Below are 228617 nucleotides of genomic sequence, written 5' to 3' on the forward strand. Positions count from 1 at the left end.
CCGATCGACGCCGTCGTTTCCGAGTATCTCCAGCTGCGCAACGCGGGCGGTGGCAACCTCAAGGGCCTCTGCCCGTTCCACGACGAGAAGTCCCCCTCCTTCCAGGTCAGCCCGAGCAAGGGTCTCTTCCACTGCTTCGGCTGCCAGGAGGGCGGCGACACGATCGCCTTCGTGATGAAGATCGACCATCTCTCGTTCTCCGAGACGGTCGAGCGGCTCGCCGCCAAGGCGGGCATCACGTTGCGGTACGAGGAGGGCGGCTACAACCCCTCCCACCAGCGCGGCGAGCGCATCAGGCTGGTCGAGGCGCACAAGGTGGCCGCCCAGTTCTACGTCGAGCAACTGGACGGCCCCGAGGCCGAGATCGGCCGGAAGTTCCTCGCCGAGCGCGGTTTCGACCAGGCGGCCGCCGCCCACTTCGGCGTCGGCTACAGCCCCGCGGGCTGGGACCACCTCACCCGGTATCTGCGTGGCAAGGGCTTCAGCGACAAGGAGCTGATCACCTCCGGCCTCTCCCAGGACGGCAGGCGCGGCCCCATCGACCGCTTCCGCGGCCGGCTGATGTGGCCGATCAGCGACACCTCCGGCGACATCGTCGGCTTCGGCGCCCGCAAGCTGCGCGACGACGACAACGGCCCGAAGTACCTCAACACCCCCGAGACCGCGATCTACAAGAAGTCCCAGGTGCTGTACGGCATCGACCTGGCGAAGAAGGACATCGCCAAGGCCAGCCGGGCGGTGGTCGTCGAGGGCTACACCGACGTCATGGCCTGCCATCTCGCCGGGATCACCACCGCCATCGCCACCTGCGGCACGGCTTTCGGCGGCGACCACATCAAGATCCTCCGTCGGCTCCTGATGGACAACGGCAGCGCCCGGGTGATCTTCACCTTCGACGGTGACGCGGCCGGGCAGAAGGCCGCCCTGCGCGCCTTCGAGGACGACCAGAAGTTCGCCGCGGAGACCTACATCGCGATCGCCCCGGACGGCATGGACCCCTGCGATCTGCGCCTGGTCAAGGGCGACGAGGCGGTCCGCGACCTGGTCGAACCCCGCACCCCGCTCTTCGAGTTCGCGCTCCGCCAGATCGTCGGCCGGTACGACCTGGAGACCCCGGCGGGCCGCGGCGCCGCGCTCGACGAGGCGGCCCCCGTCGTCGCCCGGATCAAGAACAGCTCCTCGCAGCACGAGGTCGCCGTCCAGCTGGCCGGCATGCTCGGCATCCTGGACACCCAGTTCGTCGTCAAGCGCGTCGCCCAGCTCGCCCGCTGGGCCCGCGAGCGGGGCGACCAGCGGGGCCCCGCCCAACCCCCCGCCCGCGGAGGCCGACAGCCCCAGCAGGTCCAGGCGCCCGCCCCCGCCCCCTCCGGCCCCGCGCTCAACCTCCGCAGCCCCGCCCACCGCACCGAGCGCGAGCTGCTGAAGCTCGCCCTGCAGAAGCCCGACCTGGTCTCCCCGGCCTTCGACGCCTACGGGGCCGACGAGTTCACCGCCCCGCCGTACGCCGCCGTCCGGCAGTGCATCGCGGAGGCGGGCGGCGTGGAGCTGGGCGTCCCCGAGACCCGTGAATACCTGGTCCAGGTCCTGGACGCGGCACCCAACGACACGGTGCGCAACCTGGTCACCGAGCTCGCCGTCGAGGTCTTCCACGGCAAGACCATCGACGAGACCTACGCGGGCATGCAGCTCGTCCAGGTCCGGCTGCGCGCCGTGGACCGCCGGATCAACGAGGTACAGGGCAGCCTCGCCCGCCTCGGCAGCAATGTCGCCCCGGACCACCTGGCGGCGGCGCAGAACGAGGTCTGGGTCCTCCAGCAGTACGCCCAGTCCCTGCGCAACAGCGGGGCCGACGCCCTCTGAGAGCCGGTCGGGCGCCCCCGCGTAACCGACCGGTCACGGACCGGACTCAGAAAGTCGCCGCACGCCCCTCGTGGCGGCGATGTCTCTTCCCCCACACTGGGGGCGGTGCCTGAGACATCGGAGCGCGGTCGGCCCATCGAACGGTGGTCCGCCATCCCCGCGGTCCGGCAGCGATCACCTGGAGGTCGCCCCCGTGCAGACCCGGACCCTGACCGAAACCGAGCATGTCTCGGCCATCCCCGCGCAGAACCGGGCCGTGCACCATCCGGAGGGCGCGGTGGGGCCGCCGATACCGCCCGAGCCGTTCATGGAGGAGCCGCCCCGGGCGCCCGAGCCGCGGAGCCGTCCGGAGACCGCCGGTCCGTCCTCCGACCTCTTCCGCCAGTACCTGCGGGAGATCGGCCGGATCCCCCTGCTCGGTGCCGCCGACGAGGTGGAGCTCGCCCGCCGGGTCGAGGCCGGACTCTTCGCCGAGGAACGGCTCGCGAGCACCCCGGACCCGGACACCCGGCTGGCCGTCGACCTCGACCGGCTGGTGGTCATGGGGAGGATGGCCAAGCGCCGCCTCATCGAGGCCAACCTCCGGCTCGTCGTCTCCGTCGCCAAACGGTATGTCGGCCGCGGGCTGACCATGCTCGATCTGGTCCAGGAGGGCAACCTCGGGCTGATCAGGGCCGTCGAGAAGTTCGACTACGCCCGGGGCTACAAGTTCTCCACGTACGCGACCTGGTGGATCCGTCAGGCCATGTCCCGCGCCCTCGCCGACCAGGCGCGCACCATACGGGTGCCGGTCCATGTCGTCGAACTGATCAACCGTGTCGTACGCGTCCAGCGCCGGATGCTCCAGGAGCGCGGCTACGAGCCCTCGGCGGAGGAGGTCGCCGGCCAGCTCGACCTCACCCCGGAGCGGGTCGGCGAAGTCCTGCGGCTCGCCCAGGAACCGGTCTCGCTGCACGCCCCGGTCGGCGAGGAGGAGGACGTCGCCCTCGGCGACCTGATCGAGGACGGCGACGCCGCGTCCCCGGTCGAGTCCGCCGCGTTCCTGCTGCTGCGCGAGCACCTGGAAGCGGTGCTCTCGACGCTCAACGAGCGCGAGCGGAAAGTGGTCCAGCTGCGCTACGGGCTGGACGACGGGCGGCCCCGCACCCTGGAGGAGATCGGAAGGATCTTCGGCGTGACACGTGAACGTATCCGCCAGATCGAGTCCAAGACCCTCGGCAAGCTGCGGGACCACGCCTTCGCCGACCAGCTCCGCGGCTATCTCGACTGACGGCACGAGGGCCCGCACCGCCGGACAGCGGTGCGGGCCCTCATGTACGAACGGGCGGTACGCCTAGTCGACTTCGGCGACCGCCTGGGCGAACTGTGCCGAGTACAGCCGGGCATAGGCGCCCTCGGCGGCCAACAGCTCCTCGTGCGTGCCCTGTTCGACGATCGAGCCGTTCTCCATCACCAGGATGACGTCGGCGTCCCGGATGGTGGAGAGCCGGTGCGCGATCACAAAGCTCGTACGGCCGTGGGCCAGCCGCGCCATCGCCTTCTGGATCAGCACCTCCGTACGGGTGTCGACGGAGCTCGTCGCCTCGTCGAGCACCAGGATCACCGGGTCGGACAGGAACGCCCGCGCGATGGTGATCAGCTGCTTCTCGCCCGCGCTGACACCGGTGCCCTCGTCGTCGATGACCGTGTCGTAGCCGTCCGGCAGGGTACGGATGAAGCGGTCGGCGTGGGCCGCCTTCGCCGCCTCCTCGATCTCCTCGCGGGTGACCTCCCGCGAAGCGCCGTACGCGATGTTGTCCGCGATCGAACCGCCGAACAGCCAGGTGTCCTGGAGGACCATGCCGATGCCCTGACGCAGCTCATCGCGCGACATCTTCGTCACGTCGACCCCGTCGAGCGTGATCCGGCCGCCCGTCACCTCGTAGAACCGCATCAGCAGATTGACGAGCGTGGTCTTGCCGGCGCCCGTCGGGCCGACGATCGCGACCGTGTGGCCGGGCTCGACGTTCAGCGACAGATCCTCGATGAGCGGCTTCTCCGGGTCGTAACGGAACGACACCTTCTCCAGCGAGACGCTGCCCCGCAGCTCCTCGGGGCGCTCGCGCTCGCCGGGCGCGGGGTCGGCACCCTGCTCCTCGGCGTCCAGCAGCTCGAAGATCCGCTCGGCCGAGGCGACGCCCGACTGCACCAGGTTCGCCATCGAGGCGACCTGCGTCAGCGGCATCGAGAACTGCCGCGAGTACTGGATGAACGCCTGCACGTCACCGATCGACAGGGCCCCGGAGGCGACCCGCAGACCACCCACGACGGCGATCAGCACATAGTTCAGATTGGAGACGAACATCATCAGCGGCTGCATGATCCCGCTGTTGAACTGCGCCTTGAAACCTGCCTCGTACAGCGCCTCGTTCTGTTCGGCGAAGTCCCTCGCTGACTCCTCCTGCCGGCCGAAGACCTTCACCAGGGTGTGCCCGGTGTACATCTCCTCGATGTGGGCGTTGAGCTTGCCCGTCACCTTCCACTGCTGCACGAACTGCGGCTGCGAGCGCTTGCCGACCTTCGCGGCCACGACCACCGAGAGCGGCACCGTCACCAGCGCGACCAGCGCCAGCAGCGGCGAGACCCAGAACATCATGACCAGCACGCCGACGATGGTGAGCAGGGAGTTGATGAGCTGGCCCATCGTCTGCTGCATCGTCTGCGAGATGTTGTCGATGTCGTTCGTCGCCCGGCTGAGCACCTCGCCGCGCTTGGCCCGGTCGAAGTACGACAGCGGCAGCCGCGACAGCTTCGTCTGGATGTCCTCGCGCAGCTGGAAAATGATCCGGTTGATGATCCGGATCGACAGCCGTGTCGCCACCAGCATCAGCAGACCGGCGCCGACATAGACCGCCAGCGCCAGCAGCAGTACGTCGCCCACCGCGCCGAAGTCGATGCCGTGACCGGGGACGAAGTCCACCCCGGAGAGCATGTCGGCAAGGCCGCTGTCGCTCTTGCGCAGGCCCTCGACGGCCTGCTCCTTGGTCGTACCCTCGGGCATCCCCCGGCCGACGACCCCGGCGAAGACCAGGTCGGTCGCCCGGCCGAGGATCTTCGGCCCGACCACCGACAGGCCGACGCTCAGCACCGAGGCCGCCAGCATCACGTACAGCGGGGTCTTCTCCGTCGCGAAGCGCCTCAGCAGGCGCTTCGAGGACCCCTTGAAGTCCATCGACCGGTCGGTCGGCGCCCCGCCCGCCATCATGCGTCCGCCAGGCCCGGCCATTACGCGGCCTCCGCTTCCGTCAGCTGGGAGAGCACGATCTCCCGGTACGTTTCATTGCCGTCCATCAGCTCGTGATGGGTCCCGGAGCCGACGACCCGGCCCTCGTCCAGCACCAGGATCCGGTCCGCGTCGCGGATGGTGGAGACCCGCTGCGCCACGATCACCACGGTCGCCTCGGCCGTCTCCTGCGAGAGCGCCCCGCGCAGCGCGGCGTCGGTGGCGTAGTCGAGCGCGGAGAACGAGTCGTCGAAGAGATAGATCTCCGGCCGCTGCACCAGCGTCCTGGCGATGGCCAGCCGCTGCCGCTGCCCGCCCGAGACATTGGTGCCGCCCTGTGCGATCGGCGCGTCCAGACCGTGCTCCAGCGCCGTGACGAACTCCTTGGCCTGCGCGACCTCCAGCGCGTGCCACAGCTCCTCGTCGGTCGCGTCCGGGTTTCCGTACCGCAGGTTCGTCGCGACCGTCCCGGAGAACAGATACGGCTTCTGCGGCACCAGGCTCACGGTCTTCGCCAGCAGTGCCGGCTCCAGCGTCCGCACGTCCGTGCCGTCGACCAGCACCTGGCCGTCCGTCACGTCGAACAGCCGCGGTACGAGCCCGAGCAGCGTCGACTTCCCGCTGCCCGTGGACCCGATGATCGCGGTGGTCTCGCCGGGGCGGGCCACCAGGTCGACCGACCGCAGCACCGGCTCCTCGGCGCCCGGGTAGCGGAAGTCCGCGCCGCGCACCTCCAGATGACCGCGGGCGAGCAGCTTGCGGACCGGCTCGACCGGCGGGACCACGCTGGACTCGGTCTCCAGGACCTCCTGGATGCGCTCGGCACAGACCTCGGCGCGCGGCACCATCATGAACATGAAGGTGGCCATCATCACCGACATGACGATCTGCATCAGATAGGCGAGGAAGGCGGTCAGTGCGCCGATCTCCATGCCGCCGCTGTCGATGCGGTGGGCACCGAACCAGAGCACGGCGATCGACGAGACGTTCACGACCGTCATCACGGTGGGGAACATCAGCGCCATCAGCCGGCCCGTGGACAGTGCCACGTCCGTCAGCTCGGTGTTGGAGCCGCGGAACCGCTCCTCCTCGTAGCCGTCGCGGACGAAGGCGCGGATGACGCGGTTGCCGGTGATCTGCTCGCGCAGCACCCGGTTCACCGTGTCCAGCCGCTCCTGCATCGTGCGGAACAGCGGACGCATCCGCTTCACGATCAGGCTCACCGCGATGCCGAGCACCGGCACCACCGCGAGCAGTACCGCCGACAGCGGGACGTCCTGGCCGAGCGCCATGACGATGCCGCCGACACACATGATCGGGGCCGACACCATCAGCGTGAACGTCATCAGCACCAGCATCTGGACCTGCTGGACGTCATTGGTCGTACGGGTGATCAGCGAGGGTGCCCCGAACCGCCCGACCTCACGCGCCGAGAACGACTGCACCCGGTCGAAGACCGACGCCCGGATGTCGCGGCCGAGCGCGGACGCGGTACGGGCGCCGAAGTGGACGGCCCCCATGTTGCAGACCACCTGGCCGATGCTGACGGCGATCATGATGCCGCCGAATTCGAGGATGTAGCCCGTGTCCCCCTTCACGACACCGTTGTCGATGATGTCGGCGTTCAGGGTGGGCAGGTAGAGGCTGGCGCAGGTCTGCAGCAGTTGGAGGAGGACCAGCAGCAGGATGGGTTTTCTGTACGGACCGAGATAGGCCCGCAGGAGTTTTATGAGCACGCGTGTCTCTCGGAGTCGGCAGAGGGCGGGAGTCGACCCATTTTCCGGCACCGGCGCCCGCAACTGCGAGCGATTTTACTCAAGACCAGGTCAAAAAACAGACCGAGTACACAAGTGGAGGAGGTCACCTCCACCGGCGTACCCGGCCGTATCGCACCGGTGGGCGGCTCAGCCTGCGAAGTCGAACGCCCCGGGGTGGATCTGGTCCCGCGCCGCCATGTACTGCTGGCGCACCGCCTGTCCGACCGCCAGCTCCTCGCCCGGCTCCAGCACCTGGGCGGCGGCGCCCTGCCAGGCCGGGGGAGTGAGCGGATCGGCCGTCCCCTGCGAGACCCCCAGCGCCCAGGCCGCCTGCCGGGCCGCGCCCAGCGCCGCGTACTCGGCGGGCTGCGGCACGACCACCTGCGTGCCGAACAGCGCCGGAGCCAGCCCCTGTACGGCGGGCAGCTCGGCCGCAGCTCCCAGCAGGAACACCCGCCGCACCTCGACGCCCCGGCCGCGCAGCACATCGAGCGCGTCGGCCAGCGAGCACAGCATCCCCTCGAAGGCGGCCCGCGCCAGATGTTCCGGCTTCATCGACTCGCGCCGCAGCCCGCACAGCGTCCCCGCGGCGTGCGGCAGCTGCGGCGTCCGCTCGCCCTCCAGGTACGGCAGGAGCACCAGCCCGGAGGCGCCCGGCGTGGACTTCAGCGCCAGCGCGGAGAGCTCTTCGAGGCTCTCCAGGCCGAGCATCTCGGCACTCCCGCGCAGCGCCCGCACAGCGTTGGAGGTGTGCACCACCGGCAGGTGCTTCCCGGTCGCGTCCGCGAACGAGGTGATCATCCCGGCCGGATCGGACAGCGCCTCGTGGTGCACCGCCATGACCGAGCCCGACGCCCCCAGCGACACCACCGCGTCGCCGGCCCCGACCCCGAGCCCGAACGCCGCCGCCATCGTCTCGCCGGTCCCCGCGGAGATCAGCAGTCCCTCGGGCGTCGTCCCGGCCGCGTCGGCGGGACCGAGCACCTCGGGCAGCGCGGCCTGGTGCCCGAGCGCCAGCTCCACCAGATCGGGCCGGTAGGAGCCGGTGCCCGCCGACCAGTAGCCGGTACCGGACGCGGCGCCCCGGTCGGTGGTCCGACGGGCCGGACGCCCCAGCAGCTGCCACACCAGCCAGTCGTGCGGCTGGAGCACCGCGGCCACCCGCTGGGCCGCCTCCGGCTCGGTCCGTGCCAGCCAGCGCAGCTTCGACACCGGCTGCGCGGCCTGCGGCACCGCCCCGACCGCCTCGGCCCAGGCCTGCCGCCCGCCGAGTCCGTCGATCAGATCGGCCGCGGCGGCCTGCGCCCGCTTGTCATTGCCGAGCAGTGCCGGACGGACCGGATTGCCCTGGTGGTCCAGCGGCACCAGACCGTGCTGCTGGGCGGAGACACCGATGGCCTGCACCCCTTCGAGCAGCCCGTCGGTGGCGGCCTCGCCGAGCGAGAGCAGCCACGCCTGCGGGTCGACCTCGGTGGCCTTCGCCTCGACGGGGTGTGCGGCGAAGCCGCGGCGCAGCACGGCGCCCGTGTCCGTATCGCAGACGACGATGTGTGTGAAGGCGGAAGAGCTGTCCAAGCCGGCGACTATCCCCATGCCCAAGATTCTGCCGCACCGCCGGGACTTTTCCGTACCGGTGGCGCGGCAGTGATGGAGCGGTCCGGCTGCGGGCCGGCCCTCAGGTGTTGCTGGTGCCCCAGTCGTCCTCGCCGTTCTGGCCGCGGTCCCGCAGCGAGCGCAGCCGGTCGGCCACCGGGGCGGGCACCTTCTCGCCGACCTTCTCGCTCACCGCGTGGTACGCCTTGCCGGCCAGATCGCGGCCGCTCTGCGCCGCGGACTCGGCGGTATTGCGCACAGCGGGGTTCTGGGCGAACTGGCGTGCGGACTTCTTCAGCTGCTCGTAGCGCTCGCGCCCGGCCCTCGTTCCGATCACGTATCCGAGGGCCAGTCCGGCGATGAACGTGAGCCGGTACCGCATGGCTGCCACCCTTCCTTGCTCAGTGCGACGCTCAGTGCGACGTGTGCTGCCCGCCTACCCGCGGGCACCGGAGATCACCCCGGGGGATACCGATTGGCAAAGCACCCCCCTGCTTGCGCTAATGTATGTGTCGCAGCGAACGCGCGCCGCCCGGCAGCAGCCAGGCAGGTAAGGTTCGGTGTACACGCAGCAATCCCCTGTAGCTCAATTGGCAGAGCAGCCGGCTGTTAACCGGCAGGTTACTGGTTCGAGTCCAGTCGGGGGAGCGCGATCCCCTGTAGCTCAATTGGCAGAGCATTCGGCTGTTAACCGGAGGGTTACTGGTTCGAGTCCAGTCGGGGGAGCGGAACGGAAGAGGACCCTGCGGGGTCCTTTTTCGCGTGCCCGACGATGGCCGCCACCGTGATGCGTGTGGGATGCATGTGACTCTTTCGCGTGTACTTCGCTCCGTCCGGAACCGGACGGCCGGTGGGGAGGTCTTCACGGTCATGCGAAGCCGACCATCCGGAGCGAGAGATCGTATGACCGGCTATGCTGCGGCAGACGGCGCGCACACTTGTACGCGCCACGCCGAAAAGGGGCGGTAGCTCAGCCGGTTAGAGCAGCGGACTCATAATCCGTCGGCCGTGGGTTCGAGTCCCACCCGCCCCACTGTCGATCTCCGGCAGAAACGTTATGACCTGCGTATACGTAGGCAGAAGGGCCCTCACGGATTCCGTGGGGGCCCTCACCATAGCCCCGTTGCAAGATCAAGTGGCCGTGCCGGGATCCGGCGGGTCGTGCCGGTGGAGTCAGGCCGGGCGCCGGCCTTTCCGCGTCGCTGTGTCCGTGCATCGGTGTGTCAGTGTCCGTGCGGGCGGCCCCGATTGTGTGCGGCCGGACCGGGTCCCTCCGTGGCGCCGCGAGGTGCGTGCCACCCCTGGCCGTCCGAAGGATGTCCGGAGAGTCACTTATGGCAACGCTCTGGAGGATTAAGGTATTTCGCCCCTGTTAATCCTTGATTACGGCTTCTACGACTTGTTGGTCCTGGAGGGCGGACGTAGTGTCGAAAGTGCCGCAGCAAGAGCCAGGAGCGGCGCAGTGAACTCCTCCAGAGGAGGCGAAGATGAAGGTTCGCAACATCTTCGACCACAGGGGTCACGGCGGATACGGTGGCCGTGGCGATTACGGCGGATACGGATTCGGCGGACGCGGGTACGGCGGACGCGGATTCGGCCGACGCGGATTCGGCGGACGTGGTTTCGGCGGACGTGGTTTCGGCGGCTACGGCGGCTACGGCCGTGGTGGACGCGGGGGCTACTGACACGCTTCACCTCCGACCCCTGTCTGAACCCCAACTCGAGGCAGGCTCGCGCATCGCGCGGGTCCGCCTCGTCTTTTGGGGGCCCATTTCCATGGCTGCGGTCTCTAGCCCGAGCACCTCTGTGACGTGATGCCCATGCGCTTTCACAGCCCGCTCCAGCGTTCCGTCCGTACCGAAGAGCCGCCCGAGGACCCGGTGACGGACATTCCGATCCGTACCGACCCCGTCAGCATCCTGGCGTCCTTCCGGCGCTTCTGGCCGTTGACCGGAGGCGACCGGCGCTGGCTCGTCGTCATCTTCCTCTGCGCGGTCCTGGCCGCCCTAGCCGAGACCGTCACGGTCCTCCTCTTCGCCAAACTCACCGACACTGCGCTGCAGACCGGCGACGTCAGTGCCTTCTGGAAGCCCGCCGGTCAGTGGCTCGCCGTGGCGGTCGCCGGTGCCGTGATGGGGTACCTGGGCAGTTCGCTCGCGGCCTGGACGGCCGAACGCTTCGTGCTGCGGCTGCGGGCCCGGGTGTTCGGTCATCTCCAGCAGCTCCCGCCGCACTTCTTCCAGCGCAATCGCCGCGGCGACCTGGTGGAGCGGCTGACCGGCGACGTGGAGGCCATCGAGGCGCTGGTGGTCTCCGGCATCGTCGGGGCGGCGTCCGCGCTGTTCGGCGCCATCTTCTACGCCGCGGCGGCCGTGTGGCTGCGCTGGGACCTGGCTGTTGCCACCTTCCTCATGGTTCCGGTCCTGCTGGTGGTCACCCGCGGGTTCGCCAAGCCGCTGCGCGCGGTGTCCCGGCGCGGCCGTGCGGCGGACGGCGCCATCACGGCCGTGGTCGAGGAGACGCTGGTCAACGTCGTCATGACACAGGCGTACAACAGGCAGCAGGACGAGGAGGACCGGCTCAGCAACAAGGCGCGGGTCCGGTTGAGGACCGCGGTGAGGGCCGTCCGTCTCACCGAGTTCTACGAGCAGTTCATCGAAGTCCTCGAAACGCTGTGCGTGCTGACGATCATCGGCCTGGGGGTGTGGGAGATCTCGGCGGGCCGGATGACCCTCGGACAGCTCCTGGCCTTCGCTGCCTTCATCGGCTACCTCTACCCGCCGATCCGCTCGCTGGGCCAGCTCGGTCTGACCGCCACCGCCGCGACCGCCGGCGCCGAACGACTGCTGGAGATCCTCGACTCCGAGCCCGCCGTCACCGACCCGGGCGACTCCGTGCCGGTGCCGCCGCGGAGCCGGGCGCTCGGCGAGGTGGAGGCGCGCCAGGTGTTCTTCCACTACCCCGGCAACAGCGAGATGGTGCTCAGGGACCTCTCGTTCACCGCAAGTCCCGGGGAACTGCTGGTCATCACCGGTCCCAGCGGTGCGGGCAAGTCGACCCTGGCGGCGCTGCTGCTGCGGTTCTACGACCCGGACGCCGGCAGCGTACGGCTGGACGGGGTGTCCGTGGACCGGATGCCGCTGACGTACCTCCGCCGGAACATCACGCTGCTCCCGCAGGACACCCTCGTCCTGCACGACACCATCGAGGCGAACATCGGCTGCGGAAGCCTCGACGCGAGCCACGAAGACGTCGTGCGGGCCGCGCGGGCGGCCGACGCCCACGCGTTCATCGAGGCCCTCCCGGAGGGTTACGACACCGTCATCGCCACCGGCACATCCCGGCTGTCCGGCGGCCAGTTGCAGCGCATCGCGATCGCCCGCGCCATGCTGCGCGACGCGCCCGTCCTCCTCCTCGACGAGCCCACCACCGGACTGGACCGGCTGGCCGCGGAACGCATCCTCGAACCCCTGCGGCGGCTGGCCCGGGGCCGCACCACCATCGTCATCACCCACGACCTGGCCCTGGCCGCGGACGCCGACCGCATCCTCGTCCTGGACGAGGGCCGGCTGGTGGAATCCGGCACCCACGCCCAACTGCTCGGCAGGAGCGGCCTGTACGCCACCCTCTTCGAGCGCCGCACCCGGCCGCACAACGGAACGGTGTACAAGCCTGCCCGGCCGTCAGGAATCCACTGGAGGTAGCCGGTCCCCGGCACCGGACCCCAACCGTGCGGACCGGCCCGGCCGTTACTATCCGGCGTGACCGAAACGACCGAAGGACCCGCCCACCGCACCCGCATATTCGCCGATCTGACACCTCTGCGGAGCTCGTCCGACTACCGGCGGCTCTGGTTCGGGAACACGGTCTCCTGGATCGGGCAGGGGATGACCTCGCTCGCCGTGTCGCTCCAGGTCTACGACATCACCGGGTCCGCTGTCTCGGTCGGGCTCATCGGATTCTGCTCGTTCCTGCCGCTGGTCGTCTTCGGGCTGTACGGCGGGGCCGTCGCCGACACCATCGACCGGCGCAAGCTGGGCCTGGCCAGCTCCGCCGGGTCGTTCGTGCTCTCCGTCGTCCTTGTCGCCATCACCGTCGCCGGGGTGGAGCAGGTGGGGCTGCTGTACGCGATCGTCGGCCTCCAGGCGGCCTGCTTCGCGGTCAACGCGCCCGCCCGCAGCTCGATGATCGCCCGGCTGCTGCCGCCCGAGCAGCTGCCCGCCGCCAACGCCCTCACCTCCATGACCGGCACCACCGGCACGCTGGTCGGGCCGATGCTCGGTGGGCTCGTCGTCGGCTGGTGGGGCTACCGGGCCGCGTACACCGTCGACGCCCTCACCTTCACCGCCTCGCTCTACGCGATGTGGCGGCTGCCCGCCATGCTGCCGGAGCGCACGGAGGGCGCGGGGGACAAGCGGGCGTCCGTCGCGGACGGGCTGCGGTTCCTCGGGACCAGGCCCAACCTCCGGATGACCTTCTTCACCGACCTGTGCGCCATGCTGCTGGCCCACCCCCGGGCGCTGTTCCCCGTCGTCGCCGTCCTCTGGTACGGCGGTGACGCGAAGACCACCGGGCTGCTGGTCGCCGCCCCGGCGCTCGGTGCGCTGCTCGGCGGGGTGTTCTCCGGCTGGCTGGGGCGCATCCGGCGCCACGGCCTCGCCGTGCTGCTCGCCGTCGCCTGCTGGGGCACCGCCATCGCGCTGTTCGGCCTGACCCGGCAGCTCTGGCTCGGGCTGCTGTTCCTGGCGCTCGCCGGGTGCGCGGACACCACCTCCATGGTCTTCCGCAACACCATGCTCCAGGCTGCCGTGCCGGACGAGATGCGCGGGCGGCTCCAGGGCGTGTTCATCGTCGTCGTCGCGGGCGGGCCCAGGCTCGGCGACTTCCTGGCGGGGTCGGTCGCCGACCTGACCTCGCCCGCCCTGGCGGTGACCGGCGGCGGGATCGCCTGTGTCGTCGCCGTGGCCCTGCTGGCGCTGCGGTGGCGCGGGTTCGCGCGGTACGACGCGCGGAACCCGCAGCCCTGACGCCCCGCCCGCGCCTCACTCCTGCCGCGGCCCCACCACCGAGCGGGCGAAGCCCAGTTCCACCAGGTCCTGCGGGCGCAGCCGCAGCTGGTCGGCCGTGCCGCGCACCTGCTGCGGAGCGCGCTTCAGGATCGCGGCCGCGAGCTCCGGGGCGATCACCGAGAAGTAGCTGTCCCGGGTGACATGGGTGTTCCCCGGTGCCGCCAGAGCCAGCGCCCCGCCCGAACCTCCCTCGCCGATCACCAGCGTCGTGACCGGGACCCGGACCTCTGCTATCGCCGCGAAGGCGTCCGCGATGGCGGCGCCCGCACCCGCCCGCTCCGCCGCCGCGTCGTTGGCCGCGCCCGGGGTGTCGATCAGGGTGAGCACGGGGACACCGAGCCGGTCGGCCAGCCGGATCACCCGCGCCGCCGCGCGGTAACCGGCCGGGCGGGTCGCGGTGCCGCACTGGGCGACGTACGCGATCGACCGTCCGTCGCGCCGCCCGAAACCGCAGAGCAGCCCCGGGTCCGTACCTCCGCAGCGGTCGCCGACGAGCGGGAGCCGGTGGTCGAAGTAGGCGTCCAGATACGCCTCGGCGCGCGGCCGGCCGGGCGAGCGGGCCTGCCGGACCGCGTCCCAGCCGGTCTCCGGGAGGCCGGTGACGGACAGCGCGTCCGGCACGGGTGCGGGGAGCGCCGGGGAGCCCGGGGCGTGCAGCGCCCGCAGCCAGTGCGCCACCGTCCGCGCGAGCTCCCCGGGCGGGACGACCGCGTCGATCTGTCCCGCGGCCAGCTGGCCCTCCGCGGTGTACGCGTGGGGGTCGGCGTCCGGGGGCCGTACCCGGGAGCCGGCGAACCCGACCTGGGCGCCCGGCAGCGCCAGGATCACATCGGCGCCCGCCCCCAGCGTGGCCCAGCCGCCGCCGGTCGTCGGGTCGCGCAGCACCGCGAGCTGCGCCGGGCCCGACGCCCGCAGCCGCGCCGAGGCACGGGCCACCCGCTGGAGCTGGGTGAGGGCGACCATGCCCTCCTGCATCCGGCTGCCGCCCGTCGCGATCAGCGAGACGAGCGGCAGCGCCCGGGTCCGGGCGGCCTCGTACGCGGCCTCCAGCCGGTCCCCGGTGCGCTGTCCCAGCGAACCGCCCAGGAACCCGAACTCGAACGAGACCAGCACACAGCGCAGGCCGCCGACCGAGGCGAGGCCGTGGACGACGGACTCCTCCTCCCCGGTGCGGGCGGCGGCGCGAGCCCGGGAGTCCGCGTACCCGGCCCAGGACAGGGGCCCGTCCCCGTCACGGCCGGGCGCGGCGCCTTCCCCGGATGCCCGGAGCTCCTCGAAGTCCGCGGTCAGTGCCGCGATCGCCGCTCTCGCCGTCAGCCGGTCAGCCATGGAGCGACCGCTTCATGATCTTGCCGAGGTCGTTGCGGGGCAGCGCGTCCAGGTAGCGGACCGTGCGCGGGCGCTTGTGCGGGGCCAGCTGGGCGGCCACATGGCCGGCGAGCTCGTCCCCGGACGGCGGCGAGGCCGGGTCGGCCGGCACCACCCAGGCGACGATCCGCTCGCCCAGGTCCGGGTCCGGCTCCCCGGTGACGGCGGCCTCACGGACGCCGGGGTGGTCCAGGAGCGCGTTCTCGATCTCCCCGGCGCCGATCTTGTAGCCGCCGCTCTTGATCAGATCGGTGGCCTTGCGCCCGACGATCCGTACATAGCCGTCGGCGTCCCGGGTGGCCATGTCCCCGGTGCGGAACCAGCCGTCCCCGGTGAGCGCGGCGGCCGTGGCGTCGGGGCGGTTCAGATAGCCGGTGAAGAGGTTCGGGCCGCGCACCTGGATCTCGCCGATGGCGTCGGGGCCGGTGGCGTCCGCGGCGAGGACGGTGCCGTCCTCCTCGACCAGGCGGAACTCCACGCCGCGCAGCGGCGCGCCGACCGTACCGGGGCGCGGTTCGCCGTCGGCCCGGACGCCGGTGTTCATCAGGGTCTCCGTCATGCCGTACCGCTCGATGACCCGGCGGCCGGTGGCCGCTGCGATCCGCTCGTGGTCGTGCACCGGCAGCGCGGCCGACCCGGACACCAGCAGCCGGGCCCCGGCCAGCGCCTTCGCCAGTCCGGCAGCCCCGGGGCCGGTGCCGTCGAGGGCCTCGGCCAGCCGGTGGTACATCGTCGGTACGCCGAAGAGCATGGTGCCGCCGGACGACAGTTCCCGGGCCACTGCCTCGGCGGAGAACCGGCCCAGGTGCCGCACCGATCCGCCCCGGCGCAGCGGCCCCAGCACGCCCAGGATCAGGCCGTGCACATGGAACAGCGGCAGGGCGTGGACGAGCACGTCGTCGCCGGTCCACTGCCAGGCGTCCTCCAGTGCGTCGAGCGAGGCGGCGATCGCCCGCCGCGGCAGGATCGCGCCCTTGGGCGGACCCGTGGTGCCGGAGGTGTAGACGATCAGAGCCGGGGACTCGGGGGAGGGCTCGGGCAGTGCGGCACCGGGGCTCTCCGGGGCGGTGTCGACATCGATACGCTCCAGCGCCTCCAGCACCGGCGGGAGCGGGTCGCCCGCCGCGGCCAGCACCACGGTCGGCTCGCTGTCGGACACGATGTGGGCGAGTTCGCGCGTCCCCGTCCTCGGGTTGAGCGGAACCGCGGGCACCCCGGCATGGAGCGCGGCCACGACGGCGACCACGGTCTCGGGGGTGGGAGTGGCCCAGACCGCGACCCGCCCGGCGCCGGCGATGCGCCCGGCGAGAGCGGTGGCGGCGGTGGCCAACCGCTCGTACGTCATGGTGTGTTCGCCGAACCGGGTGGCTTCCCGGGTCGAACCGTCATCCGGCACAAACAGAAGAGGAGTCACCCACCGCACCCTAAGGGCTGCCCCATGGACAGTCCTCAGTCCCGCTGGAGTCCGCGCATGCGGCCGTAGGCGTACACGCACCCGGCCAGGGCCAGGTCCGACAGCAGCATGAAGCCGATCGAGTACGAGCCCTTCGCGCTGTAGATCGCCCCATCACCAGCGGCGGCACGAAGCCGCCCAGGGCGCCCATCGCGCCGACGATCCCGGTCACGCTGCCCACCTTCGCCTGCGGCGTCACCTGCGAGACCAGGGCGAAGACGCTGCCGCTCGCGGTGCCCAGGCCCGCCGCCATGCAGAGCAGCGCGATCGTGCCGCCCGGGGCCAGCGGCGGGTCGAAGGCCTGGACGATCGCCATCAGCGCGGCCGGGCCGAGCGCCGCCGCCGTGACCAGGGCCGGGTGGACGCGGTCCGAGAACCATCCGCCGATCGGCCGGAAGACCACCGTGACCAGGGCGAATCCGGCGGCCTTCGTGCCGGCGTCGGTGGGCGACAGGTCGTACCAGGTCTTCAGATACGTGGGGAGGTGGACGCCGAACGCGACGATGCCGCCGAAACCGATCGCGTACAGCGCGGACAGCTCCCGGGTGACCCGCAGCCGTCCGGCGCCGGCCAGCCGGTGGGCGAGCGAGTCGGTCGGCACCGGGCGGTCGGGGCGGTCGGTGACCAGTACGGCGGCCAGCGCCGCGTACACCACGAGCGCCGCCGCGACCACCAATGACGGCAGGTTGTCGCCGTGCCCGGCGATCCTCGGGGTGAAATACCCGGACAGGGCGACACCGCCCATCCCCATGCCGAACACCCCGAGCGCGAGGCCCCGCTCGGCGGGCGGGAACCACGAGTTCACCAGCGGGATGCCGATCGCGAACGTGGTGCCGCCCAGGCCCAGCAGAAAGCCCACGACGAGCGTCGCGCCCGTAGGAGTCCCGCGCCGGGATCAGCAGCAGTACGGGCGCGACGGTGAGCGCCGAGACCAGCGGGAACATGAGCCGCGCACCGTACTTGTCGGTGAGCGCGCCCACCGGGATCCGGCCCAGCGAGCCGACCAGCACCGGCACCGCCACCAGCAGAGACTGCTCGAACGAGCTCAGCCCCAGCCGCTCCTTGTAGCCCCCGGACAGCGGCGCGATCAGATTCCAGGCCCAGAAGGTGAGCCCGAAACCGATCGTGGCCATCACGAGATTGCGACAGGCGGCCGCGGACGGCGCCTCGACCGGGGCGGGGGGCTGCTTGACGGCTGTGTCCACCTCCTCAGTCAAGGGCGGGCGCGGGCCCCGGGCCCGCCGGAACCCGCCATGCGGGTCACGCACGGCCGGGGCCCGGGGCCCGCCGGACGCGACTTGCCCAGTCACGAACCGGACAAAGCTGCGACAATCGCGGTATGGACCGTCTGGACAGAGAGATCCTCGGCATCCTCCAGGAGGATGCCCGGATCTCGTACCGCGATCTGGGGGTACGGGTCGGGCTCAGCGCCAACGCGGCGGCCGACCGGGTGCGCCGGCTGCGCCGCGACGGCGTCATCCGCGGCTTCACCGTGATCATCGACCCGGCCGCCGACACCCGTACCGGCCTGGTCGTCTTCATCGACGTGACGCTGCGGATCGACACGACGAACGAGGTGTTCGAGCGGGCGGTGCTCTCCCTGCCCGGCATCACCGAAGTCGTCCATGTGACCGGCGGCCACGACTATCTCGTACGGGCCGCCGTCGCCGACACCGCGGCCCTGGACGGACTGCTGCGCAGGCTCAAGCGGGAGGCCGGGGTCGCCCACTCCAGCACCCGGGTCGCGCTCAGAGCGGCGCCTGCCAGGTGACGGTCGACGGGCGCGAGCCGTCCTCCTCGCGCCCGTCGTCGGCGACCGTCAGCCGGACCGCGGCCCGCCCGTCCGGAAGAACGGCCGTCGCGTCCACCTCCACCTCGATCGCCGACACCCCGGCCCGCCGGTGCGCGGCCGCGAGCGCGCCGCGCAGCGCGGCGAGCAGCTGTCGGTCCACCGGCTCCCCGACCAGCGCGTCGACCGCCCCGGTGAAGTGCACCGACGGCGGGAAGCCGAGTACGGCGGCGGCGCCCCCGGTCTCCCGCAGCACCCGGCCCCGGAAGGTGGCGGGGGTCTCGGCAGGCGGCTGCTGAAGGGCGAAGATCGTCGTCCGCACCTCCTGGATGGTGGAGTCCAGCTCGTCGATGGCCCTGCCCAGCAGTTCGTCCGTCTCCGGCGCGGCGGCCCGGCGGCGGGTCGACTCCAGCATCATCTCGGTCGCGAACAGCCGCTGGACCACGAGATCGTGCAGATCGCGGGCTATCCGGTCCCGGTCCTCGTACACCGCGAGCTGCTCCCGGTCGTGCCGGGCGTCCGCCAGGACCAGCGCGAGCGCGGCCTGCGAGGCGAACTGCGTGGCCAGCAGCCGGTCCACCGCCGTGTACGGGCGGTCGCCGCGCCGCCGGGGCAGGGCCAGGGTGCCGATCAGCCGCCCTCCGCTCTGCAGCGGCAGCATCATGCTGGGGCCGAACCGGGAGCGCACATGGGTCGTCATCCGCGGATCGGTCGCCGAGTCGTCGATGAACACCGGCTCCCCGCCCAGCAGCTGGATCAGCACCGGAGAGCCGGGCTCGATGGCCGTACCGACGATCCCGGCCGGGTCGTCGAGGGTGGACGCGGTGACGATCTCCATCCCGCCCGCCTCGTTCGGCTGGAGGATGACCCCGGCGCTGGCGTCGGCGAGCGTTCTGGCCCCTTCGGCGACGGTCATCAGCGCGTCGGCCGCGCTCCCGCCGGTCAGCAGCGCGGTGGTCACGGCGGCCGCCCCCTCGATCCAGCGCTCCCGCTGCCGGGCCGCCGCGTACAGCCGGGCGTGGGCGATCGCGGTGCCGGCCTGCGCGGCCAGTGCCCTCAGCACCGCCGCGTCCGACTCGGTGAAGCGGCCGGTGTGCTTCCCGGTGAGGCAGAGGTTGCCGAAGACCTGGTCGTGGACCCGGATCGGGGTCCTGAGGGCGGAGCGCGTCGGTGGCCGGGGCGGCACCCCGGCGGCCCGCACCCCGGCGGCCGGATCGTCGTGGCGCGGCGGCTCCGCTCCGTCGGCGAGCGCGCCGGGCATCGCCGAGGGCCCGTCCGGGAACCGGCCGGCCCGCTGCCGTTCGGTGTCGTCGAGCCCCGTGGTGTACAGCTCGCCGATGGTGCCGTGCTCCGGGTCGAGCACGCCGAGCGCGCCGTACCGGGCCCCGGTCAGCGCCGTCGCGGTGTCCACGGTCTGCTGGAGCAGGGCCCGCAGTCCGAGATCGGAGCCGATGCCGGTCACCGCTTCCAGGAGTATCGACAGCGGCGGCTTCCCCGGGGCGGGCTCCGCCCCGGCGGCCTCCTCGCCGGGCGGCCTCGTGGCGGTGTCCGCCGTGTCGTCGGTCATGCGCCGCACCCCCGGGGTGTGATCAGCAGGCGATCGGGTCGAGGACCAGCGGCTCGATCTTGCCGTCCAGCATGGCACCGAGCCCCAGCACCGCGCAGACGTCCGGGCGCTCCGCGATGTGCACCGGCATGCCCGTCGCGTCCCGCAGCATCTGGTCGAGGCCGGGCAGCAGCGCGCTGCCGCCGACCATCATGATCCCGCAGTCCACGAGGTCGGCCACCAGATCCGGCGGGCAGTCGCGCAGGATCGCGCCGAGCCCGTCCAGGACCGCGGTGAGCGGAGCGTGGATGGCCTCCCGTACGGCGGCGGTGTCGACCTGCACCGAGCGCGCCAGCCCGGTCGCCACGTCACGGCCGTGGATCTCGGTCGTGACGGGCCCGCGCGCGTTCAGACCGCTGCCGCTGAGCGCCAGTTGCAGCGGGCGCACCGACTGGCTCGGCAGCATCAGCGCGTGGTGCTGACGCAGATGCTGGATCACCGCGTGGTCGATGGCGTCGCCGCCGACCGGGATGCGTACGGCGGTCACGATCGATCCGAGCGAGAGCACCGCGATCTGGGTGGTCGCGGCCCCGCACACCATGATCATGGTGGCGGTCGGCTGCTCGACCGGCAGCCCGCAGCCGACGGCCGCCGCGATCAGGGTGTCGACCAGTTCGACCCGCCGGGCACCGAGTCCGACCAGCGTCTCGACGGCGGCCCGCTGGGCGAGCGGATCGCTGTCGTGCGGGGTGCAGGCGGCGGCCCGCAGCCGGGGTTTGCGGCGCAGCTGGCGGCGGAGCTTCTCGCCGAGCAGATGGCGGAGCATCCGCTGGGCCATCTCGATGTCGACGACGGTCCCGCCGGTGACCGGGCGTGCCACCCGGATGTAGTCGGGGGTGCGGCCGGTCATCTGTTCGGCGAGCGCGCCGACGGCGATGAGCGAGCCGGTACGGGTGTTCACCGCGGCGACGCTCGGCTCGTCGACGACGAGCCCGAGACCCTTGACGTACACCCGGGTCCGGGCGGCCCCGAGGTCGACGGCGACATGGCAACGGCGCAGCTGCTCAAGGCTGACGGTCACGGCAGGTTCTCCCGAGTGCGCGGACGGACGGTACCGGCGGCGGCCGGTTCTCTCTGGCATCGTGCGCCGTTCGAAGGCGTGGCGCGCGCCGGGATGGGCCGTAGGAGGTACGGAGCTGACGGGCCGACAGAAGTCCCGGCGAGCCGGCCGGGCCGCGGGGGCGGTGCTCAGCCGGGCAGCAGCCGCTGGAACAGCCCCCAGGTGAACTCGGCGACGTACGGCCGGCCCGTGCCCGGCCCGGTGATCGCGAGCGCCCAACGGGTCGGTGCGCTGCCCTCCATCGGGCGGGCCGGCGGGAAGGCCCGCGCGACCTCGTCGACCGTCCCCGACCAGGGGCGCGGATCCTCGACCGTACGCAGCTCGGGGGCCGGCGCTCCCGGCGCCCGGACCAGCCATTCGTTCCACACCGCACCGCCCGGCGCGACCATCACCTCGAACCGGAGATCCGGCCACAGCGGCACCGGCCACCGCAGCGCCTCGCACTCCAGATCGCCGATCGTGCGGTGTACGGACGACGCGGGCTCGTCGAGCACCGAGCGGTAGCGGCGCAGCGCGCCCCGGCCGCCGGGCGCGCGCACCATGGCCTGCCAGCGGCGGTTGGCCTCGCGCATCTCGGCGAGCGAGGCTCGGGGCCTGTCGTTCGGATCATGCCGGGCTCGCGTGCCCCGGTGCTGTGCCTCGCCGCGTTGTCGTCGGTCACCGACGCTCCGCGTCGCCTCCCTCCTCCGCCTTGCGATGCACAGCACCTGACCCCGCTCCCTGATCCGGCCTGATCCGAACGACAGGCCGGCCCCAGCTCGTGCCTGGCGTCCTCGACGAGGCCGGGCTGGTGGTCGGCCATCCGGCGCAGCAGGACGAGCTGGAACTCACGGGGGCCGAACGGCGTGGCCATGGATCCAACGGTTCCACACCGCGGTCCGCAGGGCCTACCCGGCGGACGGGCCCGGCTCGCCCAGCATCCGGCGCAGGAGGTCCCGCAGCATCCTCCGGTCCTCGTCCGACAGCCCGGCCAGCGGCTCCCGGGCGAAGGTGAGCGAATCGCGCAGCTGGTGCGCGGTCCGCGCACCCAGCTCCGTCGGCGCGGCCAGCTTCACCCGCCGGTCGGCCGGGTCCGGCCCGCGCTCCACCAGGCCGCGCGCCTCCAGCCGGTCGACGATGCCGGTGACGTTCGAGGGCTCGCACTTCAGCTTCTGGGCGATCCTGCGCATCGGCATCGGCTCCAGCGAGAGCAGCCCGAGCACCCTCGCCTGTGCACCGGTGAGCGAGTGGGCTGCCGCCGCCTCGTCGTACTCCTCGTAGTAGCGCGCCACGACGGTGCCGATGAGCTCGACGACTTCGAGGGTCAGAGGGTCTGTGCGGGGGGTGGCCATGACACCCAGGATAACCAGTTACTTGACAATATGAAATATTTAGTCGCATGGTTGTTTCACCACCTGAAGTGTTTTGCTTCCCCGGCGCGGTCCCGACCGCCCCGGCCGGAGCTTCCCCCACCTCGTAGGACATTGAGGAGAACCCGAGCCCATGTCAGCTGCACTTCCCGCGTCCGGCCGTGAATGGCACCTCGTCGCCCGCCCCCACGGCTGGCCGAAGGCCGAGGATTTCGCGCTGCGTGAGGCTCCGGTCACCGCTCCCGGCGAGGGCCGGGTCCTCGTCCGCAATCTGTACTTCTCGGTCGATCCGTACATGCGGGGCCGGATGAACGACGTGAAGTCGTACACCCCGCCCTTCAAGCTCGACCACCCCATGGACGGCGGAGCGGTCGGCGAGGTCATCGCCTCGAACGCCGAGGGCTTCGCGGTCGGCGACCACGTCCTGCACGGCCTCGGCTGGCGCGAGTACGCCGAGGTCCCGGCCGAGCGCGCGGTGAAGGTCGACGAGTCGCTCGCCCCGCTCTCCGCCTACCTCGGGGTGCTCGGCATGACCGGGCTCACCGCCTACGCGGGCCTCTTCGAGGTCGCCTCCTTCAAGGAGGGCGACGCCGTCTTCGTCTCCGGCGCGGCCGGTGCGGTCGGCAGCCAGGTCGGCCAGATGGCGAGGATCAAGGGCGCCTCGCGGGTCATCGGCTCGGCCGGCTCCGACGAGAAGGTCAGGCTCCTCGTCGAGGAGTACGGCTTCGATGCGGCCTTCAACTACCACGACGGGCCCGTCGTGGAGCAGCTGCGCGCGGCGGCCCCCGACGGCATCGACGTCTACTTCGACAATGTCGGCGGCGAGCACCTCGAAGCGGCGATCTCCTCGCTCAACCTGCATGGCCGCGTCACCGTCTGCGGAATGATCGCCCAGTACAACGCCACCGAGCCGCCGCCCGGCCCGCGCAACCTCGCCCTCGTCATCGGCAAGCGGCTGCGCATCCAGGGCATGCTCGTCAACGATCACGCCGCGCTCCAGCCGCAGTTCGTCCAGGAGGTCGCCGGCTGGCTGGCCTCGGGCGAGCTGAAGTACCGCGAGACCTTCGTCGAAGGCATCGAGAACGGCTTCGATGCCTTCCTCGGCCTGCTGCGCGGCGAGAACACCGGAAAGATGATCGTCTCCCTCGCCTGACAGCCGCCCCGGCGCACCAGTCGGGGCTCATTCATCGGCCGTCGCGATCGTGGGCGCGAGTCGCGGCGCACAGCAGGAGGAATCCTCAGCATGACCATTCGGGACATAACCATCGCCTACACCGCCGTCGCCACCGCCGAGAACGGCCGTGACGGCCGCGTCTCGTCCGACGACGGCAACCTCGACGTCATCGTCAACCCGCCCAAGGCCTTGGGCGGAAGCGGCACGGGCACCAACCCCGAGCAGCTCTTCGCGGCCGGCTACAGCGCCTGTTTCCAGGGCGCGCTGGGCGTGGTGGCCCGTCAGGAGAAGGCCGACATCTCCGGCTCCACGGTGACCGCCGAGGTCTCCATCGGCAAGACGGCGGAGGGCGGCTTCGGCCTGGAGGTGGCGATCAGCGCCACCATCCCGAACGTCGACACCGCCACCGCGCGCTCGCTCGTCGAGAAGGCCCACCAGGTCTGCCCGTACTCGAACGCCACGCGAGGCAACATCAAGGTCGAGCTGTCGGTCGCCTGACCGCCTGGCGCGCAGCGGGCCGAGGGCCGCACCCCGCGACGGGGTGCGGCCCTCGGACGTGTTCGCGACAACCGTGCGTCAGGCGGCGCCCTTTCCCGCCAGTACGCTGACGTCATGCGTGATCTAGGGGCGGGCTTCGGCTACTTGATAAAGGGACAGCGCTGGGTCGGCCGGCACGGACGGTGGTTCGGCTTCGGGCTGCTGCCCGGACTGATCAGCCTCGTGCTGTACGCGGCGGCGCTCGTCGGTCTCGGCTACGGCGCCGACGACCTGGTGGACTGGGCGACCCCGTTCGCCGACGACTGGTCCTCGCCCTGGCTCGGCCTGCTCCGCACCACCCTGACCGTGCTGGTCTTCGGCCTCGGGCTCTTCCTCGCCGTGATCACGTTCACCGCCGTGACGCTGCTGATCGGCCAGCCCTTCTACGAGTCGCTCTCCGAGCAGGTCGACCGCACCGAGGGCGGCGAGGTCCCCGAGTCCGGGCTGCCGCTCTGGCGGGAGCTGTGGATCTCCGCCCGCGACAGTGTCCGCATCCTGGTGCGGGTCGGGCTCTACTCGGTGCTGCTCTTCGCCCTCGGCTTCGTCCCGGTGCTGGGGCAGACCGTCGTCCCCGTGCTCGGCTTCTGCGTCACCGGCTACTTCCTCACCGAGGAGCTCACCGCCGTCGCGCTCCAGCGCCGCGGCATGGCCCTGAAGAACCGGCTCGCCCTGCTGCGCGGCCGCCGCCTGCTGACCCTCGGCTTCGGCGTACCGCTGGGGCTCGCCTTCCTGATCCCGTTCGTCGCCGTGTTCCTGATGCCGGGCGCCGTCGCCGGAGCCACCCTGCTGGCGCGCGACCTGGTGGGGCCGGAGAACGAGGACGACGACGAGGACCCGGCACCCGCCGCGTACACGCTCGACAAGGACTGAGGAGACCAACGTGACCGAGCTCATCGCTGTCGCCGTCATCACCGTCCTCGCCGTCATCAGCCCGGGTGCGGACTTCGCGATGGTCGTGCGCAACAGCTACCTCTACGGCCGTACGACGGGACTCATGGCCGCCGCAGGAGTCGCCGCGGGCGTCCTCGTCCATGTCACGTACACGATGCTCGGCGTCGGGCTGCTGATCGCCTCGTCGACCGCGCTGTTCACCGCGATCAAGCTGGTCGGCGCGGCCTATCTCGTCTACATCGGGGTGCGCACCTTCTTCGCCCGCGGCGACGTCGAGGTCGATCTGGAGTCCGAGCCGCAGCTGACCCGGCTCGGGGCCCTGCGCACCGGCTTCCTCACCAACGCGCTGAACCCCAAGACCACGCTCTTCGTCGTGTCGACCTTCACCCAGGTCGTCGGGCCCGAGACCGCGGTGTGGCAGCAGGCGGGCTACGGACTGTTCATGTCCGCCGCCCACTTCGGCTGGTTCGCCCTGGTCGCGCTGTTCTTCTCGAACTCGCGGCTGCGTACCTCGATGCTGAGGTGGCAGAAGGCCCTCAACCGGGGCATCGGATCGGTGCTCGTCGGGCTGGGCGTCACCCTGGGCCTGGCCCGTTGAGCGACGCCCCGCCGGACCAGGGTCAGCTGCTGTGCACCTCCAGCGCCGACCTGACCGCCGACTCCAGCGCCCCCTCGATCCAGGCCGGCTTGATCGAGGTGTGGCAGCCCGCGAAGTGAAGCGGCCCCTCGACCGAGCGCACATCGGCGAACAGCTCGGTGTGCTGGCCCGGCAGCAGTACCGAGGCCTCGCCGTACGCGTACGGATCACGCATCCACGACTGGGTGGCTCCGACGCCCGTGTAGAAGACCTCGATGCGCTGCCCGTACACGTCCTGCACCCCGCCCAGGGCGTGCGGATAGCGCTCGTCGTCGTCCAGCGAGTCCCACTTCAGCGCGTCGTCGGCCCAGCTGTACGAGGCGAGGACGACGCCGCCCGCGCTGCCCTCGACCGGGTGCGAGGGCTGGAACATGAAGCGGTTGGGGTTGTCGGTGACCGATCCGCCGCCGATGACATGCGCCGCCTCGGGCTGGTTACGGGCGGCGGACCGGTACGCCGCGTAGTGCACCCGCTGGTTGGGCGGGAGATGACCGGGGGGTACGGAGGGGTGGGAGCCCAGCAGTGAACCGTCGGCCGGAGCCCTGCCCCGCCGGTAGGCGTCGTACAGTCCGGGCTTGATCTTCTCCAGCTCGGTCTTCCAGTCCTTCTCCTCGAACTCCCACCAGCGGCGGCTGAATTCGAGCAGCACCTTGGTCGCCGCGTCGTAGTGGATCTCGGTGATCGCCCGCCGCTTGCCGTACGAGAGCGCCGGTGTGACGGGGATGTGGCGCAGCCCGGAGAACGGCACGGTGATGATCGCCCGGTCGCCGGTGAACGTCTCACGCACGAGCGGCTTGCCGTCGCGGCCCTCGGACACCGTCTCGACCCGGACGCGGTCCGTACCGTAGCTGATCCTGGTGGCCCGGCGGTCCAGCCGCACGATGTCCTCGACCCGCTTGTACATCGCGTCGGCCAGGGTGGCCGTGCCGTCGGGCAGCTCGAAGAACGCGGTGTCCGGGCTGATCAGGGAGGCCCCGATGAAGCTGTGCACAAAGGCGAGATGGAGCCGGGAGGTGAGGTTCTCGACCGTGCCGATGAGGTCGATGGTGCGCTCGTCGAGCTTGGCCGCCTCGGTCAGGAAGCGGAACATCGACCAGTGCCCGTACCGCTGGATCACCCGGGCCCAGCCCTCGACGAGCTCCCGGCCCTCCTTGCCCTCGAACTCCTTGCGGACGGGCGCGAACGCTTCGCGCACGATCGACGCGGCGGTCTTGTTCTCGAACTCCGCGGGGACCCCGAAGGAGCGGTTGATCGCCTGGGGCTTCTTCGCGTAGTCGGCCTTGCGCATCCGGATGCCGTTGACATGGATCCAGGTGCGGTTCACCGGCCGGCCCTCGGCGTCGACATCGACCAGGTAGAAGCGGCGGCGCTTCAGGTCGAAGCCGTCCATGAGCCCGGTGACGAGCGGGTGGCTGTCGGGGATCCGCATGGCGCCGGCCTCGGCGTACTGCTTCGGGTCGGCGAACGGTGCCTTCGCGTTCTCGTGGCCGCCCTTGCGGAAGGTCTTGATCCGGCCGCCGACGCGGTTGCCGTTGGCCTCGATGACGGTGACGGTGTGCCCGGCGCTGCGGAGCAGATGGGCGGCGGTGAGCCCGGCCGGGCCGGCGCCGACGACCAGCACCTTCTTGGGGGCCTTGCGGCTGCGCGGCAGGCCCTTGGAGAGCAGGATGTCGCGGTAGAGGGGGACCAGCGGCTGATCCTGTTCGTCGCGTACGAGGATGGCGCGGGCGACGGTCAGGCAGGCGTTCCAGTCCGAGCCGGTGGCCGCGGGGGCGAGCGCGGTGCCGGATGCGGCAGGGGAGTCGGCGGCACCGGGCGCGGTGGCGCCCGCGGTACCGGAAGCGGCGCCGACGGCTAACGCGGCGGCACCGGCGGTGGCGCCCGCGATCAGGGCGCGGCGGGAGGGCAGGCCGGAGGAGGATCCGGCGGACTCGGTAGTCATGCGGCAACTCTGCGGCGGCCGGGCGCCCGGACGCGCGTAGACCGGCCCGAAATCACCCGCAGGTGGCGTGGGTCGATCAGGTTCTGCCTCGCGTCGCCGCAGGTCATGTCATGATTGCGGGTTCTTCGCAGTGCTTTGTTCCGGTGGCTGCAACAGCGCCAGGAAGTCCCCGAACGCGGCGGGCATGTCCACCGAGTCCGGGTCCAGCAGCCACTGGTACTGGAGCCCGTCCAGCACTGCCACGAGCAGCGGCGCCGCGCGCTCCGGGCTCAGCCCGCCCGGCAGCCGTTCGCCGTACTCCGCGCGCAGTATCGCCGCCATGGTCGACCGGACCTGGGTGTAACGGCGGGTGAAGAACTCCCGCGCGGGATGCCCCTCCGTCACGCTCTCGCCGAGCAGCGCCGAGAAGGTCTGCACGATGCCGGGCCGCATCGCGTTGTACTCCACCAGCGAGGCCAGCAGCTCGATCCGCCAGGCGCCGTCGCTCCGGGTGCCGCCGCCGGTGTCCCACTGGTCGCGCTCCGCCAGCACGGCGACGAGCAGTGCCTCCTTGGTCGGGAAGTAGTGCAGGAGCCCCTGCTGGCTGAGGCCGACCCGCTCGGCGACCGCGCTCAGCGAGGCGCCGCGGTAGCCGCGCTCGGCGATCACTTCGAGCGTGGCCCGGATGATCTCCGCCCGCCGCTCCGTACTCCTGCCCCGCACCATCGCCTCGGCCCCTTTCGGCGCTCCACCGGTCCTGCACTGGGGACCGTACGCCATTCGAATATTACGGAGTGATAACGAAACCTACTGGTCTACCTGCTGTGGAGTCAGTATGGAGGCACTCAGTCCGGTTCCGACGAGGAGGTACGGCCGTGGCAGGCGCGTCCACCCCCACCAACCCCGATTTGGCCCGCGAGGCCGCGGTCGACGCGGCGCTCGCCGCGCTCGGGCTCGACGACAAGGCGCGGCTGCTGGCCGGCCAGGACATGTGGTCGCTGCCCGCGATGCCCGCGGTCGGACTGCGCTCCCTGGTGATGTCCGACGGGCCGATCGGTGTCCGGGGCGTCGCCTGGAGCGCCGACGACCCGTCCGTCGCCCTGCCCTCGCCCACCGCGCTGGCCGCGACCTGGGACCCGGCCCTGGCCCGCCGGGCCGGCCGGCTGCTGGCCCAGGAGGCCCACCGCAAGGGGGTGCACGTCCTGCTCGCCCCGACCGTCAACCTCCACCGCTCCCCGCTCGGCGGGCGCCACTTCGAGACGTACAGCGAGGACCCGTACCTCACCGGCGAGATCGGCACCGGCTATGTGCTCGGCGTGCAGGACGGCGGGGTCGGCACGACCGTCAAGCACTTCGTCGCCAACGACGCCGAGACCGACCGTTTCACCGTCGACAACATCGTCGCCCCGCGCACCCTGCGCGAGATCTACCTCGCCCCGTTCGAACGCATCGTCAAGAACGCCCACCCCTGGGGCATCATGGCCGCCTACAACCGGGTCAACGGCTCCACCATGACCGAACACCGCTATCTGCAGAACGCGGTGCTGCGCGGCGAATGGGGCTTCGACGGCTTCATCGTCTCCGACTGGCTGGCCGCCCGCTCCACCGTCGCCGCCGCCGAGGGCGGCCTCGACGTCGCGATGCCCGGCCCGAAGACGGTCTACGGCAAGGCGCTCGCCGACGCCGTGCGGGCCGGCGAGGTCGCGGAGTCCGTCGTCGACGGCGCCGTGCGCAATGTGCTGCGGCTGGCCGCCCGCGTCGGCATCCTGGACGGCGCCCCGCCCGTCGTCGACGAGGCCGGCCGCCCCGCAGCCCTCGACGGCGACGCGCTCGCCCGCGAGATCGCCCGCCGCTCCTTCGTCCTCGTGCGCAACGAACGCGCCGCCCTCCCCATCGACCCGGCGGCCGTCCGCAGGGTCGCGGTCAGCGGGGCGCTCGCCCGGGACGCCCGGGTCCTGGGCGGCGGCTCCGCCCAGGTCTTCCCGCACCACGTCGTCAGCCCGCTCGACGGCCTTCGCGCCGCCCTCCCCGAGGGCGTCGTCGACTACCGCGTCGGGGCCGACCCCAACACCGAACTCACCCCCGCCGAGAAGGGCTTCGAACTCAAGGCCGTCTGCTACGACGAGGCCGGCACCGTCATCGGCTCCGCACCGCTGCGCGGCGGCACCGTCCAGTGGATCGGCGACGACCTCCCCGAGGGCGTCACCCGCGGCACGCTGCACACCGTCGAGATCACCGGCACCTTCGTCCCGCGCGACAGCGGCGAGCACGTCTTCGGCACCCGCGGCACCGGGGCGCTCACCCTCACCGTCGCGGGCGAGACCCTGTACGACGCGGTCCACCGGGTCACCGGATCCACCGACCCCGGCGAGGCGTTCTTCGGCAACCCGCTGGAGCGCGGCCGGATCACCCTCACCGCGGGCGAACCCGTCGAGGTCTCGCTGCGGCAGGTTCCCGAGACCCTGGGCGACGACCAGCCGGTCCTCGGCGTCTCGTTCTCCCTCTGCCACCTCGGCCCGCGCCGCGACCCCGGGGAACTGATCGCCGAGGCCGTCGAGGCGGCCCGCGCCGCGGACACCGCGATCGTCGTCGTCGGCACCACCGAACGCGTCGAGTCCGAGGGCTTCGACCGCACCGACCTGAAGCTCCCCGGTCACCAGGACGACCTCGTCCGGGCCGTCGCCGCCGCCAACCCGCACACCGTCGTGATCGTCAACTCCGGCTCCCCGGTGGAGCTCCCGTGGCGTGACGAGGTCGCCGCCGTGCTGCTCGGCTGGTTCCCCGGCCAGGAGGCCGGCCACGCCCTCGCGGACGTCCTGCTCGGCGCCGGGGAACCGGGCGGGCGCCTCCCGACCACCTGGCCGGCCGCGCTCGCCGACGTCCCGGTCTCCGGCACCTCCCCCACCGACGGCGAACTCCACTACGGCGAGGGCGTCTTCGTCGGCTACCGGGCCTGGGAGAAGACGGGCACCGAGCCCGCGTACCCCTTCGGCCACGGACTCGGCTACACCACCTGGGAGTACGAGAGCCTGACGGCGGGCCCGGACTCCGTCACCGTCCGCCTCCGCAACACCGGCACCCGGCCGGGCGCCGAGACCGTCCAGATCTACCTCGCCCCCCGGAACGGCACCGCCGAGCGCCCGGCCCGCTGGCTGGCCGGCTTCGCACGGGTCGAGGCGGCGCCCGGCGAGAGCGCCGAGACGGTGATCGCGCTGGAGCGGCGTACGTACGAGATCTGGGACGATCAGGCGTACGACTGGGTCCTCGTCCCCGGCACGTACGAGGTGCAGGCGGCCCGCTCGCTCGCCGACGTACGCCTGACGGCGACCGTGGACATCGAGGAATAGCGGCCGGGCGGCAGGGGGAGGGGCGGCGCCCGTCCCCCTGCCGCGCCGTCAGCGCACCGTGAATCCGTACACGGTCGTCGAGACGAACTCCTCGCCCGGCCGCAGCACCGTGCTCGGGAACTCGGGCCGGTTCGGGGAGTCGGGGAAGTGCTGGGTCTCCAGCGCGATCCCGGCGCACGGGCCGAACGGACGCCCGTCGAAGTGGTCCGCCGTGTACAGCTGGAGCCCCGGCTCCGTCGTCGCCACGGTCAGCACACGCCCCGAGGCCGCGTCGTACAGCTCGGCCGCCGGAACCGTTCCCGCCGCGTCCAGCACGAAGTTGTGGTCGTAGCCCGCGCCGACCGGCCGCGGCTCACGGAAGTCGTACCGGGTCCCGTCCACCGGCAGGAACTCGCCCGTGGGCAGCGACTCGGCGTCCGCCGGGGTGATCCGCCCGGCCGCGATCCGCAGCGTCTGCCCGAGCGCGCTGCCGCTGCCGGCGCCCGCGAGGTTCCAGTACGTGTGGTTCGTCAGGTTCAGCACCGTCGGGGCGTCGGTCGTCGCCCGGTACGCGATCCGCAGCGCCCCTCCCTCCTCCAGGGTGTAGGAAGCCGACACCGCGAGACGGCCCGGGAAGCCCTCCTCGCCGTCCTCCGAGACCAGCGAGAGCTCGACACCGTCGGCCACCTCCCGCGCCCGCCACACGCGCTTGTCGAAGCCCCCGGCCCCGCCGTGCACCTGGTTGCGCCCCTCGTTCGGCGTCAGCCGGTGCGTGCGCCCGTCCAGCTCGAAGCGGGCCCCGCCGATCCGGTTCGCGTACCGCCCGACCAGCGCGCCGAAGTACGGGCCGCGGAACGTCCGGTACCCGTCCAGGTCCGGCAGCCCGAGCGCGATCCCCGCGCGCACCCCGTCCCGGTCCGGTACCTCGACCGACTGCACGATGCCGCCGTACGTCAGCACGCGCACCCGCGTACCGTCCCGTTCCAGCGTCCACCGGTGCACGCGGCTGCCGTCCGCGAGGGTGCCGAAGTCTTCCGTACGCATTGCCGTGCCCGGAGCAGTGACCATGATCACGGACCCTACGCCGGAGGCCGGACGGCGGTGACATTGCGGTACGCGATCTCCGCCAGCCTCGCCTGCCCGTCGCGCCCCGGATGGAACCAGTCCCACTGGCTGAGCTGCCTGCCGGTGAACGGGTAGTCGAACACCGCCCCGCCGTCGTAACGGCAGCGCCGGTCCTTCGCGCAGACCTCTCGGAGCACCTCGTTGTACGCCACGACCCGCTCCTGCACCGATGCGCGCCGGGCCGCCGCCCGCGCGCCCATGTCGTCCGCGTCGCCCAGCATCGACCGGCAGATCCCCAGCTTCCAGATCTGCTTGCCCAGCGGGTTGCCGCGCCCTGTCGACCAGAGCCGCATGAGGTCCGGCACGCTCGACACGTACACCTGCGCCTTGGGCGCCCCGCCCCGCAGCTGACGCATCGACGCCTCGAACGAAGCGCGGAAATCAGCCACCGGCGTCATGTACCGCACCGAGTCCCGGCAGGCGTCGTTGGCGCCGATCATGACCGTCACCAGATCGGGTTTCTCCTTCGCGGCCAGCGCCATCTGCTCCGGCAACTGCGCGATCCTGGCCCCCGTCCGGGCGTGGTTCCAGCTGCGCGAGGCGGCCGCCGACTCACCGAGCAGCCGCACGGCGAGGCTGCGCACCTGGCTGTCGGTGCCGGTCGCCCAGGACACCTCGGGGCAGTCCGCCAGCACCGAACAGGCGTCGAAGCCGCGGGTGATGGAGTCGCCGACGGCGGCCACCGAACCGGGCTCCCGGTCCCAGACCGGGCCGGGCCTCGGCGAGGGCTGTGCGGCCGCTCCCTTCGTCGTCCCCTCGGGGCCGGAGTCGCACCCCGTCAGCACGGCGGTGCCGAGCAGTGAGACCGCGGCGAGGACGGCGGCCGCGGTACGCGAACGGCGACGTGCGGAACGATCCTGCATCCCTTGGTCCCCTCGGTTGTGCCCCCCGGCAACCCTTGGCGGCACCGGTCGGAAGGCCCGGCCGCTCCGGCGAGTGAAAGCTGAGCGAATGATGGGCCCAGGACCGACCGTACGTCACACCTGGGCCCCTGCCGCGCGGTAGCTTTTCCTCGTCGAACCAGCGGCGCGTTGCCCCGCCCGGCTCCACTCGGGTGGCTTTCCGTAAATCACATCACGTCACATACTGTCCCTTTTCAGGAGTTTCACCCGATGCTGTTTACTGATGACAACCTCGGGATCCGGCGGAGAAGAGACAGCACGGGCGCGAGGCCGCTGGGGAAGACGAACTTCGTCCCACACTGGAGGTCCCGGTGACGACACGTGGAGTTCTGTACGTTCACTCCGCACCGCGCGCGCTCTGCCCCCATGTCGAATGGGCGGTGGGCGGTGTCCTCAATGTGCGGGTCCAGCTGGACTGGATCAGACAGCCTGCCGCGCCCGGCACCTGGCGGTCCGAATTCTCCTGGCAGGCCCGCCCCGGCACGGCGTCCAAGCTCGCCTCCGCGCTGCGGGGCTGGGACCTGCTGCGCTTCGAGGTGACCGCGGAGCCGAGCCCCACGTCGGAGGGCGAGCGCTACAGCTCCACGCCCGGCCTCGGCATCTTCCACGCCGTCACCGGCATGCACGGCGACATCCTGGTCCCCGAGGACCGGCTGCGGGCGGCGCTGGCCCGGTCCGGCCAGGGCGAGACCGAGCTGGCGGCCGAGATCGCCCAACTGCTCGGCAAGCCGTGGGACGACGAACTGGAGTCCTTCCGCCACGCGGGCGAGGGCGCGCCGGTGCGGTGGCTGCACCAGGTGGTGTGACGGCACCGCACGGGGGCGCCGCCCCGGCTCGGGAAGCGGGGGAGCGCCCCGCGCAACGTACGATGCCGCCTCCCCTCGCAGGGAAGGCGGCATCGTCGTACCGGGACTGCGGACCGCGGGTCAGACGCTGCGGAACGCCAGCACCACGTTGTGCCCGCCGAACCCGAACGAGTTGTTGATCGCGGCGATCGAGCCCTCCGGCAGCGGCCGGGGCTTGTCGCGCACGATGTCGGCCTCCACGGCCTCGTCGAGGTCGTCCACGTTGATCGTGGGCGGAGCCGTCCGGTGGTGCAGCGCCAGGACCGTCGCGACCGTCTCGATGCCGCCCGCGCCACCGAGGAGGTGACCGGTCATCGACTTCGTCGCGGAGATCGCGACATGGTCGAGGTCGTCGCCCAGGACCTTGCGCAGGGCCTTCAGCTCCGCGACATCGCCCTGCGGCGTCGACGTGGCGTGCGCGTTGAGGTGCACGACCTCGGACGGCTTGAGGTCCGTCTGGTCCAGCAGGTTCTGCATCGCGGCGGCGATACCGCGCCCGGTCGGCTCGGGCTGCGCGATGTGGTGGGCGTCCGCGGACAGCCCCTGGCCCAGCACCTCGCAGTAGACCTTGGCGCCACGCGCGGCGGCGTGCTCCGCGGACTCCAGGACGACCACCCCGGCGCCCTCGCCGAGGACGAAGCCGTCACGGCCGGTGTCGTACGGGCGGGAGGCCTTCTCGGGCTCCTCGTTGTTCTTGGACATCGCCATCATGTTGGCGAACGCCGCGATCGGCAGCGGGTGGATCGCCGCCTCGGTGCCACCGGCGAGGACCACATCGGCGCGGCCGGTGCGGATCATCTCGACGGCGTACCCGATCGCCTCGGCGCCCGAGGCGCAGGCGGAGACGGGGGTGTGGACACCGGCCTGGGCGTTGACCTCGAGGCCGACGTTGGCCGCCGGGCCGTTGGGCATGAGCATGGGCACGGTGTGCGGGGAGACGCGGCGTACGCCCTTCTCCTTGAGCACGTCGTACTGGTCGAGCAGGGTGATCACGCCACCGATGCCGGAGGCGATGACCGAGCCCAGCCGGTCGGGCTGGATGTTCTCGTCCTCGCCGGCCTTGCCGGTGAAACCGGCGTCCGCCCAGGCTTCCCGGGCCGCGATCAGCGCGAACTGCGCCGAACGGTCCAGCTTGCGGGCGAGCGGGCGGGGCAGGACGTCGCCCGGGTCGACAGCCGCGAGGGCGGCGATCCGGACGGGTAGTTCGGCGAAACGTTCGCCCTCGAGAGGCTTGACGCCGGAACGACCGGCCATCAGACCTTCCCAGGTCGACGCCGAGTCGCCACCCAGCGGAGTGGTTGCGCCGATACCGGTGACGACCACGGTGCGATTGGTCGAGTTCACTGGAAAATCTTCTCCACGTGTAGGGGGTCGTGAATCAGCGGCGCCACCGCCGGGTGGCGACACAGGTGCCGGGCTGATCAGCCCTGGTGCTTGAGGATGTACTCGGCAGCGTCGCCGACGGTCTTGAGGTTCTTGACGTCCTCGTCGGGGATCTTGACGTCGAAGCGCTCCTCGGCGGCGACGACGACCTCGACCATGGACAGCGAGTCGACGTCCAGGTCGTCGGTGAAGGACTTGTCCAGCTGGACGTCCTCGACCGGGATACCGGCGATCTCGTTGACGATCTCGGCGAGACCCTGGACGATCTCTTCCTGAGTGGCGGCCATGTTGGCGCTCCTTCGATGTTTATCTGCAGGTTGGGGCGTACGGGCCGAAACGGCCCGGTGTGCCTAGGGGAGGGTAACGACCGTCGCGGCGTAGACGAGACCCGCCCCGAAGCCGATGACGAGCGCGGTGTCGCCGCTCTTCGCCTGACCGGTCGCCAGGAGCCGCTCCATTGCGAGCGGAATCGAGGCGGCGGAGGTGTTGCCGGTGGTCTCCACGTCGCGCGCGACGGTGACGTTCTCCGGCAGCTTCAGGGTCTTCACCATCGAGTCGATGATCCGCATGTTGGCCTGGTGCGGAATGAAGACGTCCAGGTCTTCCGGGGCGATCCCGGCCGCGTCCAGCGCCTGCTGGGCGACCTTCGCCATCTCGAAGACGGCCCAGCGGAACACCGCCTGGCCCTCCTGCGTGATGGCCGGGAACTTGACGTTGCCCCGGGAGTCGAGCGGAAGTTGGGACACGTCGCCGGTGTGGAACTTGTCCCACGGAACGGTCTGCTTGATCGTGCCAGCCTTGTCGCCCTCGGAGCCCCACACGGTCGGGCCGATGGCCGGGACCGCGGAGGGTCCGACGATGACCGCGCCGGCGCCGTCACCGAACAGGAAGGCCGTCGCCCGGTCCTCCAGGTCGGTCAGGTCGGACAGCCGCTCCACACCGATGACCAGGACGTACTCCGCCGAACCCTCGACGATCATGCCCTTGGCGAGGGTCAGCCCGTAGCCGAAGCCGGCGCAGCCCGCCGAGATGTCGAACGCGGCCGCCTTGTCGGTGCCGAGCCTGTCGGCGATCTCGGTGGCGATCGCGGGCGTCTGCGCGAAGTGCGAGACGGTGGAGACGACCACGGCGCCGATCTGGTCGGGACGGATCCCGGCGTCCGCGATGGCCTTGCCGGACGCCTCGATCGACATCGCGGCGACGGTCTCCTCGTCGTTCGCCCAGTGGCGGGTGGCGATGCCGGAGCGCGAGCGGATCCACTCGTCGGACGAGTCGATCCTTTCGAGGATCACCTCGTTGGGCACGACCCGGGTCGGGCGGTAGCCGCCGACACCCATGATCCGTGCGTACGGGGCGCCCTGGCTGGGCTTGATCTTCGACATTCTCTCGGGCTCCTTAGGCGCCTGCGTGCTCGGAGATGAGCGCGCGGGCCGCGTCGAGGTCGTCGGGGGTCTTCAGCGCGAGCGTCTTGACACCGGGCAGCGCGCGCTTGGCGAGACCCGTGAGGGTGCCGCCGGGACAGGCCTCGACGAGAGCCGTGACGCCCAGTTCCTTGAAGGTCTCCATGCACAGGTCCCAGCGGACCGGGTTGGCCACCTGGCCGACCAGCCGGGAGATGACCTCGTCGCCGGTGGCGACGGCCTTCCCGTCGGCGTTCGAGACATATGTCACGGCAGGGTCGGCGGGCGTCAGCTCCGCGGCGGCCTCGCGCAGCCGGTCCACGGCGGGGGCCATGTGACTCGTGTGGAAGGCACCGGCGACCTTGAGGGGCACCACGCGGCGCACGCCCTCGGGCATGTCCTCGATCAGCGCGGCGATCTGCGCGGCGGTGCCCGCGGCGACGATCTGACCGGCGCCGTTGACGTTCGCCGGGGTCAGCCCGAGCTTCTCCAGGTGTGCGACCGACGCATCGGGGTCGCCGCCCAGCAGCGCCGCCATGCCGGTCTCGGTGACCGCCGCGGCCTCGGCCATGGCGAGCCCACGGGTCCGTACGAGACGCAGCGCGGCCTCGTCGCCGATGACTCCGGCGAAGGCGGCTGCGGTGATCTCACCAACGCTGTGACCTGCGACGACGTTCGGCGACGCATCGAGCGCGGCGGCGGAGAGCAGACCGGCGGCCACCAGCAGCGGCTGCGCCACCGCGGTGTCACGGATCTCGTCCGCGTCGGCCTTGGTGCCGTAGTGGGCGAGGTCGAGCCCGATGGCCTCGGACCAGGCCGCGACGCGGTCGGCGGCGCCGGGGAGGTCGAGCCAGGGAGTCAGGAAGCCGGGCGTCTGAGCGCCTTGGCCGGGAGCGACGAGTACGAGCACACTCACACTCTCTCTTGTGAACGGTTCGGAACACCCGTGGGGACAGGGACGAAGAACCGTATGGGGAATTGTTGATGTCCGACAAAAGTCTAGGACTGTGGATCTCTCGCGGCCAAGCGCCCCAGGATCAGGGCGATCCGCAGCGTGAACGCCGAGCGAACGTCGGACGGGGACCATCCGGTGACGTCTGTCACACGTCGGAGCCGGTAGCGCACGGTGTTCGGGTGGACGAAGAGCATTCTGGCCGCGCCCTCCAGGCTGCTCGCCTGTTCCAGATAGACACTGAGGGTTTCGAGCAGGGCGGAGCCCGCTTCTTCCAGTGGTCTGTAGATCTCCTCCACCAACTGGTCCCGCGCGGCGGGGTCGCCCGCCATCGCGCGCTCCGGCAGCAGGTCGTCGGCGAGCACCGGCCGGGGGGCGTCCTGCCACGCACCGCACGCCCTGAGTCCGGCTGCCGCGGCCTGCGCGGACCTTGTGGCCGCCAGCAGGTCGGGCACCACGGGGCCGGCGACGACGGGGCCTGCCGCGTACGGGCCGATCAGCGCCTTCGCGACCTGGAGCGGGTTGTCGCTGCCGCCCGCGATGACCACCAGACGGTTGCCGAGCACCCCGGTCAGGACCTGGAGCTTCGCGTGCCGGGCGGCCCGCCTGATCGCCTCCACGGTCAGCTCGCTGTCGCCGTCCGGTGCGGTGCCGAGCACCACGCAGACGTGCTCGGGGGAGTTCCAGCCGAGCGCGGCGGCGCGTGACACGGCGCCCTCGTCGGCCTCGCCGGACAGCACCGCGTTCACCACGAGCGATTCCAGCCGGGCGTCCCAGGCGCCGCGCGCCTCGGCGGCCTGCGCGTACACCTGGGCGGTCGCGAAGGCGATCTCCCGGGCGTAGACGAGCAGTGCCTCGCGCAGCACCGACTCGTCGCCGGGCGCGGCGACCTCCTCGATCGCGGCCTCCATGACCTCGATCGTCGTACGCACCATCTCGACGGTCTGCCGCAGGGTGATCGCCCGGGTCAGCTCGCGCGGAGCCGTGCCGAACACATCGGTGGAGATGGCCTGCGGGGTCTCCGGGTGCCGGAACCACTCGGTGAACGCCGCGATACCGGCCTGGGCCACCAGGCCGATCCAGGACCGGTTCTCCGGTGGCATCGCCCGGTACCACGGCAGCGACTCGTCCATGCGGGCGATCGCGTTCGCGGCGAGCCGGCCGGAGGACTGTTCCAGGCGTTTCAGGGTCGCGGCATGCAGGTGGGCGGCGTGCGCGTCGGGCTGTTCAGGATCGGGTCGGGGCACGGACACAAGATTGCCTTATCGGACCGCGGGCACGGAGAGCCGGGGCGACCGCGGGTCGTACCGGTCGGTAGCGGCCGGGCGGTCCCCCCGCGCTCCCGCCCGGCTACCGTGGGCCGGTGATCTCCGTACACCGCGCCGAAGACCGCTTCCAGGGCGGCGACCAGGACGCCGGCATCCTGTCCCGGCACGCCTTCTCCTTCGGCAGCTTCTACGACCCGGACAATCTGCGCTTCGGCCCGATCCTGGCCTGCAACACGGAGCGGCTGGAGCCCGGCGCCGGCTTCGAGGAACACCCCCACAGCCATACGGAGATCGTCACCTGGGTCGTCGAGGGCGAGCTGACCCACCGCGACTCCACCGGTCACGCCACGGTGGTACGGCCCGGTGACCTCCAGCACCTCAGCGCCGCCTCCGGCGTGCGCCACGTCGAACGCAACGACGGGGACGCCCCGCTGACGTTCGTCCAGATGTGGCTGGCACCGCTCGAAGCGGGCGGCGAACCCTCGTACACGATCGTCCCCGGCCTCAGCGAGGACGCCCCCTACGCCCTCCCGGCGGCCGGTGCGCTGCTCCATGTGCGCAGGCCGGCCACGGGGGAGCGGGCGGCGGTGCCGGACGCGGCGCGGGTGTACGTCCATGTGGTGGCCGGGTCGGTGCGGCTCGGCGACGAGGAGCTGGAGCCGGGCGACTCGGTGCGGATCACCGGCGAGACGGGGCTGGAGCTGGTGGCGACCGGATCGGCCGAGGTGCTGATGTGGGAGATGCCGGCCTGACCTACCGGCCGCCGTCCCGGCGCCACATCGACCACATCGGCGGCCCGGCCCGGAACGTCATCTCCTCGTGCAGGGCGAAGCCGTGCCGCTGGTAGAAGGTGAGATTGCGGTGGTTGCTGGACTCCAGGAAGACCGGCCGCCCGTCCGCGTCCGCCCGCTCCAGCAGCCCGCCCAGCACCCGCGCCCCGCGCCCGGTGCCGCGCGCGTCCGCCCGGGTGCCGATGTACTCGACGTACCAGTGCTCGGGACCGGCCGGATGGCGGTGCTCCATGGCGAACAACCTCCCTGCCGTACGCGGGAGTTGAGCCCTTGCCGCGCGCACGAGCGGCCCCGCGTTGCGCAGCAGGTACGTCACCGGCAGCTTCCACTCCCCGGGCTCCGCCCACACCGCCGCGACAGTGCGCTCCGGATCGGTCCACACCCGGCCGGCCGGGACCTGCCGGGCCAGATGCGCGGTGAACAGCAGCCGCAGCCGCCGGTCCCGGTCGCGCGGCATCAGCCAGGTCCAGACGGGATCCTCGGCGTAGGCGCTGGCGAGCACGGCGGCGAGCGCGGGGACATCGGCGGCGGTAGCGCGGACTGTGTCGGCCATGGCCGAGGAGAGTAGCGGTGTCGCGTCGGCCATGTCTCTCTGTCCGGCGGGCCGACCGATTCTGCCCCCGTGTACCTGGCCCGCACCTGCGTGGTCCGCGTAGTGATGGAGGGGCCACCACCCCGTGCACCCCTCCGGAAGGCTTCTGATGCGCGCACGAGACTCCGAACGCACCGAAGGTTCCGCCCGCGCGCGTACGCCGGTGAGACGACCGGAAACGGGCGAACTCCCCGAGCACCTCCCGCTCAACCTCCAGAACAGCCTCGGCAACGCCGCCGTCGTCCAGCTGCTCCGGCAGGCGGGACACCCCTGGGCGCAGCCCGAGGAGCAGCAGCACTCGGAGGAACACCGGCACGACGTACAGCGTTCCGCCGTCCACGGCGTTCTGCGTACCGGCGGCAAGCCCATGGACACCGCGCTCCGGGCGGAGATGGAGGCGCGCCTCGGCGCCGACTTCTCCGACGTACGCATCCACGACGACAGCGCCGCCCGCGCCTCCGCCGCCGAGGTCGGCGCCCGCGCCTACACCTCCGGCCACCATGTCGTCGTCGGCGCGGGCGGAGGCGACAAGCACACCCTCGCCCATGAACTGACCCATGTCATCCAGCAGCGGCAGGGCACGGTCGCAGGCACCGACAACGGCGCGGGCCTGCGGATCTCCGACCCCGCGGACACCTATGAGCGGGCCGCGGAGCAGAACGCCCGCCGGGTCATGTCCTCGCCGGTACGGACCGGGGTGCCCGGCGACCGGGAGGAGTCCGCATCGCACGCGCCGTCGACCACCGGGACGTCGGTCCAGCGCGCCGGTGACTGGAAGAACAACCCGACGAAGAACGCCCTGGCCGCGGAGAAGGCGGCCAACCCGGGCAACGCACTCGTGCACACCCTGCACCACATCGTGCCCAAGTCGCTGCTCGAACGATTCGCCGGGCTTCTCACCTCGGCCCAGCTGACCGATGTCGTGACGGCTCTGGGGCCGGTCGCCCCGACCGCGTTCACGAGCAACAGCTCCCAACTCAACGCCGTCTCCAAGGCATTGAAGAACGTTCCGGCCAACTTCGCGCTCGGCCCCGAACCGGCGGTCCGGAACGACGACCCGGGCAGCAGCGGACCGGACCTCAACTTCACGGAGGACGGTGCCATCACGCCCCGCTCCGAACAGCTGGAGCACGTCTACGACTTCATCGAGCAGAAGGTCAGCACCGGGGCGGCCGTCACACAGGCGGAGCTGCAGAACGAGTTCATCGATCCGATGGAAGCCGCCTGCATCGAGCACAACGCCGTGATCGCCCGTCTCGGCCTCGCCAACGGCGTGGGTCTCGACCCGGGCCGGACGGCCTGGTCGGGCAACGCGGCCACGCGGTCCCAGCGCCGGACCCACATGATCGAACCGCTCGTCTGACGAGGACGAGGGGCCCGGGGGCGACGGTCGGTCGGTCGCCCCCGGGCCCCTTCGCCGTTCAGGCTTCGGACGACCTCAGAGCGCGCCCACGAACGCCCGCCAGGCGTCCGCCCCGACGGTCAGGACCGGCCCGTCCGGGTCCTTGCTGTCACGGACGGGCACGGCGCAGGGGAGGCCGTCGACCACTTCGAGGCAGTCGCCGCCGCTGGTACCGCTGTAGCTGGACTTGCGCCATGCGGCGCCGCCGGTGACGGTGCACTCGACGCACTCGCCGCCGGTGCTGCCGCTGTAACTGGACTTACGCCACCGCGCGTTCTTCAGGTCGTGGCCGGTCTCCATAACGCTCCTCCATCACGCGGGTGATCAGCGCCGCAGATTCCTCTACGGAGAGGGCTGCGGCCCGCAAATGAGCGTAACGGAGCGCGGCTTCCCTGACAGTGTCGGGGCTGGCGGTCATATGACCGGAAACGATGTCTTCCGTGTAGACGATGTCCGGGTCACTGTTGAAGCGCATCGTGGTGAACGCGCCATCCAGGCTTGCGTGTTCACCAGCAGCGAAGGGCAGCACCCGGATCCGCATCCAGCGGTGGTCGACGAACTCCAACAGTCGGAGCAGTTGCCGCCGCATGACCTCGTTGCCACCGATCGGCCGGTGCAGCACGGCCTCGTCGATGACGGCCCAGGCGAGCGGGGGTCGTTCCCGCTCCAGGATGCGCTGGCGCTCGATCCGGGCCGCCACCTGGTTTTCGAGGTCGTCCGGCATGCCGGTGGCCAGCACCGCCCGTGCGTACTCCTGCGTCTGCAACAGCCCGTACACCACCTGCGACTGGAACGTGGAAATGTACGCGGCCTTGGCCTCCATCTCCGCGTACGGCTGGAACCAGGCGGGCAGCTGGCTGTGCAGGACCAGACCGATCAGTCGCGAGAACACCCCGCCCGTGTTGAGCGCCGCGTCCACGCGCTCGGAGAAGTCGCGGGTGGGCACCTTCTTCGTGGTCTCGATCTGGCCGATCAAGGAGCCGGTGCAGAAGATGATGTCGCCGAGTTGGGTCTGCTTGAGGCCGGCGGCCTCCCGCTGGCGGCGTAACTCCCAGCCGTAATAGTCCAGTGGGGAAGCGTTGGGGTCGAGCGTATGGATGTTGGCCACGGCGGGGCACCTCCGGCGTTCAACGCCTCACGGCGTTCGTTTCCGTACGTAGCCGAGCGTAATCAAACCGCTGCACTCTGGTGACATGGATCACGTGACTGCTCCGCCGCCGGACAGCGTCGAGCCGACCTATCACGCCGACTTCGCGGTGGGCGAGCACTCCGCGCGGCATCTGCGCCGCATCCTGCACCTCTACCTCACCGGCTGGGAACTCCTCGATGTGGCCGACGCGGCGGAGCTGGCGCTGACCGAGCTGATCGCGAACGTCGTGCGGCACGTGCCCGGCCGTCGCTGTCAGACGCTCATCTTCCTGCTCCCGGCCGGGGGTGTGCGGGTCGAGGTCGCGGACGGCTGTCCGGACGTGCCGAAAATGGTCGTCGGGGACGAACTCGACGAGGGTGGGCGGGGGTTGCTGCTGGTCGCCGCGCTCACCGACCGCTGGGGTGTCGAGCTGCGCCGGGACGGGCGCGGCAAGACGGTCTGGTTCGAGTGCCTGGCCGCGAAGGCGGCGGACGGATGATCTCCCTCAGCGACCGGAGCGCAGCTCCGCGAGCACCGCGTCCGTGAACGGTGGCCTGGCGGGCTGAGCGGCCGGGTGCCGGCTCCCGTATTTCCGAGGTCCGGGCCGACCGGGTCCGGCACCTTCACGTGCCGGACCCGGCGGTGTCAGCCGTTCATGGTTGCCCAGAACTCCTCGAAGGACATCTTGCGGTCGCCGTCGGTGTCGAGGGAGTCGATCAGCTCCTGAGCCTGCGACTCGGTGATCTCCGAGCCCTCCAACTCCGCAACGACCTTCCGGTACTCCTCCGCGGTGACCTGGCCGTCCCCGTCGATGTCGTAGCGCTGGAAGACCTTCCGCGCCGCCGTCTCCACGATGTCTGCCATGTGTTCCGCCCCTCTGTGATCTCTGTCGACGGCCCCAGATTATCCGTCGGCCGATCCGGCCCGCCGTCGGCAGCGAGACGGCACCCGGCAGCAGTGCTTCCGCAAGCCGGGTCGTCGTGGTTGGACCGATTCGCAAGCGATACCTGCCACTGGGCACGGGAAGTTTCCGCATGCGCGGTGCCCTATTCGTTTTGAGTGACTTTTGGTCGCTCCAAGGGCGGTCGCTGTGAGGATCTGGAGAGCCGGCACGTACGTCGAGACGAGGACGGCGGCTGGTGGCCCGTCAGCTATCGGAGGAGCCCCGAATGAGTGACCAGAACATTTCGGCGAAGGACGAGCTGTCTCCCGGCCAGATCATGGGGGTTCTGACTGGCTACTGGCAGGCGAGGATTCTGCTGACCGCCGCGTCGTTCGATCTCTTCACCTTGCTCTCCGAAGAACCGGCCAGTGCGGAGCAGGTGAGCGAACGGCTCGGGATCCGTATGCCGGGGGCGAGCGACTTCCTGTTGGCCCTTTCCGGTATGGGTTTTCTCGAAGCGGCCGAGGACGGCATGTTCCGCAATTCGCCTGCCGCGGAGCAGTTTCTGGTGCGTGGGCGCCCTGCTCACATCGGGGGCTACCTCCAGTTCTGCGAGCGTGAGCTGAACCCGGCCTGGGACGGTCTCGGTACGGCCCTGCGGACGGGATCCCCGCAGAATCCGGCGGCGCGCTCCGGCAATCCGTACGACACGCTGTACGCGGACCGGGAGGCGACCGATTCCTTCCTGGAGAGCATGGACATGCTCAACACTCCGCTGCTCCGGCGGGTGAGCTCGCTGGACTGGAGCCGATACGGCTCCTTCGTGGACGTGGGCGGGGCTCGCGGCAATGTCGCACAGCACCTCGTGCGGGAACATCCTCATCTTGAGGGCGGGGTATTCGATCTGCCGCCGCTGGAGGGAGCCTTCGCCGCCTACATGAATTCTCTCGGCGGGACGGCGAAGGAACGCATCGCCTTTCACGGCGGAGATTTCTTCAAGGATCCGCTCCCGAAGGCCGACGTTCTCATCTTCGGTCATGTGCTCCACAACTGGAGCGCCGATAACCGGCGCACACTGCTGCGCAACGCATATTCCGCGATTCGGCCCGGCGGTGCCGTCATCATCTACGACCCGATGGTGAGCAACAGCAGGCCGCCGCTGTACGCGACGCTGGCGGCGCTGAGCATGCTCGTGTGGTCCGCGGGGGGCGGTGAATACGCGGTCGGTGAATGCCACTCCTGGCTCAAGGAGGCCGGATTCCGGCCCGAGACGGTGGGGCCCGAGAACACTCCGGACGATGTACTGATCATTGGCCACAAGGACAGCTGAGCATTCGTCGTGTCGCCGGTTGAGGAGAGGCAGATGGATGCATCCGTCATCGTCGTGGGAGCAGGCCCCGCGGGTCTTGTGCTCGCCGGAGAGCTGCGGCTGGCCGGGATGGACGTAGTGATCCTGGAGCGGCTCGCGGGACGCTCCGGACAGTCGCGGGGTATCGGGCTCACACCACGCACGGTCGAAGTCTTCGACCAGCGCGGGCTGTTGCCACGGTTCGGCGACATCGAGATGAGTGGTGTCGGGCATTTCGGCGGGATTCCCCTGGACTTCGGAATCCTGGGCGGCGAGGACAAGGCCGCCAAGGTCGTACCGCAGTCCGTGACCGAGGCAGTGCTGGAGGACTGGGCCCGCGAACTGGGAGCCGACATCCGGCGGGAGCACGAATTCCTCGGGTTGACGGACGACGGGGACCGGGTCGAGGTGCGGGTGCGCGGACCGCGGGGGGAGGAGCGCCTCACCGCACGCTATGTGGTGGGCTGCGACGGTGGCCGGAGCACGGTACGGAAAGCCGCAGGCTTCGACTTCCCCGGCACACCGGCCACCACGGAGCTGTTCCTCGCCGACATCCGGGGCGTCGATCTCGAACCGCGCATGGTCGCCGACCGGGTCAATGACGGCATGGTGATGGTCGCCGAGCTGGAGGGCGGAATCCACCGCGTCATCGTCGCCGAGCGCGGCGCCCCGCCCCGGCGCCGCACCGCCCCGCCGCCGTTCGGCGAGGTGGCCGACGCGTGGAAGCGGCTCACCGGTATCGACATCTCGCATGCCGAGCCGGTGTGGATCAGCGCGTTCAGCGACGCCACGCGCCAGGTCACCGAATACCGCCGCGGCCGGGTGCTGCTCGCCGGGGATTCGGCCCACATCCACCTCCCGGCGGGTGGCCAGGGCATGAACACCAGCGTTCAGGACTCGGTGAACCTGGGGTGGAAGCTCGCAGCCGTGCTGCACGGCACCGCGAACCCCGCGCTGCTGGACACGTACCACAACGAACGGCACGAGGTCGGACGCCAGTTGCTCGTCAACACGCGCGCCCAGAGCCTCCTGCTGCTCGGCAGCGAGGAAGTGCAGCCGCTGCGCGACATCCTGACGGAGTTGAACCAGTACGAGGATGTCGCCCGATACTTCGCGGGCAAGGCCGGCGGCCTGGACATCCGCTATGACGTGGGCAGCGGCAACCCCCTGCTGGGCAGGCGGATGCCGCGGCTCGCACTGCTCCGGGGCACGACGCGGACGTCCAGCACCGAGCTACTGCGCCCCGGTCGCGGGGTGTTGCTCGACCTGGAGGACACACCGCAGCTGCGGCGCCGTGCCGCCGCCTGGACGGACCGGATCGACGTGGTCACCGCAGCCCCGCTGGGGCCGGCGCCCGCCGGCGTTCCGGAGGGGATCGGTTCCGTCCTGCTGCGCCCCGACGGCTACGTGGCCTGGATGGCGCCCGGCAGCCACCACGACCTTCCCATGGCGTTGGAGCGCTGGTTCGGCCCGGCCACCCGGCAGCCGGTGTCGGCACGCCGGACCGCCTGACTTGAGGAAAGAGGTTCACGATGCACAGCACTCTGATCGTCGCCCGGATGGAACTCAGCTCTGCCGAGGAGGTCGCCCGCCTCTTCACCGGGTTCGACGCCACCGAGATGCCCCACCGCATGGGCACCCGGAGGCGCGAGCTCTTCTCCTACCAGGGGCTCTACTTCCACCTGCAGGACTTCGAGCAGGAGAACGGCGCAGAGCGGATCGAGGAGGCCAAAACTGACCCCCGGTTCGTACGGATCAGCCAGGATCTGAAGCCGTTCATCCAGGCGTACGACCCCACCACCTGGCGTTCGCCCGCCGACGCGATGGCGCAGCGGTTCTACCACTGGAGCGCGGAGTGAGCGGGGGCACCGGCCGGCGAGTCGTCATCACCGGCATAGGGGTCACCGCCCCCGGCGGAGCGGGAATCAAGGAGTTCTGGCAGCTGCTCGCCGACGGGCGTACCGCCACCCGCCGGATCTCTCTCTTCGACCCCGCACCGTTCCGGTCGCAGGTCGCCGCCGAAGTGGACTTCGACGCCGAGGCGGCCGGGCTGACACCGCAGGAGATCCGGCGCATGGACCGCGCGGCCCAGCTCGCGGTGGTCACCGCGCGCGAAGCGGTCGCCGACAGCGGACTGCCCTTCGAACAGCTGGACCCGACCCGCACGGGCGTGACCATCGGCAGCGCGGTGGGCGCCACGATGGGCCTGGACGAGGAGTACTGCACGGTGAGCGACGGCGGGCGGCTGGAGCTCGTCGACCACACCTACGCCGTGCCGCACCTGTACGACTACATGACCCCCAGCTCGTTCGCGGCGGAGGTGGCCTGGGCGGTGGGCGCCGAAGGTCCCGCCTCGGTCGTCTCCACCGGCTGCACGTCGGGGCTCGACTCCATCGGGTACGCCACCGAGGTGCTTAGGGAGGGGGCGGCGGACGTCATGATCGCGGGCGCGACGGACGCGCCGATCTCCCCGATCACCGTGGCGTGTTTCGACGCGATCAAGGCGACCACACCGCGGAACGACGACCCCGAGCACGCCTCGCGGCCCTTCGACGCCAGTCGCAACGGCTTCGTCCTGGGAGAGGGGTCCGCCGTCTTCGTCCTGGAGACGGCCGAGAGCGCGCGGCGGCGTGGTGCGCACATCTACGCGGAGGTGGCGGGCTACGCGACCCGCTCCAACGCCTTCCACATGACCGGACTGCGCCCCGACGGCAAGGAGATGGCGGAGGCGATCCGGGTCGCCATGGCGCAGGCCCGCGTCAACGCCGACGAGATCGACTACATCAACGCCCACGGTTCGGGCACGAAGCAGAACGACCGGCATGAGACAGCGGCCTTCAAGCGCAGTCTCGGCGACGCCGCCTACCAAATCCCCGTCAGCTCCATCAAGTCGATGGTGGGCCATTCCCTCGGCGCGGTGGGCTCCATCGAACTCGCCGCCTCCGCACTGGCGATGGAGCACCACGTCGTCCCGCCCACCGCCAACCTGCACACCCCCGACCCGGAGTGCGATCTGGACTACACCCCTCTGACGGCCCGCGAGCAGCGCATCGACACCGTGCTGTCCGTCGGCAGCGGATTCGGCGGGTTCCAGAGCGCCGTGGTGCTCGCCCGGCCCGACAGGAGCGAACGATGAACGATGCCACCACAGTCGTGACGGGACTCGGCGTGGCAGCACCCAACGGCCTGGGCCTGGAGCCGTACTGGTCCGCCGCCCTCGCCGGGCGCGGGGGCATCGGCCCGGTCACCCGGTTCGACGCCTCGGGCTATCCGGCCCGGCTGGCGGGCGAGATCGACGGATTCGCCGCCGAGGACCACCTGCCCAGCAGACTGCTGCCGCAGACCGACCGCATGACCCAACTGGCCCTGGTCGGCGCCGACTGGGCGCTCCAGGACGCCGGGATCGTGCCGGCGGAACTGCCCGAGTACGACATGGGCGTGATCACGGCCAGTCACTCCGGCGGATTCGAGTTCGGCCAGAACGAGCTGAGGGCGCTGTGGAGCAAGGGCGGCCGCTATGTGAGTGCGTACCAGTCCTTCGCCTGGTTCTACGCCGTCAACAGCGGCCAGGTCTCCATCCGGAACGGAATGCGCGGCCCCAGCGGGGTCGTCGTCAGTGACCAGGCGGGCGGCCTGGACGCCCTGGCACAGGCGCGCCGCCAGATCCGCAGGGGCACCCCCGTCGTCGTCTCCGGCGCCGTCGACGCCTCCATCTGCCCCTGGGGCTGGGTCGCTCAGTGGGCGAGCGGCCGGATCAGCCGGGGGACCGACCCGACCCGGGCCTATCTGCCGTTCGACGACGAGGCGGCCGGACACGTGCCGGGGGAGGGCGGAGCGCTGCTCGTCCTGGAGGAGGCCGGGCACGCGCGGGAGCGGGGCGCCTGCCAGGTGTACGCGGAACTCGCCGGCCACTCGGCCACGTTCGACCCCCGGCCGGGCAGCGGGCGGGGCTCCGCACTTCAGCGCGCCGTCGAGCAGGCCCTGGCGGACGCCGACGCCGTACCCGACGAGGTCGACGTCGTCTTCGCGGACGCGGCCGCGGTACCCGGGCTGGACCGTGCCGAGGCGGAGGCGATCACCAAGGTGTTCGGCCCGCGTGGGGTGCCCGTCACCGCGCCCAAGACCATGACCGGGCGGCTCTATTCCGGCGCCGCGCCGCTGGATGTGGCCACGGCGTGCCTCAGCATCCGGGACGGCGTGATCCCGCCGACCGTGCACAGCTCGCTCTCCGGCGCCTACGACCTCGACCTGGTGGTCGACACGCCGCGCGCCGCGACCGTGGGGACCGCGCTGGTACTCGCCCGCGGTCACGGCGGCTTCAACTCGGCCGTCGTGGTGCGCGTACCACGCACGTGACCGCCCTTCAGGCGCGAGGCATCACCCCGATCCATCCCTTCCCCCACTTCAACCGTCGCACGGAGGACAGTCATGCCCGCTGCCGTTTTCACCCTGGACGACCTGAAGCTGATCCTGCGCACCGGCGCGGGCACGGACGAGGGCGTCGACCTGGACGGCGACATCCTGGACACGGATTTCGAAGCGCTGGGCTACGAGTCCCTGGCGATGCTGGAGACCGGCAGCCGCATCGAGCGCGAGTACGACATCACCCTGGACGAAGAGGCCCTGGCCGAGGCGCGGACGCCGCGGACCCTGATCGCTTTCGTCAACGAGCACCTCGCGGCCATCGAGCAGCGGGCCTGACCGCATCCCTGTCCCCTTTCCCCGCAGGACGCATGCAGCCGCATCCGACGCATTCAGGAGAGAACGCATGACCGAGAACACCTTCCGGGTCGCCCTGGTGACCGGTGCCACAAGCGGAATAGGCCTGGCAGTCACCCGGCTTCTCGCGCAGCACGGACACCGTGTGTACATGTGCGCGAGGACGGAGGACGCCGTGGCCCGCACGGTCAAGGAACTCCAGGGCGAGGGCCTGGAGGTGGACGGCACGGCGGCCGACGTGGGCTCCAAGGATGACGTCCAGCGCCTGGTGGCGGCGGCCGTGGAGCGGTTCGGGACGATCGACGTGCTGGTGAACAACGCGGGCCGGAGCGGCGGCGGGGTCACCGCCGACATCGCCGACGAGCTGTGGTTCGACGTCATCAACACCAACCTCAACAGCGTTTTCCTGGTGACCCGGGAGGTGCTGAACACGGGTGGCATGCGCGAGAAGTCCCGCGGCCGGGTCATCAACATCGCCTCCACCGCGGGCAAGCAGGGAGTCGTCCTCGGCGCCCCCTACTCCGCGTCCAAGCACGGCGTGGTCGGCTTCACCAAGGCCCTCGGCAATGAGCTCGCGCCCACCGGCATCACGGTCAACGCCGTCTGCCCCGGTTACGTCGAAACCCCCATGGCCCAGCGGGTGCGCCAGGGGTACGCCGCGGCGTACCGGACCGACGAGGAGCAGATCCTGCGGAAGTTCAGCGCCAAGATCCCGCTCGGCCGCTACTCCACCCCGGAGGAAGTGGCGGGTCTCGTCGGATACCTCGTCTCCGACACGGCGGCCTCCATCACGTCGCAGGCCCTCAACGTCTGCGGCGGCCTGGGCAACTTCTGACCCTGGTCGCGCCGTAAGCAGCCGGAACCCATGAGGAGCTGAACCATGACAGCAGAGCAGACCGTGCAGATGACACGCGAGGTCGAGCACGAGATCACCGTGGCCGCCCCGGCGGAGGACGTCTACCGTCTCCTCGCCGAGGTGGAGAACTGGCCCCGGCTCTTTCCGCCGTCCGTCTACGTGGACCACGTGGAGAAGAACGGCAACGAGGAGCGCATCCGCATCTGGGCCACCGCCAACGGCGAGGCGAAGAACTGGACGTCGCGCCGTCGGCTGGATCCGGAGAACCGGCGCATCGAATTCGCGCAGGAGGTCTCCGCCCCGCCGGTGGCCCGGATGAGCGGCACCTGGATCCTGGAACCGCGGGGCGAGCGGCAGTGCCGGGTGCGCCTGCTCCACAGCTACCGCGCCGTCGACGACGACCCGGACGGACTTGCCTGGATCGACCGGGCGGTGGACCGCAACAGCCGCACCGAGCTGGCCGCGTTGCGGGAGAACGTGGAGCTGGCCGCCAACTCCGCCGAGCTGACCCTCTCGTTCGAGGACAGCGTGGAGATCGCGGGTTCGGCCAAGGACGCGTACGACTTCATCAACGAGGCCCAGCTGTGGGTCGAGCGCCTGCCGCACGTCTCCAGCGTCCGGCTCACCGAGGACACCCCGGGTGTGCAGAAGCTCCGCATGGACACCGTCGCCAAGGACGGCTCCACGCACACCACCGAGTCGGTACGGGTCTGCTTCCCGCACCACGGCATCGCGTACAAGCAGACCACGCTGCCCGCGCTGATGTCGTTGCACACCGGTCATTGGCGGTTCCAGGAGCGGGGCGACGGCATCACCGACGCCACTTCCCAGCACACCGTCGTCGTCAACACCGCGAACATCGCCCGGATCCTCGGCCCGGATGCCGGAGTTCCGGAGGCCCGGGCCTTCCTCCGCGAAGCACTGGGCGCCAACAGCCGGGCGACGCTGGGGCACGCCAAGACGTTCGCGGAAGCGCGGCGTTGAGCGATGGCGCCAGCAGCGGGGACCGAAGCCGATGTCCTGGTGGTCGGAGCCGGCCCGGCCGGGCTGCTGCTGGCCGGAGAGGTGAGCGCCGGGGGAGCGAGCACCCTGGTCCTGGAGCGGCTCCCCGGACCGACCGGGGAATCCCGGGCCTCGATCCTGCATGCCAGGACCATGGAGATCTTCGCGGAGCGGGGCATCCTGGACCGCCTGGGCTCCTTGCCGGACGGGGGGCGCGGTCATTTCGGCGGCCTCCCGCTCCCTCTCGACGAGGCCGACCCGGATCACCCGTACGCGGGGCAGTGGGAATGCCTGCAAAGTCGTCTGGAGCCGCTCCTGGAGGAGTGGGCGACCGAGCAGGGCGCGGAGATACGTCGCGGCCACCAGGTCACGGGACTGACCCGGGGCGCGGACCGGGTGACCGTCGAGGCATCCGGCCCCGACGGCACCTCCCGGCGGTGCACCGCCCGCTACCTGGTCGGCTGCGACGGTGAACACAGCACGGTGCGGCGCCTCGCCGGTTTCGAGATGGTGGGGGAGGACGCCACCCGGGAGATGCTCCGCGCCGATGTGCGGGGCATCTCCCTCCCGGACCGGCGCCTGCGCCGGTATCCGGGTGGTACCGCCACCGCCTACCGGCGCGCCGACGGCACCACCCGGCTGATGGTGCACGACAACAGCCGCCCGCCCTCACACCTCGGCCGTGCGCCCGAGTTCGCGGAAGTCGCGGCGGCCTGGGCGCGGGTGACCGGGGAGGACATCGGCGCCGGTACGGCCGTCTGGCTCGACTCCTTCGACAACTCCCGCAGACAGGCTCGCCATTACCGCAACGGGCGCGTCTTCCTGGCGGGTGACGCCGCCCACGTCCAGATGCCGGTGGGCGGCCAGGCCCTCAACCTCGGGCTCCAGGACGCCGCGGCCCTGGGGCCGCGGCTCGCCGCGCGGGTCACGGGCGGCTGCACGGACGAGGCACTCGACGCCTACCAGAGCGAGCGGCATCCCGCCGGGGCCCGCACCCTCGCCAACATCCAGGCACAGGCCCAGCTGCTGTTCGGCGGATCCGAGCTGGACGGCTTGCGGGAGGTGTTCGGAGAGCTGCTGGAGAAGGAGCCCGTACGCCGTCACCTGGCCCGGATGATCAGCGGCCTGGACTCCCCGCCCGCACCTCCCACGGTCCGCCGCGGCTCCCGCTCCACAGCCCCCCTGAAGCGCTCGACGACACACGGAAGGCCCACCATGGACAGGCTCACAGGGAAAACGGCGTTGGTCACCGGCTCCAGCCGGGGCATCGGCCGGGCCATCGCCATCCGGCTGGCCCGCGAGGGCGCCCTGGTCGTGGTGCACTACGCGAGCAACGACGATGCCGCACGGGAGACCGTGACGCAGGTGGAGAAGGAGGGCGGCCGGGCTTTCGCGGTCCGCGCGGAGCTCGGGGTCCCCGGCGATGTCCACGAGCTGTTCGTGGGGCTGGAGCGGGGGCTGAAGGAGCGCAGGGGGGAGACAGCGCTGGACATCCTCGTCAACAATGCCGCGGTCACCACCTCGCAGGGCACCGCGCCCGAGGACGTGACGGCGGAGCAGCTCCAGCAGTACTTCGCGGTGAACGCGATCGCCCCGTTCCTCATCGTGCAGCGCGCCTCGCAGAACATGCCCGACGGCGGCCGGATCATCAATATCTCGTCCGCGCTCACGCGTTTCGCCGAGCCCGGGCAGGCGGCGTACTCGATGACCAAGGGCGCTGTGGAACAGATTTCGCTCCACCTGGCGAAGCACCTTGCTCCGCGGCGAATCACCGTGAACAGCGTGGCCCCCGGCATCACCGACAACGGCGGGCCGGCCTTCGACATCCCGGAAGTCGTGGAGCAGATGGCGCAGATCTCCGCGTTCAAGAGGGTCGGCCAGGCCGGGGACGTGGCCGATGTGGTGACCTTCCTCGCCACCGACGAAGCCCGCTGGATCACCGGCTCCTTCGTCGACGCCAGCGGCGGGACCCTTCTCGGATGAGCGGGAGGAACGCTGTGACGGACCACGACTCCCCACGCATCGCGCTTGTCACCGGCGCCAACAAGGGCATCGGATATGCCACCGTGCGCCGTCTCGGCGAAATGGGCCTCCGCGTCTACCTGGGGGCCCGGGACGAGAACCGCGGCCAGGAGGCCGAGCGCGCACTGCGTGCCGAGGGGCTCGACGTGCACGCCGTACGCCTCGATGTGACCGACGAGGCATCCATCGCCGCGTCGGCCGAGCGGATCGGCGAGGCGGAGGGGCACCTCGACGCCCTCGTGAACAACGCCGGCACGGGCGCCCCGCAGGCGCCGCCGAGCCGGACCTCGGTGCACGACGTCCGAAGGACGTACGAGACGAACGTCTTCGGCGTGATCGCCGTGACCAACGCCATGCTGCCGCTGCTGCGCCGCTCCGGTGCGGCACGGATCGTGAACGTCAGCAGCGTGCTCGGCTCGCTCACGCACGCCGCGGCCCTGGAAGACCCCACCGGCGTCTTTCCCCCGGGGGTCTTTCCCGCGGTGCTCGACTACAACACCTCCAAGGCCGCCCTCAACGCCGTCACCATCACGTACGCCAACGAACTGCGCGCGGAAGGCATTCTCGTCAACGCCGTCTCACCGGGCTTCGTGGCCACCGACATCAATGGCCGTCGGGGGCACCTGACCCCGGAACAAGGCGCACGTATCCCCGCGCTGCTGGCGACGCTCGGCGACGACGGACCGACCGCCGCCTTCGTGGGGGAGGACGGTTCCCCGGCCGGTCAGAGGCTGGCGTGGTGACCCCGTGCGCCGACGGAAGAAAGCAGGTGAGCAGTGACCGCGGAACCGACGCACACCGGACCGCTCGATGAACTGAACCGGATCAAGGAGCTGGCGCGGGAGGGACCCGACCCCAGAGCGACCGAACGGCAGCACGCCAAGGGAAAGCTCACCGCGCGGGAGCGGATCGACTGCCTCCTCGACAAGGGGAGCTTCACCGAGGTGGAGCCGCTGCGCCGGCACCGGGCCACCGGCTTCGGCCTGGAGGCGAAGCGCCCGCACACCGATGGGGTGGTGACCGGCTGGGGCACGGTCGAGGGCCGGACGGTCTTCGTCTTCGCACATGACTTCCGGATCTTCGGCGGGGCGCTCGGCGAGGCACACGCGGAGAAGATCCACAAGATCATGGACATGGCCATCGCAGCGGGCGCCCCGCTGGTCTCCCTGAACGACGGCGCCGGAGCCCGGATCCAGGAGGGCGTGTCCGCACTCGCGGGCTACGGAGGCATATTCCGCCGCAACACGCGGGCTTCCGGCGTCATCCCGCAGATCAGCGTGATGCTCGGGCCGTGCGCCGGAGGTGCCGCGTACTCCCCGGCGCTCACCGACTTCGTGTTCGCGGTGCGCGACATCTCCCAGATGTTCATCACCGGGCCCGACGTGGTGCAGGCGGTCACCGGTGAGGAGATCTCGCAGAACGGCCTGGGCGGCGCGGATGTCCACGGTACGACCTCGGGCGTGGTCCACTTCGTCCACGACGACGAGGAGACCTGCCTCGGTGAGGTGCGCTATCTGCTCTCCCTGCTGCCCGCCAACAACAGGGAACTGCCTCCCGCGGTGCCGGGCGTCGATCCCGCCGACCGCCTCTGCGAGGCACTGACCCGCATCGTCCCGGCAGATCCCGGCCGGAGCTACGACGTCCGGGCGGTGATCGAGGAACTGGTGGACGACGGCGAGTACATGGAGGTGCACGCCGCCTGGGCACCCAACCTGGTGTGTGCCCTGGCCCGGTTGGACGGTCAGACGGTCGGCATCGTCGCCAACCAGCCCGCGGCGACCGCCGGGGTACTGGACATCACGGCCTCCGAGAAGGGCGCCCGCTTCGTCCAGTTCTGCGACGCGTTCAACATCCCGATCGTCACCCTGGTCGACGTGCCGGGCTTCCTCCCGGGCGTTCGCCAGGAGCACGAGGGCATCATCCGGCGCGGAGCCAAGCTGCTGTACGCGTACTGCAACGCGACGGTCCCCCGGGTCTCGGTGGTGCTGCGCAAGGCGTACGGCGGCGCGTACATCGTGATGGATTCCCGCTCCATAGGCGCCGACATCGCGCTCGCCTGGCCCGGCAACGAGATAGCCGTGATGGGGGCGGAGGGCGCCGCCAACGTGGTGTTCCGGCGGGAGATCGCTGCGGCGGAGGACCCCGGGGCGACGCGCCGGCGGAAGATCGAGGAATACAAGCGGGAGTTGGTGCACCCCTTCTACGCGGCCGAACGCGGCCTGGTGGACGACGTGATCGACCCGCGGGAGACCCGGACGGTGCTGATCCGCTCGCTCGCCATGCTCCGCCGCAAGGAGTCCGACCTGCCGCGCCGCAAGCACGGCAACCCACCGCAGTGATGGAGGCACGGGCGATGAACGGAGCTGTGCACGATGCGGTTCTGCTCCGCGTCGAGAAGGGAGACCCGAACGAGGAGGAACTCGCCGCGCTCACCGCGGTGCTCCTGGCCCGCGCGGGCGACGCCACGGCCGGGGACGGTTGCCGGGCCGAGTGGCCCGGCCCGTCCTGGCGCAGGCCGGAGCGTATGGCCGTGTTCGTGAACCCCCGCGCGTGGCGGTGAGGCGGCGATGACGGCAGACCGCCGCGCGACCGCGCCGACGGACGGACCGGAACTCACGGGGCAGCGGGGCGGCAGGGGCCGGTTAGCCCTGCTGTTCATCCTCTCCGGGAACATGCTTCTCGACGCGGTCGAGGTGTCCGTGGTGCTGCTGGCCCTGCCCACGGTGGGCGAGGACCTCGGCCTGTCCCTGCTCGCGGTGCAGTGCCTCATGAGCGGTTTCGCCCTGGGTTTCGCAGCCCTGCTGCTCGCGGGGAACCGCCTCGCGGCACGGTGGGGGAGACGCCGCACCTACCTCGTCGCGATGGCGGTCTTCGCCGCCGCCTCGGTGGCGGGCGGGATGGTGGACAGCGGACCACTGCTCATCGCCACCCGTGTGGTGAAGGGCGCCTGTGCCGCGCTGACCGCGCCCTCCGGGCTCGCCATCATCTCCACCGTCTACCGGGAAGGCCCGCAGCAGCGCAAGGCGATCTCCGTCTACTCCATGTTCGGCGCCACGGGATTCACCGCCGGCCTGCTCCTCTCGGCCGCACTGCTGACGTGGAGCTGGCGCTGGACATTCTGCTTCCCCGCACCCGTCGCTCTCACCCTCCTGGCCTTCGCGGCCCGGAAGATCCCGGCCGATCCCGAGGCCGGGCGAGACGTCCGGACCCGGTCGGCCGCGGTGCTGCGCAACGGCCCGCTCCTGCGCTCCGCCGCCGGGGCGGCCAGCCTCAACGGCACTTACGCCGGCCTGCTGCTGCTCGTCACCTTCCAGCTCCAGCAGCGCCTGGGCTGGCCGCCCTGGCAGTGCGCCCTGGCGCTGCTGCCGGCGTGTGTGCCGCTGATGGCGACGGTGCCCTTCGCGGGGCGGCTGGTCGCCCGTGCGGGGACGGGGCGGCTCATCGCGCTCGGCGCGTTCGCGCCGTTCCTGGGCTGTGCCCACTACGCCTGGCGGGCCGGTGATCCCTCCTACTGGACGGCCGTCCTGCCCGCGCTGGTGCTCGTGGAGGCCGGCTTCGTGCTCGCCTTCGCCGCACTCAACATGCAGGCGACGGCGACCGTCCCGTCGGCCCTGCGAGGCCGGGCCGTACCGCTGTATCAGACAGGGGTGCAGCTCGGCGGTGCCGTCGTGCTGCCGTTGACCGCGCTGCTGCTGACCACGAGTGACGGCATTCGGCCCGCGCTGGTGCTGCTCACCGCCGTCGCCGGTGCCGGTCTGCTCGCCGCGCTGTCCGGTCCGCGTGCCGCGGCGCCATCCGCCTGAACCCGACCCACCCCGCACGCCACTTCGAAAGGCTGTTTCGTGTACAGGAGTCCCATGCGCCTCGTCGTCCTCCTCGGCAGCGTCCGTGACGGCCGTTTCGGTCCCGCCGTCGCCGAGTGGTTCCTCGCCCTGGCGCGCACCCGGACCGACCTCGAAGTCGACCTCATCGACCTCAAGGAGCACCCGCTGCCGCTGGCCATGCCCGGATTCGCCGGAACGCTGCACGAGGACGACGGCCGTCGGCGGGAGCAGCTGGCGGCCCGGCTCGCCGCGGCGGACGCATTCGTCGTGATCACCCCCGAGTACAACCACGGCTTCCCGGCCGCGTTGAAGAACTTCCTCGACTGGTTCCTCGAGGAATGGGCGGCCAAGCCGGCCGGTTTCGTCTCCTACGGCGGAATGGGCGGCGGGCTACGGTCCGTCGAGCAGCTGCGCCAGGTCTTTGCCGAGCTGCACGCACTCACCGTGCGTGACGGCGTCAGCTTCCACAACGCCTGGGAACAGACCACCGAGGACGGGCGGCTGGACGGCTCGGAGGCCGGCGATACGGCGGCCAAGGTGATGCTCGACGAACTGGTGTGGTGGGGGCAGGTGCTGCGTCGGGCCCGCGCCGAGTCCCCGTACCCGCGGTGAGCGCACGGCGCCCTGCATGCATCGAACGGAGAGGAGCAGCGAAATGAGCGATGCGGGTTCCCCGGCAATACCGGATGTCCGGCGCCCCGATGCGGCGGCAGTCTTCGTCGGCCTGCACCATGTCCCGGGCCCGGCCACCGCGCAGACCGTGCTGGAACGGATAGGGGAGGCGTGGCGCAACAGCCCTTGGCCCGCCGGAGTCCTCTCCGCCAGCTGTTATCTGAGTACCGAGGGGGACACCGTCCTCACCTACGTGCAGTGTGCCGACCGGGACGCCCACCGGCGTTTCACGGAGGCGCTGTCCGGGCCGGCGAGCGGCGGCGCGGTGGAATACCGCCTGCGCGCGAGCGTGGTGGCGCAGGGCACCGCCGGGCCTCCGGCCTGCATGGTGGTCGCCACCTTCGACGTGGACGGGGCGGAGCGGCAGGACAAGGTGATCGGCAATTTGCTGACCGCGCTCGACGGCCCCGCAGCGGAGCAGCCCCCGGGCATGCTGTCCGCCAACTTCCACGTCAGTGTCGACACCACACGAGTACTCAACTATGCGGAGTGGACGTCGGACGCGGCGCACCAGGCGTTCCTGGACAGCGCTGCGCACGTGATCACCCGGCGGGTCAGCGGCGCTGTCCCCGGAGTGCGGCCCATCGGGTTCAAGCGGTACCACCTGTATTGCGGTACCGGCCGCTGAGCCGCAGCCGTCGGTTCCGGAGCGCCCTTGGCGCTCCTGTGCAGGTGATCTGACATTTATTTGACACTCGTGCACGGAATTGCACGGTGTCTGTTCTTCCCCGGAAAAATTTCATCGGGGCGCCATTGGAAAACGTGGCGCTTCCGCCCAGTATGGAATCCGCAGCATGCTGCGGGCCCCTTTTGTGATGAGGAGCTGGCCATGTCCCAGAGTTCTGGTCCCCTTCCGGTGATTGATCGGCCGGATGTCGAGGCGGTGCTTGTGGAGGTGATTGTCGCCGAGGGGCGTGAAACGCAGCAGTCCGTTCTCGACGGGATTGCCGAGCACTGGCGGTCGCTTCCCTGGCCCGGCGAGCTGCTCTCGGCCAGCTGCTACCGCAGTACGGACGAGAAGTCGGTGCTCACCTACGCCCAGTGGACCTCCCGCACGGCGTTGGATACGTCGCTGGGGGAGGAGCGCAGTATCTCCCGCCCGGCGTCGGGCGGGGGCGTGGCGGGCACATCGCCCCAGGGTGCCGTGCCGTTCCAGCTCTACCGCGTGGTGCGCGGCGGGGCGCTCACCGAACCGGAACCGGTGCCCCGGTGCTTCCCGGCCGCGGTCTTCCCGATGGCCGGGGCGGAGGCCGCCCGGCAGTGGATCGACGGGCTGCTGGCCGCGGAAGAGGAGACGGAGGGCGAGGAGCGCGCCTACCCGGGTGCCATCGCCGCCAATTTTCATGTGAGCCTTGACGGAAGCAGCGTGCTGGTGCTTTCCGAATGGGCCTCGGAGAAGGAGGCCGCCGACCATATCGATGAGGTCATCGAGCCGCTGCTCGAAGCGGCGGGCGGGGGTGACGCGGGGGCCCGCTACACCCATTGCCTGACGTTGTCCGGGCCGGCCGTCTGAGTTGGTGGGCGCGGTCGGCACACGGTGTCCCGCGCCCCTCGCCCGCATACCTCGCGGGCGATATCAGGAATTCACATCGGGGAGCTCATGCATTTTGCCGTTCTTGGTCCGGTGGAGGTCCGAGGGGACCGTGGCCCCTGCGAGCCCGCGTTTCCCATGAGCCGTCAGGTGCTGTCCCTGTTGCTCGTCCACGCCAACCAGATGGTGCCGATGGACAGCCTGGTGGAGGAGCTGTGGGGGGAGAACCCGCCGAAGCTCGCCCGGAAGACCGTGCAGACGCACATCTATCACCTGCGCAAGGCGCTCCGGAACGGTGGTGGAGGCGGGGCACGTGTGGAGACGGAGCCACGTGGATACCGGATCCGGCTGGAGCCCGCGCAGTTGGACCTGTGGCGCTTCCAGGAGCTGTGTGCTCAGGGAAGGAACGCGCTGCGGGCGGGCCGGGCCGAAGAAGCGGCCGAGGCGTCTCGCGCGGCGCTCACCCTGTGGCGGGGGCCTGCGTTCTCGGGTACCGCGGTGGGGCCACTGCTCTCCGCCCAGCGAGCCCGGATGGAAGATCTGCGCATGAGCGCGCTGGAGCAGCGCATAGAGGCCGAGCGGAAGCTGGGACGGCACCGTGAACTCCTCAGCGAGCTCAAGGGGCTGGTGCTCGATCATCCGCTGAACGAAGTGCTGACCGGGGAGTTGATGCGGGCCGCGGTGCGCTCGGGGCACCGGCAGACGGCTCTCGATGCCTATCGGCGGCTGCGCGCCGCCATGGTCGAGCAGCTCGGCCTGGAGCCCTCGGCCGAGATCCGGGAGCTGCATCAGGGGGTGCTGGAGGACGCCCTGGTGCCCGAGCCGCGTTCCGCGCCGCAGACCGTGGAGGCGAGTCGGCTCTCCGTGGGCCTGGCGGGATCCGTGGCGCCCGCGGAACTCCCGCCGCTCACAGCCGACTTCACCGGACGACGGGGCGAGCTGGCCCGCGTCGTCGCGGCAGCCGGGCCGGGAGGCCCGGAGGCCGGCGACACCGCGGCGGTACGGGTCGTGGTGGTGATGGGCGGAGTGGGCGCCGGTAAAACGGCGACCGTCGTGCAGGCCGCTCACCGGATGCGCTCCCGCTATCCCGACGGGCAGCTGTTCGCGACGCTGCACCGTCCCGACGGCAGCGCCGTCTCGCCCCGGGAGGCGCTCACCTCACTGCTGCTGTCGTCCGGGCATCCCGGACAGTGGCTGCCGGAGGGGGTGGAGGACCTGGCCCGGCTCTACCGCAGCTGGACCTCGCAGCGGCGCATGCTGGTGGTGCTCGATGACGCGTACTGCCCACAGCAGGCACGACCACTGCTGCCCAGCAGCCCCGGCTGCGCCGTGCTGATCACCTCCCGCTGGCGCCTGGAAGGGCTGCCCGGCGCGGTCACCCGGGTTCCGCTGGCGGGGCTGCCGCGCGAGGAGGCGGTTGCCCTGCTCGGCAAGGTGGCCGGGGAGGAGCGGATCGCGCGGGAGCAGCAGGAGGCGGCGGAGCTGGCCCGGCTCTACGGCGGACTGCCCCTCGCGCTGCGGGCGCTGGGGGAGCGGCTTGCGGCACGGGCGGATCTGTCGGTCGGCAGCCTGCTGCGCCGGGCGCGGCGCGAGGAGGAGCGGCTGAGGCTCCTCCAGGGACCGCAGAGCGACTTCCTCGCCCGACTGGGGCAGGCCCATCTGCGGCTCCCGGAGCCGGAGCGCGAACTGCTCGCGCTGCTCTGCCGGTTGCCCGGTCCGGTGCGGGAAGCGGAGCTGTCGTCTGCCATGGAGCGTTCGGGGCTTTGCGCCGGGGACCTGGGTCACCTGGTGGAGTCCCTGAGCTCCTCGCACTTTCTGGAACTGCGCGAGTGCGGTGAGGACCCGGCCCACGCCGTCCCCGACCTCGTCCGCCTGGCCCTGTGCCGGTCGTTGCGGGTGAGAGAAACGGAGGCGACCCCGCCGGCGCCTGGTCCGGGGCCCACAGACCTCCGGATGCCGCCCGTCCTGGCAGGCGTGAGCAGATGAGCCGTCGACCCGTCCGGAGAGGATCCCGCTTCCTTCGGCGATACCGGTCAAACATTCAATATGAACCGCACGGTTCAAAGAAATGTTTACACCGGTTGTGAAAAGGGTGCGGGGGTCTCTAGGTTGAGGTACGGCCTCACAGCGCCGCGTCGAGCTACGAGAACGAGGAGAATGCCGGTGAAGCACATCGTCATCCAGGGCGGGACCGACGGGATGGGACGGGCCACCGGGCTCGCTTGTCTGGAACGGGGGGACGCCGTCACCGTCGTCGGGCGTGACGAGGGGAAGGGCAAGTCCTTCCTGTCCGCCGCCGCGGAGCTGGGCGTGCAGGAGCGCGCCTCCTTCATCCGCGCCGACCTCAGCCTGATCAGCGAGAACGAGCGGGTCATCACGGAGGTCAAGAACGCGTACCCGGCCGTGGACGCCCTCGTGCTCTGCGCGCGCCACTACCTCTCGCGCCGGAGGGAGACCGCCGAGGGGCACGAAGCCACCTTCGCGCTCTTCTACCTGAGCCGATACCTGCTGTGCCACGGACTGCGCGACCTCCTGGAGAAGGCCGAGCAGCCGGTCATCCTGAACGTGGCCGGGCCGGGCTCCCCGGTGGGGGAAATCCACTGGGACGACCTGGAGTTCACCCGCGGCTATGACGGGCTCGTCGCCCAGATGCAGGCCGGTAAGGCGAACGACCTGCTCGGCGCGGCCTTCGCGGACAAGCACGCGGCCGACCGCACCCGCTACGTCCTGATCAACCCCGGCTCCGTCTCGACCAGCTTCTCCGGTGAATACGACGCGGCGACGCAGCGGCACATCGACATGATGAAGCGGGTGGCGAAGCCCGTCGCCGCCGGAATCGTGCCGATCGTCGAGGCGCTCTACGCGCCTCCCGCCGAACCGTTGAGCGCCCTCGTCGAGGGACGCCCGATGAGCGTGCGGGACAAGTCCTTCGACCTTCACGACGCGCGCAGGCTCGATGAGTGCACCCGGGAACTGCTCTCCCGCTGAACAGACCGCCGAGGCGGCACCGATGCCCGGTCCTGCCCATGGGGGCCGGGCACCGCACCGGGCGTTCGGGGACCGGTGCCCCGTAAGCACTCCCGGAACCAGACGATACGGAGTTCCCGTGGTCCAGCCGCCGTTGTCCCCGGACGCCCCCGTGGCCGCCACGGATGACCTGGTACAGGCCGTCGAGCTGGATGCGGGGGGTCTCACCCTCTCCGGACTGCTGGCCGTGCCACGCGACGTTCCGCCTCGTGCCGTGCTCGTGGCGCTGCACGGGGCAGGGATGCGCGCCGGGTACTTCCACGGCCGGGCAGACGTCTCCACCTCCCTCCTCTCGCTCGCCGCCGCCTGTGACTGTGCGGCGCTCGCGCTGGACCGTCCCGGTTACGGCAGCTCGGCCCCACAGGTGCCGGAAGGACTCGGCCTGACCGCGCAGGCGGAGCACATCCGGCAGGCATTGGCCGCCCACGGTCGGCAGTACTCGACAGGCGGGGGCTATTTCCTGGTCGGCCACTCGCTGGGCGGCAAGGTCGCACTCGCCACCGCGGCCGGCTGGGAGGGCGGGGACCTGCTGGGAGTGGACGTGTCCGGCATCAGCGACCGCTGGGCCGTCCCTCCGGAGAGCCGCACCGGCGAGGGCATACGCCGCGCGCGCGGTCTGCACTGGGGCCCGCTCTCCCTGTACCCGCCCCGCACCTTCCGGTCGGCCGAGCGGCTCGTCGCCCCGATCCCCGCCCATGAAGCGGCAGAGATACCCGACTGGCCGCGCATTTACCCCGAAGTCGCGCGCCGGGTACGGGTTCCGGCACGCTTCACCTTCGCCGAGCACGAACGCTGGTGGCGGTGCGACGAGCAGACGGTACGGGCGATGGCGGGCCGGATGGCCGCGCCCCTGGTGCGTACCGAACATGTGGCGGCTGCCGGACACAACATCAGCCTCGGCCGCGCCGCCCGCGGATACCATCTGCGCGTTCTCGCCTTCCTGGAGGAGTGCCTGGCTCGCGCCGAAGGCGCAGCGACGTGAGCGCCCGTAGCCGTGGGAACGGGCCGACGGGGCGCCGAGGAGGCCGGGGAGGTCGAGGGTCCCCGCGCGGCGCCGGTGGCCGGCCTCCTCGGCGCAGTGAGCGGTGGCGGCTCTATGCCTGCACGAGGCGGAAGCCCACACCCCTGACCGCGGTGATCCACTCTGTTGAACCGAGCTTTCTCCGCAAACTGTTGACGTGGGTGTCGATGGTGCGACTGCGGCTGATGTCGGTGTCGTGCCAGATCCGCTGAAGGATGTGGTACCTGGGGACGACCTCCCCGGGCGAGGAGGCCAGGAGGTGGAGCAGGTCGAACTCCTTGCGGGTGAGGGCAACGGTCCGGCCGTGCAGCCGGACGACGCGCGTGGCCTGATCGATGGTCAATGGGCCCAGCCGGGCGCTGGGCCGGGGTGCCGGAGCAGGACGGGCCCGCCGCATCACCGCCTCCACCCTGGCCAGGAGTTCCCGGAAGCCGTACGGCTTCACCAGATAGTCGTCCGCTCCGGCCTGGAGCCCCAGGACACAGTCGAGCTCACTGCCGTGCTCGGTGATCGCGAGAAGGGGTGTGTTGCACGTGGTGGCAATGGTCCGGCACACCTCCAGACCGTCCAGGTCCGGCAGGTCGAGATTGAGGAGCACCACCTCGGCACCGGCGTGCTCCCGCAGGGCGGCACCCCCCGTGGTGACGGCGCGTGCCTGATGCCGGTGCCTTTGCAAACGCTGGGCCAGATCGTGCCCCGCGCTCTCGTCGCTGTCCACCACGAGGAAGTTCCACGAGGCGCTCGACAGGGGGACGCAAGGGCTCGGAATGTCTGAGTAGGAGTGTTGTGCTGTCAGCCGGGATACCTGCACTTGCTCTCCTGTGGCCGGGTACGCGGACACGGGCAAAGTGGGCGCCGATGCGCTGTCGCGATGGCTCTGCGCGGTATGTGCACACGAGGGACCGGGCACATACGTTCCTCCGTCCGAGCTCTTGTGGCGCTGCCCAGGGAAGCGTTACATGCGCAGGCCACACAGTCGCCGTCGATATCACTAAGGTTGACCTTCTCGGTGATGTGCCGCACCACCCGGGTACGCGCCGGACGATTGCTGCGTCCTCGCCTCCCCGGGTGCCTGGCGGGCCCCGCCAGGGACGACGGAGGCCGGGGACGCATGGAGCGTCTCCGGCCTCTCACCGCTGAGCCACCCTCAGCAATCGATGCTGAAGAAGACCGCGTGCCCCACTCTCACTCCACGAGCGCCTGGCGCGGTTCGCTGCCGGAGGCCTCTGCCGGGGCCGGGGCCGCCTCCGGGCGCCCGGGGAGCAGCGGGCTGGCGACCAGGATCACCACGGCAACGGCGAAGACGAACCAGTAAGCGTGCTGGAAGCCGCTGATGCCGCTCCCCGCGACCCCGCCCGTGCCGGCGGCGGCGAGAATCAGGGCGACACAGGCGACACCGAGCGCCCCGCCGAGCTGGTTGAGGTTGTAGAGCACGGAGCTGCCCTGCGGCACCTTCTCCGGCGGCAGCGTTCGGTACAGCGACCCCATGGTCGGTGCGCCCACGGCTCCCAGACCCAGGCCGATGGCCAACGCGGCCAGCGCGGACCAGACTTCGCTGCTCCCGTCGCCGAGGCGGGTGAGGACGACCGCGCCGGCCGCGGCCAGCACCGCCCCGCCCTGGACCAGCTTGCGTGCGCCGAGCTTGTCGCTCAGCCGTCCGGCGAGGGGCATCGCGAGCGCCGAGCCCATGCCGAGCGGCGCCACCAGCAGTCCCGCAGCGCGAGCCCCGTGATCGTGGATCACCTGGTAGTAGAGGGGCAGGGCGAAGAGGCCGGCGTACGTGCCCAGACCCACGAGACCCTGCACGGTGACACTGGCGGCGAAGCTACGGCTGGTGAAGAGACGGACGTCGATCAGCGGCTCGGTGCGCCGGGCGCGCAGCGCGTGGAGGACGTACACGAAGAGCAGGAGGAGGCCGGCGGCCAGTGGGACGAGCACCGTGGGCGTGCCGAACGTGGCCTTCTCGCCCGCCTGCGTGAGCGCGTACACGGTGGCCGCGAAGCCTGGAGCGAGCAGCGCGGCGCCGAGGACATCGAGCGGTGCCCGGGACTTGTGCTCACCGGCAGGCTCGGAGGGGATGACCCGCAGGGCGAGCAGGGCGGCGATGATGCCGATGGGCAGGTTGATGTAGAACATCGCGCGCCATCCCAGGCCCTGGAGCACGATGCCGCCCAGAACGGGACCGAGGACGGGCCCGAGCGAGAGCACGACACCCATCATTCCCATGACGCGTCCGGCCCGGCTGGGCCCGGCCGCCCGGGCGAGGATGACCAGCACCAGCGGGTCGACCACGCCGGCGCCGATGCCCTGGAGGACCCGGAAACCGATCAGGCTCGCCATGTCCCAGGCGAGCGCGGAGGCGAGCGACCCCGCAAGAAAGACGACGAGCCCGAAGAGCCAGAGCCGCTTGACGCCGAACCGGCCGACGGCCCAACCGGTGATGGGGATGGTCACGGTGAGCGCGAGAAGATAGCCGGTCGAGGCCCAGCTGATGGCGCTCAGGGAGCTGTGGAACTCCTCGGCGAGTGTGTCCGCCGCGACGGTGACCATGGTGCTGTCGAGGATCCCCATGATCCCGCCCAGCAGAGTCACGCCGATCAGCCGCAGCAGGGCGGGATCCAGGCGGTCATCCCTGACTTGAGACATGTCTCCCCACTCCGTTGCACGCAAGGTGAAATAATTTGAACCGCATGGTTCAACCTAGCCATGAACGGCGGTGCTCTGCAACCACCTGAGTCATCTCTTTGAACCCGGCGGTTCAGTAAGCGGTCCTTGGCGGTACTATGACGGGGTGAACGGAGCCAGAACCCCAGAAGCGAGCAGGCGCACCGTGTCACGCGGGCGCATCGACAAGCGGCAGGCGATCCTCGAAGCCGCGTTTCGGACCTTCGCTCGGGACGGGTACGGGCAGTCGTGCGTACGGGAGATCGCGGCCGAGGCCGGCGTGGCCAAGCCCACCGTGTACAACCACCTCGGCGACAAGGAAACCCTCTTCCGTGAGGCGATGCAGGCGGCCGTCGGGCGCACGACGGCCGACGCGCTGGCCGCGCTCGAATGGTTGCGCGAGCCGGACGGCGAGGTGCGCGATGCGCTGGAGAACGCCGGGTACTGGCTGCTGCGCAGCCACTGCTGCGCGGACTTCCAGGCGCTGCGCTGGCTGCTCCATGCCGAAGCCGCTCGTTTCCCCGACCTGCTGGACGACTTCCAGCGGAACGGCGCGGAGCGCCTGCACGAGGCCCTTGCGGACCGTCTGGCTCGGCTCGCGCTCGGCGGTCGACTGAACATCGGTGACCCCGACCGGGCCGGCGAGCAGTTCCTGGCCCTGCTGACCGGCCCGATGGAGCGGCGATCCCGGCTGGCCACGCGCGAGGTCCCCGACACCGAGCTGCGCTCCCTCGCCCGCGCCGCGACCGACACCTTCCTGTGCGCCTACGCCGCCTCTTAGCCCGACGGGCAACTCGCCGGTGACCGAGCAATCCTTGGGAGACATCGGAACCATGACCACCACCTTGATAACGGGTGCCAACAAGGGGATCGGTCTGGAGACCGCCCGGCAGCTCGTCGAGGCAGGCCATACCGTCTTTCTGGGGGCCCGCGACCCCGAACGGGGCCGGATCGCGGCGGAGCGGACCGGGGCGTCGTTCCTCGCACTCGACGTGACCGATGAGGCGTCGGTCGGGGCGGCGGCACAGGCATTGGGCGAGCGCGCCGGATGCCTCGACGTCCTGATCAACAACGCGGGAATCACCGGGCGGTTGAAGGAGGCCGCCGAACTGACGGTGGAGGACGTCAAGGAGGTCTACGAGACCAATCTCTTCGGCGCGCTCCGGGTCACCCAGGCCGTTCTCCCACTGTTGCGCAAGAGCGATTCCCCGGCCGTGGTGAACGTGAGCAGCGGCCTGGGGTCCCTCGCCATCGCCGAGGAACCCGAGCGCTATACGTCGCTGCTGCCCGCCTACTACCCGAGCCTCGGCTACAACTCCTCGAAGGCCGCTCTCAACATGCTCACCGCGCAGTACGCGAAGGCATTCCCGGACATCGTGTTCAACGCCGTCGACCCCGGTTGGACCGCCACCGACCTGAACGGGCACACCGGTCTCCAGACTGTCGAGGAGGGCGCCGAGATCATCGTGCGCATGGCATTGCGGGGCGGTGACGGCCCCACGGGCGGCTTCTACGGCAATTCCGGTCCGGTGCCCTGGTAACGCACGCGCCTCGGGCCCTCGCACGGCTCCCGTCTCAGCCTTGATCTCACAGATGAGGGCGCCGGAGGTGAGGGCGGCGCCGACCTCTGCGGTCAGGCCCTTGACGGTGCCTGCACGGTGCGCGTTGACCGGCTGCTCCATCTTCATGGCCTTCAGGACGACGACCAGTTCGCCTTCGGCGACGGTCTGCCCCTCCTCGACGGCGATCTCGACGATGGTGCCCTGCATGACTCTGCAGCCCGTTGAGGCCCCGGAGCGTGAGCCGAGTACCGCGTCGCAATATCACCTTGAGCATGTGCGGCGGAGGCCGGCATGCGCAATGCACGAAATGCCAAAGGTATGTCAGATAACTACAGAGACTGAGACTGTCCGGGATATCAGCGATGTGACATCCAGGTTGCCCTATGCGGTCATGCACCGTGCCAATTCCTGCTCGCACTCGTGTCCGTTCCCGTCCGGCACCGCTACCTTGGCGTAGGTGTATCCGGACGCGGGCATGGTCAGCACTCCGACTGCCAACGCCTTGGCCACTGCGTCCAGGCGGGAAACGGCATCCAGCTTCCGGAAGGCGGCATACAGATGGCGCTTGACGGTGCCGGTGGTGATGCCCAGGGAACGGCCGATCTGCTGGTTGGTCATGGCGGTCGCCACACCGCGCAGCACCTCGGTCTCCCGTTGCGAGAGGGTGGGAACCGGCCGGTTGGCGGAGTCCTGCACCTCTGCAGGGGCCAATTCGCGCACCGCGGCGAGCAGGGCGCTCCAGCCTGCGTTCCGCGGCAGGTAAGCCTGAAGCCCGGCTGCCTCCAGGGCGCGCCGATCGCTTGCCGTGCTTCGTGAGGAGAGCGCGAGGACGGCTGACCCGGGAGCCACGGAGCGCAGCGCGCGGAGCGTACGCACCGCTGCGCTCTTTGTCGCCCAGGGCTCGAACAAGATCACGTGGGGGTTCAGGTCCGCCGCACGGCACAGGAGTTGGTGTTCATTGGCAATCTGTCCGAGAACGCGCATATCAGGCTGGGCGCGGAGCAACTCGGTCAATGATTCGCGCAGCAGAGTGGTTTCGCCTGCGACGAGAATGGTCATGCGAGGCATAATTCCCCCATGTCCCTCTCGGTGGCGGGTGAATGAGCCAACTCCGCGGTGCAGGGCCGTACGAGCGGCGTGCCGGCTTTCGGGTGGAGCGAACGCGAGCCGGAGCGTGATTCAGGAAGGCAACGCGCGGCAGGTCCGACGTGCACCCTGCTCGGACGAGGCGTGGACCATGGCGGTGTTGTTCTGCAACGTGCGTTCATGGAAAGTTCCCCTCGGGTGACGCGGACGTCTGAACCGAGAGGAATGATAGCCAACGCGTGCTTGGAATGGGTTCTGATCAAGGAAGCCTTGACGGAGCGAGAGTGCCTTGAGGAGAAGCGGCACGGTGCGGGCGCCCTTACCCACGAGATGTCATGAAGTTATCGAGAATTTTCTCCGACGCCTGGCGAAACGTCCCGCGCGTTCGGCCTGTTACATTTTGATTAAATCTTTGTGCCGAGTAACGTACCTCCGGACGCATCGATAAATGATCCGGTGATCCAGCGTGACTCGTCGGAGGCGATGAATGCAACGATGTCGGCGATGTCGGAAGGTTCGCCAACCCGTTTGAATGCTGACAGGTTCGACATGGCCGCCAGTGATTCCGGGTCGTCAAATACCGGGTCGCCGTTATTTGTCACCCCTGGTGCGACGGTGTTCACGGTGATTTCGCGGGGGGCGACATGAGCTGCCAGATGCAGCGTGATCTGCTCCATGGCGCCCTTGCTCATGGCATAGCTGATCTGCGACGGAAAGGCGGAACGGGTCATGCCCGAGGACATGTTGATGATCCTGCCACCTGCGGGCATCCGTACCAGGGCGCGTTGCGCCAGGAGGAACGGGGACTTGGCGTTCACCAGGTAGCACTGGTCCAGTGCCTCTTCGGTCACCTCGTCGGGCCGGGCTCCGTCGAATCCGGTTCGGGCCGCGTTGTTGACCAGGATGTTCAGCGCCGCGTTGCCGCAGCGCTCTTCAAGTTCCGACTCCATGGTGGCGAAAAGTGATTCCTCCGCTCCCGGTCGACCGAGTCGCGCACGTACGGAGAAGGCTCGGCCGCCTCTCTTTTCGATCAGCGCCACGGTTTCCTCGGCTGCGGCCTCGTTCGTCGCGTAATGCACAACGACCAATGCCCCGTCCTGGGCCAGCCGCAGGGCGATACCCCGCCCGATCCCTCTGCTGGCGCCTGTGACGAGCGCTGTTTTGTTCTGCAGTCTCTGCGACTGTGTCATGCGCCCTTCTCTCTGCGGTTCGTGTGCCGCCGTGATGTCGGTCGGCGGTGGCGCAAAAATGTCGGTCGAAGGGAAAGTCGGGCCCATGTCGATCGTGACATCCAAGGGAATGATGCCCGGTGTTTCATGTTCGAGTCGGCGGGCAGGCGAAGAGAAGCTACATAATATTGTGAAGGGTGGACTTTTGTGAGGATTCCGGGTTTTCCGGGGGAAAGGTTGCAGGCATCGAGGCCGAGTGGGAAACGAGTCGGGTGCCCTGAGCGGCGGAGGCGATCCGGAGCTCGCATCCGCCCTGCGGGGTGAGAGCTTTCACACCTGCCCCGGGAACCACGCAAGGCGGGCTGAAGATCCTCAACTGCGGTCAGCGGAGGCCCACTTGGTGACGTTCCCCATGTGATCGCACGGAACATCGGGGGCAACGTGTGTCACGCAGACTTCGCGCCGGGGGAGCACTCGGCCGGGCACCTGCGCCGCATCCTGCGTCCGTACCTCACCGGTTGGGGGCGAAGCCCAGCTCCGCGAGCACCGCGTCCGTGAACGGCGGCCACACCTCCACCGCCCACGGGCCGAAGGCCCGGTCGGTCAGCGCCACGCACGCCGCGCCCGCGACCGGGTCGATCCACAGGAACGTGCCGGACTGGCCGAAGTGCCCGAAGGTCGCGGACGACGACGAACCACCCGTCCAGTGCGGGGACTTGGAGTCCCGGATCTCGAAACCGAGGCCCCAGTCGTTGGGGTTCTGGTGGCCGTAGCCCGGCAGTACGCCCTTCAGACCGGGGTGTACAACGGTCTGCGCGGCCAGCACCGTACGCGGGTCGAGCAGGCGGGGCGCCTGTACCTCCGCCGCGAACCGTACGAGGTCGTCGACGGTCGAGACGCCGTCCTTGGCGGGCGAGCCGTCCACCGTGGTCGCCGTCATCCCCAGCGGTTCCAGCACCGCCTGGCGCACGTACTCCGGGAACGGGATGTCGGTGGCCTTGGCGATGTGGTCGCCGAGCACCTCGAAGCCCGCGTTGGAGTAGAGCCGCCGGGTGCCGGGCGCGGCCGTCGCGCGGTGCTCGTCGAAGGCGAGCCCGCTGGTGTGCGCGAGCAGGTGCCGGACGGTGGAGCCCTCGGGCCCGGCCGGCTCGTCGAGCTCGACCGCGCCCTCCTCGTACGCCACCAGCGCCGCGTAGGCAGCGATCGGCTTGGTGACGGAGGCGAGCGGGAAACGGTGCGCGTTCGGGCCGTGCGTACCGACGACGGTGCCGTCCGCTCGTACGACGGCTACTGCCGCGGTGGGGACGGGCCAGTTGTCGATCATTGCCAGGCTCTGCATGCGTACGAGCGTAACGGGCAGGGCCGTCGCGTCACCGCTCGGCGGGGTCACCTGATCCGCGCGGGGGCCGACAGGCCGGTTGTGGGGCGAGTTCGCCGGATGGCCGGCCGTCGCTGGAACCCGTTCCCGTCCGTGCTTGCTTAGAGTGCACTCCAAGGTTTTAGCGTGGAGGGCATGACGGTGATGGAGAGCACTTCGACGAAGGTGGACGTCTTCGCCTCGGCCCCGCAGGCGCATCCGCGCCCCGAGGGCCAGGACCGGTACACCATCAGTGAGGTCGCGGCCTTCACCGGGCTCACCGCGCACACCCTGCGCTGGTACGAGCGGATCGGGCTGATGCCGCACGTCGACCGGTCCCACACCGGCCAGCGCCGCTTCAGCAACCGCGATCTGGACTGGCTGTCCTTCGTCGGCAAGCTGCGGCTGACCGGGATGCCGGTCGCCGACATGGTCCGGTACGCGGAGCTGCTGCGCGAGGGCGAGCACACCTTCGAGGAACGGCAGGAGCTGCTGGAGGCGACCCGCCGCGACGTGAGGACGCGGATCGCGGAGCTCCAGGACACCCTCGCCGTGCTCGACCACAAGATCGACTTCTATGCGAGCGCCCGGCGGGCGCCGGAAAGGCCCAGTGCCTGATGACTGACAACAAGATCACCACCGTGGAGCTCGGCGACGGCGGCCCGCAGGTCGGCGTGCAGGGACTCGGCTGCATGGGCATGAGCGAGTTCTACGGCGACACCGACGAATCCGCCGCCCGCGAGACGCTGGAGACGGCGTTGGCGGCGGGCGTCACCCTCTTCGACACCGCGGATGTGTACGGTCTCGGCGCCAACGAGAGGTTCCTCGCCCCGTTCGTCGCGGCGCACCGGGACGAGATCACCCTCGCCACGAAGTTCGCCATAGAGCGCAAGGGGGACGACCCGCACTACCGGGGCGTGCGCAATGACCCCGCGTACATCCGCAAGGCCGTCGAGGACAGCCTGCGACGGCTGGACACCGACGCCATCGACCTCTACTACATGCACCGCCGCGACCCGGCCGTCCCGCTGGCCGAGTCCGTCGGCGCGATGGCCGAGCTGGTCCGGCAGGGCAAGGTCAAGCAGCTCGGGCTGAGCGAGGTGACCGGCGCGGAGCTGCGCGAGGCGTACGCGGTGCACCCGATCGCGGCCCTCCAGTCCGAGTGGTCGCTCTTCAGCCGGGACATCGAGCGCAGCGCCGTACCGGCCGCCGTCGAGCTCGGGGTGACCGTCGTGCCGTACTCGCCGCTCGGCCGGGGCTTTCTGACCGGGGCGTTCACGGACGCGGCCAAGGAGCTGTCGGAGGGCGACTTCCGCCAGTACCAGCCCCGCTTCACCGGCGACAACGCGAAGAAGAACGCCGCCCTGCTGGAGCCCGTCCACAAGATCGCGGCGGCGCACGGGGCATCGGCCGCGCAGGTGGCGCTCGCCTGGGTGCAGCAGCGGGCCCAGGTGCACGGGCTGACCGTGGTGCCGATCCCGGGCACCCGCAAGAGCAGCCGGCTGCTGGAGAACGTGGCCGCCACCCGGCTCACCCTGACCGAGGGGGAGCTGGCGCAGCTGGAGCCGATCGCGGGGCAGGTGGCCGGGGACCGCTACCCGGACATGAGCTCGACGTCCGCCGCGCGCGAGTAGCCGGTACGGGGCGGGGCAGCCGCCCCGGGCTCACCGCGCCTTCCCCTCGGTGATCGCGGCGAAGGCGCGCAGCGAATCCGTGCCCGGGGCGAAGTAGCCCGTGTGGCCCCGGGCGTCGTCGGCCGGGACGCGGCGCGCACCGAACTCCGGGGCGGCCGGGTCGGGGCCGTGGCCGAGCCCCGCCACCTCGACGTTCGGCACCTTGCCGATCCAGTCCGTGGCGTCCTTCGCGGCCCAGACCCGGGCACGGGTGTGCAGACCGGCGACGTCGTCCGCGCGCATTCCGGGCGAGCCGAGGACGACCAGGTCCCGGGCGCGCAGCCGGGGCGCGGCGAGCCCGCACACGACGGAGCCGTAGCTGTGGCAGAACACGGCGGGCGCGGGCACGCCGTCGGCCGCGAGACCGTCCGTGAGCCGGGTCAGCCGGCCGGCCCCCGCCTCGGCGAGCGAGCCCGTCACGGCGTCGACACCGAGGCCCACGGGGGTGGTGTACCCGGCCCAGGCGATGACCGCGCTGCCGCTCCCGGTCCGGGCGTACAGCGCCTTCGCCATGCCGGCCGGGGTGCCGTACACGTCGTTCGTACGGTCGAAGTTCCCCGCGTCGATGTCAGAGCCCGGCACCACGACTGCGACATGGCGTGCGGTGCGCAGGTCCCCGAAGACCTCGGCGACCTGGCCGCGTCCGCGCGGGTCGAACGCGAGGATCTGCCGCCCCGGGGCCTTTCCGAGATGCGCGTACCGGGGATCGTGACTGGCTTGCAGGGAGCGGGCGTTGGCCCGGTAGCGCAGTTCGACGGGGACACCGTCCAGATTGCCGACGACGAGCGGATGGCGTACGACCAGGGCCTGTTGCTGCGGCTCGGTCAACCCCCGGAAGAAGCGGGCCACTTCGGCCGGTGTGCTCCGTCCGGGGTCGGGCAGCTCCCGCCCCGACGCATGGTCCGCGCGCCAGGCCCCGGTGCCCGGGGGCGGCCCGGTGAGGGCCTGCTGGGCGTTTCCGGTCGCCCACCCGGCCGTTCCCGCCACCACGGTGGTGGCCAGTGCGAACGCGACCAGGGTCCTCGCGTAACGGCGCATCCCGTCGTCCTCCCTCTCCGGTTGAACCGGCTGAACCGGCTGAAACGGTCCCTCGCCGGTTGAACCGGCTGTTCCGGCTGATCCGGCTCCTGTGCGCCAACCGGCGCGACGGAGAGGAAGGTAGGGAGAGAGCGGGCCCCGGGGCGTCACACCACGGGGCCAAGTGCGAGGTCATACCGGGGTAGGGCGTAGTGGCCACTGCGGGGCGGACGGTCCCGCATTCGTCCGGACAGCGGGGCCGGAGACCGTCGATGGCTTGAGTTTGCTTGGGGCAGAGGGGAGTTGGGGGATAGCTTGATGCGGTTGGCGCGTGTGGCACGGGGGAGGGCCAGTGTCGGAGCGGGTGCTGTCCGGGCGTTATCGGCTCGTCGAGCGGCTCGGTGCCGGAGGCATGGGGGTGGTGTGGCGGGCGGAGGACCTGGTGCTGCACCGCGAGGTCGCGGTGAAGACCGTGGCCGGGCCCGGTGTCACCGATGAGGCGGCCGAGCGTCTGGAGCGGGAGGCGCGGGCCGCGGCAGGGCTGTCCGAGAGCCCGCATGTGGTCACGGTCCACGACTTCGGCCGCGACGGCGACACCCTGTACATCGTGATGGCCCTCGCCGCGGGGCGCCCGCTGGACCGTGTGCTCGCCGCCGATGGGCCACCGCCCCTGGTACGCGCCGTGGACTGGGTCCGCCAGGTGTGCGTCGCCCTGGAGGCCGCGCACGAGCGGGGCATCGTGCACCGGGACATCAAGCCGGCCAACGTGATGGTCGCCCCCGACGGCACGGTCCGCGTGCTCGACTTCGGCATCGCCTGGTTCCACCCCGACCTCGGCCTCGACCGGCTCAGCGGGGCCGGCGGCGTGCTGGGCAGTGCCCCGTGGATGTCCCCCGAGCAGGCGCACGGCGAGGAGGTCAGCCCGGCCTCCGACCTGTACTCGCTGGGCTGCCTGCTGTACCAATTCCTCACCGGAACCACGCCGTTCGGGGACCGGGACGCCCTGGCACAGGTCGTCGCGCACGCCACCGAGACCCCCGACCGGCCTTCCGCCCACCGCCCCGGGCTGCCCGGCGAGCTGGACCAGCTGGTGGTGGAGCTGCTCGCCAAGTCCCCCGGGAACCGGCCGGCTTCGGCGGGCGAGACGGCGGCCCGCCTCGGCTCGGTGATGCGTCTCCTCGGGACCGAGGAGACGACGGGGCGGCCTCCGGTGCCCCCGGCCGCGCCGCCCGCCCCGTCCCGGCGGCCCGAGCGGGGGAAGCAGCCGGTGAAGCGGCGGACCGTGCTGCTCGGAGCCTTCGGTGTCGTCGCTGTGGCGACGACCGCCGTGGTCGTCCCGAAGGCACTGCGGGAAGGGAACGACGGGGACGGCGGCTCACCCCGGACGAAGGCGCTCAAGCCGCGCTGGAAGAAGACGATCACCGGGCAGCCGACGGTCGAACCGGCGGGTCCGGTGGTCCTCGTGGGCGGCAATGACGAGCCGGTGGTGGCTTACGACCTGCGCACCGGCGAAGAGCGCTGGCGCGCGGCGTCGGACGTCGACGACACGTATCCGATGTCCGACAGCACGCTGTACGTCACGGCGGGAAACGGGGGCGAACTCCGGGCCCTCGACCCCGCCACGGGGACGTCCCGGTGGACCTTCGCGCCGCTCGGCGACGACGACGTGACCAGCGGGGCGTTCCCGGTCCTGGTGCCCGAGTGCGTCTATGTGGGCCTGGGCCGGTACGTCTTCTCGTTGCACCACGCCACCGGCGAGGAGCGCTGGCGCCACGAACTGCCGGACGAGCTGGGCATGGTCACGGCTCTGGGGAAAGCTCCCGGGATACTGCTCGCCCGGGACAAGGAGCGCGCCTGGGTCGCGATCGGAGAGGTCGACGGGCGGCTGCTGTGGACATGGGACGGGAAGGGGGAGTGGACGAACCCCCCTTCCTATGTCGGCGAGGCCGACGGTCGTCTGTTCTTCGGGCTCGACAACGGCAGCCTGACCGCCGTCGACGCGACCAACGGCCAGGCCCTCCACACGCACAAGGACGGGGACAGGGCCCAGGTCATTCCCGAACACAAGCTCGTCCTGGGCACCCGGGGAAACGTGCGCGCATGGTCGGCCGTCGACGGCAAGCAGCTGTGGTCCGTCCCGGGCACCGGGGAACCCCTCGTCATCGGGGACACGGTGGTGATGTACGAGATCGCGGCGGACAAGAAGTCCAGCGGCACGCTGGCCGTGGACATACGCACCGGGAAGGAGCGGTGGCGCCACAAGGACCTGAGTGCGAACCTCGGCGGCATCCGCGGCGGAGCGCAGCCCGGGAAGCAACTCGTCCTCCTGGTCAACGAGAAGCACGGCACGCACCTGGTGCGCGTGGACGCGAAGACCGGGGCGCGCGGCCCGGTGTGCTCATTGCCGGACAAGGAGTTGCTGAGCGTCCGATGCGTCGGGGACACCGCCTACGCCCTGTGCGCCGACCGGCTGCCGGACCCCGGGAACCCGGACGACCGGGGCCCGGAGCAGCGCCGCCTCCACGCCGTGGACCTCGCGGATCTGAAGTGAGAGCAGAGCCTCACCCCTCGCCCGGCACCACCACCCCCGCCTCGTACGCGAAGATCACCGCCTGCGCCCGGTCCCGCAGGTCCAGCTTGGCCAGCACCCGGCCGATGTGCGTCTTCACCGTCTGCTCGGCCAGCACCAGCTTCCCCGCGATCTCCTGGTTGGACAGGCCCCGCGCGATCAGTTCGAGCACCTCCGTCTCGCGCGGAGTCAGCCCGTTCAGCCGCAGCGACTGGCCGCTGCGGGTGGCCCCGGTCGGGCCCTGCCGGGCGAAGTCCGCGATCAGACGGCGGGTCACGGACGGTGCGAGCAGCGCCTCGCCCGCCGCGACCACCCGCACCGCCGAGATCAGGTCGGCGGGCGGTGCGTCCTTCAGCAGGAAGCCGGACGCCCCGGCGCGCAGCGCCTCGTACACGTAGTCGTCCACGTCGAACGTGGTGAGCATCAGGACCTTCGGCCGGTGCACCACTCCCGCCGGAGGGTTCAGCAGCTCGCGGGCCGCCGCCAGACCGTCCATCTCGGGCATCCGGACGTCCATCAGGACCACGTCCGGATGGACGCTCCGGCTGACGTCGATGCCCCGGCGCCCGTCCGGTGCCTCACCGACCACGTCGATGTCGCTCTGCGCCGAGAGCAGCGCCGCGAACCCCGCCCGCACCATGGCCTGGTCGTCGACGATGATCACGCGGATGGTCAAGAGTCCTCCGAAGCCTCGGGCGTGACAGGGGTCAGGGGCAGCCGTGCGGCCACCCGGAAGCCGCCGTCGGGCAGCGGTCCGGTGTCCAGCGTGCCGCCGGTCAACCGTACGCGTTCACGCATACCGACCAGGCCGTGCCCCGTCCCGGTCGTCTCCAGCGGCGAACCGGGGCGCTCCGCACGGTCGTTGACCACCAGGACGGTCAGATGCGCGCCCTCGGACGTGATGGACACCCGGGTCCGCGCACCGGGCGCGTGCCGGATCGCATTGGCCAGCGCCTCCTGCACGATCCGGTACGCCGACACATCCACCGCCTGCGGTACGTCGGGCAGCCGGGCCGGGAGCGACAGCTCGGCCGGCAGCCCCGCCCGCACCGTCGCCTCCACCAGCTGCTGCACCCGGTCGAGGCCCGGCTGCGGTGCCCGCTCGCCCTCCGTGCCGTCGCTGCGCAACACCGTGAGCAGCCGCCGCATCTCCGTCAGCGACTCCCGCGCGCTCGCCGCTATCGCCCCGAACTCCTCACGGGCCTGCTCGGGCAGGTCGCTGATCCGGTAGGGCGCGGAGTCGGCCTGGACCGTGATCACGGACATGTGGTGCGCGACCACGTCGTGCAGCTCACGGGCGATTCTGGCGCGCTCCTCCAGCAGCGTGCGCTGCGCCCGCTCGGCCTCGCTGATGGTCTCCTGCTCGGCGAGCCGGCGCTGTGCGTCGCCCCGTTCCCGGATCACCGCGCCGATCACCATGAGCACCGCGCCGAACGCCGGGAGCAGCGCGGAGGTGCCGTTGCTGCGGTCCGTGCCGCCCAGGTGCAGGACCAGGCTCGCCACGGCGGTCAGCGCCCAGACGGAGACCACGGTCCGCCGGGTCTCGCGCAGCGCCACCGCCAGCATCACGAAGAGGTAGCAGATCAGCGTGGGCGGGGGCCACGGCCAGATGCCCTGCGGCGGGTCCGGGTACTCCAGCAGTACCAGCGCCCCCAGGATGTCCGCGGGGAAGATGATCCACCAGGCCTGCAACGGGCGGTGCGCCAGCATCAGCAGCGGCGCCGTCTGGGCGACGGTCAGCAGGCCCGCCAGTCCCTCGGCCAACCCGTATTCGTTGGTCAGCACATTGAGCGTGACCGGGACGAAGATCGCCCCGAGGGCGAACACGACCACGTACGGCAGCAGCCTCCGCCACCGTTTGGGCGCGTCCGCGAGCGGCGGGACCGGGGGATGGGACGGATGCGAGAGGTCGTGGGCGATCTCGCGCAGATTGCGGCGGGCGGCGCTCAGCAGGCCGTCGGCGGCGGGCTGCGGGCGCGGCGGCGCCCCGGTCGGGGAAGTGGTCATGGCCGCCTCAGCCTAGGGAGCGGACCGGCCCGGTGGCGTCATACCCGGGTCCCGGTTCGTCACCGGGTTTCTCGTACGGGGGTACTACCTGCCGGTCGGGCCGGCACGCCGCGAAGCCCTACAACTCCGCGAGCAGTTGGGCCTTCTTGGCGCTGAACTCGTCGTCCGTCACCAGACCGGCCCGGTGCAGCTCCCCGAGGTGCCGGATCCGCTCCGCGATGTCCGCGGGGTCGCGCCGCCCGGCGCCCGCCAGGACGGCCGCGGGTGCGGCGGCCGAGGAATGGTGCCTGCGCACCGATTCCAGGACGGCCGCGGCGAACGGCAGCGACTCGTGCACCGGGCCGTAGCCGAGACCGAAGACCACCGCGGCCGGGTCCTGATCGGCCCGGGTGGGGCGGGGTGCCACCGGCTGCGGGCACTGGACCGGGTGGCCGGCGCCGAGACCCGTGCCCGGCTCCGCGTCCGGGCCGGCACCGCCGCCCGGGGCAGGATCCGGCCCGGGGACCGCGCTCTCCAGGCCCCGGGGCACCAGCCTCAGATAGCCCTCGAACCCCTCCGGCGAGCGCCACTCGACGCCGCTCAGCTCCGTCACCGGGAACGTCTGGTCGCCGGCCTTCCACTTCGCCGTGGAGGCGCCCGTCCAGAACCAGCGGAAGGAGACCCGGTCCCCGTCGAAGCCGGCCCGGCCGTCGTACGCCTTGAACTGCATCGGCGCCTCGGGCGCCGCGACCAGGAACCGGTCGGCGGGCTCGGACGCCTCGGGGCCGAGCCGGGCGCGCAGTTCGTCCGCGTAGTACTCGGCCAGCGTCTCGCGCTCGGCGGGGAGCACCAGCCGGTACGGATCGCAGCCGTCCTTCAGCTGCCCGGCAGCGGCCTCGACCAGGGGATCGGCGCCGCGTCTCGGCACGGCGCGCAGGACCACCGTGCCCCGCTTGCCCGGGGTCAGCGTCACCGACGACAGCGCCGCGTGCGGGACGCGTCGTTCACGAAGGCTCTGGAAGAGCTTCGGCGTGCGGATTCCCCGTTCGAAGCGGATGAGCACGGAGTCGGTGTCGAACTCCCAGGTGGCATGAATTCCGGCCAGCACATCACCCATGTGCCTCATCGTATGCGGCACTTGCCTCATACGTCCCCCCTCGGCGCAGAGCTTGGTGGATGGTCGGCCAGGGCCCGCGCGCCGGTCAGACGGCCTGGCTTCCGGCGATTTGTTCTCGGCAGCCGCTGTCGGAGACCGCGCAGCTCACCGATCCGTAGGCGCCCACGCCGATGGCGGCGAAGTTGCCGAGACTTTCGGTACCCGGCTCGAAATAGCCGCTGTGCCCGACCGCGCCGCCCGCCGAGACGATGCGCGCACCGAAGCCCGGGTCGACCGGGTCGGCGCCGTGGCCCAGCCCGCCGAGCTCCAGGTTCGGTACGTCCTCGATCCAGTCGCCGCGATCGCGCATCGCCCACACCCTGGCCCCGGTCCGCAACTGCGCGGCGTTCTCCACCCGCATGCCGGGGCTGCCGGCCACCGCGATGTCGCCGACCCTGGTGGGCAGTTCATGTGCGGCGACCCCGCAGAGCACCGAGCCGTAGCTGTGGCAGAACAGCGAGACCGGGGCCCGGCCGGGCAACGCGCCCACCAGTGCGTTCAGCCGCACCGCCCCGCGTTCGGCGAGGTTGCCCAGGGCCGCGTCCATGCCGATCCCGGCGGGCGTGGTGTAGTCGGCCCAGGCGATGACGGCGGTACGGATGCCGGGGCGCGCGGCGCGCTCCGCCGCGTACAGCGACTTCGCCATGCCGACCGGAGCGGCGTTCACCTTGGGCGCGGACCGCTCCAGGGTCAGCAGAGTGGTGTCGACGCCGGGGACGATCACCGAGATCCGGTCTGCCCGGTCGAGGTTGCCGAACACCTCGGCGGCGCGGCCCTTCCCGGACGGGTCGAAGGCGAGGAAGTGGCGGTCCCCGGCGAGCATCGAGGCGAAGCGCTGCATCCGGCGGACCGCCTCGGCGCGGCCGTCGGGGGAGAGCCGCACATCGTGCATGCGCCGCCGCTCGACCTGCCGCGCCTGCGCGACGGCCCGCCGATTGGCGCGGTAGCGCAGGGTGACCGGGGCGCCGTTCAAGTTGCCCACGACCAAGGGGTACTTGTCGGCCAGCGCGGTGCGCTGCGCGGCCGTGAGCGTGGCGAAGAACCGGGCCAGCCGGTACGGCGGCGCATCGGCGTCCGGCAGCGCATGACCCGCCACCCGGCCCCGCGCCCAGGCGGCGAGTGCGATCGTGCGTGGCTCGTCGGAGGGTTGGTGACGTACGGCGGTCCAGCCAGTGGTCGCCAGCATCACGAACACGACCGCGACGGCGAGCAGAGCGCGCCATGCGGTGAGCGTGGGGGAGGAGTCGAAGGAAGTCACTCCGGCCCACATTAGGAGACGCGCGACGACAGCCGTGAAGAGGGTGACACACATCACTCTGCTGCGGGGAATTCGGATGCGTGCTTTTCACGCTGTGTGGTTGTCACACGCACGCTCAGGTGCGCGGAGCGCCTCCGGAGCGCCACATCTGGCCGCAGGGGAGCGGCTGTTGTGAAGTCGGTCATGTCTCGGCGGTGAGGCGTGCGGCACACCGGACGGGGAGTCCCGTCGCCGCGCCGCCCCTGTGGTCACGCCGGCCGCCGGGCCGTCACACCGGCCTTGCCGTCACACCGGCCCGGTGCCCGTCCGCCAGTTGCCGGCCAGCGCCGGTCCGAGCTGGTCCAGGTACGCCTCGGTCAGGACACGCAGTGAATCCACGTCGCCGTCCCGGCCCCGCCCCCAGAGCTGACCGGTCACCCGCATCACCCCGCTGAACGCGGCCACGGCGACCCGCGGCCGCGGGTCCTCGTCCACGTCGAGCCCCTCGCGCCCGGCGATCAGCAGCGCGATCTGGTTCTCCAGATCGCTGCACCGGCGCAGATGGGCGGCGAGCAGTGAGGGTGTCGACTCGATCATCCGGTACATGCGCAGGTGGAGTTCGACCGTGGCGATCTCCTCGATCACCTCGCCGATGCTGTTCCAGGCGCAGAGGACCGCGTTGCGCATCGCGTCGAACGGGGCCTCGTCGGCGGGGCGCCGGCGCAGCTGCGCGAGGAAGTACGACTCCATCGCCTCCTGGATGGCGAAGGCGGCCTCCTCCTTGGAGGCGAAGTAGCGGAAGAAGGTGCGCTGGGAGACCTCCACGGCGTCGACGATCTCGTCGACCGTCGTCTTCTCGTACCCCTGGGTGGTGAAAAGATCGAAGGCGGCGTGCAGCAGGGCGTCCCGGGTGCGTCGCTTCTTCCGTTCGCGCAGTCCGGTCGGATGCGCGGCGCGCTGCCCATCGGTCACTTGACTGGCCTTCTCTCTCCTGCTCTGCCCAGCTCAGCGTACCTGTGAGCTACGTGACAGTTACCGACTTGTGAATTGGTTTGTCAACTGTCAGAGGCTGACACTAATCTCCCGGGCATGACTAGTCAGACCACCGTCGACAAGGCGTCGCGGGAGCCGCAGGAAGCCGCCGCTCCCGCACCTGCCAAGGGGCTGCGCGGCCACCCCTGGCTGACGCTCTTCTCCGTGGCCATCGGCGTGATGATGGTCGCGCTCGACGGCACGATCGTCGCGATCGCCAACCCCGCCATCCAGCAGGATCTGAACGCCTCGCTCGCAGACGTCCAGTGGATCACCAACGGCTACATGCTCGCCCTCGCGGTCTCCCTGATCACCGCGGGCAAACTCGGTGACCGGTTCGGTCACCGCCAGACCTTCCTCATCGGTGTCGTGGGCTTCGCCGCGGCATCCGGCGCCATCGGCCTGTCCGACAGCGTCGCCCTGGTGATCGTGTTCCGGGTGCTCCAGGGCCTCTTCGGCGCCCTGCTGATGCCCGCCGCGCTCGGCCTGCTGCGCGCCACCTTCCCGGCCGAGAAGCTGAACATGGCGATCGGCATCTGGGGCATGGTGATCGGCGCCTCGACCGCGGGTGGTCCGATCCTCGGCGGCGTGCTCGTCGAGCACGTCAACTGGCAGTCCGTCTTCTTCATCAATGTGCCGGTCGGTGTGATCGCGCTGGTGCTGGGCCTGGTGATCCTCAAGGACCACCGCGCCGAGAACGCGCCGCGCTCCTTCGACATCGGCGGCATCGTGCTGCTGTCGCAGGCGATGTTCTGCCTGATCTGGGCGCTCATCAAGGGCTCCGAGTGGGGCTGGGGCGACTACAAGACGCTCGGCTTCCTGGGCGCCGCCGTGGCCCTGTTCGTGGTCTTCGCGCTCTCCCAGAAGAACGTCAGGGAACCGCTGATCCCGCTCGCGATGTTCCGCTCCGTTCCGCTGTCCGCGGGCGTGGTCCTGATGGTGCTCATGGCGTTCGCGTTCATGGGCGGCCTGTTCTTCGTCACCTTCTACCTCCAGAACGTGCACGGCCTGAGCCCCGTCGACAGCGGCCTGCACCTGCTGCCGCTGACCGGCATGATGATCGTCGCCTCGCCGCTCGCGGGCGCCATGATCACCAAGTTCGGCCCGCGGGTCCCGCTGGTCGGCGGCATGGTGTGCACGTCCGTCGCCATGTTCGGCATGTCCCAGCTGGAGACCGGCACCGGCACCCTGACCATGTCGATCTGGTTCGGCCTGCTCGGCCTCGGCCTCGCCCCGGTGATGGTCGGCGCCACCGAGGTCATCGTCGGCAACGCCCCGATGGAGCTCTCCGGCGTCGCGGGCGGCCTCCAGCAGTCCGCCATGCAGGTCGGCGGCAGTCTCGGCACGGCGGTGCTCGGCGCCGTCATGGCGTCCCAGGTCGACTCCAAGCTGGCCGGCAACTGGACGGCGGCACAGCTCCCGCCGCTCAGCCCGGAGCAGCTGGACCAGGCGTCCTCGGCCGTCGAGGTCGGCATCCCGCCGGTCGACGGGAACGTCCCGCCGGAGATCGCGGGGAAGATCGCGGGCGTCGCCCATGACACCTTCGTGTCAGGGATGAGCACGGCGTTCATGGTGGCCGGCGTCGTCGCGGTGGTCGCCGCGCTGGTCGCCACGCTCACCAAGCGCGGTGCGAACGCCCAAGCGGGCGCGGGCGCCGGTCACATCTGACCGGCCGCCACGACGGCCCGGGGCTCCGCGCCCACGCGTCAACACCGTGCGTACAACAGCCCCGCCGGACCGTTCCGGCGGGGCTGTCGCCTATCCGGATGGTGTGGCCCCAGGCCCCTTCCCCGGGCATTGCCGCGCAGGTCAGGGTGTGTGCAACTGATCCGCACCAGCACGGGGGACGATTTCCATGCGTACGACCGTTCTTGCCACCGCCCTGGCCGCCGCCGCACTGGCAGCCACCGCCCTGACCCCGCAGACCGCCGCCCACTCCGCGCCCGTCGGGCTCGGGTCCTGCGCCGCCGGTCAGCTCTGCCTCTGGGACGCGCCGGACTTCACCGGCACCCGCCGGACCCATGAGCTGTCCACGACCGACATCGAGAGCTGCGTCCCGCTGCCGAAGGGCAGCAGGGTCCAGGCGCTCGCCAACCGCACCGGCCGCCCCGTCACCACGTACCAGTCGGCGGAATGCGCCGAGACCGGTGAGTTCGAGACGTACCCGGGCGGCGGCACCTGGGTGCCCCGGTCCCCCTACCAGGTCAGGGCCTTCAAGATCTGGGAGAACTGACCGGAGACCGGAGACCGGAGCACCGGCCGCGGACGCCGAAGGGCGGCGGGACCTCCTGGCCCCGCCGCCCTTCGTACGTACTCCCTACGCGTCGCCGCCGGCCGCGCCCGGGTCGGCCGCCGTCACGTCCAGCAGTTCGTACCGGTCGATGGCCTGCTTCAGCAGCGAACGGTCGATCCGGTTCTCCTTCGCGAGCTCGGTGAGCACCGCGAGGACGATCGACTGCGCGTCGATGTGGAAGAACCGGCGGGCCGCGCCGCGGGTGTCGGCGAAGCCGAAGCCGTCCGCACCCAGCGACTGGTACGTGCCGGGCACCCAGCGCGCGATCTGGTCCGGCACCGAACGCATCCAGTCCGAGACCGCCACGAACGGACCCTCGGAGCCGGAGAGCTTCCGCGTGACGTACGGGACGCGCTGCTCCTCCTCCGGGTGGAGCAGGTTGTACCGCTCCACGTCCACGGCCTCGCGGCGCAGCTCGTTCCAGGAGGTCGCCGACCAGACGTCCGCCCGGACGTTCCACTCGTCGGCGAGGATGCGCTGCGCCTCGACCGCCCACGGGACCGCCACACCGGACGCCAGGATCTGGGCCGGGATCTCGCCCCGGTCGGCGGCCCTGAAGCGGTAGACGCCCTTGAGGATGCCCTCGACGTCCACGTTCTCGGGCTCGGCCGGGTGCTGGATCGGCTCGTTGTAGACCGTGAGGTAGTAGAAGACATCCTCACTGTTCTCGCCGTACATCCGCCGCAGACCGTCCTTGACGATGTGCGCGATCTCGTACCCGAACGCCGGGTCGTAGGCGACACAGCCCGGGTTGGTCGAGGCGAGCAGCTGCGAGTGGCCGTCCGCGTGCTGGAGACCCTCGCCGGTCAGCGTCGTACGGCCGGCGGTCGCACCCAGCACGAATCCGCGCGCGAGCTGGTCGGCCATCTGCCAGAACTGGTCACCGGTGCGCTGGAAACCGAACATCGAGTAGAAGACGTACACCGGGATCAGCGGCTCGCCGTGCGTGGCGTACGCCGAACCGGCGGCGATCAGCGAGGCAGTGCAGCCGGCCTCCGAGATGCCGTCGTGCAGCATCTGACCGGTCGGCGACTCCTTGTACGCGAGCAGCAGATCGCGGTCCACCGCCTCGTACTGCTGGCCCAGCGGGTTGTAGATCTTCGCGCTCGGGAAGAAGGCGTCCATACCGAAGGTGCGGTACTCGTCGGGTGCGATCAGCACGAAACGCTTGCCGATCTCCTTGTCCCGCATCAGGTCCTTCAGGATGCGGACGAACGCCATGGTGGAGGCGATCGACTGCTGACCCGAACCCTTCTTCGCGGTCGCGTACGTCTTGTCCTCGGGCAGGACCAGCGGCTTGGCACGCACCACCCGGGTCGGGACGTAACCGCCCAGACCCTTGCGGCGGTCGTGCATGTACTGGATCTCCTCCGAGTCACGGCCCGGGTGGTAGTACGGCGGCAGGCCGTCCTCCAGCTGCTTGTCCGTGATCGGGATGTGCAGCCGGTCGCGGAACCGCTTGAGGTCCTCGACCGTGAGCTTCTTCATCTGGTGGGTCGCGTTGCGGCCCTCGAAATTCGGCCCCAGGGTCCAGCCCTTGACCGTCTGCGCCAGGATCACCGTCGGCTGGCCCTTGTGGGCCTTGGCCGCCGCGTAGGCCGCGTAGACCTTCCTGTGGTCGTGACCGCCGCGGCCCAGGTGCAGGATCTGGTCGTCGGTCATGTCCTTGACCATGTCGCGCAGCCGCGGGTCGTCCCCGAAGAAGTGCTCACGGATGTACGCGCCCGACTCGGTGGCGTACGTCTGGAACTGGCCGTCCGGCGTGGTGTTGAGCTTGTTGACCAGGATGCCCGTGCGGTCCTGCGCCAGCAGCGGGTCCCAGGAGCGGTCCCAGACCAGCTTGATGACGTTCCACCCGGCGCCGCGGAACTGCGACTCCAGCTCCTGGATGATCTTGCCGTTGCCGCGCACCGGGCCGTCGAGCCGCTGGAGGTTGCAGTTGACCACGAAGGTGAGGTTGTCCAGGCCCTCACGGGCGGCGATGGAGAGCTGGCCGAGCGACTCGGGCTCGTCCATCTCGCCGTCGCCCAGATACGCCCACACATGCGACTGGGAGGTGTCGGCGATGCCGCGCGCCTCCATGTAGCGGTTCATCCGGGCCTGGTAGATCGCGCCGAGCGGGCCGAGGCCCATCGAGACGGTCGGGAACTCCCAGAAGTCCGGCATCAGCCGCGGGTGCGGGTAGCTGGACAGACCGTTGGGCGCCTTCGACTTCTCCTGGCGGAAGGCGTCGAGCTGCGCCTCGCTCAGCCGGTCGAGCAGGTAGGCGCGGGCGTAGATGCCCGGGGACGCGTGCCCCTGGAAGAAGATCTGGTCGCCGCCCAGGCCGTCGTCCTTGCCGCGGAAGAAGTGGTTGAAGCCCACGTCGTACAGCGAGGCCGAGGAGGCGAAGGTGGCGATGTGGCCGCCGACGCCGATCCCCGGACGCTGGGCACGCGACACCATCACGGCCGCGTTCCAGCGGGTCGCGTTGAGGACCTTGCGCTCGATCTCCTCGTCGCCGGGGAAGAACGGCTCGTCCTTCGTGGCGATCGTGTTCACGTAGTCCGTGCTGCGCATCTCCGGCACGGCCACGCGCTTCTCGCGCGCACGCTCGATGAGCCGGAGCATCAGATAACGGGCCCGCTCACGGCCTCGCTCGTCGACCGCGGCATCGAGCGAGTCGAGCCATTCCTGGGTCTCTTCGGGATCGAAGTCCGGGACCTGGCTCGGCAGGCCGCCAATGATGATCGGGTTGCGATCGGATCCGGAAGCCACGCTGTTCCTTCGCTGTTCGGTGGTGCTCTACGGGGCCTGATCGAGGGAGAAACATGCCCCCGGGATGTATGCAAGTGCGCCATCACCATCGTGTACCGCGAGGGCGCAAACGTCATCTCTACCGAGGGGTAACCGCCGTGTTGTGAGACTTCGCGTCCGGTGTGCGGGGATGGTCCCGGCCAAACCGCAACCATACGCCCAAGCCGTCCAAGCGTTCCCAAAGGATGTTCGACTCCGAATGGCGGACCGAAACGGCATAAGCTGTGGAAGGACGTAAAGGGTGTGGACGGGTAGTGCCGGGCCCCGGAGGGGATCTGCCGACAGTGCGGCGACGTGGCAGGGAACGTCACCGTTTAGGCGGTCTCGGACGCCGGGTACTTGCGCGATCCGCCGCTCCCGTGTGGACTACGGCCAACGGCACGCGTACGCGCGTGGCTGAAGCATTTTCCGAAACATGATCAGGAGGCAACCCGTGAGCGCGACCGCGGACCACGCGGAGGAGCGGACCAACCCGGCAGCACGCCTGGGGTTCGAGCCCGGACAGGTGGTCCAGGAGATCGGCTACGACGACGACGTCGAGCAGGAGCTCCGTGAGGGCATTGAAGCCACAATCGGCCAGGATCTCGTCGACGAGGACTACGACGACGTCGCAGACGTCGTCCTGCTGTGGTTCCGCGACGAGGACGGCGACCTTACGGACGCGCTGGTGGATGCCATTGGTCTGATCGAGGACGGCGGCACGGTCTGGCTGATGACGCCGAAGACCGGCCGTGACGGGTACGTCGAACCGAGCGACATCAACGAGGCCGCACAGACGGCCGGTCTCTCCCAGACCAGGAGCATCAACGCGGGCAAGGACTGGACGGGCAGCCGTCTGGTCACGCCGAAGGCGGCCAAAGCCAAGCGCTGAACCACGCTCGCCACGCATTCGCCCTGAAGGCCCCCGACGGCATGCAGCCACCGGGGGCCTTCGCATGCCCTTCGGGGGCCCTCGTGCGGCCGCAGGGCGGTCCGGAGGGCGGGGGAACCGGTGGCCGGCCCCGTACGGGCGGCGCGTGGCCCGCTGCGGGATCTGCGTAGGGTGGGAGTCACCCGGACGGCCCAGCCCGGTGAACGTAGCGAGAGGACGCTTTTCATGGCGATCGAGGTCGGTACCAAGGCCCCGGATTTCGAGCTGAAGGACAACCACGGCCGGACCGTGAAGCTCTCCGACTTCCGCGGCGAGAAGAACGTCGTGCTGCTGTTCTACCCGTTCGCCTTCACGGGCGTCTGCACGGGTGAGCTCTGCGCGCTCCGCGACGAGCTGCCGAAGTTCGAGAACGACGACACGCAGCTGCTCGCCGTCTCCAACGACTCCATCCACACCCTGCGCGTCTTCGCCGAGCAGGAGGGCCTCGAGTACCCGCTGGTCTCGGACTTCTGGCCGCACGGCGAGACCTCGCGGGCCTACGGCGTCTTCGACGAGGAGAAGGGCTGCGCGGTGCGCGGCACCTTCATCATCGACAAGGAGGGCGTGGTGCGCTGGACCGTCGTCAACGGCCTGCCCGACGCGCGCGACCTCAACGACTACATCAAGGCGCTCGACGCCCTCTGATCCGGCACCGGCGGATCCGTGGGCGACCCGGTGAAAAGCCCTGCTTCGCCGGGAACCGGTCACTAGGATCCAGTCGTTGATCGGATGCCAACGCAACGTGGAGGCGCCGGCGTGTGCCGGCCCCCAAGGAAACCAATGGGAGGACTCGTGGGAGTCAGCCTCAGCAAGGGCGGCAACGTCTCGCTGACCAAGGCCGCGCCGAACCTGACCGCGGTCATCGTCGGTCTCGGCTGGGACGCTCGCACCACCACCGGTGGTGACTTCGACCTCGACGCCAGCGCCCTGCTGACGAATGCCGAGGGCAAGGTCGGCAGCGACGGAAACTTCGTCTTCTTCAACAACCTCAAGAGCCCCGACGGCTCCGTGGAGCACACCGGTGACAACCTCACCGGTGAGGGCGAGGGCGACGACGAGGTCATCAAGGTGAACCTGGCCGGTGTCCCGGCCGATGTCCACAAGATCGTCTTCCCGGTCTCGATCTATGAGGCGGAGACCCGTCAGCAGAGCTTCGGCCAGGTGCGCAACGCGTACATCCGCGTGGTCAACCAGGCCGACAACAGCGAGCTGGCCCGCTACGACCTCAGCGAGGACGCGTCGACGGAGACCGCCATGGTCTTCGGCGAGCTGTACCGCAACGGGGCGGAGTGGAAGTTCCGTGCCATCGGTCAGGGGTACGCCTCGGGGCTGCGCGGCATCGCGCAGGACTTCGGCGTCAACGTCTGAGAAGGCGCGACCGGGCCGTGCCGTCGAGGCGCGGCCCGGGTCACGTCAGCAGTACCCCGTCCGGCGCCGCACCCGTGTGCGGCGCCGGACGCGCTCGACAGATGGCCCGGGGGCTTCTCGGCCCACCGGGTCCAGCAGACGGTTCATCGACTCGGGGAGGACACACACCATGGGCGTCACGCTCGCCAAGGGAGGCAATGTCTCCCTCTCCAAGGCCGCACCCAACCTCACCCAGGTGCTGATCGGGCTCGGCTGGGACGCACGATCCACCACGGGCGCCGACTTCGACCTCGACGCCAGCGCGCTGCTGTGCCAGTCGGGCCGGGTGCTCGGCGACGAATGGTTCGTGTTCTACAACAACCTCACGAGCCCCGACGGCTCCGTGGAGCACACCGGGGACAACCTCACGGGCGAGGGTGAGGGCGACGACGAGTCGGTCATCGTGAACCTCACTCAGGTGCCGGCGCACTGCGACAAGATTATTTTCCCGGTCTCGATCCACGAGGCCGACAACCGGGGCCAGACCTTCGGCCAGGTCAGCAACGCGTTCATTCGCGTGGTCAACCAGGCGGACGGTCAGGAACTCGCGCGTTACGACCTCAGCGAGGACGCCTCGACGGAAACCGCGATGATCTTCGGCGAGCTGTACCGGTACAACGGAGAGTGGAAGTTCCGTGCAGTGGGACAGGGGTACGCGTCCGGACTGCGCGGCATCGCTCTAGACTTTGGGGTCAACGTTTCGTAAAGCCGCGCACGGCGCGGGGGAGCCCCGTACACCTCGGGGGAGACCCGTTACATACACGATGGGGTAGCCAGTGCTTCTGAAAACCTTCGGCTGGTCGTTCGCGGTCACCGCGCTCGGCCTTGTCGCAGCTGTGATCTACGGGGGGTGGGAAGCCTTCGGGGTCGTTGCGATTCTTTCCGTCCTGGAGATTTCGCTGTCCTTCGACAATGCGGTGGTCAACGCCGGAATCCTGAAGAAGATGAATGCCTTCTGGCAGAAGATCTTCCTCACGATCGGTGTGCTCATCGCGGTCTTCGGTATGCGGCTGGTGTTCCCCGTCGTGATCGTGGCCATCACCGCCAAGATCGGTCCGATCGAGGCGGTCGACCTTTCCTTCAACCAGCCCGAGCGCTATCAGGAACTCGTCACCGACGCCCACCCGGCGATCGCCGCCTTCGGTGGCATGTTCCTTTTGATGATCTTCCTCGACTTCATTTTCGAGGACCGTGACATCCAGTGGCTGCGCTGGATCGAGCGCCCGCTCGCCAAGCTCGGCAAGGTCGACATGCTGTCGGTCTGTATCGCGCTGATCGTGCTGCTGATCTCGGCCATGACCTTCGCGACCAACGCGCACCAGCACGGCGGCGGGCACGCGGACAAGGCGGAAACGGTCCTGCTCGCAGGCATCGCCGGTCTGATCACGTACCTCATCGTCGGCGGACTCTCCGGCTTCTTCGAGAACAAGCTGGAGGAGGAGGAAGAGCGCGAGCACGAGGCCGAGGAAGAGGCCAAGCGGACCGGCAAGAAGGTCTCCGCCGTCGCGCTCGCCGGCAAGGCCGCGTTCTTCATGTTCCTCTACCTGGAAGTACTCGACGCGTCCTTCTCGTTCGACGGTGTCATCGGCGCCTTCGCCATCACCAACGAGATCGTGCTGATGGCCCTCGGCCTCGGTATCGGCGCCATGTACGTCCGTTCGCTCACGGTCTACCTGGTCCGTCAGGGCACCCTCGACGACTACGTCTACCTGGAGCACGGCGCCCACTACGCCATCGGTGCGCTGGCCATGATCCTGCTCGTCACCATCCAATACCAGATCAACGAGCTCATCACGGGCTTCGTCGGTGTCGCGCTGATCGGCTGGTCCTTCTGGTCCTCGGTCCGGCGCAACAAGGCGCTGGAGGCCGAGGGCGGCGACGACGACGCCGCCGGTTCCAAGGCGGAGGTCCCGTCCGGGGTGTGACCCGGTAGGGAATGAGGAACGCTCTCAAGCGGGGCGGTCCGTGAGGCAACGGTTCTCCGGAGACATCCGGACCCGGCCCCGCGGCCGCCCCGCAGTGATGTGGGTGTCCCCGCCGAGGCGCGGGCCGGCCGCGGGCCGGGGCACTTTTCCACCGAGAAGCATGGGGGTTGGGGATGGCGTTCTGGGACGGCCTGTGGCCGCGGCGGGACACACAGTTCGAGTCGGGCAGCGCGGCGACCAGCTCCATCGTGCTCTCCCGGCGGCACGCCACGGTCTCGCTGAGCAAGCAGGGTGCGCTGACCGGCAATCTGCGGGTCAACCTCTCCTGGCAGATGCGTACGTCGGACATCATGGGCCGCTCGCGGCAGAGCGGCCGGCTGCTGCGGCCGATGCAGCTCTTCAAGCCCGATGTGGTCCAGGCCCACACCCAGGGCATGGTCAACGTCGACCTGGACCTGGGCTGCATGTACGAGCTGAAGGACGGTACCAAGGGCGTCGTCCAGCCGCTGGGCAACCTCATCGGCGACCTGAACGGTCCGCCGTACATCCGGCTCAGTGGGGACGACCGCTTCGGAGCGCCGTCGGGCGAGACCGTCTACGTCAATCTCGACCAGCGCGACCAGATCAAACGGCTGCTGTTCTTCGTCTACATCTACGACCAGACGCCGGCCTTCGACCGTACGCACGCCAAGGTGACGCTCTACCCGGGCAACGGCCCGCGGATCGAGATCGAGCTCGACGAGCACGCCCCCGAGGCCCGTTCCTGCGCCGTGTTCACGGTGGAGAACGTCAAGGACGATCTGGTCGTGCGGCGCGAGGTGAAGTTCGTGTACGGATTCCAGTCGGAGCTGGACCGGCTGTACGGCTTCGGCATGCAGTGGGGACGCGGCTACAAGTCCCGCACCTGAGCGGGGCCCCGGCTCTTGCCGGGCTCGGGCCCGCCCAGGAGCCGCCCCTCAGGACCGTACGAACTGCGGTCCCTGCGGCGGCAGCACGAAGTTCGGGTCCGGAGCGGGTGCGGCGGCCGCTGCGGGCTGCGGGTAGCCGTAGGCCGGCGGGGCGGCGGCGGGCTGTGGGTACCCGTAAGCGGGCTGGGGTGCGGCCTGGGCCGCCGCGGGCTGCGGATAGCCGTACGCGGGCTGCTGGTGGCGGTGCTGGACCGTGGCCTGGGCGTCGGGGCCGGGCGCCGCTGCCGGCGGGAAGTCGGGCGCGGGCGGGAAGTCGGGTGCCGGTCCGGGCGAGGGCGCCGCCGCGGGTGCCGGGGCCGGCTCGGGCTCGGCCGCGGTTTCGTCGACCGAGATGCCGAAGGCGGTCGCCAGACCGACCAGTCCGGTCGGATAGCCCTGCCCCACGGCCCGGAATTTCCAGCCATCGCCGCGCCGGTAGAGCTCGCCGCAGATGATCGCCGTCTCCTCGCCAGTCTCCGGCCGCACGTCGAAGACCGCGAGCGGGTCCCCGTCGGCCGAGGCCGCGTCGTACAGCAGGATGCGCAGATCGTGCACCTGCGCGAATGTGGCGCCGTCGGAGGAGGCGGCGACGACCACCTGCTCGACGGACGCGTCGAGCCTGCTCAGATCGGCCTCGATGGTGTCCGTGAGCCCCTCGGTGACACTGCGCTTGGGCAGCCGTCGTACCAGGCCGGAGGGGTGGCGGGGCTGGTTGTAGAAGACGAAGTCCTCGTCCGAGCGCACGCGGCCACCGGCTCCGAGCAGCAGTGCCGAGGCGTCCACATCCGGAATTCCGGCGCCCGGGGTCCAGCGCAGCACGGCCCGTACGGCCATGGCGTCCAGAGGGACGTTCGAGCCTTTCACCATCGCGTGCGTCATGCCCGTCATCCTGCCTGCTGGCTGCCCGTGCGGACAACGCGGGGGTCGTACCAGGTGTCCCGGGGGGTGTGCCGGAAGCGCGAGATCGGCGGCGCTCCGACCCGTCGGGAAATGGACGAGTTACCCGGAATTCATGTGCGTGGGGAACTGTCGACACCCGCTCGTACGTACTATTACCGGCCATGCGTCGCACGGCCGACCAGCCAGTTCGGGGGAGTTACATGCGTCATTTCGGGCATATTGCGCCCGCTTCGAGAAAGAGGCTGTTCTTCCAGGAGCCGTGCGAGTTCGGTCCGGACTCGTCGGCCCGCGTGCTTTCGGCCGCCCTGGGCGCCACCCTGTACAGCCCTGCCACCCGGCCGAGACTTGCTGACGACGTCATCAAGCAGGCGGGACGCGGTGTCGTCTCGATGGTGCTGTGCCTGGAGGATTCGATCGACGACTCCGAGGTGGCCGGCGCCGAGGAGAACCTGGTCAGGCAGTTCGCCGATCTCGACGCACGCGGCGCCGAGGTGCCGCTGCTCTTCGTCCGGGTCCGGGAGCCGGGCCAGATAGCGGACCTGGTGCACCGGCTCGGCGCCGCCGTCCGGATGTTGTCTGGTTTTGTACTTCCGAAGTTCACCGAAGAGCGTGGTGTGTCCTTCATGGAAGCGCTCACCAAGGCCGAGAAGGCATGCGGGCGGCGCCTGTTCGCGATGCCCGTCCTCGAATCGCCCGAGCTGCTGTACCTGGAGAGCCGCGGGGAAACCCTCCGGGGAATAGCCCGCACCGTCGACAAGTACCGCGAACGGGTGCTCGCACTGAGGCTCGGCGTCACCGACTTCTGCTCGGCCTACGGACTGCGCAGGGCGCCCGACATGACGGCGTACGACGTACAGATCGTCGGCGCCGTGATCGCCGACGTGGTCAATGTGCTGGGCCGCGCGGACGGTACCGGCTTCACGATCACCGGCCCGGTGTGGGAGTACTTCCGGCTCCAGGAGCGCATGTTCAAACCCCAGCTGCGCCGCAGCCCCTTCCTGGAGGGCCGGGCCGAGGAGCTGCGCACGGCACTGATCGAGCACGATCTGGACGGCCTGCTCCGCGAGATCGATCTCGACCGGGCCAACGGCCTGCTCGGCAAGACCTGCATCCACCCGTCGCACGTCGCGCCCGTGCACGCGCTGTCCGTGGTCAGCCACGAGGAGTTCAGCGACGCGGAGGACATCCTGCGGCCGGAGCGCGGCGGCGGTGGCGTAATGCGTTCCGCGTACACGAACAAGATGAACGAAGTGAAACCGCACCGCGCCTGGGCCGAGCGGACCCTGCTGAGGGCCGAGGTCTTCGGCGTGGCCAGGCAGGACGTCGGCTTCGTGGAGCTGCTGGCCGCGGGCGTCGCGGAATGAGCGGAACGAGCGGGCGCTCGGCAAGGCGCTCGGCAAGGACGGACGGGCCCTCGGCAAGGACAGAGAAAGAGACGGCGAACGTGGTGTGGTCGGGCAGCTGGGTGACGCAGCGACTGGGTGTCGAGCTCGTCGGTGAGGGGACGCCCGGCGGCGACGGGGAGCTGAGAGAACTGCTGGGCCTCGCCCTGCGCCGCAACCCCAAGCGGGCCCATCTCCTCGTGTCGAACGTCCTCGGCAAGCACGTGCCGCAGAAGCCCTCCGTGGTCTACGGCACCGGATTCGAGCTCGGCCGGCGGGTGCACGCACTCCTCGGTGACGCCGCGGCGCGCCGGGCTGTGGTGCTCGGTTACGCGGAGACGGCCACCGGCCTCGGCCACGCGGTCGCCGACGGCCTGGGCGTGGCACCGTACCTCCACTCCACGCGCCGCCCCGTCGAGGGCGTGGCGAGGGCGGGCGGCTTCGAGGAGTCCCACTCGCACGCCACCTCGCACCTGCTGCTCCCGGAGGACCCGGACCTGCTGGCGGGCGACCGCGGCCCGGCGGGCGCGCGCGTGGACACGGACGCGCCCCTGGTGCTGGTGGACGATGAATTCTCCACGGGCAACACCGTGCTCAACACCATCCGCGCACTGCACGAGCGGTATCCACGGAGCCGTTACGTCATCGTCGCCCTGATGGACATGAGGTCGCCGGCCGACCGGGGAAGGCTGACGGAGTTCGCCGCGGAGATCGGCGCCCGCGTCGACCTGGTGGCGCGCGGCTCGGGCACGGTCACCCTCCCGGAAGGCGTCCTGGAGAAGGGCCAGGCACTGGTCGCCGCGCACGAGTCGCAGTCCGAGGCCCCCACCGCGCACGCAGCGGCCGGTGCTCCCGGTCCGCGCGTGGACGGAGCCCCCGGCCCCCGGCCCTGCACCCGGGTGGACCTCCGGTGGCCCGCCGGTGTGCCCGACGGCGGGCGGCACGGTTTCACCCCCGCCCACCGGGCGGTCCTGGAGCCGGCCCTCCCCGCCATGGCCGACCGCATCGCCGAAGCGCTGGGCGACGCCCGCCGCGTACTGGTCCTCGGCTTCGAGGAGCTGATGTACGCCCCGCTGCGCCTGGGCACGGCCCTGGAGGAGCGCACCGACGCCGAGGTGCGCTACTCCACCACCACGCGTTCCCCCGTCCTCGCCGTGGACGACCCGGGCTACGCGATACGGACCCGGCTGGTCTTCCCGGCCCACGACGACCCGGCCGACGGGCCCGGCGACCGGTACGCGTACAACGTGGCCGGCGCCGGCTTCGACGCCGTGGTGCTCGCCGTCGACTCGGCCGCCGACACCCCCGAACTCCACGCCCCCGACGGCCTGTTGGCGCAGCTCGCCGCGCACACCGGACACGTCCTGCTCGCGGTCGTCCCCTCGTACGTCCCGTCGCGCCCCCACCCGCATGCCTCCGAACGGCAGGAACCCCCCATGCTGCCCGAGCCCCTCCGCGGCCCCGCCTTCTCGTCCTACGCTCCGGACGAGGTCGGCTGGCTGCTCCAGGACCTCTCGGGCACCGAGCTGGAGGCGCCCACCGAGGAGCGCGAGGAGGCGATACAGAGCGGTGGCGCGCACTACGCCGAGTCGCTGCCCGTCGAGTACCAGCCGTCCGCCCAGTACCAGGAGCTGTTCAAGGCGGCCCTGGAGCTGTCGGCCGCCCGCGTCGCCCGCGCCGTCGGCACCGTCACCGAGACGGTCCTCGCCGAGCGCGCCCCCCGCCCGGTCCTGGTCTCGCTCGCCAGGGCCGGCACACCCGTCGGCGTACTCATGCGCCGCTGGGCCCGGCACCGGCACGGCATCGACCTGCCGCACTACGCCGTCTCCATCGTGCGGGGCCGCGGCATCGACGCCAACGCCCTGCGCTGGCTGGCCGCCCACCACGACCCGGCGGACGTCGTCTTCGTCGACGGCTGGACCGGCAAGGGCGCGATCACCCGTGAACTCTCCGCGGCGCTCGCCGAGTTCGACGGATTCAACCCGGAGATCGCGGTACTGGCCGACCCGGGCGGCTGCGTCCGCACGTACGGCACCCGCGAGGACTTCCTCATCCCGTCCGCCTGCCTCAACTCCACCGTCTCCGGCCTGATCTCGCGAACCGTCCTCCGCTCCGACCTGGTCGGCCCCGAGGACTTCCACGGCGCGAAGTTCTACCAGGAACTCGCGGACACCGATGTGTCCGGCCATTTCCTCGACACCGTCGCCGCGCACTTCGGCGAGGTCGTCGACGACGTGGACGCCGAGGTCAAGGAGCTGCTCGCGGCCGACCGCGCACCCACCTGGGAGGGCTGGGCCGCCGTGGAGCGGATCAGCGAGGAATACGGCATCCACGACGTCAACCTCGTCAAGCCGGGCGTCGGCGAGACGACCCGGGTCCTGCTGCGCCGCGTCCCCTGGAAGATCCTCGCCCAGCGCGGCGCGGGCGCGGACCTCGAACACATCCGTCTGCTGGCCGAACAGCGGGGCGTGACGGTGGAGGAGGTCGACGGACTCCCGTACACCTGCGTCGGACTGATCCACCCGAAGTACACCAGGGGCGCGACGGGCGCGGACGGCAAGGCGGTGGAGTCGAAGTGACCGCCCCCGAGACCACGGCGACGGCCGATGCCGGCGCCCCCGTGACACTGGTCGCCAGCGACCTCGACCGCACCCTGATCTACTCCGCGGCGGCGCTCCGGCTCGCCGTGCCGGACGCCGAGGCCCCCCGGCTGCTGTGCGTGGAGGTCTACGACCGAAAGCCGCTCTCCTACCTGACGGAGACGGCCGCGGCACTGCTCGACGAACTGGCCCGCACCACGGTCTTCGTGCCCACGACCACCCGCACCCGCGAGCAGTACGGACGCATCCGCCTGCCCGGCCCCGCACCGCGGTTCGCGATCTGCGCCAACGGCGGGCACCTGCTCGTCGACGGCGAGTCCGACCCCGGCTGGCAGCGGCAGGTGGCCCGCAGGCTCGCCGACGAATGCGCCTCCCTCGCCGAGGTCCGCGCCCACCTCCTGGCCGCGGCCGACCCCGCCTGGCTGCTCAAGGAACGGGTTGCCGAGGACCTCTTCGCCTACCTCGTCGTGGAGCGCCCGCTGCTGCCCGGGAGCTGGGTCGAGGAACTGGGGGAGTGGGCGCGGACACGCGGCTGGACGGTCTCCCTCCAGGGCCGCAAGATCTACGCCGTTCCGGGCCCGCTGACCAAGAGCGCCGCCATGGAGGAAGTGGCCCGGCGCACCGGCGCCACGCTCACCCTCGCCGCCGGCGACAGCCTCCTCGACGCCGATCTGCTCCTCGCCGCCGACCGCGCCTGGCGCCCGGCCCACGGCGAACTGGCCGATACCGGCTGGAGCGCCCCGCACGCCGAGGCGACGGCCGCGCACGGCGTGGCGGCGGGCGAGGAGATCCTCCGGCACCTCCTGAGGGCTGCGAGCGGGGGAAGGCCGGGCGAGGCAGGATCGTCCTGACGCCGGGCACAGCGCACCGGCCGGTCGAGCACGAGGAGCGTGGCATGACCAAGGGCAACGAAACCAAGATCACGGACGAGCTGTACGCGTACATGCTGGCGCACAATCCACCGCTCGACGCGGTGCAGCGCGAGCTCGTCGAGACCACGTACGCACGCCTCCCCGAGCACGCCGGCATGCAGTCGGCCGAGGAACAGGGACCGCTGCTCGCCTTCCTCGTCCGGCTGACCGGGGCCCGGCACATCGTGGAGGTCGGGACGTTCACCGGGTTCTCCGCCCTGTCGATGGCGCAGGCACTGCCCGCCGACGGGCGGCTGATCGCCTGCGACATCTCGGAGGAGTGGACCGCCTACGGCCGTGAGGCATGGGAGAAGGCGGGCGTCGCGGACCGGATCGAGCTCCGTATCGCCCCCGCGCTCGACACCCTGCGGGCGATGCCGGCCGAGCCGCACATCGATCTCGCCTACCTGGACGCCGACAAGGGCAACTACATCCCGTACTGGGAGGAGTTGGTGCCCAGGATGCGGCAGGGCGGACTCGTCGTCACGGACAACGTGCTCTTCCACGGCGGGGTGACCGACCCGCAGGCGACCGGCGGAGCGGCGGCGATCAAGGAGTTCAACGAGCACGTCGCCGCCGATCCGCGGATGGACAGTGTGCTGCTGACCGTGTCCGACGGCCTGACGCTCTCCCGCAAGCGGTAGCGGCCCCGGCCGCCCGGGGCCGTCCGCTCCTCAGCCGCAGCAACCCCCGCCGCAGCAACCGCCCCCGCCGCCGGCCGACGGGGCGGCGGGCGCGGACTTGGCGGACGACCCGCCGACGGCCACGGTGGAGAGCAGCTTCACGGTGTCGGAGTGCCCGGCGGGACAGGAGGCCGGATCGGAGGACCGAGCCATCGGACGGCTGAGTTCGAAGGTGTCCCCACAGGAGCGGCAGCGGAATTCGTAACGAGGCATGGCCCCAGGTTAGGGCCTGTCCGTCACCGGTGCGCCGATGCGTGCACGACGGGCGACGGGTCAGGGGTTGCGCCGGACGACCGGCATCGGCGGTGCGCTCGCCCTCCGGTTCAGCCGCATCTCCTGCGCGGCCTCCTCGGGGTGGCGGGCCCGCCAGTACGGGTTGTCGTGCGGAAGGCCGCCGGTGACCCGCCCGTACATCCCGAAGACCATCAGCATCAGACCGACCACAAAGCTGAACAGCACGTTCTGGATGCGGAAGGCGAGGAAGTTGTAGTCGGTGTCCAGCAGCGCGAGATTGACGAAGCCGCTGAGGATGAAGGCGATGCCCAGAATCATGTTGAGCGTCGAGGCGAAGTTGCCGCCGATCACCATGCCGATGAACAGGAGCAGGCCGACGCAGATGGACAGGACGCTCAGGGCACCGTTGGTATTGAGGCCCGCGACGGTGGCTCCGCCGGTGTTGAAGAAGCCGATCTTGTCGATCAGCCCCAGGACACCGAAGGCGAGCAGCACGAGTCCCATCAGCCCTGCCCCGACCCGGTAGACGCTGTTGAGCCGGTGATCGACCGGCAGATGCTTGTCGAGCCGGGTGGCCTTGCGGCGGCGTGGGGCCCGTCGTCCACCGGTGTGCAGTACATGGGTGGCCATGGCGGCCTCCTTCGCGCTACTACCAGGATCCGCCCAAGGCATTGCCACCGCACACCCGAGCCCGCGACGGCCGTGGCGCGGAGCCTGTACGGCTCAGCCGCCCGTCGTACGGCTCAGGCGCCCGTACGTACGGCTCAGGTGCTCGCTCAGGCCGTGGCGTGGAACCCCTACGGCTCAGGCGCCCACGCGGGGTCCGGGCGCGGAGCAGCCCTACGGCTCAGGCGCCCGCCCCGCGCTCCTCACGGATCTCGGAGACCACCCGCGCGGCCGTCCGCCGCACCGCTTCGGTCTCCGTCAGGAAGTGCCAGTAGTCGGGGTGACGACCGTCGAGCGCGGCGACGGCGCGGTCCAGCCGGGCCACGGCATCGTCCAGCGGACGTGCATGGCGCGGATCGGGCGTGCTGCGCCCGTCCATGGCCAGGCGCTGCGCGTCGCGGACCGCGAACCGGGTCCGCTGGATCTCCTGCTGCGGGTCCTTGGCCACATCGTCCAGCCGGTGCAGCCGTTCACCGGCCGCGGAGACCGCCTCGTCCGTGGCGTTCAGCAGGGCGCGGACCGTGCTCAGCCGGGACGTCGCATCGGCCCACCGCTGCTCGTCCCGGGCCTGGGCGGCCTCCTTCAGCTTCTCCTCGGCCTGCCGCACATTGACGGCCGCCTGCTCGGGCACGGGCTGGAGGTCCTGCCAGCACGCGGCCGAGAAGCGCCGCCGCAACTCGCTCAGCACCGGCTCCACCGAGCCCGCCCGGGTCGTCAAGGCCTGGGCACGGGTACGCAACGACACCAGCCGGTGATCGATCTCGGCGGCGCGCTCGGGCAGCTTGTCCGCCTCGGACCGCACCGCCTCGGCATCACGCAGCACCCGGTCGGCACGCTGCAAGGTCTCCGTGACGCCGTGCCGGCCGGCTCCCTGGTTGAGCTTGGTCAGCTCGGGGGCGAGGGCCGCCAGCCGGGCGGCGAGATCATCCGCCCGCAGTCCGGACGCGCGCACCGCGTCGAGAGCGTTGCTCGCGCCGAGCAACGCCTGCCGGGCCCGCTCCACGGCGGGCGCGAGCCGGGCGAGCTGCGTCTCCGCGCTGCCCAGCAGCGGACCGAGCCCCTGCGCGAACCGGTCCAGCTCGGCCTTGACCCGTACCAGCTCTTCCCTGGCCGTCGTCAGCTCGCTCCGCGCGCGGGAGGCTACCGACGGCTCCAGATCGTCCCGGTCCAGATCGTGTGCGTCGACCGCGGTGATGTACGTATGGCTGGCCTCGTCGATCCGCCGCCCCAGGGCGGCGAAGTCGTCCACGGCCCCGCGCGCGGCGGGCGAGCTGTCCACCGCGGTGATGGTCTCTATCGAGATCCGCAGATCGCGCTGGGCGGTGTCCAGCTCGTAGAAGGCCGACGCGGCGGCATCCTTCGCGGCCTGTGCCTCGGCGCGCTGACTCTCGCCGCGCCCGCCGAACCAGCGCCTCGTACCACCACCCGCGAAAGCGGCCGGCAACGCGGCGGCGAGCAGCGGCACCGGCAACAGCATCAGCACGAACACATCCCTGACGGCGGAACTCCCACCCGCTCTCGCCCGCGGCTGCGCGTGTGTCGCCGTCACATCCCTCTCCCGTGCCGTTTCGCCCTGCCCGGTACATTCTCCCACCAGGTAAAGACGAACACACGGGCCGGTTAGTTCGCGCTTCGGACGGTGACTTCGCCGTTGTCGCTCCGGGCCCTCACCACATGACTGCTGTCGGCGCTGCGCGGCACGTCCACCGAGGTGCGCCCGTGGTCGGCGGTGGCATCCACCGCGTACTTCTCGGGGCCGCCCGGCAGGTCGACGGTGACCGCCCCGTTGTCGCTCACGGTGTCCACGAGATCCGGCACGGCCGTGAACCCCAGCCGGATCATGCCGTTGTCGGACCGTGCCGACACGGACCCGGACGAGATCCCCTCGGCGACGATGGCACCGTTGTTGCTGGTCAGCTTGAGCGGCCCGGTGGAGTCCCGGACGGTCACCTCGCCGTTGTCGGCGCTGAGCGTGAGCGGGGTGCGGAAGCCGGAGGCGACGACCTTCCCGTCGTCCCCCTCGACGACCACCGCCACCCCGCGCGGCACCTTCACCTGATGCTCCGCGGCACAGTTGCTGATCAACGCATCGCACTCCACCCCGAGCGTGAGCGTGTCGTCCTGCATCCCCCAGTGCGGCTCGGGCCCGTCCCCGAACACCACCCAACCGTCGACACGACGGGTCACCTCGACCTTCTGCACATCGGCCGGCACGAGCTCCAGCGACGACTGCCCGGAACGGATGGTCAGCGTCTTCCCGCTCAACGCGAACGACTTGTGCTGGGCAGGAGCGTCGCTCACATCCGTACTGCCACAACCTGACAGAACGAGAGCCAGGAGCACGGCGCCTCCGGACGCGACGAGAGTGCGGGTGCGGACTGCCACGATGATCTTTCCCCCAGGTCGTACGGTGGATGATGCTTCGGTACTGCGACCCTCACGGTACGTACGCGACCGCCCCCGCCAGAATCCGGACGGCTACCGTACGCAGGGTGGGGATAACCCCCGCATGCCCCGTCGTCCCTGCGCCGACGGCCGTCTCCGTCCGCTGCTGCCGGGGACCGTCCGGATCGTTTGTGACCACGGGCCGTAGTCCATGTACGCTGTTGCCTCATCCACGGGTGCGTAGCTCAGGGGTAGAGCGCTGCTCTTACAAAGCAGATGTCGGCGGTTCGAAACCGTCCGCGCCCACCAGCCAGAACGCCCCCGCAGCGAGCCGCTGCGGGGGCGTTGACGGTAGTTCTTGACGGCAGTCGCTCAGCCAGACGGGCGGCGACGCCGCAACAGGCGGTCCATGTGACCCATCGCCTCCCTTCGATTGTCGTCGGAGACGTGGGTGTAGATGTTCGTCGTGACGGCGATCTGTGAGTGACCCAGAATCTCCATCACGACGCGCGCCGGCACACCTGCGGCGAACAGGAGCGTGGCGCATCCGTGCCGGGCGCCGTGGAGCCGGATGCGGGGGAGCCCTGCCTCCTCTGTGATGCGCTGGAACGAACGGCTGACGAACGCCGCGTACAGCGGGTCCTGCCTCGCAGCCTCCAGGAAGGTTGTCGTCTGGTCCAGACCCCATGGCTTGAGCTCCCGAGACTGCACCCGAGGGGGCGTGGCGAAGAGGGCGAGGACGACCGCTGAGGCGGTCACGATCAGGCCGCCTGTGCTCTTGAGAGCGAGGTGACCGCGACCCGCCCGGAAGCTGATGCCGTGACGCTTCCGGCGGGTGGCAGGGGCAGTTGCATGGACAGCGGAACCCCCAGCAGGCAACGGAGGGCTGACCTGCGGCGATTTGCGAGACGCACTGGGCTTGTGGAGTCGTGTGCCGTCCGTGCTCCTGTCCGCGATATCTGCGCCTTCCTCGGCGCGGCCGGTGCTGGGAACATTCCGGGGTCTGATCGGTGGCGATGCCGGAGACGGAAGGGGGCGGGATGACTCAGTCGAAGTGCGGGGCTCCCACGCGGAGCGGGGGCCGGTGTCAGAGCAAGGCGATCATCGGTAGCTCGCGGTGCGCCAAGCACCAAGGGGCATGGTCCGCGTATGGGGTGGAGCAGCGGAAGAAGAAGGAAGCCGAAGCGAAGATGCGGAAGCTCCGGAAGAAGCGATGACGGGGTCCGCCGACTCGCGGGGCTGACATCCACGCTCAACATCAACGAGGGCGGACGCACACGGCTCCGGGCGGTCCCTCGCAGGTGCCTGAGCTGGGGCGACGGCGCCGGGGGGCGACCGCGTGGTCACGGCCGTTCACCAGGTGCTGGTGGATCAGCGCGGCACGCACCGAGGAGTGGCCCATCCGCTGTATCAGATCCCGAGTGGTCGCACCGCCGGTCGCGGCGATGGTGTTTCCGGTGTGGCGCCTGTGGCTGTGGGCTCCCGGCTCTGGCTGCGCCCGCGCTCCTGCCTGCGGCCCGCTCGGCGCTGCCGCCGCCGACGCGCGCCCACGTGGGTGGGCCCGAGGGCATGGGACGAGAACCAAGCCTGCGGCTTCAAGACGTGCCTCCGGCGGGGGCGCTCAGACTCCGGGATGGGAGGGGCGCCGTTCGCGAGGTCGATGGATCATTGACCCGCCGCAGTTCAGAACCTGCTATCAAGCACGCATGGATGCAGCACTCATTGGCCTCACAGGCACAACCATCGGCGCGCTAACCGGCTTTGGTGGTGCTTGGCTTGCCCAGCGTGGGCAAATGCGACTCTTCCGGGAGCAGCGGTCGTACGACGCCGAGGTCCGATGGGCGGACGACAAGAGGGCGCTGTACCGCGACCTCCTGGTGGCCATGTACAAGTGGCATGACGCTCTGGTCTCGATCTGGAAAGGCGAGGACAACGCAGAACTCGACGCGAGTCGGACGAACGCCATCACCCTCGTGGTCGAAGTGTCGTTGATCGCAGCCGATCCCGTTCGGGCGGCCGTTGAAGAAGCACATCGGACGTTCTTCAATACCCAGCCGCACATCTTCGAACGCTCTGACACGCGAGAAGGACAACCGGCAGAACCCGTGGAGGACGTGCTCGAAGGGGTCCGAACGAAGCTTCTGGCGATGGAGACCGAGATGCGACGTGAGCTGGTTACCCTCCGGTGATCGGTTCTCTTCCACGGGCACGACGTTCGACGGGCCACGTGCCACATCCGTGCCCGAAGGGGCGGGGAACCATGGGGAATCGGAGAGCAGCACAGGCATGTGGCCGAGTACTCACGCGAGAGCAGAAGCAGCAGCTCACGCGGCAGATCACCCCACCTCGCTCCTGAAGCGGTGATACCTGCGCCGGGCCTCCGCCGTGGGCCACGTGTGGGCCGGAGAGCTGGTGGAGTCAGCCGTCGAACCAGACGACCAGGCGGACGCTCTCGTCGCCGTGCAGGTTCGCCAGTGTGCGCATCACCGACCGGACGGCACCCCAGTCCCTGTCCGGCACGGCATGCTTTCGTCGGAGGCGGCCGATGCGGAAGAGACGGTCGCCGTCCGGCCACTCGGTGCCCTCGGCGTAGGCGCTGCCCGCGCAGTGAAGAGCGTGGGGGTCGGTGAGGCCGGAGAGCTCGGCGAAGCGGGTGAGGCTGGAGTTCCGGCCGTGCAACTCCCAGGTGCCGTCAGGGCTCCGACGGTACTCGTGAACGCAGTCATCGACCTTGTTTGCGACCTCTTCCCAATCCGCGGCCGCCAGCTCCGCCCAGGTGATCCAGGACGCACCAGACGCGTCCGAGCTCCAGGGCTCGAAGGGGGCAAGTGCCTCCCGCGACACGTCAGGAGGGAGGCCGCGATGATCGGCGAGTGGGTGGAAGGAGGTGGTATCGCGGACACCGAACAGGGACCCGAAGGCAATGTAGGACCGCCCGTTGTAGAGATGCGCGAGATCGATGGCCCCCTCCCAGCTGCGGTCGTCCTCGTCCAGCCAGCGATCCCAGCGGCACTCGATGAACCCGTGTATGTCTGTCCCCACGCCTGGAATTGTTCTCCGTCGGGGTGAGGCGTGCGACGAGATTTCCGGCTTGGTGGCCAGCTCCGAGCGTTCCCGGCCGGGCCCAAGCCGGTGCTTGTCCCGCAGATCCTCCCGGAACCCGGAGATCAGGGTCACCGGATCGCCTGACCGCCGGCATCCTCCTCATGCGTCGACTTCTTGATCTCCACCAGGGGAATGGATGCCCCCGCAGACCGCCAACAGACGTGCAACCCGGGCTTGTTGAGTCGGCTCGCCGGACGCCGTTGCTTGCAGTGTGTGGAGGTCTTCAGCCGGCCTTGGCGATGATGTGGTCCATCTCCTCTTGGCCGAAAGCCCGCAGAGTCGTGGTACGGACGTTGCCCACTCCGCCGAGCTGCAGGAGTGTCGCGGTGGCGGTTTCGTCGTCGGGCGCCTCGACGACGGCCACGAGGTCGTATGGACCGACGGTCCAGTAGATACTCAAGAGCTTCGCCCCGAGCTTCTGTGCCGCTGCGGCGAAGGCCTCGGCGCGTTTCGCGGTGTCCTTGTAATTTCGGACCCCTTGATCGGTCCAGTTCAGCAACGTGACATACGTCGCCATCTTCTTTCACCTCCACGAGGAAACACATCGTGGGGACAATCCTGGACATCATGGCTGAAGCCTGCACCAGGTGCGCACCCGAACGAGCTGTACGAGCGATCACAGGCGGTTGATCGCGGTGGCCGGAACTTGCAAGAGGCGCTTCGTACGACAGCCGCGCTGACCTGCAAGGGGACACTCGGCAACTCCGAGCCGCCTCAACTGCTCCGCTCCAGCGGAGTGCGCACCGAGGGCGGCTGGCGAAGCTCGGCCTGGAGAGCCTTGCCTGAGTGGCGCTGACTGCTGGGGTGCCCACGCCGATCCCTACGAGGCGCTTCCCGGGCTGTATGGCGATGTCGGTTGTGGGTGCCCTGGGAGGTGGGTGCTTCCCAGGGCACCGTTCAGGCGTTGGGGCGCTTGCCGTGGTTGGCGTTCTTCTTCTTGCGGCCGCGGCGCTTGTTTCCTCGCTTGGCCATGACCTGCCTCCCTCACCTGGGGTTTTCGGGCCTCCGCCAGTTTAGGTTCGGGTCGTCCCGGCTGCATCAGGGGTGTTGGCGAGGGCCTCGACGAGCCAGGTGAAGGCCCGTGTCGGGTCTTTCGGGGCGGCCAGGAGTTGATCACGGCGAGGCAGTTGGAGGTTGCGCCGAAGCCGGCGGGGCTGCGGGCTGCGGGGGACACGATCTCGCGGTCGGAGTGGAGGCGGACGGTCTTCGGTCTTCACCGTGAGCCCCGTCAGCCCGTCCGCCTGGCCGGATCCACGATCAAGAGCAGCGCGTCGTCGTTCATGCCCGTGAACCTCAAGTCTCCCCCTGCGGGAGAGTCGAGCGCGGGGTCGCCGTAACGTGTCTTGTTCACGTCAGCACCATCCCAGGGGGGATACATGTCGTACGGATATCCGCCGCCCCAGCCCGGTCAGCAACCCCAGCCAGGTGAGCAGCCCCAGCCCGGCCAGCAGCCCCAGCAGCCGCCGTCGCCGTATGCGCAGTGGCCGCAGCCCGGCCCCGGGGCGTACGGCTGTCCGCAGCCGCCGAGGAAGTCCCGTACCGGGCTGATCGTCACGCTGTCCGTGGTCGGCGGGGTGGCCCTTCTGCTGGCGGCCGGTGTGCTGATCGCCGTGACGACCAGCGGCGGCTCGTCGTCCACGGCCGAGTCGAAGCCATCGGCGGCGGAGTCCACGAAGAGCGAAGCGCCCACGACGGGGGGTGCCTCCGACGCGCCCACCGAGCTGCCGGCTCTCGAAGGTACGGACGCCGAGGGCGATGTGCGGATCACCCGGTGCGAGGTGGACTCGCTGACCGAGTGGCCGGACGCGGACGTGGAGGTCGTGAATCACTCCGACACCCAGGCTTCCTACATCGTGTCCGTGGAGTTCGTGGACGGCGACGGTACGCGGCGGGCCTCGGGTCTGGCGACAGCCACCGACCTGGCGGCGGGGCAGAAGTCGGTGCAGAAGGCCCAGGGGCTGGGGAAGGTCCCGGGCAAGATGACCTGCAAGGTCGCGAAGGTCACGCGGCTTCCCTCGACGTGACGGATGTCCCGCCTCGCCGAAGGCTGAGCAGTCTCATCGAAGGTCGAGCGAGGTGTGTTCCGCCCCAGCGGAGCGCGGGGCACGAGGCGATCGGGAAAACCGGGTGTGCTCACCGGGTCAACGCGAGCAGTTCATCGATCACCGGATTCTCGCCACCGTCACCGAGGTGGGCGATGGCCGCAAACGGCGCGATCACCTGGCTCCAGGCATGGAGCCGATCGCCGTCGAGCCCGCACGCCGCCGCCACGCGCGCGCAGCGGGTCTCGACGCCCTCCAGCCCGGCGCCGGCCACGACGTAGTCCACAGCGTCGAAGCACGGATCACCGACACAGGCCTTCGGATCGATGGCCATGAGACCGCGCTCCGCGCCACCGTCGAGCACGTTGCCCAGGTGCAGGTCACCGTGGAGCAACACGGTTGTCGCTTCGGTGTCCAGCAGCCTCTCGCACCGCTGGACGGCCCTGTCCCACGCGGTGACGTCCATCCGTGCACCGATCGCAGGCTCGGACAGCCGCCTGCCGACCCGGGCGAAGGCCTCCTCGCACCGCTCACGCAGTTCACGCGTCGGCAGCCGAGGCGGAGCGACCCCGTGCAAGGCAGCGAGCAGATCCGACCACTGTCCCGGCAGCGGAGCGGCAGGCATGTCCTCCGCCGGCGTTCCGGGCCTGATCTCCTCCAACACCATTGCGCCCGCCTCCTCGTCGACGGCCAGCACAGAGGGCACCCGGCCCGAGGCAGCGAACCACCCCAGCATTCCGACCTGCTCGATCAGAAGGGCCCGCTCCGGACTGACCTTCAGCACCGCAGGCGTGCCGTCGGGCCAACGGCACCGCAACGCGACCGACGAAGCACCGTCCGGGAGGGGCTCACCGATCGAGAGTCCCCACTGGGACGTCAGTCGCGCGACGAGATCCGGCGTGTCGGCGCACCATCCGGCGACCTGGGGGCCGAATCGACGTACCAACCGCGTAGTGACGCTCTCCACATCCACCAGCAGCCGTTTCACACGGGTCAGTGTGCCGCTCGCGCGAACTTTGTCCACCGCTTTTCCGCTCCTCGCAGATACCCAGCCTTCGTTGCGGAACGTCGTCACGAACGGCTTCGTGGTCCCGTGCACCGCCATCCGGGACGTCACCTGTACGGGCGTGTCCGAGTGGTCGCACGGGAGGGCGCCACGCAGGGTCGGTTCTGTCCCGCAGTCCCGATCCGGCCAAGGAGTTCCGATGGCACATTCAGCGCCCATGCCCGGTCCGGCCCCCGCCGGTGCCACCGGCCAGGGGGACGTCAACCCCTGGGCCGCCGGCGGGATCATGTTCGCCGGTGTCCTGCTGCTCGTCGACGGTGTCCTCGGAGTGATCAAGGGCATCAGCGGCATCGCCTCCGACGACGTGTACGCACACGTCAGGAACTACACCTTCAAGTTCGACGTGGCCTCCTGGGGGTGGATCCACCTCGTCCTCGGCATCGTGCTCGGAGTCGTCGGCTGGGGCATCCTCAAGGGCGCCGACTGGGCCCGTGCCACGGGTGTGGTGATCGCCGCCATCAGCCTGATCATCAACTTCGTCTGGCTGCCGTACCAGCCGGTCTGGGCGCTCATCTCCGTCGCCATCGACGGGTTCGTGATCTGGGCCCTGTGCACGGGCGGCTCGAAGGCGGTCATCTGAGCGGGGGACGGTCCCGAAGGGTTGGAGGCAGACGTGGATCTCGTCGCTCTCGCCACCGAGGCGTATGTCTACGGGTATCCGCTGGTCCGTGATCTGTCGGTGGTCGAGGGCTTCATGCACACGGGCTTCGGTCCGCTGCCGCCCACGCCTTTCAACCACTTCGCGCACGCGGACCGGCCGGCCGATCCGGACGTGCCCTTCACGCCCGTCGGCGACGACACCGTCCGCTCCGTCGCCCCTCTCGACCTCTCCGGCGGGCCGGTACTGCTGCGCCTTCCAGCCGTGGCCGAGGCGGCCGGCACCGAAGGCGCGGACGGCGGGGGCAATGCGTACTGGGTGTTCCAGTTCGTTGATGCCTGGACCAACAATTTCGCGTACATCGGGCGCCGCGCGGCCGTCGCCCGGGACGGGGACTGGCTCGTCGTTCCCCCGGGCTGGGCGGGCAGCGTGCCCGGCGGCGTGCGCGGGGTCATCGACGCACCCACCTCCGTCGTCTCCGCCATCGGGCGCACCACCTGCGCCGACGGTGACGATCCCGAGCGGGGCCGCGTGCTCCGGGAACAGCTGGAGCAGCCGGCCGTCACATACGTCGAACCGGGCATGCACCGTACGGGACTGCCCGCGCCCGACCCGGACGTACCGGAGGCGCTGCGGTTCTTCGAGCAGCTCAGGGTGTGGATGGCGGACTTCCCGCCGTCCGCGCCCGACCAGGCGTACCAGGACCGTTTCCAGCCACTGGGGCTGCTGGAGGAGGGGCCTTCGCCGTACACCCGCGCCGACCCCGCTCTTCGCCGGGCGCTGACCGAGGGCCTGACGCTGGGGAGAGCATGGGTGGAGGAGGCGGGCCGGGCCGATGCGGCGCGCGAGGGATGGGTGATGGAGCCGCATCTCTTCGACTACAACCTCGACCACTACGGCGTCGGAACCATCGACTCCCCGGAGTGGCGGATCGCCGACCGGGAGGCGTCCTACCGGACCAGGGCGGTGGCGGCCCGGGGCCGGCTGTGGGGCGTGCACGGTTACGAGGCGGTGTACGCCCATGCGCTCGGTGACGCCCGGGGCGAGCGGCTGAACGGGGCCCACTCCTACCAGCTCCGCTTCGGGGGCCGGCCGCCGGTCGACGCGGGCTGGTCCCTGGCCGTGTACGACATGGCCGGTCAGCGGATCGGCAGGACCCTGACGGGGCGCGGCTCGGTGTACGGACAGGACGGTTCACTGACGGTCCGCATCGGGCGGGAGCGGCCGGACGGCCCGGACGCGGACCCGGCGGCGAAGGCTCCGGTGGTGAACCGGCTGTCCGCGCCCGACGGGGACTTCCGGCTGGTGCTCAGGCTCTGCGCGCCGGGGGCCGGGATCCTCGACGGCACGTACGCGATCCCCGCCGTCGAGCGGACCCGGTGAGGAGTGGGAAAGCGGCCGCACCGGGCTCGGGGCGGAGGCGGGGTGGTTGTCGGTGGTGCGGTTCACACTGGAGACATGTGCCGCAGCATCAAGACCCTTCGTCCGCCCGCCATCCCCGAAGAAGCCACCGAGGAGGAGATCCGGGCCGCCGCCCTGCAGTTCGTGCGCAAGGTGTCCGGCTTCCGCGCTCCGGCCGCGCACAACCAGGAGGTGTTCGACCGGGCCGTCGACGAGATCACCGAGGCGACCGTCAGACTCCTGGACGGGCTGGAGATCCGGGGCGCGGTCAGGACGCCGTAGTGGGCGCCGCGCCCGCCGATGCCGCGGCGGCGGCCTCCGCCGCAGGGCGGCGCATGAAGTACGCGGCCAGAGCACCGGCCACGAACAGGGCGAGGACCGAGACGGCCGTGGCCACCCATGTCGCGCCGAGCCACTGGCCGCCGAAGTAGCCGAGGCCCACGCTGTAGCCGGCCCATGCCACGCCCGCCAGCGCCGACCAGGGCAGGAATTCCTTGACCTTGCGGTGCGCGGCGCCCGCGCCCAGGGAGACCACCGAGCGCCCGGCCGGGGCGAAGCGGGCGATGATGACGAGGATGCCGCCGCCACGGGCAAGGGCGGCGCCGAGGCGTTCCTGTGCGGAGGTGAGGCGGCGGGACCGGGCTATGGCCCGGTCCAGACGTTCCCCGCCGCGCCAGGCCAGCCGGTACGCGACGAGGTCGCCGAGGACCGAGGCGGCGGCCGCGCAGAGGATCAGGGCGAGCAGCGAGGGGACCTCGGTCACCTGCCCGGCGGCGCCCGCGCTCGCGACGGTCGTCGAACCGGCGGCGGCAGCCGTGGCGGCGGTGATCACCAGGACCCCGCTGGGCAGCAGGGGCAGAAAGACGTCCAGGAGCACCGAAACGGCGACCACGGCGTAGATCCATGGGCTGCCGGTCAGCGCGCCCACACTCTCAAGCACCTACTACTCCCCGATTCGGAACAACGCCGCGACGTCGCAGGGGAGCGGCAGGAGCGGCAGGGTCAGCTGTACAGCGTACGCCTGGCGTTCATCCGGTGATCCACAAATACGAATGATGTTGGGAACCTCACGTACACCCAGAAATGGGAAGCCTTGGTTCCGGGCGCACGCCTGGATGTACGTGAGGAACGGCACGCGCGCCGGCCCCCGGGGGAGCGGTCCGTGGGCGGCGGGAGCGGCCGCGGGCGGATCAGACCGTTACGGGCGGTGCCTGCTCGGATGCGCGGTCCTTGTCGCGCTCCGCGCCACCCCGGCTGAACAGCCGGTCCAGGGCCAGCGCGCCGGGACCGGTGAACACCAGCAGGAGGAACGCCCAGCAGAAGACGGCCGACGGCTCACCGCCGTTCTGCAGGGGGAACAGTGCCTCGGGCTGGTGGACCTTGAAGTACGCGTACGCCATGGAGCCGGAGCAGATCAGGGCGGCGACACGGGTACCGAGTCCGAGCAGCACGAGGATGCCGCCGACGAACTGGATGACCGCCGCGTACCAGCCGGGCCAGGTGCCGGCGGGTATGGAGCCGCCGTTCATCGCGCCGCCGAGGACGCCGAAGAGCGAGGCGGCGCCGTGACAGGCGAAGAACAGGCCGATGACGATCCGGAAGAGGCTGAGTGCGTAGGGCTGAGCCTGGTTCAGGCGGGTCTGCATGGGGGCTCCTTCGGTCTGGTGGGGACGTGAACCGATCGGGTGCCTCAGATTAGGGAAACCTCACCAATGCTTGCAAGTTCAACATTTTGTCGGCGGGCTGAAAATCGCTCTACGGTTGGCGGTCGGTTTTCGGTGCGACCGCGCCTTGAGCTGCGAACCTCCCTTCGTCGCCTTGGCCTGAACCAATGGCGGCGCAACTTTCCGGCCATGCGGGGGTGAGGTGTGAGCCGGTTGTTGAACCACTCGTCGGCGTCCCGTCCGGCTCCGGCCGAAGCGGATGTCGGTTCCGGGCGGGGCGGGAAACGAGCTGTGTGCGGGTGAGCAGGCGGGCTGTGCGGTGTGGGCCGCGGGCGTCGCCCGGACCGGGGCGGGGCGCGGCGTCACGAGCCACCGCTCCGCGCGGTGGACCAATGGCGGCCGGAGTCGCGGCGGCGAGGCGGCGATCGGGAGGTGGCCGCACGAACCACGACCGGTCTGGGCCTCCTCGCGGGCCCGGCGGGCCTCCTGGCGTCGGACGTCGAGAGCCGCCGCTCGTCGGGTTCGCGGGCCGTGGGCGGGTCGGCCATGAGTGGCTGTACTCGGCCGAAACGCGTCGATGATTCCGGGGCGCGCGCAGAGGTGGCGAGGTCTCGCTCTTGCGGCGGCCCGTGCGCATGAGTACGGAGCCGTGCGGCATGCACGGCTCCGTACGGCGCGGAACGGCGCTGGAGGGGGTGTGTTCAGGGGCCCCGGCGGGGGCCCGGGTCCGGTGCGGGGATCAGCAGTTGTTCAGGACGGACTGCAGGGCGCTCTTCTCGGCCGGGTCGACGGTCAGGTCGTAGTAGTGCTTCACGTGCACCCAGGCCCGTACGTACGTGCACTGGTACGCGGTGCGCGAGGGCATCCACTGGGCCGGGTCCTTGTCGCCCTTGGCCTGGTTGACGTTGTCCGTGACCGCGATGAGCTGCGGGCGCGTCAGGTCGTTGGCGTACGCCTGGCGTTCGGCGGTCGTCCAGCTGCTGGCGCCCGAGCGCCAGGCCTCGGCGAGCGGGACCATGTGGTCGATGTCCAGATCGGACGCGGCGGTCCAGGTGGCGCCGTCGTACTCCGAGTACCAAGTGCCGCTGACGGCGGCGCAGCTGGAGTCCTGCGTCACGTTCGTGCCGTCGCGCTCGAGGACGACCTCACGGGTGTTGCAGGTGCCCGACTGCGTGATCCAGTGCGGGAACTTGTCGCGGCTGTAGCCGGTCGACGAGCCCTCCGCGGCGACGGTCAGCTCGCTGAGGTAGGTGCGGGCGGTCGAAGCGGAGACCGGCGTGGGCATGGCCGCCTGGGCGGTGGGGGCGGTGAGCAGACCGGTGGTTGCGGCGAAAGCGGCGGATGCGGCGACGACGGCGAGGCGACGCGCGTAGACACCAGACATGCGAACTCCCTTGATGTGGGGGGATCTTGGACGGGTGGCCCGTGGGGCCCGGCCATCGTGGCGGTGCCAGGTTTCCGTGGGGTGGGCACCAGGTAACAGGGTGACGACATGGGCACGTCACATCAAGAGTTCTGACGAACAGGTCTGCAGCATGGGGGCGTACGTCCGCATCTGCGCGGGCGCACAGTCTGACGCGGCGACAGTTCGGCACCATTGACGGACGATTCGCGCGATCGGCCGGAGACGGGCCGGTCGTAAGGTTGCGGCGTGCTGCTACCGGTCAACGTCACGCTCGGGGTCGTTCTCGCCGTGCTGCTCGCGGCGGCGGCCGGGGTCGCCGCTCTGGCCTCGCTCGGCCGGTCGCGCGAGATTCTTCTGGCCGGGCTGCGGGCGGCGGTCCAACTCGCCGCGGTTTCCCTGCTCATCGGCTGGGTGGTCCACTCGATTCCGCCGCTGCTCGCGTTCGTGGCGCTGATGTTCGCCGTGGCGGTACGGACCGCGGGCCGCCGGGTCACCCGCAATCGCACCTGGTGGTGGGCGGCCCTGCCGATCGCGGCGGGGGTCGTGCCGGTGGTCGCCCTGCTGCTGATCACCGGACTCGTCCCGGTCCGGGGCATCGCGCTGATTCCGGTGACCGGCATCCTCGTCGGCGGTGCGCTGACCGCGACCGTGCTCGGCGGACGGCGGGCGCTGGACGAGCTGACGACCCGGCGCGGAGAGGTGGAGGCGGGGATGGCGCTCGGGCTGCTCGACCGGGACGCGAGGATGGAGATCGCCCGGCCCGCCGCGTCGGATGCGTTGCTGCCGGGCCTCGATCAGACCCGGACGGTGGGGCTCGTGGCTCTGCCGGGCGCCTTTGTGGGCATGCTGCTGGGCGGCGCCTCACCGTTGCAGGCGGGGGCCGTTCAGCTGTTCGTACTGGTAGCCCTGATGGCCGTGCAGTCGGCGGCCGTCGCGACGGTGCTCGAACTGGTGGCGCGGGGGCGGCTGCACCGGAACTGAGGCCGCGGAGCCGGAGCGGTACAGGCCGGGCGCAACCGGGCCGAGGCCCTCAGGAGTGCTGCTGTCGCGCGTCGATGTGCAGTCGGATCGAGCCGTCGGATGCCGCTTCCACCCGGACCTGCGTCAGGTCCTCGACGTGCGCGTCGGGAGCGAGCGCCCCGGCGCGCGGGCCGACGCCCACCACCCGCATGCCTGCCGCCCGGGCCGCTGCGATGCCCGCCTCCGAGTCCTCGAAGACGACGCAGTCCGACGCGGCGAAGCCCAGCTCGGCCGCGCCCTTGAGGAAGCCCTCCGGGTCCGGCTTGCTCGCGCCGACGTTCTCGGCGGTGACACGGACCTCCGGCATCCGCAGGCCCGACGCGGTCATCCGGGCCCGGGCCAGCGCCTCGTCGGCCGAGGTGACCAGGGCGTGCGGGAGTGCGGCGATCGCGTCCATGAAGGCGTGTGCGCCGCCGATCGGCACGACTCCGTCGGTGTCGGCGGTCTCCTCGGCGAGCATGGCCCGGTTGTCCGCGTGGTTCTGCTCCATCGGGCGGTCCGGGAGGAGCACCGCCATGGTGGCGTACCCCTGCCGTCCGTGGACGACCTCGAGCGCGGCCTCCGGGTCCAGCCCCTCGCGCAGCGCCCAGCGCCGCCAGCAGCGCTCCACGACGGCGTCGGAGTTCACCAGGGTGCCGTCCATGTCCAGGAGGAGGGCGCGGGCGGTGAGGACGGTGGCCGGCATGGGCGGGCTCCAGGGCGCGGGGAAGCGAGGGCAAGGAACAAGCAGCCTCGCCCGCCGGTCAGGGGGTGGCGGGCGGAGGCTACTTTGTTCCATCACGATACAAAAACATGTCCGAGAAAGCCAATCCCTTCCATTCCGGGCGGCGCTTCCGGTCCGTTCCTGCTCGGCAGGCCATAACCGTACGGAAAGGCCAGGATGGGGATGTAGCGGACCCGAGGAGACGTTCCATGGCCCAGCATCTGAGCCCCCCGGACCCGGCCCAGGCCCCAGGTGAGGGGCGCTCCACGCGGTCGGTACTCGTGGCCATCGGTGCGCTGCTTCTCGGGATGCTCCTGGCCGCACTCGATCAGACCATCGTCTCCACCGCGCTGCCGACGATCGTCAGCGACCTCGGTGGACTGGAACATCTCTCCTGGGTGGTCACGGCCTATCTGCTGGCGTCGACCGCCGCGACCCCGCTCTGGGGCAAGCTCGGCGACCAGTACGGCCGCAAGAAACTCTTCCAGGCCGCCATCGTCATCTTCCTCATCGGCTCGGCGCTCTGCGGCGTCGCCCAGAACATGCCGCAGCTCATCGGCTTCAGGGCTCTCCAGGGCCTCGGCGGCGGCGGCCTCATGGTGCTCTCGATGGCGATCGTCGGCGATCTCGTCGCGCCGCGCGAACGAGGCAAGTACCAGGGCCTGTTCGGGGCGGTCTTCGGTGCGACGAGTGTCCTCGGACCGCTCCTCGGCGGACTGTTCACCGAGCACCTCAGCTGGCGGTGGGTCTTCTACATCAACCTGCCGATCGGTGTCGTCGCGCTCCTGGTGATCGCCGCCGCGCTGCACATCCCGGTCCGCGGTGCGAAGCACACCATCGACTACCTCGGCACCTTCCTCATCGCCTCCGTCGCCACCTGCATGGTCCTCATCGCCTCGCTCGGCGGCGTCACCTGGGCCTGGGGTTCGGCCCAGATCATCGGTCTCGCCGTCCTGAGCGTGCTGCTGCTGATCGCCTTCGTGCACGTCGAGCGCCGGGCCGCCGAACCCGTCATCCCGCTGAAGCTCTTCCGGATCAGGACCTTCAGCCTCGTCGCCGTCATCAGCTTCGTCGTCGGCTTCGCGATGTTCGGCGCGATGACCTATCTGCCGACCTTCCTCCAAGTGGTGCACGGCATCTCGCCGACGATGTCCGGTGTGCACATGCTCCCGATGGTGCTGGGCCTGCTCCTCACCTCGACCGCCTCCGGCCAGATCGTCAGCCGCACCGGCCGCTGGAAGGTCTTCCCGATCGCCGGCACCGGCCTCACCGCCATCGGGCTCCTGCTTCTGCACCGGCTCACGGAGACCAGCAGCACCTGGCAGATGAGCAGTTACTTCTTCGTCTTCGGCGCGGGGCTCGGCCTGGTGATGCAGGTCCTGGTGCTGGTCGTGCAGAACGCCGTCACGTACGAGGATCTCGGCGTCGCCACCTCCGGGGCCACCTTCTTCCGTTCCATCGGCGCCTCGTTCGGTGTGGCCGTCTTCGGCACGATCTTCACCAACCGGCTCACCGGCAAACTGGCCGCCGCGCTCGCCGGTCACACGCTGCCACCCGGGGCCGGGGTGAACGGTCTGGCCTCCGACCCGCGCGCCATCGGGCAACTGCCGCCCGCACTGCGGCCCGCGGTGCTCCACGCGTACTCGACATCGATCACGGACGTGTTCCTGTACGCGGCTCCCGTCGTGCTGATCGCCTTCGTCTTCGCCTGGTTCCTCAAGGAGGACAAGCTGCGCGGCTCGGTGACCGCCCCCGAGCCCACCGAGACCCTGGCGTCGAACCCGGTCGAGCGGTCCTCGTACGACGAATGCGCCCGCGCCCTCTCGGTGCTCGCCACGCGTGCGGGGCGCCGCGAGATCTATGTGCAGATCACCAAGAGGGCGGGTTACGACCTGCTGCCCGCGGCGAGCTGGATGCTGCTGCGGATCAGACGGCACGGCACGGTCGAGCCGGCCATGCTCGCCGACATCGCCCCGGTGCCGCTGCGGGTGATCAGCGATGCGGCCCGTCAGCTGGAGGAACGCGGACTGGTGCGACGCGAGGGGGTGCAACTGGTGCTCACCGCGGCCGGCTCGGAAGCGGTGGTGAAGCTCGCGGAGGCCCGCGAGGAGTCCATGGCCGAGCTGTTGGGCGACTGGTGGGGGCCGGACCGCCCGACCGATCTGGTCAGACTCGTGGAGGAACTGACCGCCGAGACGAGCGGGTCGAGCAAGGAACGGCCGCACAGCCCCGAACCGAAACGGGACCATGCGGCGCCTGACCATGCGGCCTGAGCCGTACGACGAGCTCCGCTACGCCCTCGCGGACGTCGAGGCCGCCACGGGCAGTTCCTTCGCGAACCAGTGTTCCGCGTACTGCCGCCGGTGGAAGGCCGGGACCTCCCGGTAGCCGTGCTTGGCGTACAGCCCCCGCGCCTCGACCAGGTCGTTACGGGTGTCGAGGCGGAGTGTGCGGATGCCGAAGGCGCGCGCCGCGTTCTCGACGGCCGCCAGGAGCAGCCCGCCGCCGCCCGTGCCGCGGTGCTCGGGGCGTACGAACACCCGGGTCAGCTCCGCGGTGTCCGCGTCCACCACCAGCAGCCCGGCGCAGGCCGCCGCCGTCCCGTCGAACCGGCCGACGACGAACTGACCGGTGGGCGGGACGAGCAGCTCGGCCCCGTCGTCGGTGAGCCCCTCGTCGATCTCCTCGGCGGTGGCGGGCCGCCCCCAGTAGCGGCCGGCGACCTCGTCGTAGTAGTCGCGGCGCAGCGACGACGCGTCGGGGGAGTCGAACGGTTCGGGGGCCAACGTCCAGGTCATGCCGGTCATTCTGACCTGAGCACGATCAAGCGGGCCAACGGTTTCACCGCATGCCCGGCGCACCCGCCGCACCCGCCGCACCCGCCGCAGGCGGCACCCGCCGTTGTCGCCGGCTCCACAGCACCAGCAGCACCGCGACGACCGTCAGCACGGCCGTGAGCAGCGACAGCACCCAGACGGGGACGCCGCCCACGGTCAGCAGTTCGTTCCTGTACACCTGCCTCCGGTACGGGGTGTCGGCGTCGGCCGCGCGGAGCTCGTGGTCGCCGTCGATCCGCTCCGGGTGCGGGAACGACTGCTCGATCGCGGTGAGGTACACCGGCTTCCCGCCCGTCAGCCTTTCGAGGTGGACCGTGTCGTCCGCCACCGACCGGGGATCGATCCGGCCCGCGTACGTCACCTCCGGCGCCTCGCCGCCGATCGGACCGCTCGGCTCCATCCGGTGCGCGGCAAGGACGTACAGGCCGAGCTGCTGCGGCGTCGAGGCGAGCTTCGACAGCCGCATCGGGTAGACCAGCCGCTCGCTGGCGAAGCGCAGCCGCAGTTGGTTCGAGAGTGCCGACGAGCGGATTGCCCCTGTCCCGGGGAGCGAGGCGGATCGCGACGTACTCCCACTTCTGGTCGACATAGGGTTTCAGCGCCGTCGCCAGCCGGTCGGGCAGTTCGAAACCGTTGTCCGACAGCCATTTCTGCAGCGCCTGCGGGTCGGTCGCGGCCAGCCGTGCCACATCGAAGGGGCCGAGCCGCTCCCGGCCGACCACCTCGACCGCCGGGGCCCCGGCCGAGGGAGCCGCGGCACCGTCCCCGACGTTGCCGGAGACGGAGAACGGCCAGTCGTGGGAGCGGGGCCAGAAGTAGTGCCTGGTCACCAGCTCGGGCTCGGTGAGCACGGAGAGCTCGGAGAAGAGACCGGGATCACCGAGCTCCACGCTCGCACGGTGCGGCACCGGCATGATCCAGGCCGCCTCGGGCGCGTTTCCGCGGACCGTGAGCCGCATGACGATCTGCTCGGTCCGGCCGTCCCAGCCGACCACCGAGGTCTCCCGGTCGACCGCGACCTGGGACTCCCTGCTCGGGACCATCGCCCCGCAGCCACAGGCGTACGCCGGACTGATCAGCGAACCCAGCTGCAGTGACACCAGCATCAGCAGCAGTGAGAGCGCACGTGACGTCCACGCGCGCCCCTCACCCCGCACACTCTGCTTCCCCCTTGTGCGCCGCATGTACTGCCTGCCTCCCCCGTGATCGACGAACACGGGAAAGGGACGTACGAACCGGGGTTCCGGTTCCGGCCATGATTCCGATTTTGGCGGCCCGGCACGGTCGTACACCCGGACATCATTTCGGACAAAAGCGGGATGTCGGTCAGGGGGTTGATTGGTCTGTCTCGTCACGCAATGCGAAGGTTTCTCAGCACGCCCGGATCGAGGAACGGGTACCGGAACGGCGGGAGGGTCGGCGCAGCGTGGCGAATGCGGAACACAGTGTGCGCACGGACGTGGCGACGGGGGCGAGGACCGGGACCGCCCGAGCCCTGCTCTGGCTGGTTGTGGCCGCTCTGGCCGTCCGGCAGATGGCGGCGGTGCCGAGAGAGCCGCCGGGCGAACGGCTCACCGATCTGGAGACCTGGATCGGCGAGAACGGGGTCCTGCATGTGACGGGCTCGCTGTACGACAGCGACCGGTTCGCCGGTACCCCCTTCGCCGGCCTGGTGCTGAAACCGCTGACCCGTACCGCCGAACAGAGCCTGGGCATCGCCTGGACCTTCGGCTCACTGCTGCTCGTCGCCGCGCTGGGCGTCGTCGCCGCCCGCGCGCTGCCGGGACCGGTCTCCCGCCGTACCGCGCTGCCGGCCGCGCCCGTCGCGATCAGCCTGTTGATGCTCTCGCTGCCGGTCCGCAACGCGTTGCACCTGGGGCAGACCAGCATCCTGCCGGTCCTGCTGGTGCTGCTGGGCTGTTTCGCGGTCCGCGGGGAACGCGCCCCGGGCATCCTGATCGGCCTGGCGGCCGCGCTCCAGCCGACCGTGCTGCTCTTCGCCGTACTGCTGTGGCTGACCGGGCGCCGGCCGGCCGCGGTGACCGGTGGCGCCGTGTTCGCCGCCTGCACCGCGCTCGCCTGGGCCGTGATGCCGGGCGACTCGTGGACGTACTGGGTGCACCACGTCGCGGGAACCGGGCTCGGCGGCAACGCGGACAGCCTCGCCAACCAGTCCCTGCACGGCGCCCTGCTCCGCTTCGGGCTCACGGGCCCGCTGGAGATCGCGCTCTTCGGGGTGCTGGCGGCCGCCGTCTGCTTCTTCGGACTGCGTCGCGCCGCACGGTACGCGGGGGACGGGCAGCTGCTTCTCGCCGTCGCCGTGACCGGCTGCGTCGCCGTCGCCGTCTCGCCGACCGCCTGGCGGTACCAGCTGCTGTGGGTGCTGCTCGCCGTGGTCGGCCGGGTCGGCAAGCGGGCCTGTGACCGGCTGGTCTGGCCCGCGGTCGTGGTCCTGGTGCTCACCCTTCCGGGGGACATGCTGCTGCCGAACATCGAGGCGGTCTTCCCCGTACGCGACAACGTGCTGCTGATCGCCGCGCTCGCCGCGGCCTGCGCCGTGCCGTTCCTGCCGCGCACCTCGGAGTACTGGGAGCACCCGATCCCCACGGGCCACGCCGCCCCCGCCCCGGGCCGCTGGAGCCGCATTCCGCTGCTGCCGTTCTGGCGGCGGGCGCTGAGCCGGCCCAATCTGTTGCTGGAACTGCTCCTGATCAGGGTCGTGTACTCCGCGTACGCCCATGTCCGGCTCGCGGCCACGGCCGGCCGTGCCACCGCCGAGCACCACGGCCGCCGGATCCGCTCCATCGAGCAGTGGCTGCACATCGACATCGAACATCGGGTCAATCACGCGGTCGTGGACATCGGCCGGCTGCGGGGTTTCTTCGACCACTACTACACGACGTTCCACTTCATCGTGCCGATGGCGATCCTCGGAGTGCTCTACGTACGGCGCCCCGCGGACTACCGCTGGGCCCGCAGCACCCTCGGCTTCGCCACCCTGCTCGCGCTGGTCGGCTTCTGGCTCTACCCCCTGGCCCCGCCGCGCCTGATGCCGGGGCTCGGCTTCATCGACACGGTCCACGGCGTCCAGGACTTCGCGAAGCCGGACTACGGAAGCCTGACCGCGGTGACCAATCAGTACGCGGCGATGCCCTCACTGCACTTCGGCTGGTCGCTCTGGTGCGGGGTGGTCGCCGTCATGCTGGCCCCGAAGGCGTGGATGAAGGCGCTGGGGCTGCTGCACCCGCTCTTCACGGTCTTCGCGATCATCGCCACGGCCAATCACTGGGTGCTGGACGCGGTGGGGGGAGCGGTCGTGGTCGCGCTCGGCTTCGGGCTCACCCATGTGCTGGCCGGACCACGGAGGCTGCGGCCGGTGACCGTACCGGCGGCGGCCGAGCCGCGGGGCGCTCCGGAACCGCGGGGCGACCTGGAGCTGTCGGCACCGGTGCCGGAACCGAGATCGACGGACGAGGCGCTGGGCAGCAAGCAGCTCTGAGAACACGAAGGGGCCGAAGGGGTGCCGGGACGAACACCTCGTTCCGGCACCCCTTCGGCGTGGATCGCCGCCTGACCAGCATCCGCCCTCCGGCCCCGGTCCGCCACTCGAACGGCTCAGAGCCTTCTCAGGAGCCGGTCGCCCCGAGCGCCCATGTGGCGAGTGAGAGCGTCGCCATGGAGACCACTGTCGAGGCCACCACCGCATTGCGGGCCGGCCGGGTGTCCAGTTTGTACTGCTGGGCGTAGATGAAGGCGTTCTGAGCGGTCGGCAGCGCCGAGCAGAGCACCACGGCCAGGAGCTGGTGCTCCGGCAGATGCAGCAGCGGACCGCCGACCGCGAACGCGATCAGGGGCTGGAGCAGTGTCTTCAGCGCGACCGTCACGGCGACTTCGGCACGCGCCGTGCGCCCCGCGCCCTCCGTACGCACAGGCTGTGCCGTGTTCGGCGCGAGCTCTGTCGAACCCGCTGCGGCCGGGCGGGCGTTCAGGGAAATCCCCAGCGTGATCAGGGCCGTCGGCACGGCGGCGGCGCCGAGCAGGTCGCAGGAGTGGGCGAGCACGTGCGGCAGCCGCAGTCCGAGCGCGGACACGGCCACCCCGAGCAACGAGGCCATGATGACAGGGTTGCGGACCGGCATGGTCAGCATCCGCCGGAACACCACCGCCTTCCCGGACCCCGACCGCGCCCCCGCCGCCGTCGGTCCCGTGCCTGTCCCCGTGTCCAGCAGCGTCAGGATCACCGGGGAGACCAACAGGACCTGGAACAGGATGATCTGGGCGACGAACGAGGCGTCACCGAGCACCTGTACCGCCACCGGAATGCCGAGGTTGGCGGAGTTGACGTAACCCGACGTCATGCTGCCGATCGCCCGGTCGGCCGTGCCCCGTCCGAAGAGCCGGCCGGCCGCCAGGAACCCGAGAACGCAGACCAGTACGGTACCCGCGGCGAACGCCACCATCGATGAGTTGGCGAAGGAGTCCAGCCGTGCACCGGACACCATGGTGAACAGGGCGGCGGGCATGGCCACATGGAAGACGAACCGGCCGAGCACGGCCTCCGCGCGATCGCCCAGCAGACCGCTGCGGCCGACCGCGTAGCCGGTCGCGGTGAGCATCCAGATGGGGGCGAAGGCGGAGAGCAGGGCGTGCATGCCGCCATGATCCCCGCGCCGTTGTGCGTCTCCCGCGCGGGGGTTCGGCGGCGGGGCGGGGTGCCGGGCACCGGATACGGACGGCGAGGACCGGGGCGTGAGGAAGGAGACCCCCCGCCGTCCGAGACGAGTTCCCGCCGTCCGAGGCGAGCCCTCGTCACCCGTGGCGAGCCCCCGCCGTCCGGAACCGACGGCGGCGGTCAGCGCTTGGCGGTGCCGACCTGGAGCTGCTTGATGCCATTGAGCCACGCCGAGCGCAACCGCCGCGGATCGCCGACCAGCCGCAGGTCGGGCAGTACGTCGGCGATCGCGTTGAAGATCAGGTTGATCTCCATCACGGCAAGGGACTTGCCGAGGCAGAAGTGCGGACCGCCGCCGCCGAAGCCGAGGTGGGGATTGGGATCGCGCGAGATGTCGAAGCTCTCCGGGCTTTCGAAGACCTCGGGGTCGTTGTTGGCCGACGAGTAGAACAGCCCGACCCGGTCCCCCTTCTTGATCTGCTGCCCGCCCAGTTCGGTGTCCTGGGCGGCGGTCCGCTGGAAGGAGACCACAGGGGTGGCCCAGCGGACGATCTCCTCGGCGGTCGTCTCCGGGCGCTCGCGCTTGTAGAGCTCCCACTGATCGGGGTGGGTGAGGAAGGCGTGCATGCCGTGGCTGATGGCGTTACGGGTGGTCTCGTTCCCGGCGACGGCCAGCAGGATCACGAAGAAGCCGAACTCGTCGGAGGAGAGGTTCCCTTCGCCCTCCGCGGCGACCAGCTGGGAGACGATGTCCTTGGCCGGGCACTCCTTGCGGGCGGCGGCCAGATTCATCGAGTACGAGACGATCTCCATGGCCGCCTCGGTGCCGGCCTCCTCGGTGATCGCGTACTCGGGATCGTCGTACGCCGCCATCTTGTTGGACCAGTCGAAGATCTTGGCCCGGTCCTCCTGCGGTACGCCGATGAGTTCCGCGATGGCCTGGAGCGGCAGCTCGACGGCGATATTGGTGACGAAGTCGAACGAGCCGTCCTCATCGGCGGCGGCGAGCGCGGTCTCGACGATCGAGCGGGCGCGGTTGCGCAGGGCCTGTTCCAGCGAGCGCACCGCCCGGGGGGTGAAGCCCCGCTGGACGATCTGGCGGACCCTGGTGTGCTCGGGCGGGTCCATGTTCAGCATGATCAGTTTCTGGACCTCGATCTGGTCCCGGCTGATCGACTCGTTGAAGCGGATGACCGCGGTGTTGGTGTGGGAGGAGAACAGCTCCGGGTGGGTGGAGACGTACTTGACGTCCGCGTGCCGGGTGACGACCCAGTAGCCCTCGTCGTCGAAACCGGAGACACCGGCCGGCTGGGGGCACCACCAGACAGGTGCGGTCTGCCGCATCTGTGCGAACTCCGGGTGCGGAATGCGGGCTTGGAGCAGATCGGGATCGGTGAAGTCGAACCCTTCGGGCAGATGGGGGCAGGGCATCGGCAGCTCCAGGTCGGTCCGAGGGCCGCCCGGACGTTGCCTGACGACCCATCAGATGTTGACGGAAAGGTAGTAACGAGTTCTACAACTGGCAAGAGTGGCGGTCCGTTCTGTTGCATGAAGGGTGAGTGTGGCCGGCATGAAGCGGTATGCAAGGAGCGTGCAGCACTCTTGCGTACCGGGGGTAAGCCTCATAAGACTGCTAAAGAACTAGAACGCGTACTAGTTCCATCCGCGGGCGCCGGGACGCCCCTGCGGAAGTGCGAGGAGAGGACGAGCTCATGGCCGCGGAACCCGTCATCGTCGAAGCCGTACGCACCCCCATCGGCAAGCGCTCAGGCGCGCTCGCCAATCTGCATCCCGGCTATCTGCTGGGCGAGACCTACCGAGAACTCCTCGGTCGCACCGGCATCCACGCCGACTGCGTCGAACAGATCGTGGGCGGTACGGTCACCCACGCCGGCGAACAGTCCATGAACCCGGCCCGCAACGCCTGGCTCGCCGTGGGCCTTCCGTACGAGACCGCCGCCACCACCGTGGACTGCCAGTGCGGTTCCTCGCAGCAGGCCTCCCACATGGTGGCCAACATGATCGCGGCCGGAGTCATCGACGTGGGCATCAGCTGCGGTGTCGAGGCCATGTCGCGCGTGCCGCTGGGCAGCGGCTCCAAGCACGGACCGGGCAAGCCCTGGCCCGACGAGTGGAACGTCGACCTGCCCAACCAGTTCGAGGCCGCCGAGCGCATCGCCCGCAAGCGCGGACTGACCCGGGAGAACGTCGACTCGCTCGGGCTGATCTCGCAGGAGCGGGCCGCCGTCGCCTGGGCCGAGGAGCGGTTCAAACGGGAGACGTACGCCGTCCAGGTGCCGACCACCGAGGAGGAGCAGGCGGCCGGGCAGGGCATGTGGCGCCTGGTCGACCGGGACGAAGGACTGCGCGACACCACCATGGAGGGGCTCGGCCGGCTCAAGCCGGTCATGCCCACCGCCATCCACACCGCGGGCAACTCCTCCCAGATCTCCGACGGCGCCTGCGCGATCATGTGGGCCTCCAAGCGGATGGCGCGCGCCCTCAAGCTCAAGCCGCGTGCCCGGATCGTCGCGCAGGCCCTGGTCGGTTCCGACCCGCACTTCCATCTCGACGGGCCGATCGACGCGACCCGCGCGGTGCTCGGCAAGGCCGGGATGTCGCTCAAGGACATCGACATCGTCGAGATCAACGAGGCCTTCGCGTCCGTGGTGCTGAGCTGGGCGCAGGTCTTCGGGCAGGACCTCGAAAAGGTCAATGTCAACGGCGGGGCCATCGCGCTCGGTCACCCGGTGGGCGCCACCGGAGCCCGGCTGATCACCACGGCGCTGCACGAACTGGAGCGCCGCGACAAGGAGTTCGCCCTCATCACGATGTGCGCGGGCGGCGCCCTGGCGACCGGGACCATCATCCAGCGGCTCTGAGGGACAGGTTCGCCCCCCGTCCCGGGGGTGTTGCCAGGTGCACCCCGGGCCGGGGGCCCACGCCGATACCGGCGCGGCGCCCGGCCGCCTAGCGTCGGCGCCATGCAAAACGACAACAGCCTTACAGGACAGCAGACTTCGCGCACGGGCCGGCGCATCGCCCGCCGGGCGACGGCCGCCGCCGCGGTGCTGGTCCTGGCCGCGCTCGGCGTCGCGCCCGCCGTGGCCCAGCAGCCCGTCGGGGCGCCCGGGGCACGGCACTCGGACACCGCGCACGGCAGAGGCACCCTGCTGGGCATCACCCCCGTGGCCGACCTCGATCGCGCGGACGTCGCCCGCTTCCTCGCCGCGGGCGGCATGGACACCGGCACCGTCCGGCACGGACTGCGGGCCTACCGCCTCACCTACCGCACCGTCACCCCGCAGGGCGCTCCCACCACCGCGACCGGCCTCCTCGCCCTCCCCAAGGGCGGGCCCCACCGGCTCGACCTGGTCTCCGACACCCACGGCACCATGGCCCACCGCGACTACGCACCGTCCGTCGGCGAGGACTTCGGCCGCTTCGCCCCGTACCTGCACGCCTCGGCGGGCCGTGCCGTCGCCGCGCCCGACTACCTGGGTCTCGGCAAGGGCCCCGGGCGCCACCCGTACATGGACACCAAGTCCTCCGTCACCGCCACCGTCGACATGCTGAGGGCCGCACGCACCGCCGCCCGGCGCCTGGACCGGCCGCTCACCGGCGATGTGTACGCCAGTGGCTTCTCCCAGGGCGGCCAGGTCGCGATGGCCCTGGGCAAGGCCCTCGGCAACGGCGTGGACCGGCACTTCACGCTCCGGGCCCTCGCCCCCGTATCGGGCCCCTACGACATCGAACACGCGGAGATGCCCGCACTGTTCGACGGCAGGGTCAACGACACCAGCGCCGTCTTCTACATCTCGTACTACCTCACAGCGCAGAGCAGACTGCACCCGCTCTACAAGGACCCCTCCGAGGCGTTCTCGAAGCCGTACGCCGCCATCGTGGACGACCTCTTCGACACCGGCCACACCGAGGAGGAGATCATCCCGGCCCTGCCCGCGACGCTGAAGGAACTGCTCACCGACGACTACTACCGCCGGCTCCAGCACCCCACCGGGGGCCTGCTGGACGCGGCGCGCGCCCAGGACGGCAACTGCGCCTGGAAGCCGCAGGTTCCGGTACGGCTCTACTCCTCGTCCGGTGACACCGATGTCCCGATCGCCAACGCCCGCCACTGCGCCGCCGATCTGGCCGCCCGGGGCGTCGAGGCCCCGGTGGTCGACCAGGGCGGGGCCGACCACAACACCACGTACATGAAGTCGGGTCCGCAGATCGTCCGTTGGTTCGATGCGGTGGCCGCGCGGCGCTGAGCGCGGCGGGCCCGTGGGCGGGAGAAACGGGGGAACCCCGGCCGGCCCTCCGGCCGGGGCCGTGTCACCCGGGCGACGGGGGCGCCTTCCTCAGTACGGCACGTGCGTGGGGAAGGTCGCGGTGGGGCTGAACAGCGCCGCGTAACCCTCTTCGCGGCGGTGCCGCCCGGACCGGTTCACGTCCGCGACCGGGTTCGTGAGTGTGAGCAGCCCGTCGTTGGCGAGTTCCTGTACGCGCATCAGCAGGGTGCGTACCTCCAGGCCGAGTTCGGCGGCCACCGTCTGCAGATCGAGACCGGACTCCCAGCTCCACAGCAGCACGGAGTCCATGCTCGGCGACCAGTAGACGGTGTGCTCCACCTCGGGCGGCGGTGCCGGCGCGGGGATGTAGGCCAGTGTCCCCGTCGTGGCCGGGGCCGGTGCCGAAACCGGGGGTGCAGCCGGGGGCGCAACCGGTGGCGGCGCGGGCTGCGGCGCTTCGGGCGGGGGTGGAGGGGTCTTGTCGACGGGGCGCGCAGCGGCGTTCTCCGGCGCGGCGGCAGGCTCGCCCGCCGATTTGCCCGCGGTCGACGAGGACCGGCTCAGGAGCTTCTCGGCGAGGGACCGGGCGTCGGTGCGGCCCACGGTGCGTCGTGCCAACCGCACTTCGCGCTCGTTCAGGCCCATCAGGTCCGCGATCGATCCGTCGTCTCCGACGGTGACGGCGAAGGCGGCCAGCGTTCTGGCCCGCTCCGCCTGCATTTCGTCCAGCAACGCCTGTGCACGGCGCATACGTTCGTCGCTGGCGCAAAAAGCTTCCGCCAGGACGGTGTTCCGCTCCCAGAAGTCTCGTGGTTCCACGAGATTCACAACGCGCCGGTGGCCGCCGGGAACGGATGGATGAGCCGAATGCGCCTGGATGGACCAATGAGTAATTAAGTTGGCCAAGTGATATCAAGTGTCCTATTCGCTCGCGCGGGTGGTTGAATGCGGATTTCGCGTACGGATGTGGACACGGGCACGGCGAGGGTCCCGACCGGAGGCCGGGACCCTCGTACCGGAATCCGGAAGTGTCGGAGCCCTCACTCGCGAGGAGCGTCGAATGTGACCTGGGCCTCGAAGTTGGCGCGGCGGGTGGCCCGGCGCAGCGCCTTCAGCAGCGCCGGGCCGACCGTCAGCGTCAGCACCGCGGTGAGCACGGCCCGGCCCAGGTCCCAGCCGAGCGAGGTGGCCGCGCAGTACGCGAGGAAGCGGACCAGGTTGTCGGCCAGCGGATCGCCCGGGTGGAAGGCGATGCCCGAGCCGAGGCCGGGCACGATCGTCCAGCCGTACAGGTTCATCACCGTGCCGTACGCGAACGACGCCACGAACCCGAACCCCGCCAGCATCAGCAGCTCGGCCCGCCCGCGCAGCCGGTCCGGGCCCGGCAGCAGGCCCGCGCCCATCGCGAACCAGCCCATCGCCAGCATCTGGAACGGCATCCACGGCCCCACCCCGCCGGTGAGCAGCGCCGAGGCGAACATGGTCACCGAACCGAGCACGAAGCCGAAGCCGGGCCCGAGCACCCGGCCGCTCAGCACCATCAGGAAGAACATCGGCTCCAGCCCCGCCGTGCCCGCCCCCAGTGGGCGCAGGGCAGCGCCGACCGCGGCCAGCACCCCCAGCATCGCCACGGCCTTGGCGTCCAGACCGGAGTCCGCGATCATCGCGACGACCACCCCGACCAGCAGCGGCAGCAGCGCGGCGAACAGCCACGGCGCGTCCTGCAAGTGCGCCGGGTCGGCGCCGGGGCCGGCCAGCAGCGGCCAGCCGAACGCGACCACACCGATGGCGCTGACCAGGACGAGCGCGGCGATCGCGCGCGGCCCGAGCCGTACCGGCCGCACCTGGCGCCCGCCCACGACGCGCCCGCTCACGACGGCTCTCCCAGCGCGGCGCGCACCTGGGCCACGGTCAGCCACTCCTGCGGGGCGAGTATCTTCGCGGTCTGCGGGGCGAACGCCGGGGACGACACCACCACCTCCCGGGTCTCGCCGTCCGCGACGGTCTCCCCGTCGGCGAGGATCACCACCCGGTGCGCCAGTTCGGCGGCGAGCTCCACGTCGTGCGTGGCCAGTACGATCGCGTGGCCGTCGGCCGCGAGGCCCCGGAGCACCCCGACCAGCCGGGCCTTCGCCGCGTAGTCGAGGCCGCGGGTCGGCTCGTCCAGGAGCAGCAGCGGGGGCCGCGCGGTGAGCACGACCGCCAGGGCCAGCGCGAGGCGCTGGCCCTCGGAGAGATCACGGGGATGGGTGTCGTCCGGCACGCCCGGCAGCAGCTCGGAGACCAGGGCCCGGCAGCTGCCCGGGGCGGCGCCCGCATCGCTGTCGGCCGCGGCGCACTCGGCGGCGACGGTGTCCGCGTACAGCAGATCCCGTGGCTCCTGCGGTACGAGGCCGACCCGGCGCACCATGTCGCGCGGCTCGGTGCGGTGCGGGGTCCGGCCACCGACCAGGACGGTGCCGGTGGTGGGCTCGACCATGCCGACGAGCGTGGCCAGCAGGGTGGACTTGCCCGCCCCGTTGCGGCCCATCAGGGCAACGGTCTCGCCGGGGGCGACGGTGAGCGTCACCCGGCGCAGCGCCTCGACCCGGCCGCGCCGTACGCCGAGCCGCTCGACCCGGGCCGTGGCGTCGTCGACGGACCCGGGAACGTCGGCCGCCCGCGCGCCGCGGCCCAGCAGCCGGGCCAGGGCGCCGCGCCGCACGGGGGAGGGGGCCGGGGGCGGCAGGACGGGAGCGGTCACCGGCTCCGGAACGGGCGGCCGCACCGGGGCGAGCCGCTCGCGCAGGCCCGCCGCCCGGCGCCGGGCATCGCGGACCGAGAGCGGCAGCGGCTCCCACCCCGCCAGCCGGCCCAGCGCGACGACCGGCGGGCGGACCGGGGAGAGGGCCATGACGTCCGCCGGGGCGCCCATGACCGGGGCGGCGCCCGGCGACGGCAGCAGGACGACCTGGTCCGCGTACTGCACCACCCGCTCCAGCCGGTGCTCCGCCATCAGGACCGTCGTCCCCAGGTCGTGCACCAGCCGTTGCAGCACGGCGAGGACCTCCTCGGCCGCCGCCGGGTCCAGCGCGGACGTCGGCTCGTCGAGGACCAGGACCTTCGGGTGCGGGGTGAGGACCGAACCGATCGCGACCCGCTGCTGCTGGCCGCCGGAGAGGGTGGCGATCGGCCGGTCGCGCAGCCCGGCGAGCCCCAGCAGGTCCAGGGTCTCCTCGACCCGCCGCCGCATCACGTCCGGGGCCAGGCCCAGCGACTCCATGCCGTACGCCAGCTCGTCCTCGACCGTGTCGGTGACGAAGTGGGAGAGCGGGTCCTGGCCCACCGTGCCGACCAGATCGGCGAGTTCACGCGGCTTGTGGGTACGGGTGTCGCGCCCGTCGACCGTGACCCGGCCGCTCAGCGTGCCGCCGGTGAAGTGCGGCACCAGACCCGAAACGGCACCGAGCAGCGTCGACTTGCCGACCCCGGACGGGCCGACGAGCAGCACCAACTCGCCCTCGGGAACGGTCAGATCGACCCCGGAGAGGGTGGCACCGGCCGCCCCCTCGTAGTGCACCGAGACCTGCTCGAACCGGATCACTGGATCTCCTTGGAACGCGGGGCGCCCGCCGACGGCGGCACCGGCGCCACCACCGCGGGCAGCAGCCCGATCAGCACCGCGGCCGCGGGCCACAGCGGAAGCACCGGCGCGGCCAGCGGCACGACCCCGGGGTGCAGCGCCGCCTCGTCGACACTGCCCGCCCAGATCATCGCCACCGCCACCGCGGCACCCGAACCAGCCACCAGCCAGGCCCGCGCACCCCACCGGTCGGGCCGGTAGCGGGTACGCACCGAACGGGCCCCGCCGAGCCGCAGCCCGGCCGTCGCGGCGACGAGCCCGGCGAGCAGCAGCGGCAGCCCGTACACCGCGCCCTGCGCGGCCAGCAGACCGTACGTACCGGCGCACACCCCGAGCAGCCCGCCCAGGGTGAGGACGTTCGTGGTGTGCCGGACGGCGGGCGGGACCTGGGCGGTGCGCCCGTATCCGCGTGCGTCCATCGACGCCGCCACCGCGACCGACCGCTCCAGCGCGCCCTCCAGGACCGGCAGCCCGATCTGGAGGACCGCCTTGACGCCGCGGGTCGGACGACCCCGCAGCCGCCGTGCGGTGCGCAGCCGCATCACGTCGGCGACCATGTTCGGCGCGAACGTCATCGCGACGACGACCGCGACGCCCGCCTCGTACAGTGCGCCCGGCAGCGACTTCAGCAGCCGGGCCGGGTTGGCGAACGAGTTCGCCGCGCCGACGCAGATCAGCAGGGTGGCCAGCTTCGCCCCGTCGTACAGCGCGAAGAGCAGCTGCTCGGCGGTGACCCGGCCACCGACCCTGACCCCCTTCGCCCAGTCGGGCATCGGTACCTCGGGGAGCGTGAACACGGTGTGCGTACCGGGGATCGGCGAACCGAGGAAGACGGAGAAGACCAGCCGCACACCGACGACGAACAGCCCGATCCTGATGAACGTCCCGTACGAACGGGCCCACGGCACGTCCGTGCGGCGCGCCGCCACGACGTAACCGGCCACCCCCACCAGCAGCCCGAGCAGCAGCGGATTGGTGGTCCGGGACGCGGCGGTGGCGAGGCCGAGCGCCCACAGCCACCAGGCCCCGGCGGGCAGGGCGTTGCTCCGGTTCGCCTCTGGGGCGCGCAGCGGGCGGCTGCGCGCCAGGACAGCGGAGCCGGTCGGGGCGGTCATCCGCGGCGGCGGCGGGCCTGCACGACCGCGGCGACACCGAGGAGGAGGACGGCGCCGACCCCGACGAGCACCCCGGCGGACGGGCCGGAGGAGCCGCCCGAGCCGACGGAGGCGGACGGTGCGGCGGAGGCGGACGCGGACGCGGATTCGGCGGGCGTGCCCTGCCCGTCGCCGGAGACCTGCTCGCCGCAGCCCGAGGCCGGGTAGCCGGTGATCGCGCAGAGCATCGCATCGCTGCTGTACCGCAGCGGCTCGGCCACCGCGGCGAGCGCTTCCGCGGCGCTCGCGTCGGGGCCGACCCGCGCGCACGCGGTGCGCGGCGCGGGCGGTTTCTCACCGGCCGGGGCGTCCGCGGCCGTGCCGGGGTCGATGACGAGCGCGATCCGCTTGGTGCCGTCCTTGGCCGGGGTGCCGGCGCAGATCTCCGTGAAGCCGGGGGCGCGGCGCGGCTTCGCCGAGTCCTCGGAGTCCTCGCTCACCGAGAACCGGAAACCCTGCACCGCCCCGTCGTCCGGCCGGACCAGGGACGGGCCCTGGGTGGCGTACGTCCACTCGGAGCCGGAGCTCTCCCAGAACGACCAGTACCGATAGCCGGCCGCCTGGGCCGGTCCCGCGCCGAGCACGGCCAGGACGGCGCCCAGGGCCACCAGCAGCGCGGTGGCCCGTACCGCGCGCCTCACGGCTGCCTGTTCTTCCGGCGACCGCTGATCAGGAAGAACGCGATCGCGGCGAGGACGAGGCCGATGCCGACGTACCACCACACGCCGCCGATCACGTCGTCGCCGCTGTGGACCTGGTCCTTCTCCGTGGGCTCGTAGCCGGTGTCGGCGGAGGGGTCGGGCGTCACGACGGCGGCGGGCTCGGGGCCGGCCGTGTTCAGCCGGGCGACCAGGTCGACGCCGCCGAAGTCCCGGGCGTCGTCGCCGGTCGAGTGGGCGGCCAGGATCAGCTGGGCGTAGGCGGCGGGGCCGCTCCGGGCGGCCCAGTCCGCGGAGTTCTTCTTCAGCCAGCCGATGGCCCCGGCCGCCTTGTCCTGGTGGCCGGAGGCGGACAGGGCGACGACCGCGTCGGCGGTGTTGCCGAAGTCGGGCTGCGGGGTGGAGTCGGCGGCACCGGGCATCGGCGCCTGGTTCAGGTGATTGCTGCCGGCGAGGGCACCGACGAGGTAGTGGGCGCCGTTCTGGGCGGCCTGCTCGGGCGTGAGGCCGGAACCGGACCGGCAGACGGGCGCCTTGCCCGCGGCGTTGTTCCCGACGGCCATCGCCTTGCCCATCGTGCCGAGCACGGCGGCCGCGGTGGCGTCCGCGTTCGCGGTGAGCTTCCCCTTCTTGTCGCTCTGGTACGCGAAGGCACCGCCGTCCTTGCCGCCGCACGGGATCGCCAGCGCGAGCAGCGGGTCGTAGGGGGTCTTGCCGCCGGGGGTCGTGATGTCCGCGAGCTTCTGCCCCTGCCGGGCGAGGGCGCCGATCACCAGGGACGTGGAGTTGGCGTCGCTGGGCGCGCCGGCGGTGTAGCCCCAGCCGCCGTCCTCGTTCTGCACGGACTTCAGCCAGCGCACCGAGTTGTTCACGGTCTCCCGGTGTCCGCCGACCTCGACCAGTGCCTGGGCGGCGGCCGCGGTGGCGTTGGTGTCCCGCACCGTCTTCGTGTCGCACGGCTTGGAGACATCGGGCCGGAACGCGGCGTAGGAGCCGTCGGCGCACTGCTGGGAGACCAGCCAGTCCACCGACTTCGCGGCCGGCGTGACCCCTTCGACCCGCTGGGCGAGGAAGGCCATCGACTGCCGCCACACCCCGTCGTAGGTGGGGTCCTTCGTGCCGTACAGCCCGGCGGGCAGTGCGGCGGACGGCGAGGGCGAGGGGGACGGCGCTGCGACCGCGACCGGCGCAGCGGCCGCGCAGAGCACGGCGGCGGTGGCGGCGAGCGTCGCTGCGCTGCGGCGTACGGTCATGGCGGGCGGGGCCTCTCCTGCGGGGTGAACCGGGCACAGGCACGCTCAGGCACCAGGCTCCGGCTCCGTATACCTCGACGGTGCCGACCATCGGTGGGTCCGGTGGTCCGAGCCGGTCACGACCGCGGACAGGGCATTCCGACTCACCGTCTGCGACGACGGCTCACGGCTGCGTGGTCAGTGCCGGATTCGCACCGGCTTCCCCCTGAACGGGCATGATGACGACCCGCACACTCTACCGGGCGGCCCCGGACGGGCCCGGGGCGGCTTCGGCCGGCCCGCAATGCGGAAAACCCACTGGCGGTTTCCGCCCCGCACACAAGACCATGTCCCGCATGAGTGATCACCCCGCACGCTGGACCCAGGCGACCGTCTACCCCGACATGTGGGCGGACCCGGACGACGACCCCCGCGACTCGGAGGGCCCCGGTCCGGACGGAGAGCTTCCGACGCTCCAGGAATACCTGAGCGACTACCGGCTGACCCTGCGGATGAAGTGCGAGGGCCTGGACGCGGAGCAGCTGGCCCGTCGGTCGGTCCCGCCGTCGACGATGTCGCTGCTCGGCCTCCTGCGCCACCTCGCCGAGGTGGAACGGGACTGGCGCAACTGGATCACCGACGGCGAACCGCTGCCGAAGCTGTACGGCAAGCGTGACGCGGACTTCGACGGAGCCGTCGCCGAGCAGGCCGTGGTCGACGCCGCGTACGCCGATCTGGAGCGCGAGCAGGCCGCGACCGACGCCGCGCTGGCCGCCCACACCGACCTGGGCGAGCGGCTGGGGAAGGACGGGATCTCCGTCCGGTCGCTGCTGGTGCACAGGATCGAGGAGTACGCCCGGCACTGCGGGCAGGCCGACCTGCTGCGCGAGTGCATCGACGGAAGGGTGGGTCAGTGAGGCCCGGCCGGTGAGATGAGCAGCGCGGGGCGGCCCGCCCCGCGCTGCGTTCAGCGTTCACACCGCGATGTACGTCACCGGCTCGCTCCCCGGCACCGCCTCCGCGCGCCCGAGCTTCACCAGCCGCCGCAGATGCGCCTCCGCCTCCGAGACGGCGATGTTCCGGGAGCCGTGCGGGATCTGCTCCCAGGGACGGTTCCACTCCATCCGCTCGGCCAGCTCCCACGGCGTCAGCGGCTGTGCCAGCAGCCCGAGCAGTCCGGTCAGCCGCTCCTCGTGATGACCGAGGAGTTCCCGTACGCGTCCCGCCGCATCGGTGAAGGCGTACTGATGGGCGGGCAGTACCTCGGCGGCCCCGAGCCTGCCGATCCGCTCCAGCGAGTCCAGGTAGTCGCCGAGGGGATCGCCGACCGCCGCGTCGTCCGGGCCCTCGTACAGCCCGATGTGCGGACTGATCCCCGGCAGCAGATGATCCCCCGAGAAGAGCCGCCCCCGGCCCGGCAGATTCCCCGGATGCTCCTCCTCCAGGTGCAGGCACACATGCCCCGGCGTGTGCCCGGGCGTCCAGATCGCCCGCAGCCTGCGCCCCGCCAGAGCGAGCAGCTCACCGGGGACGATCTCCCGGTCCGGCAGCGCCGGCCGCGACCCCGGCAGGGCCCGCGCCCGCCCCCCGCCGGCCCGCAACGGCGCGAGGTGCTCCTCGGGCGCACCGACCGCGCTGAGTTTGGCCGCGAGATACGTCAGCCAGGTACCGGGCCGGGACTCCCGGGTACGCCGCACGATCGCGGTGTCCGCCGGGTGCATCGCGATCCAGGCCCCGGAAGCCTCACGCACCTGCCCGGAGAGCCCGTGGTGGTCGGGATGGTGGTGGGTGATGACCACCCCGTGGACGTCGGCCACCTCCGTACCGACGGCGGCGAGCCCGGCTTCGAGCGTGTCCCACGCCTCGGGGTCGTCCCACCCGGTGTCGATCAGGACCGGCCCGCGGTCGGTGTCCAGGACGTGCACGAGGGTATGGCCGAGAGGATTGTCCGGGATGGGCACCTTGATGCTGTGCACACCCCCGCCGTGGTCGGTCACCTGCGTCATGAGGTCCCCATCTCTCCGGACGACGTACGGCTTTGCGGCTCCGGTGCGCCGCCCCCACTGTAACGAGAACTTGTTCCAGTAGTAGCCCCGGTCGACCATCTCGTCCGGGGTGACGTCGCGGACGTGGACTCCTGGAACTGGAACTGGTATCAGTTCTGACAGAGAGTCAGATGACTGTTCGGGCAACGCGCCGGGCCGCGGGAGGCAGCAGAGATGACCGAGCTTGTCGAACACGGAAAACTGTTCATCGGCGGGGAGTTGGTCGATCCGCTGGGCCGGGACACGATCGAGGTCGTTTCGCCGCACACCGAACAGGTCATCGGCCGGGTGCCGCACGCCTGCGAGGCGGATGTGGACCGGGCCGTCGCCGCCGCGCGGCGGGCGTTCGACGAAGGACCCTGGGCGCGGACGGGCCTGGACGAGCGGATCGCGGTGGTGACCCGGATCAAGGACGCCTTCGCCGTGCGGTACGAGGAGATCGCCCGGGTCATCAGCACGGAGAACGGCACCCCGTACACCTCCAGCGTCATGGTGCAGGCGCTCGCCGCGATGATGGTGTGGGACTCGGCGATCACCGTCGCCCGCGAATTCCCGTACGAGGAACGGCGGGCCGGGGCGCTCGGACCGCTGCTGGTGCGCCGGGAGCCGGTCGGGGTGGTCGCGGCCGTCGTGCCGTGGAACGTTCCGCAGTTCACCGCCGCCGCCAAGCTCGCGCCCGCACTGCTCGCCGGCTGCTCCGCCGTGCTCAAGGTATCGCCCGAATCCCCGCTGGACGCCTACATCCTGGCCGAGATCGCCGCCGAGGCCGGGCTGCCGGAGGGGGTGCTGTCGATCCTCCCGGCCGACCGCGAGGTCAGCGAGTACCTGGTCGGGCACCCCGGAGTCGACAAGGTGTCGTTCACCGGGTCCGTGGCCGCCGGGCGCCGGGTGATGGAGGTCGCCTCCCGCAATCTCACCCGGGTCACCCTGGAGCTGGGCGGCAAGTCCGCCGCCGTCATCCTCCCGGACGCCGATCTGGACGCCGCAGTCGCGGGCATCGTCCCGTTCGCCTGGATGATCAACGGCCAGGCGTGCGTGGCCCAGACCCGCATCCTCGTCCCGCGCTCCCGCTACGACGAGACGGCCGAGGCGTTCGCCGCCGCGGCGGGCGCGCTGAAGATCGGCGATCCGCTCGACCCCGCCACCGAACTGGGCCCGCTGGTCGCGCGGCGCCAGCAGCGACGTTCGCTCGACTACATCCGGATCGGGCAGGACGAAGGCGCCAAGATCCTCACCGGCGGCGGGCGTCCGGCGTCCCAGGAGCGGGGCTGGTACGTCGAGCCGACCCTCTTCGGGGACGTCGACAACTCCATGCGCATCGCCCGCGAGGAGATCTTCGGCCCCGTCATCTGCCTGCTGCCGTACGGCGACGAGGACGAGGCCGTACGGATCGCCAACGACTCCGACTACGGCCTCAGCGGCAGCGTCTGGACCGCCGACACCGAACGCGGCATCGACATCGCCCGCCGGGTCAGGACCGGCACGTACAGCGTGAACACCTTCAGCCTCGACATGCTCGGCCCGTTCGGCGGGTACAAGAACTCCGGTCTGGGGCGGGAGTTCGGCCCCGAGGGGTACGGCGAGTACTTCGAGCACAAGATGATCCACCTGCCGGCCGGATACGAGGGGGCGTGATGGGGGACCGCTGGTCCGTGGAGGTCGACCGGAGCATCTGCATCGGCTCCGGGATGTGCCTGAACCACGCGCCGGGACGCTTCGCGCTGGACTCCGCCCGGCAGTCGCGCCCGTCGGACCCGGAGACCGATGCCGACGAGAAGGTCCTCGCGGCCGCCGAGGGCTGCCCGGTCGAGGCGATCACGATCACGATGGCCGGCTCGGGCGAGATCGTCTTCCCGCCGGAGGATTAGGGCCTGTCCGGCGGATCACGGCCGGGGGCGGGGTGTTGCGGCTCCCGGGGGAACCGCGGTGCGGACGCCGGGGAGTGGGGGAGACCGCGCCCATGGGCCCGGCGGACACCCCCGCTCCCGGCTGTGTGCGGCGCCGCCGTCGCGTCCTCGCCCCCGGGGTGCCGCGCTGCGGGCGGCACCGTGCGCGGGGCGCCAAGCGGGCCCGGACGCCGCGCACCGCCGGCCCGCCGCCGGACCCGCACCATGTGGGCCGCCGCCATGCCGGGGTGCGACGGTGTGTGCGCCGGCCCCGTGTGACGAGGGCCCCGGCCTCCCTACGGTGACGGCCATGGAGACTCCTCAGCACCCGGACCCCGGGCCCAGCCCGCTCACCGTCCCGCCCCCCGCGAACCCGCTGCTCGCCGGGCGCACCGCCCTGGTGACCGGCGCCGCGAGCGGGATCGGGCGGGCCTGCGCCCAGGCCCTGGCGGCGGCCGGCGCCCATGTGCACGTGGTGGACAGGGCCGCCGAAGCCGCGAAGAGCCTGGCGGATGAGATCGGCGGAACCGCGTGGGTGGTCGACCTCTCGGACCCCGACGCGGTGGACACCCTGCCCGACGGCGCGGACATCGTGGTCAACAACGCCGGGCTCCAGCACGTCGCGCCCGTGCACGAATTCCCGCCGGAGCGCTTCGCGCTGATCCAGCGCGTCATGGTGGAGACCCCGTTCCGCATCTTGCGCCGGACCCTGCCGGGCATGTACGAACGCGGCTGGGGGCGCGTGGTCAACATCTCGTCCGTGCACGGACTGCGGGCCAGCCCCTACAAATCGGCCTATGTGACGGCCAAGCACGCACTGGAGGGACTCAGCAAGGTGGTGGCGCTCGAAGCGGCGGGGCACGGGGTGACGAGCAACTGCGTCTGCCCCGGCTACGTACGCACCCCCCTGGTCGAGAACCAGATCGCGGACCAGGCCCGTACGCACGGCATCTCCGAGGAGGAGGTGGTGGGCCGGGTCATGCTGGAACGCAGCGCGATCAAGCAGTTGATCGAGCCCGATGACGTCGCCGAGGCCGTGCTGTGGCTCTGCGGGCCGCGCACCGGGCACATCACCGGGACCTCGCTCGCCATGGACGGCGGCTGGACCGCCAACTGACCCCCGCCCCCTACGATTGCCGGCCCGCCCATGTCTGAACCGTCCACCTCCGCCGCGCCCCATCTGCGGCGCCTGTTCGACCTGCTGGCCGACGACGCCCCCGCCGAGGCGCTGGGCGCCGTCTCCTCGCAGGCCCGTGCCGCCGGGGTGCCCGCGGGCGACCTGGCGGAGGTGGAGCGGGCCACCACCACCGCCCTGCGGATCCGGGGCGCCCTGCGCCAGCACCGCCGTCGCGAGCTCCAACTCACCGCGCTCTTCGACACGGCGGGCGACCTGGCCGCCTCCCGCGACCTCGACGACGTGCTGAAGGCGATCGTCCGCCGGGCCAGGATGCTGCTCGGCACGGACACCGCCTACCTCACCCTCCCCGACGAGGAGGCGGGGGACACCTACATGCGGGTCACCGACGGATCGGTTTCGGTGGTCTTCCAGCGGCTGCGGCTGGAGCTCGGCCACGGGCTGGGCGGCCTCGTGGCGCAGACCGCGCGACCGTACGCGACCCCCGACTACCGCACCGACGACCGCTTCCACCACACCCGCAACATCAACGCCGGGGTGCTGGACGAGGGGCTCGTCGCCATCCTGGGCGTGCCGCTGCTCCTCGGCTCCAGCCGCGGCGGGACCGGAAAGGTCATCGGCGTCCTCTTCGCCGCCGACCGGGCGCCCCGCGTCTTCAGTCCCGACGAGGTCGCCCTGCTCTGCTCGCTCGCCGCCCATGCCGCGATCGCCATCGACACCGCCCGCGCGCTCGCCGACACCCGGTCCGCACTGGACGAACTGGCCGGGGCCAACGCCGAACTGGCGGAGGCGAACGCGGCGGTGCGGGCGCATTCGGCGGCCATGCGGCGGGCCGAGGAGTCCCACGACCGGCTCACCGACCTGGTGCTGCGCGGCCGGGACGTCAAGGATGTCGCGGCAGCGGTCGCGGGGCTGCTGGACTCCCCGCTGACCATCCACGACCCCGGCGGGCGGCCCCTGGCGGCCGTCCGGCCCGACGGCGCGGACTTCGCCGCCGACGGCATGGACGCCGGATGGCTGGCCGAGACCGCCGAGGAGTCCCGTACCGGCGCCCGCGCCGTGCACCGCGACGGCCGGTGGATCTGCGCGGTCCTCGCCGGGCAGGAAATCCTGGCAGGGCTGGTCCTGCACCGGCGCGGGCAGCTCGACGACTCCGACCGGCGGCTGTTCGAGCGGGCCTCCGTGGTCACCGGACTGCTCCTGCTGCTGCGGCGCACCGTCGCCGAGACCGAGAACCGGATCCGCGGCGAGCTGATCTCCGACCTGCTGACCGACGCGGACCGCGACCCGGCCGGACTCACCGAACGCGGCCGGCGCCTGGGCATCGACCTCGACCGCCCGCATCTGCTGCTGGTCGCCGAGGGCGGGGCCCGGGAGCGGCTGGCGCCCGCCGCGATGCGCTATCTGTTCGGCGGGGGCATCCACGGGGTGAGCGCGGAGCACGCCGGGGCCGTGGTGTTGCTGGTGGAGGCCGGGGACCCCCGGCCGGCCGCGGGCGACGCGGCCCGCGCGGCGGCGGACCAGCTCGGCCGGCTCGCCCAGACCCCCGTCACCGTCGCCGCCACCGGCCCGGCGCGCGGCGTCCGGGAACTGGCCGCCGCGTACGAGGAGGCCGTCCGCTGCCTGCGCGCGATGCGGGTCCTCGGGCGCACCGGGGAAGGGGCCTGCGTCGAGGAACTCGGCTTCCTGGGCGTGGTGCTGGGCAACGCGCAGGACGTCGACGGCTTCGTCTCGGCGACGCTCGGGCCGCTGCTGGAGTACGACGCGCAGCGCGGCACCCATCTGGTGCGCACCCTCGGCGCCTACTTCGGATCCGGGGGCAGCCTCGTCCGCGCCAAGGACGAACTCCACGTGCACGTCAACACGGTGGTGCAGCGGCTGGATCGGGTGCAGGTGCTGCTGGGGCGCGACTGGAACGAACCGGACCGGGCCCTGGAACTGCAACTCGCCCTGCGACTGCACCTGTTGACGGGCGGCCGGGGCCGGTGAGGGCCGGCCGGCCGCCCCAGGTCGAACCGAGTCGTCAGACGCCGGCCAGGTCCACCAGCCGGCGCGCGATCTCCTTGCCGCCCGCGTCCCCCGTCAGCACCGTGTAGTGGTTGACGTCCGGGACCGCCACCGGCGTCAACCGGGTGCCCCCGAGAGCCGCCGCCGCCAGCCGGTCCTCGTCGTACAGGCCCTGCTCCTCGTCCATCAGCCCGCGCTGCGCCCACAGCAGCGTCGCCGGAACGGGCAGCTTCCGTACCGCCGTCAGCACCTCCTCGTCGAAGAGGCCGATGCCGTCGGTGCGCACCGCCTCGATCCGGCAGGTGGAGTGCATGGCGGGTTCGTCCCCGGTCAGATCGCGCTGGATGTACGCGTCCACCTCGTCCGACCAGGAATCCGCGAAGGCGGGGTGCGCCTGCCAGAACGAGCGGTACGCGGCCCGGTCGGCGAAGGTCATCGACAGCCGGTCCATCGCCGGGCCGATCACGGCGGTCATCAGCTCGTCCGGGGACAGGTGCGTGGGGGCGGGGAAGCCTATGCCGCCGTCGACCAGCAGCAGCGGCCCGAACCGCTCCGGGTGCCGCACGGCGGCCAGCGCCGTCACGAACGCGCCCATCGAATGACCCGCCAGCACCACCCGGCCCGGTCCCCCCAGTGCCGCGGCCACGGCGGCCGCGTCGTCGGCGTGCGCCGCGATCCCGTACGGGCCGGGCAGCGCCGAACTCCCGGCCCGGCCGCGCAGATCCGGCGCGACCAGGGTGACGCGGCCGTCCAGCAGCCTTGCCACCGGCCCCCAGGACAGTGCGTTGGCGGTGATGCCGTGCAGGGCGACGACGACCGGCGCCCCGGGCTCCCGGGCCGGCCACCGCAGGACCGTCAGCTCGCCGCCGGTCACCGGGACTCGTACCTCTTCGTAAGTGATCACAGGCGTCCGTTCTCCTTCCGGGACTTGTTGTCCGCGGGCGTTTCGGTGCCGGTCCGGCCGCGGCGCCCCGCGGCCAGCCGGGAGGGCAGCCGGGCCAGGCCGCCGGGCAGCAGGTGTACCACGGCCACGAACAGCACACCGAGCAGGAACAGCGGCTGGGAGAGCGGCACCCGCAGCACCGCGGGCAGCTCGGCGACCGCGCCCGATCCGGCCAGATCGCCGAGCCGGTGATCGGCCCAGGTGTAGAGGATGCCGCCGGCCATCGGCCCCCACCGGGTGCCGGATCCGCCCAGCACCACCATCACCAGCAGGGACAGGGTGAAGTCGGAGGTGGTCGTCTGGGGGGTCGAGCCGCCGGTGAGCAGCAGGTGCACCAGACCGCCCAGCGCGGCCAGGGCGCCCGCCAGGACGAAGGCGGTGAGCTTGAACCCGTACGGCTTCAGTCCCAGCACCTCCACCCGGCGCTCGTTCTCCTTGATGCCCTCCCAGACGCGTCCGGTGGGGGAGTTGACCGCCCGGTGGACGACGGCGAGGGTGAGGACCAGATAGGCGAGGGCCAGCCAGTAGAGGTTCGCGGTGTTCTCGATGCCCACGAGCCCGGACGGCAGCAGCTCGGCGGGGGCGGCCCGGCCCTCCTCGCCGCCGGTCAGACCGCCGGGGTTGCGGGAGACCAGGATCGATCCCGCCTGGGCGAACGCCAGCGTCACCATGGAGAAGCCGATGCCGGTGACCCGCAGGCTCACCGAGCCCAGGACCAGCGCGAGCGCGATCCCGCAGGCGACGCCGAGCAGCGCGGACACCGCGAACGGGAGCCCCGCCTCCAGCAGGAAGGTGTTCGTGGCGTAGCTGCCCGCAGCGAAGTAGAGCGCGTGCCCGAAGGAGAGCAGCCCGGTGCGGCCGAGCAGCAGATCGTAGCCGGTTGCCAGCGCGCCGAACAGCAGGCAGGTGGCCAGGAGTTGAAGGCTTCCCGGGCTGCCCAGCGGGCCGTCCAGGAGCCCCGGCAGCGGCAGCGCGCTGAAGGGGGCGAGGGCCAGGACCAGCAGTGCGGCGGCGGGCCACCAGCGGCGCAGCAGCCGGGCGGTGTTCCCGGGGGCCCGCGCGGCCGTGCCGTCCTCGCCGGTGCGGTGGTGTGTCTCGGTGGCGGTGCTCACGCGAGCCTCCCGGTCAGTCCGCGCGGCCGTACGAGCAGCAGCGCGGCGAGCAGGACGACGACGGCCAGGTCGCCGAGGCCCGCTGCGGTGTAGTAGTTGGCGAACTGCTGGACCAGGCCGATGACGACGGACGCCACGGCGGCGCCGCTCACCGACCCCATCCCCCCGGTGACGACCACGACGAACGCGAAGATCAGCAGCGAGGTGCCCTGACGCGGGTCGACCGAGCCGAAGTACAGGCCGCCGAGCGCCCCGCCGAGCGCGGCCACGCAGCCGCCGATCGCGAAGACGAGCGTGAACGCCTTCCGTACGTCGATGCCGAGCGCGGTGACCATCGCGCGGTCCTCGACCCCGGCCCGTACGACCAGGCCGTGCCGGGTACGCCCCAGGAAGAGCCGCAGCGCCACGAGTACGACGAGGGCTGCCGCGACCAGGACCAGCCGGTTGACCGGCACCTGGGCGCCGAACAGGCCGAACGTGCCGGACAGCGCCTTCGGACCGGGGAAGGTACGGGCGTCCGAACCCCAGATGCCCGACAGCAGGGCCGGGACGGCGAGTCCCACCCCGACCGTGGCGAGCACCTGCTCGCGCGGCCGGGTGTAGAGCGGGCGGACGACGGCGAGTTCCAGCAGCACGGCGGCCGCGGTGCCCACCGCCGTACCGAACAGGACCGCCAGGACGAAGCCCGCCCCGCCCGGACCGGCGCCGGGCAGATGGCCGGAAGCCGCCCACCAGGTGCCGTACGCGCCGATGGACAGCAGCGCCCCGTGGGCGAAGTTCAGCACGTCCATCAGGCCGAAGATCAGTGAGAGTCCCGACGCGATCAGGAAGTAGAGGGCCCCCAGACCGAGTCCGGTCATGGTGAGCAGTACGACGGTGGACATCAGGAATCCGCCTCCACGGAAGGTGCTCGGTTGGCCGGGCCGTGTCCGACACCCAGCAGGCGCCGTGCCGCTTCCGCGTCGCCCAGCAGCTCGGCGGCCGGTCCCTGATGGGCGGTCCGGCCGTCGGCGAGCACCGCGCAGTGCTCGGCCAGGCGCCGCACGACGGCGAGGTTCTGCTCCACGAGCAGTACCGGCACCGCCTCGGCGGCCCGCTCCAGCACCTTGGCGACCTCGGTGACCACCTTGGGCGCCAGGCCCTTGGTGGGTTCGTCGGCGATGATCAGCCGGTTGCCGCCCAGCAGGGTGCGGCCGATCGCCACCATCTGCTGCTGTCCGCCGGACAGCGTCCCCGCCAACTGCCGTTCCCGGCGCTTCAGTTCGGGGAACAGTTCATGGACGAGTCCGTAGGCGGGCCCGTCCGCGCCGCGCCGCTCGGCCAGGCGCAGGTTCTCCGCGACGGTCAGCGAGGCGAAGATGCCCCGGTCCTCGGGGGCGTAACCGATGCCGAGGCGCACCACGGTGTGGGTGGGCATCGACACGGTCTCCTCGCCGTCCAGCCGTACGCTGCCGGTGCGCGGGACGAGGCCGAGAACGCCGCGCACGGTCGTGGTCTTCCCGGCGCCGTTGCGGCCGAGGAGTGCGGTCACTCCGTGCCGGGCGACGTCCAGGTCGACGCCGTGCAGGATGTGCCGGCCGCCGATCAGGACCCGCAGGTCCCGTACGGCGAGCAGGGGCGCGGTCGTCACAGTCCCTCCCCGAGATAGGCCTGCTGGACGGTCGGGTCGGCGGTCACTGCCTCGGGGGTGTCCAGCGCCAGCAGCTTTCCGTGGTGCATCACGGCGAGCCGGTCGGCCAGCCCCAGCAGGACGTCCATGTGGTGCTCGACCATCAGCACGGTGCGGCCCTCGTCCCGGTGCAGGGTGCGGATCAGTTCGGTCAGCGCGGGGACCTCCTCCGCGCTGACCCCGGCCATCGGCTCGTCGAGCAGCATCAGCCGTGGCTCGCCCACCAGCAGCACCGCGAGCTCCAGCTTCCGCTTCTCGCCGTGCGACAGCTCGGCCGCCGTCGCCCGTGCCCGGTGGCCGAGACCGGTGCGCTCCAGTACGCCGTCCACCTCGGCGGTGTACCGGGAGGCCCGCCGCCACAGCCGGTAGGAGCCGCCCCGGGCCGCCTGGGCGGCCAGCCGGACGTGGTCGGCGACGCTCATCGCCGGCCAGAGGCTGGACGTCTGGAACGTGCGGCCGATACCGCGCCGGGCCCGTGCGTGGGCGGGGCTGTCCGTCATGTCCGTGCCGTCCAGCGCGAGGGTGCCGGACGTGGCCGTGGTCACCCCGCTGATCAGGTTGAACAGGGAGGTCTTGCCCGCGCCGTTGGGGCCGATGAAGGCCAGGAACTCGCCCTCGTGGACGTTGAGTGTGACGTCCTCGACGATCGTCGCCCCGCCGACGCCCCAGCCGAGCCCGGCCAGTTGGAGCACCGGGGTGGCGGTCCGTGCCCCGCCCGGGTGCTCGGTGGTGGTGTCCGGTACGGCCATCGGTCAGCCCGCCGAAGGCTTCGCGGGCGGCGCCACCTCGTCCATCGGCGCGGTGGTCACCAGCTCCGGCCGGGCACCGGCGCCCTTCCCCTTGAGCTTCGCGACGAACATCGGCTGCACCAGGGCGTGGTCCTCGGCCCGGACCTGCTCCTTGCCCTTCACCCCGTCGAAGCTCCAGCCCTCCAGGGCCTTCACCATGGCGGCGGTGTCGTCGGCGCCGCCCTTCTCGATTGCGCGCACCACCATCTGCGCGGCGGTGAAGCCGTCGGGGGTGAACAGGTCCGGAGTGCCGCCGGCCTTCGTGACCGAGTCGAGCATGGACTTCTCCACGGCGTTGCCGCCGCCCGCGCCGGGGAAGTAGTGCGCCAGGAACGACACCTTGGAGCCGGCGTCGCCGAAGACCGGGTACGAGGCCGTTCCGGCGAGGCCCGTGACGACCTTGCCCGCCTCCAGTACGCCCTGCTGGTCCAGTGCGGTCCACAGCGCCGGAGCGGTCGAGCCGGCCCAGGCGACGAAGACCAGATCGGGCCCGCCCGCCTTCACCTGCCGGGCGAACGGGGTCAGGTCGGTGGCGCTGGGCGGGGCCAGTACGGAGCCGACCTTCGCGCCCCTGGCACCGAGGACGGCCTTCACGGCGGCGACATTGGCCTGACCGAAGGTGGAGTCCTGGGCCAGCACCGTGACCTTCTTGCCCTTGGCCTCGCCGAGCATCGTGCCGGCGGTGAGGATGTCCTGGTAGGACTGCCGGCCCGAGCGGAAGGTGTAGTCGTTGACGCCGGTCACGGCGTCGGTGGCGGCCGGGCCGCTGATGTACAGCACCTTGTTCTGGGCGGCGAGCGGCGCCATCTGGAGGGCCACACCGGAATCGGTGGTGCCGGCCAGCACCTTGGAGCCCTTGCCGATCAGGTTCTTGGCCGCGGAGACCGCCTTGCCCGGGTCGCCCGCGTCGTCCTGCTCGGTGACCTCGATACGGTGCCCGGCAACCTTGCCGGTGCCGTTCGTCGCGTAGTCCAGGCCCGCCATGAACCCGTCGCGGTACTGCTTCCCGTAGTCCGCGAGGAGCCCGGTCCGGGAGTACACCAGACCCACCTTGACGGTTCCGTTCTTCGAGTCCCCGCCGGAGTCGCTCTCGCCCGCCTTCCCGGCGGCGGTGCACCCGGCCAGCACGAGACCGGCGGCGGTCAGCACGGCGGCGGTGGACAGGGATCTGTGGTGACGGGCGGTGCCTGTGGCTCTGCGACGCATGGTGACCGGCTCCTCGGCGGCGTGTTCATGTGATGTCGCCGAACCGTATGAACACCCTGCCGCCGTCGACATGGTGCAGAATGCCCCACCTGGCGTGGTGCGCATGTGGGGGCCGCACATGGGCCCGGAAAGCGAAAACCGCGCCGGGGAACCGGATCGTACGGTTCCCCGGCGCGGCCGGTACGCGGTGCGCGGGTCCCGGGCGGTGGTCCGTCAGACCCAGGCGAGGGCCTGGACGGTGGCCACGGTCATGCCGAGCACGGCGAACGCGATGCCGACGCTGCCCATCACGATGCCGGCGACCGCCTGGCCGCGGCCGCCGCCCTCGCCGCGGTCGGCCATGCGCTTGGCCGAGATGCCGAGGCACAGCGCGATGATCGGCAGGATGATCGGGATGAGTACCAGGCCGAGGATGCCGAGAACCATCGAGGCGGTCGCCTTGCCGCTGGGCAGCGGGGCACCACCGGGGTATCCGTGGCCGGCCGGCGGCTGGGCGCCGTATCCCGGTCCGCCCGGGGCCTGCGTCCCGTTCGCGCCGCCTGCGATGCCTGCCTGGTCAGCCATGTCTTCCTCTCCATCGGTACTGGTCATGGCCATGATAAAGAGCGGCTTGTGGCCCTTTCGGTCGGAACGGTGAGAGGAGTGTGATGAAAACGCCCCGGAGCGGGGTCCGGGTGTGCTACGGCACGTCCTACGGCTTCGTCGGGTCTGTCTTCGCCGCGTCCGGCCTCGTCACGTCGATCAGACGGCACACCGTGTCGATGTCGATTTTCACCTGGGCGATCGACGCCCGCCCCGACAGCCAGGTGATCAGTGCCGAGTGCCAGGTGTGCTCGATGACCCGGACCGCGGACAGCTGCTCCGGCGTCGGATGCTCCAGTCCCATCGCGTCCAGGATGATCGCCGTCGTGATCCGAGAGACGGTGTCCACCTCCGGGCTGACGCTGCGGTCCGCGAAGGTCAGCGCCCGCACCATCGCGTCCGCCAGATGCGGCTCGCGCTGGAGCGCGCGGAACGCCCGCATCAGGGTGTCGGCGACCCGCTGCGCCGGGTCCTGACCGGCCGGGGGGCGTTTGTGCAGCGTCGTGTGCATGTGCTGGAGCTGGTCCTGCATGGTCGCGACCAGCAGATGGATCTTGGACGGGAAGTAGCGGTACAGCGTGCCCAGCGCGACCCCGGCCTCCTCCGCGACCTCGCGCATCTGCACCGCCTCGAAGCCGCCCCGGCCGGCGAGCTGGGCGCTGGCGTGCAGGATGCGGCGGCGACGGGCCTCCTGTCGTTCGGTCAGGGGCGGCGATGCCGGCTTGGCTTCCGCTGTCATGTGTCCCCATCCATGGCTTCTGTCCGCGACCGGCGGGAGGTGCTCGGTCTCCCGGGGGCGCACAGCATGCCAGCGCGCCCGGTGGTGGCGCGAATCACCTGATCCGGCCGTTGCACCGACGCTACCTGCCGGTAGATTCGTAGCTCATTGAACGATCCAGTCTGAAACTTGTTCTAGATTAGCGTGAGCGGTTACGCTCCGGCGAACACGCAGGGAGAAGGGGGCCGAGTGTGACCGCTGAGGCCATAGAGTCGGGCCCCCGCACGGGTGATGACCCGTCCGGCAGGGCCGATGACCGTCCGTTGCGCATCGCACTCCTCACCTACAAGGGCAACCCCTTCTGCGGCGGCCAGGGCGTCTACGTACGCCACCTCGCCCGCGAGCTCGCCCGGCTCGGCCACAGCGTCGAGGTGATCGGCGCCCAGCCCTATCCCGTGCTCGACGAGGGCGTCCCGCTCACCGAGCTGCCGAGCCTGGACCTCTACCGCCAGCCCGACCCGTTCCGCACCCCGAAGCGCGGCGAGTACCGCGACTGGATCGACGCCGCCGAGGTCGCCACCATGTGGACCGGCGGCTTCCCGGAACCGCTCACCTTCAGCCTGCGCGCCCGGCGCCATCTCGCCGCCCGCCGCGGCGAGTTCGACGTCATCCACGACAACCAGACCCTCGGCTACGGACTGCTCGCGGAACTCGGCGCCCCGCTCGTCACCACCATCCACCACCCCATCACCGTCGACCGGCAGTTGGACCTGGACGCCGCAGACACCCGCCGCCGGCGCGCCTCCGTGCGCCGCTGGTACGGCTTCACCCGCATGCAGAAGCGGGTCGCGCGCCGGCTGCCGTCCGTGCTCACCGTCTCCGGCTCCTCCAAGCAGGAGATCGTCGACCACCTCGGGGTGCGCCAGGACCGCATCCACGTCGTGCACATCGGCGCGGACACCGACCTCTGGTCGCCGGACCCGTCGGTCGCCGAGGTGCCCGGCAGGATCGTCACCACCTCCAGCGCCGACGTACCGCTCAAGGGCCTCGTCCACCTCGTCGACGCACTCGCCAAGCTCCGCGCCGGGAACCCGGACGCGCACCTCGTGGTCGTCGGCAAGCGGGCCGAGGACGGGCCGGTCGCCCAGGCCATCGAGCGCCACGGGCTCCGGGACGCCGTCGAGTTCGTCAAGGGCATCAGCGACGCCGAACTCGTCGACCTGGTGCGCGGCGCCCAGATCGCCTGCGTCCCCTCGCTGTACGAGGGCTTCTCGCTGCCCGCCGCCGAGGCGATGGCCACCGGCACCCCCCTCGTCGCCACCACCGGCGGTGCGATCCCCGAGGTCGCGGGCCCGGACGGCGAGACCTGCCTGGCCGTCCCGCCCGCCGACGCCGGGGCACTGGCCGACGCGCTCGCCCGGCTGCTCGGCGACCCGGAGCTGCGCGCCCGGCTCGGCGCCGCGGGCCGCGAGCGGGTGCTCTCCCGCTTCACCTGGAAGCAGGCCGCCATCGGCACCGCCGCCCTGTACCGCGAGGCGATCGCCGCCCGGTCCGGCGCCATGCCTTCCGGCGGCCGTCGTTGATCCCGCCGCCCGTTCCCGTCGTCCCCGCCCCCTGACCCCCTCGACCGCGAAAGCAGGCATTCGTGCTGACCGTGGACTTCACCCGCTTCCCGCTCGCCGCAGGTGACCGAGTGCTCGACCTGGGCTGCGGCGCAGGACGCCACGCCTTCGAGTGCTACCGGCGCGGCGCCCAGGTCGTGGCCCTCGACCAGAACGGCGAGGAGATCCGCGAGGTCGCGAAGTGGTTCGCCGCGATGAAGGAGGCCGGCGAGGCACCCGAGGGCGCCACCGCCACCGCGATGGAGGGCGACGCGCTCAACCTGCCGTTCCCCGACGAGTCCTTCGACGTCGTGATCATCTCCGAGGTCATGGAGCACATCCCCGACGACAAGGGCGTCCTGGCCGAGATGGTCCGGGTCCTCAAGCCCGGCGGCCGGATCGCGATCACCGTGCCGCGCTACGGCCCCGAGAAGGTCTGCTGGACGCTCTCCGACGCCTACCACGAGGTCGAGGGCGGCCACATCCGCATCTACAAGGCCGACGAACTGCTCGCCAGGATCCGCGGCGCCGGCCTCAAGCCGTACGGCACCCACCACGCCCACGCCCTGCACTCGCCGTACTGGTGGCTCAAGTGCGCCTTCGGGGTCGACAACGAGAAGGCGCTGCCGGTCCGCGCGTACCACAAGCTGCTGGTCTGGGACATCATGAAGAAGCCGATGGCCACCCGGGTCGCCGAGCAGCTGCTCAACCCGGTCGTCGGCAAGAGCTTCGTGGCGTACGCGACCAAGCCGCACCTGCCCGTGGCCGCCGCCGAGGACCTCACCAGGGCCGAGGCGTGACCGTTCCCGAGCAGACCGAACACCTCGTACTGCCCGGAGTCCTCACCGCCGAGCAGGCCGCCGAGACCGTCGCCGCCCTCCTCGCCGTGCAGCGCGAGGACGGCGCCCTGCCCTGGTTCCGCGGTCACCACCTCGACCCGTGGGACCACACCGAGGCCGCCATGGCGCTCGACGCGGCGGGCGAGCACGCCGCCGCCGAGCGCGCGTACGACTGGCTGGCCCGGCACCAGAACGAGGACGGCTCCTGGTACGCCGCGTACCACGACGGCGACGCGGACCGGCCGACCGACCGTTCGCTGGAGACCAACTTCTGTGCGTACGTGGCCGTCGGCGTCTGGCACCACTACCTCGCCACCGGCGACGACGCCTTCGTCGACCGGATGTGGCCGACCGTCTACGCCGCCGTCGAGTTCGTGCTGCGGCTCCAGCGGCCCGGCGGACAGATCGGCTGGAAGCGCGAAGCCGACGGGACCCCCGTCGACGACGCGCTGCTGACCGGCTGCTCCTCCATCCACCAGGCGCTGCGCTGCGCGCTCGCCATCGCCGAACGGCGCGAGGAGCCGCAGCCCGACTGGGAGTTGGCGACGGGCGCACTGAGCCACGCGATCCGCAAGCACCCGGAACGTTTCCTGGACAAGAGCCGCTACTCGATGGACTGGTACTACCCGGTCCTCGGCGGCGCGCTCACCGGAACGGCCGCCAAGGAGCGGATGGAGGAGAGCTGGGACCGCTTCGTGGTCCCCGGCCTCGGGGTGCGCTGTGTGCTGCCCAACCCCTGGGTGACCGGCGGCGAGAGCTGCGAACTCGCCCTGGCGCTCTGGGTGATGGGCGAGTCCGACCGGGCGCTGGAGATCCTCCAGTCCATCCAGCACCTGCGCGCCGAGGGCGGCATGTACTGGACCGGGTACGTCTTCGAGGGCGACCGGGCCTTCTGGCCGCAGGAGCTCACCACCTGGACGGCCGGTTCGCTGCTGCTCGCCGTGGCCGCGCTCGGCGGCCACGAGGCGACCACGGAGGTCTTCGGCGGCGAGCACCTGCCGCGCGGACTGGAACCGGACTGCTGCCGTTAGGGCCTGTCCGGCGGATCACGGCCGGGGCGCCCGACCGGGCGGAAGCAAGGGGGACCCGGACGGCGTTTCCCGAGTGGCACGCCGCGCCGGGGCAAGGCGCCCGCCACCTCGCAACTCGGCGGGTAATCGGTGGGGTTCGGCCCGTGATCGAACTAGGGTGCGTGACATGAGCCGACTCACGCACGACCGCTACTGTGACGAAATCACCGCCCGCACCGAAGCGCTGAGGGCGACGATCCGTGGCGCGGACCTCGGCGCCACCGTCCCGACCTGCCCCGACTGGACCCTGCGCGAGCTCGCTCTCCATGTCGGCAGGGCCCATCGCTGGGTCGGCGAGATCCTGCGGACCCGCGCCACCGAGATGGTCCCGTTCGAGCAGGTGCCGGAGAACGCCCCCAGGAGCGACGACCCGGCCGCGCTCGACGCCTGGCTGGAGGAGGGCGCCGCGCGGACCGCCGAGGCGCTGCGGGCCGCGGGCCCGGACGAGGAGGTGTGGTCCTGGGCGTGGGAGCCGAGCACGGGCTTCTGGGCCCGCCGGATGGCACACGAGACGATCGTCCACCACGCCGACGCGGCACTCACGGCGAAGACCGGCTACGAGGTGGCGCCGGAGCCGGCCGCCGACACGATCGAGGAGTGGCTGGAGATCGTCGCCTTCGTGCGATCCGTGGGCGACAAGCGGGCCGCCGAACTGACCGGGGCCGGGCGCTCCATCCATCTGCACGCCACGGACGTACCGGGCGCCGAGTGGCTGATCGAGTTCGGCGAGGACGGCTTCACCTGGCGGCACGCCCACGAGAAGGCGACCGTGGCGCTGCGCGGCCCGCTCACCGACATCATGCTGGTCTTCAACCGGCGCCTGGCGCCGGACAGCGACCGGGTGGAGGTGCTCGGTGACGCGGAGCTGCTGGACTTCTGGCTGGAGCACGCCGTGTTCGGCTGAGCGGTCGCCCGGCGCCGTTGTGCGGGCCGGGCCGGGCTGAGCGAAGCTGGAGGGGACAGGACAGTACGCAGTGTCCGGCGGCCCCGTGGAGGTGCCGATGGAGCCCGTCCGCGCCCTGAAACGGATCGCCTTCCTGCTCGAACGCGGCAGGGCCGACACCTATCGTGTGCACGCGTTCCGCACCGCCGCCGATGCCGTGGCCGCGATGCCGGACGGCGAGGTCGGCCGGCGGGCGGCGGCCGGCTCGCTGGAGGCGGTCAAGGGCATCGGACCGAAGACCGCTCAGGTGATCCGGGAGGCGGTGGCCGGGGAAGTGCCCGGCTATCTGGAACGGCTGGAGGAGGAGGCCGCCGCCCGCCCCGCCGAGGGCGGCGAGCACCTCCTCGCGCTCCAGCGCGGGGACTGTCACCTGCACTCCGACTGGTCGGACGGCGGCAGCCCCGTCGAGGAGATGGGCCGCACCGCGGCGGAGCTGGGCCACGAGTGGGCGGCCCTCACCGACCACTCGCCCCGGCTGACCGTGGCGAACGGCCTCTCCCCGGACCGGCTGCGCCGGCAGCTGGCGGAGGTCGCCGAGCTCAACGAGCGGTGGGCGCCGTTCCGGCTGCTCACCGGCATCGAGTGCGACATCCTGCCCGACGGTTCCCTCGACCAGGAGGACGAGCTGCTGGAGCAGCTGGACATCGTGGTGGTCTCCGCCCACTCCGAGCTGAGGATGGATCCGGCCCCGATGACCCGACGGCTGATCGAGGCCGTCCGCCACCCGCGGGCGAACATCCTCGGGCACTGCACGGGGCGGCTGATCGCGGACCGGAAGCGCCCGGAGTCCCGCTTCGACGCGGACGAGGTCTTCGCGGCATGCGTGGAGGCCGGCACCGCGGTGGAGATCAACAGCCGCCCGGAACGGCTCGACCCGCCCCGGCGCCTGCTGAGCCGCGCCGTCGCGGCGGGCACCCTCTTCGCCATCGACACCGACGCCCACGCACCCGGACAGCTGGACTGGCAGATCCACGGCTGCGCCCGCGCCGAGGAGTGCCGGATCCCGGCGGAACGCGTCGTCACCACATGGCCGGCCGACCGGCTCCTGGCCTGGTCGCACGAGGGCACGACCCCGGAGCGGGCCCGCTCCGGGGCGGACGGGGCCGTCGGCGCAGCCCCGGGACAGGAGCGGTGAAGCCATGACGGCCACAAGCGTGCGAGGCATCGACCACATCGGGGTCACCGTCCCCGACCTGGAGACCGCGACTCTCTTCCTCGCGAGGGCCTTCGGCGCCGAGGTGCTCTACGACACACTGCGCCGCCAGGACGGACCGAACGGCGGACGCGACGTCGAGCAGCGGCTCGGCGTCCCCGCGGGCACCCAGCAGCTGGCGATCAGGATGCTGGCGCTCCCCGGCGGCGGTCCGGGCATCGAGCTGTGCGAGTTCGAGGGCCCCCGCCGTGAACCCCCGGCGCTGCCCTGCGACTTCGGCTGGCAGCATGTGGCGCTGTACGCAGACGACCTGGACGCGGCCGTACGGGACTGCGTGGCCGCGGGCGCCTCGCTGCTCGCCGAGGCACAGCCGCTGCCGGGCCCCGAGGCGGGGGAGCACAACCGGTTCGCGTATCTGCGCACCCCGTGGGGCAGCACCCTGCAACTCCTCACGTACCCCGACCCCCAGCCCTGGCAGCGCACCACGCCACGACGGAGCACCCGCCCGGCCGGCACCGGTACCTGGCCGACCGACCCGGCCCGGCCCGATCCGGCCTGATCCGGACGAAAGAGCCTAGTTGAGCTCCGCGAGCACCCGCAGAGTGTGCGGGTCCGGTGCCGTCACCAGCAGATCGGTGACCGGCCCCTTGCGCCACAACTCCAGCCGTTCCGCGATCCGTTCACGCGGACCGACGAGCGAGATCTCGTCCGCGAATGCGTCCGGCACCGCCAGTACCGCCTCCTGCTTGCGCCCTTCGAGGAAGAGCCGCTGGATCCGCCGCGCCTCCTCCTCGAACCCCATTCGCGCCATCAGATCGGCGTGGAAGTTGCGGGCCGCGTGGCCCATCCCTCCGATGTAGAAGCCGAGCATCGCCTTCACCGGCAGCAGCCCCTCGGCGACGTCGTCACAGACCAGGGCCCGCGCCATCGGCGCGATCATGAATCCCTCGGGCAGGTCCGTGAGCGAGGCCTCGTACACATCGGTGCGCATCGGCGACCAGTACAGCGGCAGCCAGCCGTCCGCGATCCGGGTCGTCTGCGCGATGTTCCGCGGCCCCTCCGCCCCGAGCAGCACGGGCAGCCCCGGACGCAGCGGATGGGTGATCGGCTTCAGCGGCTTGCCCAGACCGGTGGCGTCCGGACCGTTGTACGGGTGGGAGTGGAACCGGCCGTCCAGCTCGACGGGGGCCTCGCGGGCCAGGACCTGGCGGATGACGTCGACGTACTCCCGGGTCGCGGTCAGCGGGCTCTTCGGGAACGGCCGCCCGTACCAGCCCTCCACCACCTGCGGCCCGGACAGCCCGAGGCCCAGCATCATCCGGCCGCCGGAGAGGTGGTCGAGGGTGAGGGCGTGCATGGCGGTCGCGGTCGGGGTGCGCGCCGCCATCTGCGCGATGCCGGTGCCCAGCCGGATACGGGAGGTGTGTGCGGCGATCCAGGTCAGCGGAGTGAACGCGTCCGACCCCCAGGCCTCCGCCGTCCACACCGACGCGTACCCCAGCGCCTCGGCCTCCCCGGCCAGCCCCAGATGGTCGGGGTTCGGGCCGCGGCCCCAGTATCCGAGCGCGAGTCCGAGCCGCATGTCCGCCGCCTCCCAGTAGTTCTGACGCTACGTCAGGAAATGAGGTACGGACGGAGGGTACGACAGCGACCCCCCGCCCGGAAGGGGCGGAGGGCCGCTGTCGTACTGCCTGTGGCGGGCTCAGCCGCGCTGGATGCCCGTGGTGTCCTGGAGCACGCCGCGACGGCCGTCCTGGGTCTGGGCGATCAGGCCCGGACCGCGCTGCTCCACCGCGAGATACCAGGTGCCGGGCGCCAGTTCGGCGATCGGCGACGGCGAACCGTCCTCCCCGTACAGCGGGCGGGCCACCGGCACCGCGAACCAGAACGGCGTGAAGTCCCCGGTCGGCGCACCCGCGGCGGGAGCCTGCTGGGCCCCGGCCTGCGGCTCCGGCTGACCGGGCTGCGGCTGGCCGCCGTAGGGCTGCTGCTGGCCCGGCTGGCCGCCGTACGACGGCTGCTGGGCACCGGGGTAGCCGTACCCCTGACCGGGCTGCGGCTGACCGCCGTACGGCGGCTGCACGGCCTGCGGACGTGGGGCGTTCACCAGCGGGGCCTTGAGTGCGGGGACCAGCGGGGTGGCGACCGCGCCGCCCGCGAGCACGATCGTGGCCAGCAGTCCGAGGATCATTCCGGCGCCCGCGTCGCCGGCGTCGATGGTCGTCCAGAAGGACGTCCACACCGCGAAGACACTGAAAGCGGCACCGAATTGACCGAGGTCGAAGCCGACGACCTTACGGGCCGAGGTGGCGCGGCCCACGATGACCAGCGCCGCTCCGATGATTCCGGCCAGATAGACGCTCATCAGCAGCCCGAGCGAGTCCCAGGCGTTCGGGGCGTTGCGGTTGGAGCAGTTGATGCCCGCAGGGCAGTCGTAGCCGAAGAGGTCGAGGAAAGAGGCGATGAACAGCACGACCGCTGCTCCGATCACCACGCCGTCGCCTCGAGTGAGGGAGCGGATATTCACGTGAAGGTCCTTAGTCGGTCGTCTCGTCGGGGCGGTCGTCGCTGCCGCCTGTACGGGTACGGCGGGCACAACGTGAAGCTCGGGGGCGGCTCCCCATCGTACGGATGAATCTATCGTCTGCCCGGCCTGGTTGTGCCCCTGCCCGGCTCTCGGACGCGCTTCCCCCCAATATCGCCTCAGAACTACCTCTTGCTACCCCTTCAGGTAGCTGCTGATGCCATCGGCAATGCCCTGTGCCGCCTTCTGGCGCCAGCCTGCGCTGGTGAGCAGCGCGGCGTCCTTCGGATCACGCATATTGCCGCATTCGATGAACACTTTGGGCACGGTCGACAAATTAAGTCCGCCCAGATCCTTTCGGGTGTCCAACCCGCTATTGCCGCCGACGTAATTGGAAGGTGCACTTCCGGTATCACGGACGAAGAAACCGGCGATCCTGGTTCCGAGATCGCGCGAGGGCTCGACGATCTTCGAGGTGTCCGCCGCCCCTGCCCGCACCGGCCCGGGGAGAATCACATGGAAACCGCGGTTGCCGACCGCGGAGCCGTCCGCGTGCACCGACACCACCGCGTCGGCCCGCTCCTGGTTGCCGATCCGGGCCCGCTCGTCGACGCACGGCCCGTACGGGCGGTCGCCGTCGTGCGTCAGCACGACCTTCGCGCCCTGCGCCTGGAGGAGCGTGCGCAGCCGGTGCGACACATCGAGGGTGAACCGGGCTTCGGCGTAACCGGAGTCGGTCGATGTCCCGGTGGTGTCGCACTCCTTGCGCGTGGTGCCGATGTCCACCTGGCGGTTGATCTCGCGGGTGTGCAGACGGTTGTCCGGGTTGTGTCCGGGGTCGATGACGACCGTTCTGCCCGACAGCGGACCGGTGGCGCCGCCGCCCGTGGGCTTCGTGGACTTCGAGGGCTTCGCGGACGGGGTGGGGGAGGCGGACGTCCTCTCCGGCGCCGGAGCGCTCCTCGACGGCGGCGGGGCAGAGGTACCGCTGCCGCCCTGCCGGGGTTCGGCCTGCGCCCCGCCGCCGGCATCGCCCGCGCCGCAGCCCGCGGCGGTCAGGCACACGGCGACGAATGCGGTGGCGGCGAGCAGGGTCCGGCGGCGCCGGGTGGGGGGAACACTCTCGTCGTTCGGCACCCCGCGATGCTATCCGGGCCTCGGGCGGCCCGCCTCAGATCGCCGTCCCCGCGCCCGTCCGCCGCAGCACCCGCAGCGAGTCCGTCACCGAGACCTCGGTGAACGCCCCGGACTCCAGCGCCCGCAGATAGACGCGGTACGGCGCCTGGCCCCCGTGCGCCGGGTCCGGGAAGACGTCGTGGATCACCAGCAGCCCGCCCTCGGCGACATGCGGCGCCCAGCCCTCGTAGTCGCCGTTCGCGTGCTCGTCGGTGTGACCGCCGTCGATGAAGACGAAGCCGAGCTTCCCGCCCCAGACCGCCGCGACCTGCGGGGACCGTCCCACCAGCGCCACCACGTGGTCCTCCAGCCCCGCCGCGTGCAGGGTTCTGCGGAACGTCGGCAGCGTGTCCATCCGCCCCACCTCCGGGTCCACCACGGCCGGGTCGTGGTACTCCCAGCCGGGCTGCTGCTCCTCACTGCCGCGATGGTGGTCGACGGTGAGGGCCGTCACCCCGGCCGCCCGCGCGGCGTCGGCGAGCAGGATGGTGGAGCGCCCGCAGTACGTGCCGACCTCCAGGACCGGCAGCCCCAGCGCGGCGGCCTCGACGGCGGCCCGGTACAGCGCGAGCCCCTCGCCCACCGGCATGAAGCCCTTGGCGGCCCGGAAGGCGGCGAGAATCTCGGGCGACGGCTCGACGGCGGACTCGGCGGGCACGGGTTCCTCCTGGCGGGGACGGTTTCGGGGCTACGCGTTCGACGGCGCCCCATCGTGCCGTACGCCCCCGCCGGGGGTGTCGGCGGGGGCGTACGAGGGGTGAGCCCGGGTCGGGGCTTGAGTCCCGGCGGCCTATCGGTCGTGCAGCACCTGCGGCCGTGTGACGGGGACGACGGTGAGCAGGCCGTCCAGCCCTTTGAAATCATCGGGATTCGTGGTGAAGAGCGGAAGCTCCTCGGCGATGGCGATGGACGCGATCATCAAGTCGGCTACTCGGCGCCGCGGTTTGCGGCCGGCGCCGACCACGGCTGCGCAGACCCTGCCGTAGACGCGGGCCGCCTCCGCGTCGAAGGGGATCGGGTCGAACTCGTTCTCGGCACGCTGGAGGACATCCAGCCGACGGGCCCGCTCGGCGTACTCGTCGTAGTCGTCCTGCTCCTCGTTCCGTCGTACCTCGTGCGGGCCGGCGGAGAGCTCGGCCAGTGTGATGGCGCTGATCGCCACCTCGGCAGGGAGCTCCTCGGGATCCACCCATCTGCGAAGGATCATGATGTTGGTGTCGAGCAGGCCCTGGTCGTACTCAGCGGGCATAGGGGTCGTCCAGCTTCTGCTCGGCGGTGGCATCCTGATCCGCCCGGAAGGCGTCCAGCGAGATGTCGGAAGCGGTACGGGACATGGCGGCGAACTCGCCGCGCGGGACGAACCGCCTGCGTCGGCGCAGCGGGATCAGCTCGCCGATGCGATGTCCGTCCCGCGTGACAGTGAAGGCCTGCCCGCCCTGGACGGCGTCCATGATCTCTTTGGACCTGTTGCGCAGGTCGCGTTGCGTAATCTCCTGCTGCGCTGCCATGGCATCCACGGTAGCGCGTGGTGCTACAGGGTGCCACCTGCCACCCGTGAACCCGCACACGCGACGGGCCCGCGATGCCGTACGCCCCCGCCGGGGGTGTCGGCGGGGGCGCACGAGGGGTGAGCCCGGGTCGGGGCGGTCGGTGGGCCGTGGCGGTGAGGTCAGCAGCTCTGCCAGAGGCGGGTCATGACGCGGACGCCGAAGCGCAGGCCTTCCAGCGGGACGCGCTCGTCCACGCCGTGGAACAGGCGGCCGTAGTCCAGGTCGTGCGGGAGCTTGAGGCCCTTGAAGCCGAAGCAGCGGATGCCGAGGTGGGTGAAGGCCTTGGCGTCGGTGCCGCCCGGGTTGCAGTACGGGACGGGGTGGCCGTCCGGGTCCTCGGCGCGTACGGCCGCGCACATGGCGTCGACCAGCGGGCCGTCGAACGTGGTCTCCAGCGCGATGTCGTGGTTGACCCACTCCCGGGTGACCGAGGGAAGCAGCAGCCGGTCGATGGTGTCGATCAGCTCCTGCTCGTGGCCGGGCAGGAAACGGCCGTCCACCCGGGCGGTCGCCTTCCCGGGGATGACGTTGGTCTGGTAACCGGCGTCGAACATGGTGGGGTTCGCGGAGTTGCGGAGCACCACCTGCATGAAGTCGGAGACCGGGCCCAGCTTCGCGAGGCTGCCCTCGATGTCGTTCTCGTCGAACTCGACACCGTAGAGGCGGGCTGCCTCCTCCAGCAGGGCGCGGACCGGTTCGATCAGCCGGATCGGGAAGGTCTCGCGGCCGATGCGGGTCAGTGACTCGGCGAGATCGGTGACCGCGTTCTCGTCGTTGGGGGACGAGCCGTGGCCGGCCCGACCGGTCGCGGTGAGCTCCATCCAGGCCATGCCGCGCTGGGCGTTCTCGATCGGGTAGAGGCGACGGGTGTCGTCGATGGCGAAGGAGAACCCGCCGCCCTCGCCGATCGCCTCGGTGACCCCGGCGAACAGCTCGGGGCGGTGCTCGACGAGCCAGTGGGCGCCGAACTTCCCGCCCGCCTCCTCGTCGGCGAGGAAGGCCAGGACCAGGTCGCGCGAGGGCCGGGTGCCGGTGCGGGCGAAGTGGCGGGCGGTGGCCAGCATGACGGCCACCGTGTCCTTCATGTCGATCGCGCCGCGCCCCCACAGATAGCCGTCGCGGATCTCTCCGGAGAACGGCGGGACCTGCCACTCGGAGGCGTCGGCGGGCACCACGTCCAGGTGGCCGTGGACCAGCAGGGCGCCGCGCTCCGGGTCGGCGCCCGCGATCCGGGCGATGACGTTGGCGCGGCCCGGGGCGGACTCGACCAGCTCGGAGGCGATGCCCGCCTCGGCGAGACGGCCCACCACCCAGTCGGCGCTCGCCCGCTCGTTGCTGGTGGGGTTGGAGGTGTCGAACCTGATCAGTTCGGCGCAGAGTCCGATGACCTCGTCCTGGGCCTCGGCGGAGGCCGGGACGAAGGAGGCGGAGGCGGTGGGGTCGGAGGTTGTCATGCTGCTCCCACAGGGGTTGTCGCACGGGCGGCGGGGGCGGAGGTGTCCTCGTCGTCCAGGGTGGAGGTGCCGTACGGCTTCACCCAGCCCAGCAGGCCGAGGGCGCTGTACAGGATGAAGGCGGTGGCCAGGGAGTTCAGGGCGGGGATGCCGCCGTCGTAGAACTTGCCGACGCAGAAGGCCGCGATCCAGATGGCGATGGACATCGGCACCCAGGTCGGCGAGGACTTCGGCAGGGTCTCCGACTCCCGGGTCTCGTCCAGCGGCTTGCGCATCCGCTTCACGACCCAGTACTCGGCCACGATGATGCCGCCGATGGGCGGGATGGCGACGCCGAGCACGGAGAGGAACTCGGTGAAGTGGGTCATGATCCCGACCGCGGACAGGGCCGTGCCCGCGATGCCGAGGACGACCGTGACCGCGCCGCGGTGCAGGCGCTTGCCGAAGACGACCTGGAAGAAGTTGACGACGCCGAGCGAGGAGCCGTACAGGTTCCAGTCGTTGATCTTGGCGGTGGACATCAGGACCACGATGACGCCGAAGGCGCCGGAGGTGGAGAGCACGATGTGCGAGACCTCGCTGCTCTTCACCAGGTGACCGAGCAGCACACCGGTCAGGCCGACGATGTACTCGGAGAGGATCATCGACGAGGCGCTCTGCAGGAAGACGTGCGAGCCCTTCCGGTTGTACCGGGTCATCTCGGGGGACACGATCGCGCCTGTCATGTAGCCGCCCGCGATGGCGGTGGCGGCGACGGCGAGCGGGATCGTCTCGCCGGGCGGCGGGGAGCTGATCAGCTCGCCGATGGAGTGGTCCTTCAGCGTCGATATGACCGACCAGGCGACCATCGCGAAGAACAGCGGCGTGACGATCTTGGCGAAGACGGCCATGTACCTGAAGCCGAAGATCACCAGTGCGGTGATGGCGATGCCGGCCAGCACGCACCACATCCAGGACGGGCCGCCGACCAGCGCCGAGACGCTGTTGCCGAAGATCGTGTTCTGGACGCCGAACCAGCCGACCAGGCTGACCGCGATGACGAAGCTGACCAGCGCCGAGCCGTTGCGGCCGAAGCCGACCCAGCGGGTCAGCATCGGCGTCGCCAGGCCCTCGCGCATACCGGCCAGACCGATCGCGAAGATCACGACCTCCAGGATCACCGCGCCGAGCGTGAAGGCGAGGAACGCGTCCCCGAAGGTCATGCCCACACCGATGGTGGCGCCGAGGGTGAACTGCGAGATCGAGCCGGACTGGGCCAGCCACTGGAGCAGCATCGACCAGAAGCCGAACCGCTTGTCGCGCGGGACACGGGAGAGCGCGTAGTCGTCGCTGCCGATGGTCTTGGCCTCGTGGGCCACGGCCTCGGCCTGCGGGGTGGCTGCCATCAGGACTCCTGGGGTGTGCGGCCGAAGGTCTGCAGGTGTGCCAGCGACCCGTAGCGGTTGACGAGGTTGTCGAACTCCACCGCGTCGTGGAAGTCCAGTCGGCCGCTGCCGTAGGCCTTGGCGACCTCCACGGCGTAGCGGGCGGCGGACGCGATGTCCGTCTCGTGGCTCGCGCCCGTACCGCAGCCCGGCACCGCGGCGGCCGAGGTGATGGCCAGGCCGACGACCGGGGCGGCCGTCGCGGTGGAGGGCTGCAGGATCGAATTGATGTGGTGTGCACCGTTACCGTACGGGGTGATGTCCTGCGTGGTCACCGGATACGTGACCAACGGCTCACCGGTCACCACGGCCAGCAGTTCGCCCAGCGGCTCGCTGACCCGGAGCACCCAGCCCTCCTTGACGGTGGGCGACAGGGCGAGGCCCTTGTGGTTGATGATCCGGTTGCCCTTGGTGGTGTCGATGGAGAGCACGGCCTCCATCTCGCCGGTCACCTCGTGGCGGTTCATGGTGGCGATGTCCACGGGCGAGCCCATGAACGGCACCGGGTCGTGCGGTTCGGTCGGCGCGTTGGGGCAGATGTGGGTGGCGACGATCACGTCACCGGGCAGCACGTCGCCGCGGCGGCGCATGTCGAGCAGCTTGGCGGCGGTGGCGATCGCGGAGACCGCGCCGTCGGCGTCCGAGACCAGGCCGGTCACCTCGGGCCGAGCGCCGATGCCGCCGAGCCGGCCCACCACGCCCAGCGTGCGGGCACTGCCACCGGAGGTACGTCCGCGGGAGCCCGGGACGCGGACCATCACGAAGTCCGTCGAGCCCTGCTCGCCGGCGACCGTGGTGACCTGCGCGGACGAGCCCTCGGTCCCGCTCACGGAGTCGAGGTACTCGACGACCGTCCTGCCATTGACCTGGGGATCGTCCAGCAGATCGACGATGTCCAGCACGTACTTCAACATGGGGGGCCTTTCTCTCGTCCGGGCACCCGGGCCGGCGCTGGGGCTGTCCGGCCCTGATCTGTCGGACAGGCCCTCGACGGGGGAAGCGCGGGGCGGGGTGCTGAGGCCACATTCGGGATCGGATAGCGTTGAACGCAACTGTTTCCCGTTATTTGCAATTCAGGTCTGAATGGTGAGATGACGATGGCGGACTTCGATCTGGACCGGCGCACCCCCGCCGGAGCCCTGCAAACCGTCGACCGGGCGCTCCTGGTGCTGCTCGCCTTCGAGCGGACCCGGCCCGACTGGGGCGTCACCGAGGTCGCCGAGGAGTTCGGCTGGGACACCTCGGTGGCCCAGCGACTGCTCGCCACCCTCGCCGGACGCGGCTTCCTGGTCTCCGACCCGGTCACCCGCCGCTACCGCATCGGCCCCGCCGTGCTGCGCCTGGGCAGGCTCTGGGAGCGCTCCGGATCGCTGGAGCTGCTGGCCGGACCGGTCCTGGAGGAGCTGTGCCGGGTCACCGGCGACACCGTGCTCTTCTGTCTGCCGGACAACTTCCACATGCGGTGCGTCGCCGCCGAGGAGGGCGTGGCCGGGCCGCTGCGCTACTACCCCCTGGTCGGTGAGCTCTACCCGGCGCACGCCGGGGCGACCAGCAAGTCGTACTACGCGTACCTGCCCGACGAGCAGCGCCACCGGCTCTTCCGGGGCCGCCCCATGGCCCGGTTCACCGACCGGACGGTCACCGACCCGGACCGCCTGGAGGAGGAGTTCCTCAAGGTCCGCGCCCAGGGCTACGCCTGGACGGTCGGCGAGTACGACACCGGCATCGCGACCGTCGCCGTACCGGTCTTCCTCGGCCGCGAGCCGTACGGAAGCCTCAGCCTCGGCGGTGCCGAGGAGCTCTTCGCGGGCGCGCCGCACGACCGGCTCGAAGCGCTGCGCCACGCGGCCCAGTTGCTGGAGAAGCGGCTCACCCACCCTCCGCAGCGCCCGAAGCCCCGCACCCGCCGCCCCCGGACCGACCGATGACCCGGAAGAGAACCAAGAGGAATGCCATGAATCTGCTGCTGCTCTCCAACTCCACCCAGTTCGGCCGGCGTTACCTGGAACACGCCCTCGACACCGTCACCGCGTTCCTGCCCGCCGGTGCCCGGCTGGCCTTCGTCCCCTACGCGCTCGCCGACTACACCGCGTACACCACACGCGTCCGCGAGGCCCTCGCACCGTCCGGGATCAGCGTGCGCGGCGTCCATGAGAACGCCGACCCGGTCGCCGAACTCGCCGCGTCCGACGCCGTGTTCATCGGCGGCGGCAACTCCTTCCGGCTGCTGAGCGCCCTGTACCGGACCGGTCTGCGGGACGCCGTGACCGCGGCGGTGCGCGACGGGCTTCCGTACATGGGGGCCAGCGCCGGGACGAACATGGCGGCGCCCACCCTGCGCACCACCAACGACATGCCCATCGTGCAGCCGCCGTCCTTCGAGACGCTGGGCCTCGTCCCGTTCCAGATCAACCCGCACTATCTGGACCCGGACCCGGCCAGCACCCACAAGGGCGAGACCCGTGAGGAGCGGCTCACCGAATTCCTGGAGGAGAACGACGTGCCGGTGCTCGGCCTGCGCGAGGGGTCATGGCTGCGCGTCGACGGCCGCCAGGCCCGGGTGCAGGGCGCCCGCCCCGCCCGGCTGTTCACCCGCGGCGCGCAGCCGCAGGAGCTCCCGGCGGGCTCGGACGTCTCTCATCTGCTCACGACGACACCGCGGTTCGACGCTCCGGTGCGCTGACGCCCAGCACCAGATCGGCATCGACCGGCAGGCCGTCGCCGGGGTGGACGGCCGGGCGGGCGATCGGCGCGTACCCGGTGGCCGACCCGGCCAGCACGTAGTTGCCGCCGTGCGGGGCGGCCAGTGTGTAGTGACCGTCCTCGTCCGCCACGGTGAGACCGGCCTGCCGGCCCCGGTGGTCGATCAGCGTGACATTGGCGCGGGCCACCGGGGCGCCGTCCCCGTCCAGCACCCGGCCGCGGAAGCCGCCGGAGCCGGTGACCGGGCGGGAGACGGTGGGTGCCGGGTCCTGGGCGTCCCCGTCGCTGCTCGCCAGCAGTGACGGGCGCATCGACTCGCGCTGCGAGGGCAGGAGCGAGGCCAGCACCAGCCCGATCACCACCGCGCCCGTCGCGATCAGGAACGAGATGCGGAACCCCTCCATCGAGGGCAGCGGCACCCCGCCCGTGTGCACCGAGGTGTTCGCCAGCACCATGCCGATCACGGCGCTCGACACCGAGGTGCCGATCGACCGCATCAGGGTGTTCAGGCCGTTGGCCGCACCGGTCTCCGACGGGTCGACGGCCCCGATGATCAGCGCGGGCAGCGAGGAGTACGCGAGCCCGATGCCGGCGCCGAGCAGCACCGCGATCACCACGGTCTGCCAGGGGGCGCTCATCAGCCCCAGCCCCGCCCCGTAACCGATCGCGATGACCAGCATGCCGAGCATCAGCGAGACCTTGGGGCCCCGGCGCGCGGAAAGCCGGGCGTACAGCGGGGCGACGAGCATCATCGTCACACCGAGCGGCGCCACGCACAGCCCCGCGACCACCATCGACTGCCCGAGGCCGTACCCCGTCGACGTCGGCAGCTGGAGCAGCTGCGGCAGGACCAGCGAGACGGCGTAGAAGGCGACCCCGACCATGATCGAGGCGAGGTTGGTGAGCAGCACCTCGCGCCGGGCCGTGGTCCGCAGATCGACCAGCGGGGCCGGGCTGCGCAGCTCGAACAGGCCCCACAGGACGAGGATCGCCAGCGAGGCGGCGATCAGTCCGAGCGTGCTGCCCGAGGTCCAGCCCCAGTCGCTGCCCTTGGTGATCGGCAGCAGCAGACAGACCAGTCCGAGCGAGAGCCCCAGCGCGCCGACGAGGTCGAACCGGCCGGGTGCGCGCAGCGTGGTCTCCGGTACGGCCAGGACGGTGAGCGCCATCGACAGCACTCCGAGACCGGCCGCGCCGAAGAACAGGGTGTGCCAGTCGGAGTGCTGGGCGACCAGCGCGGAGGCGGGCAGCGCCAGACCGCCGCCGACCCCGATCGAGGAGCTCATCAGCGCCATCGCCGAGCCGAGCCTCTCGCGCGGCAGTTCGTCGCGCATGATGCCGATGCCCAGGGGGATGGCGCCCATGGCGAAGCCCTGGAGCGCACGACCCACGATCATGACCACGAGTTCGTCGGTGAAGGCGCATATCAAGGAGCCGGCCACCATCACGGCGAGGCTGGACAGCAGCATCTTCCGCTTGCCGTAGAGGTCGCCGAGCCGCCCCATGATCGGGGTGGCGACGGCCCCGGCGAGCAGTGTCGCGGTCATCACCCAGGTGGCGTTCGACGGGTCGGTGTGCAGCAGGGCGGGCAGGTCCTTGATGACGGGGACGAGCAGGGTCTGCATCACCGCGACGGTGATGCCCGCGAAGGCGAGTACGGGGACGACCCCGCCGCCCGCCCTGCGCGGCCGTGGGTCGGGGAGTTCCCCGGCGTGCTGTCCGTTCGTCGTCTCTGGCATGCGTGCGGCCTCCGGGTGGCGTGATCGAGGGGCGGAAAGAGGCATGCGGGTGCCGCGGACGGGCAGCGCCGGCCGCCAATTGCGTGCAGGGTGAAACCTTCCCGGCGCCCGCAGTATTCCGGTGAACGCGGTACGAACGGGGCGCGACGGCGCACTCGGAGAGGCGCACGCGGAGATCCGGCCGGCATCTGACTTTCCGTCAGACCTTCCGTCGGAATGGAACGTGTTCTACTCTTGCGCCGTTCCAGTGGCTGCGACCGGCGAGGATCCGCATGGGCATCGGAATCACCGAAGAGCACAGGGAGTTGGCGCAGGCCGTACGAGGTTGGCTGGCGCGCGCCGTACCACCGCAGGAGATCCGCAAGCTGCTCGACGCGGACGCCCCCGCCACCCCCGGGATGCGCCCCGGGTACTGGGACGGGCTCGCGGAACAGGGCCTGCTCGCCGTCCATCTGCCCGAGAAGTACGGGGGCGGCGGCGGCCGGCTCCTCGACCTGGCCGTGGTCCTCGAAGAGGCCGGCCGGGCCGCGCTCCCCGGCCCCTGCCTGTCGAGCGCCCTCGCCTCCGCCGTACTGCACACGGCGGGCCCGCCCGAGCTGGTACGCGGCCTCGCCGACGGTACGCGCATCGGCGCCGTCGCCCTCGGACCCGGCACCCTCACCGCCGTCGAGCGCGAGGACGGCCATCTGCTCGACGGCACCGCACCGCCCGTACTCTCCGGCGCCGAGGCCGATCTGCTTCTCCTGCCCGCCGAATCGGCCACCGGCACCCTCTGGTTCGCCGTCGACGCCGCCACCGACGGGCTGACCGCCCGCCCGCACCGCGGCGCCGACCCGACCCGGCCCACGGCCGCGATCCACGCCGAGGGGGTGCTCGTCCCCGCCGACCGCGTCGTACGGACCGGCACCGCGCACGTCCGGGACCTCGCCGCCGTCCTCTTCTCCGCCGAAGCGTGCGGAACCGCGGCCAGGGCGCTGCACACCGCCGCCGAACACGCCAAGGTCCGCGAACAGTTCGGCCGCCCCATCGGTCAGTTCCAGGGCGTCAAGCACCTCTGCGCCGACATGCTCGTACGGGTCGAGCGGGCCCGTGCGCTGGTGTGGGACGCGGCCCGCGCCGCCGACGAGGAGACGGACCCCGACGTACGGTCCATGATCGCCGCCCTCGCGGCGTCGGACGCCCTCGACGCCGCGTACGGCTGCGCCAAGGACTGCATCCAGATCCTCGGCGGCATCGGCTTCACCTGGGAGCACGACGCCCATCTGTATCTGCGCCGGGCCCTGGTGGCCCGGCAGCTGCTCGGAGCCGGCGACACCCACCGGCTGCGGGCCGTCCGGCTGGCCGAGCGCGGGGCGCGCCGTGGACTCGCCCTCGAACTCCCCGCCGGGGCCACCGCCCACCGGGCCGCCGCACACGAAGCCGTCGCCGCCGCCCGCGGCCTCGACCCGAAGGCCGCCCGCCGCGCCCTCGCACCGACCGGCTACGCCGCCCCGCATCTCCCCGCCCCCTACGGCCTGGGCGCCGGTCCCGTACAACAACTGGCCATCCAGCAGGAGTTGGCGGAACAAGGGGTGAAGCTGAGCGACCTCGGGATCGCCACCTGGGTGGTGCCCTCGCTCATCGCCCACGGGACGGCCGAGCAGCAGGAGCGCTATCTGCTGCCCACCCTGCGCGGCGAACTCCTGTGGTGCCAGCTGTTCTCGGAGCCCGGTGCGGGATCCGACCTCGCCTCGCTGCGCACGAAGGCGGAGCGGACCGAGGAGGGCTGGCGGATCAACGGCCAGAAGGTGTGGACGAGCGCCGCCCAGTGGGCCGACCACGGCATCCTGCTCGCCAGGACCGACCCGGACGCCCCCAAGCACCAGGGGATCGGCTACTTCCTCGTCGACATGAAGAACACCCCGGGCATCGACATCCGGCCGCTGAAGGAGATCACCGGCGACAGCCTCTTCAACGAGGTGTACTTCGACGACGTCCTGCTGCCCGCCGACGCCGTCGTGGGCGAGCCCGACGGCGGCTGGCGGGTCGCCCGCAACACCCTGGGCAACGAACGCGTCCACATGGCCGACCAGATGACCTTCGACACCGGCCTGGAGGCGCTGATCGCCCGCTCCGGCGAACTCGACGGCGCCTGCCGGGCCCGCATCGGAGCACTGGCCGCCGAGGCCCACGCGCTCGGCTGCATCGGACTGCGGACCACGATGCGGCAGGTCTCCGGGCTGGAACCCGGAGCGGGCGCCTCCGTCCGCAAGCTCGTCCAGACCACCCACCAGCAGAAGGTCGCCGAACTCACCCTCGAACTCCTCGGCCCGGCGGGCGCGGCCGGGGAGGGGCCGGGGGAGCGGGCCCTGCACGGCTTCCTGATGTCCCGCTGTCTGACCATCGCCGGCGGTACCACCCAGGTTCAGCTCAATGTCGTCGCCGAGCGCATCCTCGGCCTCCCGCGCGATTGAAGGGACTGCCATGAAGCCCATCGAGCCCACACCGCACGCGAAGCCCATGAAGCTCATGAAGGCATACGTCGTCGGTGTCGGAATGACGAAGTTCGAGAAGCCCGAGACACGCGACTGGCAGTACTGGGACATGGCGAAGGAGGCCGGCACAGCGGCGCTCGCCGACGCCTGTCTCGCGTACGAGCAGATCCAGCAGGCCGTCGTCGGCTACTGCTTCCAGCCCTCCACCGCCGGTCAGCGCGCGGTGTACGAACTCGGCCTGACCGGGATCCCCGTCTACAACGTCAACAACAACTGCGCCACCGGCTCCACCGCGCTGATGGCGGCCCGGCAGTTCGTCGAGGGCGGCGGCAGCGACTGCGTCCTGGCGCTCGGCTTCGAGAAGATGACGCGCGGCGCACTCGGCGGCGGTGGCGCGGACGGCGGTGCCGCCGACTTCAGGACGTCGCCCGTCGCCCGGCACTACGGAATCATGGCCGCCGCCCACGGTTTCGAGATGAGCCCGCCCACCGCCCAGATCTTCGGCAACGCGGCCCGCGAGCACATGGAGCGGTACGGGACGACCGAGGCGCAACTCGCCGCGGTCGGCGCCAAGAACCACCGGCACTCGGTGAACAACCCGTACGCCCAGTTCCAGGACCCGTACACGGTCGAGGAGATACTCGCCGCGAAGGCCATCCACAACCCGCTGACCAAGCTCCAGTGCTCACCCACCTCCGACGGCGCGGCCGCCGCCGTCGTCGTGTCGGAGCGCTTCGTCGAGAGCCACGGCCTGGGCGACCGGGCGGTGGAGATCGTCGCCCAGGCCATGACCACGGACACCGGCGACTCCTTCGCCTCGGGGACCTGCATCGACGCGGTGGGCCTGCCGATGTCGCGGGCCGCCGCCCGGCAGGTCTACGAGGCCTCGGGGCTCTCGGCCGCCGACCTGGACGTCATCGAACTGCACGACTGCTTCTCCATCAACGAACTCCTCACCTACGAGGCGCTCGGCCTGTGCGGCGAGGGCGAGTCCGGGAAGCTCGTCGAATCCGGGGCCACCACGTACGGCGGCCGGTGGGTGGTCAACCCGTCCGGCGGACTGATCTCCAAGGGGCACCCGCTCGGCGCCACCGGAATCGCCCAGGTCGCGGAGATCACCTGGCAGTTGAGGGGAGAAGCCGACGACCGGCAGGTGCCCGGCGCACGGGCCGGCCTGGCACACAACATCGGGCTCGGCGGAGCGGCGGTGGTGACGCTGCTGCGGCGGTAGGGGCGTACATCCGCCCGTGCCGCCGGTCCGGCCCCGGGCCGAATACCGATGTACGGTGCGCAGCCCAGGTGCGAGTATGACCGGCATGGCTGACGTCAAGACACCGGTCCTGCCGCAGGAGCGGACCCGTACCCGCACCTGGGCTGCGATGCTCGCCGCGTTCGTCGGGCAGTTCCTTGTCGTGCTCGACGTGTCCGTCGTCAACGTCGCCCTGCCGTCCATGCGTTCCGACCTCGACATGAGCGCGGCCGGACTGCAATGGGTGCTCAACGCCTACTCCATCGCGTTCGCGGGATTCATGCTGCTCGGTGGACGCGCCGCCGACATCTACGGCCGCAAGCGGATGTTCCTCATAGGACTCGGCCTGTTCACCGCGGCCTCCCTGGCCGGCGGGCTCGCCCAGGAGGACTGGCAGTTGCTGGCCGCCCGCGCCGCGCAGGGGCTCGGTGCCGCCGTGCTCGCCCCAGCAACCCTGACCCTGCTCACCACCGCCGTCCCGGAGGGCCCGGCCAGGACGAAAGCGATCGGCACCTGGATGGCCGTCGGTGCGGGCGGCGGCGCGGCCGGCGGGCTGATCGGCGGAGTACTCACCGATCTGCTCTCCTGGCGCTGGGTGCTGCTGATCAATGTGCCGGTCGGTGTGCTCGTCCTGGCGGGGGCCGCGCTCTGGCTCGCCGAGGGCCGGGCGGGCGACCGGCGGCGGATCGACTTCCTGGGCGCCGTACTCGTCACGGCGGGCCTTGCCTCCGTCGCGTACGGCATCGTGCAGACCGAGGAGTCGGGGTGGACCGCGACGGCGACCCTGGCGCCGCTGCTCGGCGGGGTGGCCCTGCTGGGCGTCTTCGTGGCGGTGGAGGCCCGGACGGCGGAGCCGCTGATGCCGCTGAGGGTGCTCGGGGCGCGGGTGGTGACATCGGCCAACGCGGCGACGTTCGTGATCGGTTCGGCGACGTTCTCGATGTGGTACTTCATGACCGTGTACGCCCAGGCCGTGCTGGGCTACACCCCGATGGAGGCCGGACTCGCCCTGATACCCACGTCGTTGGCGGTCGTCCTCGGCTCGAAGTGCGCACCCCGGGTGATGGCCGTGACCGGCGCGAAGAACCTGGCGCTCATCGGCACGGCCGTCGCCGCCGCGGGCTTCGGCTGGCAGTCCACGATGGGCGCCGACGGCTCGTACCTCACCTCGGTCTGCCTGCCCGGCATCCTGATGATGGCTGGTACGGGACTGGCGGCCACTCCGCTCGCCTCGCTGGCCATTGCGGGCGCGGCTTCCGGGGAGGCCGGTCTCGTCTCGGGCCTCATCGGCACCTCCCGCACGATGGGCGGTGCGCTCGGTCTCGCCGTGCTCTCCACCGTCGCGGCGGCTCGTACCGCGGGCGGCACCGGACCGGAGGAACTCACGGCCGGTTACGCACTCGCCTTCCGGACGGCCGGCACGGTGCTGCTGGGCGGACTGCTGCTGATGGCGCTGTGGCTGCCGCGCCACCGGTCCGCCCAGCCCTGAGCCGGACTTGACGGTCCCTCCGCAGTGCGCCGTGAACGGGGCATCCGCGCATTGTCCGTGGTCTGTCGTAGCAACGCTTCGAGCTTCTCTCACCAGTAGGTGAGGTCCACCACGCAGGAGCAGTGCGGGTCACTGCTGTCCACGACCATCCGTTCCTCCTCCGTGATCAAGGACGGCAGAGCCGCGAGCAGTGCTGTGACGGCACCGGACGGTCGTACGTCTGCGGCGATCACCCCGGGGACGTCCTCGGTGTCGAGGTACAGACGCAGCCGGTCCTGGCCCAGGAAGAGGAATCCGCGCAGGCGCGGGTCCGGCTGCTCCTCGGTGCAGGGGGAGACGATGGTCCGCAGGATCGTCAGGGCATTGTCGTCCGGTGTGGGCTCGGCCGGCTCCACGGCAGCCAGGTTTGCGCGGACGAGGGTCATGCCCATCAGGGTGCTGACGCTGTCGCTGGAGTAGAGGTGCGTGCCGGTGAGCAGGGTGCGCAGGATACCGATCACGTCGTATGCGGTGACGAGGTCGTCGCCCTGGCGCACGGGGATCTCATAGGCGAGCAACTGTTCCGGAGCGTGGTCCTCCTTGGCGCCGATGGCAACGCGGATCGCCCCATCGGGTGGTGGGACGGGGAGGACGCCACGAAGGTAGTCGGTGTCGGTGAGGGGGGCGTGGATGTGATGAAGCAGCAGCCGGGTGATGTCTGCCTGCTGCTCCGCGATCTCTTCGTACATGCAGGTCACTCGTTCAGCCAGTTCGGGCACTTGTTCATGCCCTTGCAGTAGGCGGTGATGACGCCCATCTTCTGCCCCGCCCCGGCGTTGTACCTGCCGTCGGACGTCTTGCGTGTGTACTGGACGACTACGACGATCTTCAACACACTGCGTCCACGGAGGGCGTTTCCCCAGTATTCGAGGCGGCCACCCGTCTTCTTGTCGACCTTGCCCGCGATGGCGGCGTCGACGACCTTGCACTTCCTGATGTTGTGCTTGCCGGAGAAGTGGCTCCAGCCGAGCGCATGGTTGCCGATGCGTGTGGGGATGACCCTGCCGTCCGGGTCGGTCTGCTTGCACTCGATGTTCTTGTTCCAGTGGGGCGCCGCCAGTGCAGGCGCGGCGGGCCCGCAGAGGAGGACGGCTGTCGCAGCAACGGCTGCCGCTAACCGATTGAGTGCGATCACGGACATACGGTGACATGTTGTGAGGTGGTGAGGCCCGCCTTCTTGGAGAGCAGCACACGAACGGGTTGCGTCGGACGGTGCCCCGGGCCCCCTTCACCGGCCCCGCGTGCGGGGTGTGGCCGAGGCGTTCCTGGGATCCGTCTCACCCGGTCCGTCCGCCAGGAGTTTCGGCGGCGAGCACGAAGCCGCCCTCCGGGCGCGGTCCCGCCTCCGGGGAGCCGCGCGCCGTGGCGAGGTGCTCGGTACACCCACCGGCTCACCCGGCCACGCGATCTGACGCTATGTCAGTAGCGGTCTTCACAACTGCTGGGCGCTGCGTTATACATGGGTTCATCGGCTAGAACGCGTTCTAGAACGGGCGTGGCGGCCGGTCCCGCGCGACCTCGGTGCGGCCGACGGTGCGGACGGCCGCGCCGAGGTCTTCCCACCATCAAGGAGCAGCTCTCCCATGCCCATTGATGCCGAAAAGGCTCTCGCCGCCGAACCCCGCTCCAGCCGGATCGGCTGGGACCACAAGGACGTACAGCTCTACCACCTCGGGATCGGCGCCGGGTCCGACCCCGACCGGGCCGACCCCGCCGTGGACCCCCACGAGCTGCGCTACACCCTGGAGTCCCGGCTCCAGGTGCTGCCCTCCTTCGCCACCGTCGCGGGCGCGGGCATGAGCGGCCTCGGCGGACTCGCCTCGCCCGGCATCGACATCGATCTCGCCGCCGTCCTGCACGGCGGGCAGAGCGTACGGGTGCACCGGCCGATCCCCGTGCGGGGCAGCGCCGTACAGACCTCGAAGGTCGCCGCGGTGTACGACAAGGGCAAGGCGGCTGTACTGGTCCTGCGCACCGAGGCCGCCGACGACGAGGGCCCGCTGTGGACCAACGACGCCCAGATCTACGTCCGGGGCGAGGGCGGCTTCGGCGGTGAACGCGGCCCGTCCGAGCGGGTCGCGTACCCCGAGATCGCCCCGGACCACGTCGTGCACCGGCCCATCCGCCCCGACCAGGCGCTGCTCTACCGCCTCTCCGGGGACTGGAACCCGCTGCACGCCGACCCCGAGTTCGCCGCGCGTGCCGGCTTCGACCGGCCGATCCTGCACGGACTGTGCACCTACGGCATCACGCTCAAGGCCGTCACCGACACGGTCCTCGGCGGCGATGTGACCCGTATCCGCTCCTACCGCACCCGTTTCGCCGGGATCGTCTTCCCCGGCGAGACCCTCCGCATCGAGATGTGGACCACCGAGAACCAGGTGCGGGTCGAGGTGAAGGCCGTGGAGCGGGACGACGCCGTGGTCCTCGGCGACACCTTCGTCGAACACTCCTGAACCGCACGCGAACCGGCACCGGGGACCGGTCCCGAACCCGGCCCCGGACGACTCCGAGAGAACCACCGGTCCACGTTCCACCGGCCCATGAGGGGAGCCGCACCATGCGCGCAGCCGTACTGCACGAGATCGGCCAGGACAAACTGGAGGTCCTCGACGACGTCGAGGCGGTGGGCTTCGGCCCCGGCAAGGTCAGGCTGCGCATCCGGGCCACCGGGCTGTGCCACTCCGATGTCTCGGCGATGAGCGGGGTGCTGCCGCAGCCCGCCCCGTTCATCCCGGGCCACGAGGGCGCCGGCGAGGTCATGGACGTCGGCGACGGTGTCACCGGGCTCAGCGCGGGGGACCGCGTGCTGGTCTGCTGGCTGCCCGCCTGCGGGGCGTGTCCGTCCTGCAAGCGCGGCCAGACCCAGCTCTGCCTGGCCGGTTTCATGAACGCGGGCACCCCCAACTTCAAGCGTCCCGGCGGCGATGTATTCGGCTTCGCGGGCACCGGCACCTTCACCGAGGAGGTCGTCGTGGGCGCCGGCTGCGCGGTGCCGATCCCCGACGACGTTCCGTTCGAGATCGCCGCGCTGATCGGCTGCGGGGTGACCACCGGGCTCGGCGCGGCCATCAACACCGCACGGGTGGAGGCGGGTTCGTCGGTCGCCGTGATCGGCTGCGGCGGCGTCGGCATCTCCACGATCCAGGGCGCCAGGGTGCAGGGCGCCGCCCAGATCGTGGCCGTGGACCCGGTCGCCTCCCGGCGCGAGGCGGCGCTCCGGTTCGGCGCGACCGAGGCGGTGTCGCCCGACGAGTTCGCCGACGCCAAGCAGCGGATCACCGCGGGCGAGGGCTTCGACTACGTCTTCGAGGTCGTCGGCAAGTCGGCCACCGCGCGCACCGCGTACGAGAACACCCGGCGCGGCGGCACCCTGTGCGTCGTCGGCGCGGGTGCGATGGACGACAACTTCCAGGTCAACATGTTCGAGCTGTTCTTCGACGAGAAGCGGATCCTGCCCTCCATGTACGGAGGAGGCGACGTGCTCCGCTCGTACGAACGGGCCATCGCACTCTGGCGGGCCGGCCGGATCGACCTCGAATCGATGATCACCCACCGGGTGCGGCTCGACGGGATCAACGACGCGCTCGACCAGATGCGGACCGGCGAGTCGCTGCGCACCTGCGTCGAGCTCTGACCACCGCCCCGCCCCTCCCGAGAGGACTGGAGAGATTCCGATGTCACTTCCCCTGGACGGCATGTCCGCGATCGTCACGGGCGCGGGCCGCGGCCTCGGACGCGCCGAAGCGCTGGAACTGGCGGGGCTGGGCGCGTCCGTGGTCGTCAACGACTACGGACAGCCGGGCCGCGACGGCTCCGGCGAGGCGTCCGCGACGCCCGCCGAGGAGGTCGCCGAGGAGATCCGGGCCGCGGGCGGCCGGGCGGTCGCGCACCTCGGCGACGTCTCCGACCACGAGCAGGCCCGCGCCCTGGTGGAACTGGCCGTCGACACCTACGGAAAGCTCGACATCCTGGTCAACAACGCGGGCATCCTGCGCGACCGGATGATCTTCTCGATGACCGAGGACGAGTGGGACTCCGTCATCAGGGTCCATCTCAAGGGCCACTTCAACACCACGCACTTCGCGGCCGCGCACTGGCGCACCCGGTCCAAGGAGTCGGGCGGCCCGGTCCACGGCCGGATCGTCAACACCTCCTCGGAGGCGTTCCTGGCCGGTTCGGCGGGCCAGCCGAACTACGCGGCGGCCAAGGGCGGCATCGTCGGCCTCACCACCTCCACGGCCCTGGCTCTGGCCCGGTACGGAGTCACCGCCAACGTCATCTGCCCGCGGGCCCGCACCCGGATGACCGAGGACGTCTTCGCGGGCTTCCAGGAACCGGCGGACGGCCGGATCGACGCGCTCGCCCCCGAACACGTCGCGCCACTGGTGGGCTATCTGGCCTCCCCGGCCGCCGCCAAGGTCAACGGGCAGCTGCTCGTCGTGCACGGCGGTATGGTCGCGATCGTCGAACGCCCCAGGGTCGCGGCCAAGTTCGACTCCTCGAAGGAGACGTTCTCCTTCGACGAGCTGGACGAGCTGATCTCGCCGTACTACGAGGACCGCCCGCCGAACGAGACCTTCGCCGCGGCGGAGGTGCTCGGCCTGAAACGCGGCTGACCGGCGGGAGCCCGGCCGCCGCGGACACGGGTGGACCCCGGCAGCCTTCCGGCTGCCGGGGTCCACCCGTCCCTCGTTGCTGTTCCGCGCGGTCAGGCCGCCCGGCTGTCCCCCGCGGAGGGGCGGCGGTGGCGGCCGTGCGGCTGTGCAGACGTGTCGTCCGTCGACTCATCCCCTCGGTGCTTTCCGGAGCCGCCGGCTTCGGCCCGGTCCGCGTCCTCCGGACGCGTCTGGGTCGTGTCGGTTCGGGCTTCAGGCATGTGGGAAGTCACCCCGTTGTGATCGTTTGTATGTGTGTCACCAGGCCGATCACGCCAACCGCAACACGGCGCGGTCGCCATCGGCGACCGCCGGATACGGCTGCGTGGGCCGGCCCCAGATTTTAACCAGGCACCGTGCGCCCCGTGAGAGGCGCCTGCCCCAGTGGAATCGGCTTGCACACGGGGAGAGGTGCGTCGGCGGCGGACGGTTGCATACCGCTTTCCGCGCCGGGTTCCGCCGACGTCCGTGAGCCCTGCTCGTCGTCGTCCGGTGCCTCCAGCAGGGCCACACCGCACGCCACGTTCCCGTGGGTGTACGGAAGTCTCAGCACGCCGTCCCGGGTCCACACCCCGCGGCCGGCCTGCCACCCCTGGGGAGCGGCGAGTCGATGCAGCCGGCGTCCGGCCGGGCGCCACACCCCGACCCAGCTGCCCGCCGCCCCGTCGATGCGCAGCGCCACCGCGCAGCTCTCCGGCATCAGCATCTGGCCCGGCTGCACGGCGAACGGCGTCACCGCCACATCGGCCGGGTGCAGGCACTCCGGGAAGCGCACCGGCAGACAGCTGCCGAGCACGCCCCACCCCAGCCGGTCGTGTCCCGGCGCGTCCGAGCGGATCAGCAGCAGTCCGCTGTCCGGGTCGGCGAGCAGCAGCCGGTCGTTGCTGTCCGGGGCGATCTGCAGCAGCGGCGTCACCTCGCCGCCCCGCTCCAGGTCCACGGCGACCGCCTTGACCGGGCCGCCGCCCGGCATACCCCGGTCCAGGGCCAGCATCCGGCCCGTCCGGTCCAGCCAGACGCCACCGGAGCAGCGCCCCGGGACCTCCGCGACCGGCTCGGGACCGCAGGCGCCGCCCGCCACTCGCCAGACGGAGGTGGAGTGCGCACCCGCCGACAGCGCGTACGCGCTCACACCGTCCGGCGTGGGCGGCAGCAGGGTCAGCTCCGCGCATTCGACGGAGCCGAGCGGGAGTTCACCGGTGCCGGGGCCGGTCGGATAGAGCAGCGACACCGCGTGCCGGTCCGCCACCCGGCGCCGGATCAGCACCCGCCCGTCGGCCAGCGGCAGCACCTCGGAGTCCGGCTCCTCCGGCTGGTCGAGGGGGAGTGGTACGGCGTACGGCTCGGGTCCGTCGAGCGTCCAGCGCTCCACGAACCACGCCCCGCCGGCCTCGCCGGACGCCTCGGCCGCCACTTGAGCGAGCGCGAGCCGGGCCGCGTACGAACCGTCCGCGGCGATCGTGAACGCGGGCACGGCAGGGGCCGTCCCGGGCGGCGCGCCCCTTCCACGCGCTTCCTCGGCTGCGTCCGGCGGGTCGTCCGGCACGCCGGACGCCTCGGGCTCGCCGTTCTCCCGGACCGCGTTCCCGTGGTCCTCGGCGGCCCCGGTCGCGCCTACGGTCCTGTTCTCGATGGCACAGACAGCCATGGACTGGTCACCTCCGGCAACCGAAGCTAGTTTTCGCACTTCCTGCCGAACAACGCGAGACCTGTCACTTCACACATAAGGGTGGCGATGCCGGTGTTCGCCTGAGGGGGAGGGGGTGGCTGTGCTGGGCGTGAGGTGAATGAGTAAGGTTAGGCAGCCCTAAGCAGTATCGGTGTGTTCGTTACAACTGGAGCAAGTGATGTCCCTTCGTCGCCGCGGCACCGCCGCAGTCGGCCTGGCGGTGGCTGCCGCCCTTTCCCTCTCGGCCTGCGGGAGCGAGGACGGAGGGTCGGGCGGCTCGGCCAAGTCCGAGGGCGGCGACAAGAAGGCGGCCGTCGCCACGGGCGGCAAGGACTTCGCCGACGCGGCGAAGAAGACGGCCGGGTACGGGACGGACGCCAAGGACGGCCAGTTCCCGCGCACCCTCACCCACGCCATGGGCAAGACGGAGATCAAGTCCGCCCCCAAGCGCGTCGTCGTGCTGGACGTCGGCGAGCTCGACAACGTCGTGTCGCTGGGCGTGAAGCCGGTCGGCTACGCGCCCTCCGAGGGTTCCGCGGCGATTCCCTCGTACCTGAAGAAGGACGCGGGCAACCCCAAGGACATCGGCACGATCAACAACCTCAACCTCGAGGCGATCGCCGGCCTGAAGCCCGACCTGATCCTCGGCAGCCAGCTGCGCGCCGCCGACAAGTACGACGAGCTCTCCAAGATCGCGCCGACCGTGTTCTCCATCCGTCCGGGCTTCACCTGGAAGGAGAACTACCTTCTCAACGCCGCCGCGCTGGACAGGACGGCGAAGGCGAAGAGCGAGCTCGGCGCCTACGAGGCCAAGGCGAAGAAGCTCGGCGAGGACATCGGCCCGGACAAGCCGACCATCTCCATGGTCCGCTACATGCCGGACCGCATCCGCCTCTACGCCAAGGCCTCCTTCATCGGCACCATCCTCGACGACGCCGGTCTGCCGCGGCCCAAGAACCAGCAGATCAACGATCTCGCCGCGGAGATCAGCCCGGAGAAGATCGACGAGGCCGACGCCGACTGGATCTTCACCGGCGTCTACGGCGACGTGAAGGCCACCGAGCGGGACACCACCCAGGCCAACCCGCTGTGGAAGAACCTGAAGGCCGTCAAGGAGGGCCGGGCCAAGGACGTCTCCGACGAGACCTGGTACCTCGGCCTCGGTGTCACGGCCGCCGACCTGGTCCTCGACGACCTCCGCGCCGACCTCGTGAAGTAACGATCCGCGAGCAGGCCGTGGCGGTCCGCACGGACCGCCACAGCCGCGGGCGACGGGGCACGGAGGGCAGGTAGCCTTTGCTTGTGCCCCGTCTGTCTGATGTCCTCGCCGAGCTCGACGTTCTCTGGCCGCCCGAGCGGGCCGAAGGCTGGGACGCGGTCGGTACCGTCTGCGGAGACCCCGGCGCCGTCGTCGACCGGGTGCTCTTCGCCGTCGATCCCGTCCACGAGATCGTCGACGAGGCGATCCGGCTCGGCGCCCAGCTGATCGTCACCCACCACCCGCTCTATCTGCGGGGTACGACGACGGTCGCCGCCGACACCTTCAAGGGCCGGGTCGTGCACACCCTCATCAAGCACGACATCGCGCTGCACGTCGCCCACACCAACGCCGACACCGCCGACCCGGGCGTCTCCGACGCGCTGGCCGGTGCGCTCGACCTGCGCGTCGAGGGCCCGCTCGTACCGGACCCGGCCGACCCCGCGGGCCGCCGCGGTCTCGGCCGGATCTGCGTGCTCGACCACCCCGAGACCCTGGCCGAGTTCGCCGCCCGCGCGGCCGCCCGGCTGCCCGCCACCGCGCAGGGCATCCGGCTCGCCGGCGACCCGTCCGCGACCGTGCGCACCGTCGCCGTCAGCGGCGGCTCCGGCGACAGCCTCTTCGACGCGGTGCGCGCCGCGGGCGTCGACGCCTTCCTCACCGCCGACCTGCGCCACCACCCGGCCTCCGAAGCCATCCAGCACTCCCCGCTCGGCCTGATCGACGCCGCGCACTGGGCCACCGAGTGGCCCTGGTGCGAACAGGCCGCGGCGCAGCTCGACGCGATTTCCGACCGCCACGGATGGGGCCTGCGGGTCCATGTCTCGAAGCAGGTCACCGACCCCTGGACCACCACCACCCACCACTCTTCTGGAGCCCCCAACTGAACGCCGCGCCCGCCGACCAGATCCGACTTCTCGACGTCCAGGCCCTCGACGTACGCCTGTCGCAGCTCGCCCACCGGCGCAAGTCGCTGCCCGAGCACGCCGAGATCGAGTCGCTCACCAGCGACCTCGCGCAACTGCGCGACCTGCTGGTCGCCTCGCAGACCGAGGAGAGCGACACCGCCCGCGAGCAGACCAAGGCGGAGCAGGACGTCGACCAGGTGCGTCAGCGCGCCGCCCGCGACCAGCAGCGCCTCGACTCCGGCGCGGTCACCTCGCCGAAGGACCTGGAGAGCCTCCAGCGCGAGATCGCCTCGCTGGCCAAGCGCCAGGGCGACCTGGAGGACGTCGTCCTCGAAGTGATGGAGCGCCGCGAGTCCGCCCAGGAGCGCGTCACCGAGCTGTCCGACCGGGTCTCCGCCGTCCAGGCCAAGGCCGACGACGCGACCGCCCGCCGCGACGCCGCGACCAAGGAGCTCGACGAGGAGGCCGCGAGCGTCACCAGGGAGCGCGAGGTGGTCGCCGGTTCGGTCCCCGCGGACCTGCTGAAGCTGTACGACAAGCTCCGCGTCCAGCAGGGCGGGGTCGGCGCCGCCCGCCTCTACCAGCGCCGCTGCGAGGGCTGCCGCCTGGAGCTGAACATCACCGAGATCAACGAGGTGAAGGCGGCGGCCCCGGACACCGTCCTGCGCTGCGAGAACTGCCGCCGCATCCTGGTCCGTACGGCGGAGTCGGGCCTGTAATGACCCAGCCGCGCCAGTTCGTCATCGAGGCCGACGGCGGGTCCCGGGGCAACCCGGGACCCGCCGGCTACGGAGCGGTCGTCATCGACCCGGTGACGGGGGAGACCCTCGCCGAGGCCGCCGAGTACATCGGCGTCGCGACGAACAACGTCGCCGAGTACAAGGGCCTCATCGCGGGCCTGAAGGCGGCGAGGGCGCTGGTACCGGACGCCGCGGTCCAGGTGCGGGTACGGATGGACTCCAAGCTGGTCGTGGAACAGATGTCGGGCCGCTGGAAGATCAAGCACCCCGACATGAAGCCGCTCGCGGCGGAGGCCGCCAGGATCCTGCCGGCCTCCGCCGTCACGTACGAGTGGATCCCGCGCGAGAAGAACAAGCACGCCGACCGGCTCGCCAACGAGGCGATGGACGCGGGCAGGCGCGGCAAGCAGTGGGAGCCGTCCGCGTCCACGGCCGCCCTCGACACCCCCCGGCCCTCGACCACCGCGGACCTCCCCCCGGTGTCCGGTCCGCCCGGTGACGCGGCGGCGGGCGCGGCCAAGGCCCGCGCGGCCCTGGCCTCCCGCCCCGGCGCCACCTCCCCCGCGGCCCCCCGGGTCGGCTGGGGAGCGGCACCCGACCTCGGGGCGCCCGCCACCTTCGTACTGCTCCGGCACGGCGAAACGGCCCTCACCCCCGAGAAGCGGTTCTCCGGCAGCGGCGGCAGCGACCCCGAACTCTCGGCGGCCGGCCGCCACCAGGCCGAACGCATCGCCCAGGCGCTGGCCGCCCGCGGCACGATCGAGGAGATCGTCAGCTCCCCGCTGCGCCGCTGCCGCGAAACGGCGGACGCGGTGGCGGCCCGGCTCGGCCTGGAGGTCCGGATCGAGGACGGTCTGCGCGAGACGGACTTCGGAGCCTGGGAGGGCCTGACCTTCGCCGAGGTGCGTGAGCGTTACGGCCCCGACCTGGACGCCTGGCTGGCCTCCGCGAAGGCGGCCCCCACCGGCGGCGGCGAGAGCTTCGCCGAGGTCACCCGCCGGGTGGCAGCCGCCCGCGACCGCCTCACCGCCCGCTACGCGGGCCGCACGGTGCTTCTGGTCACCCATGTGACGCCGATCAAGACCCTGATCCGACTGGCCCTCGGCGCGCCGCCGGAAGCCATGTTCCGGATGGAACTCTCGGCGGCCTCGGTCTCGGCGGTGGCGTACTACGCGGACGGGAACGTGTCGGTTCGACTGCTGAACGACACCTCGCACCTGCGGTGAGGCGGGGGAGGCGGCTCCCGCACGGATGTGACGGTGCGTCCGGCGGGCCTCGGAGCCGTTGAGTCCCGGCGGAACGACAGAGCGCCCTCCGCTTCGGCGGAGGGCAGGGGCGCCCGCGCACCCACCGGGCCCGGGACGGAGGGGCGGGCAGGGAAAATCAGCCGCGCAGCGCCGACGCCTCGCTCGCCAGCCGTTCCACGCGCGCCCAGTCCTTCGCCGCGACGGCGTCCGCCGGGACCATCCAGCTGCCGCCCACGCAGCCGACGTTGGGCAGTGCCAGATAGGACGGCGCGGACGCGAGGGAGATGCCGCCCGTCGGGCAGAAGCGGGCCTGCGGCAGCGGCGCGGAGAGCGCCTTCAGATAGGCCGTGCCGCCGGCCGCCTCGGCCGGGAAGAACTTCATCTCCGTGACCCCGCGCTCCAGCAGCGCGACCACCTCGGACGTCGTGGAGACACCCGGCAGGAACGGCACCCCCGACGCCTTCATCGCGTCCAGCAGCCGGTCCGTCCAGCCGGGGCTGACCAGGAACCGGGCCCCCGCGGCGACGGTGTCGGCGACATTCCGTACGGAGATGACCGTGCCGGCCCCCACCACCGCGTCCGGCACCTCGGCCGCGATCGCCCCGATCGCGGCCGGCGCCGCGGCGGTGCGCAGCGTCACCTCGATGGCCGGGAGCCCGCCCGCGACCAGGGCCCGCGCGAGCGGCACCGCGTCGGCGGCGTCCTCCAGGACGACTACGGGCACGACGGGGGCGAGGTCCAGCACAGAGGAGGTCATGGGCCCATCTTGCGCGACGTACACACCGTACGCAACGAGCGTTGCGCATGATGCAACGCGCAATGCTCGGTGAACCACCCTCGGACGGCCGGTGGCTCAGTGAATCTCCGTCACCACGACATCGAGCGACCACGCCCGCCCGGCCCGCGCCGGAGCCTCGGCCTCCACCACGTACCCGAGCCCGCGCAAGGCCTCCACCAGCTCCGCGGGCCTCTTCGGCCGCGCACCTGAGACCAGCAGATCGCGCACCATCCGCCCCTTCGTCGCCTTGTTGAAGTGGCTGACCACCGACCGCTTCTCGACCCCGTCCACCAGCTGGGAGTGCAGCACCCGCACGCTCGCCGTGCGCTCCGCCACCTCGCCCTTCGGTTTCCAGGCCGCGGCATAGGCGGAGGAGCGCAGGTCCAGGACGAGCCCCTCCCCGGCCGCCTCCGGCATCACCTGCACCATCGGGCCACGCCAGTACGCCCCGAGCGCACCCAGACCCGGCAGCTTCACACCCATCGAGCAGCGGTACGAGGGAATCCGGTCGCCCATCCGCACCGCGCCCCACAGGCCGGAGAAGACCAGCAGCGACTTCCCGGCCCGCCGCCTGGCCGCCGCGTCCAGGGAGGCCAGGTCCAGCGCGTCGTACAGCACACCCGTGTAGACCTCCCCGGCCGGACGCGTCCCGGCCGTCCGGAGCTCCACGTTCTTCGCGATCTCGCCGCGCAGCCCCTCGCTCAGTCCGAGCACCTCGCGCGCCTTCTCCTGGTCCGCCGCGCACAGCTCGACCAGCTCGTCGAGAACCGCCGCCCGCGCCTCGGCCAGGCCCGGAAGCGACAGCGACTCCGGCTTCAGGGGCGCCCCGCGCCCCGAGGCGGCCTTTCCTTCGGAGGGCGGCAACAGCACGAGCACGGCGGTTCTCCTTCGTACACACAGTCGGGGCGGCGGGCCTGGGCCTGTCCGGCGGATCAGGGCCGGACAGACCCAGACCCCGCGCCAGCGTACGGGCACCGCAGGAGCGGCCGGGCGGCCACCCGGGATGCCGCCCGCCCCGCCCCGCCATACGCTCGGTCCATGCCCCGCCGCCATCTCCGTATGACCGGGCCGGCCGACACCCCGCTGGGGGCGTCCCTGCGCGAACTGCGCACCGAGCTCGGCCTTTTTGACGACTTCCCGCCCGAGGTCCTCGCCGAAGCGGCACAGGCGGTGAAGGACCCGGCGGTCCCGGCCCACGAGGACGCGACGGACCTGCCGCTCTTCACCATCGACCCGCCCGCATCGACCGACCTCGACCAGGCCATGTACCTCGAACGCCGCCGACGCGGCTACCGGGTGCACTACGCGGTCGCCGATGTCGCAGCCTTCGTACGCCCCGGCGGCGCACTGGACGCCGAGGCCCACCGCCGGGTGACGACCCTCTACTTCCCCGACGGCAGGGTGCCGCTCCATCCCACCCTGCTCTCCGAGGGCGCCGCCAGCCTGCTGCCGGGGCAGACCCGCCCCGCCGTGCTCTGGCGGATCGACCTCGACACCGAGGGCGCCGCCGTGGTCACCTCGGTGCGCCGGGCCCTCGTCCGCAGCCGCGCCAGGCTCGACTACGCGGGCGTCCAGCGGCAGATCGACACGGACACCGCCGAGGAGCCCCTCGCCCTGCTCCGCGACATCGGACGGCTCCGCCGGGAGCAGGAAGTCGCCCGCGGCGGCATCTCCCTCAACGTGCCCGAGCAGGAGATCGTCGAGCGCGACGGCGGCTACGGCCTCGAATACCGTGCCCCGCTGCCCGCCGACGGCTGGAACGCCCAGATCTCCCTGCTGACCGGCATGGCCGCCGCCCGCCTCATGAACGAGACCGGCACCGGCATCCTGCGCACCCTGCCGGTCGCCCCGGACGGCGCCGTGGCCCGGCTCCGCCGCTCCGCCGAGGCGCTGCACATCGACTGGCCGCACCACGTCCCGTACGCCCAGGTCGTCCGCTCCCTCGACCCCCGGAAGGCCGACCACGCCGCGTTCCTCCAGGAGTGCACCACCCTGCTGCGCGGCGCCGGGTACACCGTCTTCGAGCACGGCGAACTCCCCACCCCCGCCGTCCACGCCGCCGTCGCCGATCTCTACACGCACTGCACCGCCCCACTGCGCCGTCTCGTCGACCGGTACACGGCCGAACTGTGCCTCGCCGCCGTCGCGGACCAGGACCCGCCCGAGTGGGTCCGCGCCGCGCTGCCCGGCCTGCCGAAGGAGATGGCGGACGGGGCCAGGCGCGCCAACACCGTCGAGCGCGAGTGCGTCGACCTCGTCGAGGCCGCGCTGCTCAAGGACCGGATCGGCGAGATCTTCGACGCGTACGTGGTCGATGTGTCGGAGCAGGAACCCACCACCGGCACCGTCCACATCGACGATCCGGCCGTCGTCGCCCGGATCGACGGCGGCGACACGAAGCTCCCGCTGGGGGAGCGGCTGCGGGTCAGGCTGGACCGCGCGGATCCTGGTTCGGCGAAGGTGCTCTTCGTCCCCGCGTGAGCGCGGCCGCGGCGGCCCCCGGATCATCCGCGTGGAACCGGACCGCCCGCGCCCGCCCGCGCTTCCCCAGCGGCCGCACGAACTCCACCGGACCGGCCAGCTCCACCGTCACCGTCGTCTGACCGCCCACGACCAGGTCGAGCACCCCGTCCGCGCCCAGCAGCACCGGCCCGCCCTCGGGAAAGCGCCGCTCGACCCGCGCGCCGGTGACCGCATCGGCGGGAATCCGCAGGTCGAACCGCCCGCCGTAGCGAATCCGCAGCGCACCGTCGGCGTCCACCACATGCGGCCGGGTCACGCAGGAGGCGTGCAGCGCCAGGACGAACACCACCCCGTACACATCGAGTACGAGCAGCACACCGTGCACGACCGGCCACGGGACCAGCAGGGCCAGCATCACCGTCTCGACCAGGGAGACGAACAACAGGCCGTACATCATCGCGGTCTGCGGCCCGGTGTACGGGACGGCGAGGGCGCCCTCGGGAACGGCATGACGCCGCCGCAGCACCCAGAGCCCGAGACTGTGCAGGGAACGCATCTCGTGCCCGACGAGGCGGCGCACGCTCATTCCGCACCCCTCTCCGCCACGCGCGCCGCCAGGGCCGCCATCACCCGGCGCACCACCTCGGCCTGCGCGGGCGCGTAGTCGTCGAGCAGCGCCTCACCGATCCCCGTCATGACCGGCCCGTCCGAAGGGATCGCCGCCAGGACCTCGTCCGGCACCGCAGCCGCCAGCTCGGCGGCGAGCGCGGGGATCCGGGGATCGCTCACGGCCGCCCCGGCCAGCTCGTCCAGCCGCTCGTACAGCGCATGCACGGCCGGGTCCTCGGCCAGCGGCGCGAGTGCGGCGTGGATCTCGGCGCCGACACCGGTGGTGTCCAGCAGGACGAGATGCTCGCGGTCCTTGGCGGCCATGGGCGAGCCGGTCGCCGGCGCCGTACCCAGCAGCTCGGCGAGGGCCGGCGACACGGGCTCCTCGGCGGAGACCGGCCCGTCCAGCAGCCGGGCCAGCCGGCGCCGCCGCTCCCGGATCTCGTTCTCCTGCCGGGCCAGATCCGCGTCCAGCCCGGCCAGCACCTCCATGAGCTCGCGCCCCGCCGCGTCGGCGAGCACGTCCCGCACCTCGTCCAGCGCCAGCCCGAGCTCGGTGAGCCGCCGGATCCGGGCGAGCACCACGGCGTCCCGCACGCTGTAGACGCGGTAGCCGTTGGCCCGGCGACCCGGCTCGGGAAGCAACCCGACGTGGTGGTAGTGCCGGATCGCCCGCGAGGTGACCCCGACGAGCGCGGCTATCTCTCCGATACGCATGGACCCAGTAGAAACGTTGACGCTGCGGCAGGGTCAAGCACTCGCCGCACCTCTCCGTATCCGACAACACCGCGCCCGCCTGTGCCACGATCGAGGGGTGTAATCCCCTCTCACGGACGGCGGGTCCACCGATGCCCCAATCTGGCGAGCGACCGAGGAAAGGGCGTGACATGACTGCCATGCCGCACGAACCGCTCACGCAGGCGGACGTCCTGCTGGAGGGCTTCCTGGCGCTCGATACGCCGGAGGGCTTCCGGGCCGAGCTGATCGAGGGGGAAATTGTCGTGACGCCGCCGCCGGACGGGGACCACGAGGACTACATCAGTCTGATCATGAAGCAGGTGATCAGGCTGGCCCGGACCGACATGGACTTTTCCGGGAACAAGGGATTGAAGCTGACGAGCGGCGGACGCTGTCCCAAGAACCACGTCATTCCCGACGGCACCTTCGCCCCCACCGAACTGCGTCTGTACCGGGGAGCCGACCCCTGGATGCCGTGCGAGGGAGTGGCCCTCGTCGTCGAGGTCACCTCGACCAAGCCCCGGGCGGACCGCACGGACAAGCGCCACTGCTACGCCCGCGGACCCATCCCGCTCTACCTCCTGGTGGACCGGGAGCAGTCCTCGGTGACGCTGTTCAGCGACCCGGAGGGCGACGACTACCGGCAGCACTGCACGATCCCGTTCGGCAAGCGGCTCGCTCTCCCCGCGCCGTTCTCCTTCGATCTGGAGACCGAGGAACTCATCTGAACCCGGCCCCGACCGGCCGCCCTCGCCGGACGGGTAGCATGGTCGGCACGGCAGACGAGCCGGGCGGACGGCCGCGTGGGGATCCCCGGATCTCCCCGAGGAACGTCCGGGCTCCACAGGGCAGGGTGATGGCTAACGGCCACCCGGGGTGACCCGCGGGACAGTGCCACAGAAAACAGACCGCCGGGGACCTCGGTCCTCGGTAAGGGTGAAACGGTGGTGTAAGAGACCACCAGCGCCTGAGGTGACTCAGGCGGCTAGGTAAACCCCACCCGGAGCAAGGTCAAGAGGGGCCGTCGCAAGACGGCCCTGCGCGAATGATCGAGGGCGGCCCGCCCGAGTTCGCGGGTAGACCGCACGAGACCGGCAGCAATGCCGGTCCTAGATGGATGGCCGTCTCCCCGGCCGCCGCGAGGCGACCGGGCGACAGAACCCGGCGTACAGCCCGACTCGTCTGCCGCTCAGGGCTTCTGACCAGCGAAAGCACAGGTCAGAGGCTCTTTTTCGTGGAACTGGCGGGCGTCGCCTCACCCTCTCACGTACTGATTCGAAACGGACCTGACGGCTACGAAGGCAGTCACGCTTCGCCGGGTCGTTCGTTCAGGTACGAGGGGCGGGGCCTCAGGACGGTTCGCGATGGCTCGGGGTGCCGGATTCGGCGGCCTTGAGGTCGGCCAGCAGTTCGGCCTGTCCGGCCAGTACACCGGACAGGATGCTCCGCGCGACCCGCAGCAGCTCCGCGACCTGTGGATTGGCCAGCGAGTAGTAGACGGCCGAGCCCTCCCGGCGGGGGAGGACGAGGTTGGCCCGGCGCAGGACCGCCAGCTGCTGGGAGAGGTGAGCCGCCTCCACGCCGATCTCGGTCAGCATCTCGGAGACCGCGTGCTCCCGCTCGCTCAGGAGCTCGAGCACTCTGATCCGCACCGGGTGGCCCAGCGTTTTGAAGAATTCGGCCTTCAGCTGGTACAGCGGCGCGCTCACCGCACCCGCCCCGTGCCCATGAGGGCCGTCGGGCTGCCGGACGCCCGCTGTCGTGCGTGCACCACGCATCGCATCCACCCAGAACTCTTCACCATGAGGACATCCTCGCGCCCTCACGCCGATGTGATGACCTCGGGAATTGCCCAAGGTTAGCAATACGGAGGTCATGAGCGGGAGGGCTGGCTGCGCCTCCCACGACGGCGGTCCGTGCTCCGGCGGGGGCGGGGCGCAATCGTGGGAGGCCGGAGCGCGGGTCAGGCCTTCTTGACCACGCTGGACTTGAGCTGCATGGGGCCGAACCCGTCGATCCTGCAGTCGATGTCGTGGCCGTCCACGCCGTCCACGAGGCGGATATTGCGCACCTTCGTCCCGGCCTTGATGCCGCTCGGGCTGCCCTTGACCTTCAGGGTCTTGATCACGGTGACGGTGTCGCCGTCGGCGAGCACGTTGCCGACCGCGTCCTTGATCTCCCCGCCCGCGCCCGCGCCCTCGCCCGTCGGCTCGGCGGCGGTGGGCGACCACTCATGGCCGCACTCGGGGCAGATCAGGAGTGCGCCCATCTCGTAGGTGTACACGCCGGAGCACTCGGGGCACGGCGGCAGCGCCTCGGTCACATCGCTCATGGTCTTTCCTTGTCTTTCCTTGCCTCGTTCGTTCCTGTGCAGTGCCTGCACCAGGCTTCAGGGGGTCTTCCGAAGGGGGAGGGTGATCCAGATGCTCTTGCCCCGGCCGTCCGCGTCGCCCCGGACGATCGCGGTGCCGCCCAGGCCGAGGGTGAGTTCCATGACGGTGTCCAGTCCGCCGCCACCGGTCCCGGCGACTGCCAGCGGGGGCCGGTACGGGTGGCGGTCGTGGACGGCGAACACGAACGTGTCCTGGCCGGCCGCGTAGATCACGGTGACGTTCGGGGATGTCGGGGCCGCGTGCCGGACGCTGTTGGTCACCAGCTCGGAAAGGATCAACAGGGCCGGATCGACGGCGGGGTCGCGTCGGCTGATGCCCCACTCCGCGAGGACCTGTTCGGTGGTCTCGCGGGCGATCCGTACGGCCGAGCCCATCGTGGGCAGGGTCAGGACGTGCCGCAGGGGCAGGGCGTCGAGCTGGGCGCTCACCGGACGGCCTCGGCGGTATCGGGGGCGGCGGGCAGGACTCCGGTCCGGTGCAGGTGGGCACGGGCCGCGGCGATGGCCTCGGGCGTGGTGGCGTACTCCCGGCCCTCCCGGCGGAGCAGGTCCAGCGCGCCGACCGATTCAAGAGTCCGGCGCTGACCTGGGCGTACCCCGGAGGTCAGCACGGCTATGCCGCGCCGGTTCAGTTTCTCCACGGCGTCCTTGAGGACCAGGGCGCCGGTGGCGTCCATCGTCGATACGCGCGACATGCGCAGGATGACCACCCGCACGTCGGCGACCTCGCTCAGCTCCAGGAGGAAGCGGTGGGCGCCGGCGAAGAACAGCGGCCCGTCGATGCGGTACGCGACGATGTGCTCGGCCAGCAGCGCGTGCTCCTCGTCGCTGTGCTCGCCGGGCAGATCCGCTCTGAAATCGACCTGGTCCATCCGGGCCTGACCGGCGACCGCCCGCAGCGCCAGGGCGCCCGCCACAGCCAGGCCGATGATCACGGCGTACACCAGGTCGAGCACGAGCGTGGCGGCGGCGGTCAGCACCAGCACGATCGCGTCCGAGCGGGTCGCACGGGCCATCGCCCGCAGCGCACCGACCTCCACCATCCGGATCGCGGTCGCCAACAGCACCCCGGCGAGCGCGGCCAGCGGGATCCTGGAGACGAGCGGGGCTGCGGCGAAGACGATCACGGCCAGGACGGCAGCGTGGGTGAGGGCGGCGAGCCGGGAGCCCGCGCCGGTCCGGACGTTGACAGCGGTACGGGCGATCGCCGCGGTGGCGGGGACTCCGCCGAACAGCGGGGCCGCCAGGTTCGCGATGCCCTGCCCGAACAACTCCTTGTCCGGATCATGCTGCTGACCCACCGTCATGCCGTCCGCGACAGTCGCCGACAGCAGCGACTCCAGCGCGGCAAGTGCCGCGACCGCGACGGCAGGGGCGAGCAGCGACCCCAGCGCGGACAGGTCGAGGAAGCCGAGGGAGGGCGCGGGCAGACCGGAGGGCAGGTCGCCGATCGGGGTGGCCGCGTCCAGGTGGAAGAGCTGAGCCGCGAGGGTGGCGGCGATCACCGCGATGATGGAGAAGGGGACGGTGGGCCGCCACCGGGCACCCAGCAGCATCACGGCCGCCACGCCCACGGCGAGGGCGACGGCGGTCCAGTTCGGGGTCCGTACGAACTCCTCGGTTGCGCGCCAGGCCACCACCAGGACCTTGTCGCCCTCCGGTTCGGCGACCCCCAGCGCGTTCGGCACCTGCTGGAGACCGATGACGCACGCGATACCGAGCGTGAAGCCCTCCACCACCGGCGCCGGGATGTAGCGCATGGAGCGGCCGGCCTTCAGCAGCGCGAGCACGATCAGCAGCACGCCTGCCATCAGCCCGACCGTCAGCACCCCGCCCGGCCCGTACTGGGCCATGATCGGCACCAGCACCACCGTCATCGCCCCGGTCGGCCCGGACACCTGGAGGTTGGAGCCACCGAACAGCGCCGCCAGTGCGCCCGCCACCACGGCGGTCGCCAGCCCCGCCCCGGCACCGAGCCCGGAGGAGACGCCGAAGCCCAGGGCGAGCGGCAGCGCGACGACGGCGACGGTCAGACCGGCGAGCAGATCACGACGCGGGTTGCGGCCCATGACCGCGAAGTCGGCGCGGGCGGGCAGCAGGGAAGCGACCCGGCCCCAGGACCGGGCGAGCACGGTACTCACTCCGCAGCGACCTCGGCTTCCCGCAGCTCGGCCAGGAGTTCGTTCCGCCCGGCCAGCATCTCGGTGAGGATCCGGCGCGCGGCCCGCATCAGCTCCGCCACGTCCCCGCCGGGCAGCTCGTACACCACGGTCGAGCCCTCTCTGGCCGAGGTCACGATGCCGGAGCGGCGCAGCACGGCCAGCTGCTGGGACAGCGCCGACGGCTCCACCTCGATCGCGGTCAGCAGATCGCGTACCGGCATGGGACCGTCCTGGAGCAGCTCCAGGACGCGTATGCGGACCGGGTGTCCGAGCATCCGGAAGAACTCGGCCTTGGCCTGGTACAGCGGAACCGGCACGGTTCTCGGACTCCCTCCACCATCCGGATGCCCCGGGATGCCTTGTCGGCCGTGCCCGCGGCTACCTGCGGGCACGGCCCGTACAGCATGTAGTGAATTGCAGAATTTCGCAATTAATGGATTCGTGGAGAGTTTGGCTGCCGTGACGAATGAAGGCCGGCGGGGTCTCCCGTGAGCAGGGGCCGACTTCGTGGTGCCATGCACTGGCCATGCATACCCCATGGGGGTATATTCGCGATGCGTAGATACCCCCCTCCTGTATAGGAGTGTGTTTGCAGTGACCGCATCAACCGCACCAACCGCATCAACCGATTCGCGGAGATGGTCCGCGCTCGCGCTGATCGCCCTGGCTCAGTTCATCGTCATCATGGATACGTCGATCATCGGCGTGGCCCTGCCCGAGATGCAGGCCGACCTGGGCTTCTCCCAGGAGAACCTGTCGTGGGTGTTCAACGCCTACGTCGTCGCCTTCGGAGGGCTGCTGCTGCTCGGCGGGCGGCTGTCCGACCTGCTCGGCGCCAGGCGCCTGTTCAGTGCCGGATGGATCGTCCTCGCCGCGGGCTCCCTCACCGCCGGTCTCGCGGGTGAGGTCTGGGTCGAGCTGACCGGGCGGGCCCTCCAGGGTGTGGGCGCCGCGCTGATCGCCCCGTCCGCGCTCACCCTGCTGATGACGCTGTTCGGCTCCCGGCCCCAGGAGCTGGGGAAGGCCTTCGCGCTGTACGGTGCGGCCGCCCCGGCCGGCGGCACCGCCGGAGTCTTCCTCGGCGGGGTCATCACCCAGTACGCCAGCTGGCCCTGGGTGTTCTACATCAACATCCCCGTCGCGCTGATCGTCCTGGTCGCCACGCCCGCCGTCATGCCTCCGGGCGCGGGGCGGCGCGGCTCGATCGACCTGGCCGGCGCGGTCACCGTCACGGCGGGCCTCGCCGCCGCCGTCTACGCCATCGTCCGTGCCCCCGAGACCGGTTGGGGCTCCGCCGAGACCTGGCTGGTCCTCCTGGCAGGTGCGGCACTGATCGCCGCGTTCGTCGCGATCCAGTCCAAGCGGCGCGAGCCGCTGATGCGGCTGGGGATCTGGCGGGCGCCCAACCTGGCCGGTGCCAACATCGCCCAGCTGCTCATGGCCGCCGCGTGGATACCCATGTGGTTCTTCCTCAACCTCTATCTGCAGCAGGTCCTGGGACTGGGCGCCTTCGCCTCCGGCTCCGCGCTGCTGCCCATGACCGTCGCCATCATGATCATGATGATCGTCCTGGCGCCGCGCCTGATCTCCCGGTTCGGCCCCAAGCCCCTCATCGTCATCGGGCTCCTCGCGCTCGGCGCGGGTATGTTCTGGCTCTCGCTGGCCCGGCCGGACGGAAACTTCCTCGTCGACGTCCTGCCCGCCTCGCTGCTCTCGGCGGTGGGCATGTCGCTGGCGTTCATCCCCTCGCTCGGCACCGCGCTCTCCAGTGCCCGCCCGGAGGAGGGCGGCCTCGCCTCGGGGATCGTCAACACCAGCTACCAGGTCGGCTCCGCCCTCGGCCTGGCCGCCATGACCGCGCTCGCCGCCGCGCACGGCGCCCGCGAACTCGGTGACCCGGTGGCCCTCACCGACGGCTTCTCCGCCGCCTTCCTCGGAGCCGCGGCCCTTGCCGTGGTCGGTGCCATCGCCGCCCTGCTCACCCTGCGCACCGCACCCGCCGCCGAAGGCGCGGGCAGCGATGAAGCACCGGAAAAGGCCGCAGCCTGAAAGGGGGCGGCTGTCCATCGATGACCGAGGACGGGCGGCGCCTGCCGCCGAGGGTGGATCTCCGCCCCGGCAGCGGACGCCGCCCGCCCGTCACCCGGGTCGTCGGGCGGTCACCAGCAGGGCGGCGGTGCGGAGTCGGAGTGCGCCCTCCCGTTCGTGGGGGCTCAGGAGGTCGACGAGCCTGCGCCGGGCCCGGTCCCGGACGTCCTTTCCGGCCTGGTCGATCAGGTACCGGCCGGGGCCGGAGTCCAGCAGGAATCCGGCGGCGTCGGCGGCGTCCCGGCCCCAGGTTCCGTACGCTTCGGCAGGCGCGGTGCCGACCGCCTCGTACCCGGCGCGGGACAGTACGTCGCGTACGGTCGCCGGGTCGGCCAGCGAGAACATGCCGGGGCCTCCCGGAGCGCCCAGTCCACCGACGGGCAGCAGGTCGCGCAGCCCCTGCATGGCCAGCAGCCACTCGGTCCGGCCGGGCTCCGCGGGGCAGACGAAGGCGATGCGGCCGCCGGGGCGCAGCGCCCGCCCGATGTTGGCGAACGCGGCGACGGGATCGGCGAAGAACATCACCCCGAAACGGCTGATGGCCACGTCGAAGGTCCCGGCACCGAACGGATGGACCTGGGCGTCCGCCTGTTCGAACGCGACATTGCCGAGCGCCTCACGCCGCGCGGACTCCCGCGCACGGGCCAGCATCGGCGCCGACAGATCGAGCCCCAGTGCCCGCCCGTCGCTCGCCCGCCGGGCGGCGAGACGGGTGGTGCACCCCGCCCCGCAGCCGATGTCGAGGACGCGGTCCCCCTCGGCGATCGCCGCGGCGGTGAGCAGGGGTTCATTGAATCCCGCGTTCACGCTGTCCCAACGGGCCTGGTGGGTGGCCCAGTAGGTCCCCTCGTAGCCGTTCCACGCCTGCTCCTGCTCTTTGTTGGCGATGTGTCTCATGCGGTGCTCCCAGGTGGATGCGGGTGCCCGGAGGCATGGGGAAAACTAGTATGGGCAAGCGCCCATTCAAAGGTATGGGCAATCGCCCATACTGTAAACACAACGAGAGGGAGGGGCCCATGTCACCGCGTGGTGTAACGACTCCGGACGTCCGCGAGCGGCTGTTCGGTGCCGCGGAGCGGGTGCTGGAACGCGAGGGGCCCGGAGCCCTGACGAGCAGGGCGATCACCGGCGAGGCCGGTTGCGCGAAGGGCCTGCTGCACGCTCATTTCTCCGGACTGGACGAGTTCGTCGCGGAGTTGGTCCTGGACCGGTTCGCGCGAGTGGCCCGGCACGCCGAAGGGCTCCGGGAACGGGTGGGGCAGGGCACCGTCGCGGAGAACCTGCTCGATACCGCTCTCGCGCTGCTGTCCTCGGCCGGCCCCACCGTCGCGGGCCTGGCGCTCACCCGCCCCGCGGCGTCCCTGCGCATCCGCGAGGCCCTGGTGGGCGGCGCCCCCGGCTTCGGCACGGTCCAGGACGCGATCGCCGACTACCTGGACGCGGAGCGGCGGGGCGGCCGGGTCGCGGAAGGGGCCGACACCGCCACCGCGGCCCTCGCCCTGGTCGGAACCCTCCACCACCTGCTCATGACCGGCGGCCCCGACCGGCAGAACGCACAGGAGCGGGCCGGACAACTGGTCGCCCTGCTCGAATCCGCCCTGTGCGCCGGGACCGGCGGCCCCGCCGGGTGAGCCGGCCCGGAAACGGGGCGCCGCCGCGGATCCGTTCCCGCGACGGCGCCCCCTCCGGCTCAGCCCAGCCGGGTCGTGACGTACGCCTCGATGGCATCCCGCTGGTACGCGGCCAGGCCCGGCGCGATCGACTCGTACGCCGCGCGCCACTGCTCGTTCTCCACGCAGGCACGCCCGATCGCCCGGTACTCCTCGGCGGAGACCGTCCGGAGCGCCGTCAGCGCCCGGTGCTGGGCCTCGATCTCGGCCTGCACCGGATCGGCCTCGGCGGGCACACCTGCGGCCAGCAGCTCGGCCAGCCGGATCATCTGCGCCGTGCGCTCGCGGTGTCCGGCCTCGATCTGCGCCTCGCTCATCGTCGAGGTGTGCCGGTCGATGTCCCCGGCCAGGTCCGGGAAGTCGCGCAGGCTCTCCCTGTACTGGGCGGGCCGGATGCCCTCGAAGAGGTTCTCCGGTCGGTTGATGGCGGTCATGGGGCCACCGTCCTTTCTGGACTCCTCCAGTTCGGTGATCGTGCGGGAGACGGCGCCGGCCAGCGTGTCGATCCGGTCGCGCTCGGCGAGAAGCCGGCGGTGGTGACCGCGCAGGGCCTCCACCTCGTCGACCTGCTCGGCCAGGATCCGCCCGATCTCCGGCAGACCCAGGCCGAGCGCCCGCAGCACGAGGATCTGCTGAAGCCGGAGCAACTCGCCCTCCCCGTAGCGGCGATGGCCGTTGGAGCCGGTCCTCGCGGGCGGCAGCAGGCCGATCTCGTCGTAGTGCCGCAGCGTCCGAGCCGTCACACCGGACATCCGGGCGACCTCCTCGATCGGCCAGACCATCGCCGCCTCCCTCATGAGCACCTCACCGGGGCCGGTCTCTCCGGCCCTGGTCAGGACGGTAGAAGCTGCCGCTGCGGCAACCGCAACCCCGGCACCGGGGACGCCCGGAGGGCGCGCGGGCGGGTTTGCGGTCACCGTACGCGGCCCGAGGTCACCGCACCCGGACGCGCACCGTGTGCGTGGCGCCCCGGCTCCGGCTCAGGTCGCCGTAGGTCACGGTCAGCGACGAGCCGGTCCGGACGTCGCTGACGCTGTCCGCCCTGGACAGCACGGACTTGACGGGCCGCTGCCAGGTGAGGGTGAGCCCGGTGACGGTCCGCGACGGGTCGGATACGCAGATCGTGGCGGTGCCGTCGCGCTTCTCGTGGATCTGTACGCAGACCGGCGCGCTCGCCGTGACCTTGCCCGCCGTACCCGCCGCCCAGAAGTTGACACCGGTGAAACCGAGGGAGGGGACACGGATGCCGGTGCGCCGGGAGTCATTGGCGAGGATCTGCAGCCAGCCGGTGTCCGCGGCACGGTCGGCGGTGCGCCTGCTGCTCGCGCCCGGCAGCAGGATGTACGCGTAGGAACTGTCCGCCGGGTCGGTGCCGTGGTCCTGCCAAAGGGTCAGGTAACGGCGGGTGTCGGGGGTGCTGGTGCCGCCGTCGTTGATGTCCTTCCAGGCACCGGTGCGCTCCTCGCGCAGGGCGTGCAGTGCGGTGCCGCCGGGGAAGACGTACCCGGCATGCCGGTCGAGGTGGGCCCAGGTGGTCGTGCGGGTGGTGGCCCAGCCCTGGGTGGTGGGCTGGGCCACGCCGTCGAGCAGCAGCCGCTGCGTACCGTTCGCGCCGAGGCAGCGGTTGTCGACGACCGTCTCGACGCCCGCACCGTCGGCGGAGGTGATCCCGGAGCCGAGGCAGACCACGCAGTCGTCCAGCCAGAACCACGACTTGCGGGCGTGCATCGTGCTCGCCAGGCCCTGGAGGTGCTGGCCGGTGGTGCCGAACTCGCCGTCGCCGGTGCCGCCGACCCACCCCGTGCCCGGCTTCGGATTGGCCCAGGCGCCGCCCTGTCCGTCGGCGAGCCGCTTGCGGGAGACGGTGATGCCGGGCAGCCGGTACGGATCGACGGTCGGCCAGTACGCGTCCGAGTACTGCTCCAGGCCCGCGCCGTCGCCCCACCACTGGAGCCAGCCCGCGCCGGTGTGCCAGCCGCGCTTGTTCTCGCCGTTGCCGAACTCGTAGTGGGCGATCCGCTCGGAGGCCATGGAGAGACCGGCGCCCCAGCCCCGGCGGCGGTGGGTGACCCGGTCCATGTTGTGGAAGACGCGGTGCGCGGACGGTTCCGGGGACGCGGTGACGGTCGTGTCGTCCAGCAGGGACTGCAACCGGGCGGTGTTGACCAGGCTCAGGGAGCCGGCCCTGAGCGCCGGGGCGTAGTAGTCGCGCTGGAGCCAGCCCTTGACCATGGCGCGCCAGCGGGCGTTCTCCTCGGGCCCTGCACCCATGCCCAGCAGCACGATGGAGGCCATGACACCGTGGGCACGGGTGTGGTCGCTGGAGCCGACGCGGGTGATGCCGCGGCCCGAGACGTTGTCCATCATCAGGCCGTCGTAGATGAACGGCGCGATGGCCGCGTCGATGGTGTCGAGGAACTGCCGGCTGCCCGGATCGGTGATCTCCCAGGTCGAGCCGCGCAGCAGGGCGAAGAGCCGGCCCAGTCCGTCGTTGAGGACCGCGCCGTAGCCGCCGATGTACGGGATGGAGGTGTGCTGGACGAAGGAGCCGTCCGCGTAGAACCCGTCGCCCGTCGTGACGTACGGGAAGACCGGCGAGAGCGCGGCGACCGCCCGCGCGATCTTGGCGGTGCTGGCGCCGACGATGCCGCGCAGGATCATGCCGCGGCACAGGTCGACGCGGTTGGCGCCGGTGCTGGTGCCGGTGTACGAGTCGACGGCCGAGTCGGGCAGGAACTTGTCGACGGCCCGGCAGTAGTCGGCCTTCTGAGTGTCCGACAGGGCGTCGTACAGCAGCACGCAGGTGTCCATGAGGGCCTGGGGTGCGCCGATCTGCCAGTTCCACCAGTTCCCGTAGCGGGTGGTCGTCTCGTTGAAGACATCGGCGTGCAGGTGGTCGAGGCCGGTGATGACCGCGTCCCGGAGACCGGTGTCGCCGGTGACTCCGGTGCCGGGCTGGGCGTACGCCTCCGCCATGGTGCGCAGCCGGTTGTAGCCGGTGTTCATGTTGGCGGAGAAGTTGAACGATTCGGTGTCGGTGTCCGGATCGGGGTCGAGATGGACCAGGTCCGGCCAGAGGGAGCCGCGAGCCGGGGCCATCGTGGAGAGGAAACCGGTTGCCCGGGTGCCGAGGTCGGCGAGCTTGGACTTGAAGGGCTCGGCGGTCGGGCTGAAACCGGTACCCAGGTACAGATCGCGCCACTTCGCACGCAGGACGGCGAACTCGTCGGCGGCGTCGGCTGCTTCGGCGGAGGGCGAGGAGATCGGGCGGGAGGCGGAGTCGGACGCGGACGCGGCGGTCGGCAGGCCGAGGGCGAGCGCCGCACCGCCTCCCGTGGCCAGCAGGGCACGACGGGACCAGGCAGTTGTCATCGAAGCTCCGGAGGAAGAGTGAACCCGAGCGGGAAAGCCAGCGTGGTAAGCGTTTTCTAGCATGGGGTTGTTGGGGGACTCAAGGGGTGACTCGGGTCGTTGTCCAGTCCTTTGGAGAAGAGTGCGACCCGCCCCATGCCTTGTTCGCGGCTGCTTCCCGGGCCTGCTCCCGGGGTTCTTCGATCGCTTCGGGTACGACCGCATCCGAGGTGGAAGGCCTGAAGTGGACTGGTCGGCCGGGCTGTTGGTGGCCGCGGCGGTGAGGTCCGGGACGGGGATGTGCACGGCCGAAAGTCGTCGGCGGTCAACTCAGGTGCATCGGGCGAATGGTGGCGATCGACGCCCGGCGCCCGGTCTCCAGCGTCCCGGCGCCCGGCCGCAGGACGCCTGAGCCCGGCGAACCTCCGAAGGGCGCGGACGGATCAGCCGCCCCCGGTGTGCGGGGCGTCCGGGATCGGCTGCTCGGCCCAGATCGTCTTGCCGTGCCGGGTGTAGCGGCTGCCCCAGCGCGTGGTGAGCTGGGCGACCAGATACAGGCCGCGGCCTCCTTCGTCGGTGAGGAGGGCCCGGCGCATGCGGGGCTGTGTGGCGCTGGGGTCGGAGACCTCGCAGGTGAGATGGCCGGCGCGGATCAGCCGTACCTCGACCGGGCCGCCGGCATGACGGATGGCGTTGGTGACCAGCTCGCTCAGCACCAGTTCGGTGGTGAAGACGAGCTCCTCCAGTCCCCAGTCGCGCAACTGCCGGGCCGCTTCCTGCCGGACCCGGGCGACGGCGACCGGGTCGGCTTCCACGGGCCAGACCGCGGTGTTCCCGGGCGGCACCGCATGGGTGCGGGCGAGCAACAGCGTGACGTCGTCGGCGAGTCGGTGCGGAGGGCGGGCGGAGATGATCTCCTGGCCCAGCTCCCGCAGCGGAGCGGTGGCGGCGCCGGGCCGGGCCAGTCGGCGGCCCAGTTCGGCCATGCCCTCGTCGAGGTCGCTGTCGCATCCCTCGATCAGCCCGTCGGTGTAGAGCGCGAGGAGGCTGCCGGGCGCCAGTTCGACCTCGGTCACCTCGAAGGGCAGACCGCTGACGCCCAGCGGCGGGCCGGGGTTCAGGGGGACGTACGAGACGGCCCCGTCCGGATCCGCGACTGCGGGCGGCGGGTGTCCGGCGGAGACCATCGCGCAACGCCGGGAGACCGGGTCGTAGACGGCGTACAGACAGGTGGCACCGACCGGGTCGGCCCGGTGTCCGTGGGGTGCCCCGCCTTCGTCCGGTCGGGTGAGGCGGCTGGGCCGAACGGGTCCGCCGGGTTGGTCCGCCCTGCCGGACCCGACGGGCCCATCCGGCTCGTTGGGCTCGTCGCGGAGCTGGGAGACCAGGTCGTCGAGATGGACCATCAGCTCGTCCGGTTCGAGATCGAGGTCGGCGAGGGTACGGACGGCGGTACGGAGCCGGCCCATGGTGGCGGTGGCCCCCAGCCCGTGGCCCACCACGTCCCCGGCGACCAGGGCGACCCGGGCGGAGGACAGCGGGATCACGTCGAACCAGTCGCCGCCGACGCCGGTGGTGGTGTCGGCCGGCAGATAGAAGCCGGAGGTGGTCACGGCGACGGTCTCGGCCTGCGCGGGCGGCAGCAGACTGCGTTGCAGGCCGACGGCGGCCCGGTGCTCGCGGGTGTAGCGGCGGGCGTTGTCCAGGGCGAGGGCCGCGCGGGCGGCGATCTCGCACAGCAGGTCCAGGTCGGCCGGTACGTAGCCGGACCGGCCGGGGCCGCGCCGGACGGTCACCCGGCCGAGGAAGATGCCCCGGGCCCGCAGCGGTGCGGTCATCGACGCGGGGGAGCGGCCGAGGGACGGGACGCAGCCGGCATCGGCCGGGACCACGGCACAGGCCGACAGCTCCGCCGCCCGCTCGCCGGCCGTCGCGGTCCGGCGCAGCGGCAGCAGCCCGTCCTCGCCGGGAACCGGTTCCTCGCCCGTGAACACCGCCTCCGCGATCTCCACCACGGCGAGGTCGGCCAGTCCGGGCACCAGCACGGCGGCCAGTTCCTCGCCGGTGCCGGCGACGGACAGCGATCCGCCGACGGCCGCGGTGGCGCGATGCAGAATCGCCAGCCGCTCGTCCGAGCGGCGCTGCTCGGTGACGTCCGTGAACAGCGCGGTGACGCCGAAGACCTGCCCGTCCGGTGCCTGGAGCCGGAACGCCGAGACGGCCATCACCACTCCGTCCCCGGGATCCTCGATGGTCCGCACCGTCTCCTCCGCCAGGATCAGCGGCAGCCCGGTCCGCAGCACCTCGCGCAGCCGGCGCTCGACCGCCGCGGCGCCCTCGGCCTCCAGGAAGTCCCCGAGGCGCAGTCCGCGCAGATCCGGCAGGAGGCCGGTGTACGGCAGCAGATGGGTGTTGGTTCTGACCAGCCGCAGCTCCGCGTCGAACACGGCGAGCCCCAGCCGGTCCTGCAGAAACAGCTCCTGGGTGAACGCCTGGTCCTGACGCCACCGGTCGACCGTCCCGGCGGGTGCCCACAGCACGAAGAACCTGGCCGGGCCCGTGGACGTCCCGGCGCCGGTGTCCGTCAGCGGGAGCACCTGGAAGGCGATGCCCAGCTCCTCGCCCCGGCCGGTGCGCACCACGGTCTCGCCGTACCAGGCGCTCATCCGGTACTCGGCAGGCGGTCCGGGCCAGGCGGCCGGATCCGCGAGCAGCTCCCGGGCCGGACGGCCGCAGGCCCGGTCGGCGGGCAGCGCGAACAGCTCCTCCGCCGCGGGGGTCCAGCCGATGATCAGTCCGTCCGCATCGAGCAGGGCACCGGCCGCGCTGTCCGCGAACGGGAGCCCGTTGTGCCCGGGTGCGCCCGGGAGGGTCATGCCGTCCACCTCGTTCTCAGCCCCCTCTCCCGGCCCTGCCGGCGGTCCCGCGCCGCGGCCACGGACGCCTCCATCATCCCCCTGCTCGTCCCGGCCGCCAGTTCCGGAGAGGCGGTTCCGGGACCCGATTCGGGCCGTCACCGACCGGGACGGTCCGCGGTGAGGCACTATTTCGTTCAGTCAACCCGGGGGAAGGTTCCGCATGCCCGATCGCACCGATGCAAGCGCAGGCGCTCTGCTGGCAGTGAGCGACCTTCATGCGGGGATCGCGGACAACCGCCCCGTCGTCGAGTCCCTGCGGCCCGGTTCGGACGAGGACTGGCTGATCGTCGCCGGTGATGTCGCGGAGCGGATGGCGGACGTGGAGTGGGCGTTGCGGCTGCTCGCGGACCGCTTCAGCAAGGTCGTCTGGGCCCCGGGGAACCATGAGTTGTGGACGCCCGAGCGCGATCCGGTCCGGCTGCGGGGCCAGGAGCGGTACGAGCACCTGGTCGAGCTGTGCCGGAGCCTCGGGGTGAGCACTCCGCAGGACCCGTACCCCGTGTGGTCCGGCCCCGGCGGGCCGGTGGCCGTGGCGCCCGTGTTCGTGCTGTACGACTACAGCTTCCGGGCGCCGGGCACCACGACCAAGGAGGAGTCCCTGGAGTACGCGCGCCGGACGGGGGTGGTGTGCACCGACGAGTTCCTGCTGCACCCCGACCCGTACCCGAGCCGCGACGCCTGGTGCCGGGCGCGGGTGGCGGAGACCGAACGGCGCCTGGCGGCCCACGATCCAGGGATCCCGCTGGTCATCGCCGGCCACTGGCCACTGGTGCGCGAACCGATGGACGTCCTGTGGTACCCCGAGTTCGCCCAGTGGTGCGGTACGCAGCTCACCGCCGACTGGCACCGGCGCTTCAACGTCGCGGCCATGGTCTACGGCCATCTGCACATACCCCGTACGACCTGGTACGACGGAGTGCGCTTCGAGGAGGTCTCCATCGGTTACCCGAGGGAGTGGCGCAAGCGGGGCCACCCCAGGGGTCTGCTGCGGCAGATCCTTCCGTACGACTGCGAGGGCGACGGCGAGGGCGACGACCGGGGCGACGGTGCCGGCCGGGAGGGGTCCGTCAGCGGTGGCCCGGCACATTGACGACGCCTTCCTCCGGGGCGCGGACGAAGAGGCGGCGTACGCGCGGGACTGACTTCGTGTCACCCGTCGTCGCCGGACCCGGCGCGGATCAGATGACCGGCGGCCGTCCCAGTCTGGTCATCCGCCACACCGTGCGCCAGCGCATCGGCTGCCTTCGCCCGCACGGGGTACGGACGCCCTCGGCGAAGCCGCCGGCCCAGGCACGCAGACCCGTCGCCGAGCGGGTGCGGGCCACGGTGAGCAGGGTCCAGGTGCCCAGGTAGGCCGGGACCAGGGGGAGGGGCAGGTTCCGGCGGGCCAGCCAGACCCGGTTGCGGGCCGTCATCCGGTAGTAGACGGAGTGCCTGGCCGGGGAGGTCTTGGGGTGCTGGAGCAGCAGATCGGGCTCGTAAAGGATCTTCCAGCCCGCGTCGAGCGCCCGCCAGGACAGGTCCGTCTCCTCGTGCGTGAAGAAGAACTCGGCGGGCCAGGGCCCCGTCTGGGCGAGCATCTTCATGGAGAAGGCGTGGCCCCCGCCCAGGAACGCGGTGACCGGTCCGCGCCGCATCGGGTCGCCGGCCCGCAGACGCGGTACGTGACGGCGCTGGGTCTCGCCGTGCTCGTCGGCGATCCGGAAGCCGACGATGCCGAGCCGCGGATCGGCGGCGAACAGCTCCCGGACCTTGCGGAACACCCCGTCGTCGACCAGGAGTCCGTCGTCGTCGAGCTCGATGACGACGTCCACGTCGCCGAACTCCGCCAGCTTCGCGAGCGCGACGTTGCGGCCCCCGGGGCAGCCCAGGTTCTCCGGCAGTTCGATCGTCGTCACACCGCCGGACAGGTCGGACAGGCCGGGAAACGCGGAGAAGTCCGGGAGGGGCGATCCGTTGCCCACGACGACGAGGCGGGCCGGGCGGACGTCCTGCCCGGCCACCGAGGCCAGCAGGGCCTCGACCTCCTGCGGGCGATCGCCCATGGTGACGATGGAAACGGCGATGCGCGGTTCGGACACGGTCGGTACTCCTGGTCTCGCTGCGGTGCCCGTGATCGTAGCCCCAAGCGATGGTCGCCCGTTGTTCAGCCACCCGTTGCCGCCCCGCCATGCCCCGTGGTCCTCGTTCGGGGCGCGGTGCCGGGGGCCTGCCGGGACGGGGCGAGCGGGGAGCGCGGACGCGTCGCGACGCGTCGTACATGCCGGTCGAAGACGGCCGCCGCGTCGGGGGTGAGGGTGCGCAGCGCGACCATCGCCGTCACGATGACGTCGCAGAGCTCGGCCTCCACGTCCTGCCAGGAGTGGGTGGTGCCCTTGCGCGGGTTCTGGCCGGTCGCCCCGATGACCGCCTGGGCGACCTCGCCCACCTCCTCCGACAGCTTCAGCATCCGCAGCAGCAGATCCTGCTCGGGCGGGATGCCGGTCTCCGCGTCGAGCCAGCCGTGCAGCTGGTCGATCGTCCTCCAGGTGCCGCGGTCCTGGTCCTCGTGGCCGGGGGTGTTCTGCTGGTCCATGGTGCTCAGCCTGCCAGGCCCCGATCCGGACGAAAGGCCCCGGCCGTGACCGGCCGGCCGGTCACGGCGGCGCGGCGGCGCCCCGGCGCACGGGGTGGCCGCCCGCGCCGGGTGCTGGTCGGGGTGCTTCCCGTCAGCCGCGCCCCACGTACGGCATCGCCGTCGCCAGGACCGTCGCGAACTGCATGTTCGCCTCCAGCGGCAGCTCCGCCATGTGGAGCACCGTCCGGGCCACGTCCGCCGCCGCCATCACCGGCTCGACCGCGAGTTCGCCGTTGGCCTGGAGGACGCCGGTCCGCATCTGCTCGGTCATGTCCGTGGCCGCGTTGCCGATGTCGATCTGCCCGCAGGCGATCCGGTACGGGCGCCCGTCCAGCGAGAGCGACTTCGTCAGCCCCGTCATGGCGTGCTTGGTCGTGGTGTACGCGACCGAGTGGGGGCGCGGCGCGTGGGCCGAGACCGAGCCGTTGTTGATGATCCGGCCGCCCTGCGGGTCCTGGTCCTTCATCAGCCGGAACGCCGCCCGGGCGCACAGGAACGCGCCCGTCACGTTCACGTCCACCACCGAGCGCCAGTCCGCCACCGAGAGGTCCTCCACCGGGACGGAACGCGGGCCGAACGTACCAGCGTTGTTGAAGAGCAGGCCGAGGTGGCCGAAGCACTCCCGTACCGAGGAGAAGAGTGCGCTCACGTCCTCCGGGCGGGACACATCGGCGGGGACGGTGATCACCCGGGCGTTCTCCCCGGCCAACGCGGCGGTCTCGGCGAGGGGTTCCGGACGCCGTCCCGCGAGCGCCACCGACCAGCCGGCGCCGGTCAGGGCGAGCGCCACCGCGCGGCCGATTCCGGAACCCGCACCCGTCACCACCGCCGTCTTCGCAGCGGAATCCAACAGTTTGTCGCTCATGGGGCCGCAGCGTACGCCCCGCCCTCCCTCCCGGGATGCGCGTGAGGCCGCATGGGCTCAAGGCGGCCCAGAGGGCGGCGTGTTCACGCTCCGGTCGGCCGGCGAAAGCGATCGTCGCCCCGTCGTGGATGCGCGTTTTGTCCCCGCGAACGCATTGCTGCCGCATTCCTCATCCCCGCGACGCCCGAGCGACGCGAACACGACAGCCGCTCGATGCGCTGAGCCGGTGGACTGCCCGCGTACACCACCAGCCAGGGGAGGGCCAGATGACAGAATCGTCGTACCGGCAGGAGATGCGCGCCGCCGCCAAGCAGGTCGGGCGCCGCCGCTTCCTCACCGTCACCGGCGCAGCCGCCGCGCTCGCCTTCTCGGTCAACCTGCCCGTCGCGGGCACCGCGAGCGCCGCCGAGCTGGACGCCAGGAAGATCGGCGACGACCCGTTCACCCTTGGCGTCGCCTCCGGCGACCCGCTTCCCGACTCGGTCCTGCTGTGGACGAGACTCGCACCGCGCCCCTACGAGCCCGGCAGCGGACTGCCCCGGGCCCGGGTGCAGGTGCGCTGGGAGCTCGCCCGCGACGAGCGTTTCTCCCGTGTCGTACGGCGCGGATCGGCCACCGCCCACCCGGAGTTCGACCACAGCGTCCACGTCGAGGTCAAGGGCCTCGAAGCCGACCGGGTCTTCTACTACCGCTTCCGCACCGGAACGTGGACCAGCCCCGTCGGCCGGACCCGCACCGCCCCCGCCCCCGGTGCCCGCAACAGCTCGCTGAGCCTGGCCGCCGTCTCCTGCCAGGCGTACCACGACGGCTACTTCACCGCGTACAAGCACCTCGCCCAGGAGGACGTCGACGTCGTCTTCCACCTCGGCGACTACCTCTACGAGTACGCCGTCAACGCGACCGGCGGAGCCCGCAACCACACCGACCGCAGGCTCCCCGCCCACTTCAACCGGGAGACGGTCACGCTGGAGGACTACCGGCTGCGGTACGCCCTCTACAAGTCCGACCCCGATCTGTGCGCCGCCCACGCCGCACACCCCTTCGTCGTCACCTGGGACGACCACGAGACCGAGAACAACTACGCGGGCGACACCCCCGAGAACGACGTCCCGCCCGAGGAGTTCCTGCTGCGCCGCGCCGCCGCGTACCGAGCGTACTGGGAGAACCAGCCGCTGCGTGTTCCGCAGCGCCCCATCGGACCGGACATGAAGCTCTACCGGCGCCTGCGGTTCGGCCGGCTCGCCCAGTTCGACATCCTCGACACCCGCCAGTACCGCAGCGACCAGGCCTACGGCGACGGCTGGCAGACGCCCGGACCGGAGTCCCAGGACCCGTCGCGCACCATGACCGGTGCCGCCCAGGAGCGCTGGCTGATCGACGGCTGGCACGCCTCGCAGGCCACCTGGAACGTCGTGCCGCAGCAGGTCACCTTCGCCCAGCGGCGCGATGTGCCCACCGATGCCTTCAAGTTGTCCATGGACGCGTGGGACGGCTACCCCGCCTCCCGCAGCCGCGTCCTGAAGGGCGCCGAGGCCGCCGGGGCCGACAACCTGATGGTGCTGACCGGCGATGTGCACGTCGGCTACGCCTTCGACCTGAAGAAGGACTTCGACGACCCCTCGTCCCGCACCGTCGGCACGGAGATCGTCGCCACCTCCATCACCAGCGGCAAGGACGGCTCGGACAGGCCCGGCAGCTGGAACAACCAGATGCAGGCCAACCCGCACATGAAGTTCTTCAACGGCCGGCGCGGATACGCCGTCGTCACGCTGGGCCGCGAGCAGGCGCGCGCCGACTACCGCACGGTGTCCGCCGTCACCACGCCCGGCGCACCCCTCGCGACGGCCGCGTCGTTCGTCACCGAGGTCGGGAACCAGGGCCTCACGCCTGCGTGAGGCCCCTCCCGGACGGCCCGGTCAGTCGAGGTCGTCGGCCGGGTAGCGGACGCCGATGCGGTCACGTACCGCGTCGAGCGTCCGCATCACGGCGAGCGAACCGTCCAGCGGCACCAGCGGCGACTCCGTCTCGCCCGCCCGCAGCGCCCGCACCACCTCGGCCTGCTCGAACTGCAGGCCGCGCAGCCCCGCCCCGGCCGCCCCGGCGGCTCCGGGGGTTTCGGGGGTTTCGGCGGTGAACTCCTCGGGCTCGTGTCCGGGCCGGTGCAGCACGAACCGCTCCGGGTAGAAGAAGCCGCGCGGGAACTCGATCCGGCCCTTCGTGCCCGTGACCGCGGCGGTCTGCGGGGTGTCCGCGACGATCGAGCAGTTCAGCAGCGCCGAGGCGCCCGCCTCCGACCAGCCCAGCAGCATCGCGGTGTGCAGGTCGACGCCCTCGGGGGAGAGCACCGCGTCGGCCTGCACCCGGTCCGGCTCACCCAGCAGCAGGTGCGCGAACGACACCGGATAGACCCCGAGGTCCAGCAGCGCGCCGCCGCCCAGCGCCCGGTCGCGCAGCCGGTGTTCGGGACCGAAGGGCCCCGCGAGCCCGAAGTCGGCCTGCACGGAGCGGATCTCGCCGATGGCGCCGTCCCGCACCAGCTCCGTCATGCGCCGGACGACCGGGTTGCAGTACGTCCACATGGCCTCCATCAGGAACAGGCCCCGGTCCCGGGCGAGCTTCACCAGCGCGTCCGCCTCCCGCGCGTTGAGCGTGAACGCCTTCTCGCACAGCACGTGCTTCCCGGCCTCCAGGCAGAGCGCCGCCGCTTCCCGGTGCGCCGAGTGCGGCGTCGCGACGTACACCACATCGACCTCGGCGTCGGCGGCGAGCGCGGCCCAGCTGCCGTACGCCCGGGGTATCCCGAACCGCTCGGCGAACGCCTGCGCCGAGGCATCCGTCCGAGATGCGACGGCCACCACTTCCGTGTCCGGCATCGACCGGAGATCCTCGGTGAACGCCGCGGCGATACCGCCGGTCGCCAGGACACCCCACCGCACAGTGCCGCTCATGCCTGTCATGCCTGCTCCCCAAGAGGTCTCGACCAGTCCGGCTGAGCTGAGAGCATAGATGCGGATTCAACGACATGGAGATGAGAATGCCGGAGAGCGGCGCAAGCCGGGCCCAGCAGGAAAGCACACACATACCGACCGCCGGGACCAGGGCCACCGAGCCCGGAACCACCGGCACCCCAGCCCGTCCACCGGCCGTCCCGGCGGCCCGGCGCACCGGACTTCTCGTCACCCTCGTCCTCGGCGGTCTCACCGCGGTCCCGCCGCTCTCCATGGACATGTACCTGCCCGCGCTGCCCGCGGTCACCGAGTCCCTGCACACCCCCGCCGCCACCGTCCAGCTCACCCTCACCGCGTGCCTGACCGGCCTGGCGCTCGGACAGGTCGTCGTCGGACCGCTCAGTGACCGGTGGGGCAGGCGCAGGCCGCTGCTCCTCGGCATGATGATCTACGTCCTCGCCACCGCGATGTGCGTCTTCGCACCCACCACCGGGCTTCTCATCGGCTTCCGCCTGCTCCAGGGCCTGGCCGGTGCGGCGGGCATCGTCATCGCCCGTGCCGTGGTGCGCGACATGTACGACGGCGTGGAGATGGCCAGGTTCTTCTCCACCCTGATGCTGATCTCCGGCGTCGCGCCGATCGTCGCCCCGCTCATCGGCGGACAGGTGCTGCGGTTCACCGACTGGCGCGGAATCTTCGCCGTCCTCACCGTCGTCGGCCTCGTGCTCACCCTTGTCGTCTGGAAGTGGCTGGGCGAGACCCTGCCCCCGCAGGACCGGCACGACGGCGGCCTCGGCGACGCGCTGCGGACCATGCGCGGACTGCTCGCCGACCGGGTCTTCACCGGCTACATGATCGCGGGCAGCCTCGCCTTCGCCGCCCTCTTCTCGTACGTGAGCGCATCGCCGTTCGTCATGCAGGAGATCTACGGGGCCTCGCCGCAGACCTTCAGCCTGCTCTTCGGCGTCAACTCGGTCGGCATGATCACCGTCGGCCAGATCAACGGCAAGCTGCTGGTCGGCCGGGTCAGCCTGGACAAGGCGCTCGCCTTCGGGCTCTGCGTCATCACGCTCGCCGCGTTCGCGCTGCTGCTGATGACGACCGGGGTCTTCGGGGAAGTGGGCCTGGCCCCGGTCGCCGCCGGGCTGTTCGTACTGATGTCGGCGATGGGGATGGCGATGCCGAACACGAACGCGCAGGCCCTGATGCGCACGAAGCACGCCGCCGGTTCCGCCTCCGCGCTGCTCGGCACCTCGTCGTTCCTGGTCGGCGCCATCGCCTCACCCCTCGTCGGGATCGCGGGCGAGGACACGGCCGTCCCGATGGCCGTCGTCCAGCTGGTCTGCGCGGTGCTTGCGATGACCTGCTTCCTCGGGCTGTGCCGGCCCTGGCAGCGGACGACGTGACGCGCGCATCGTGACGCGGGTCCTGTGCCGCGGGGCTTGTGGCAGGGCGGCGGGGCCGGACCACGGCCCCGCCGCCCCGCGCCGCTACGACGACCTCGGGTAGCCGATCAGGTGCGGGCGGTCCTTCTCGTCCGTCCAGCGGAACAGGCCGACGCCGTCCGCGGTCTCCATGCCCGGAACCCGGACGTTCGAGGGCAGGGCGCCCGTCGAACCGCTCCTGACGGCGACCGCGACCGGGGCGCCGCCGCCGGCCAGGACGTCCGTCGCGTTGCGGGCGCTCGCCGCGCCGTACGCGGTGCCCTCGTCGTTCACGGAGGCCAGGGTCAGCGGCTTCGCGCCGTCCGCGCCCTCGAAGCAGAACCCCCGCTTCGTGGCCAGGTCGAAGGCGAGCGGACCGGCCACCAGGTAGGAGCCCGAGGGTGCGGAGACGAGCTGCGGGTACTGGCCCGGCTTTATCGCGGGCTTGCTGCACTCCACCGAGGCCAGCGGCTTGCCCGTCTCCACGTCGTGCACCGCCCACATGTCGTGGGTGGTGGCCCGCTTGGCGCCCTTCGCGAGCTGCCACTTCGCCAGGAGCACACCCGGGATCACCGACGTCGGGATTCCGCTCTGCCGGTCCGTGCCCTTGGGGGCGATATTGCGGCTGAACCAGCCGCCCTGCACCCAGAACTCCTTGGACCCGCTGACCAGCAGGCCCTTCTGCGTCAGCCCGCGCACCTCGGTGAGCTGCTTGCAGGTCTTGCAGCCCTTCGGGTACTTGAGCGAGGAGGCCGCGACCTTCGACACCCGGCCGGTCACCGGGTCGACCACCGCGCTGTTCGTCCGGCCGTCGCTGATGAGGATGCCGGGGCCGGTGGTGGAGACCGTGGGCACGGAGTTCCACGGCACCTCGACGCGCCGCCGGGAGCCGTCCTCCACGTCGTAGACGTCCAGCGAGACGATCGTGTCGGCGGGGGTCAGCGCGTTCTCGCCGACCTTCCCGTACGCCCAGGTCACGAAGTACTCGTGGTCGTCCACGGTGACCTGGAGGAGCTTCGGGAACTGGTGCGGGGACGGGGGCCGCCAGCTCTCGCCGTGCCAGGCGGCCTGCCCCGTCTTGGCGTCGATGGTCCGCAGCCGGTACTTGGTCTCCGACTCCCGTACCAGATAGGCGAGACGGCCCGTCGTCCGGGAGATCGCGTAGTCGGGCGAGGTGCCGATGAGCTCCCAGCCGTGCTCCGTCGTGTACGCGGCGGGAACGGTGAGCTGAGTCACCTGGGTCGGGTTCTTCCTGGTCTGCTTCCCGGGCTCGTCCTCGTGCTTCTCACCGCTGCCGCACGTGGCGAGCAGGAGAAGCATGACAAGCACGAGCACTCCGCCGACCAGAACCAGGCGCACGATCTTCTGTCTCATGGTTCCCCTCGATGGGCAATCCCGACCTCGCGGCGGTCAGCGTAGCAACTTGCGCAGGTGCCGGGGCAGTTCGGAAGGGTTGCGGTTCGGTGCCGACGCCGGCGCGGAAGCAGGTGGTCCGCCTTTGCCTACAATTCGTCGGTGAACGCCACCCTCCCCACCGCGGAAGACCTGCGCGCGGCGCTGGCCGGACTGCTCGACGGGCTGCCGCCCAAGCAGGCCGCCCAGGCCGTCGAACGGCTCATCGCCAACTACCGCGGGACCACCCCGACCGATGCGCCGGTGCTCCGCGACCGTTCCGACGTCGCCGCGTACGCCGCGTACCGGATGCCCGCCACCTTCGAAGCGGTACGGGCCGCCCTCGCCGCGCTCCAGGAGGCCGCCCCGGACTGGGCGCCCGCCACGCACACCGACATCGGCGGCGGCACCGGAGCGGCGAGCTGGGCCGTGGCAGGGACCTGGGAGGGGCCGCGCACCACCGTGCTGGACTGGGCCGAACCCGCACTCGCCCTCGGCCGTGAACTGGCCCGGCTCTCCGGTGTCCCCGCCCTGCGCGCCGCCGAGTGGCGCCGGGCCCGGATCGGCGCGGGCCAGGAGCTCGCGCCCACGGACCTGATCACCGTCTCCTACGTACTCAAGGAGCTGACGGCCGACGTCCGCGCCGCCCTCGTCGACACCGCCGCGGCCGCGGCACAGGCGGTCGTGGTCGTCGAACCGGGCACCCCGGACGGCTATGCCCGGATCATCGAGGCCCGCGACCGGTTGATCGCCGCCGGGCTGAAGGTCGCCGCGCCCTGCCCGCACAGCGAGGCCTGCCCGATCGAGCCGGGCACGGACTGGTGCCACTTCTCGGCCCGGGTCAGCCGCTCCTCGCTGCACCGGCAGGTCAAGGGCGGCTCACTGCCGTACGAGGACGAGAAGTTCAGTTATGTCGTGGCGACCCGCTTCGGGACGGAGCCCGTCCCGGCGCGGATCACCCGCAAGCCCCAGATCCGCAAGGGGCAGGTGCTGCTGGACCTGTGCACCCGCGACGAGGCCCTGCGGCGTGCCACGGTCACCAAGCGGCACGGCGAGCTGTACCGGGCCGCCCGGGACGTCGCGTGGGGCGACGAGTGGCCGCCCGGCGAGCACGGCTGAGGGCGGCCGGCCCGCTCACCCCCGCAGCTCCTGCGTGCAGCACTTCACGCTGCCGCCGCCCTTGAGCAGCTCGCCCAGGTCTATCGGCACCGGCTCGAAGCCCCGCGCCCGCAGCGGGTCGAAGAGCCCCGTCGCGGCCTGCGGCAGCAGCACGTGCAGACCGTCGCTCACCGCGTTCAGGCCAAACGCCGCGGCGTCCGCCTCCTCGGCGATCAGCGCACCGGGAAAGAGCCGGGCCAGCACCGCCCGGCTGCCCGGCGAGAAGGCGCCCGGGTAGTACATGACCTCGTCGCCCGCGTCGTCGAGCACCGAAAGCGCCGTGTCCAGGTGGTAGTAGCGCGGGTCGACCAGATCGAGCCCGATCACCGGCCGCCCGAAGAACTCCTGCGCCTCGCCGTGCGAGAGCGGACTGGACCGGAAGCCCCGCCCGGCCAGGACGTACGAGGCGGTGACCGCGAAGTCGCCCTCGCCCTCGTTGACGTGGTCCGGTTCATGGATCTCGGTGAAACCGTTCGCCCGGAACCAGTCCCGATGGGCCCCGGCCTCCTCGTACCGCTCCCGGTACGCGAAGCGGGCCCCCAGCACCCGGCCGTCGACGACGGTGGCGCCGTTGGCGGCGAACACCATGTCGGGCAGCTCGGGGCGGGGGGCGATCAGCTCCACGGTGTGCCCGAGGGCGCGGTACCGGTCGCGCAGGTCCTCCCACTGGGTCTGGGCCAGGGGGAGGTCCACGGGCTTGCTGGGGTCCATCCAGGGGTTGATGGAGTACGTCACCCTGAAGTGCGTGGGAGCACACATCAGGTAGCGGCGGGGGGTGGCCCGACGGCAGGAGGTGCGGCGCGAAGCGCCTCCGTGAGGGGCGGGGGTCGGGTGACGGGTGGGCAATGAAGCCTCCTCACGAAAGGCAGGGGTTGCCTGCCGGGACATCGCACGGGTGCGTGCGTGAGCCCATGGTCCGCTCTCCCGGGCCCGCGCGCAGTGATCCGATCGGGTGGTTCCCGTGCAACCGGGAGACGATACGTATCGCCTCGTTCCGCTGCTAGATTGACCGGCATGGCAGACAACCGGCCGCCCGACGCCAGCCGCCGCAGCGAGAGCGCGCGCCGCGCGATCCACGATGCGGCGCTCGCCCTGGTCGCGGAGGTGGGCTACCCGAGAACCACCATCGAGGCCATCGCCGCGCGGGCCGGGGTCGGGAAGCAGACGATCTACCGCTGGTGGCCCTCCAGGGCGGCCGTCCTCCTGGAGGCCTTCGTGGGCCTCGGCGAGCGGGCCGCCGGGCAGAGCGGTACGGACGGGACGCAGGCGTTCCCCGACACCGGTGATCTCGCGGCCGACCTCAAGGCCGTCCTGCGGGCCACCGTCGACGAGCTGAACGACCCCGCCTTCGAGGCGCCGACCAGGGCGCTCGCCGCCGAGGGGATCGTCGACCCGCGGCTCGGCGCCGAATTCGTCCAGAAACTGCTCGAACCCTCGCTCCAGCTCTACGCCGCACGGCTGCGCGCCGCCCAGGAGGCGGGCCAGGCGCGCGCCGACATCGACCCGCGGACCGCCCTGGAGCTTCTCGTCGGCCCGCTCACCCACCGTTGGCTGCTGCGCACCCTCCCGCTCACCCATGAGTACGCGGACGCGATCGTCGACCACGCCCTGCGCGGACTGGCACCCTGAGAAGCACCCGTCATTTCCTGACAAGAAGTGGCATAGTGCCCAGCTCGCGGCATCGTCGCCCGTACCCCGCTTCGGAACTCCGGCCACCCGAGGCGCAGGATGGTGGGACCATGGTTGGGGCAACGCTGAGGTAAGGGGATAGATGGGCGCCGATTTCGGCCGTTATCGCGGCTCAGAGAGCAAATTTTCCCAATGGCTTCGACGCCGACCCAAACCGCAGCAGAGCGAGGTCGACGACACCGCCCGGGAGGCGCTGCTCCTGGCCGTCGCCGAGGCCGGAATGCCGATCGCGCCGGCCGCGCACCCGGTCGGATACCGATGTTCGTGCGAACGCATCGGCTGCCCCACTCCCGCCCGGCACCCGATCTCCTTCGCCTGGCAGACGCAGTCCACCACCGACCGGGCCCAGATCGAGCGCTGGGCCCGCAGTCAGCCGCAGGCCAACTTCATCACCGCGACCGGCATGATCCACGACGTGCTCGACGTGCCGCTGTCCGCGGGCGCCCAGGCACTGGAACGGCTCCTCGCCGCCGGCATCGACGTCGGCCCGGTCGCCCGGTCCGGTGACGACCGGATGCTCTTCTTCACCGCCACCCGGGGTACGCCCGAGGACGAGGACGAATGGTGGCCGTGCGAGCTCGACTCCCACCCCGAGACCATGGACGAACATCCGGGACTGCGGTGGCACTGCCGCGGCAGCTATGTGCTCCTGCCGCCGGCCCGGCTCCCCGGCGAACTGGACGTGCGATGGGTGCGCGGGCCGGAGAACCCGCTGCCCGATCCGCTGACCCTGCTGGAGACGCTCACCGACGCGTGCGCGCAGTACGCGGACGAGGCGGACCAGAGCGATCTCGACCACGACTCGGTGGCCTGGCCGCTGAGCCGCTAGGGCCTGTCCGGCGGATCAGAGCCGGGGCCGTTCCCGGTCACGGGCGGCCCCGGCTCCGTCATGAGCCCTTCGCCGCCGTCAGACCCGGCAGCCGGTTCAGCACGACCACCTTGCCGCCGTCCTTCGTCGAGCCCTTCTTCGGGACGTACACCAGCTCGCCGGCGATCCGCTCCTTGGTGAGGGTGGACCGCACCTCACCGGTCAGCAGCGCCTCCACGTCCTGGTTGAGCGGCGGGCGCAGCCCCTTCGCCGCGGTCTGCCGCTCGAAGTGCTTGCTGCTGAAGAAGACCAGCGCCCCGCCGTCGTCCGTCTCCAGGCCGAGCGGGGCGAACGAGCCGCTGTCCAGCGGCTGGTCGATGTACTGGTACGAGAAGCCCGCCCGCCGGGTGGTCCGGCGTGTCTCCCGCCAGCCCGAGGTGGCGGAGCCGGGGGCGAAGACGTCCGGGGTGCCCTTCTGCAGGTACTGGGTGTACCGGGTGCTCAAGTCCTCCGGCGCCACGGCCAGTTCCGTACTGTCGGCGGCCACCGGCCTGGCCCGGCCGTCGCCGTCCTTCGCGAACGCGGGCATCCGGGAGGGCGCGACGACCGACAGGTAGGCAGCCTTCCACCCGGCGCCGGGCCCGGACTTGACGAAGACGATCAGCCAGCGGTTGTCCAGCTTCCCGCTGTCCTGGTCGCGGTTGGAGTCGGTGTCCGCGAGGAACCACCGCGGCCAGCCGGCCTTCTTCGGGATGAGATACCGGGCGTCGGTCAGTTCCAGCGGCGAGTGGTCCGGGTTGCCGTCCGGATGGTTCTTCTGCCGCGCCTTCAGCCCGGCCTGGTTGATCGCACCGAGTGGACCGGTCACCCGGTCCGCGTCCAGGGCCGGATCGTAGGCCTTGTCCGCCGCGTTGTACGCGGTGGTGAAGTCCGCGAGGGCCTTCGCGGCCTCAGACCTGGTTGCCCCCGGCACCACTTCCAGCTCGCCGTGCACCGTCACGCAGCCGCTCGCCGTCATGGACAGCACCGTCGCCGTCGCGAGCCCCGTCACCAGCCGAACCGGCCTCAGGCTTCTCATCCGCTGCTTTCCGCGCCTTCCGATCCGTCGCCCCCACTGACCGTCCGAACCCTACCGGGGCGAGGAACAGCGCGAGGGTGGGGATCAGATACAGCGCCCACACCGTGACCTGGAGAACGGTCGGGTCGGGCTGGAAGTTGAACGTGCCCTTCAGCAGCGTGCCGTACCAGCTGTCCGGCGGAATGGTGGCGCTGATGTCGAACGCCTGGTTGTGGAGACCGCCGATGAACTCCGCTTCCTGGAGGTCGTGGACGCCGTACGCGAGCACGCCCGCGGCGACGACCACCAGCATGCCGCCGGTCCAGGTGAAGAACTTCGACAGGTTGATCTTCAGCGCGCCCCGGTAGAACAGCCAGCCCAGCACGATGGCGCACGCGATACCGAGGAGCGCGCCGATCATCGGATGCCAGCCGTCGTCCGCCGCGTGCACCGCACGCCACACGAACAGCGAGGTCTCCAGGCCCTCCCGGCCCACCGCCAGGAGCGCCGTGGCGACCAGCGCTCCGGTGCCCATCGCGAGCGCCGCGTCGAGCTTGCCGTGCAGCTCCGTCTTCAGGTGCCGCGCGGTGCGCCGCATCCAGAAGACCATCCAGGTGACCAGGCCGACGGAGATGATCGACAGCGAACCGCCCAGCGCCTCCTGGGCCTTGAACGTCATCTCCTGCGAACCGAATTCCAGTCCGGCGCCGAACGCCAGGCTGACGACGACCGCGATCCCGACACCGGTCCAGATCGGCACCAGCTTGTCCCTGTTGCCGGTCTTCACCAGATAGGCGATGAGGATGCAGACGACCAGGCTGGCCTCAAGACCCTCGCGCAGGCCGATCAGGAAGTTGCTGAACACGTTTCCGTTCTCCTTTTCTGCTTCGGCCCGTTACGAGAACAGTGCCCGGCCCCACCAGTCGTCCCTGTCGCGGACGCCCGGCGGGACGGCGAAGTGCGCCGAACCCACGTGCTGGATGTACTCGTTGAGCGCGTCGTGCGCCGCCAGGCGCCGCTGGAGCGGAATGAACGCCTTGCGGGTGTCGCGCTGGTAGGCGATGAAGAACAGCCCGGCGTCGAGCCGGCCGAGGCCGTCCGTGCCGTCGGTGAAGGAGTAGCCGCGGCGCAGGATCGTCGCACCGTCGTTGCTGTCCGGGTGGGCCAGGCGCACATGCGCGGTGGGCAGCATCGCCTTCAGGAACGGCTCGTCGCGCTCCTTGGACTTGCCGACCGGGGCGCCCTCGCCCTTGTCGCGGCCGAAGATGTCCTCCTGCTCCTGGAGCGGGGCACGGTCCCAGGTCTCGATGTGCATCCGGATGCGCCGGGCCACCAGGTACGAACCCCCGGTCATCCAGCCCGCCTTGTCCTTCTCGCCCACCCACACATGCTTGTCCAGGGCGGCGGTGTCGGTGCCGGAGATGTTCCGGGTGCCGTCCTTGAAGCCCATCATGTTGCGCGGGGTCTGGGCGTCCGGCGTGGTCGAGGACGTCTTGCCGAAGCCCAGCTGGGACCAGCGGACCGCGGTGCGGCCCATGCCGATCCTGGCGAGGTTGCGGATGGCGTGCACCGCGACCTGCGGGTCGTCCGCACACGCCTGGACGCAGAGGTCGCCGCCGCTGAGGGCCGCGTCGAGGTTGTCGCCGGGGAACTTCGGCAGATCGACGAGCGCCTCGGGACGCCTGTCCTCCAGGCCGAACCGGCCCTTGGCGAAGAGCGAGGGCCCGAAGCCGATGGTGAGCGTGAGCCGGGACGGCTTCAGCCCCAGCGCCTCGCCCGTGTCGTCCGGCGGGGCCTCGGCGAGGCCGCCGTACGCCCCGTCGCCGACCGCGTGACCGGCCGTCATCCGCTCCGCCGCCCGCGTCCACTCCTTGAGCAGCGCGATCAGTTCGCCGCGGTCCTTCGTCGTCACGTCGAACGCGGCGAAGTGCAGCCTGTCCTGTACGGCGGTGGCGATGCCGGCCTGGTGCGCACCGTGGAACGGCACGGCCGCACCGCTGTCCGCGGCCGGCACCGGATCGCTCCCCGTGCGCACCGCGGCGACCGCGCCGCCGGCCGCGACGGCGCCCAGCGCGAGACCCGCGCCGCCCCAGCCGAGCAGCGCGCGGCGGGACGGGGCGGGACCGGAGGTCTCCGCGGGGGTTTCTTCGGCCTGTGTCTGATCGGTCATCACCGGAGCCTTCCCGCTCGTCACTTCGTCACCGCGGCGGCGAGCCGGGACAGCGGCTCGGCCAGCGCGTTGACCGCGTCCGAAAGCTCCTTGCGGTCCGCCTTGCCGACCTTCTCGTACGAGGTGAACTCGTAGGAGCTCTTGTCCTTGCGGTACTTGTCCAGCAGCGTGTTCAGCTCCGCGAAGCGCTTGTCCAGGGTGCTGGTCAGCGCCGCGTCGTTCTTCGAGGCGATCGGCTTCAGCAGCTCGTAGGACTTCTCGGCACCCTCGACATTGCCCTTGAAGTCGACGAGGTCGGTGTGGCTGTAGCGCTCCTCCTCACCGGTGACCTTGCCGGTGGCGACCTCGTCGAGGAGCTCCTTGGCGCCGTTGGCCATCGAGGTCGGGCTGATGTCCGCCGTGCCGACCCGCTTCTGCCAGTCGAGCAGGTCCTTGTAGAGGGCCGGGGCGAGGGCCTTCTCCTCGGCACCCAGCTTCTTGTCCTGCCACAGCGCCTTCTCCAGGCGGTGCCAGCCGGTCCATTTCTGGCCGTTCTCCAGGCCGTCCTCGCGGATGTCGACCTTCGGGTCGATGTCGCCGAAGGACTCGGCGACCGGCTCGGTGCGCTCCCAGCCGAGCCGGGAGTCGGCGTAGAGCTTCTTGGCGGCCTCGATGTCACCGGCGGCGACGGCGTCCGTGAACTTCTTCGCCTTCGGCAGCGTCTCGTCGGCCTGGGCCTGGACGTAGGTGCGGTACTCCGCGACGGCCTTGTCCATCTCGGGGCTGCGCTTGACCGCGTTGCCGCCGGTGACCTCCAACTTCTGCCGGATGCCATGGCCCTTCATGCCGGGCTTGCAGGCGATCTCGTACGAACCGGCCTTGATCTCGGCCGTGATGGTGGCCTTGGTGCCGGGGCCGATGTTCTCGCGCTCGGCGACGATGCGGTCGTCCGGGAAGAGTACGTAGACCTCGGTGACCTTGGAGCCCTTGTTCTCCACGGCCAGCTCGACGTGACCGGCCGGAAGCTTCTTCTTCGACAGCTCGCAGGAGTCGTCCTTCGCGACGACCTGCAGGGCACCGTCGCCCTTGCCGTCGCTCTTCTCTGCGCAGCCCGTGACGGCGGTCAGAGCGGCCACCGTGGCGGCAGCGGTGACGACGGAGAAACGAACGGCTCGCATACGGGCTCCACATGAGGACGAAGGAGAAGCGGGTGAAGATTCGGACAAAGGCAGGTGAGGCGGACCTAACTTAACCGAGGCTTACCTGAGCAATACCCACCCGTGCAGTGATTCAGCTCTCATCCCGGACGCCCGGGAACGAGGTGGTCACGGGTGATCCATGGGCACCCCATGGAAAGGTCAAGCAATGGTCAAGTCTCTCGTGTCGGCATGACGAGCGGCGCCCCGGTCCGGGGATGCGGGAACACCTCGACCGGCTGCCGGTAGACCTCGCCGAGCAGCTCGCCGGTGAACACTTCGGCGGGCGGCCCCGCCACCGCGATCCGCCCGTCGTGCAGCACGGCCGCCCGGTCCGCGTACGCCGCCGCGAGGCCCAGATCGTGCAGCACCACGACGACCGCGTCCCCGGCGGCGGCCCGCTCCCGGCAGATCCGCAGCACCAGCTCCTGATGGCGCAGATCGAGCGCGGCCGTCGGCTCGTCGAGCAGCAGCAGCGGGGCGCGCTGCGCCAGCACCCTGGCCAGTGCGACCCGGGCCCGTTCGCCGCCGGACAGGGCGGAGAAGGGACGCGCGGCGAACCCGGTGACCTCGGTCGCCGCCATCGCCGCGGCGACGGCGGGATCGTCCTCCTCCGCCCGCTCCGTACCGGCCCACGGCGCCCGGCCCATCCGTACGACGTCCTCCACCGGGAACGGGAACGACAGCGCGGCGGACTGTGGCAGCACGGCCCGGCGCAGCGCCAGTTCGGCCGCCGACCAGCCGTCGGCCGGGTGCCCGTCGATCCGGATCTCGCCGCCGTCCGCGGGCAGATCGGCCGCCAGTGCCGCCAACAGGGTCGACTTGCCCGCCCCGTTGGGCCCCACCAGGGCCAGCACCTCGCCCGCGTGCGCGGTCAGAGCGATGCGGTCGAGCACCGGCCGCCGCCCCCGCAGTACCCGCAGGCCGCGTGCCTCGGCGACGGGGGAGCCGGGGGAGACGGGCGCGGGCAGCAGACGCCGTACGCGCACCCGGAACGGATTCCTCGGGGCCCTCATGCCCAACCACCTTGCTTGCGACGGGTCCTGCGCAGCAGCCAGAAGAAGAACGGGCTGCCGAAAAACGCGGTCAGCACACCGAGCGGCAGCTCGGCGGGGGCGGCGACGGTGCGGGCCGCGAGATCGCCCACCACCAGGACCAGGGCGCCGCCGAGCGCACTGCCCGGGACGAGGAAGCGATGACCGGGGCCGTTCGCCATCCGCAGCAGATGCGGCACCAGCAGCCCCACGAACGAGATGATCCCGGCGACCGCCACCGCGGCGGCGGTCAGCAGCGCCACGACGAGCACCAGCACGACCCGGAGCCGTTCGACATCGACCCCCAGATGCCGGGCGGGCCGCTCGCCGAGCGCGAGGAGGTCCAGTCTCCGGGCGTGGAACGGCGCGACGAGCAGCCCGAGCACCGCGCACGGCAGCACCGCGAGCACCTTGGACCAGGTCGCCTGGGCCAGCGAGCCCAGCTGCCAGAAGGTGATCTGCGAGATCTGCGCGTTGTCCGCGAAGAAGATGAACAGCCCGATCAGCGCGCCCGCGAAGGCGTTGACCGCGATCCCGGTGAGGATCAGCGTCACCACCTCGGTCCGTCCGCCCGACCGCGACAGTGCGTACACCAGCAGCACGGTCGCGAGCCCGGCGGCGAACGCGCAGACGGTGACGGTCCAGTTGCCGAGGAAGTTCAGCCCGAGCGCGATCGAGGCGACCGCGCCGACCGCGGCACCGGAGGAGATCCCGATCACCCCGGGCTCGGCGAGCGGATTGCCGAACACCCCCTGCATCAGCGCGCCCGCGCAGCCCAGCGACGCCCCGACCAGCAGGGCGAGGACGACCCTGGGCAGCCGTACGTTCCACAGCACGCTCTCGCCGACCCGGTCCAGCGCGGCCCCGCCGAGGCCGAGCCGGTGCTGGACGGAGGCGAGGACGTCGCCGAGCGAGATGTGGTACGCCCCGAGCCCGGCGGAGAGCAGACAGCACACCAGCAGAGCGGCGAGCAGTCCGGCGGTCAGCGCGAAGGACGAGGAGCGCCGGGGCTTCGGTGCCCGCGGCCCCTCCGGCGCCGCGGCGGCACCGGCCCGGGTGCGTTCCGGGGACGTGGCGGTCACTGGTCCGCCCCGTTCTCCGGGTAGAGCTGCGCGATCAGTTCAGCCAGTACCCGGTCGGTGCGCGGGCCGTAGTTCAGCAGCACCCCGTCGTCGACGGTGACGATCCGCCGGTCCATCCCGGCCGGGGTCTCGGCGACGCCCGGGATCTTCACGAGTCCGTCCACGCCGCCCACCGAGGCGAGCCCCTTGCTCATCACCAGGATGGCGTCGGGGGCGGCCTTGGCGAGCGCCTCGCTGGTGATGGCGGTGAAGTCCTTCTTCAGTCCGGAAGCCTTGCCCGCGTCCACGGCCCCTGCGGCTTCGAGGAGTGAACTCGCGCCGGAATCCCGGCCGCCCAGCAGATACACCGAGGCCGAGCCGCGCAGATAGAGGAAGGCGACCCGGGGCTTCTCGCGCCCGTCCTCCCGGGCGGGCACGGACTTGCGTACGGCGTCGATGCGCGACCGGGTGCGCGACTCCAGTGCGGCGCCCGAGTCCGGTACGCCCAGGGCCGCCGCGACGGTGCCGATCCGGCGGCCGACGTCGGAGAGCTGCCGGGCCGGCTCGACCACCACGAGCGGGACACCGGCGTCCCGGATCTGGTCGATGGCCTCCGCCGGGCCGGTCGTGGTCTCGGCGAGCACGACGGTCGGCCTCAGCGAGAGCACGCTCTCCGCCGAGACGTCATGAGCCCGGGTCACCACCGGGAGGCTCTCCGTCTGTTCGAAGGTGGCGGTGATGTCGCGGGCCACGACCTGCTTGCCGAGGCCGAGCGTGAAGACGATCTCGCTCAGACCGCCGGTCAGCGGAACGATGCGGTCCGTCGAGGCGACGGTGACCTCGGCGCCGTCCGCCGACTCCACCGTGACGGGCAGCCTCGGCTCCGGCGCGGTGCTGAGGGGTTCGACCCGGTCGGCGGTGGCCCCGGCAGCGGCGGGAGCCTTGCCGTCCGTGCCGCCGCCGCAGCCCGTCAGAACGAGGGTCAGGGCGAGAGCGGCCGCCAGGGCGCCGAGCGGTCCACGGGCCCAGGCCCGGCCGGGCCCCGGCCGCCGGCCGCCGGGGCCCGGTGGGGCGAAGTCCTGCGAGAAGCGCACTGGGGCACCGTCCTGTCGTTGTGCGTGGGCAGTTGGTCGTGGTTCGCGAGTGATGTGGCGGAAGGGGTACCTCCACAAGATCTGCATAGCTTAGGTTAGCCTTACCTCAGTTTCCAGACCTCGGAGGGGTTCCATGCTGCCGTCCAGACCTGCCCGCGCACTCGCCGTCGCGCTCCTCGCGGCGTTGCTCGGAGCCCTGCTCCCGGCCACCGCCGCGCAGGCCGCGGGACGTACGGTGCAGGGCGGCAGGCTGGACTGGGGCATCAAGTCCTCCTTCCAGAGCTATGTCACCGGACCTGTGGCGAACGGCAGTTGGAGCCTGACCGGCGGCGCCGCCACGCTCGGCGGCAGCCAGTTCCGCTTCCACTCCGCCACCGGTTCCTACGACCCGGCGACCGGTGCCTTCGCCGCGGGCTTCACCGGCGGGGTCCACTTCCTCGGCCACCGGAAATCCGACGGCGGCCACGAACTGGACCTCACCATCAGCCGCCCCACCGTCCGTATCGCGGGCGGCAGCGGCACCCTGTACGCCGACATGGTCAGCAAGGACCGGGGGAGCGGCCGGGTGACCTCGGCCGCCCAGGTGCCGCTCGCGACGCTCGGTCTGTCCGGGATCGACATGAAGGGCGGCACCACCCCCGTCGCCCTGAGCAACATCCCGGCGACCCTGACCTCGCAGGGCGCGAGGGCCTTCGCCGGCTACTACCCGGCCGGCACCCCGCTCGACCCGGTCAGCCTCTCCGTGGACACCTCCGCCCCGGCCGGGAAGCCCACGGCCTCCGGGTCCCCCGAGAAGAAGCCGCAGCCGAAGAAGACCGCGGAGGCCGCCGGCCGCTTCGAGGACGCCGCCGTCGACTGGGGTGTCCGCCGGACCTTCCGCGAGTACGTCACCGGTTCCATCGGCAAGGGGAAGTGGACCCTCTCCGAAGGCGCCCAGGACGGCGGGGCGCTCTTCCGCTTCCCGCGTGGCAAGGGCACGTACGATCCGGCGGCGCGGACCCTGGACGCCGGCTTCGCGGGCAGCGTCCGGTTCACCGGCGCCGACGGGCTCGACCTGGAACTGTCGGCCGTCGCGGTCCGGGTGAAGGCGGGCAGGGGCACGCTCCTGGCCGACGTCCGCAGCGACGGCGACCGGCGCGAGGCCGTCCCGCTCGTCACCTTCACCGCGAAGGACTTCGCACCGAAGGACGGCCTCGCCGTCCTCACCGAAGCCCCCGCCACCCTCACCGCCGACGGCGCCGAGGCGTTCGGCTCGCTCTACCGGGCGGGCACCGCGATGGACCCCGTCTCGCTGGCCGTCGCCGTCGAGTCCGGGGCCGAACTGCCCGCCCTGCCCGACCTGGGCAGCGCCCCCGCCCCGTCCTCCGAACCGTCGGCCGCCCCGTCCGCGGGGAAGACCACCCCCGCCGCGGCGACGGCGGCCGACTCCGGCGGCGCCCTGTACCCGGCGCTCGGCGGCGCGGGCGTGCTCGCCCTCGCGGCGGGCGCGCTGTACCTCGCCCGTCGCCGCCGCAGCACCCAGAACAACGACTAGACCCCCGTCCCCCCGTCCCGCCCCCTGTTCCCGAGGAGACCAACGACCATGGCAGCCACCCGCCGCCCCATAGCCCTCGCCGCCGCAGTCGCCACCGCGGCCGCCCTCGGCGCCACCGTGTTCGCCCTTCCGGCACTCGCCGCCGACAGCTCCGCCGCTGCCGCTGCGACCGCCACGGCGCCGAAGTTGCAGCTGACGGACGGCACACTGGAGTGGGGAGTCAAGGAGTCCTTCCGCAAGTACCTCGCCTCGCCGTTCTCCGGCGGGAAGATCACCGTCAAGGACGGTGCCGTCCAGGCGCCCGGCAACGGGGTGTTCACCTTCGCCGGCGGCAGGGGCACCTACGACACGGCCACGCACGGCACCGACACCGCCTTCGCCGGCGGGGTCGGCTTCTACGCCCACGGCGGCGCCCTCGACATCACCCTCTCCGACGTGAAGCTCGCCACCAGCGGCACCGGCGGCGCGATCACCGTCGATGTGACGACACCGCAGGGCGCCCGCGACGACGTGGAGTTCGCGACTCTGGACCTCTCGGCGGTGAAGCCGGGCCGGGGCGAGGGCGGCGCGATGGTCTTCGAGGACATCCCGGCGACGCTGACGAAGGCGGGCTCCGAGGCCTTCGACGGCCAGTACAAGGAGGGTGACGCGCTCGACCCGGCCACCCTCTCGGTGAAGACGGTCACGCCTCCGACCACCGACCCCACCCAGGAGCCCGGCACCGAGCCGACCGGCACGCCCTCCACGGAGCCCACCGGCAGCCCGTCCACCGGACCGGGCACGAAGCCCACCACGACCGCGTCCCCGTCCCCCTCGGACACGGCCACGGCCACCGGCAGGCCGGCCGCCACCCCGGGCGAGATCGTCGACGGCACCCTGGACTGGGGCGTCAAGAAGTCCTTCCGCACGTACGTCACGGGCCCGATCGCCCACGGCAGGGCCGAGACGACGGCCGGCGCCACCGCGTCCGGTGACGGCTACCGGTTCCCCGACGCCACCGGACGCTTCGACGCCGCCGAGCAGACCCTGAACGCCGAATTCCACGGCAGGGTCCGCTTCCTGGGCCACGAGGAGAACGGGGCGTACACCCTCGACCTCTCCCTGACCGGCATGGAGATCCGGGTGAACGGCACCAGGGGCACCCTGACCGCGGACGTGACCACCAAGGACCGCACGACCAAGAAGGTCTCCACGTATCCCGGTCTGGCGGTCGCGGACCTGAAGCTGCCCAAGGGGAAACTCGCCGCCAGGAACGGCGTGGTGAACCTCACGGCCATCCCGGCGACCCTCACCGCCGACGGCACCAAGGCGTTCGGCGGCATGTACGAGGCCGGTGAGCAGCTCGACGCGCTGACCGTCGCGGTCGCGCTCGACAAGGACGCCGAACTCCCTGGCTCCGCAGGCGGTTCCGGCACGGCGGGCGGCTCCGTGACCACCGGTGGCGGCGGCACGGCCGGCGGCCTTGCCGGTGGCTCCGTCGGCGGTTCGGCCGGTGGCGCGGGCTCCCTCGCCGCCACCGGCTCCGACCTCCCGGCCGGCGCCCTGATCGCCGCCTCGGGCGTGGTCGTGGCGGCCGGCGCCGGAGCCGTGGTCGTGGCCCGCCGCCGTACCGTCTGACCGGCCCGCGCGCCACGAGGGCACCGCCCGGACGGGCGGCCGAACGGCCACCGTCCGGGCGGTGCTTGAATGCCCCTGTGAACGACAGCGACTTCGACGTACCCGCCGGCATCGACGTACTGCGCGTGTTCTGCGGCCCCGACGGCCGGCACGGCAACGCCCTCGGCGTGGTGCGCGACGGGCGTACCTACCCGGACCGGGCCTCCCGGCAGGAACTGGCCCGCCGGCTCGGCTTCAGCGAGACGGTGTTCGTCGACGACCCCGAGCGCGGGCACGTCGACATCTACACCCCGGGACTGCGCCTCCCGTTCGCCGGGCATCCGCTCGTCGGCACGGCCTGGCTGCTCGACCTGGAGATCCTGGAGCTTCCGGTGGGGGAGGTCTTCGCCCGTCAGGACGGCGAGTTCAGCTGGATCACCGCCCGCCCCGAGTGGGCGCCCCCGCGCACGCTGGAGCGGTACGAATCCGCCGCCGAGGTCGAGGCGCTCACCGGGCCGCCGCCGGGGGAGGGCTGGCTGTACGTATGGGCCTGGGAGGACGAGGCGGCCGGCCGGGTCAGGGCGCGGGCGTTCCCCCGCCGCGACGACAACATCGTGGAGGACGAGGCGACGGGGGCGGCGGCGCTGCTGCTCAGCGCGGAGCTGGGGCGCGCCCTCAACATCACGCAAGGACGCGGCTCCCAGATCCTCACCGCACCCGCACCCGACGGCACGGTGGAGATCGGGGGCCGCGTGGCACTCGCCGCCGTCCGGGCCCGGCGCTGAGCCGGGCCGAAGGCACTACGCGCTGAGCGGGAACACCTCGCCCAGTTCCCGGAACACCGCCGTGTTCAGCGCGAACGCGCGCTTGCACTCGTCGACGATCCGCTGCTTCTCCAGGTCGTCCGCGTCCACCGCGTCCAGCAGCTCGCGGTAGTCCCGCTTGAACGAGGCGGGGTTGGATATGCCCTCGAAGACGTAGAACCGGACCCCGTCGCCCTTGCGCGCGAAGCCCCAGGTCCGCTCCGCCCGGTCGCGGATGATCTGGCCGCCGGAGAGGTCGCCGAGGTAGCGGGTGTAGTGGTGCGCGACATAGCCGGCCGGCCAGCTGCGGGCGCACTCGGCGACCCGGGCGGCGTACGCGGCCGTGGCGGGCAGCGGCTCCAGGTCCTCGCACCAGCCGGTACCCCGCAGATGGGCCAGATCGCGCTCCAGCTCGGCGGTGCGCATCAGCTCGGGCCGGATGAAGGGACCGGCGACCGGATCGCCGTGCAGCGCCTGCGCACCGTCCTCCAGCGCCCGGTACACGAACCACAGCTGCTCGGTGTAGCGCGTGTACGCGTCCACTCCGAGCCGCCCGCCCAGCAGGTCGCTCATGAAGGTCGAGGTCTCCGCCTCGGTGTGCTGCTCGTGCGATGCGGTGCGGATGAGCGTCGAGAAGGGCGTGGTGGCGGCGGTTGCGTCCAAGGCGGGCCTCCGGGGGACCGAGGGGACGGAAAAGTCCTGGAAGAGACAGAAATATCGGCAGCGCCGCATACTGCGGCGATTGCTGTCGACAACTCCGATCTTCCTACTTAGGCTTACCTAAGTCAATGACTTCCCGACACTCTGTCGGTAAAAACGATACGCCGGATTCCGTTCCCGCGTCGGGCGGGCGGAAGCGGCCGGGTACGTGAAAGCGGCCGCCCGGGGGCGGCCGCTTGCGGGGAGGAACTGTCCGGACGGGGGTTACGGGAGCGTCAGGATCTCCGCGCCCGTCTCCGTCACCACCAGCGTGTGCTCGAACTGCGCGGTGCGCTTGCGGTCCTTCGTCACCACGGTCCAGCCGTCGTCCCACATGTCGTAGTCGTGGCTGCCCAGCGTCAGCATCGGCTCGATGGTGAACGTCATCCCGGGCTGCATCACGGTGGTCGCGTGCGGGCTGTCGTAGTGCGGGATGATCAGGCCGGAGTGGAACGAGGAATTGATCCCGTGCCCGGTGAAGTCCCGTACCACGCCGTAGCCGAAACGCTTCGCGTACGACTCGATGACCCGCCCGATCACATTGATCTGCCGTCCCGGCCGGACCGCCTTGATGGCCCGGTTCAGCGATTCCCGGGTGCGCTCCACGAGCAGCCGGGACTCCTCGTCCACGTCGCCGCAGAGGTACGTGGCGTTGTTGTCGCCGTGCACACCGCCGATGTACGCCGTGACGTCGAGGTTCACGATGTCGCCGTCGCGCAGCACCGTGGAGTCCGGGATGCCGTGGCAGATCACCTCGTTGAGCGAGGTGCAGAGCGACTTGGGGAAGCCGCGGTAGCCGAGGGTCGACGGGTACGCGCCGTGGTCGCACATGAACTCGTGGGCGACCCGGTCGAGTTCGTCCGTCGTGACGCCCGGGGCGATGTGCTTCGCGGCCTCCGCCATCGCCTGCGCGGCGATCCGGCCCGCGACGCGCATGCGCTCGACGGTGTCGGTGTCCTGGATCTCCGGACCGGTGTACGGGGTGGGGGCCGGCTTGCCCACGTATTCGGGGCGCCGGATCCTTCCGGGCACGGAACGGATGGGAGTGATCTCCCCGGGTACGAGCAGCGACTGGCCAGACATGTCAGCGAGTCTAACCAGCGCGCTTGGGGCAGCATGGCCCCGAGGGAAGGAGCCGCTGATGGCCCTGTTCAAGAAGCGCACGGCCGGCAAGCCGGGCGAGTGGTACTACTGCCTGGAGCATCACAAGGTCGAGGAGGGCCCCGAGTGCCCGGCCAAGGACCGTTTCGGGCCGTACACCTCCCGCGAGGAGGCCCGGCACGCCATGGACACCGCCCGGGAACGGAACCTGGAGTGGGAGAACGACCCCAAGTGGCACGACGGGGGCACACCGCGCGATCCGGAGGCATGACGGGAGCCGCCCGTCCCCACGCGCCCCGGGGCTTTCGCCCCCGGGGCCCGTTCCTCAGGCCGCGGACGGGCTGGACTCCATGGCCTCCCGCCTGCGCAGCGCGTCCTCGTCCGTTTCGGAGTCGTAGGTGAGCAGCTTCGGCAGCGCTGCCGTGAGCAGCGCGACCGAGGCCACGCACGCCACACCGCCGCTCCAGATCGCCGACCGGGTCCCCGTCCAGCCCGCCATCGCACCGGCCCGCACCTGCCCCAGCTGCGGGCCGACGCTGTACGAGAGCACCTCGATGCCCGCCAGCCGGCCCCGCAGCTCCTCCGGGATGGTCTGGTTCCAGATCGTGGAGCGGCCCAGTCCGCTGAGCATGTCGCCCGCGCCCGCCACCGCCAGGCAGACCAGCACCAGCCACACGTCGCCGAACCACCCGGCCGCCGCGATCGCCAGCCCCCAGACCGCGGCCCCGGCCACCACGAACAGTCCGTGCCGCCGCACCCGCGACGTCCAGCCGCTGGTCAGGCCCAGCACCAGCGATCCCACCGACCCCGCCGCGTACATCAGGCCCAGCGACCAGTCGGCGTCCAGCTCGTCCGCGAGGAACGGGAAGATCGTGTTGGGGTAGGCGAAGAACATCGCCGCCAGGTCGACCGCGTACGTCCCCAGCAGCACCGGCCGGCTCCAGGCGTACCGCGCCCCCTCGGCGATCCCGCGCAGCGAGGGCTTGTGGCCGTCCCGGGCCGGCGGCGCGGGCGCCAGGCGCAGGCACAGCAGTACGGAGACCGCGAACGTGGCCATCGTGACCGCGTACGCCGTGGCGTGCCCGGCGTAGGCCACCACGAGGCCCGCCACGGCCGGGCCGGTGATCGCGCCGAACTGCCAGCGCAGCGAGTTCAGCGCGGCGGCGGCGATCTGCTGCTCGTGCGGCACGATCCGGGCCATCAGGGAGTCCAGCGCGGGCCGCTGGAGCCCGGCGAGCGCGGAGACCCCGGCCGCGACCAGGTAGAGCGGCCAGAGCATCGGGGCGGGCAGCGCCGCGTTCACCAGGAGCACCAGGGCGAGCAGCCCCAGCCCCGCCTCGGTGGCCAGGATGACCTTGCGGCGGTCCGCGGCGTCCGCGAGCGCCCCGCCGTACAGACCGAAGACGACCAGCGGCACCAGTTCGACCGCGCCCATCACGCCGACGGCCAGCGGCGAACCCGTCAGCTCCTTGATCTGGAGCGGCAGCGCGATCATCGCCATGAAGCTGCCGAAGTACGTCACCAGGCCCTGGATCCACAGCAGCCGGAAGTCGGCGGAGGTGCGCAGGGGCGAAAGATCGGGCAGCAGGGCGGCCAGCCGGGCGGCCGGGGACGAAGCAGAGGTCACGGAGCGCCATGCTCCGGCGCCGCGGTCGCCGCCGCAACGGAATTTCCGCGGGGTCCCGGCTCCGGGCCGCGGTACCGGGCCCGCCCCGCGGCGACGGGGCTCCTGGCCCCGGCACCCGGCTCGCACCGCGGCGGCGGGCACCCGGCTGCCCGGCCGGGTGGTCGGCCGAGGGCCGTCACCAGCGGGCGGGAGGCGGTGCCGTCAGCTGATCGGCGAGCCGGGACAGCCGGTCC

At 71.3% G+C, this 228617-nt stretch carries 208 protein-coding genes, 4 tRNA genes, 1 other RNA gene, 6 pseudogenes and 1 riboswitch (2 of these 220 running past the window's edge); of the genes and pseudogenes, 104 read left to right on the top strand and 115 right to left on the bottom strand.

Translation table 11 applies throughout. The features are described 5' to 3' along the window. A protein-coding gene (gene dnaG, locus IE107_RS05595) for a DNA primase (RefSeq protein WP_189541653.1) crosses the window boundary here: on the top strand, positions 1 to 1860 show its 3' portion. The gene continues 51 nt to the left of window position 1, outside the view; the window shows 1860 of its 1911 coding nt (coding positions 52–1911); its start codon lies beyond the left edge, outside the window; the stop codon is at positions 1858 to 1860. A 193-nt stretch (positions 1861 to 2053) separates the two neighbouring features. Continuing rightward, positions 2054 to 3130 carry an RNA polymerase sigma factor gene (locus IE107_RS05600; protein WP_189541654.1) on the top strand — a complete coding sequence of 359 codons (1077 nt, stop codon included), beginning with the start codon at positions 2054 to 2056 and terminating at the stop codon, positions 3128 to 3130. A 63-nt stretch (positions 3131 to 3193) separates the two neighbouring features. Here the strand turns inward: IE107_RS05600 and IE107_RS05605 are convergent, their stop codons facing one another. From IE107_RS05605 to IE107_RS05620, 4 genes are all read right to left on the bottom strand, one after another. Further along, positions 3194 to 5125: an ABC transporter ATP-binding protein gene (locus IE107_RS05605; RefSeq protein WP_189541655.1), complete on the bottom strand. Its 1932-nt coding sequence runs from the start codon at positions 5123 to 5125 to the stop codon at positions 3194 to 3196. Then, entirely contained in the window at positions 5125 to 6858 is a 1734-nt protein-coding gene (locus IE107_RS05610; RefSeq protein ID WP_189541656.1) for an ABC transporter ATP-binding protein, read from the bottom strand. The genes IE107_RS05605 and IE107_RS05610 overlap by 1 nt, the downstream gene beginning before the upstream one ends. Positions 6859 to 7026: 168 nt before the next feature. Further along, positions 7027 to 8472 carry an FGGY family carbohydrate kinase gene (locus IE107_RS05615; RefSeq protein WP_189541657.1) on the bottom strand — a complete coding sequence of 482 codons (1446 nt, stop codon included), beginning with the start codon at positions 8470 to 8472 and terminating at the stop codon, positions 7027 to 7029. A gap of 82 nt (positions 8473 to 8554) precedes the next feature. Then, positions 8555 to 8854 (bottom strand): YtxH domain-containing protein, encoded by a 300-nt coding sequence (locus IE107_RS05620; protein WP_189541658.1) that lies wholly within the window; start codon positions 8852 to 8854, stop codon positions 8555 to 8557. 193 nt (positions 8855 to 9047) lie between these two features. On the opposite strand from IE107_RS05620, the gene IE107_RS05625 reads away from it, so the two are divergent. From IE107_RS05625 to IE107_RS05650, 6 genes are all read left to right on the top strand, one after another. Next, positions 9048 to 9120: transfer RNA gene (locus IE107_RS05625), tRNA-Asn, on the top strand. Positions 9121 to 9125: 5 nt separating this feature from the next. Beyond that, a tRNA-Asn gene (locus tag IE107_RS05630) sits at positions 9126 to 9198 on the top strand. Positions 9199 to 9431: 233 nt separating this feature from the next. Continuing rightward, a tRNA-Ile gene (locus IE107_RS05635) sits at positions 9432 to 9505 on the top strand. Between the two features lie 454 nt (positions 9506 to 9959). Then, complete coding sequence (locus IE107_RS05640; protein WP_189541659.1) at positions 9960 to 10157, top strand: hypothetical protein; 198 nt, start codon at positions 9960 to 9962, stop codon at positions 10155 to 10157. A 135-nt stretch (positions 10158 to 10292) separates the two neighbouring features. Further along, positions 10293 to 12176, top strand: a complete 1884-nt coding sequence (locus tag IE107_RS05645) for an ABC transporter ATP-binding protein (protein WP_229866708.1) — start codon at positions 10293 to 10295, stop codon at positions 12174 to 12176. Positions 12177 to 12233: 57 nt separating this feature from the next. Continuing rightward, positions 12234 to 13499 carry an MFS transporter gene (locus tag IE107_RS05650; RefSeq protein ID WP_189541661.1) on the top strand — a complete coding sequence of 422 codons (1266 nt, stop codon included), beginning with the start codon at positions 12234 to 12236 and terminating at the stop codon, positions 13497 to 13499. A 15-nt stretch (positions 13500 to 13514) separates the two neighbouring features. Here the strand turns inward: IE107_RS05650 and IE107_RS05655 are convergent, their stop codons facing one another. The 3 genes and pseudogenes from IE107_RS05655 to IE107_RS05665 form a co-directional block, all read right to left on the bottom strand. Then, positions 13515 to 14870, bottom strand: a complete 1356-nt coding sequence (locus IE107_RS05655; protein ID WP_189541663.1) for a carboxyl transferase domain-containing protein — start codon at positions 14868 to 14870, stop codon at positions 13515 to 13517. Further along, the gene (locus IE107_RS05660) at positions 14863 to 16323 is read right to left on the bottom strand and encodes an acyl-CoA synthetase (protein ID WP_268246559.1); all 1461 of its coding nucleotides are present in this window, start codon (positions 16321 to 16323) and stop codon (positions 14863 to 14865) included. Before IE107_RS05660 ends, IE107_RS05655 begins: the two co-directional genes overlap by 8 nt. Positions 16324 to 16358: 35 nt before the next feature. Then, positions 16359 to 17567 (bottom strand): annotated as a pseudogene (locus IE107_RS05665) (MFS transporter). Between the two features lie 134 nt (positions 17568 to 17701). On the opposite strand from IE107_RS05665, the gene IE107_RS05670 reads away from it, so the two are divergent. After that, positions 17702 to 18133 (top strand): Lrp/AsnC family transcriptional regulator, encoded by a 432-nt coding sequence (locus IE107_RS05670; RefSeq protein WP_072483521.1) that lies wholly within the window; start codon positions 17702 to 17704, stop codon positions 18131 to 18133. Here IE107_RS05670 and IE107_RS05675 read toward each other — a convergent pair. From IE107_RS05675 to IE107_RS05690, 4 genes and pseudogenes are all read right to left on the bottom strand, one after another. After that, positions 18111 to 19718, bottom strand: coding sequence for a sensor histidine kinase (locus IE107_RS05675; protein ID WP_189541664.1), 1608 nt, complete (start codon positions 19716 to 19718; stop codon positions 18111 to 18113). The two genes, IE107_RS05670 and IE107_RS05675, sit on opposite strands and share 23 nt — an antisense overlap. A 22-nt stretch (positions 19719 to 19740) precedes the next feature. After that, a complete protein-coding gene (locus IE107_RS05680) occupies positions 19741 to 20778 on the bottom strand; it encodes a rod shape-determining protein (protein WP_189541666.1) in 1038 nt (345 codons plus the stop codon). Positions 20779 to 20945: 167 nt separating this feature from the next. Continuing rightward, positions 20946 to 21404: pseudogene (locus IE107_RS05685) on the bottom strand (hypothetical protein); the annotation flags it as partial. Between the two features lie 300 nt (positions 21405 to 21704). Beyond that, positions 21705 to 22148 carry a MarR family winged helix-turn-helix transcriptional regulator gene (locus IE107_RS05690; protein ID WP_189541668.1) on the bottom strand — a complete coding sequence of 148 codons (444 nt, stop codon included), beginning with the start codon at positions 22146 to 22148 and terminating at the stop codon, positions 21705 to 21707. Positions 22149 to 22299: 151 nt separating this feature from the next. Between IE107_RS05690 and IE107_RS05695 the strand changes: the two genes are divergently transcribed. The 4 genes from IE107_RS05695 to IE107_RS05710 all read left to right on the top strand — a co-directional run bounded on the left by IE107_RS05695 (position 22300) and on the right by IE107_RS05710 (position 25366). Beyond that, complete coding sequence (locus tag IE107_RS05695; RefSeq protein WP_189541670.1) at positions 22300 to 23319, top strand: NADP-dependent oxidoreductase; 1020 nt, start codon at positions 22300 to 22302, stop codon at positions 23317 to 23319. A gap of 90 nt (positions 23320 to 23409) precedes the next feature. Next, positions 23410 to 23838, top strand: a complete 429-nt coding sequence (locus IE107_RS05700) for an organic hydroperoxide resistance protein (protein ID WP_189541672.1) — start codon at positions 23410 to 23412, stop codon at positions 23836 to 23838. Positions 23839 to 23952: 114 nt separating this feature from the next. Then, positions 23953 to 24747, top strand: coding sequence for an EI24 domain-containing protein (locus IE107_RS05705; RefSeq protein WP_189541674.1), 795 nt, complete (start codon positions 23953 to 23955; stop codon positions 24745 to 24747). 10 nt (positions 24748 to 24757) lie between these two features. Beyond that, the gene (locus tag IE107_RS05710; RefSeq protein WP_189541677.1) at positions 24758 to 25366 is read left to right on the top strand and encodes a LysE family translocator; all 609 of its coding nucleotides are present in this window, start codon (positions 24758 to 24760) and stop codon (positions 25364 to 25366) included. A gap of 22 nt (positions 25367 to 25388) precedes the next feature. Here IE107_RS05710 and lgoX read toward each other — a convergent pair whose 3' ends face one another. Both lgoX and IE107_RS05720 read right to left on the bottom strand, forming a co-directional pair. Then, positions 25389 to 27347, bottom strand: a complete 1959-nt coding sequence (gene lgoX, locus IE107_RS05715) for an L-glutamate oxidase LgoX (protein WP_189541679.1) — start codon at positions 27345 to 27347, stop codon at positions 25389 to 25391. A 108-nt stretch (positions 27348 to 27455) separates the two neighbouring features. After that, complete coding sequence (locus tag IE107_RS05720) at positions 27456 to 28052, bottom strand: TetR/AcrR family transcriptional regulator (protein WP_189541681.1); 597 nt, start codon at positions 28050 to 28052, stop codon at positions 27456 to 27458. A gap of 149 nt (positions 28053 to 28201) precedes the next feature. Here IE107_RS05720 and IE107_RS05725 point away from each other — a divergent pair, with 149 nt between their 5' ends. Next, positions 28202 to 30673 (top strand): beta-glucosidase, encoded by a 2472-nt coding sequence (locus IE107_RS05725; protein WP_229866709.1) that lies wholly within the window; start codon positions 28202 to 28204, stop codon positions 30671 to 30673. 48 nt (positions 30674 to 30721) lie between these two features. On the opposite strand, the gene IE107_RS05730 is transcribed toward IE107_RS05725, so the two are convergent. Then, a complete protein-coding gene (locus tag IE107_RS05730) occupies positions 30722 to 31720 on the bottom strand; it encodes an aldose epimerase family protein (protein WP_189541683.1) in 999 nt (332 codons plus the stop codon). Positions 31721 to 31731: 11 nt separating this feature from the next. Further along, on the bottom strand, positions 31732 to 32640 hold the full coding sequence (locus IE107_RS05735; protein ID WP_189541685.1) for an SGNH/GDSL hydrolase family protein: 909 nt from the start codon (positions 32638 to 32640) through the stop codon (positions 31732 to 31734). Between the two features lie 350 nt (positions 32641 to 32990). Between IE107_RS05735 and IE107_RS05740 the strand changes: the two genes are divergently transcribed. Continuing rightward, complete coding sequence (locus tag IE107_RS05740) at positions 32991 to 33485, top strand: DUF3145 domain-containing protein (protein ID WP_189541687.1); 495 nt, start codon at positions 32991 to 32993, stop codon at positions 33483 to 33485. Between the two features lie 120 nt (positions 33486 to 33605). Here the strand turns inward: IE107_RS05740 and fabF are convergent, their stop codons facing one another. The 5 genes from fabF to IE107_RS05765 form a co-directional block, all read right to left on the bottom strand. Next, positions 33606 to 34868: a beta-ketoacyl-ACP synthase II gene (gene fabF, locus IE107_RS05745; protein ID WP_189541689.1), complete on the bottom strand. Its 1263-nt coding sequence runs from the start codon at positions 34866 to 34868 to the stop codon at positions 33606 to 33608. A gap of 77 nt (positions 34869 to 34945) precedes the next feature. Beyond that, the gene (locus IE107_RS05750; RefSeq protein ID WP_189541692.1) at positions 34946 to 35194 is read right to left on the bottom strand and encodes an acyl carrier protein; all 249 of its coding nucleotides are present in this window, start codon (positions 35192 to 35194) and stop codon (positions 34946 to 34948) included. Between the two features lie 63 nt (positions 35195 to 35257). Further along, a complete protein-coding gene (locus IE107_RS05755; protein ID WP_189541694.1) occupies positions 35258 to 36289 on the bottom strand; it encodes a ketoacyl-ACP synthase III in 1032 nt (343 codons plus the stop codon). 13 nt (positions 36290 to 36302) lie between these two features. Beyond that, on the bottom strand, positions 36303 to 37217 hold the full coding sequence (locus IE107_RS05760) for an ACP S-malonyltransferase (RefSeq protein ID WP_189542115.1): 915 nt from the start codon (positions 37215 to 37217) through the stop codon (positions 36303 to 36305). An 89-nt stretch (positions 37218 to 37306) separates the two neighbouring features. Further along, positions 37307 to 38506, bottom strand: coding sequence for a PucR family transcriptional regulator (locus tag IE107_RS05765; protein ID WP_189541697.1), 1200 nt, complete (start codon positions 38504 to 38506; stop codon positions 37307 to 37309). Between the two features lie 116 nt (positions 38507 to 38622). On the opposite strand from IE107_RS05765, the gene IE107_RS05770 reads away from it, so the two are divergent. Then, the gene (locus IE107_RS05770; protein WP_189541699.1) at positions 38623 to 39279 is read left to right on the top strand and encodes a pirin family protein; all 657 of its coding nucleotides are present in this window, start codon (positions 38623 to 38625) and stop codon (positions 39277 to 39279) included. 1 nt (position 39280) lies between these two features. Here the strand turns inward: IE107_RS05770 and IE107_RS05775 are convergent, their stop codons facing one another. Continuing rightward, positions 39281 to 39871 (bottom strand): GNAT family N-acetyltransferase, encoded by a 591-nt coding sequence (locus tag IE107_RS05775; protein ID WP_189541702.1) that lies wholly within the window; start codon positions 39869 to 39871, stop codon positions 39281 to 39283. A 202-nt stretch (positions 39872 to 40073) separates the two neighbouring features. On the opposite strand from IE107_RS05775, the gene IE107_RS36060 reads away from it, so the two are divergent. Next, entirely contained in the window at positions 40074 to 41273 is a 1200-nt protein-coding gene (locus IE107_RS36060; RefSeq protein ID WP_373302398.1) for an eCIS core domain-containing protein, read from the top strand. Between the two features lie 75 nt (positions 41274 to 41348). Here IE107_RS36060 and IE107_RS05785 read toward each other — a convergent pair whose 3' ends face one another. Then, on the bottom strand, positions 41349 to 41612 hold the full coding sequence (locus IE107_RS05785) for a DUF397 domain-containing protein (protein WP_189541706.1): 264 nt from the start codon (positions 41610 to 41612) through the stop codon (positions 41349 to 41351). Further along, positions 41572 to 42420: a helix-turn-helix domain-containing protein gene (locus IE107_RS05790; RefSeq protein ID WP_189541708.1), complete on the bottom strand. Its 849-nt coding sequence runs from the start codon at positions 42418 to 42420 to the stop codon at positions 41572 to 41574. The genes IE107_RS05785 and IE107_RS05790 overlap by 41 nt, the downstream gene beginning before the upstream one ends. Before the next feature lie 85 nt (positions 42421 to 42505). Between IE107_RS05790 and IE107_RS05795 the strand changes: the two genes are divergently transcribed. Next, positions 42506 to 42940 (top strand): ATP-binding protein, encoded by a 435-nt coding sequence (locus IE107_RS05795; protein ID WP_189541710.1) that lies wholly within the window; start codon positions 42506 to 42508, stop codon positions 42938 to 42940. 146 nt (positions 42941 to 43086) lie between these two features. Here the strand turns inward: IE107_RS05795 and IE107_RS05800 are convergent, their stop codons facing one another. Continuing rightward, positions 43087 to 43305, bottom strand: a complete 219-nt coding sequence (locus IE107_RS05800) for an EF-hand domain-containing protein (RefSeq protein ID WP_189541711.1) — start codon at positions 43303 to 43305, stop codon at positions 43087 to 43089. A 305-nt stretch (positions 43306 to 43610) separates the two neighbouring features. Between IE107_RS05800 and IE107_RS05805 the strand changes: the two genes are divergently transcribed. From IE107_RS05805 to IE107_RS05895, 19 genes are all read left to right on the top strand, one after another. Then, entirely contained in the window at positions 43611 to 44654 is a 1044-nt protein-coding gene (locus tag IE107_RS05805; RefSeq protein ID WP_189541713.1) for a methyltransferase, read from the top strand. A 33-nt stretch (positions 44655 to 44687) separates the two neighbouring features. Beyond that, positions 44688 to 46184: an FAD-dependent monooxygenase gene (locus IE107_RS05810; protein WP_189541714.1), complete on the top strand. Its 1497-nt coding sequence runs from the start codon at positions 44688 to 44690 to the stop codon at positions 46182 to 46184. 20 nt (positions 46185 to 46204) lie between these two features. Beyond that, entirely contained in the window at positions 46205 to 46531 is a 327-nt protein-coding gene (locus IE107_RS05815; RefSeq protein WP_189541716.1) for a TcmI family type II polyketide cyclase, read from the top strand. Further along, on the top strand, positions 46528 to 47808 hold the full coding sequence (locus tag IE107_RS05820; RefSeq protein WP_189541718.1) for a beta-ketoacyl-[acyl-carrier-protein] synthase family protein: 1281 nt from the start codon (positions 46528 to 46530) through the stop codon (positions 47806 to 47808). The genes IE107_RS05815 and IE107_RS05820 overlap by 4 nt, the downstream gene beginning before the upstream one ends. Next, entirely contained in the window at positions 47805 to 49028 is a 1224-nt protein-coding gene (locus IE107_RS05825) for a ketosynthase chain-length factor (protein WP_189541719.1), read from the top strand. The genes IE107_RS05820 and IE107_RS05825 overlap by 4 nt, the downstream gene beginning before the upstream one ends. Positions 49029 to 49100: 72 nt before the next feature. After that, positions 49101 to 49373: an acyl carrier protein gene (locus IE107_RS05830; RefSeq protein WP_189541720.1), complete on the top strand. Its 273-nt coding sequence runs from the start codon at positions 49101 to 49103 to the stop codon at positions 49371 to 49373. A gap of 67 nt (positions 49374 to 49440) precedes the next feature. Beyond that, the gene (fabG, locus tag IE107_RS05835; protein WP_189541721.1) at positions 49441 to 50226 is read left to right on the top strand and encodes a 3-oxoacyl-ACP reductase FabG; all 786 of its coding nucleotides are present in this window, start codon (positions 49441 to 49443) and stop codon (positions 50224 to 50226) included. A gap of 45 nt (positions 50227 to 50271) precedes the next feature. After that, positions 50272 to 51231: an aromatase/cyclase gene (locus IE107_RS05840; RefSeq protein ID WP_229866711.1), complete on the top strand. Its 960-nt coding sequence runs from the start codon at positions 50272 to 50274 to the stop codon at positions 51229 to 51231. Between the two features lie 3 nt (positions 51232 to 51234). Then, the gene (locus tag IE107_RS05845; protein ID WP_189541722.1) at positions 51235 to 53232 is read left to right on the top strand and encodes an SDR family oxidoreductase; all 1998 of its coding nucleotides are present in this window, start codon (positions 51235 to 51237) and stop codon (positions 53230 to 53232) included. Continuing rightward, the gene (locus tag IE107_RS05850; protein WP_189541723.1) at positions 53229 to 54014 is read left to right on the top strand and encodes an SDR family oxidoreductase; all 786 of its coding nucleotides are present in this window, start codon (positions 53229 to 53231) and stop codon (positions 54012 to 54014) included. The genes IE107_RS05845 and IE107_RS05850 overlap by 4 nt, the downstream gene beginning before the upstream one ends. Positions 54015 to 54047: 33 nt before the next feature. Next, complete coding sequence (locus IE107_RS05855; protein WP_189541725.1) at positions 54048 to 55610, top strand: acyl-CoA carboxylase subunit beta; 1563 nt, start codon at positions 54048 to 54050, stop codon at positions 55608 to 55610. A 14-nt stretch (positions 55611 to 55624) separates the two neighbouring features. Next, on the top strand, positions 55625 to 55831 hold the full coding sequence (locus IE107_RS05860) for an acyl-CoA carboxylase epsilon subunit (RefSeq protein ID WP_189541727.1): 207 nt from the start codon (positions 55625 to 55627) through the stop codon (positions 55829 to 55831). A 7-nt stretch (positions 55832 to 55838) separates the two neighbouring features. Then, the gene (locus IE107_RS05865; RefSeq protein ID WP_189541729.1) at positions 55839 to 57074 is read left to right on the top strand and encodes an MFS transporter; all 1236 of its coding nucleotides are present in this window, start codon (positions 55839 to 55841) and stop codon (positions 57072 to 57074) included. A 54-nt stretch (positions 57075 to 57128) separates the two neighbouring features. Beyond that, positions 57129 to 57707 (top strand): NADPH-dependent FMN reductase, encoded by a 579-nt coding sequence (locus tag IE107_RS05870; protein WP_189541730.1) that lies wholly within the window; start codon positions 57129 to 57131, stop codon positions 57705 to 57707. A gap of 43 nt (positions 57708 to 57750) precedes the next feature. Next, positions 57751 to 58395, top strand: a complete 645-nt coding sequence (locus IE107_RS05875; RefSeq protein ID WP_189541732.1) for an antibiotic biosynthesis monooxygenase family protein — start codon at positions 57751 to 57753, stop codon at positions 58393 to 58395. Between the two features lie 201 nt (positions 58396 to 58596). Further along, positions 58597 to 59280, top strand: coding sequence for a hypothetical protein (locus IE107_RS05880; protein ID WP_189541734.1), 684 nt, complete (start codon positions 58597 to 58599; stop codon positions 59278 to 59280). 156 nt (positions 59281 to 59436) lie between these two features. Next, complete coding sequence (locus IE107_RS05885; RefSeq protein WP_189541736.1) at positions 59437 to 61284, top strand: AfsR/SARP family transcriptional regulator; 1848 nt, start codon at positions 59437 to 59439, stop codon at positions 61282 to 61284. Between the two features lie 171 nt (positions 61285 to 61455). Next, on the top strand, positions 61456 to 62286 hold the full coding sequence (locus tag IE107_RS05890; RefSeq protein WP_229866712.1) for an SDR family NAD(P)-dependent oxidoreductase: 831 nt from the start codon (positions 61456 to 61458) through the stop codon (positions 62284 to 62286). 151 nt (positions 62287 to 62437) lie between these two features. After that, the gene (locus tag IE107_RS05895; protein ID WP_229866714.1) at positions 62438 to 63307 is read left to right on the top strand and encodes an alpha/beta fold hydrolase; all 870 of its coding nucleotides are present in this window, start codon (positions 62438 to 62440) and stop codon (positions 63305 to 63307) included. Positions 63308 to 63419: 112 nt separating this feature from the next. Here IE107_RS05895 and IE107_RS05900 read toward each other — a convergent pair whose 3' ends face one another. Both IE107_RS05900 and IE107_RS05905 read right to left on the bottom strand, forming a co-directional pair. Next, entirely contained in the window at positions 63420 to 64067 is a 648-nt protein-coding gene (locus tag IE107_RS05900; protein ID WP_229866716.1) for a response regulator transcription factor, read from the bottom strand. A 464-nt stretch (positions 64068 to 64531) separates the two neighbouring features. Further along, positions 64532 to 65992, bottom strand: coding sequence for a DHA2 family efflux MFS transporter permease subunit (locus IE107_RS05905; protein WP_189541742.1), 1461 nt, complete (start codon positions 65990 to 65992; stop codon positions 64532 to 64534). A 145-nt stretch (positions 65993 to 66137) separates the two neighbouring features. Between IE107_RS05905 and IE107_RS05910 the strand changes: the two genes are divergently transcribed. Together IE107_RS05910 and IE107_RS05915 are read left to right on the top strand one after the other, a co-directional pair. Then, positions 66138 to 66791: a TetR/AcrR family transcriptional regulator gene (locus tag IE107_RS05910; protein ID WP_189541744.1), complete on the top strand. Its 654-nt coding sequence runs from the start codon at positions 66138 to 66140 to the stop codon at positions 66789 to 66791. Between the two features lie 52 nt (positions 66792 to 66843). Next, positions 66844 to 67551 (top strand): SDR family oxidoreductase, encoded by a 708-nt coding sequence (locus tag IE107_RS05915; protein WP_189541746.1) that lies wholly within the window; start codon positions 66844 to 66846, stop codon positions 67549 to 67551. Between the two features lie 39 nt (positions 67552 to 67590). Here IE107_RS05915 and IE107_RS05920 read toward each other — a convergent pair. The 4 genes and pseudogenes from IE107_RS05920 to IE107_RS05935 all read right to left on the bottom strand — a co-directional run. Beyond that, positions 67591 to 67779: pseudogene (locus IE107_RS05920) on the bottom strand (acyl-CoA carboxylase biotin carboxyl carrier protein subunit); the annotation flags it as partial. Positions 67780 to 67953: 174 nt separating this feature from the next. After that, entirely contained in the window at positions 67954 to 68631 is a 678-nt protein-coding gene (locus IE107_RS05925; RefSeq protein WP_189541748.1) for a response regulator transcription factor, read from the bottom strand. A 431-nt stretch (positions 68632 to 69062) separates the two neighbouring features. Further along, positions 69063 to 69953: an SDR family oxidoreductase gene (locus IE107_RS05930; RefSeq protein ID WP_229866717.1), complete on the bottom strand. Its 891-nt coding sequence runs from the start codon at positions 69951 to 69953 to the stop codon at positions 69063 to 69065. Positions 69954 to 70338: 385 nt separating this feature from the next. After that, positions 70339 to 71166, bottom strand: coding sequence for a serine hydrolase domain-containing protein (locus IE107_RS05935; RefSeq protein ID WP_189541750.1), 828 nt, complete (start codon positions 71164 to 71166; stop codon positions 70339 to 70341). A gap of 174 nt (positions 71167 to 71340) precedes the next feature. Here IE107_RS05935 and IE107_RS05940 point away from each other — a divergent pair, with 174 nt between their 5' ends. Together IE107_RS05940 and IE107_RS05945 are read left to right on the top strand one after the other, a co-directional pair. Further along, positions 71341 to 71802 (top strand): MerR family transcriptional regulator, encoded by a 462-nt coding sequence (locus IE107_RS05940; protein ID WP_189541752.1) that lies wholly within the window; start codon positions 71341 to 71343, stop codon positions 71800 to 71802. Continuing rightward, a complete protein-coding gene (locus IE107_RS05945; RefSeq protein WP_189541754.1) occupies positions 71802 to 72818 on the top strand; it encodes an aldo/keto reductase in 1017 nt (338 codons plus the stop codon). Before IE107_RS05940 ends, IE107_RS05945 begins: the two co-directional genes overlap by 1 nt. Positions 72819 to 72848: 30 nt before the next feature. Here the strand turns inward: IE107_RS05945 and IE107_RS05950 are convergent, their stop codons facing one another. Further along, on the bottom strand, positions 72849 to 73895 hold the full coding sequence (locus tag IE107_RS05950; protein ID WP_189541756.1) for an alpha/beta hydrolase: 1047 nt from the start codon (positions 73893 to 73895) through the stop codon (positions 72849 to 72851). 331 nt (positions 73896 to 74226) lie between these two features. Between IE107_RS05950 and IE107_RS05955 the strand changes: the two genes are divergently transcribed. Then, on the top strand, positions 74227 to 76425 hold the full coding sequence (locus IE107_RS05955; RefSeq protein WP_189541758.1) for a serine/threonine-protein kinase: 2199 nt from the start codon (positions 74227 to 74229) through the stop codon (positions 76423 to 76425). A gap of 10 nt (positions 76426 to 76435) precedes the next feature. On the opposite strand, the gene IE107_RS05960 is transcribed toward IE107_RS05955, so the two are convergent. The 5 genes from IE107_RS05960 to IE107_RS05980 form a co-directional block, all read right to left on the bottom strand. After that, on the bottom strand, positions 76436 to 77119 hold the full coding sequence (locus IE107_RS05960; protein ID WP_189541760.1) for a response regulator: 684 nt from the start codon (positions 77117 to 77119) through the stop codon (positions 76436 to 76438). Further along, positions 77116 to 78450 (bottom strand): sensor histidine kinase, encoded by a 1335-nt coding sequence (locus tag IE107_RS05965; RefSeq protein ID WP_189541762.1) that lies wholly within the window; start codon positions 78448 to 78450, stop codon positions 77116 to 77118. Before IE107_RS05965 ends, IE107_RS05960 begins: the two co-directional genes overlap by 4 nt. A gap of 118 nt (positions 78451 to 78568) precedes the next feature. Then, complete coding sequence (locus IE107_RS05970) at positions 78569 to 79546, bottom strand: DUF4429 domain-containing protein (RefSeq protein ID WP_189541763.1); 978 nt, start codon at positions 79544 to 79546, stop codon at positions 78569 to 78571. Positions 79547 to 79631: 85 nt separating this feature from the next. Further along, positions 79632 to 80843, bottom strand: coding sequence for an alpha/beta hydrolase (locus IE107_RS05975; RefSeq protein ID WP_189541766.1), 1212 nt, complete (start codon positions 80841 to 80843; stop codon positions 79632 to 79634). A gap of 285 nt (positions 80844 to 81128) precedes the next feature. After that, a complete protein-coding gene (locus IE107_RS05980; protein ID WP_189541768.1) occupies positions 81129 to 81794 on the bottom strand; it encodes a TetR family transcriptional regulator in 666 nt (221 codons plus the stop codon). Positions 81795 to 81911: 117 nt separating this feature from the next. On the opposite strand from IE107_RS05980, the gene IE107_RS05985 reads away from it, so the two are divergent. Together IE107_RS05985 and IE107_RS05990 are read left to right on the top strand one after the other, a co-directional pair. Further along, entirely contained in the window at positions 81912 to 83522 is a 1611-nt protein-coding gene (locus IE107_RS05985) for an MFS transporter (RefSeq protein ID WP_189541770.1), read from the top strand. 187 nt (positions 83523 to 83709) lie between these two features. Continuing rightward, complete coding sequence (locus tag IE107_RS05990; RefSeq protein ID WP_189541772.1) at positions 83710 to 84087, top strand: peptidase inhibitor family I36 protein; 378 nt, start codon at positions 83710 to 83712, stop codon at positions 84085 to 84087. A gap of 84 nt (positions 84088 to 84171) precedes the next feature. Here IE107_RS05990 and aceE read toward each other — a convergent pair whose 3' ends face one another. After that, complete coding sequence (gene aceE, locus IE107_RS05995; RefSeq protein ID WP_189541774.1) at positions 84172 to 86904, bottom strand: pyruvate dehydrogenase (acetyl-transferring), homodimeric type; 2733 nt, start codon at positions 86902 to 86904, stop codon at positions 84172 to 84174. A gap of 472 nt (positions 86905 to 87376) precedes the next feature. On the opposite strand from aceE, the gene IE107_RS06000 reads away from it, so the two are divergent. From IE107_RS06000 to IE107_RS06025, 6 genes are all read left to right on the top strand, one after another. Beyond that, positions 87377 to 87814, top strand: coding sequence for a DUF3052 domain-containing protein (locus IE107_RS06000; RefSeq protein ID WP_072483487.1), 438 nt, complete (start codon positions 87377 to 87379; stop codon positions 87812 to 87814). A gap of 225 nt (positions 87815 to 88039) precedes the next feature. Then, entirely contained in the window at positions 88040 to 88498 is a 459-nt protein-coding gene (locus IE107_RS06005) for a peroxiredoxin (RefSeq protein ID WP_189541777.1), read from the top strand. A 147-nt stretch (positions 88499 to 88645) separates the two neighbouring features. Beyond that, positions 88646 to 89221 carry a TerD family protein gene (locus IE107_RS06010; protein WP_189542124.1) on the top strand — a complete coding sequence of 192 codons (576 nt, stop codon included), beginning with the start codon at positions 88646 to 88648 and terminating at the stop codon, positions 89219 to 89221. 169 nt (positions 89222 to 89390) lie between these two features. Then, positions 89391 to 89966 (top strand): TerD family protein, encoded by a 576-nt coding sequence (locus IE107_RS06015; RefSeq protein ID WP_189541779.1) that lies wholly within the window; start codon positions 89391 to 89393, stop codon positions 89964 to 89966. Positions 89967 to 90036: 70 nt separating this feature from the next. After that, the gene (locus tag IE107_RS06020) at positions 90037 to 91185 is read left to right on the top strand and encodes a DUF475 domain-containing protein (protein ID WP_189541781.1); all 1149 of its coding nucleotides are present in this window, start codon (positions 90037 to 90039) and stop codon (positions 91183 to 91185) included. Between the two features lie 173 nt (positions 91186 to 91358). Next, positions 91359 to 92093, top strand: a complete 735-nt coding sequence (locus IE107_RS06025; protein WP_189541783.1) for a TerD family protein — start codon at positions 91359 to 91361, stop codon at positions 92091 to 92093. A gap of 48 nt (positions 92094 to 92141) precedes the next feature. Here the strand turns inward: IE107_RS06025 and IE107_RS06030 are convergent, their stop codons facing one another. Beyond that, positions 92142 to 93011: a TerD family protein gene (locus IE107_RS06030; protein WP_189541785.1), complete on the bottom strand. Its 870-nt coding sequence runs from the start codon at positions 93009 to 93011 to the stop codon at positions 92142 to 92144. 221 nt (positions 93012 to 93232) lie between these two features. Here IE107_RS06030 and IE107_RS06035 point away from each other — a divergent pair, with 221 nt between their 5' ends. From IE107_RS06035 to IE107_RS06050, 4 genes are all read left to right on the top strand, one after another. Then, the gene (locus IE107_RS06035) at positions 93233 to 94396 is read left to right on the top strand and encodes an HpcH/HpaI aldolase/citrate lyase family protein (RefSeq protein ID WP_189541787.1); all 1164 of its coding nucleotides are present in this window, start codon (positions 93233 to 93235) and stop codon (positions 94394 to 94396) included. A 101-nt stretch (positions 94397 to 94497) separates the two neighbouring features. Next, positions 94498 to 96993: a phosphoribosyltransferase gene (locus tag IE107_RS06040; protein WP_229866718.1), complete on the top strand. Its 2496-nt coding sequence runs from the start codon at positions 94498 to 94500 to the stop codon at positions 96991 to 96993. Beyond that, entirely contained in the window at positions 96990 to 97865 is an 876-nt protein-coding gene (locus tag IE107_RS06045; protein WP_189541791.1) for an HAD family hydrolase, read from the top strand. The genes IE107_RS06040 and IE107_RS06045 overlap by 4 nt, the downstream gene beginning before the upstream one ends. A 44-nt stretch (positions 97866 to 97909) precedes the next feature. Then, entirely contained in the window at positions 97910 to 98569 is a 660-nt protein-coding gene (locus IE107_RS06050) for an O-methyltransferase (RefSeq protein WP_189541792.1), read from the top strand. Between the two features lie 30 nt (positions 98570 to 98599). Here IE107_RS06050 and IE107_RS06055 read toward each other — a convergent pair whose 3' ends face one another. From IE107_RS06055 to IE107_RS06070, 4 genes are all read right to left on the bottom strand, one after another. After that, positions 98600 to 98821, bottom strand: a complete 222-nt coding sequence (locus IE107_RS06055) for an FmdB family zinc ribbon protein (protein WP_189541794.1) — start codon at positions 98819 to 98821, stop codon at positions 98600 to 98602. A gap of 60 nt (positions 98822 to 98881) precedes the next feature. Further along, positions 98882 to 99472: a DUF4383 domain-containing protein gene (locus IE107_RS06060; protein WP_189541796.1), complete on the bottom strand. Its 591-nt coding sequence runs from the start codon at positions 99470 to 99472 to the stop codon at positions 98882 to 98884. A gap of 217 nt (positions 99473 to 99689) precedes the next feature. Continuing rightward, positions 99690 to 101057, bottom strand: coding sequence for a hypothetical protein (locus tag IE107_RS06065; protein ID WP_189541799.1), 1368 nt, complete (start codon positions 101055 to 101057; stop codon positions 99690 to 99692). 71 nt (positions 101058 to 101128) lie between these two features. Continuing rightward, entirely contained in the window at positions 101129 to 101893 is a 765-nt protein-coding gene (locus IE107_RS06070; RefSeq protein WP_189541800.1) for a DUF4097 family beta strand repeat-containing protein, read from the bottom strand. A 234-nt stretch (positions 101894 to 102127) separates the two neighbouring features. On the opposite strand from IE107_RS06070, the gene IE107_RS06075 reads away from it, so the two are divergent. Next, positions 102128 to 102202 (top strand) — tRNA-Val (locus IE107_RS06075). 63 nt (positions 102203 to 102265) lie between these two features. On the opposite strand, the pseudogene IE107_RS34740 reads toward IE107_RS06075, so the two are convergent. Then, a pseudogene (locus IE107_RS34740) lies at positions 102266 to 102631 on the bottom strand (tyrosine-type recombinase/integrase); the annotation flags it as partial. Between the two features lie 520 nt (positions 102632 to 103151). Further along, positions 103152 to 103358: pseudogene (locus tag IE107_RS36340) on the bottom strand (hypothetical protein); the annotation flags it as partial. Positions 103359 to 103599: 241 nt separating this feature from the next. Between IE107_RS36340 and IE107_RS06085 the strand changes: the two are divergent. Then, positions 103600 to 104082: a hypothetical protein gene (locus IE107_RS06085; RefSeq protein WP_189541802.1), complete on the top strand. Its 483-nt coding sequence runs from the start codon at positions 103600 to 103602 to the stop codon at positions 104080 to 104082. Positions 104083 to 104311: 229 nt separating this feature from the next. Here IE107_RS06085 and IE107_RS06090 read toward each other — a convergent pair whose 3' ends face one another. The 4 genes from IE107_RS06090 to IE107_RS35690 all read right to left on the bottom strand — a co-directional run bounded on the left by IE107_RS06090 (position 104312) and on the right by IE107_RS35690 (position 106349). Further along, positions 104312 to 104935, bottom strand: coding sequence for a hypothetical protein (locus IE107_RS06090; RefSeq protein WP_189541804.1), 624 nt, complete (start codon positions 104933 to 104935; stop codon positions 104312 to 104314). 286 nt (positions 104936 to 105221) lie between these two features. Further along, positions 105222 to 105515, bottom strand: a complete 294-nt coding sequence (locus IE107_RS06095; RefSeq protein WP_189541806.1) for a GYD domain-containing protein — start codon at positions 105513 to 105515, stop codon at positions 105222 to 105224. A 380-nt stretch (positions 105516 to 105895) separates the two neighbouring features. Next, positions 105896 to 105970, bottom strand: coding sequence for a 50S ribosomal protein bL37 (locus IE107_RS36065; protein ID WP_373302405.1), 75 nt, complete (start codon positions 105968 to 105970; stop codon positions 105896 to 105898). Between the two features lie 256 nt (positions 105971 to 106226). Beyond that, entirely contained in the window at positions 106227 to 106349 is a 123-nt protein-coding gene (locus IE107_RS35690; protein ID WP_268246560.1) for a hypothetical protein, read from the bottom strand. A gap of 25 nt (positions 106350 to 106374) precedes the next feature. Here IE107_RS35690 and IE107_RS06100 point away from each other — a divergent pair, with 25 nt between their 5' ends. After that, positions 106375 to 107022, top strand: coding sequence for a hypothetical protein (locus IE107_RS06100; RefSeq protein ID WP_189541808.1), 648 nt, complete (start codon positions 106375 to 106377; stop codon positions 107020 to 107022). Positions 107023 to 107131: 109 nt separating this feature from the next. On the opposite strand, the gene IE107_RS06105 is transcribed toward IE107_RS06100, so the two are convergent. Further along, on the bottom strand, positions 107132 to 108007 hold the full coding sequence (locus tag IE107_RS06105) for an aminoglycoside phosphotransferase family protein (RefSeq protein WP_189542127.1): 876 nt from the start codon (positions 108005 to 108007) through the stop codon (positions 107132 to 107134). A 238-nt stretch (positions 108008 to 108245) separates the two neighbouring features. Between IE107_RS06105 and IE107_RS06110 the strand changes: the two genes are divergently transcribed. From IE107_RS06110 to IE107_RS06120, 3 genes are all read left to right on the top strand, one after another. Beyond that, positions 108246 to 108686, top strand: a complete 441-nt coding sequence (locus IE107_RS06110; RefSeq protein WP_189541810.1) for a DUF7144 family membrane protein — start codon at positions 108246 to 108248, stop codon at positions 108684 to 108686. Positions 108687 to 108719: 33 nt separating this feature from the next. Further along, entirely contained in the window at positions 108720 to 110087 is a 1368-nt protein-coding gene (locus tag IE107_RS06115; RefSeq protein ID WP_229866719.1) for a DUF1254 domain-containing protein, read from the top strand. Positions 110088 to 110162: 75 nt separating this feature from the next. After that, complete coding sequence (locus IE107_RS06120) at positions 110163 to 110387, top strand: DUF2277 domain-containing protein (protein ID WP_072483455.1); 225 nt, start codon at positions 110163 to 110165, stop codon at positions 110385 to 110387. On the opposite strand, the gene IE107_RS06125 is transcribed toward IE107_RS06120, so the two are convergent. The 3 genes from IE107_RS06125 to IE107_RS06135 all read right to left on the bottom strand — a co-directional run bounded on the left by IE107_RS06125 (position 110374) and on the right by IE107_RS06135 (position 113153). Beyond that, positions 110374 to 111045 (bottom strand): DedA family protein, encoded by a 672-nt coding sequence (locus IE107_RS06125; RefSeq protein WP_189541812.1) that lies wholly within the window; start codon positions 111043 to 111045, stop codon positions 110374 to 110376. The genes IE107_RS06120 and IE107_RS06125 overlap by 14 nt on opposite strands. A 250-nt stretch (positions 111046 to 111295) precedes the next feature. Continuing rightward, the gene (locus IE107_RS06130; protein ID WP_189541814.1) at positions 111296 to 111751 is read right to left on the bottom strand and encodes a DoxX family protein; all 456 of its coding nucleotides are present in this window, start codon (positions 111749 to 111751) and stop codon (positions 111296 to 111298) included. Positions 111752 to 112508: 757 nt separating this feature from the next. Then, positions 112509 to 113153, bottom strand: a complete 645-nt coding sequence (locus IE107_RS06135; protein ID WP_189541815.1) for an HNH endonuclease family protein — start codon at positions 113151 to 113153, stop codon at positions 112509 to 112511. Positions 113154 to 113420: 267 nt separating this feature from the next. Between IE107_RS06135 and IE107_RS06140 the strand changes: the two genes are divergently transcribed. Continuing rightward, entirely contained in the window at positions 113421 to 114155 is a 735-nt protein-coding gene (locus tag IE107_RS06140) for an ABC transporter permease (protein ID WP_189541817.1), read from the top strand. A gap of 49 nt (positions 114156 to 114204) precedes the next feature. Here IE107_RS06140 and IE107_RS06145 read toward each other — a convergent pair whose 3' ends face one another. Next, on the bottom strand, positions 114205 to 114879 hold the full coding sequence (locus IE107_RS06145) for an HAD-IA family hydrolase (RefSeq protein ID WP_189541819.1): 675 nt from the start codon (positions 114877 to 114879) through the stop codon (positions 114205 to 114207). Between the two features lie 227 nt (positions 114880 to 115106). Between IE107_RS06145 and IE107_RS06150 the strand changes: the two genes are divergently transcribed. Continuing rightward, positions 115107 to 117170, top strand: coding sequence for an MFS transporter (locus IE107_RS06150; protein ID WP_189541821.1), 2064 nt, complete (start codon positions 115107 to 115109; stop codon positions 117168 to 117170). An 18-nt stretch (positions 117171 to 117188) separates the two neighbouring features. Here the strand turns inward: IE107_RS06150 and IE107_RS06155 are convergent, their stop codons facing one another. After that, positions 117189 to 117695: a GNAT family N-acetyltransferase gene (locus IE107_RS06155; protein WP_189541824.1), complete on the bottom strand. Its 507-nt coding sequence runs from the start codon at positions 117693 to 117695 to the stop codon at positions 117189 to 117191. Between the two features lie 43 nt (positions 117696 to 117738). Next, a pseudogene (locus IE107_RS06160) lies at positions 117739 to 118810 on the bottom strand (DUF2330 domain-containing protein). Here IE107_RS06160 and IE107_RS34750 point away from each other — a divergent pair. Beyond that, on the top strand, positions 118692 to 118940 hold the full coding sequence (locus IE107_RS34750) for a hypothetical protein (RefSeq protein WP_229866741.1): 249 nt from the start codon (positions 118692 to 118694) through the stop codon (positions 118938 to 118940). The pseudogene IE107_RS06160 and the gene IE107_RS34750 overlap by 119 nt on opposite strands. A gap of 289 nt (positions 118941 to 119229) precedes the next feature. Then, positions 119230 to 121233 carry a bifunctional glycosyltransferase 87/phosphatase PAP2 family protein gene (locus IE107_RS06165; protein ID WP_189542129.1) on the top strand — a complete coding sequence of 668 codons (2004 nt, stop codon included), beginning with the start codon at positions 119230 to 119232 and terminating at the stop codon, positions 121231 to 121233. A gap of 127 nt (positions 121234 to 121360) precedes the next feature. Here the strand turns inward: IE107_RS06165 and IE107_RS06170 are convergent, their stop codons facing one another. Beyond that, the gene (locus tag IE107_RS06170; RefSeq protein WP_189541826.1) at positions 121361 to 122386 is read right to left on the bottom strand and encodes an AEC family transporter; all 1026 of its coding nucleotides are present in this window, start codon (positions 122384 to 122386) and stop codon (positions 121361 to 121363) included. A gap of 200 nt (positions 122387 to 122586) precedes the next feature. Continuing rightward, positions 122587 to 123837, bottom strand: coding sequence for a cytochrome P450 (locus tag IE107_RS06175; protein WP_189541828.1), 1251 nt, complete (start codon positions 123835 to 123837; stop codon positions 122587 to 122589). 281 nt (positions 123838 to 124118) lie between these two features. Between IE107_RS06175 and IE107_RS06180 the strand changes: the two genes are divergently transcribed. Beyond that, positions 124119 to 125288: a steroid 3-ketoacyl-CoA thiolase gene (locus tag IE107_RS06180; RefSeq protein WP_189541830.1), complete on the top strand. Its 1170-nt coding sequence runs from the start codon at positions 124119 to 124121 to the stop codon at positions 125286 to 125288. A gap of 102 nt (positions 125289 to 125390) precedes the next feature. Continuing rightward, complete coding sequence (locus tag IE107_RS06185) at positions 125391 to 126677, top strand: alpha/beta hydrolase (RefSeq protein ID WP_189541832.1); 1287 nt, start codon at positions 125391 to 125393, stop codon at positions 126675 to 126677. A gap of 90 nt (positions 126678 to 126767) precedes the next feature. Here the strand turns inward: IE107_RS06185 and IE107_RS06190 are convergent, their stop codons facing one another. The 6 genes from IE107_RS06190 to IE107_RS06215 form a co-directional block, all read right to left on the bottom strand. Next, positions 126768 to 127448, bottom strand: coding sequence for a hypothetical protein (locus tag IE107_RS06190; RefSeq protein WP_229866720.1), 681 nt, complete (start codon positions 127446 to 127448; stop codon positions 126768 to 126770). 290 nt (positions 127449 to 127738) lie between these two features. Beyond that, positions 127739 to 128572, bottom strand: coding sequence for an ECF transporter S component (locus tag IE107_RS06195; RefSeq protein WP_189541834.1), 834 nt, complete (start codon positions 128570 to 128572; stop codon positions 127739 to 127741). Continuing rightward, positions 128569 to 130281 carry an ABC transporter ATP-binding protein gene (locus IE107_RS06200; protein ID WP_189541836.1) on the bottom strand — a complete coding sequence of 571 codons (1713 nt, stop codon included), beginning with the start codon at positions 130279 to 130281 and terminating at the stop codon, positions 128569 to 128571. Before IE107_RS06200 ends, IE107_RS06195 begins: the two co-directional genes overlap by 4 nt. Continuing rightward, on the bottom strand, positions 130278 to 131435 hold the full coding sequence (locus IE107_RS06205; protein WP_189541838.1) for an energy-coupling factor transporter transmembrane component T: 1158 nt from the start codon (positions 131433 to 131435) through the stop codon (positions 130278 to 130280). The genes IE107_RS06200 and IE107_RS06205 overlap by 4 nt, the downstream gene beginning before the upstream one ends. Continuing rightward, positions 131432 to 132115 carry an SCO2322 family protein gene (locus IE107_RS06210; RefSeq protein ID WP_189541839.1) on the bottom strand — a complete coding sequence of 228 codons (684 nt, stop codon included), beginning with the start codon at positions 132113 to 132115 and terminating at the stop codon, positions 131432 to 131434. Before IE107_RS06210 ends, IE107_RS06205 begins: the two co-directional genes overlap by 4 nt. Next, a complete protein-coding gene (locus IE107_RS06215; RefSeq protein ID WP_189541841.1) occupies positions 132112 to 133386 on the bottom strand; it encodes an SCO2321 family membrane protein in 1275 nt (424 codons plus the stop codon). The genes IE107_RS06210 and IE107_RS06215 overlap by 4 nt, the downstream gene beginning before the upstream one ends. Before the next feature lie 110 nt (positions 133387 to 133496). Further along, positions 133497 to 133631: riboswitch (cobalamin riboswitch) on the bottom strand. A gap of 90 nt (positions 133632 to 133721) precedes the next feature. Between IE107_RS06215 and IE107_RS06220 the strand changes: the two genes are divergently transcribed. After that, positions 133722 to 134282 carry a DinB family protein gene (locus IE107_RS06220; protein WP_189541843.1) on the top strand — a complete coding sequence of 187 codons (561 nt, stop codon included), beginning with the start codon at positions 133722 to 133724 and terminating at the stop codon, positions 134280 to 134282. Between the two features lie 57 nt (positions 134283 to 134339). Here IE107_RS06220 and IE107_RS06225 read toward each other — a convergent pair whose 3' ends face one another. Next, on the bottom strand, positions 134340 to 135371 hold the full coding sequence (locus tag IE107_RS06225) for a Strvi_7410 family MBL fold metallo-hydrolase (RefSeq protein WP_189541845.1): 1032 nt from the start codon (positions 135369 to 135371) through the stop codon (positions 134340 to 134342). A gap of 213 nt (positions 135372 to 135584) precedes the next feature. Here IE107_RS06225 and IE107_RS06230 point away from each other — a divergent pair, with 213 nt between their 5' ends. The 4 genes from IE107_RS06230 to IE107_RS06245 all read left to right on the top strand — a co-directional run bounded on the left by IE107_RS06230 (position 135585) and on the right by IE107_RS06245 (position 140420). Next, on the top strand, positions 135585 to 137045 hold the full coding sequence (locus tag IE107_RS06230; RefSeq protein ID WP_189541847.1) for an aldehyde dehydrogenase: 1461 nt from the start codon (positions 135585 to 135587) through the stop codon (positions 137043 to 137045). Further along, positions 137045 to 137278 (top strand): ferredoxin, encoded by a 234-nt coding sequence (locus IE107_RS06235; protein WP_189541849.1) that lies wholly within the window; start codon positions 137045 to 137047, stop codon positions 137276 to 137278. The genes IE107_RS06230 and IE107_RS06235 overlap by 1 nt, the downstream gene beginning before the upstream one ends. A gap of 328 nt (positions 137279 to 137606) precedes the next feature. Next, a complete protein-coding gene (locus tag IE107_RS06240) occupies positions 137607 to 138413 on the top strand; it encodes a 3-hydroxybutyrate dehydrogenase (RefSeq protein WP_189541851.1) in 807 nt (268 codons plus the stop codon). A gap of 30 nt (positions 138414 to 138443) precedes the next feature. Beyond that, positions 138444 to 140420, top strand: a complete 1977-nt coding sequence (locus IE107_RS06245) for a helix-turn-helix domain-containing protein (RefSeq protein WP_189541853.1) — start codon at positions 138444 to 138446, stop codon at positions 140418 to 140420. A gap of 34 nt (positions 140421 to 140454) precedes the next feature. Here IE107_RS06245 and IE107_RS06250 read toward each other — a convergent pair whose 3' ends face one another. From IE107_RS06250 to IE107_RS06285, 8 genes are all read right to left on the bottom strand, one after another. After that, positions 140455 to 141342, bottom strand: a complete 888-nt coding sequence (locus tag IE107_RS06250) for an alpha/beta hydrolase (protein ID WP_189541855.1) — start codon at positions 141340 to 141342, stop codon at positions 140455 to 140457. Continuing rightward, entirely contained in the window at positions 141339 to 142493 is a 1155-nt protein-coding gene (locus tag IE107_RS06255) for a branched-chain amino acid ABC transporter permease (protein ID WP_373302400.1), read from the bottom strand. The genes IE107_RS06250 and IE107_RS06255 overlap by 4 nt, the downstream gene beginning before the upstream one ends. Further along, entirely contained in the window at positions 142490 to 143377 is an 888-nt protein-coding gene (locus IE107_RS06260; RefSeq protein WP_072483430.1) for a branched-chain amino acid ABC transporter permease, read from the bottom strand. Before IE107_RS06260 ends, IE107_RS06255 begins: the two co-directional genes overlap by 4 nt. Further along, on the bottom strand, positions 143377 to 144123 hold the full coding sequence (locus IE107_RS06265) for an ABC transporter ATP-binding protein (RefSeq protein WP_189541857.1): 747 nt from the start codon (positions 144121 to 144123) through the stop codon (positions 143377 to 143379). The genes IE107_RS06260 and IE107_RS06265 overlap by 1 nt, the downstream gene beginning before the upstream one ends. Further along, positions 144120 to 144911 carry an ABC transporter ATP-binding protein gene (locus tag IE107_RS06270; protein ID WP_189541859.1) on the bottom strand — a complete coding sequence of 264 codons (792 nt, stop codon included), beginning with the start codon at positions 144909 to 144911 and terminating at the stop codon, positions 144120 to 144122. Before IE107_RS06270 ends, IE107_RS06265 begins: the two co-directional genes overlap by 4 nt. A 3-nt stretch (positions 144912 to 144914) precedes the next feature. Next, positions 144915 to 146156: a substrate-binding domain-containing protein gene (locus tag IE107_RS06275; RefSeq protein WP_189541861.1), complete on the bottom strand. Its 1242-nt coding sequence runs from the start codon at positions 146154 to 146156 to the stop codon at positions 144915 to 144917. Between the two features lie 213 nt (positions 146157 to 146369). Then, on the bottom strand, positions 146370 to 146720 hold the full coding sequence (locus tag IE107_RS06280) for a DUF4190 domain-containing protein (protein WP_189541863.1): 351 nt from the start codon (positions 146718 to 146720) through the stop codon (positions 146370 to 146372). 127 nt (positions 146721 to 146847) lie between these two features. Then, entirely contained in the window at positions 146848 to 147477 is a 630-nt protein-coding gene (locus IE107_RS06285; RefSeq protein WP_189541865.1) for a TetR family transcriptional regulator, read from the bottom strand. 230 nt (positions 147478 to 147707) lie between these two features. Here IE107_RS06285 and IE107_RS06290 point away from each other — a divergent pair, with 230 nt between their 5' ends. From IE107_RS06290 to IE107_RS06315, 6 genes are all read left to right on the top strand, one after another. Continuing rightward, complete coding sequence (locus IE107_RS06290) at positions 147708 to 149039, top strand: glycosyltransferase family 4 protein (RefSeq protein ID WP_189541867.1); 1332 nt, start codon at positions 147708 to 147710, stop codon at positions 149037 to 149039. Between the two features lie 62 nt (positions 149040 to 149101). Beyond that, the gene (locus tag IE107_RS06295; RefSeq protein ID WP_189541869.1) at positions 149102 to 149857 is read left to right on the top strand and encodes a class I SAM-dependent methyltransferase; all 756 of its coding nucleotides are present in this window, start codon (positions 149102 to 149104) and stop codon (positions 149855 to 149857) included. Then, complete coding sequence (locus IE107_RS06300; protein ID WP_189541872.1) at positions 149854 to 150927, top strand: prenyltransferase/squalene oxidase repeat-containing protein; 1074 nt, start codon at positions 149854 to 149856, stop codon at positions 150925 to 150927. Before IE107_RS06295 ends, IE107_RS06300 begins: the two co-directional genes overlap by 4 nt. A gap of 166 nt (positions 150928 to 151093) precedes the next feature. Then, entirely contained in the window at positions 151094 to 151870 is a 777-nt protein-coding gene (locus tag IE107_RS06305; protein WP_189541874.1) for a maleylpyruvate isomerase family mycothiol-dependent enzyme, read from the top strand. A 97-nt stretch (positions 151871 to 151967) separates the two neighbouring features. Next, entirely contained in the window at positions 151968 to 153044 is a 1077-nt protein-coding gene (locus IE107_RS06310) for a PHP domain-containing protein (RefSeq protein WP_189541876.1), read from the top strand. Positions 153045 to 153048: 4 nt separating this feature from the next. Then, positions 153049 to 153621: a VOC family protein gene (locus IE107_RS06315; RefSeq protein WP_189541878.1), complete on the top strand. Its 573-nt coding sequence runs from the start codon at positions 153049 to 153051 to the stop codon at positions 153619 to 153621. A 15-nt stretch (positions 153622 to 153636) separates the two neighbouring features. Here the strand turns inward: IE107_RS06315 and IE107_RS06320 are convergent, their stop codons facing one another. From IE107_RS06320 to IE107_RS06360, 9 genes are all read right to left on the bottom strand, one after another. Next, a complete protein-coding gene (locus IE107_RS06320) occupies positions 153637 to 154644 on the bottom strand; it encodes an LLM class F420-dependent oxidoreductase (protein ID WP_189541880.1) in 1008 nt (335 codons plus the stop codon). A 120-nt stretch (positions 154645 to 154764) separates the two neighbouring features. Next, a complete protein-coding gene (locus tag IE107_RS06325) occupies positions 154765 to 155589 on the bottom strand; it encodes a DUF5336 domain-containing protein (protein WP_189541882.1) in 825 nt (274 codons plus the stop codon). Between the two features lie 192 nt (positions 155590 to 155781). Beyond that, entirely contained in the window at positions 155782 to 156723 is a 942-nt protein-coding gene (locus IE107_RS06330) for an N-acetylmuramoyl-L-alanine amidase (protein WP_189541884.1), read from the bottom strand. A 34-nt stretch (positions 156724 to 156757) separates the two neighbouring features. Further along, the gene (locus IE107_RS06335; protein ID WP_189541886.1) at positions 156758 to 157420 is read right to left on the bottom strand and encodes a class I SAM-dependent methyltransferase; all 663 of its coding nucleotides are present in this window, start codon (positions 157418 to 157420) and stop codon (positions 156758 to 156760) included. Positions 157421 to 157552: 132 nt separating this feature from the next. Continuing rightward, positions 157553 to 158011, bottom strand: coding sequence for a type II toxin-antitoxin system VapC family toxin (locus IE107_RS06340; RefSeq protein WP_189541888.1), 459 nt, complete (start codon positions 158009 to 158011; stop codon positions 157553 to 157555). After that, the gene (locus IE107_RS06345) at positions 158001 to 158270 is read right to left on the bottom strand and encodes a type II toxin-antitoxin system Phd/YefM family antitoxin (RefSeq protein WP_189541891.1); all 270 of its coding nucleotides are present in this window, start codon (positions 158268 to 158270) and stop codon (positions 158001 to 158003) included. The genes IE107_RS06340 and IE107_RS06345 overlap by 11 nt, the downstream gene beginning before the upstream one ends. Before the next feature lie 161 nt (positions 158271 to 158431). Beyond that, positions 158432 to 159766 (bottom strand): M20/M25/M40 family metallo-hydrolase, encoded by a 1335-nt coding sequence (locus IE107_RS06350; protein WP_189541892.1) that lies wholly within the window; start codon positions 159764 to 159766, stop codon positions 158432 to 158434. Continuing rightward, positions 159763 to 161151, bottom strand: coding sequence for a cytosine permease (locus tag IE107_RS06355; RefSeq protein ID WP_189541893.1), 1389 nt, complete (start codon positions 161149 to 161151; stop codon positions 159763 to 159765). The genes IE107_RS06350 and IE107_RS06355 overlap by 4 nt, the downstream gene beginning before the upstream one ends. Continuing rightward, positions 161151 to 162104, bottom strand: coding sequence for a DUF1177 domain-containing protein (locus IE107_RS06360; protein WP_189541895.1), 954 nt, complete (start codon positions 162102 to 162104; stop codon positions 161151 to 161153). Before IE107_RS06360 ends, IE107_RS06355 begins: the two co-directional genes overlap by 1 nt. A gap of 183 nt (positions 162105 to 162287) precedes the next feature. Between IE107_RS06360 and IE107_RS06365 the strand changes: the two genes are divergently transcribed. Both IE107_RS06365 and pepE read left to right on the top strand, forming a co-directional pair. Then, positions 162288 to 163118, top strand: coding sequence for an IclR family transcriptional regulator (locus tag IE107_RS06365; RefSeq protein WP_189541897.1), 831 nt, complete (start codon positions 162288 to 162290; stop codon positions 163116 to 163118). A 26-nt stretch (positions 163119 to 163144) separates the two neighbouring features. Continuing rightward, entirely contained in the window at positions 163145 to 163873 is a 729-nt protein-coding gene (gene pepE, locus IE107_RS06370) for a dipeptidase PepE (RefSeq protein ID WP_189541899.1), read from the top strand. Here the strand turns inward: pepE and IE107_RS06375 are convergent. Beyond that, positions 163836 to 165632, bottom strand: a complete 1797-nt coding sequence (locus IE107_RS06375) for an MFS transporter (RefSeq protein WP_189541901.1) — start codon at positions 165630 to 165632, stop codon at positions 163836 to 163838. The two genes, pepE and IE107_RS06375, sit on opposite strands and share 38 nt — an antisense overlap. A gap of 272 nt (positions 165633 to 165904) precedes the next feature. On the opposite strand from IE107_RS06375, the gene IE107_RS06380 reads away from it, so the two are divergent. The 3 genes from IE107_RS06380 (at position 165905) to IE107_RS06390 (ending at position 170844) form a co-directional block, all read left to right on the top strand. Next, a complete protein-coding gene (locus IE107_RS06380) occupies positions 165905 to 168085 on the top strand; it encodes an acyl-CoA dehydrogenase family protein (RefSeq protein WP_189541903.1) in 2181 nt (726 codons plus the stop codon). 55 nt (positions 168086 to 168140) lie between these two features. Beyond that, on the top strand, positions 168141 to 169337 hold the full coding sequence (locus IE107_RS06385; protein WP_189542134.1) for a lipid-transfer protein: 1197 nt from the start codon (positions 168141 to 168143) through the stop codon (positions 169335 to 169337). Between the two features lie 76 nt (positions 169338 to 169413). Continuing rightward, positions 169414 to 170844 carry an MFS transporter gene (locus tag IE107_RS06390; protein WP_189541905.1) on the top strand — a complete coding sequence of 477 codons (1431 nt, stop codon included), beginning with the start codon at positions 169414 to 169416 and terminating at the stop codon, positions 170842 to 170844. An 89-nt stretch (positions 170845 to 170933) separates the two neighbouring features. On the opposite strand, the gene IE107_RS06395 is transcribed toward IE107_RS06390, so the two are convergent. Together IE107_RS06395 and IE107_RS06400 are read right to left on the bottom strand one after the other, a co-directional pair. Next, entirely contained in the window at positions 170934 to 171572 is a 639-nt protein-coding gene (locus IE107_RS06395; RefSeq protein WP_189541907.1) for a hypothetical protein, read from the bottom strand. A 5-nt stretch (positions 171573 to 171577) separates the two neighbouring features. Continuing rightward, complete coding sequence (locus tag IE107_RS06400; RefSeq protein WP_229866723.1) at positions 171578 to 172018, bottom strand: hypothetical protein; 441 nt, start codon at positions 172016 to 172018, stop codon at positions 171578 to 171580. A 448-nt stretch (positions 172019 to 172466) separates the two neighbouring features. Between IE107_RS06400 and chsH3 the strand changes: the two genes are divergently transcribed. From chsH3 to IE107_RS06415, 3 genes are all read left to right on the top strand, one after another. Beyond that, positions 172467 to 173339, top strand: a complete 873-nt coding sequence (chsH3, locus tag IE107_RS06405) for an enoyl-CoA hydratase ChsH3 (RefSeq protein ID WP_189541910.1) — start codon at positions 172467 to 172469, stop codon at positions 173337 to 173339. A 104-nt stretch (positions 173340 to 173443) separates the two neighbouring features. Further along, on the top strand, positions 173444 to 174520 hold the full coding sequence (locus tag IE107_RS06410; RefSeq protein ID WP_189541912.1) for a Zn-dependent alcohol dehydrogenase: 1077 nt from the start codon (positions 173444 to 173446) through the stop codon (positions 174518 to 174520). A 40-nt stretch (positions 174521 to 174560) separates the two neighbouring features. After that, positions 174561 to 175502, top strand: coding sequence for a 3-oxoacyl-ACP reductase (locus IE107_RS06415; protein WP_189541914.1), 942 nt, complete (start codon positions 174561 to 174563; stop codon positions 175500 to 175502). 382 nt (positions 175503 to 175884) lie between these two features. Here the strand turns inward: IE107_RS06415 and IE107_RS06420 are convergent, their stop codons facing one another. Beyond that, a complete protein-coding gene (locus IE107_RS06420) occupies positions 175885 to 177189 on the bottom strand; it encodes a hypothetical protein (protein WP_189541916.1) in 1305 nt (434 codons plus the stop codon). A 199-nt stretch (positions 177190 to 177388) separates the two neighbouring features. Between IE107_RS06420 and IE107_RS06425 the strand changes: the two genes are divergently transcribed. The 4 genes from IE107_RS06425 to IE107_RS06440 all read left to right on the top strand — a co-directional run bounded on the left by IE107_RS06425 (position 177389) and on the right by IE107_RS06440 (position 181342). Next, complete coding sequence (locus IE107_RS06425) at positions 177389 to 178429, top strand: ABC transporter substrate-binding protein (RefSeq protein WP_189541919.1); 1041 nt, start codon at positions 177389 to 177391, stop codon at positions 178427 to 178429. Positions 178430 to 178512: 83 nt separating this feature from the next. After that, positions 178513 to 179355, top strand: a complete 843-nt coding sequence (locus IE107_RS06430) for a Nif3-like dinuclear metal center hexameric protein (RefSeq protein ID WP_189541921.1) — start codon at positions 178513 to 178515, stop codon at positions 179353 to 179355. Continuing rightward, positions 179352 to 180095, top strand: coding sequence for a zinc ribbon domain-containing protein (locus tag IE107_RS06435; protein WP_189542136.1), 744 nt, complete (start codon positions 179352 to 179354; stop codon positions 180093 to 180095). The genes IE107_RS06430 and IE107_RS06435 overlap by 4 nt, the downstream gene beginning before the upstream one ends. Next, complete coding sequence (locus IE107_RS06440) at positions 180095 to 181342, top strand: bifunctional RNase H/acid phosphatase (RefSeq protein ID WP_189541923.1); 1248 nt, start codon at positions 180095 to 180097, stop codon at positions 181340 to 181342. The genes IE107_RS06435 and IE107_RS06440 overlap by 1 nt, the downstream gene beginning before the upstream one ends. Positions 181343 to 181499: 157 nt before the next feature. On the opposite strand, the gene eda is transcribed toward IE107_RS06440, so the two are convergent. Beyond that, a complete protein-coding gene (gene eda, locus IE107_RS06445) occupies positions 181500 to 182120 on the bottom strand; it encodes a bifunctional 4-hydroxy-2-oxoglutarate aldolase/2-dehydro-3-deoxy-phosphogluconate aldolase (protein ID WP_189541925.1) in 621 nt (206 codons plus the stop codon). 96 nt (positions 182121 to 182216) lie between these two features. Continuing rightward, positions 182217 to 183017, bottom strand: coding sequence for a peroxide stress protein YaaA (gene yaaA / locus IE107_RS06450; RefSeq protein ID WP_189541927.1), 801 nt, complete (start codon positions 183015 to 183017; stop codon positions 182217 to 182219). A 162-nt stretch (positions 183018 to 183179) separates the two neighbouring features. Between yaaA and IE107_RS06455 the strand changes: the two genes are divergently transcribed. Then, the gene (locus IE107_RS06455) at positions 183180 to 184622 is read left to right on the top strand and encodes an RNB domain-containing ribonuclease (protein ID WP_373302401.1); all 1443 of its coding nucleotides are present in this window, start codon (positions 183180 to 183182) and stop codon (positions 184620 to 184622) included. Here IE107_RS06455 and IE107_RS06460 read toward each other — a convergent pair. Beyond that, positions 184567 to 185190, bottom strand: coding sequence for a hypothetical protein (locus IE107_RS06460; RefSeq protein ID WP_189541929.1), 624 nt, complete (start codon positions 185188 to 185190; stop codon positions 184567 to 184569). The genes IE107_RS06455 and IE107_RS06460 overlap by 56 nt on opposite strands. Then, positions 185187 to 185930 carry a MerR family transcriptional regulator gene (locus IE107_RS06465; protein ID WP_189541930.1) on the bottom strand — a complete coding sequence of 248 codons (744 nt, stop codon included), beginning with the start codon at positions 185928 to 185930 and terminating at the stop codon, positions 185187 to 185189. The genes IE107_RS06460 and IE107_RS06465 overlap by 4 nt, the downstream gene beginning before the upstream one ends. Before the next feature lie 179 nt (positions 185931 to 186109). Between IE107_RS06465 and IE107_RS06470 the strand changes: the two genes are divergently transcribed. Then, positions 186110 to 186679, top strand: coding sequence for a Uma2 family endonuclease (locus IE107_RS06470; protein WP_189542138.1), 570 nt, complete (start codon positions 186110 to 186112; stop codon positions 186677 to 186679). A gap of 55 nt (positions 186680 to 186734) precedes the next feature. Continuing rightward, an RNA gene (gene rnpB, locus IE107_RS06475) (RNase P RNA component class A) lies at positions 186735 to 187136 on the top strand. A gap of 164 nt (positions 187137 to 187300) precedes the next feature. Here the strand turns inward: rnpB and IE107_RS06480 are convergent. From IE107_RS06480 to IE107_RS06500, 5 genes are all read right to left on the bottom strand, one after another. Next, positions 187301 to 187660, bottom strand: a complete 360-nt coding sequence (locus IE107_RS06480) for an ArsR/SmtB family transcription factor (RefSeq protein WP_189541932.1) — start codon at positions 187658 to 187660, stop codon at positions 187301 to 187303. A gap of 254 nt (positions 187661 to 187914) precedes the next feature. After that, positions 187915 to 188274 carry a zinc ribbon domain-containing protein YjdM gene (locus IE107_RS06485; RefSeq protein ID WP_308434209.1) on the bottom strand — a complete coding sequence of 120 codons (360 nt, stop codon included), beginning with the start codon at positions 188272 to 188274 and terminating at the stop codon, positions 187915 to 187917. A 66-nt stretch (positions 188275 to 188340) separates the two neighbouring features. After that, positions 188341 to 188772 (bottom strand): ATP-binding protein, encoded by a 432-nt coding sequence (locus IE107_RS06490; protein WP_189541936.1) that lies wholly within the window; start codon positions 188770 to 188772, stop codon positions 188341 to 188343. Next, positions 188769 to 190412 carry a SulP family inorganic anion transporter gene (locus IE107_RS06495; protein ID WP_373302406.1) on the bottom strand — a complete coding sequence of 548 codons (1644 nt, stop codon included), beginning with the start codon at positions 190410 to 190412 and terminating at the stop codon, positions 188769 to 188771. The genes IE107_RS06490 and IE107_RS06495 overlap by 4 nt, the downstream gene beginning before the upstream one ends. A gap of 68 nt (positions 190413 to 190480) precedes the next feature. Then, entirely contained in the window at positions 190481 to 190822 is a 342-nt protein-coding gene (locus IE107_RS06500) for an ArsR/SmtB family transcription factor (protein ID WP_189541940.1), read from the bottom strand. Positions 190823 to 191099: 277 nt separating this feature from the next. Between IE107_RS06500 and IE107_RS06505 the strand changes: the two genes are divergently transcribed. Then, positions 191100 to 192554: an MFS transporter gene (locus IE107_RS06505; RefSeq protein WP_268246562.1), complete on the top strand. Its 1455-nt coding sequence runs from the start codon at positions 191100 to 191102 to the stop codon at positions 192552 to 192554. A 90-nt stretch (positions 192555 to 192644) separates the two neighbouring features. Here IE107_RS06505 and IE107_RS06510 read toward each other — a convergent pair whose 3' ends face one another. After that, on the bottom strand, positions 192645 to 193490 hold the full coding sequence (locus tag IE107_RS06510) for a class I SAM-dependent methyltransferase (protein WP_189541944.1): 846 nt from the start codon (positions 193488 to 193490) through the stop codon (positions 192645 to 192647). A 119-nt stretch (positions 193491 to 193609) separates the two neighbouring features. Here IE107_RS06510 and IE107_RS06515 point away from each other — a divergent pair, with 119 nt between their 5' ends. After that, on the top strand, positions 193610 to 194224 hold the full coding sequence (locus tag IE107_RS06515; protein ID WP_189541946.1) for a TetR/AcrR family transcriptional regulator: 615 nt from the start codon (positions 193610 to 193612) through the stop codon (positions 194222 to 194224). Positions 194225 to 194283: 59 nt separating this feature from the next. Here IE107_RS06515 and IE107_RS06520 read toward each other — a convergent pair whose 3' ends face one another. The 3 genes from IE107_RS06520 to IE107_RS06530 all read right to left on the bottom strand — a co-directional run bounded on the left by IE107_RS06520 (position 194284) and on the right by IE107_RS06530 (position 200490). After that, complete coding sequence (locus IE107_RS06520) at positions 194284 to 195045, bottom strand: MerR family transcriptional regulator (RefSeq protein WP_189541948.1); 762 nt, start codon at positions 195043 to 195045, stop codon at positions 194284 to 194286. A 151-nt stretch (positions 195046 to 195196) separates the two neighbouring features. Beyond that, on the bottom strand, positions 195197 to 197635 hold the full coding sequence (locus IE107_RS06525) for a polysaccharide lyase 8 family protein (RefSeq protein ID WP_189541950.1): 2439 nt from the start codon (positions 197633 to 197635) through the stop codon (positions 195197 to 195199). 422 nt (positions 197636 to 198057) lie between these two features. Continuing rightward, positions 198058 to 200490 (bottom strand): SpoIIE family protein phosphatase, encoded by a 2433-nt coding sequence (locus tag IE107_RS06530; protein ID WP_189541952.1) that lies wholly within the window; start codon positions 200488 to 200490, stop codon positions 198058 to 198060. Positions 200491 to 200692: 202 nt separating this feature from the next. Between IE107_RS06530 and IE107_RS06535 the strand changes: the two genes are divergently transcribed. Continuing rightward, a complete protein-coding gene (locus IE107_RS06535; protein ID WP_189541954.1) occupies positions 200693 to 201622 on the top strand; it encodes a metallophosphoesterase family protein in 930 nt (309 codons plus the stop codon). A gap of 88 nt (positions 201623 to 201710) precedes the next feature. Here IE107_RS06535 and IE107_RS06540 read toward each other — a convergent pair whose 3' ends face one another. The 3 genes from IE107_RS06540 to IE107_RS06550 all read right to left on the bottom strand — a co-directional run bounded on the left by IE107_RS06540 (position 201711) and on the right by IE107_RS06550 (position 204014). Next, complete coding sequence (locus IE107_RS06540) at positions 201711 to 202613, bottom strand: glycosyltransferase family 2 protein (RefSeq protein ID WP_189541956.1); 903 nt, start codon at positions 202611 to 202613, stop codon at positions 201711 to 201713. Positions 202614 to 202678: 65 nt separating this feature from the next. Beyond that, on the bottom strand, positions 202679 to 203107 hold the full coding sequence (locus tag IE107_RS06545) for a MazG-like family protein (RefSeq protein WP_229866725.1): 429 nt from the start codon (positions 203105 to 203107) through the stop codon (positions 202679 to 202681). Between the two features lie 133 nt (positions 203108 to 203240). Beyond that, entirely contained in the window at positions 203241 to 204014 is a 774-nt protein-coding gene (locus tag IE107_RS06550) for an SDR family oxidoreductase (protein ID WP_189541958.1), read from the bottom strand. A gap of 266 nt (positions 204015 to 204280) precedes the next feature. Between IE107_RS06550 and IE107_RS06555 the strand changes: the two genes are divergently transcribed. Next, positions 204281 to 205909: an alkaline phosphatase D family protein gene (locus IE107_RS06555; RefSeq protein WP_189541960.1), complete on the top strand. Its 1629-nt coding sequence runs from the start codon at positions 204281 to 204283 to the stop codon at positions 205907 to 205909. Between the two features lie 21 nt (positions 205910 to 205930). On the opposite strand, the gene IE107_RS06560 is transcribed toward IE107_RS06555, so the two are convergent. Beyond that, positions 205931 to 206962, bottom strand: a complete 1032-nt coding sequence (locus IE107_RS06560) for a Gfo/Idh/MocA family protein (RefSeq protein WP_189542140.1) — start codon at positions 206960 to 206962, stop codon at positions 205931 to 205933. A gap of 86 nt (positions 206963 to 207048) precedes the next feature. On the opposite strand from IE107_RS06560, the gene IE107_RS06565 reads away from it, so the two are divergent. Then, the gene (locus tag IE107_RS06565; RefSeq protein WP_189541962.1) at positions 207049 to 208368 is read left to right on the top strand and encodes a multidrug effflux MFS transporter; all 1320 of its coding nucleotides are present in this window, start codon (positions 207049 to 207051) and stop codon (positions 208366 to 208368) included. A gap of 84 nt (positions 208369 to 208452) precedes the next feature. On the opposite strand, the gene IE107_RS06570 is transcribed toward IE107_RS06565, so the two are convergent. Continuing rightward, positions 208453 to 209760, bottom strand: a complete 1308-nt coding sequence (locus IE107_RS06570) for a hypothetical protein (protein ID WP_189541965.1) — start codon at positions 209758 to 209760, stop codon at positions 208453 to 208455. 141 nt (positions 209761 to 209901) lie between these two features. Here IE107_RS06570 and IE107_RS06575 point away from each other — a divergent pair, with 141 nt between their 5' ends. After that, on the top strand, positions 209902 to 210897 hold the full coding sequence (locus IE107_RS06575) for a small ribosomal subunit Rsm22 family protein (RefSeq protein WP_189541967.1): 996 nt from the start codon (positions 209902 to 209904) through the stop codon (positions 210895 to 210897). Between the two features lie 15 nt (positions 210898 to 210912). Here IE107_RS06575 and ddaH read toward each other — a convergent pair whose 3' ends face one another. Then, positions 210913 to 211782 (bottom strand): dimethylargininase, encoded by an 870-nt coding sequence (gene ddaH, locus IE107_RS06580; protein WP_373302402.1) that lies wholly within the window; start codon positions 211780 to 211782, stop codon positions 210913 to 210915. Positions 211783 to 211950: 168 nt separating this feature from the next. Between ddaH and IE107_RS06585 the strand changes: the two genes are divergently transcribed. Together IE107_RS06585 and IE107_RS06590 are read left to right on the top strand one after the other, a co-directional pair. After that, the gene (locus IE107_RS06585; RefSeq protein ID WP_189541968.1) at positions 211951 to 212565 is read left to right on the top strand and encodes a TetR/AcrR family transcriptional regulator; all 615 of its coding nucleotides are present in this window, start codon (positions 211951 to 211953) and stop codon (positions 212563 to 212565) included. Positions 212566 to 212707: 142 nt separating this feature from the next. Further along, on the top strand, positions 212708 to 213454 hold the full coding sequence (locus IE107_RS06590; RefSeq protein WP_189541970.1) for a bifunctional DNA primase/polymerase: 747 nt from the start codon (positions 212708 to 212710) through the stop codon (positions 213452 to 213454). A gap of 58 nt (positions 213455 to 213512) precedes the next feature. Here IE107_RS06590 and IE107_RS06595 read toward each other — a convergent pair whose 3' ends face one another. The 7 genes from IE107_RS06595 to IE107_RS06625 all read right to left on the bottom strand — a co-directional run bounded on the left by IE107_RS06595 (position 213513) and on the right by IE107_RS06625 (position 221024). Then, the gene (locus tag IE107_RS06595) at positions 213513 to 214451 is read right to left on the bottom strand and encodes an SCO2278 family lipoprotein (protein WP_189542144.1); all 939 of its coding nucleotides are present in this window, start codon (positions 214449 to 214451) and stop codon (positions 213513 to 213515) included. After that, the gene (gene efeU / locus IE107_RS06600) at positions 214384 to 215355 is read right to left on the bottom strand and encodes an iron uptake transporter permease EfeU (RefSeq protein WP_189541972.1); all 972 of its coding nucleotides are present in this window, start codon (positions 215353 to 215355) and stop codon (positions 214384 to 214386) included. The genes IE107_RS06595 and efeU overlap by 68 nt, the downstream gene beginning before the upstream one ends. Before the next feature lie 30 nt (positions 215356 to 215385). Continuing rightward, on the bottom strand, positions 215386 to 216660 hold the full coding sequence (gene efeB / locus IE107_RS06605) for an iron uptake transporter deferrochelatase/peroxidase subunit (protein ID WP_189541974.1): 1275 nt from the start codon (positions 216658 to 216660) through the stop codon (positions 215386 to 215388). Positions 216661 to 216680: 20 nt separating this feature from the next. Next, entirely contained in the window at positions 216681 to 217817 is a 1137-nt protein-coding gene (efeO, locus tag IE107_RS06610) for an iron uptake system protein EfeO (RefSeq protein ID WP_189541976.1), read from the bottom strand. A 191-nt stretch (positions 217818 to 218008) separates the two neighbouring features. Then, positions 218009 to 218851 carry a heme ABC transporter ATP-binding protein gene (locus IE107_RS06615; RefSeq protein WP_189541978.1) on the bottom strand — a complete coding sequence of 281 codons (843 nt, stop codon included), beginning with the start codon at positions 218849 to 218851 and terminating at the stop codon, positions 218009 to 218011. Beyond that, positions 218848 to 219951 (bottom strand): FecCD family ABC transporter permease, encoded by a 1104-nt coding sequence (locus IE107_RS06620; RefSeq protein WP_189541980.1) that lies wholly within the window; start codon positions 219949 to 219951, stop codon positions 218848 to 218850. Before IE107_RS06620 ends, IE107_RS06615 begins: the two co-directional genes overlap by 4 nt. Further along, positions 219948 to 221024 (bottom strand): heme/hemin ABC transporter substrate-binding protein, encoded by a 1077-nt coding sequence (locus IE107_RS06625; protein ID WP_189541982.1) that lies wholly within the window; start codon positions 221022 to 221024, stop codon positions 219948 to 219950. Before IE107_RS06625 ends, IE107_RS06620 begins: the two co-directional genes overlap by 4 nt. A 133-nt stretch (positions 221025 to 221157) precedes the next feature. On the opposite strand from IE107_RS06625, the gene IE107_RS06630 reads away from it, so the two are divergent. The 3 genes from IE107_RS06630 (at position 221158) to IE107_RS06640 (ending at position 224939) form a co-directional block, all read left to right on the top strand. Further along, positions 221158 to 222558 carry an HtaA domain-containing protein gene (locus IE107_RS06630; RefSeq protein ID WP_189541984.1) on the top strand — a complete coding sequence of 467 codons (1401 nt, stop codon included), beginning with the start codon at positions 221158 to 221160 and terminating at the stop codon, positions 222556 to 222558. 48 nt (positions 222559 to 222606) lie between these two features. Next, positions 222607 to 224175 (top strand): HtaA domain-containing protein, encoded by a 1569-nt coding sequence (locus IE107_RS06635; protein WP_189541986.1) that lies wholly within the window; start codon positions 222607 to 222609, stop codon positions 224173 to 224175. 77 nt (positions 224176 to 224252) lie between these two features. Continuing rightward, complete coding sequence (locus IE107_RS06640; protein WP_229866727.1) at positions 224253 to 224939, top strand: PhzF family phenazine biosynthesis protein; 687 nt, start codon at positions 224253 to 224255, stop codon at positions 224937 to 224939. A 15-nt stretch (positions 224940 to 224954) separates the two neighbouring features. Here IE107_RS06640 and IE107_RS06645 read toward each other — a convergent pair whose 3' ends face one another. Together IE107_RS06645 and map are read right to left on the bottom strand one after the other, a co-directional pair. Further along, positions 224955 to 225620, bottom strand: a complete 666-nt coding sequence (locus IE107_RS06645) for a biliverdin-producing heme oxygenase (RefSeq protein WP_189541989.1) — start codon at positions 225618 to 225620, stop codon at positions 224955 to 224957. A 261-nt stretch (positions 225621 to 225881) separates the two neighbouring features. Further along, the gene (gene map, locus IE107_RS06650; protein ID WP_189541991.1) at positions 225882 to 226739 is read right to left on the bottom strand and encodes a type I methionyl aminopeptidase; all 858 of its coding nucleotides are present in this window, start codon (positions 226737 to 226739) and stop codon (positions 225882 to 225884) included. Between the two features lie 58 nt (positions 226740 to 226797). Here map and IE107_RS06655 point away from each other — a divergent pair, with 58 nt between their 5' ends. Next, positions 226798 to 227028 (top strand): hypothetical protein, encoded by a 231-nt coding sequence (locus IE107_RS06655; protein WP_189541994.1) that lies wholly within the window; start codon positions 226798 to 226800, stop codon positions 227026 to 227028. 54 nt (positions 227029 to 227082) lie between these two features. Here the strand turns inward: IE107_RS06655 and IE107_RS06660 are convergent, their stop codons facing one another. Together IE107_RS06660 and IE107_RS06665 are read right to left on the bottom strand one after the other, a co-directional pair. Continuing rightward, positions 227083 to 228384, bottom strand: coding sequence for an MFS transporter (locus IE107_RS06660; RefSeq protein ID WP_189541996.1), 1302 nt, complete (start codon positions 228382 to 228384; stop codon positions 227083 to 227085). 175 nt (positions 228385 to 228559) lie between these two features. Beyond that, positions 228560 to 228617 carry the 3' end of a hypothetical protein gene (locus IE107_RS06665; protein ID WP_189541998.1) on the bottom strand. It continues 545 nt past the right edge of the window, so the window shows 58 of its 603 coding nt (coding positions 546–603); its start codon lies off the right edge, out of view; it ends in the stop codon at positions 228560 to 228562.

Source organism: Streptomyces gelaticus (genome assembly GCF_014649535.1).
In the GTDB taxonomy this organism is placed as follows: Bacteria; Actinomycetota; Actinomycetes; order Streptomycetales; family Streptomycetaceae; genus Streptomyces; species Streptomyces gelaticus.

Coding starts and splice junctions, on each gene's coding strand:
- IE107_RS05605 (WP_189541655.1), bottom strand. CDS start 5,125: ATGGCCGGGCCTGGCGGACGCATGATGGCGGGCGGGGCGCCGACCGAC.
- IE107_RS05615 (WP_189541657.1), bottom strand. CDS start 8,472: ATGGGGATAGTCGCCGGCTTGGACAGCTCTTCCGCCTTCACACACATC.
- IE107_RS05620 (WP_189541658.1), bottom strand. CDS start 8,854: ATGCGGTACCGGCTCACGTTCATCGCCGGACTGGCCCTCGGATACGTG.
- IE107_RS05640 (WP_189541659.1), top strand. CDS start 9,960: ATGAAGGTTCGCAACATCTTCGACCACAGGGGTCACGGCGGATACGGT.
- IE107_RS05645 (WP_229866708.1), top strand. CDS start 10,293: ATGCGCTTTCACAGCCCGCTCCAGCGTTCCGTCCGTACCGAAGAGCCG.
- IE107_RS05655 (WP_189541663.1), bottom strand. CDS start 14,870: ATGGCTGACCGGCTGACGGCGAGAGCGGCGATCGCGGCACTGACCGCG.
- IE107_RS05670 (WP_072483521.1), top strand. CDS start 17,702: ATGGACCGTCTGGACAGAGAGATCCTCGGCATCCTCCAGGAGGATGCC.
- IE107_RS05675 (WP_189541664.1), bottom strand. CDS start 19,718: ATGACCGACGACACGGCGGACACCGCCACGAGGCCGCCCGGCGAGGAG.
- IE107_RS05690 (WP_189541668.1), bottom strand. CDS start 22,148: ATGGCCACCCCCCGCACAGACCCTCTGACCCTCGAAGTCGTCGAGCTC.
- IE107_RS05695 (WP_189541670.1), top strand. CDS start 22,300: ATGTCAGCTGCACTTCCCGCGTCCGGCCGTGAATGGCACCTCGTCGCC.
- IE107_RS05700 (WP_189541672.1), top strand. CDS start 23,410: ATGACCATTCGGGACATAACCATCGCCTACACCGCCGTCGCCACCGCC.
- IE107_RS05705 (WP_189541674.1), top strand. CDS start 23,953: ATGCGTGATCTAGGGGCGGGCTTCGGCTACTTGATAAAGGGACAGCGC.
- lgoX (WP_189541679.1), bottom strand. CDS start 27,347: ATGACTACCGAGTCCGCCGGATCCTCCTCCGGCCTGCCCTCCCGCCGC.
- IE107_RS05720 (WP_189541681.1), bottom strand. CDS start 28,052: ATGGTGCGGGGCAGGAGTACGGAGCGGCGGGCGGAGATCATCCGGGCC.
- IE107_RS05730 (WP_189541683.1), bottom strand. CDS start 31,720: ATGGTCACTGCTCCGGGCACGGCAATGCGTACGGAAGACTTCGGCACC.
- IE107_RS05735 (WP_189541685.1), bottom strand. CDS start 32,640: ATGCAGGATCGTTCCGCACGTCGCCGTTCGCGTACCGCGGCCGCCGTC.
- IE107_RS05750 (WP_189541692.1), bottom strand. CDS start 35,194: ATGGCCGCCACTCAGGAAGAGATCGTCCAGGGTCTCGCCGAGATCGTC.
- IE107_RS05755 (WP_189541694.1), bottom strand. CDS start 36,289: ATGTCGAAGATCAAGCCCAGCCAGGGCGCCCCGTACGCACGGATCATG.
- IE107_RS05775 (WP_189541702.1), bottom strand. CDS start 39,871: ATGGCCGACACAGTCCGCGCTACCGCCGCCGATGTCCCCGCGCTCGCC.
- IE107_RS05785 (WP_189541706.1), bottom strand. CDS start 41,612: ATGGAGACCGGCCACGACCTGAAGAACGCGCGGTGGCGTAAGTCCAGT.
- IE107_RS05795 (WP_189541710.1), top strand. CDS start 42,506: ATGGATCACGTGACTGCTCCGCCGCCGGACAGCGTCGAGCCGACCTAT.
- IE107_RS05800 (WP_189541711.1), bottom strand. CDS start 43,305: ATGGCAGACATCGTGGAGACGGCGGCGCGGAAGGTCTTCCAGCGCTAC.
- IE107_RS05805 (WP_189541713.1), top strand. CDS start 43,611: ATGAGTGACCAGAACATTTCGGCGAAGGACGAGCTGTCTCCCGGCCAG.
- IE107_RS05810 (WP_189541714.1), top strand. CDS start 44,688: ATGGATGCATCCGTCATCGTCGTGGGAGCAGGCCCCGCGGGTCTTGTG.
- IE107_RS05815 (WP_189541716.1), top strand. CDS start 46,205: ATGCACAGCACTCTGATCGTCGCCCGGATGGAACTCAGCTCTGCCGAG.
- IE107_RS05825 (WP_189541719.1), top strand. CDS start 47,805: ATGAACGATGCCACCACAGTCGTGACGGGACTCGGCGTGGCAGCACCC.
- IE107_RS05830 (WP_189541720.1), top strand. CDS start 49,101: ATGCCCGCTGCCGTTTTCACCCTGGACGACCTGAAGCTGATCCTGCGC.
- fabG (WP_189541721.1), top strand. CDS start 49,441: ATGACCGAGAACACCTTCCGGGTCGCCCTGGTGACCGGTGCCACAAGC.
- IE107_RS05840 (WP_229866711.1), top strand. CDS start 50,272: ATGACAGCAGAGCAGACCGTGCAGATGACACGCGAGGTCGAGCACGAG.
- IE107_RS05845 (WP_189541722.1), top strand. CDS start 51,235: ATGGCGCCAGCAGCGGGGACCGAAGCCGATGTCCTGGTGGTCGGAGCC.
- IE107_RS05850 (WP_189541723.1), top strand. CDS start 53,229: ATGAGCGGGAGGAACGCTGTGACGGACCACGACTCCCCACGCATCGCG.
- IE107_RS05860 (WP_189541727.1), top strand. CDS start 55,625: ATGAACGGAGCTGTGCACGATGCGGTTCTGCTCCGCGTCGAGAAGGGA.
- IE107_RS05865 (WP_189541729.1), top strand. CDS start 55,839: ATGACGGCAGACCGCCGCGCGACCGCGCCGACGGACGGACCGGAACTC.
- IE107_RS05870 (WP_189541730.1), top strand. CDS start 57,129: ATGCGCCTCGTCGTCCTCCTCGGCAGCGTCCGTGACGGCCGTTTCGGT.
- IE107_RS05875 (WP_189541732.1), top strand. CDS start 57,751: ATGAGCGATGCGGGTTCCCCGGCAATACCGGATGTCCGGCGCCCCGAT.
- IE107_RS05880 (WP_189541734.1), top strand. CDS start 58,597: ATGTCCCAGAGTTCTGGTCCCCTTCCGGTGATTGATCGGCCGGATGTC.
- IE107_RS05885 (WP_189541736.1), top strand. CDS start 59,437: ATGAGCCGTCAGGTGCTGTCCCTGTTGCTCGTCCACGCCAACCAGATG.
- IE107_RS05890 (WP_229866712.1), top strand. CDS start 61,456: ATGCCGGTGAAGCACATCGTCATCCAGGGCGGGACCGACGGGATGGGA.
- IE107_RS05905 (WP_189541742.1), bottom strand. CDS start 65,992: ATGTCTCAAGTCAGGGATGACCGCCTGGATCCCGCCCTGCTGCGGCTG.
- IE107_RS05915 (WP_189541746.1), top strand. CDS start 66,844: ATGACCACCACCTTGATAACGGGTGCCAACAAGGGGATCGGTCTGGAG.
- IE107_RS05925 (WP_189541748.1), bottom strand. CDS start 68,631: ATGACCATTCTCGTCGCAGGCGAAACCACTCTGCTGCGCGAATCATTG.
- IE107_RS05935 (WP_189541750.1), bottom strand. CDS start 71,166: ATGCAGAGCCTGGCAATGATCGACAACTGGCCCGTCCCCACCGCGGCA.
- IE107_RS05940 (WP_189541752.1), top strand. CDS start 71,341: ATGACGGTGATGGAGAGCACTTCGACGAAGGTGGACGTCTTCGCCTCG.
- IE107_RS05945 (WP_189541754.1), top strand. CDS start 71,802: ATGACTGACAACAAGATCACCACCGTGGAGCTCGGCGACGGCGGCCCG.
- IE107_RS05950 (WP_189541756.1), bottom strand. CDS start 73,895: ATGCGCCGTTACGCGAGGACCCTGGTCGCGTTCGCACTGGCCACCACC.
- IE107_RS05965 (WP_189541762.1), bottom strand. CDS start 78,450: ATGACCACTTCCCCGACCGGGGCGCCGCCGCGCCCGCAGCCCGCCGCC.
- IE107_RS05970 (WP_189541763.1), bottom strand. CDS start 79,546: ATGGGTGATGTGCTGGCCGGAATTCATGCCACCTGGGAGTTCGACACC.
- IE107_RS05985 (WP_189541770.1), top strand. CDS start 81,912: ATGACTAGTCAGACCACCGTCGACAAGGCGTCGCGGGAGCCGCAGGAA.
- IE107_RS05990 (WP_189541772.1), top strand. CDS start 83,710: ATGCGTACGACCGTTCTTGCCACCGCCCTGGCCGCCGCCGCACTGGCA.
- IE107_RS06005 (WP_189541777.1), top strand. CDS start 88,040: ATGGCGATCGAGGTCGGTACCAAGGCCCCGGATTTCGAGCTGAAGGAC.
- IE107_RS06015 (WP_189541779.1), top strand. CDS start 89,391: ATGGGCGTCACGCTCGCCAAGGGAGGCAATGTCTCCCTCTCCAAGGCC.
- IE107_RS06025 (WP_189541783.1), top strand. CDS start 91,359: ATGGCGTTCTGGGACGGCCTGTGGCCGCGGCGGGACACACAGTTCGAG.
- IE107_RS06030 (WP_189541785.1), bottom strand. CDS start 93,011: ATGACGCACGCGATGGTGAAAGGCTCGAACGTCCCTCTGGACGCCATG.
- IE107_RS06035 (WP_189541787.1), top strand. CDS start 93,233: ATGCGTCATTTCGGGCATATTGCGCCCGCTTCGAGAAAGAGGCTGTTC.
- IE107_RS06050 (WP_189541792.1), top strand. CDS start 97,910: ATGACCAAGGGCAACGAAACCAAGATCACGGACGAGCTGTACGCGTAC.
- IE107_RS06055 (WP_189541794.1), bottom strand. CDS start 98,821: ATGCCTCGTTACGAATTCCGCTGCCGCTCCTGTGGGGACACCTTCGAA.
- IE107_RS06060 (WP_189541796.1), bottom strand. CDS start 99,472: ATGGCCACCCATGTACTGCACACCGGTGGACGACGGGCCCCACGCCGC.
- IE107_RS06085 (WP_189541802.1), top strand. CDS start 103,600: ATGGATGCAGCACTCATTGGCCTCACAGGCACAACCATCGGCGCGCTA.
- IE107_RS06095 (WP_189541806.1), bottom strand. CDS start 105,515: ATGGCGACGTATGTCACGTTGCTGAACTGGACCGATCAAGGGGTCCGA.
- IE107_RS06100 (WP_189541808.1), top strand. CDS start 106,375: ATGTCGTACGGATATCCGCCGCCCCAGCCCGGTCAGCAACCCCAGCCA.
- IE107_RS06110 (WP_189541810.1), top strand. CDS start 108,246: ATGGCACATTCAGCGCCCATGCCCGGTCCGGCCCCCGCCGGTGCCACC.
- IE107_RS06120 (WP_072483455.1), top strand. CDS start 110,163: ATGTGCCGCAGCATCAAGACCCTTCGTCCGCCCGCCATCCCCGAAGAA.
- IE107_RS06130 (WP_189541814.1), bottom strand. CDS start 111,751: ATGCAGACCCGCCTGAACCAGGCTCAGCCCTACGCACTCAGCCTCTTC.
- IE107_RS06135 (WP_189541815.1), bottom strand. CDS start 113,153: ATGTCTGGTGTCTACGCGCGTCGCCTCGCCGTCGTCGCCGCATCCGCC.
- IE107_RS06145 (WP_189541819.1), bottom strand. CDS start 114,879: ATGCCGGCCACCGTCCTCACCGCCCGCGCCCTCCTCCTGGACATGGAC.
- IE107_RS06150 (WP_189541821.1), top strand. CDS start 115,107: ATGGCCCAGCATCTGAGCCCCCCGGACCCGGCCCAGGCCCCAGGTGAG.
- IE107_RS06155 (WP_189541824.1), bottom strand. CDS start 117,695: ATGACCTGGACGTTGGCCCCCGAACCGTTCGACTCCCCCGACGCGTCG.
- IE107_RS34750 (WP_229866741.1), top strand. CDS start 118,692: ATGACGATCTGCTCGGTCCGGCCGTCCCAGCCGACCACCGAGGTCTCC.
- IE107_RS06170 (WP_189541826.1), bottom strand. CDS start 122,386: ATGCACGCCCTGCTCTCCGCCTTCGCCCCCATCTGGATGCTCACCGCG.
- IE107_RS06175 (WP_189541828.1), bottom strand. CDS start 123,837: ATGCCCTGCCCCCATCTGCCCGAAGGGTTCGACTTCACCGATCCCGAT.
- IE107_RS06180 (WP_189541830.1), top strand. CDS start 124,119: ATGGCCGCGGAACCCGTCATCGTCGAAGCCGTACGCACCCCCATCGGC.
- IE107_RS06185 (WP_189541832.1), top strand. CDS start 125,391: ATGCAAAACGACAACAGCCTTACAGGACAGCAGACTTCGCGCACGGGC.
- IE107_RS06190 (WP_229866720.1), bottom strand. CDS start 127,448: ATGCGCCGTGCACAGGCGTTGCTGGACGAAATGCAGGCGGAGCGGGCC.
- IE107_RS06205 (WP_189541838.1), bottom strand. CDS start 131,435: ATGACCGCCCCGACCGGCTCCGCTGTCCTGGCGCGCAGCCGCCCGCTG.
- IE107_RS06215 (WP_189541841.1), bottom strand. CDS start 133,386: ATGACCGTACGCCGCAGCGCAGCGACGCTCGCCGCCACCGCCGCCGTG.
- IE107_RS06220 (WP_189541843.1), top strand. CDS start 133,722: ATGAGTGATCACCCCGCACGCTGGACCCAGGCGACCGTCTACCCCGAC.
- IE107_RS06225 (WP_189541845.1), bottom strand. CDS start 135,371: ATGACGCAGGTGACCGACCACGGCGGGGGTGTGCACAGCATCAAGGTG.
- IE107_RS06230 (WP_189541847.1), top strand. CDS start 135,585: ATGACCGAGCTTGTCGAACACGGAAAACTGTTCATCGGCGGGGAGTTG.
- IE107_RS06235 (WP_189541849.1), top strand. CDS start 137,045: ATGGGGGACCGCTGGTCCGTGGAGGTCGACCGGAGCATCTGCATCGGC.
- IE107_RS06240 (WP_189541851.1), top strand. CDS start 137,607: ATGGAGACTCCTCAGCACCCGGACCCCGGGCCCAGCCCGCTCACCGTC.
- IE107_RS06245 (WP_189541853.1), top strand. CDS start 138,444: ATGTCTGAACCGTCCACCTCCGCCGCGCCCCATCTGCGGCGCCTGTTC.
- IE107_RS06260 (WP_072483430.1), bottom strand. CDS start 143,377: ATGTCCACCGTCGTACTGCTCACCATGACCGGACTCGGTCTGGGGGCC.
- IE107_RS06270 (WP_189541859.1), bottom strand. CDS start 144,911: ATGGCCGTACCGGACACCACCACCGAGCACCCGGGCGGGGCACGGACC.
- IE107_RS06275 (WP_189541861.1), bottom strand. CDS start 146,156: ATGCGTCGCAGAGCCACAGGCACCGCCCGTCACCACAGATCCCTGTCC.
- IE107_RS06280 (WP_189541863.1), bottom strand. CDS start 146,720: ATGGCTGACCAGGCAGGCATCGCAGGCGGCGCGAACGGGACGCAGGCC.
- IE107_RS06285 (WP_189541865.1), bottom strand. CDS start 147,477: ATGACAGCGGAAGCCAAGCCGGCATCGCCGCCCCTGACCGAACGACAG.
- IE107_RS06305 (WP_189541874.1), top strand. CDS start 151,094: ATGAGCCGACTCACGCACGACCGCTACTGTGACGAAATCACCGCCCGC.
- IE107_RS06310 (WP_189541876.1), top strand. CDS start 151,968: ATGGAGCCCGTCCGCGCCCTGAAACGGATCGCCTTCCTGCTCGAACGC.
- IE107_RS06315 (WP_189541878.1), top strand. CDS start 153,049: ATGACGGCCACAAGCGTGCGAGGCATCGACCACATCGGGGTCACCGTC.
- IE107_RS06320 (WP_189541880.1), bottom strand. CDS start 154,644: ATGCGGCTCGGACTCGCGCTCGGATACTGGGGCCGCGGCCCGAACCCC.
- IE107_RS06340 (WP_189541888.1), bottom strand. CDS start 158,011: ATGCCCGCTGAGTACGACCAGGGCCTGCTCGACACCAACATCATGATC.
- IE107_RS06345 (WP_189541891.1), bottom strand. CDS start 158,270: ATGGCAGCGCAGCAGGAGATTACGCAACGCGACCTGCGCAACAGGTCC.
- IE107_RS06350 (WP_189541892.1), bottom strand. CDS start 159,766: ATGACAACCTCCGACCCCACCGCCTCCGCCTCCTTCGTCCCGGCCTCC.
- IE107_RS06355 (WP_189541893.1), bottom strand. CDS start 161,151: ATGGCAGCCACCCCGCAGGCCGAGGCCGTGGCCCACGAGGCCAAGACC.
- IE107_RS06360 (WP_189541895.1), bottom strand. CDS start 162,104: ATGTTGAAGTACGTGCTGGACATCGTCGATCTGCTGGACGATCCCCAG.
- IE107_RS06365 (WP_189541897.1), top strand. CDS start 162,288: ATGGCGGACTTCGATCTGGACCGGCGCACCCCCGCCGGAGCCCTGCAA.
- pepE (WP_189541899.1), top strand. CDS start 163,145: ATGAATCTGCTGCTGCTCTCCAACTCCACCCAGTTCGGCCGGCGTTAC.
- IE107_RS06375 (WP_189541901.1), bottom strand. CDS start 165,632: ATGCCAGAGACGACGAACGGACAGCACGCCGGGGAACTCCCCGACCCA.
- IE107_RS06380 (WP_189541903.1), top strand. CDS start 165,905: ATGGGCATCGGAATCACCGAAGAGCACAGGGAGTTGGCGCAGGCCGTA.
- IE107_RS06385 (WP_189542134.1), top strand. CDS start 168,141: ATGAAGGCATACGTCGTCGGTGTCGGAATGACGAAGTTCGAGAAGCCC.
- IE107_RS06390 (WP_189541905.1), top strand. CDS start 169,414: ATGACCGGCATGGCTGACGTCAAGACACCGGTCCTGCCGCAGGAGCGG.
- IE107_RS06395 (WP_189541907.1), bottom strand. CDS start 171,572: ATGTACGAAGAGATCGCGGAGCAGCAGGCAGACATCACCCGGCTGCTG.
- chsH3 (WP_189541910.1), top strand. CDS start 172,467: ATGCCCATTGATGCCGAAAAGGCTCTCGCCGCCGAACCCCGCTCCAGC.
- IE107_RS06410 (WP_189541912.1), top strand. CDS start 173,444: ATGCGCGCAGCCGTACTGCACGAGATCGGCCAGGACAAACTGGAGGTC.
- IE107_RS06415 (WP_189541914.1), top strand. CDS start 174,561: ATGTCACTTCCCCTGGACGGCATGTCCGCGATCGTCACGGGCGCGGGC.
- IE107_RS06420 (WP_189541916.1), bottom strand. CDS start 177,189: ATGGCTGTCTGTGCCATCGAGAACAGGACCGTAGGCGCGACCGGGGCC.
- IE107_RS06425 (WP_189541919.1), top strand. CDS start 177,389: ATGTCCCTTCGTCGCCGCGGCACCGCCGCAGTCGGCCTGGCGGTGGCT.
- IE107_RS06440 (WP_189541923.1), top strand. CDS start 180,095: ATGACCCAGCCGCGCCAGTTCGTCATCGAGGCCGACGGCGGGTCCCGG.
- eda (WP_189541925.1), bottom strand. CDS start 182,120: ATGACCTCCTCTGTGCTGGACCTCGCCCCCGTCGTGCCCGTAGTCGTC.
- IE107_RS06455 (WP_373302401.1), top strand. CDS start 183,180: ATGCCCCGCCGCCATCTCCGTATGACCGGGCCGGCCGACACCCCGCTG.
- IE107_RS06460 (WP_189541929.1), bottom strand. CDS start 185,190: ATGAGCGTGCGCCGCCTCGTCGGGCACGAGATGCGTTCCCTGCACAGT.
- IE107_RS06465 (WP_189541930.1), bottom strand. CDS start 185,930: ATGCGTATCGGAGAGATAGCCGCGCTCGTCGGGGTCACCTCGCGGGCG.
- IE107_RS06470 (WP_189542138.1), top strand. CDS start 186,110: ATGCCGCACGAACCGCTCACGCAGGCGGACGTCCTGCTGGAGGGCTTC.
- IE107_RS06495 (WP_373302406.1), bottom strand. CDS start 190,412: ATGGGCCGCAACCCGCGTCGTGATCTGCTCGCCGGTCTGACCGTCGCC.
- IE107_RS06510 (WP_189541944.1), bottom strand. CDS start 193,490: ATGAGACACATCGCCAACAAAGAGCAGGAGCAGGCGTGGAACGGCTAC.
- IE107_RS06515 (WP_189541946.1), top strand. CDS start 193,610: ATGTCACCGCGTGGTGTAACGACTCCGGACGTCCGCGAGCGGCTGTTC.
- IE107_RS06520 (WP_189541948.1), bottom strand. CDS start 195,045: ATGGTCTGGCCGATCGAGGAGGTCGCCCGGATGTCCGGTGTGACGGCT.
- IE107_RS06525 (WP_189541950.1), bottom strand. CDS start 197,635: ATGACAACTGCCTGGTCCCGTCGTGCCCTGCTGGCCACGGGAGGCGGT.
- IE107_RS06530 (WP_189541952.1), bottom strand. CDS start 200,490: ATGACCCTCCCGGGCGCACCCGGGCACAACGGGCTCCCGTTCGCGGAC.
- IE107_RS06535 (WP_189541954.1), top strand. CDS start 200,693: ATGCCCGATCGCACCGATGCAAGCGCAGGCGCTCTGCTGGCAGTGAGC.
- IE107_RS06545 (WP_229866725.1), bottom strand. CDS start 203,107: ATGGACCAGCAGAACACCCCCGGCCACGAGGACCAGGACCGCGGCACC.
- IE107_RS06550 (WP_189541958.1), bottom strand. CDS start 204,014: ATGAGCGACAAACTGTTGGATTCCGCTGCGAAGACGGCGGTGGTGACG.
- IE107_RS06555 (WP_189541960.1), top strand. CDS start 204,281: ATGACAGAATCGTCGTACCGGCAGGAGATGCGCGCCGCCGCCAAGCAG.
- IE107_RS06560 (WP_189542140.1), bottom strand. CDS start 206,962: ATGAGCGGCACTGTGCGGTGGGGTGTCCTGGCGACCGGCGGTATCGCC.
- IE107_RS06565 (WP_189541962.1), top strand. CDS start 207,049: ATGCCGGAGAGCGGCGCAAGCCGGGCCCAGCAGGAAAGCACACACATA.
- IE107_RS06570 (WP_189541965.1), bottom strand. CDS start 209,760: ATGAGACAGAAGATCGTGCGCCTGGTTCTGGTCGGCGGAGTGCTCGTG.
- IE107_RS06585 (WP_189541968.1), top strand. CDS start 211,951: ATGGCAGACAACCGGCCGCCCGACGCCAGCCGCCGCAGCGAGAGCGCG.
- IE107_RS06590 (WP_189541970.1), top strand. CDS start 212,708: ATGGGCGCCGATTTCGGCCGTTATCGCGGCTCAGAGAGCAAATTTTCC.
- IE107_RS06595 (WP_189542144.1), bottom strand. CDS start 214,451: ATGACGGCGAGCGGCTGCGTGACGGTGCACGGCGAGCTGGAAGTGGTG.
- efeB (WP_189541974.1), bottom strand. CDS start 216,660: ATGACCGATCAGACACAGGCCGAAGAAACCCCCGCGGAGACCTCCGGT.
- efeO (WP_189541976.1), bottom strand. CDS start 217,817: ATGCGAGCCGTTCGTTTCTCCGTCGTCACCGCTGCCGCCACGGTGGCC.
- IE107_RS06615 (WP_189541978.1), bottom strand. CDS start 218,851: ATGAGGGCCCCGAGGAATCCGTTCCGGGTGCGCGTACGGCGTCTGCTG.
- IE107_RS06630 (WP_189541984.1), top strand. CDS start 221,158: ATGCTGCCGTCCAGACCTGCCCGCGCACTCGCCGTCGCGCTCCTCGCG.
- IE107_RS06635 (WP_189541986.1), top strand. CDS start 222,607: ATGGCAGCCACCCGCCGCCCCATAGCCCTCGCCGCCGCAGTCGCCACC.
- map (WP_189541991.1), bottom strand. CDS start 226,739: ATGTCTGGCCAGTCGCTGCTCGTACCCGGGGAGATCACTCCCATCCGT.
- IE107_RS06655 (WP_189541994.1), top strand. CDS start 226,798: ATGGCCCTGTTCAAGAAGCGCACGGCCGGCAAGCCGGGCGAGTGGTAC.